The following is a 225595-nucleotide window of genomic DNA, read 5'->3' as shown; positions in this document are numbered from 1 at the left end:
GCTGGAGCGCCTGGTGCGCGATGCGCGCATCCTGCGCATCTACGAAGGCTCGTCCGAAGTGCAGCGCAACATCATTGCGCGCGGGGTGCTGGGCGGCAGCTGAATGCAGCAGCGGGTGGCTAGGAGAAATCTGAAAATGGCACCCTCGCGCCCGGAAAAGGCCGTTGATGCAGAGCGGCTCAAACCCCAGGTCTTCCCTGGACCTTGCGAGGGGGCGCAAAATGGCGGCTGTTGCGGCCTTCGGGCCGCAGCGCATTTGTTGCGGGAAGCGCCCGCATCCCGCCCCCTCCCGCGCCAGCCGCCCCTGCCGAAAGAAGCCTCCGTTGTCCGCCGCGCATTCCGTCCTGCAAGCCGTGTTCGGCTACGAACAATTCCGCGGTCCGCAGGAAGCCATCGTCTCGCACGTGGTCGCCGGCGGCGATGCGCTGGTGCTCATGCCCACGGGCGGCGGCAAAAGCCTGTGCTACCAGGTGCCGGCCATCGTGCGCCAGCAGCAGGGCCACGGCGTGGCGGTGGTGGTGTCGCCGCTGATCGCGCTCATGCACGACCAGGTGGGCGCGCTGCACGAGGCCGGTGTCAGCGCCGCCTACCTGAACTCCACGCTGTCCTATGACGAGACGCAGGAAGTCGAATGGCGCCTGCAAAGCGGCGACATCACCCTGCTGTATGCCGCGCCCGAGCGCCTGAACACGCCGCGCTTCCTGGGCCTGCTCGACGACCTGCATGCCCAGGGCAAGCTGTCGCTGTTCGCCATCGACGAGGCCCACTGCGTGAGCCAGTGGGGCCATGACTTCCGGCCAGAGTACCGCGCGCTGAGCGTGCTGCACGAACGCTATGCGGGCGTGCCGCGCATCGCGCTCACGGCCACGGCCGATGCGCTGACGCGCGCCGACATCGTCGAGCGGCTGCAGCTGGAGAGCGCGCGGCACTTCGTCAGCAGCTTCGACCGCCCCAACATCCGCTACCGCATCGCCGAGAAGAAGGACGTCAGCAACCAGCTGCTGCGCTTCATCGAGCGCGAGCACGAGGGCGAGGCCGGCGTGGTCTATTGCCAGTCGCGCAAGCGCGTGGAGGAGCTGGCCCAGACGCTGAGCCAGGCCGGCGTGCCCGCCCTGCCCTACCACGCGGGCCTGCCCTTCGAGACGCGCCAGCTGCACCAGGACCGCTTCCTGCGCGAGGACGGCATCGTCATCGTGGCCACCATCGCCTTCGGCATGGGCATCAACAAGCCCGATGTGCGCTTCGTGGCCCACGTGGACATGCCCAAGAACATCGAGGGCTACTACCAGGAAACCGGCCGCGCAGGCCGCGACGGGCTGCCCGCCGATGCCTGGATGGCCTACGGCCTGTCCGACGTGGTCAACCAGCGCCGCATGATCGACGAAAGCCCGGCCGAGGACACCTTCAAGCAGGTCATGCGCGGCAAGCTCGATGCCCTGCTGGGCCTGGCCGAGGCCACGGACTGCCGCCGCGTGCGGCTGCTGGCCTACTTCGGCGAGCAGTACGGCCTGGGCGCACCGGGAGAAGACGCAGAGACGGACATTGAAGGCCGGCCGCTGCAGCGCGTGGCAAAGACCGCCTGCGGCAACTGCGACAACTGCCTGGAGCCCCCGGCCCTGTGGGATGGAACGGACGCCGCGCGCAAGCTGCTGTCCACCATCTACCGCGTGCACGAGGCCAGCCAGCTGACCTTTGGCGCGGGCCACATCATGGACGTGCTGCGCGGCAAGGACACCGAGAAGGTGCGCCAGTACGGGCACGAGAAGATCTCCACCTTCGGCCTGGGCAAGGACTACAGCGAGCCCCAGCTGCGCGGCGTGATGCGCCAGCTGCTGGCCACGGGCGCCCTGGGCCTGCACAAGATCACCAGCGAGAACAGCGGCCACAGCTTCGACACCCTGTGCCTGGCCGAAGGCTCGCGCGAAGTGCTGCGCGGCAATGTCCAGGTGCAGCTGCGCGAGGCCGTGGCCGCGCCACGCACGCGCACCTCCAAGCGCGCCACCCAGCCCAACGCGGCCGCCGCCAGCCTGGGGCCTGATGCCCAGGTGCGCTTCATCAACCTCAAGGCCTGGCGCGCCGAAGTCGCGCGCGAGCACAACCTGCCGGCCTACGTGATCTTCCACGACGCCACGCTGGCCGCCATTGCCGAGCGCAACCCGGCCTCGCTGGACGACCTGCAGGGCATCAGCGGCATGGGCGCCAAGAAGCTGGACGCCTATGGCGCCGAGGTGCTGCGGGTGGTGGCCACGGGCTGAGGCGCATAGCCCTCATGCACATCGTCTGGGGCTGGGCTTCACCATGAGAAAAGGCCTGCACCTCCATGGCGTCAGGCCTTTTTCGTGAAGCCGGAACCCCTTACTGCGCCAGCACCCTGAACGTCAGCGTGTAGTTGTTGCCGTACTGCGGCGCGGCGGCGCCGGCGGGGGCGTCGGCGCGGTAGCGCACCAGGGCCAGGTAGATGCCTGACTTGGGCAGGGCGTAGGAGATGCGGCCCTGGCCATCGGTGGTCAGTGCATCCACGCTGTGCTGGCTGGCCAGGTCCATGGCCGAGCGGAAGATTTCCACCTTCTGCGCGGCCAGCGGCCTGCCGTCGTATTGCACGGTGAAGTCGAACTTCTCGCCCGCGAACAGGTCGGCCGGATGCGTGACGGGCACGATCTCCAGGCCCTTGCCTGAGGGCGCGAGCGCAGCCCGGCTGGGCTTGCCCACCGTGATGTAGGTCTCGGAGACCGACAGCGACTGGTAGTGGCTCAGCAGCCTGGCATCGGCCGGCGTGGGCGTGGCGGGATCACGCGCGGTCTCGACCTTGCCGTTGCGCTCCCACGAACGGAAGATGGCGCCCAGGCGCGGGCCGGTGCTCACGCGGTAGGTGCCTTTCTCGTCGGGCAATTGGTGCTCGGCCACGGTGCGGGTCTTGAACTGGCGCACATCGGCCATGGGCGTGACCGAGCCATCGGGCGCCGTCACGGTGAAGCGCGTTTCGCCAAAAGCCACTTCGGGGATGAAGAACTTGTCGGCAAAGCTGGCGTCCACGCTGATGACGGCCCGGGGCTGGGCCTCGAAGCTGGTGGGCAGCAGGTAGGGCGTGTGGGCCTGGGCGGAGATGCACACGGCCGATAGCAGCGGCAGCCACCAGGCCAATCGCTTGGATAGGGTTCCAGCCATGTCCGCTCAGGGCTTCTTGACGTCGTTCTTGTCCACGACGCCGTCGGCATTGACGTCGGCTTCCTTGAAGCTGCGATCGGCGATGGCCATGTCTTCTTCCACGGTGTATTTGCCGTCGCGGTTCCTGTCCACGATGCCGAAGCGCACATGGGCCTGCTTCATGGACTGGGCATAGCGCTCGTCGGGCTGGCGGCCCGCGTACTGCTGCTTGAGGCGGGCCTCGAACTCGTCCACGTACTCCTTCTCGCTGAGCCAGCCGTCGCCATTGGTGTCGCCGGCCAGGAAGCGCTGCTTGCGCACGGTGTCGTACTCCTGGCGCGTGACCACGCCATCACGGTTGGCGTCGTAGCTGCCCATGAAGGCAGACTGGCCATGCCCGCCCGCAGGCTGGGCCGGGCCGCTGGCGGACGGTGCCGTGGGCGATGCGCAGGCGGTGAGCAGGGCCGCCAGGCCGGCAGCGGCCAGCATGCGGTGGGACAGAGAGAACTCGATCATGAAACGACTCCTGAAGTAGGCAGATACAGCGGCGGCTGCGATGGTGGTGGAGGCTTTCCGGCCGACACCGCCGCTGTAGGGAAGGCCGGCCGGCCCCTGGAGAAACTCCTCGGATCCGCGCCACGCGGCAAGTGAAGGTGGCGTGGATGCAATGGCATGGTGCGCAGGGTGCTCAGAACGCAACGTTCATGGACACGGCGAAGGTGCGGCCCGGGTTGCTCAGCAGCTCGATGTCGCGGCGGTCGCGCGCCACGCCGGGCTGCAGGCTGCGGGTGCTGGAATAGTCCCAGTAGCGCTTGTCGCCCAGGTTGTAGATGCCGGCGTTCAGGCGCACGTTCTTTGCGACCTGCCAGTAGCCGGCCAGGTCGAAGATGGCATAGCCGGGCACGCGGAACAGCTCGGTGGTCGAGTCGGTCAGGCCGGTGCCCGCGTTCTGGTAGCTGTCGCGGTTGGTGGCCACGGCCTGCTTGCCCGCGACGAAGGTGCCGGTCAGGTTCAGGCCCCATTGCCGGGCCGGTGCGTCATAGCCCACGCCGACGATGGCCTTGCGCGGCAGCACGCTGTCCAGCGGCACATCCTTGTCGCCTGCGTAGTAGGACTTGGAGGTGCCGCGGCTGATGCCCAGCGCCCAGGTGGAGTACAGGCCCCTGGCGGCGGGCATCCACTGGCCGTGGTCCAGGCGCGCGCTGGCCTCGAAGCCGTAGATCTTTGCGCTGTCGCGGTTCTCGGCCTGGTAGATGGTGCCGATGTGGGCGGGCACGTTGACGAACAGGTCGGGACGGCCCGCGCGCAGGTAGCGCGTGTAGGCGATGAAGTCGGAGTACCTGGTATAGAAGACCGAGCTGTTGAAGGTCACGCCCGGCGTGGGCGAACCCTTGAGGCCGAAGTCGAAGGCATTGCTGCTTTCCTCCTTCAGGTTGGGGTTGCCGACCAGCGCGTACTGGCCTGCCGCGTTGTAGTTGCTGGCCATGTTCCACGAGCCGAAGATCTCGCCGGCCGAGGGCGCTCGCCCGCTGCGCTTGAACTGGGCATAGGCGCTGAACGTGGGCGTGAGGTCATAGACCAGGGCCAGGCTGGGGCTGAGGATGGTGTTGTCGCGCGTGCCGCCGTAAATCTTTTCCACATCGGCGGCCGTGAGCACGCCCGAGACGAAGTTGTCCAGGTCGCGCGTCTTGATCTCCACGCGGTCCACGCGCAGCGCGGGAATCAGCGCCAGGCGGCGGCCACCGGCCTGGAAGCTGATCTCGTCCTGCAGGAAGGCGCCGTAGCGGCGGGTGGTGGTATCGGGCTGGGGCTTCATGCTGCCGGACACGGCCCAGGGGCGCTCCGTGTCCTGGGTCGAGGCATTGACGCCAAAGCTCAGGCGGTGGCGGTCGATGCGCTTGTCGCCCGTGCTCGAGAAACCCCAGGTGCGCGTCTCGTTGCCCGAGACGTTGTGCACCTTGGCGCCCGTGGCCAGCGTGGTGGTGTCGGTGACGTCGTTGGTGTCCGTGTTCTGGAAGTACAGCCGCGTGTCCAGCTGGTCCACCCAGGCGCCGGCCGGTGTCCACAGGTGCTGCAGCTGCAGCGTGTTGCGGCTGGTGTCGCTGTTCTGGCGCGAGCTTTCGGTGATGCTGGTGTTGGTGGTGTCCCAGCCGTGGAAGGAGGTGTCGTTCTTGCGGCGATACAGGTCGGCCGACAGCACCAGGCGGTGGGCCGGGTTGATGCGCAGGCCGCCCTTGAGCAGCAGGGCTTTGGAGTTCCAGTCGTCGGGATAGCTGTTGACGATGGCGCTGTGGTTGCGCGTCTCGTGGCCGTCGCGGCGCGAGTAGGCGATCAGGCCGTCGAGGTCGCCCGAGCGGCCAGCGGCCGTGAAGCTCTCGTTCCAGGAGCGGTCGGCCGTGTCGTGGCCGATCTTGCCGCCCAGGTAGGAGGTCTTGCCGCCCACCAGGTAGTCCTCGGCGGACTTGGTGCGAAAGCCCACCGAGCCGCCGATGCCACCGGCCGCGCGCCGCGCCGTGGTGGTGCCGGAGAGGATGTCCACGGCCGAGAACATCTCGGGGTCGATGAAGTCACGGCCCACGCCGAAGGTGTTGGCGCCGACACGGCTCACATAGGGGCGCGTGGTGGCGTCGGGCATCTCGACGCCGTCCACATCCATGCCGATGCGGTTGCCCTCGATGCCGCGGATGTTGTAGCCCGTGGTGCCCGAGCGGTCGAAGCTGCTGCGGTTGCGGCTGGTGCCCGAGGCTGTGCCCGGCGCGGAGACCAGGGGCTGGTAGCGCACCACGTCGGCCATGCTGCCGGCCTGCTCCAGCGCCGGGCCGCTGACGGTGGTGGAGGCGCCCGGGGTTCGCTGCGCGGGCTCGGCCGTGTCGACCACGTCGACCTGGGCCAGTGCCTTGGTGGGAGCCTGTGCCATCAGCCGGGCCTCATCGTCCAGGGCCTGAGGCCGGGGCTGGGCCCAGGCGCCGGACGTGGCCAGGCCGATCACGGCGGCCTGCACGGCCACGGCCAGCAGGCTGGGCCGCAAGGCCGGCGCAGCGCAGGGATTCCAGAAAAGGGAGACAGGGGCGCAGGAGCGTGAAGATGGAGCCATGGCAGGAATCGGGGAACGAGGGTTGCTGGCTAGCTGCCGACCTCTTCGCGGAGTGCTCTTGCGAGACCATTGATTCCCCCCGGGTGTGATTTCTTCCTGCTGGCTTTCCGCGATTCTCCCACCAATTGATAATGATTATCATTTGTTTTGTATCATTTACGTCACAGGGACAGATCACGGTCCCGCGCGGACCTCCTCCACAAACCCCACACAAAGACTCGACAGCGCAGCAAGATTGCCCGCTCACACTGCGGCGGCTGAATATCTGGAGCCCTTTGCTGTGACCAATAACGCCCAACTCCTGGCCGACGAAGCCAAGTACTGCTCGTTCGGGGATACCGTCCACTACGTCAATCCCCCCAAGATCTTTTCGGGCTGCGAAGGCAGCTACATGTACGACGAGGCCGGCACGCCCTACCTCGATCTGCAGATGTGGTATTCGGCCGTGAACTTCGGCTACAAGAACAAGCGCCTCGAGCAGAAGATGATCGAGCAGCTGCAGACCCTGCCCCAGGTCGCCAGCCAGTACCTGCACCCGACCAAGATCGAGCTGGCCAAGTTCATCGCCCAGGATGCGGAGCGCAAGTGGGGCCATGCCGGCCGCGTGCACTTCAACGTGGGCGGCGCCCAGGCCATCGAGGACTCGCTCAAGGTCGTGCGCAATGCCAGCGGTGGCAAGAGCCTGATGTTCGCCTTCGAGGGCGGCTACCATGGCCGCACGCTGGGCGCCTCCAGCATCACCTCCAGCTACCGCTACCGCCGCCGCTACGGCCACTTCGGCGACCGCGCGCAGTTCATCCCCTTCCCCTACCCGTTCCGCCGCCCCAAGGGCATGACGTCCGAGGAATACGCGGACTCCATCGTCCGGGAATTCGCGCGCAAGTTCGAGAACGAATACCACGCCATCTGGGACCCCAAGACCAACCAGTGCGAGTACGCGGCCTTCTACGTGGAGCCCATCCAGGGCACGGGCGGCTACGTCGTGCCGCCGCCCAACTTCTTCAAGGGCCTCAAGAAGGTGCTGGACGACCACGGCGTGCTGATGGTGGTCGATGAAATCCAGATGGGTTTCTGGCGCACCGGCACGCTGTGGTCGGTGGAGAACTTCGGCGTCAAGCCCGATGTGCTGGTCTTCGCCAAGGCGCTGACCAACGGCCTCAACGCCCTGTCGGGCCTGTGGGCGCGCGAGGAACTGATCAACCCCACCATCTTCCCGCCGGGATCGACCCACTCTACCTTCGCCTCCAACCCGCTGGGCACGGCCCTGGGCCTGGAAGTCATGAAGATGACCCACGAGATGGACTTCGGCCGCCAGGTGCGCGAATCGGGCGCCTACTTCCTCGAAGGCCTCAAGGAGCTGCAAAAGCGCCACAAGGAAATCGGCGATGTGGACGGCCTGGGCCTGGCGCTGCGCGCCGAGATCTGTACCGAGGACGGCTTCACGCCCAACAAGGCGCTGCTGGACAAGATGGTGGACATCGGCCTCGAAGGCGGCCTGGAATACAAGGGCAGCAAGCGCGGCCTGGTGCTGGACGTGGGCGGCTACTACAAGAACGTGATCACCTTCGCGCCCTCGCTGATGATCTCGCGCCCCGAGATCGACGAGGCCATGGTCCTGCTGGACCAGTTGCTCACGAAAGCCAAGGCGGCCTGAAGGCGCGATGCCCGCAGAGCGCCTGCACAACCAGCTCGAACCCCCAGGCCTGCTCGCGCAGTTCGCGGCCCATCCTCCCGAGGGCTTCGCACTGCTGCAGGACTGGCCGGCGCCGGCCTTCACGGCGCCCTTCGATCTTCTGACCACGGCGGACGACGCGCTCAAGGCGCGTCTTTTGTCGTTGCCCGGTGGCGGCTGGCTGTCGCGCCGGCTGCGCCTGTCCACCGACTTCGTGGGCACCACGGTCAGCGAGTACGCCGTGCTGCCCATGGGCACCCCTGCCGCCCAGCAGGCTGCCGCGCTGCGCGCGCGCGCAGGCCGGCGCTTGCTGACCATCGTCAAGGACCTGCCCCAGGATTCACCGCTGCTGCCGGACGCCGACAACGCCCACGCACGGGCGCTGGCGCAGGCCCTGGCCGATGCGGGCTTCATCCTGGTCGAAGGCCAGGCCCTGGCCCATGTGCCCATCGACTTCTCCAGCCTGGACGAGTACCTTGCGCGCCTGTCCAGGAGCCGCCGCCAGAACCTGCGGCGCAAGCTCAAAAGCCGCGCGCAGCTGCAGGTGCAGCGCATTCCCACGGGCGCGGCCTTTGCCGATGACGCCCGGGTCGATGCCTACTACGCGCTGTTCGATGCGGTGTATGCGCAAAGCGAGATCCACTTCGACAAACTCACGCGCGATTTCTTCGCGGCCGTGCTGCGCGACGCGGACAACGGCGGCCTCGTCTTCGAGTACCGCGCGCTGCAGGACGACGGCGCGCCCGGCGCGCTGCTGGGCTGGAACCTGTGCTTCGAGCACGGCGGCAAGCTGATCGACAAGTACATCGGCCTGTCCTACCCGGCCGCACGCGAGGCCAACCTCTACTTCGTGAGCTGGATGGTCAACCTCGAATACGCCATCGAACGCGGCCTGAGCCACTACGTGGCCGGCTGGACCGATCCCGAGGTCAAGGCCCAGCTGGGCGCCAGCTTCACCTTCACGCAGCATGCGGTCTTCATCCGCAACCCGCTGCTGCGCGCACTGGGCCGGCGCTTTGCCGGCCACTTCGAAAGCGATCGCCAATGGAGCGAACAGAACTGAATGCCCAGCCGGTCGTGCTGGATGTGGATGGCTCGGTGGGGTCCTTGCCCGGCGAGCTGCGCCTGCCGCTGCAGCACTGGCAGGAGCAGGTGCGCTTCGGCTGCGGCCTGCGGCGCTTCGCGCGGTTCCGCGCGGCGCTCGATGCACAGCTGCCCGCCGCGCATGGCACGGCCCTCATGGGCAGCGGCGACTTCCACCATCTGAGCTGGCCGCTGATCGAGCGCTGCATCGCGGCGCGGGCCCTGTCCTCAGGCCGGCCGCTGCGCGTGGTCGTGCTGGACAACCACCCCGACAACATGCGCTTTCCCTGGGGCGTGCACTGCGGCTCCTGGGTGCGCCGCGTGGCCCTGCATCCGGCCGTCTCGCATGTGCACGTGGCCGGCATCACTTCCGGCGACATCGGCCGCGCACACGCCTGGGAGAACTACCTCACGCCGCTGCGCGCGGGCCGCCTGAGCTACTGGAGCGCGGGCGTGGACACGGGCTGGGCGCGCCGCCTGGGCGTGGACTCGGCCTTTCGCAGCTTTGCCAGCGTGGCCGAGCTGTCGCGCACGCTGGCGCGCATGCTGCGCGAGCAGGCCCAGCCCACCTACCTGAGCATCGACAAGGACGTGTTCGCGCCCGAGGTGGTGCGCACCAACTGGGACCAGGGCCGCATGCTGGAGAGCGAAGCCATGGACATCATTGGCGCGCTGTCCGGCCAGATCGTGGGCAGCGACATCACGGGCGATGTGTCTTCCTGGCGCTACGCGACCTGGTGGAAGCGCTGGATGAGCGCGGGTGACGGCCAGGACACGCAGATCGGCGCGCAGACGCTGGCCACCTGGCAACTGGGCCAGCATGCGTTCAACGAGCGCCTGGTGGAGCGTCTGCAGCAGGCCGGCTGAGGCCCCACCGGAGCTGCGGCGACCGGTGCTGCGAGGTCAGGCGGCGGCCTGCTTCATGGCGCTTTCCAGCACCTGGACCAGATCGCCAAAGCGCGCGTCGTCGAACCACAGGCTGTTGCCCACCGCCACCAGGCGCTGCGCCCAGTCGCGCCCCTGGTCCACCACGTCCTGGCGTGCCAGGCCCAGCACATGGTCGTAGCGGCCATAGTCGGGCAGCACATGGACGAAGGGCAGCGACAAACCCCAGCCCCGCCCCCATTGCGCGCGCAGCAGCGCATCGCGCGTGGCGGCATCGCGCAGGCGCAGCAGCAGCACGGGCCAGACGCCTTGCGCACCCGGCACGGTGTCGCCCACCACCTCGATGCCATCGATGGCCGACAGCCAGGCGCCGCGCTCACGCGCCTGGCGCTGCAGTTGCTGCTGGAAGTCCGCCAGCCGCGCCAGTGCGCGCCGGCCCACGCGGCGGCGCCAGGCGCCCAGTTCATGGCGGGCAATGGCGTCGTCGAAATCATCGCCGGCGGCCTGCACCCAGTCGCTGCGCGACAGCGCATCGCGCAGGGGGCGGCCATAGGCCAGGTCCAGCCCGGCGGGGCGGTACAGCGCCGCATAGCCCAGCAGCTCCAGGCTGCGGCGCAACTCCCAGCCTCGGTCCTGGCGCACGCTGGCTGCATGTGTCTCGCGCAGTGCCTCGCGCAGCGCGGGGTCGCGCGCCAGCAGCACGCCGCCCTCGAAGGTGGTCAGGCCCTTGCCCACGGCCAGGCTGTAGAAGCCCACATCGCCCTGCCAGCCCACGGGCTCGCCGCGCAGGCGCGCGCCCAGGGCCTGGGCCGCGTCCTCCACCACCCAGGCACCCACGGCGCGCGCGCAGTCCAGGGCCGTGTCCACGTCGGCCACGCGGCCGCACAGATGCGTGGGCAGCACGGCCAGGGTGCGTTCGCTGCACAGGGCGCGCAGGCGCGCGGGGTCCATGTCCAGCGTGTCGGCATGCAGATCGCACAGGCGCAGCTGCAGGCCGCAGTGCGCCACGGCCAGGGCCACCAGCGGGCAGGTATAGGCGGGTGCGATGACTTCGCTGCGGCCCGGCGCCAGGCGGCGCAGGGTCTGCAGCGCCACCATCAGCGCCGAGGTGCCAGAGCATTCAAGCTGCACGGCGGGCACGCCCAGCCACTGCGCCAGCGCCGTCGCCAGGTCCGCGTCGCCCCAGGGCAGCAGGTCGGCCGCGCGCAGTGGCAGGCCCGCCGTGGGCGGCAGCATGCGTTCAGCCACGGTGCGTGCCGTGCTCGGCCGAGGCCGCCAGATGCGCGGCGCCCGCGCTGGCCGAACCCGCGCCCGGGTTGCCGCCCGCATGGCCCGGAGTGTCGTCGTCTGCGCCGGGCCCCTCGGCCTCCTGCGTCTCGCTGACCGCCAGGCAGGCGATGCCGGCCACGATGAACAGGCAGCCGATGATCTGGGGCATGCCTATGCGCTCGTCGAACAGCCAGTACGACAGCGCCAGCACGGAAAGAATCTCCAGGTGCGATGCCGCAAAGGCCGGGCCGATGGGCGCGCGCTTGAGCAAGGTCATCCACGAGAAAAAGGCGCCGATGTAGCCCACGAAGGCGCCATAGATCCAGGGCTGGCCGAACACGCGCGCCAGCCAGGCCGTGGAGAACTCCAGCGGCAGCGCCGCATTGCCGGCCTGCTTGAAGCTCAGCTGGGCCAGCGTGTCGAAGGCCATGAGCACCAGAAAGCCAATGAAATAGAAACGTTTCATCTCAGTTATTCACGGGGCTGCGCGCCGCCCGCATCGTATGAAACTGGCGAGCCCCAAAGCCTGGGACACCGAGGAAGGGCCGCCCCGCCCCGAGGGTGTCGTCCCCCTCCCGCGAAGCGAGAGAGGGCGCCGTGCACACGGGGGAAGGCGCGAAGCGACTCAGGGGGTGCTGTTTCATCTCAATGCAGGCCCACGATGGCGACGCCTATGGACACGAGGACAATTCCGGCGACCCGCATGGGTGCCAGCTTCTCGGCAAACAGCAGCCGGCCCGCGATCATGATGGCCACGATATTGATGGAGCCCAGCAGCACGCCTTCGGACAGCGGCACCAGCGAGAGAAAGGCCAGCCACAGCACGAACTCGGCCACATAGCAGCCCACGCCCAGCCACAGCCAGGGCCTGGAGGCCATGAAGCGCCAGCGCGCCAGGCCGTCGAGGTCACCGGGCTGGCTGGCAGCGGCCTTGAAGGCCAGCTGGCCGCCGCTGTCCACCAGCACGTTCAGCACCCACAGCGTGATGACCAGCGGCGAGAGATCACTGCCCATGCGGCGCAGCCTCCACAGCCCGGCCTTCGCGGGGGGCGGCACCGCTGGCGATGCGCGCCACGAACTCGGTGGTGCGCGCGATCACGGTGCGGCGGTCGCGGTCGATGGTGACCATGTGGTAGCTGTTGTCCAGCAGCACCAGCTCGACATGGGCCTGGCTGGCGCCGTGCACGATGTCGTGGGCGTTGGCCACCGACGAGATGTCGTCGTTGCGCGCATGGATGACCAGGCAGGGCGAGCGCAGCTGGGGCAGGCGCGCCAGCACGTGGGCCGAGAGGCGGCGCAGTTCGATGATGGACCACCAGGGATTGCCCGGCAGGCCGGCCGCCGCGCTGTCGCCCGAGTGCATCTGCTCGACCACGCGTGCGCGCAGGGCCTCGTCCTTGATGCCGTAGGGCGGCTGCTCCATGAACACGCTGCGGCGGCCAATGCCCAGCGCGCGGAACAGCGGCAGCAAAAAGGCCAGGCGCGTGTAGAAGGGGATGCTCCAGCCGTCGTAGCGGAAGGTGGTGGACAGGGCGCAGACGCCGTCCACCTTGTCGGGATGACGCTGGGCCACGGCCAGCGAGAGCACGGCGCCCATGGACAGGCCGCCGACCACCACATGGTCCACATGCTGCGACAGCCGCTGCAGGCCGCCTTCCACGCTGGCCAGCCAGTCGGTCCAGCGCGTGTCCACGAGATCTTCCATGCTGCCGCAATGGCCGGCCAGCTGGACCGCATAGACGGTGAAGCCCTGCTTGTTCAGCCCCTTGGCCAGCAGGCGCATCTCGGCCGGCGTGCCCGTGAGCCCGTGCACCAGCAGCACGCCGGTGCGCGCGGCAGCGCCCGTGCCGGGCATGACGAATTCATGCTCGGTCACGCAGACGCTGTCCAGCCCCGTGGCAGGCTCGCTGCGCTGAACCAGGGAGAGCCCATCACTCAAATTCATGTCAATTTTCCATGACGCTGCGCGTCGCCCTCTGTCCATGAAAATGGCGTGCCCCGAAGCCAGAGACACCAAGGAAGGGCCTTGGCCGGCCGCGCCGCCCCGCACCGAAGGTGTCGTCCCCCTTGGGGGGCGCCGTGCAACGGGAAGGAGCGAAGCGACTCAGGGGGTGGTATGTCATGCCAGCGCCTCCAGGCCCAGGACCACCTTGTCGAGCAAGGCCGTGGCCTGCTCGAAATGCTCGAAGGGCGCATGGGCGATGCCCCGGCTTTCGCAGTGGGCGATCAGCTTGTACTTGGCCAGCACGAAGTCGGCGCGGCCCGAGACGCAGAAGTCCGAGGTGCTGTCGCCCACATAGAGCACGCGGCCATGCTGGGCCTGCTGCTCGGCCAGGCGCTCGCACTTGCAGTTGCCGCTGGCGCGCGCGCACTGCGCGCTGGCCCAGGGCGAGTCCAGGCGCCAGCTGCGCTCGCCGGTCGGCACCAGACGGTTGGCGATGACCTGCAGATGGCCCAGGCCATGGCGCTCCAGCACATGGCGTATGGCGTAGTCGATGCCGTCGCTGACCACCTGCACCACCATGCCGTGGGCCTGGGCGGCTGCCGCGAAGCCGGCAAAGCCGGGGTCGATCTCGATGGTGTCCAGATGGGCGCGCAGCTCGGCCTCGTCCATGTCCAGCAGCGCGACCTGGCCCTTCATGCATTCGCGCGAGCCGATCTCGCCGCGCTCCCAGGCGTCTTCCAGTTCCTGCCAGCCGGGCTTGCCGAAGCGGTTGAGCAGGGTGTCGGTCACGTCCAGCAGGCTGATCGTGCCGTCGAAGTCGCTTTGCACCATCCAGCCGGGGGCGGCGGTGTCCAGATACAGGGGAATGCGCTTATTCATGAAACTGCACCCTTACGTTTTGACCCACGCGCACGACGGCGGCGGGAGCTTGCTCGAAGACCAGCACGCACTCGATGACACGCACCGGCCCGCGCTGCTGGTCGTCCTGCAGCCGCGCCGTGCCATAGACGGGGCTGATGCGCAGCACGCGTGCCGAGGGCAGCTGCTGCTGTGCGGAGCCATCGGCATCCAGCGTCACCGTGGCCTGCATGCCTTCGCGCACGGCGGCGGCGAAGCTTTCGTTGATTTCGGCGCGCACCTGCAGCGGGCGCTGCGGCAGCAGCACCACGGCCGGCGTGCCGGGCACGGCCTGGCTGCCCGCGTGGGTGGCCAGGCGCACCACGGTGCCGGCCTCGGGCGCGCGCAGTTCCTGGCGCTTGTGCTGGGCGCGCAATTGTTCGAGCTTGCGCTGCGCCACCTGGGCCTCGGCCGCGGCCACGTCGATCTCGGCCTGCGCATCGCGCAGTGCCTGCGCGGCCTCGTCCACGTTCTGCGCGTCGGCCGCGCCCTCGCGGGCCGCTGCCTGCCAGCGCGCCAGGGTCTGCTTGAGCTGGGGCAGGCGCGCGGCGCGTGCCTTCTGGCGGGCCTTGGCCAGCTGGGCCTCGGACTCGGCCACGGCCAGGTCGGCCTGGCCCGTCTCGTCGGCCAGCCTCAGCAGCAACTGGCCGCGCTGCACGGACTGGCCTTCCTTGACGGACAGCTGCTGCACCACGCCGGCCACGGCGGGCGACAGGTCCAGCAGCCCGCCTTCCACCTCGATCTTGCCGCGCGCCACGGCCACGGCCGCCGGGCCGCTTTGCTGCGCCCTGGAGCTGGCCTGGCCCGCATTGGCGGGCGCATCGTGCGAAGGACCGCAGCCCGCCAGCAGCGCGGCGGCGGCCAGCGCCGCAGCCAGTCCGGCAGTGGAAGCGGCAAGGCCGCTCAGGGGGTGCTTCATTGTTTTTCCTTCAACGGGGAGGTCTGGCGCCAGTCGCTGCGGATGGCGCCGTCCTCCATGCCGAGCACGCGGTCGGCATGGCGCACCAGGCGCGGGTCATGGCTCACGCACAGCACGGTCGTGCCATGGTTGCGCGCCGCGCGGTGCAGGATGTCGATGACGCGCTGGCCGCTTTCGGCATCCAGCGCACTCGTGGGTTCGTCGGCGAACAGCAGCTGCGGCGCCTTGGCCATGGCGCGCGCAATGGCCACGCGCTGCTTTTCGCCGCCCGACAGTTCGGCCGGGCGCATGTGGGCGCGGTGGGACAGGCCGACCTCGTCCAGCGCCTGCTGCGCGCGGCGCAGGGCCTCGTCGCTGCGCAGGCCCATGTAGCCCAGGGGCAGCTGCACCTGCTCGATGGCCGTCAGCGCCGGGAACAGGTTGAAGCCCTGGAAGACGAAGCCCGTGTGGCGCAGGCGAAACTTCTCCAGCGCCCGCGTGCCCAGCTTGCCCAGGTCCTCGCCCAGCGCCATGGCGTAGCCGCTGTCCGGCGCCTGCAGGCCCGACATCAGCGACAGCAGGGTGCTCTTGCCGCAGCCCGAAGGGCCAGAGATCAGGCTCAGTTCGCCCGCGTACAGCGATACCGACAGGCCCTGCAGCACCTGCACGCTGACCATGCCCGACAGGAAGGACTTGCACAGCCGCACGGCCTCCAGGCTGGGCGCCGTGCGGGGCACCGCCGTGGGCGCGGGGGAAGAGGCATTCATCACGTTCATGGTGTCTGGAAGTCTTCAGCGCAGCAGCGTGGCCGGGTCGGCGCGCAGCAGGCTGCGCATGGCGCCCAGGCCCGACAGCAGGGACAGCACGGCCACCAGCACGGCACAGGCCAGCACGGCCGATGCGTTCAGCGCCACGGGCACGCGGTAGGCCGTGGCCACGGCCAGCAGCACGGCGCTGGCCAGCGCGGCCATCACGAAGCCCAGGCCGCCGATCCAGCAGGCCTGCTCCACCACCACGCGGCCCAGGGCCGCGCGGCTCACGCCCAGCGCGTTGAGCACGGCGTACTCGCGCGACGAGGCAGCCACCACGGCCTTGAGCGACTGGCTGGTGACCACCGAGCCCACCAGGCAGACGATGACGGCCATGAACAGCACGCCCGCGCCGGCGCCCGTGTCGAACATCCAGTAGCGCTGCGAGCGCCGCGCGAATTCCTTGGCTGTCCATGCCTCGTAGGGGCCGAAGCTGGGCGTGGACTGGTTCAGGCGCTGCTGGACGGCCTTGGCCGAGGCGCCGGGGCGCACGCGCGCCACGAAGTAGGTGCTGCCCTGGCCCGGGTCACCGGCAATCTCGCGCGCCGTGGCCAGCGAGGCCAGCACGTTCACGCCGCCCAGGCCGCGCAGCCCGTCCACGGCGGCCACCACCTGCACGCGGTGGTTGTTGACCCAGGCCACGCCGCCCTCGCTGGCGCCCAGCGTCTGCAGGTCGGCCCGGTCCACGATCACGGCGCCGGGTTCGCGCAGGCGCTGCCGCTGCCAGGGCTGGAGCACGCGGGAAAACAGCATGGAGGCATCATCGGTGGCAATGCCGGACAGGTAGACCGACACGCCGCCGCCGTGTTCGCTGGCCGCGCCGCCGGCCGGCGTGCTGGAGCGCCAGTCGCCATCGACCCAGACGTAGGGCTCGACGGCAGTGATGTCCGGGTCCATGCGCAGGCGCATGTCCACGTCGCGGCCGATGGTGCGGCCGAAATTCACGCTCTGCGTGCCCGGGTAGCCGATCCACAGATCGGCCGAGGACGCCGTCACATACAGCGCGGCCGATCCGAAGATGCCCAGCACCAGCGCGGCCTGCATGGCCAGCAGCACGCCGGAGAAGCCCACCGCGAAGACGGAGGGAATGAACCGGCGCCACTCGTGCACCAGCGTCTTGCGCGCCAGCGCGATCATGAGGATGCCCCCTGAGCCACGGGCGCAGGGCCGTTGCCGGAATCGTCCTCCGGCCTGTCCTCGGCAGGCAGCGGCGCGCCGCCCAGGGCCTTGTACAGCGCCACATAGGCCAGGGCATGGGCGGCCAGGGCGGTGGTCTGCTCGCTGCGCGCCTGCAATGCGGCGCGCCGGGACGCCAGACCACCGAACTCGCTGTCCAGGCCCAGCTTCTGGCGCTGGTGCTGCACGCGTTCGCGCTCGGCCAGCACCTGCTGCGAGTCCTGCAGCGCGGCGATGCGCTGGCGCTGGGCACCGATGGCGGCCAGGGCGGATTCGACCTCGGCCACGCCGTCCAGCACGCTCTGGCGGTAGCCCTGGATGGCAGCCTGCAGCGCCAGCTCGCTGGCATCGGCCTGCGAGCGGCGGCGGCCCCAGTCGAACAGGGGAATGTCGATCTGCGGCCCGAAGGTGGGCGCGTTGTCCTGCGTGGTGCGCAGGTTCTGGGTGATGTTGAACGAATACAGCAGCGAGCCGCCGATCACGAAGCGCGGGTACAGCGCCGCTTGCGCAATGCCCTGCTCGGCTGCGGCGCGTTCCACGCCGGCCTGCGCCACCTGGATGTCGGGGCGCGTGCGCAGCAGGTCGGCCGGAAGGACCGCCACGCCCAGCGCCTGCGGGCCAGGCAGCGGCGCTGTCGCATCGGCCTGCAGCCATTGCGCATCGGGCCGCGTGCGGCCCAGCAGTGCGGCCAGCATGTGGGCGCTGCGGGCCTGGGTTTCACGCAGGCCCGCACGCAGGGCAGCGCTCTGGCCGGCCTGCAGCTGCAGCTGGCGCACGGCCTCGGCCGTGCCCAGGCGCTGCTGCTGGCGCAGCTGGGCCAGTTGCAGGGCACGCGCATCCAGCTGCGCCTGCTCGTCGATCAGGGCCAGCTGGCGCTGGGCCATGCGGATGTCCAGGTAGCGGTGCACCACGTCGGCCACCAGGGCCACGCGCGCTGCCTGCAGGCGGCCCCGTGCATCGAGCACGGCAGCTGCGGCATTGCGCTCGCCGGCCTCGCGGGCGCCGAACAGGCCCAGGTCCCAGCTCACGTCGATGCTGGCGTGGAAATACGAGTCGATGGCTGCGATGTCCTGCAGCGTGCGCGCACCGGCCGTGAACACGGGCCGGAAGGCAGCGCCGGCCGTGCCCGCCAGCAGCCGCTGCTGGCGCAGGCGCGACTGGGCCTGGGACAGATCGAGGTTGGCGGCCAGCGCCTCCTCGACCAGGGTGTTGAGGGATTCATCGCCCCAGGCCTTCCACCAGCCCTGCAGGTCGGGTGCGGCGGTCGAGCCAGATGCGCCCGGCGCGGCGGCGGGCAGGGGCTGTGTCCACTGCGCAGGCACCGAGCCGTCGAGCTGTGCCGGGGGCGGCGATGAGCAGCCGGCCAGCGCCAGGGCGGCGCCCAGGCACAGGCTGGAGAGGCGTTGCGTCGCGGCGGCGTGGTTCACGGGATGGACAGGCGGGAGGGGATGATCGAGGGGGAGGACCGGGAAAACGAGGCCAGGGAACCATGTCCCCGGATAGCCATTGGACGCGGCCAAGCTTGCGCGAGGTTGCAGGCTTTATGGAGGAAACATGGAGAACGCGGCGCCGTGCGCAAGCCTCTCTTGCCCATCCCGGGCGGGAGTCAGTCGCGGACCGCGCCAGATTACCGCGGACTCGGATGATTCCGAGTTTATTTTCAGAACACTCCGATTCCAATGCCGCATACAGGTCGGTATATTGACCGGATATCGCGCCCGGTGCCGCCTGTCCCAAGGACATTGATCCATATCTTCCTGGCTGGAGTCCACAGCATGCCTTTCACAGCCATCTTGCGCCATGCATTGGCCATGCCGCTCCTCTTGATTTTCTTCATGGCCCCTATTTCATCCTGGGCCCGTTGTTCCTCCCAGGGCTGGAATGCCCAGTTTCCGGGTTCGGCCAACACCCCCACCATCGTCAACGAAAATTATCCGATTGGCAGCGTTGTCTATTCCAGGACAATGGCTTTGCAAAATACCGGGGCCGGCAGCTACCACATTTCTTGCGACAATGATTTTTATTACATAGAAGGCATTGGAACGGAAAGCAGTGGAATATATTCCACCTCCATTCCCAACCTTGGCATGAGAATCACGTGGGAAAGAGCCGCGCCTTATTCCGGGTCCATGCTGAAACAGGGCATATTCCATTCACTGCCAAGCAACAACATGACCATCGAGCTCGTGAAAACCGGGGAACTCACATCTGGCGGTTTCCTGAATGGCAGCTTCGCACGAATCTACTCTGGGACCAGCAATGCCCGTGACTTGCTGGCCACGGTATTCTTTTCGAGTGGCATCACCGTCAACGTCAGCAGCCGCCCCAGGCCGCCGACCTGCCGGGTGTCCACGGGCAAGATCGACGTGACCATGGCCCCCGCCCCGTTCGCCGATTTCAAGGGAATCGGGACCGTCACGGCAGCCAAGGACTTCAGCATCGAGTTGACCTGCGCGGGAGGCGAAGCCAATACACGCCTGACCGCCTTCGTCACGCTGACGGATGCCACCCAGGCGACCAACCGATCGAGCACGCTGACGCTGGCCCAAAACTCCAAGGCCCGGGGTGTCGGCATACAGGTACTGAGAAACAACGTGCCCGTGAGCTTCGGCCCCGACTCCGGCAGCCTGGGCAATGCCAACCAATGGAATGCGGGCCAGGTCGCACAGGGGCAGAACAGCCTGAAGATTCCGCTGAGCGCGCGTCTGGTGCAGACAGCCGGCAGCGTGACACCTGGCGTGGCCTATGGCAGGGCGACCTTCACGATGAGCTACCAATAGCCGCTGATGGGCCTGCAGGAAATGAACAGCGCCAGCCTTGCGCGCGATTGCAGACTTCGTGGAGCCAATATGGAGGGCTGCGGCTCGCAGGGCATCGCACCATAATGTGCGCTTGGCCCTGCCAGCTTTCCCATGAACTCCACAGCACAGCCAACGGCAACCACCCCCCTCGTGCTCGTCGTCGAAGACGAGCCCGCCATCGCCAGCATCCTGACGGCCTATCTCGAGCGGGACGGGCTGCGTTCGCGCATGGCCTCGGACGGGCAGGAGGCGCTGCAGCTGTTCCGCCAGCTGCGGCCCGACCTGGTGCTGCTGGACATCCACCTGCCCGGCATGGATGGCATCGACGTGCTGCGCGCCATCCGCGATGACAGCCAGACGCCCGTGATCATGGTCACGGCCCTGGCCGACGATGTGGACAAGCTGCTGGCCCTGCGCCTGGGCGCCGACGACTACGTGGTCAAGCCCTTCAATCCGCCCGAGGTCGTGGCCCGCGTGCGCGCCGTGCTGCGCCGCACCCAGGCGCGCAAGAACCCGGCGCCCGCGCCCATCCGCGTGGGCCCCATCGAGATCGATACCGAGGCGCACAGCGCCGTGGTCTACGACAACGAGGGCCGCGCCCTGCCGCTGCCCCTGACGCTGACCGAGTTCCGCCTGCTGGCCTGCCTGGCGGCCCAGCCTCGGCGCTGCTTCTCGCGCTCCCACCTGATCGAGCACTGCCTGCCCGAGAGCGATGCGCTGGAGCGCGTCATCGACTCGCACCTGTCCAAGCTGCGCCGCAAGCTGCAGCTGGCCGGCCAGGAAGGCCTGATCGAAACCGTGCGTGGCATCGGCTACCGGCTATGGCCCTGGGACTGAGGCCCAACCGCATCTGGGTGCGCTTCGGCCTGTGGATCACGGCCACCGTGCTCAGCACCATCGCCCTGCTGGCCATCGGCGTGCTGGTGTTCTCCGAGATCCAGTACCGCGACTTCTACAACAGCCTGCCGCCGGCCGTGCAGATCGAGCTGGACGAACTCAACGCCCAGTCGCTGGAGGACAGCCCGCGCGCCATGCAGATCTATGGCCAGTACTGGACGGGCGATCTGCTGTTCGGCGAGAAATGGTCGCTGGTCATCGGCCTGCTGGTGTGCCTGCCCTTCGGACTGGCCGTGGGCTTTTGGGTGTCTCGCCTGGTGACGCGGCCCCTGGCGTCCATGGTCGAGGTGGCCAAGCGCGTGGAGCTGGGCGACTTCAGCGCGCGCGCCCTGCCCGGCAAGGCCCACGGCGAGATGGCCGAGATGGTGGAGGCCTTCAACCGCATGATCGATTCGCTGGAGACGCTGGAGACCGAGCGCCGCGCCACGGCGGCCTCGATCTCGCATGAGCTGCGCACGCCGCTGACGGTGCTGCAGGCGCGACTGCATGCCATCTGCGATGGCGTCATCGCGGCGGACGACACCGAATTGAACACCCTGCTGTCCCAGGTCGAGCACCTGGGCCGGCTGGTGGACGACCTGCACACGCTGTCCATGGCCGATGCAGGCCAGCTCTCGCTGCAAAAGCAGCGCATGGACCTGACCCTGCTGGTGGCCGAGACGCTGGACCAGCTCCACCCCCAGCTGCAGCAGCACGGCATGCAGCTGGACCTGTTCCTGCCCGGCCCCACCGACGAAGGCATGACCGACATCCGCGCCGATGCCGACCGCATGCGCCAGATCCTCTCCAACCTGGTCAGCAACGCCATGCGCCATGCGGCCAGCGGCGCCTGGCTGGGCGTGGCGCTCACGGTGGAGTCCGATATCGAAGGCCGCGCCTGGACCGTGCTGCGCATCAGCGATGCAGGCCCCGGCCTGCCCAGCGAGCTGCGCGCCCATCCCTTCCAGCGCTTTGCCCAGGTGCCCGGCAAGCGCCGCCGCGAGGGTTCTGGCCTGGGCCTGTCCATCGTCAAGGCGCTGACCCTGTCCCAGGGCGGCAGCGTGGAGGCCGACGATTCCGAGCGGGGCGGCGCCCGCTTCACGCTGCGCTTTCCGCGCATCTGAGTCTCGGGCCCCTGGGCCCTGAGGGACTACGCAGCCTGCGCCTTGCGCAGCAGCGCATGAATGGCCCAGCCCAGCGGCTCGCGCAGTTGCTGCGGCGTCTGCTGCGGCCCCAGCGCCAGCAGCGACTGCGACACCCAGCCATAGGTCATCGTGTGCAGCAGCCGCGCCAGGGGCTGGGCCGGCTCGGGCAGCGGCGGATCGCAGTCCTGCAGCGCCATGGCCCACAGCTGCACATAGGCCTGGTAGTGGCGCCGGAAGGGCTCGGGCGCGGACACCTTGCGCTCGAGCATGAACAGCGCAGCCCACATCGGCGCCTCGCGCGCAATGCCGTCCACCAAGGTGTCCAGCAGCCGGTCCACGCGCGTGGCCGGCGCCATGCCGGCGCATCCCTGCAGCGTCTGCAGTCCCTGGGCATGCAGGGCCTGCACCTGGCGGTGGATGCACATGGCCGCCAGCGTGTCCATGTTGCCGAAGTATTCGTAGAAGGTGCCCAGGCCCACGCCGGCCACGGCCGCCACCTCCCGCACCTTGGTGCGCTCGTAGCCCTGCTCGATCACAAGCCGAACAAAGGCGTCCTGCAGCGCCTGCGAGGTGGCCTGCGCGCGCGATTGCAGGGGGCGGCGCCGCACTTTGGGCGGCTGCGGCTGCTGCCGTGAAACCCGAACACCTTTGCTGGGCATTTTTCCTAGACTTTTGCGTTGAGACCCACGATCACGGAGACACGCATGAGCACCGGCCAGACATTGCAGACAGGGCACACCTGGAACACGCACGACGTCCTGAACCAGGTCGACGAACTCACCGACTTCAACCTGCTGGAGGCCGACCCTGCCCTGGCCGAGGCCCTGCAGCGCAGCGGCGCTGCGCGCCACATCCCTTCGCTGTCGCGCTATGCGCAGCAGCTGGGCGAGCGCGCCACCTGGGAGCTGGCCGAGCAGGCCAACCGCCACACGCCCGAGCTGCACCGCTTCGACGCACGCGGCCGCATCATCGACGCCGTGGAGTTCCACCCGAGCTGGCACACGCTGCTGGGACTATACCGGCAGCAGGGGCTGATCTCCCTGCCCTTCGAGGACAGCAGCGCGTGCCGCTGGAGCGCCTGGGCCGCAGGTTTCTACCTGCACGGCCAGGTCGAACAGGGCACGCTGTGCCCGGCCACCATGACCACGGCCGCCATCCCGCTGCTGCAAAAGGAACCGGCGCTGTGGCAGCAGCTGCAGGGCAAGCTGTTCAGCCACGAATACGATCCGCGTGACCTGCCCGTGGCCGACAAGGCATCGATGTGGCTGGGCATGGGCATGACCGAGAAGCAGGGCGGCTCCGACGTGCGCGCCAACACCACGGTGGCCATGCCGGTGCACGCCGGCGGGCGCGGCGGCGAGTACCTGCTGCGCGGCCACAAGTGGTTCTTCTCGGCCCCCATGTGCGATGCCCACCTGGTGGTGGCGCGCATGGGGGAAGGCGGTGGGCAGGCCTGCTTCTACGTACCGCGCTGGCGCCCGGACGGCAGCAGGAATGCCGTGCGCGTGCAGCGCCTGAAGGACAAGGTGGGCAACCGCAGCAACTCCAGCAGCGAGGTGGAGTTCGAGGACGCCTGGGGCATCCTGATGGGCGAGGAAGGCCGGGGCATTCCCACCATCATCGAGATGGCCACCTACACCCGCCTGAACTGCGTGCTGGGCAGCGCCGCCATCCTGCGCTCGGCCACGGTGCAGGCCCTGGCCTATGCGCGCCGGCGCAGCGTCTTCGGCAAGCGGCTGGCCGAGCAGCCGCTGATGCGCAGCGTGCTGGCCGACCTGGCGCTGGAAAGCGAGGCCGCGCTGCAGATCGCCATGCGCCTGGCCCAGGCCTATGAGCGTGGAGGCGACGAGGGAGATCCGCTGGAACGCGCCTGGAAACGCATCATGACGCCAGCGGCCAAGTTCTGGGTCTGCAAGCGCGGCGTGGAGCTGACGGGCGAGGCCATGGAGGTGCTGGGCGGCAACGGCTATGTGGACACGGGCGTGATGGCGCGCCTGTTCCGCGAGGCGCCCGTGAACTCGATCTGGGAAGGCTCGGGCAACGTCATGTGCCTGGACGTGCTGCGCGCCATCTCGCGCGAGCCCGACGGCGCGCAGCTGCTGCTGCAGGACCTGATCGACACGGCGGCGGGCGAGCCCGCGCTGCTGCAGCAGGCGCAGTCGCTGGCCCGGCGCCTGTCCGGCCCGCCTGACCAGCTCGAGGCCCAGGCACGCCGCCTGGTGCAGGACCTGGTGCTGCTGGCCCAGGCCTGCCTGCTGCGCCGCCATGCGCCGCCCGCCATGGCCGACGGCTTCATCGCCACGCGCCTGGGCGCGCAGCAGGGCGCCATGGTGGCGGGCGCCTTCGATCCCGCAGGCCTGGACATTGCCGCCATCCTGCAGCGCGCGCTGCCCGCCTGAAGTGGCCGCCGGCCCACCACACAACAAAGCACAAGGAGACAAGACATGAACCTGCTCGATGCCTTCGACAGCGCCGTGCGCAAGACGCCAGCCAAGGCCTTTCTGCGCGACCGGGGCGCCTCCATCAGCTATGCCGACATGCAGCGGCGCTCGCAGCGCGCAGCCGCCGTGCTCCAGGCCCAGGGCGTGGGCCGGGGCGACACCGTGGCCCTGATGTGCCTGAACACGCCGGGCTTTGTAGAGGCCCTGTTCGGCGCCTGGCGCCTGGGCGCCGCGCTGGTGCCCGTCAACCACAAGCTGCAGGCGCCCGAGCTGCAGTACATCCTCGACCACGCGCAGTGCAAGGCCGTGGTGTTTGACGCCGCACTCGCGCCGGTGGTCGCCGCCGCGCAGCACCCCTGCGCCCGCCTTGTGACCGAGGCGCAAGAGGCCGTCCCGGGTGTCCAGGACTGGGACACGCTGGTGGCGGCCGCCAGGCCCATGGAAGGCACGCGGCCCGCCGATGGCGACATCGCCCAGGTGCTCTACACCTCGGGCACCACGGGCCGGCCCAAGGGCTGCCTGCTGAGCCATCGCGCCGTCACGCTGGCGGCGATCACGGCCGCGCTGGGCCTGTCCATCACGCGCGAGGAACGCACGCTGATGGCCATGCCCATCTGGCATTCCTCGCCGCTCAACAACTGGTTTGGCGGCACGCTGTACATGGGCGGCACCGTGGTGCTGCTGCGCGAGTACCACCCGCAGCATTTCCTGCAGGCCGTGCAGGACGAGGGCGTGACGCTGTACTTCGGCGCGCCGGTCTCCTACTTCGCGCCGCTGCAGATGCTGCCCGACTTTGCCCACTACGACCTGAGCAGCGTGCGCGCCTGGGTCTACGGCGGCGGCCCCATCGGCGCCGAGATGGCACGCAAGCTGGCCACGGCCTACCGCAGCGACCGCTTCTACCAGGTCTACGGCATGACCGAGACCGGCCCCACGGGCACCACGCTCTACCCCGAGGAGCAGGTGGAGCGGGCAGGCTCCATAGGCCGCGTGGCCTTGCCCGGCGTGGACATGCGCGTGGTGCGCGACGACGGCGAGGATGCCGGCCCCGGCGACACCGGCGAGATCTGGCTGCGCACCGGCAGCGTGATGGACGGCTACCTGCACGACGCCCAGGCCACGGCCGCCGCCTTCGCGCCCGGCGGCTGGTACCGCACGGGCGATCTTGCGCGCCTGGACGACGCGGGCTATCTCTTCATCGTGGACCGGACCAAGGACATGGTCATCACAGGGGGCGAGAACGTTTATTCCAAGGAGGTGGAGGATGCGATCTCGGCCCATCCCCAGGTCGCCGACGTCGCCGTCGTGGGCCGGCCCCACCCCGAATGGGGCGAGACCGTCATCGCCCATGTGGTGCTGCGCGGCGAGACCGCGCCCGATACCGAGGCGCTGCAGCAATTCCTGGCCGACAGGCTGGCACGCTACAAGATCCCGCGTGAATTCGTCTTTGCGGCCAGCCTGCCGCGCACGCCCACAGGCAAGCTGCAGAAGTTTCTGCTGCGTCAGGAGCGCAGCGCCCCCTGAGGCGCCGGCCTCCTGCGTGGCCTGCTTCGCGGCCTACTTGGCGGCCTACTTCGCGGCCTTGAAATCCGACTCGCTCATGCCGCGCCGCCAATAGGCCACGACCAGCTGCTCGTGCTTTTCCAGACCGCGCTCCTCGCGCGCCCACTGGCGCACGGCCTGGGCGGTGTCGAACTCGCCAGCGGCCCAGACGAAGCGGCTGGCGGGATGACCGGCCAACGCATCCGGCCAGCGCACGGCGCGCAGCGCGTCGATCAGCAGCGTGGTGGTCCCGGCCTCGGCAGCGCCGCGGTGCAGCCAGTGCCATTGCAGGCCTGCGGGCGCCTGCACGGGCTGCTCGTCCTGCGGGCCCTGGACTTCGGCGAAGACATGGCCGCGCGTGTGCGCGGGCAGGGCGGCCGCAATGCGCAGCATGGCCGGCAGGCCGGTGTCGTCGCCGGCCAGCAGCATCCAGTCGGCCGGGGTGGCCGTGCGCCCGCCGGGGCCGGTCATGCCGATGCGCTGGCCCGGCTGGGCGCGCGCGGCCCAGGCCGACCCGGGGCCGGCGTCCTCGTGCAGCACGAAGTCCACGTCGATCCATCCGTTGGCGCCGCCCGCCTCGCTGTCCACGCCATCCACACCCATCGCACGCATGGTGTACGTGCGCATGTCCAGGCGCATGTCACCCTCGGGCAGGCGCAGCAGGCCGCTGGCCGACAGCGTGGGCCATTCGGGCTCGGTCACGCCGGGCTGGGGGAACAGCAGCTTGACGTGGATGTGGGTGTCCTGCGCATAGCGCGCCATGTCGTCGCAGGCAAAGCGCACGCGGCGCATGTGCGGCGTGAGATCGCGCACGGCCAGCACCCGCAGCTCGCGGAAGGCCGGCGGGCGCTGCAGCGCGGCGCCGTCACCCTCCCAGGCCAGGGAGCCGTCGGCGGCGCCCGTGGCCTCCAGCAGCAGGTGGGCCAGCATGAGCTTCATGTCCTGCAGCAGTTCCACGCCGGGCGCGGCCACCTCGGCATGCACCTGCCGGCCCTCCAGCCACAGCTGGCCCCGGCCGCCTTCGTAGTCGGCCACCCAGCGCGAGCCTTCGCGGCGCACGGTGATGTCGTGCTCCTGCATGTGCCCGACGATGGCGGCAATGGCTTCGTCGGGCCTGTCCATGTGCACCGAGGTGCGCGCCTGCAGCTGTGTCATTCGCGTATGTCCTTTCTTTTGCCAGATTGCAGCACCGCCTGGCGCAAGCAGGCTTTGCGGCAGGCCTGCCGATGTTTGCGCCACGCGCCAAAGACGCCCGCCGGGCGTCAGACCCGGGCACGCACCAGCTTGGGAGAGATGCCGAAGCGGCGCTTGAAGGCCGTGGAAAAGTTGGCCGCGCTGGAATAGCCGGCCCCATGTGCGACCTCGGCCACGCTGCAGCCCGTCTGCTCCAGCGCGGCCCAGGCGCGCGCCAGCCGCTGCTCGCGCCGGTACTCGTCGATGCTGGAGCCATAGGCCAGGCGGAACTGGCGCTGCAGCGCACTGGCGCTCAGGCCCACTTCGCGTGCGATCTCGGCCAGCGTGCGGCAGCCGTCGCCGCCGCTGTCCAGCAGGGCCTTGAGGCGCGCCATGCGCCGGTGCTCGCGTACGCCCAGCACGCCCGGCACGGTCTGCGCCGGATCGGGCTCGGGCGCCTCGAGGGACTGCACGGCCTCGTGCACCAGCTCCAGCGTGCGGCTGGCCAGCAGCAAGGGCGCCGAGCCCTCGCGTGCCAGCTGGATGATCTGCTCGGCCACCGCCACGGCGCGCGGCGAGGGCTGCCAGGGCCGTATGGCCAGCAATTGCTGCTCCATCCAGCGCTGCAGCAGCGGCGGCGCCGCCATGGGCAGGGTCTGCGCAGCAAACCACTGCGGCTGCACGGTGATACTGAGCTTGCGCTCGAACTTTCCGCGCCGCCACTGCCGCATGAACATGTCGCCGGGCCGCGTGTGGATGACGGCCCCGCAGGCCTGCACATGGGCACCGGCGGCGCTGGCGGGCGCCACCTGCAGCTGCAGGCCCTGGTTGCCGAAGGCCACGTCCACGCACCCCTCCAGCAGCACGACCATGTGCAGGCCCGGCACGGCCGGCGAACGCGTGCTCATGGTGCGCAGGTCGCGGGCTTCCACGCCATGCAGCCACAGGCCGGGCTGGACCTGCCAGGCCTGCAGGTGCCCGGCCAGCAGCGCATCCTGCGCCGTGACCTCGGCATCGAGGATGCGGTAGTCGGGCCCGCTGAAGTCACAGGCACGCAGCGTGCCCCGCCCCAGCCAGCGCGGAGGGCGTGCAGGTGTTTGGACAGAGGAGAAAGCCATGGCCAGCCGGAGCGGTGCGCGCCCCACAGACAAGAATGATTCTTATTTTATGAAAGCCCCCTGCACCACGCTGGCTGCGGGGAATCCATTGCATGGCCTGGCGCGGGCAGGCCCGCGTGTGCGCCACAATGCGCCATGCTCAGCCTCCAAGACATCCAGAACGCCGCCGGCCGCCTGCGCGGCGCCGTGCTCGAAACGCCCTGCGTGGAATCGCGCACGCTGTCCCAGATCACGGGCGCGCAGGTGTATCTCAAGTTCGAGAACCTGCAGTTCACGGCCTCGTTCAAGGAACGCGGCGCCCTCAACAAGCTGGCCCAGCTCTCGCCCGAGGAGCGCGCACGCGGCGTGGTCGCCATGAGCGCCGGCAACCATGCCCAGGGCGTGGCCTACCACGCGCAGCGCCTGGGGGTGCGTGCCGTCATCGTCATGCCGCGCTTCACGCCGGGGGTGAAGGTGGAGCGCACGCGCGGCTTCGGCGCCGAGGTCGTGCTGCACGGCGACTCCCTGGCCGAGGCGCGCCAGCACGCCTACGCGCTGGCCGAGCAGCAGGGCCTGTGCTTTGTCCATCCCTATGACGACGAGCAGATCGCGGCGGGCCAGGGCACCCTGGCGCTGGAAATGCTGGCCGAACAGCCGGATCTGGACCTGCTGGTCGTGGCCATTGGCGGCGGCGGCCTGATCGCGGGCGTGGCCACGGCGGCCAAGGGGCTGAACCCGGACATCGAAATCATCGGCGTGCAGACCCAGCGCTTTCCGTCCATGTTCAATGCCGTGCGCCAGGCCGAGCTGCCGATGGGCACCTCGACCATCGCCGAAGGCATTGCCGTCACCCAGCCCGGCGCGATCACGCAGGAAGTCGTGGCACGCCTGGTGGACGACATGCTGCTGGTCGATGAGGGCGACATCGAGCAGGCCGTGCTCATGCTGCTGGAGATCGAGAAGACCCTGGTCGAGGGCGCGGGCGCCGCAGGCCTGGCCGCGCTGCTGCGCCATCCGCAGCGCTTTGCGGGCAAGAAGGTGGGAATGATCCTGTCGGGCGGCAATATCGATCCGCTGCTGCTGGCGGCCATCATCGGGCGCGGAATGGTGCGCTCCGGGCGGCTGGCGCGCATCAAGGTCAGCGCGCGCGACGTGCCCGGCGTGCTGGCGCGCATCACGGCCACGGTGGCTGCAGCGGGCGCCAATATCGAGGAAGTCCACCACCAGCGCGCCTTCACCATGCTGGCCGCGCAGAGCGTGGAAATCGAGCTGGTGCTGCAGACGCGCAACAAGGCCCATATCGACGAGGTCATAGCCGCCCTTCAGGCCGAAGGCATGCAGGTCAATGCCGTCTAGCAGGCCCGGTGTCATGGCTTTCCCCGAAGGCGCCAGGGGACAGGCCTGCCTAGAATCAGGCATCCCCATTGGCAAGCCAGGAGCTTTTGCATGACGCACGATCCCGCAGCGCACCACGGCGAGCAGCCGGCCCCCGAAGACGCCACCGAGGCCGTCGTCCCCTACATGCCTGTCATCCTGCCCCTGGCAGGCGCCGTGCTGATGTTTCTGCTGGCCTTCATTGCCGTCAACATGGCCTGATTCCGGCCCTCCTGCCCCTGCACCAGGCCCCGCTTTGCGGGGCTTTTTGCTTGCCTTTTCAACAGGCAATTTCATCGTTCATATTGCATACTTCAATGCATAGAATGCATAGTTTTTGCCATTCGTTTGCTGACAAATTCGTGACCGCTCCCTAGAATCGAATCCCCAGCCGGTGCGCCGCCAGCTTCCGCCAGCGCCGCTTCGCCGCCCAGAGAAGAGCTTCCTTCGCGCGCCGACTGAACGAGAGCCCGTTTCTCAAAGTTGGCGCGGTGCAGCAGGCGCGTCCCCTTTGAAAAACTGGTTTTTTCAATTGAAGGAAGCTCCGCGATGAACGCACCCGTCATGCAAGGCCTGAACATCCAGGCCCCCGCCTATGTCAAGAACAGCCGCCTGATCGCCTGGGTGGCCGAGATGGCCGCACTGTGCAAGCCCGCCAAAATCCATTGGTGCGATGGCTCGCAGGAGGAATACGAGCAGCTGTGCCAGCAGCTCGTCGATGCCGGCACCTTCAAGAAGCTCGATCCCGTCAAGCGCCCCGGCAGCTACCTGGCTTGGTCCGATCCGTCCGATGTGGCGCGCGTCGAGGACCGCACCTACATCTGCTCGGCCAACAAGGAAGACGCAGGCCCAACCAACAACTGGATGGCCCCGAACGAGATGCGCGCCACGCTGCAGCCGCTGTTCGACGGCTGCATGGCCGGCCGCACCATGTATGTGGTGCCTTTCTCCATGGGCCCGCTGGGCTCGCCCATCGCCCACGTGGGCGTGGAGCTGTCCGACAGCGCCTATGTGGCCGTCAACATGAAGATCATGACCCGCATGGGCCGTGCCGTGTATGACGTGATCGGCGTGGAAGGCGAGTTCGTTCCCTGCGTGCACACCGTGGGCGCGCCCCTGGCCGAAGGCGAGAAGGACCAGACCAGCTGGCCCTGCAACAAGACCAAGTACATCGTCCACTACCCCGAGACGCGCGAAATCTGGAGCTATGGCTCGGGCTACGGCGGCAACGCCCTGCTGGGCAAGAAGTGCTTTGCGCTGCGCATCGCCTCCACCATGGGCCGCGACCAGGGCTGGCTGGCCGAGCACATGCTCATCCTGGGCGTGACCAACCCCGAAGGCAAGAAGTACCACGTGGCTGCGGCCTTCCCCAGCGCCTGCGGCAAGACCAACTTCTCGATGCTGGTGCCGCCCAAGGTCTTCGAAGGCTGGAAGGTCACCACCATCGGCGACGACATCGCCTGGATCAAGCCCCAGGCCGACGGCTCGCTGCGCGCGATCAACCCCGAAGCCGGCTATTTCGGCGTGGCCCCGGGCACGAACTACCACACCAACCCCAACTGCATGGCCAGCCTCGACAAGAACGTGATCTTCACGAACGTCGCGCTGACCGACGACAACGACGTGTGGTGGGAAGGCATGGACAAGGACACCGGCAAGCTGCCCGATCACCTGATCGACTGGCAAGGCAAGGACTGGACGCCCCAGATCGCCCGCGAGACCGGCGCCAAGGCCGCCCACCCCAACGCCCGCTTCACCGTGGCCGCGACCAACAACCCCGCGCTGGATGAAGCCTGGGACGATCCCAAGGGCGTGAAGATCGACGCCATCATCTTCGGCGGCCGCCGCTCCACCACCGTGCCGCTGGTGACCGAGGCCCGCAACTGGACCGAAGGCGTCTACATGGCCGCCACCATGGGCTCGGAAACCACGGCCGCCGCCTTCGGCGCCCAGGGCGTGGTGCGCCGCGACCCCTTCGCCATGCTGCCGTTTGCCGGCTACAACATGAGCGACTACTTCCAGCACTGGCTCACGCTGGGCGCCAAGATCCAGGCCCAGGGCGCGGCACTGCCCAAGATCTTCACCACCAACTGGTTCCGCAAGAATGCCGACGGCAAGTTCGTCTGGCCCGGCTACGGCGAGAACATGCGCGTGCTCAAGTGGATGATCGACCGCCTCGAAGGCCAGGCACAGGGCGAGCAGACCGCCTTCGGCATTGCGCCCCAGTACGCCGAGATCAACTGGACCGGCCTGGACTTCTCCGCCGACCAGTTCGCCAGCGTGACCAGCATCGACAAGGCCGCCTGGGCCGAGGAAATGCAGCTGCACACCGAGCACTTCGACAAGCTGGCCCACAAGCTGCCCCAGGAGCTGCTGGTGACCAAGGCCGAACTGGAAAAGCGCCTGGGGACATAAAGCTCCCCCTGAGCGGCTACGCCGCTTCCCCCTCTCGCTTCGCGGGGGGGGGACGGCACCCTCGGTGCGGGGCGGCCCTTCCTCGGTGCCCCTTGCTTTGGGCAGCGCCCGTTTCATGGACTGTGGAAGATGCACAGAACAATGAATCCCTGAGTAGCTCTCGACCCATGGAAAAAGCCTCGCACTGCGAGGCCTTTTTTGTGGCGTTTCAACGACGCCCCCAGACAACAAAAAAGCCGCGCCTTGTGGGCAGCGGCTTTTTTTGGAGGAGCGCCGCAAGGCGCCCCAGGCAGAGATCAGCTACCTTGCCTATCCATGGCGCGGGCCAGGTCGGCCATCAGGCGGGCGTCCTGCAGGGCGGCGTTCCAGATGCGCTCGTCAGCGGCGGCCTGCTGGCGGCTCTCGGTCCAGGCGCGGTAGCCGGCACGGGCCATCATGGCGGCGCGGCGGGCGGGGGCGGAGAACAGGGCCAGGCCCATGAAGGCGGCAACCCACAGCACGACCCAGGCGCCCAGCATGTGGCCGTCGGTCCAGTTGTGGGCGACCTCGTTGACCACCACCATCAGCGCGGCCACCAGGGCAGCGAGCAGCAGGGCGCTGGCGCCGCGCTTGCCGGAGAAACGCTTGACGGCGCTCTTGCGGTCGTCGGCGGCTTGATAGACATGCACCACACCAGGGTGCTCGACACAGTAGGAGTTGTAAATGAAGTTGCTCATGGCAGATAAACCCAGTTAAATGGCCGCTTTTGACGGCGTGGCGGGCGACTAGGGGTAACTATAGGGTTTACCCTAGAGTTCTTCAAATTTATATCTTGAATCTGTAGCATTCACGTCAGTGATGACTCAGCGCTCGCTGCCACGGCCATGTCCGCCCTGAACTTCCGCACACTGGATCTGAACCTGCTGCGCGTCTTCGACGAGGTGATGGCGGAGCGCAGCCTCACGCGGGCGGCCCACAAGCTGGCCATCACCCAGCCGGCCGTGAGCAATGCGCTGCGCCGCCTGCGCGAGGCGCTGGGCGACGAGCTCCTGGTGCGCCAGGGCCAGGGCGTGGAGCCCACGCCGCGCGCGCTGGCGCTGTGGCCCGTGATCCGCGAGGCGCTGCAGCAGCTGCAGGACACGCTGACGCCAGGCGAATTCCACCCATCCACCGCCACCGCCACCTTTGTGCTGGCCATGGCCGACGCCACGGCCGCCACGCTGATTCCTCCCATGTTCAGCCTGCTGGAGCGCGAGGCGCCCGGCATCGGCATCCGCGTGCTGCCGCTGACCACGCGCGACCCGCGCAGCCTGCTGGAGGCCGGCGAGGCCGACATGGCCGTGGGCTACTTCCCCGCCGCGCTGGCCGACCTGACGGCGCGCGCGCAGTCGGGCGCCCTGGTGGCCTTCGACAGCCGGCGCCTGTATGAAGGCGAGTACCTGTGCGTGATGCGCCAGGGCCATCCGCTGGCCGATGTGCCGCTGACGCTGGACAACTACTGCGCGGCGCGCCACATGCTGGTGAGCTTCTCGGGCCGCTCCTTCGGCTTCATCGACGAGGCCCTGGCCTCGCTGGGCCGCACGCGCCAGGTGGTGCTTACCGTCAACCAGTTCTTCACGGCCGGGCGCGTGGTCATGACCTCCAACCTGCTGACCATATTGCCGCGCCACTTCGTGCCCGTGACCGGCATGGCCGACAAGCTGGTGCTGCGCGAGCTGCCCTTCGACGTGCAGCCCGTGCACGTGGACGCGCTGTGGCGCCGGCGCGGCCAGCATCCTCAGGCCTACGACTGGCTGCTGCGCACGCTCACGCGCTCTGCAGAGGCGACCTTCCCGCACACCTGAGCGCCGTTTGCGGGGCGCCCGCGCCAGCGCAGGTTCTACACTTGGCCGCATGAAGATCCAGCTGCTGTCCGACCTGCACCTCGAGGCCCATCCGCATTTCATCGCCGAGCCCGCACCCGATGCCGACGTGCTGGTGCTGGCCGGCGACATAGGCTCCTACCAGAGCGGCAGCCTGCTGCCGGGCCAGGATTTCGGGCTGGAGCGCTTCTCTCCCCTGCCCCAGTACGCGGGCTGGCCCTGCCCCGTGATCTTCGTGCCGGGCAACCATGAGTACGACATGCAGGACTTCGACGCCGCCCACGCCCGCCTGCGTGCCACCTGCGAGCGCATGGGCATGGTCTGGCTGGAGCGCGAGACGGCCGTGCTGGACGGCGTGCGCTTCGTGGGCACCACGCTGTGGAGCGACTACGACGCCATGTCCATGCATGAAGGCGTGACCGATCTGGCCCGGCTGCTCAAGCTGCGCGAGAAGGCCTTTCGCGCCGCCAATTTCTACCTGCAAAAGACCGGCGGCACGCGCGACGGCGAGCCCTTCCTGGCCGAGCCCATGCGCGAGCAGTCGCTGGTCTGCCAGCAATGGCTGCGCCAGGCGCTGGCCAGGCCCTTCGATGGCCCCACGGTGGCCGTCACGCATTTCGCGCCCAGCCTGCGCAGCGCCGACCCGCGCTACGGCCTGGTGCCGGGCACGGCCGGCTTTTGCAACGTGCTGGATGAACTGCTGCCCTTTGCCGATCTGTGGCTGCACGGCCACCTGCATTCGCCCAGCGACTATGTGGCCGAGGGCCTGCGCGGCGATGGCAGCGCCTGGCGCTGCCGCGTGGTGGCCAACCCGCTGGGCTACGCGCGCAAGGGCGAGCAGGAGGGGTTTTCGCCGCGCTCTACCATCGAGTTGCCGGTGCACGCGACCGCAGGGGCGGCAGAGGCACCGGCCCGTGCTTGACCTGGATCAAGCACTCCACCCCGGCTTGGGCTTAGTCTCGGGCCATACCCAAGGAGGACCTTCATGAACATCCTGCTCGCTGTCGATGGCAGCCCCTACACCCAGAAGATGCTGGCCTACCTGACCTCGCACCCGGAGATCCTGGGTTCGGCCCACAGCTACAGCGCCATCACCGTCCAGCCCCAGCTGCCGGCCCGCGCGCGCGCCGCCCTGGGCAAGGACGTGGTGGACGAGTACTACGCCGAGGAGTCGACCAAGGTGCTGGACCCCGTGTGCAGCTACCTGGCCGAGCACGGCGTGCAGGCAGCCCGCCTGAGCAAGGTCGGCCCGATTGCCGACTCCATCATCAAGGCGGCCGAAGAAGGCAAGTTCGACCTGCTGGTCATGGGCACGCATGGCCACGGCACGCTGGGCCGCCTGGTCATGGGCTCGGTCAGCACCCAGGTGCTGGCCGGCAGCCAGGTGCCTGTGCTGCTGATCCGCTGATCTACCGCTCGATACGCTGCCCCGTGCACACGCAGCGCCCATAACCAGAAAAAGCAAAGCGCGGGCATCACGGCGCAATGAGGCAAGGACGGCTCCCCTGAGGGAGCCGTCTTTTTTTTTGCATGGTGCCTTCCCACCATCCTGCGGGCCTGCCGTCACCGGGCTGTCACAGCCGCCTCTTACAGTCGCGCGATTTGTCACACAGGGGGATGGTGAGCATGCGCGCGAGTACTTTGGATTGGCGGCACAAGGCGATTGCAACGGCCTGCCTGGCCCTGTGTGGCGCTGCATGGTCCGCGCCCTTCACCCCGGGCAACCTGGTGGCCTACCGCGTGGGCACGGGCACAGGCGCGCTGCCCGTGTTCCTGGATGAGTACCGCGTGGACGGCACCCTGGTGCAATCGCTGCCGCTGTCAGGCGGAGCGACGCCGCTGACGGCCAGCAGCAAGGGCTCGGAAGGCCTGCTCAACCGCTCGGACAATGGCCTGTGCCTGGTGGTTCCCGGCTATGCCGTGGCCACCGGCGGCACCGAGCCCAACGGCGTCACTGCAGCGGCGGCCCCGCGCGCCGTGGCCGTGGTGGGGTTCGACTCCGACGTGAAAAGCCTGCGCGCGCTCGGCACCACGGCCTTCAGCAAGGACACCATCCGCGGTGCAGCCAGCAGCGACTGCGGCGCCGTCTGGGCCAGCGGCAAGGGTACGGCCGCGGCCAACAATGGCATCTGGCACGTGGCTGCCGATGGCACGGGCATCTCCCAACTGAACAGCAGCAATGTCCAGGGCCTGGCGGTCGCCGGCGGCCAGTTGATCGCCGCCATCAACGGAGGCTCGCTCAACCAGATCGGCACGAATTTGCCGACCACGGGCATCCAGACGGCCCTGCCCCTGGCGGGCCTGACGCCCTCCACCTACCGCGGCATCGCCTTCCTGCAACTCGATGGCGGCCCCGCGCTGGCGAACACCGTCTACGTGGCGGACAACGATACCGGCGCCATCCGGAAATTCCGCCTCTCGATGGACGGCACCAGCTGGCAGCCCGCAGGCTCCATTGCCGGCCTGTCCAAGGTCCACGGCCTGGCCGCCTTCGATACCGGCGGCGGCAATGTGATGCTGATGGCCACCGACACCACGGGCCGCCTGTACCGCGCCTTCGATCACGGCGGCTACGCCGGCACGCTGTCGGGCACGGCCGAGTCCATCGCCGCGCCGCAGGACGGCGTGTTCTATGGCGTGGCCTGGGCCCCGCTGGAGACCGTGCCGGCGACCGTGCCCGCCGCCCCCTCCAACCTGGCGGCCACCCCAACCGGCAACCGCGTGACGGCCGCCTGGGACGCCGTGCCGGGCGCCGCCTACTACGTGGTGGAGCTGTCGCAGGACAGCTTTGCATCGGTAGCCTCCACGGCCGTGGCCCTGGGCAACAGCCAGGCGCTGGAAGGCCTGCAGCCCGGCAGCTATACGCTGCGCGTGCGCGCCGTCAACGGCCTCGGCGGGAGCACGGCTGCAGTGAGCGTGCCTTTCATGGCCTCGGCCCCGCCGACGGCCTCGCTGCCCGAACTGACCGCGTTTTCCGGCGTGGTCGGCGACGCCAACGACCCGCTGGCCTCGGCAGGCATCGGCTTCACGGTGCAGGATGCGGGGGGCGCTGGCGGCGTACAGGTCACTGCGCGTTCGAGCAACCAGGCCGTGGTGGCCGACGCAGGCCTGGCCGCGTCCAACCAGGCCGGCAACGCCGTGCTCAGGATCACGCCCACGGGCGTGGGCTATGCCGACATCACCGTCACGCTGACCAACGCGGGCGGCGCCTCCGTCAGCCGCACCATCAAGTACGCGGCCTCGGCCAATACCGCAGCCAACACCAGCCCGCGCTGGCTGGCCGGGCGCTCGGACGCATCGACGGCCATCGTCATCGATGCCGCCACCATGCTGGTGGGCGACGACGAGGCGCCCGCCCAGGATGCCTCGGGCAATGCGCTGCCGGCCGGCAACTCCTTCTCGGCCTATGGCCCGGCCGGCGGGCTGCCCGTCAAGCCGCTGATGCTGGACAGGACCGCCCTGGGCCTGGCCGATGCCGCCGCCTGCACCGCCCCCGGCCTCACGGGCCTGGACAGCTGCAAGAGCGACGAGGAAATGGACATCGAGGCCAGCTTTGCCCTGGGCAGCCGCGTGTACGTGGCGGGCTCGCACTCCAACAACAAGAGCGGCAAGTCGCGCACCGACCGCTGGCGCCTGGCGGCGATGGATGTGACCGGCTCCGGCGCCTCCACGGCGCTGACCGCCAGTGGCTACTACCGCTGGCTGCGCGAGGACCTGCGCAGCTGGGACGCGGCCGCGCATGACGGCCTTGCCGCCAACTACCTGGGCCTGGTGGCCAGCTCGGACGGCGGCGCCACCAAGGCGCCCGAGGCCGAGACGATGAGCGGTTTTTCCATCGAAGGCATGTCCACCAGCCCCGACAACGGCGCCGCCTGGCTGGGCTTTCGCGCGCCGCTGGTGCCGGCACCGGGCGCGCCCGCCGTCACGGCGGACGACGCCACGGGCCGCACGCATGCGCTGATCGTGCCCGTGACCAACTTCGCGGCCCTGCCTGCGGCCGATGGCGGCAGCAAGGGCAGCGCGTCCATGGGCCCGCCGATTCGCCTGGACCTGGGCGGCCGCGGCATCCGCGAAATCCGCAAGAACGCAGCCGGCGAGTACCTGATCATTGCCGGCCCCTCGGCCAGCGCCACGGGCACCGCGCCGCGCAACTTCCAGCTCTACTCCTGGGATGGCCGCGTGAACGGCGCAGGCCTGGCCCTGAACCTGCGACCGCGCGCTGCCGACCTGGCCGCCATCACCGCACCCCACACCGCCTGCTCGGCCGAAGGCATAGGCGCCATGCCCGCCAGCCTGGACGCCGGCGGCAGCGTGGACATCCTCAGCGACTGCGGCGATGCCGATTTCTACGGCGATGGCACCGTGGCCAAGGACCTGCCCTATGCCGCCTGGAAAAAGGCGCGCCTGGACAGCCTGGCGGTGCCGGCGCTGTCCACCGTGGCCCTGTCCGCCCAGGCAGTGGACCAGACATCGGCCGTGGTCCAGGCCACGCCCAGCGTGGGCGGCAGCCTGCGCGCCGTGGCCCTGCCTGCCAATGCGCCCGTCCCCAGCTGGGAACAGGTCATGGCCGGCCTGGATGCCGCCGGCCTGCCGGCCCCTGCCAGCAACACGGTCAGCACCGCAGCCGGCACGGCCGCCACGCTGTCCTTCACCGGCCTGGACCCTGCCGTGAGCTACCGCGTGCATGCGGTCAACCTGCCGGCCTCGGGCACGGCCAGCGCGCCGGCTGTGCTGGCCCTGAGCAAGCCCGTGCCCATCGGCACGCAGATCGGCACGGGCAGCAACACGGCAGGTGTCAGCAACGGCACGGGCAATGTGGGTGCGGACCAATGGCAGTTCGCCTCGAACTCGGCAGGCTTTCAGCCCGCGCCCTCGCAAAGCCCGCTGCCGGGCGGCCTGCGCATGCCCTACGGCAGCCTGAGCTTCGTGCTCATGGGCGGCACGCCGGGCTCCATGGCCACCATCCGCATGGACCTGCCTGAAGCCGCACCCGCCCAGGCCACGCTCTGGAAGTACGGCCCCACGGCCGCCACGCCCACGGCGCACTGGTATGAGCTGGCCGCATCGGCCTACCGCTTCGCACCCGACCGCCGCTCGGTGAGCTTCGACATCACCGACGGGCAGACGGGAGACAGCGACCTGACCGTCAACGGCGTCATCGTGGACCCCGTGGCGGTGGCCGCGCCTGCGGCCCTGCCGCCCGGCGCCACGGCCACCCCCGTGCCCGGCCTGTCCACACTGGCCCAGGCGCTGCTGGCGCTGGCCCTGAGCGGCATGGCCGCACTGCGCCGCCGCCGCGGCTGACGCCCGCGCGCCTTCTGTACCGGCCGCACCCGGTACCCCCTTCAAGCCCCTGCACGGTTCGCCGCGCAGGGGCTTTTTGCTGCGGCCTGGGAAAACCCTGAATCCACCGTGTTGACGGGGCTTGTTGCAAAAACAATAATTACCACGTTAACTAAATCCACACCATGCAGATTCAGCCCTTTCTCCTGGATGACGGCCTTGCGCTGGGCACGGTCTACGGCACGCTGCTCAACCAGCAGGCCACCGTGCAGCGCCTGTCGCCGCAGTTCGACAGCGCGCCCTACAAGGCCGCTCCGCGCGCTCCCGTGCTCTATCTCAAGCCGCGCAATACCTGGGCGCACGATGGCGCTGCGGTGGCCGTGCCGGCCGATCCCGGCGAGGTCCGCGTCGATGCCAGCATCGGCCTGGTGATCGGCCGCAGCGCCACGCGCGTCAGCGAAGCAACGGCCCTGGACCATGTGGCCGGCTGGCTGATCGCCAGCGACCTCACGCTGCCGCACGAGAACTACTACCGCCCCGCCATCCGCCAGCGCTGCCGCGACGGTTTCTGCCCGCTGGGCACGCCGGTGCGCGGCGCAGGCTTCGATGCGCAAGCGGCAGAACTCACGGTGTCCATCAATGGTGAACAGGTCTGGCAGCGCGGCTTTGCCGACCTGGTGCGCTCGCCCGCAAGGCTGCTGGCCGACGTGACCGAATTCATGACGCTGTCGCCCGGCGACGTGCTGCTGCTGGGCCCGGGCGAAGGCGCGCCGCTGGCGCGGCCCGGGGACCGCGTGGTCATCGAGGTGCCCGGCCTGGGCCGGCTCACGCATTCGGTGGTGGCAGAACAGGGAGCAGCAGCATGAAGCACGGACGCGTCATCTTCGAAGGACAGACCCTGCAGGTCACCGAAGGCCCGCACGGACAGGTGCAGTTGCCCGATGGCCGCCTGGTGGCGGAGACCGCCGTGCAGTGGCTGCCGCCGCTGCAGTTCGGCACGGTCTTCGCGCTGGGCCTGAACTATGCGGACCATGCCAAGGAAATCGCCTTCAACAAGGCGCCCGAGGAGCCGCTGGTCTTCCTCAAGGGCCCGAACACGCTGAACGGCCACCACGGCCGCACGTACCGGCCCGCCGACGTGGCCTACATGCACTTCGAGTGCGAGCTGGGCGTGGTCATAGGCAAGACCTGCCGCAACGTGCGCCGCGAGGACGCCTACGGCGTGGTCGCCGGCTACTGCACGGCCAACGACTACGCCATACGCGACTACCTGGAGAACTTCTACCGGCCCAACCTGCGCGTGAAGAACCGCGACGGCGCCACGCCCGTGGGCCCGTGGTTCGTCGATGCAGCCGATGTGCCCGACCCCATGAGCCTGCGCCTGCGCAGCTGGGTCAACGGCGAGCTCAAGCAGGACGGCAGCACGCGCGACATGGTGCATGACATCCCCTCGCTGATCGCCCATCTGTCGGGCTTCATGACGCTGAACCCCGGCGACCTCATCCTCACCGGCACGCCCGACGGCGTGGCCGACTCCCGCGTGGGCGACGAGATCGTCACCGAGATCGAAGGCCTGGGCCGCCTGGTCAACACCATCGTCGGCGACGCGCCGGCCGCCTCCTGAACCCACCGCATACGCCAAGGAATCCCCATGCGCATTGACCACCTGATCGACGGCAAGGCCGTCGCCGGCAAGGACTATTTCGAGACCGTCAACCCCGCCACCCAGGAGGTGCTGGCCGAGGTTGCCGCTGGCGGCGAGGCCGAGGTGCAGGCCGCCGTCGCCGCCGCGAAGAACGCCTTTCCGAAATGGGCCAACACGCCCGCCACCGAACGCGCCAAGCTCGTGCGCAAGCTGGGCGACCTGATCGCCCGCCATGTGCCCGAGATCGCGCAGACCGAGACCAACGACTGCGGCCAGGTCATCGCCCAGACGGGCAAGCAGCTGGTGCCGCGCGCGGCCGACAACTTCTACTACTTTGCCGAGATGTGCACGCGCGTGGACGGCCACACCTATCCCACGCCCACGCACCTGAACTACACCCTGTTCCACCCCGTGGGCGTGTGCGCGCTGATCTCGCCCTGGAACGTGCCCTTCATGACGGCCACCTGGAAGGTGGCGCCCTGCCTGGCCTTCGGCAACACGGCCGTGCTCAAGATGAGCGAGCTGTCGCCCATGACGGCCGCGCGCCTGGGCGAGCTGGCGCTGGAGGCCGGCATTCCGCCCGGCGTGCTCAACCTGGTGCACGGCTACGGCAAGGACGCGGGCGAGCCCCTGGTGCGCCACCGCGATGTGCGCGCCGTCTCGTTCACGGGCTCGACCCAGACCGGCAACCGCATCGTGCAGGCCGCCGGCCTCAAGAAGTTCAGCATGGAGCTGGGCGGCAAGAGCCCCTTCGTGATCTTTGACGACGCCGACTTCGAGCGCGCGCTGGATGCGGCCGTGTTCATGATCTTCTCCAACAACGGCGAGCGCTGCACGGCCGGCAGCCGCATCCTGGTGCAAAAGGGCATCTACGCGAAGTTCGTGGACCGCTTCGTGGAGCGCGCCAGGAAGATCACCGTGGGCGACCCGCTGGACGAGTCCACCATCGTCGGCCCCATGATCAGCGCCAGCCACCTGGCCAAGGTGCGCCACTACATCGAACTGGGCCAGAAGGAAGGCGCCAGCATGCTGTGCGGCGGCCTGGACGCGCCGGTGCTGCCAGAGCGCGTGCGCAAGGGCAACTACGTGCTGCCCACGGTGTTTGCCGACGTGGACAACCGCATGCAGATCGCCCAGGACGAGATCTTCGGCCCCGTGGCCTGCATCATCCCCTTCAGCGACGAGGCCGAAGCCGTGCGCCTGGCCAACGATATCCAGTACGGCCTGTCCAGCTACGTCTGGACCGAGAGCGTGGGCCGCGCCCACCGCGTGGCCGCCGCCATCGAGGCCGGCATGTGCTTCGTCAACAGCCAGAACGTGCGCGACCTGCGCCAGCCCTTCGGCGGCACCAAGGCCTCGGGCACGGGCCGCGAGGGCGGCAGCTGGAGCTACGAGGTCTTCTGCGAGCCCAAGAACGTGGCCGTCTCGCTGGGCTCGCACCATATTCCGCACTGGGGCGTCTGAACGGGCGACCAGCGACAACGACAAAGAGAACCGAGGAGACAAGACATGCAACGCCGCCATTTCCTGCAATCCACCGCAGCCACCACGGCCGCAGCGCTGATGCTCCCGGGCCTTTCCCAGGCCCAGCCAGGTAGCCCGGCCGGCACCTGGCCCGCAAAGCCGCTGCGCATCATCGTGCCCTTCACGCCGGGCGGCACCACCGACCTGGTGGCGCGCCTGGTGGGCACCGAGCTGGGCAAGTCCCTGGGCCAGCCTGTGATCGTGGAGAACAAGCCCGGCGCGGGCACGGTGATCGGCGTGGACTATGTGTCCAAGCAGCCGGCCGACGGCTACACCCTGGTGTGCGTGGCCAACAGCTTCACGGCCAACAAGACGCTGGTGAAGAACCTGCCCTACGACACCACGCGCGACCTCAAGCCCGTGGCGCTGATGGGCCTGTCCGAGCATGTGCTGGCCACCCACCCGGGCAGCGGCCTGAAGACGCTGGCCGATCTGCGCAGCCGCGCCAAGGCCAGGCCCGGCGAGCTCAGCTATGCCTCGTTCGGCAACGGCACCTCGGCCCATCTGTCGGGCGCGCTGCTGTGCCAGGAGATGGGCATCGAGATGGTCCACATCCCCTACAAGGGCCAGGGCCCGGCGCTGGCCGACCTGCTGGGCGGCCAGGTGGACGTGATGTTCGGCAACTGGCCCGAGTTCCGTGGCCATGTGCAAAGCGGCAAGCTGGTGGCCCTGGGCATGGCCACGCGCCAGCGCTCGCAGTTCGCTCCCCAGGTGCCCACGCTGGCCGAGCAGGGCGTGGCGCTGGAATCCAACTCCTGGCAGGGTCTGCTGGCACCCGGCGCCACGCCCGATGCGCTGGTGCAGCGCATCAACGCCGCCGTGGTCAAGGCCCTGGCCGAGCCCGCCGTGGTGGACGCCTTCGCGCGCGGCGGCATCGTCTCGCAGGCCGGCACGGCGCAGCAGTTCGCAGCCTTCGTCACCAGCGAAATCGCCAAGTACGAAGCCATCATCCGCCGCGCCAACATCACGCTGGGTTGAGGCCGGATCACCGGGAGACGCCATGAGCCTGTACACCATGCAGAAATTCCTGTTCCAGCTCAACCGCGAGCCAGAGGTGCAGCGGCGCTTTGCCGAGGACCGCGCCGCGCTGCTGTCCGAGTACGCGCTGGACCCCGAGGAGTACGAAGCCATGTTCCACGGCGACATCGGCAAGCTCTACGTGCTGGGCTGCAACGGCCAGCTGCTGATGCACTTCGCGCCGCTGCTGGGCATGCCCTGGGCCGACTACCTGCAGGCCATGCGCGACGGCGTGCAAAAGCACGGACCGGTGCGCGCGGGCGTCTACGCGATGACGACAGCCACCAACGAAAAGATCGCAGGAGTTTGAGATGAGTCTGGTATTTGCAGGCGTTTGCAGCCATGCGCCCGGCATCACGGGCCGCGCACACCTGGCCGATCCGGCCACCAGGGATGCCTTCCATGCCGCCTTCCGCGACATGGGCGCACGGCTGGAGGCGGCGCGGCCCGATGCGGTGATCGTCATCGCGGCCGAGCACTTCGCCAACTTCTTCATGAACAACATGCCGGCCTATGCCATCGGCATGGCGGACCACTACGAAGGGCCCATCGAGGACCCGGCCTGGCTGGGCATAGAGCGCCACCGCATTCCCGGCAATGCCGAGCTGTCGCGGCGCCTGATCGCCGAGGTCATGCAGACCGTGGACGTGGCCTTTGCCGAGGAGTGGAAGTTCGACCACGGCATCATGGTCCCGCTGCACTTTCTGACGCCGGCCTATGACAAGGACATCATCCCCGTCAACATCAACTGCCAGGGCCCGCCGCTGACGCCGCTGCACCGCGCCTGGGCCTTTGGCGAGGCCCTGCGCCGCGCCTGCGACAAGGCGCCCGAGCGCATCGCCATCGTGGGCACGGGCGGCATCTCGCACTGGCCGGCCACGCCCGACTCGGGCAAGGTCAACTGGGAGTGGGACCAGCAGTTCATGGACCGCTGGTGCCGCAACGACCGGGACGCGCTGCTGTCGTACACCGACGCCGAGACCTACCGCGACGGCGGCCAGGGCGGCTTCGAGATCCGCAGCTTCATCGCCGTGGCCGCCGCCGCGCGCGGCGCGGGCCAGGTGCTGTACTGCCAGCCCATTCCCATCTTCGCCGTGAGCTGCACGGCCGCCACCATGGAGGTGGCCTGAATGCCGCACGTGGTCATCCTCTACACGGCCAGCCTGGACGCGCACACCGACATGACGCAGCTGTGCCGCGCCCTGGCCGACACCATGCTCACCGTGCGCGCCGAAGACGGCGCCCAGGTCTTTCCCACGGGCGGCACGCGCGTGCTGGCCTACCCCGCGCCGCACAGCGCCGTGGCCGATGGCGGGGCTGCGGGCCGCGCAGCGGGCGGAGATGGCGACTACGGCTTCATCTACATCAACCTGCGCATGGGCCGGGGCCGCTCGGCCGCCGTGCAGCAGCAGGCCGGCGACGCCCTGCTGGCCTGCGCGCGCCGCCATCTGCAGCCGCTGTTCGCGCAGCGCCACCTGGGCCTGACCGTGCAGGTCGATGAAAGCCCGGGCCAGGTCTACGACGGCAAGCACAGCACCCTCCACCCTCTCTTTTCCAGGCCTTGAAATGTTTTCCCAAGAACTGTTGACCCAACTGGCCCAGGAGCTCGACCGCAGCGAGAAGACGCGCGTGCAGGTCGAGCATTTCTCCAAGCGCTTTCCCGGCATGACCGTGGAGGATGGCTACCGCGTCTCGCGCGAATGGGTGCGCCTGCAGATCGCGGCGGGGCGCAAGGTGATCGGCCACAAGATCGGCCTGACCTCGCGCGCCATGCAGATATCGAGCCAGATCGACGAGCCCGACTACGGCACCCTGCTCGACAGCATGCTCTACCGCTGCACGCCGGGCCAGGTGCTGGACATCCCGGCCGCGAATTTCATCGCGCCGCGCGTGGAAGTGGAGCTGGCCTTCGTGCTCAAGGCGCCGCTGCGCGGCCCGGGCCTGCCCGGCGGCAAGGAGATCACGCTGCAGGACGTGCTGGACGCCACCGACCACGTGACGCCGGCCATCGAGATCATCGACGCGCGCATCGAGCAGTTCGACCGCCACACCAAGGCCATGCGCAAGGTCTACGACACCATCAGCGACAACGCAGCCAATGCGGGCATCGTCACCGGCGCCGGCCGCGCTGACCCCCAGGTGATAGACCTGCCCTGGTGCGGCGCCATACTGCGCTGCAACGGCGTGGTCGAGGAGACCGGCCTGGCTGCCGGCGTGCAGGGCCATCCCGCCATCGGCGTGGCCTGGCTGGCCAACAAGCTCTCGCCCTGGGGCGAGGCCCTGGAGGCCGGCCAGACCGTGCTGGCCGGCTCGTTCACGCGCCCCGTGGCGGCCAGGGCCGGCGACCTGTTCGATGCCGACTACGGCCCGCTGGGCCGGCTGCAGTTCCGTTTTGTCTGAGCGCCTTCGTCCAGGCGCCTGCACCGTACTTCCAGGAGATTTCCCATGCCCCTTGCCCTGCGTGACCCCAGCCTGCTCAAGAACCTCTGCCTGATCGACGGCCAATGGCTGGCCGCCGACGATGGCAGCCGCATCGACGTCCACAACCCCGCCACGGGCGAGTCCGTGGGCCATGTGCCCCGCATGGGAGAGGCCGAGACGCAGCGCGCCATCGCCGCCGCCGAGCGCGCCTTCGCCCTCTGGAAGCAGCAGACCGCCGAGGCCCGCGCACGCCTGCTGCAGCGCTGGTTCGAGCTGATGATGGAGAACCAGGAGGACCTGGCCCTGATCATGACCAGCGAGCAGGGCAAGCCCCTGGCCGAGTCGCGCGGCGAGATCGCCTATGCGGCCTCCTACGTGCAGTGGTTTGCCGAGGAAGCGCGCCGCATCTACGGCTCCACCGTGCCCGCGCCCTGGGCCGACAAGCGCATCATCGTGACCAAGGAGCCCGTGGGGGTCTGCGCCGCGATCACGCCCTGGAACTTCCCGGCCGCCATGATCACGCGCAAGGTCGCGCCCGCCCTGGCGGCGGGCTGCACCATCATCGTCAAGCCCGCGCAGCAGACACCGCTGTCGGCCCTGGCCATGGCCGAGCTGGCCCAGCGCGCCGGCATTCCCGAGGGCGTGTTCAGCGTGATCACGGGCTCCTCGCGCGCCATCGGCGGCGTGCTCACGGCCAGCATGGCCGTGCGCAAGCTGACCTTCACGGGCTCCACCGAAGTGGGCCGCGTGCTGGCCGAGCAATGCGCGCCCACGCTCAAGAAGATGTCGCTGGAGCTGGGCGGCAACGCGCCCTTCATCGTCTTCGATGACGCGGACCTCGATGCCGCCGTCGAGGGCGCCATGGCCTCCAAGTACCGCAACACCGGCCAGACCTGCGTGTGCGCCAACCGCCTGCTGGTGCAGGACGGCGTGTACGATGCCTTCATGGCCAGGCTCAAGGTCGCCGTGCAGGCCCTCAAGGTGGGCAACGGGCTGGAGGCCGGCGTGGGCCAGGGCCCGCTGATCGACCAGGCCGCCGTGGACAAGGTCGAGGAGCTGGTGGCCGATGCCGTGAAGAACGGCGCCGAGGTCGTGCTGGGCGGCAAGCGCCACGCGCTGGGCGGCACCTTCTACGAGCCCACCATCCTGGCCAACGCCACGGACCGCATGCGCATCGCCAGGGAAGAGGTCTTCGGCCCCGTGGCGCCCGTGTTCCGCTTCAAGACCGAGGAAGAAGCCATCCGCATGGCCAACGACACCGAGTACGGCCTGGCCGCCTACTTCTACGCCCGCGACGTGGGCCGCGTGTGGCGCGTGGGCGAGGCGCTGGAGTACGGCATGGTGGGCATCAACAGCGGCATCATCAGCACGGCCGTGGCGCCGTTTGGCGGCGTCAAGCAGTCGGGCATGGGCCGCGAGGGCGGCGCCGCCGGCATAGAGGAATACCTGAGCACCAAGTACCTGTGCATGGGCCACTGAGGCCCGGACAATCACACCATGCAGACACCTGTGAACCGCTTCAAGGCCGCCATTGCGGCCGACCAACCCCAGATCGGCCTGTGGCTGGGCCTGGCCGACGCCTATTCGGCGGAAATCTGCGCGGGCGCCGGCTTCGACTGGCTCCTGATCGACGGCGAGCATTCGCCCAACGACACGCGCACCCTGCTGGCGCAGCTGCAGGCCATCGCGGCCTATCCCGACAGCCATGCCATTGCCCGCGTGCCCATGGGACACGGCGAGGTCGGCGAGATGCTGATCAAGCAGTACCTGGACATCGGCGTGCAGACCCTGCTCGTGCCCATGGTGGACACGGCCGAGCAGGCCGCACGCATCGTGCGCGCCGCGCGCTATCCGCAGGCCGACGGCCAGGGCGGCATCCGCGGCATGGGCGGCGCACGCGCCTCGGCCTGGGGCCGGCGCGCCAACTACGCCCATGAAGCCAACGCCCAGGTCTGCGTGCTGGTGCAGGTGGAGACGCGCCAGGCGCTGGCCCACCTGGACGCCATTGCCGCCACCGAGGGCGTGGACGGCGTCTTCATCGGCCCGGCCGACCTGTCGGCCTCCATGGGCCACATCGGCAACCCCGGCCATCCCGAGGTGCAGGAGGCGATTGCCGACGCCATCGCGCGCATACGCCGCGCCGGCAAGGCGCCCGGCATCCTCACGCCCAACGAGGCCCTGGCGCGCAAGTACCTGGAGCTGGGCTGCACCTTCACGGCCGTGGGCCTGGACACCAGCGTGCTGGTGCAGGCCACCAGCGCGCTGGCTGCGCGCTTCAAGCAGGCAGCGGCCCCCGCGCCGAAAAGCCAGACCTATTGAGGCCCCGGCCTGACAAGGCGCGCGCAACGCCGCTCCGGGGAGGGAGCGGCGGCTGCATAGAATCCAGCCGACAGATGCTGCCGAACATGCCCCAGACCACGACCTCTTTTGCCCCCGAGCCGCTGCGCGCCTTCTCGCGCTCCCTGCCCATGGCGCTGCTGCGCGCCCGCGAATCGGTCATGGTGCGCTTTCGGCCCATGCTGCGCGCCCATGGCCTGACCGAACAGCAGTGGCGCGTGCTGCGCGCCATGGCGGCGGTCACGCACAGGCTGCGGCCCATGGAGCTGTCGCAGGCCACCTACATCAGCATGCCCAGCCTCTCGCGCCTGCTCAAGACGCTGGAAGGCCGGCAGCTGGTGGAGCGGTCGCGCCACGCCAGCGACATGCGCGGCGCCGAGTTCGAGCTCACGGCGGCCGGCCACGCCATCGTGGCCGAGATCGCGCCACATTCCTCCGAGACCTATGCCGAGATCGAGCGCCTGGTGGGCCATGAAGAGATCGAGCAGCTCTACGCCCTGCTCGACCAGGTCGTGCAGCGCCTGGGCGCGGCCGACGGCAGCCAGGCCGAGGAATAGCCGCCCCGGCACGCCGGTCGGGCACTGCCGGGCACAATCGCCCCATGCCGCAGCCGATTGCCGTCATCGACTTTGAAACCACGGGCATGGCGCCCGCCCAGGGCGCGCGTGCCACCGAGGTCGCCATCGTGCTGATCGAGGGCGGCCAGGTCGTGGACCGCTTCCAGAGCCTGATGCGCACGGGCGCCTGGATACCGCCCTTCATCACGCGGCTGACCGGCATCACCAATGCCATGGTCGCAGCCGCGCCGCCCGCCGAGGACGTGATGCGCGATGCCGCCCGCTTCGTGGGCAGCGCGCCCATGGTGGCGCACAACGCGGCCTTCGACAGCAAGTTCTGGCAGTCCGAACTGGCCCTGGCCGGCGAGGCCGCGCCCCAGCCCTTTGCCTGCACCGTGCTGCTGTCGCGCCGCATCTACCCGGAGGCGCCCAGCCACAGCCTGAGCCGGCTCACCGCCCACCTGGGCCTGCCCGTGGCCGAGCGTGCCCACCGGGCGCTGGCCGATGCCGAAATGGCCGCCGCCCTGCTGGCGCGCATGCAGCAGGACCTGTGCCGGCGCTATGCGCTGGCCTGGCCCGAGCATGCCCTGCTGATGCGGCTGCAGCGCTGCGCGCGCGCCCGCATGGCAGGCTGGCTGCAGGAGAACGCCGCGCCCGCCCAGATGCGCATGGCGCTGTGAGCCGGCACGGCGCACGCAAGGCAAAGACCTCCCTGGCCAAATCCCCATCGGCCGCATCTGCCGGCATCCGCACCCATAATGCACGGTTGCTGCCCGGCTACGGGCGCCCGTCCCAAACGCGGCAGCCCTGCTGCCGCCTTGCTGCCGCCTGGTTCTTGCACCCGTGAATTCCGCCCTGCCTCCTGCCGCCATGGCCAACCTGGCCCCTCAGGCCCCGTTCTCGTCGCGCGAGTTCCGCGACGCGCTGGGCCAGTTCGCCACGGGCGTGACCATCGTCACCGCGCGCAGCCCGCAGGGCCATCCGGTGGGCGTCACCGTGAGCTCGTTCAACTCGGTCTCGCTCACACCGCCGCTGGTGCTGTGGAGCATGGCGCTGTCGGCGGCCTCGCTGCCCGTGTTCCAGCATTGCTCGCACTACGCCATCCACGTGCTGTCGGCCTCGCAAAAGCCCCTGGCCGAGCTGTTCGCGCGCAAGGGCGTGGACCGCTTCGCCAACACCGCCTGGCGCAGCTCGGCCCAGGGCGTGCCGCTGCTGACCGAAGCCACCACCGTCTTCGAGTGCCGCAACCGCCATCGCCATGAAGAGGGCGACCATGTGATCTTCATCGGCGAGGTCGAGCAGTGCAGCCACCAGGCCGGCCACACGCCGCTGCTGTACCACGCAGGCCGCATGCACACGGGCGGCCTGGGCTGAGCCCGGGCCCGCGGCGGCACTCTCTTCGCCTCTTTCGGCCACTCCCCCATTCCCGTTCCTTCCCGCCTCCGGGTAATCCCCGGTCCGGGAAATCGGTGTCTGCGCATATTGTATATACAGGCTTATACATCTGATCGCAGACCCATCCGCAGGCTGATGAAGCCCGTGGATGCGGCAGCCATTTCACCAATGACGGGGGGAGACAGCACATGAGTTCACCATCTGCAGGCAGCCTGCACCGAGGGCTGTCGGCCCGCCATATCCGCTTCATGGCACTGGGCTCGGCCATAGGCACGGGGCTGTTCTACGGCTCGGCCAAGGCCATACAGCAGGCGGGGCCCTCGGTGCTGATCGCCTACCTGCTGGCGGGCGCGGCGGTCTACATGGTGATGCGCGCGCTGGGCGAGATGGCCGTGCACAACCCCGTGCCCGGCTCCTTCGGCCAGTACGCCAGCGACTACCTGGGGCCGTTCGCCGGCTTCGTCACGGGCTGGACCTATACCTTCGAGATGGTCATCGTCTGCCTGGCCGACGTGACGGCCTTCGGCATCTACATGGGGTTCTGGTTTCCCGAGGTGCCGCGCTGGATCTGGGTGCTGTCCATCGTCTGCTTCATCGGCGCGCTCAACCTGTGCTCGGTCAAGGTGTTCGGCGAGATGGAGTTCTGGCTGTCCCTGCTCAAGGTGGCGGCCATCATCGCCATGATCGGCGGCGGCCTGGGCATCATGGTGTTCGGCTTCGGCATGGCGGCCGGCCAGGCGCCCCCCGGCATGCAGAACCTGTGGGCGCACGGCGGCTTCATGCCCAATGGCCTCCCGGGCCTGATCGCCTCGCTGGCGGTGGTGGTGTTCGCCTTCGGCGGCATCGAGATCATCGGCATCTCGGCCGGCGAGGCCAAGGACCCGGCGCGCGTGATCCCGCGCGCCATCAACGCCGTGCCGCTGCGCATCCTGCTGTTCTACGTGCTCACGCTGTTCGTGCTGATGAGCATCTTCCCCTGGCCGCAGATCGGCAGCCAGGGCAGCCCCTTCGTGCAGATCTTCAGCGGCCTGGGCATTTCCTCGGCCGCCACCATCCTCAACGTCGTGGTGATATCGGCGGCCGTGTCGGCCATCAACAGCGACATCTTCGGCGCCGGCCGCATGCTGTACGGCATGGCACACCAGGGCCAGGCCCCCGCCGGCTTCGGCCGCGTCTCGCGCCATGGCGTGCCCTGGATGACGGTGGTGGTGATGGCCGTGGCGCTGCTGGCCGGCGTGGTGCTGAACTACCTGATTCCCGAGGACGTGTTCCTGCTGATCGCCTCCATCGCCACCTTCGCCACGGTCTGGGTCTGGCTGATGATCCTGCTGTCGCAGTTCGCGGCGCGCCGCCGCATGAGCCCGCAGCAGGTGGCCGCGCTGAAGTTCCCGGTCCCGCTGTGGCCCGCCGCGCCCCTGGCCGCCATCGCCTTCATGCTGCTGGTGCTGGGCGTGCTCGGCTACTTCCCCCACACCCGTGCAGCCCTGGTCGTGGGCGGCCTGTGGATCGTGCTGCTGGGCGCCGCCTACCTGCTGTGGGTGCGCCCCGCCGCCGCGCGTGCGCAGAGCGAGGCCATGCGGCCTGCGGCGAACGCGAACCCTTAGTCGAACTCGACCTCGGTGGCCACCACCATCGCGCCATCGTCCGAGAGCCGGCCCTTGACCTCGACCACGCGCCCCACGGCAATTTGGGCAGCGCTGCCATCCTCGAAGCGCGCATTGCGATAGTCCACGCGCACGCCGCGCAGCTCGAAGATGCCGGCCAGGCTGTCGACAGCGGTGATGCGGCCCTCGATCTCGAAGCCATCGTCACTGTCCAGCCGCAGCTTGCGCTCGACCTCGGAGGCGCGAAGCACCCCGTCCTGGAACATACCCTCGACCTCGACCAGGTCGCCCACGGCAAGGCCTGCGGGCAGGCGTGTGGCGCTGCCCGCGTCCACGCTCAGGCCGTCCACGACGAAGCGGGTCGGCGAGTCCATGCGGGTGATATGGCCGGTGACGTCGGCCTCCACGCCTGCCTGTTCGGGCAGCGTGGGACGCTGCACCGACAGTGCGGTGGCCACCCACAGGCCGGCGGCATCGGGCTGGCGCGCCAGGCGCAGGCTGACCACGTCGCCGGCAGCCAGCGCGGCGGCAACCTGCACGCCGCTCCAGTTGACGACGGCCTCGCCGATGCGCAGGGTGCGGCGCGACATGTCAACGGCATCCACAGGCGCGCGCAGGCGCCAGGGCTCGTCGGCGTCATCCTCGATCTCGATGCGGCTGGCAAGAATGCGGCCCTGCGCATCGCGCAGGCCATGGACTTCCAGCACACGGCCGACCTGCAGCGCCGCCGCGCGGCCGTCCTCGAACACCGTGGCCGCATCGACGATCACGGTCTGGCCCAGTACGGTCAGCCGGTCGCCCACGACCGCGCTCAACGGACCTTCCAGATCGCTGCGCACAAGAATCTGGCGGGCCATGGCGCGCGCCACACCATCGCTGCCGGTGGTCACGGGGTCGGCCGTGACATGGACCGCCATGCCCAGCTTGAGCGCATCGCTGGCCAGCAGGACGCCATCGCCATCGGTGATCCGGGCCTGGCGCTCGTCATACCGCACCCCATTGACCAGGATGGAGCCGAAGCCGTCAATGGTGCCCGACGCATAGCTGGCGCTGGGAGTGACCGGCGTGGGGGCGGGCTTGTCAGCCCCGCCGCCGCCGCAGGCGGCCAGCAGCACGGACAGCGAGAGCGCGCCAGCGCCCAGGACCCGGGGCAATGGCGGGGCGGAGCGGGAAAAGCGAAGAAAATGCATGGTGTTCGATGCCAGAAAGAAACAGATGAAAAGGCACCGCGGCGGGGCCATCGGTGCAACCGCCTGCAGTGTCGGCAAAGGCGCCTAAACCGCGCATGAATGGCGCGTTCATGCACTGTTTAAGAACGTGCACATAAGATGCGTGGCCGTGAAACTCCGCCTCGCACTTGCTGCCTTGCTGGCCTTGCCGCTGGCGCCCGCCTCTGCCACCACGCCAGCGGAGCATGAAAGCGTGCGCCGCGAGGTACAGTCCAAGCGCCTGCGGCCCTTGGCGGAAATCCTCCAGGACGTGCAGCAGCGCCACAAAGGGCGCGTCATCGACATCGAACTCGAGCGCGGCGCCGACGGCCGGCGCTGGTACGAAATCAAGCTCGCCAATGGCCAGCGCACGGAGATCTATATCGATGCAGTCACGGGACAGGACATCCCCCGGCCGGGCGCGACCACCGCCGTGCTGATACCCATGTCCGCCGTGGCGGCAGCCGTCACCCGCTTGCATCCCGGCACCGTGCTGCAGATCGAGCTGGAGGAAACGCGCAGCCCCAGGCCCTACTACGAGATCCAGCTGCTCACGCGCGAAGGCCGTGAGCAGCTGCTGCGCGCCGACGCCCAGACGGGCCGCATCCTGGCGGAGCCTGTCCTGAGCCGGGAGCAGGCCGCCACGCTGCAACCGCTGCCGCGCATTCTTGAGGAACTGGAGCGCAAGTACCAGGCCCGCGCCACAGAGGCCGAGCTCAAGATCGACGTCCGGCAGCGCGCCTACTACGAGGTCGAGTTGCAGCTGAGCGCCGGCCGCAGCATCGAAGTGCATGTGGATGCGTACAGCGGCCAGCCCATCGAAGAGGACGGACTGCGCTGATGCGGGTGCTCATCGTCGAAGACGACGCCGATCTTGCTGCAGGCCTGCAGGCCATCCTGCAGGAGGCCGGCATGCTGGCCGAGTGCTGCGCGGACGGCCGCCTCGCCCAGGAACTGGGCAGCGTCGAACACTATGACGCCGCCTTGCTGGACCTGGGGCTGCCAGGACAGGACGGCGTCTCGGTGCTGCGCCATTGGCGCGAGCAGGGCCGCTCCTTTCCCGTGCTGGTGCTCACGGCCCGCAACCGCTGGAGCGACAAGCTCACGGCCTTCCAGGCCGGCGCAGACGACTACCTGACCAAGCCCTTTCTGCACGAGGAGGTCGTCACGCGGCTGCGTGTGCTGCACCGGCGCGCAGCAGGCAGCAGCCGGCCCCTGGTGCAGATAGGCCCGCTGGCCTACGACACCATGGCAGACCGCTTCACGCTCGAAGGTCGGCCGCTTGCGCTGACCGCGCAGGAGCAACGCATCCTGAGCTTTCTGACCAACCGGCATGGACAGCTCGTCAGCCGCGCCGACATCAGCGAGCATGTCTACGCACGCGACCTGGACCCGGACTCCAACACCGTGGACGTGCTGGTCGGCCGCATCCGCCGCAAACTGTCCCCGCATGGCCTGATCCATACCGAGCGCGGACGGGGCTTTCGCCTGCAGCAGGCCAGCGGCGACCATGCGTCCTAGACACTGGGGCCTGTCGGAGCGCCTGCTGGCACTGAGCCTGGTGGCCACGCTGGCCTGCGGCACGGCCGCCAGCTGGCTGCTGCGTGAGCAGTTGCACGATGCGGTGCTGCGCAGCTTCAAGGCCGGCCTGCAGGACCGCGCCGAGCGGCTGCAGGCCGAGCTGCAGTCCCCGGGACCCCTGACCGGGCAGGGCACGCGGCTCAATCGCGGCGAGTTCGGCCGCATTTTCTCGGGCTGGTACTGGACACTGGAGCAGGACGGGCGGATGCAGCAGTCGCGCTCGGTCTGGGACGACAGCCTGGAGCTGGACGACGCCCGTCCCTGGCCCGGGCACAAGGGCAGCGAGACGCTGCTGTCGCTGCGCGGGCCGCAGGGGCGCGAACTACTGGGACTGCGCCGCAGCTTCGATGTCGCGGGCCGGCGTGTGCAGCTGCACGTCTTCGGCCCGCTGGACGGTACGCGCCAGGAATGGCGCCGCATCGACCGCATCCTGCTGGTCACCGAGCTGGGCCTGGTCGCCGCGCTGCTGCTGTGCACGGTGGCGCTGGTGCGCCTGGGATTGCAGCCGCTGCGCAGCCTGCAGCAGGCGCTGCAGGACATGGAAGACGGTACACGCACGCAGCTGGGGCGGCACTTCGGCCCCGACCTGGACCCGATTGCCGAGGCCGTGGACCAGGTGCTGCAGCGCAATGCCCAGGTCGTGGAGCGCGCGCGCCACCAGGCGGCCGACCTGAGCCATGCGCTCAAGAAGCCGCTGGCCGTGCTCGGCATCCAGGCACGCGGCCATCAGGTCGATGGCCCGTGGCTGCGTGACCAGGTACAGGCCATGTCCCACACCATCGACCGCCATCTGGCGCGCTTCGCCAGCGGCGCCGGCAGCGCCGGCAGCGTGGCGCTGGATGAGGTGCTGGCCCGGCTGCTGGATGCCATGCGCCAGATCCACGCCCAGCGGCGCCTGTCCTGGTCCATCCAGACCTCCACGCCGCTGCCCTGCCATGGGCTGCGCTGGCGCGGCGCGGCCTCGGACCTGGAGGAGATGGCGGGCAACCTGCTGGACAACGCCGGCAAGTGGGCGCGCAGCCGCGTCACGCTGGCCGTGTGCCAGGATGGCACGACGACGCTGCTGCAGATCGATGACGACGGCCCAGGCCTGGCACCGGAGCATCTCGCGCAGGCCATGGAGCGCGGTGTCCGCTTCGACGAACAGGCCCAGGGCCACGGCCTGGGCCTGGCCATCGTGCGCGACATCGCCGAGACCTATGGTGGATCGCTGGAGATGGGGCCAAGCCCGCTGGGCGGGTTGCGCTGCACGCTGCGCCTGGGCTGAGCACGGCGCCGAGCGGCGCTCAGCGCGAGGCGTCGGGCAGTTCGATCTTGACTTCGAGCACTTCCAGGTTTTCCTGGCGCTCCAGGTGCACCTTGATGTCGTTGACGTCGATGTCCACGTACTTGGAGATCACCGCCATCAGCTCCTTTTGCAGCGCAGGCAGGTAGTCGGGGCCACCGCCGTTGCCGCCCACGCGTTCGCGCGCGAGGATGATCTGCAGGCGCTCCTTGGCCACCGAGGCCGTTTTCTTCTTTTCTCCGAGCAGGAAAGAGAGCATGGACATGGCCGCTTACCTCCCCCCGAACATGCGTTTGAAGAAGCCGGGCTTTTGCGCTTCGGTGAAGCGCATGGGCTTTTCCTCGCCCAGGAAGCGCGCGACCACGTCCTGGTAGGCCTCGGCCACGTCCGAGCCCTGCATGTGCACGGCGGGAATGCCCTGGTTGGAGGCCTGCAGCACGGTTTCGGACTCGGGCACGACGCCGATCAGCTCGATGCGCAGGATGTCCTGGATGTCCTCCAGCGACAGCATCTGGCCGTCCTGCACGCGGTTGGGGTTGTAGCGCGTGATCAGCAGGTGTTCCTTGACGCTCTCGCCCGCAATGGCGCGCGCGGTCTTGGAGCTGAGCATGCCCAGGATGCGGTCAGAGTCGCGCACGGAGGAGACTTCGGGGTTAGTCACGACCAGGGCCTCGTCGGCGAAGTGCATGGCGATCAGCGCACCGCTTTCGATGCCGGCCGGCGAGTCGCAGACGATGTACTCGAAGTCCATGCCTGCCAGGTCGTCCAGGATCTTCTTGACGCCGTCCTGCGTGAGCGCATCCTTGTCACGCGTCTGGGAGGCGGCCAGCACGAAGAGGTTGTCGCACTGCTTGTCCTTGATCAGGGCCTGGTTGAGGTTGGCCTCGCCCTGGATGACGTTGATCAGGTCGTAGACCACGCGGCGCTCGCAGCCCATGATCAGGTCCAGGTTGCGCAGGCCCACGTCGAAATCGATGACGGCGGTCTTGTGCCCGCGCAATGCGAGGCCCGATGCGAAGCTGGCGCTGGTGGTGGTCTTGCCCACGCCACCCTTGCCGGAGGTCACGACGACTATTTTGGCCATGTTTGCACGGTTCCTTAAAGACTGGAGAGCAAAGAAGAAGGGTCCGGTGTCATACCGGCTCGATGAGGATTTTCTCGCCGTCGAGACGCACCTTGGCGGGCCTGGCAGCTACGTCCGCCGGGAGATCGGTCTCGATTGTGCGATAGATGCCGGCAATCGACAGCAGCTGTGCTTCCATGCAGGTGCTGAAGATGCGCGCCTCGGTGTTGCCGCGTGCCCCGGCGATGGCCCTGCCGCGCAGCGGCGCGTAGACATGGACGTTGCCGTCGGCGATGACTTCGGCGCCATAGCTGACCATGGCCAGCACCACGATGTCGGTGCCGCGCGCATAGACGCGCTGGCCCGAGCGCAGCGGCTTGTCCACGATGAGGGCGTCGGCCTGGGGAGCAGGCACCTCGCGCACCACCTCGATCTCGCGCACGACTTCCTGGATCTCGATCTCGGGCACCGTGGGCCGCACGGGTGCGGCCTCGGGCGCGGGCGCCAGGCCTGCGGCGCGCGCCGCCTCCATCTGGGCGGGGCTGCCGCCGCGCACGGCCACGGGCACGGTGCGGTGAAAGCGCAGCGCCTCCACGAGCACGGCGAAGTCGATGGCCTCCTCGGCCTCGCGCACATGGGCCAGGTCGATCAGCACGGGGTCGTTGTCGAAGAAATCCGGGTCGTCGGCCAGGCGCTGGGCCAGGTCGGCCACGAGCGCACGTACGTCGGTATCCCGCAGGGTCACGGCCACCACGGGCAGCTGCGCGCTCTTGAGGTCGAAGCTGGGGCGGGCAGTACTCGTCGTTTCAACGGCCATGGGACTGGGAGTGCGGTGGATGGGAGAGTTGCCTCTCGACGCGCAAAGTGTACTGTGTGTGCAGTACATGGGCGCCCACTCCCGCCGGGAGGCCGGCACCGGGGAGTGTCCATTTGTGTTGTGTCACACACGGCCCATGCCCCCGTGGCGGGGGCCGGGCGGGCCCGGTCACTGAAACCGGGGCTTACGCTTCTCCACGAAGGCCATCACGGCCTCGCGGTGGTCGGCGGTCTTGTGGGCCAGGGCCTGGTAGCCGGCGGACAGCTCCAGCAGCGATTCCAGCGTGCTGTGCTCGCCCTCGCGCAGCAGGCGCTTGGTCATGCGCATCACGGCGCCGGGGTTGGCGGCGATCTTGTCGGCCAGTGCGCGTGCCGTGGGCAGCAGCTGGTCCGCCGGCACGACGCGGCTGACCAGGCCGCAGGCCAGGGCCTGCTGCGCGTCGATGGCCTCGCCCGTGAACGCCATCTCGGCCGCCTTGGCGCGGCCCACGGCGCGCGGCAGCAGCCAGGCGCCGCCGTCCCCGGGGACGATGCCCACGCGCACGAAGCTCTCGGCAAAGGTGGCCGTCTCGCTGGCGATGCGGATGTCGCACATGCAGGTCAGGTCCAGCCCCGCGCCGATGGCCGGGCCGTTGATGGCGCAGATCACGGGCACGTCCAGCTGGGTCAGGGCACGCGGAATGCGCTGTATGCCCTGGCGGTACTCCTCGCGGATGGCGTCGGGCGTGAGCGCGTCGTCGAAGAAGCGCTGCATGTCCTTGACGTTGCCGCCCGAGCTGAAGATGGGGCCGGCGCCCGTGAGGATGACGGCCTTGACCGAGGCGTCGCGCCGGATCTCGTCGCAGACCTGCACGAATTCCTCCACGGCCGTGTTGCCCGTGAGCGCATTGCGCGTCTCGGGCTGGTTCATGGTGAGGGTCCAGATGGCGCCGTCGCGGGCGATGTTTAGAAAGGACATGGAGAAGACTCCTTGAGCAAGGGTTTATTCGGTGATGTCGGTGGTCGAACGGATCAGGTCCAGCGTGCTGCCCGCGTGGCCATGGACCAGCGCGGCGCCAGCAACACCGTGCCAGTACGACTCGGAGCCCGCCGTCTGGCGCCAGGCATGCAGGCGGCGCGTGAGCAGTTGCAGGTCGTATTCCTCGGTGAAGCCCATGGCGCCGTGGATGGCGTGGGCCGCCTCGGCCACGTCCAGCGCGGCCTGGCTGCAGCGCGCCTTGGCCACGGCCACGCGCAGCCGATCGGGGAAGATGCCCTGCCCCGCGCAGCCCAGCCGGGCCGCCATGCGCGCGGCGAAGACATGCTCGCTCATCACCGCCAGCTGGTGCTGAATGGCCTGGAACTTGCCGATGGGGCGGCCGAACTGCTGGCGGTCATTCGCATACTGCAGCGTGCGCTGGAACACCTCCATGAGCGCGCCCCCCAGCTGCACCGCCACCAGGCCGGCCTGCAGCGTGCGCAGGTCCAGCCCATCCGGCAGGGCGATATCGGGAGCAGGTGCTGCGCGGACCTGATCGGCGCTCCAGCGCAGGTTCACGTCCAGGCAGAAGGCCGCCGGCTCGGACTGCGCCTGCGCCACGGGCAGCAGGCTCCAGCCCTGCGCATGCTGCACCAGCACGCTGTCCGCCACCGCGCCCAGGCGCACGGGTGCGCAGTGCAGGCCGCCATCCGCCTGGAGCAGGCCTTGCGCCAACGCGATGGCGCCTGGTGGACGCTCCGCCCCCGCGCCAGCCAGCAACGCGCGCGCCAGCATGGTCTCGCCCAGCGGCACGGGCAGCGCATGGGCGCCGGCCTGCGACCACACATCGAACAGCTGCGCCAGCGCCAGCCCCGCGCCGCCCGCGTGCTCGGGCACCAGGGCATCGGCAAAGCCGGCCTGCTCCAGCGATTGCCACAGCGCCCGGGGCGAGCCCCCGGCCTCGATGGCGCGCACCCGCGCGGGCGTGCACTCGCCCTGCAGCAGCTGGCGTGCGGCATCGGCAAACAAATCGTCTTCCATGTCTCTCTCCATTCATGACACATGACGCCAGGCCTTGGGCGTTCCGTTTGAAACTGGCGCGCCCCAACTTAAGGGGAACCTTATTCAACGCAGGCCGAGGCCACGCGCGATCATTCCGCGCAGGATGTCGCGCGTGCCGCCGCGCAATGAATACGAAGGCGCAACCTCCGTCACGTAGTTGAGGGTGCGTAGCAGCTCCAGCGGAACCTCGGACGCCTCGCGTGCGAACAGGTCATCGGCGATGGCGGCGGGAATGGACTGCTCCAGCGTCGTGCCCAGCTCCTTGACCAGGGCCGCCTCGACGATGGGGCTTTCGCCGCGCACCAGCTTGTCCTGCACGGCCACCGACATGGCGCGCAGCGGGGCCAGCTCGGTGAACACGCGGCCGGCCAGGCGCAGCGCGCCTTCGCTGCGCTCGCCCGTTGCACGCAGCCAGGCCAGCCATTCGTCGAACAGCACGATGCTGGAGAACAGCCGCTCGGGCCCGCTGCGTTCGAAGGCCAGCTCGGCCGTGACCTGCTCCCAGCCCTGGCCTTCATGGCCGATCAGGGCGTCGGGCGGCAGCTGCACGTTGTCGAAGAAGACTTCGCAGAAATGGCTGTCGCCCGAGAGGTCGGTGATGGGCCGCACGGTCACGCCCGGCAGCGACAGGTCCACGATGACCTGGGACAGCCCCTTGTGCCGGTCACCCGCCTCGCCCGAGGTGCGCACCAGGGCGATCATGTAGTGGCAGTGGTGGGCGTTGGTGGTCCAGATCTTCTGGCCGTTGAGCACGAAGCCCTTGCCGTTCGGCGCGGCGCGCGTCTTCACGCTGGCCAGGTCCGAGCCCGCGCCGGGCTCGCTCATGCCGATGCAAAAGAAGGCCTCGCCCCGGCAGATGCGCGGCAGGTAGAACCGCTTTTGCGCCTCGGTGCCGTACTTGAGGATCAGCGGGCCGCTCTGGCGGTCGGCAATCCAGTGCGATCCCACGGGTGCGCCGCAGGCCAGGTATTCCTCCACCAGCACGTAGCGCGTGAAGGCGCTGCGCCCGCCACCGCCGTACTCGCGCGGCAGGGTGACGCCTATCCAGCCCTTTTCGCCCAGCTGCCGGCTCAGTTCGGCGCTGTAGCCGCCCCAGGAGCGCGCACGCACATGGGGCGGCAGGCCGCTTATGGACTGGGCGAGGAAGGCGCGTACCTCGGCGCGCAGGGCTTCGTCCTCGGCGGGGATGCGGGTCAGGGCAAGGGAATCAAGCACACTCATTGCAGGGCTCCATGGTTGGACCCCACTCTAGGCAGCCGGTCTGTCGCAGTCCAATATTAAAAACCGAGCCACTGATACCGTTTGAATATCAGGCTGCCTGTGCCTTGGCATGCTGCGCCGCAAAGCCCACATACCAGTCCAGGCAGCCCGGGTTGGCCATGGCCTCCTTGTTGACCACCTTGTCCAGCGGCTGGCCCAGCATCAGCTTCTTGATGGGCAGCTCCTGCTTCTTGCCGCTGAGCGTGCGCGGGATCTCGGCCACCTGCACGATCTCGTCGGGCACGAAGCGCGGCGACAGGGCCTGGCGGATGGCGCCCTGCAGGCGCGCGCGCAGGGCGTCGTCCAGATCCACGCCCGGGCGCAGCACCACGAACAGCGGCATGTAGCTTTCGCGGCCCAGGTATTCGAGGTCCACGACCATGGAGTCCAGCACTTCGGGCAGGGCCTCGACGGCGCTGTAGATCTCGCTGGTGCCCATGCGCAGGCCGTGGCGGTTGATGGTGGCGTCGCTGCGGCCGTAGATGATGCAGCCGCCCTCCGGGAGGATGCGTATCCAGTCGCCGTGGCGCCAGACCGGGCCCATGGCGGCGGGGCCGTCGCCGCCGCCGGGCGCGCGGCCATGGCCGGCCGGGTACATGTCGAAGTAGCTGGACAGGTAGCGCTTGCCGTCCGCATCGCCCCACAGGTACAGAGGCATGGAGGGGATGGGCTGGGTGCAGACCAGCTCGCCCACCTCGTCGATGACGGGCTGGCCCTGCTCGTTCCAGGCCTCCACGGCCGCGCCCAGCTGGCGGCACTGCATGATGCCCGGCTGCTGGGGCAGCTCGCGGTGGCCGCCGATGAAGGCGCCCGCAAAGTCGGTTCCGCCCGAGATGTTGTTCCACCAGATGTCAGGCCGCCCCATGCCTGCGAACTGCGCCGTGCCCCAGCTTTGCACCTCGGGCGACAGGGGCGAGCCCGTGGTGCCCAGGCTGCGGATGCGCGACAGGTCGCCGCACTGCGTCAGGTCCACGCCGGCCTTCATGCAGTTGGCGTAGAAGGCCGCGCCCGAGCCGAAGCTGGTCACGCCGGTCTCGGCCGCGAAGCGCCACAGCACGCCCCAGTCGGGCCTGTCCTTGCTGCCGCCGGGGCTGCCGTCGAAGATCACGCAGGTGGTGCCGCCCAGCAGGCCCGAGACCTGGGCATTCCACATCACCCAGCCCGTGGAGCTGTACCAGTGGTAGCGCTCGCCCCAGCTGTTGGGGTGGTAGCTGCAGCCCACGTCGTTGTGCAGGGCCTTGAGCTGCAGGGCCACCAGCACCATGCCGCCATGGCCGTGGACGATGGGCTTGGGCAGGCCGGTGGTGCCGCTGGAGTAGACGATCCACAGCGGGTGGTCGAAGGGCAGCCATTCGGGCTCGAAGGCCGCCGTGGCCGCGTCGTCGCGGGCCGTGACCTGGCCGTAGTCGGCGGCATCGGCCAGCCTGGCCTGCAGGTCCAGGTTGGGCACAAGGACCACATGCTCCACGCTGGGCAGGCCTGCGCGCAGCTCCGCCAGCACGGCCATGCGGTCGATATCGCGCCCGGCGTAGTGCACGCCATCGACGGCGATCAGCGCCTTGGGCGCGATCTGGCGAAAGCGGTCCAGCACCGCGTTGGTGCCCATGTCGGGCGCGCAGATGCTCCAGACGGCGCCCAGGCTGGCCGTGGCCAGCAGGGCGACCATGGCCTCGGGGATGTTGGGCAGGTAGGCGGCCACGCGGTCGCCGCGGCCCACGCCCTGGGCCTTCAGGTGCAGGGCCAGGGCGGCGACCTGGCGGCGCAGCTCGGGCCAGGACAGTTCGCGGTGGCGGCCCGTCTCGTTGCGGCTGACCACGGCGGGCATGCCGGCCGCATGGGCGGCATCCACATGGCGCAGCGCCTGGCGCGTGTAGTTGATCTGGGCGCCCGGAAACCACTGGGCGCCGGGCATGGTGTTGCGCTCCAGCACGGCCGTGTGCGGCGTGGGCGACTGCAGCGCGTTGTAGTCCCAGATGCTTTGCCAGAAGGCGTCCAGGTCGGTCACCGACCAGCGCCACAGCGCGTCGTAGCTGTCGAACTGCAGGCCGTGGCGCTCGCGCAGCCAGTCCTGGTACAGGCGGATCTGGGGGATGAAGGCAGGGGTGTGGCTCATGACCGGCCACGGTACGCGCGCGCTGCCCGCGAGCCCAGACGGGAAAGCCACTAGCCTGGCACCTGGGCGACAAAGTCTGCGGGCCGGATCGCGTATCTGCGCACAAACACTGGGAAAAAATTTCCGCTCGCCCCCTCCTGCCAGAAAACAAATGCCTCTAATATCGCGCCAATTTTTTACAAGGAGCGATGCCACATGGGCCTTTTCCAATGGACGGAGAAATCCGCCGACCAGCTGCAACGGGGAGGCGTGATCGGCCCCGATGAGCGCCTGCCCTGGCCCCAGACCGGGCTGATGGGCATACAGCACGTGATCGCCATGTTCGGCTCCACCGTGCTGGCGCCCATCCTCATGGGGTTCGACCCCAACGTGGCCGTGCTCATGAGCGGCATCGGCACGCTGATCTTCTTCCTGATCACGGGCGGCAAGGTGCCCAGCTACCTGGGTTCGTCCTTTGCCTTCATCGGCGTGGTGATCGCAGCCACGGCCTATGGCGGCAAGGGCGCCAACGGCAACATCGGCGTGGCGCTGGGCGGCATCATTGCCTGCGGCGCGGTCTATGCGCTGATCGGCCTGGTGGTGCAGTTGGTGGGCACGCGCTGGATCGAGCGCTTCATGCCGCCCGTGGTCACGGGCGCCGTGGTGGCCGTGATCGGGCTGAACCTGGCGGCCATACCCGTCAAGAACATGGCGGCCAACAACTTCGAGACGTGGATGCAGGCCCTGACCTTCGTCTGCGTGGGCCTGGTGGCCGTGTTCACGCGCGGCATGGTGCAGCGCCTGCTGATCCTGGTGGGCCTGATCGCCGCCAGCGTGCTGTACGGCCTGTTCACCAATGTGCTGGGCATGGGCAAGCCCGTGGACCTGTCGGGCGTGGCCAATGCCGCCTGGTTCGGCCTGCCCCAGTTCCACGCGCCCGTGTTCAGCGGCCCGGCCATGGTGCTCATCGTTCCCGTGGTCATCATCCTGGTGGCCGAGAACCTGGGCCACATCAAGGCCGTGACCGCCATGACGGGCAAGAACCTGGACCAGTACATGGGCCGGGCCTTCATCGGCGACGGCGTGGCCACCATGGTCAGCGGCGCGGCCGGCGGTACCGGCGTGACCACCTATGCCGAGAACATCGGCGTGATGGCCGCCACGCGCATCTACTCGACGGCCGTGTTCTTCGTGGCCGCCGTCCTGGCCGTGCTGCTGGGCTTCTCGCCCAAGTTCGGCGCGCTGATCCAGGCGATCCCGCTGCCCGTGATGGGCGGCGTGTCCATCGTGGTCTTCGGCCTGATCGCCGTGGCCGGCGCCAAGATCTGGGTGGACAACCGCGTGGACTTCTCGCAGAACAAGAACCTGATCGTGGCGGCCATCACCCTGATCCTGGGCACGGGCGACTTCACGCTCAAGTTCGGCGACTTCGCGCTGGGCGGCATCGGGACCGCGACTTTCGGCGCCATCATCCTGTACGCGCTGCTGGATCACGCACGCGACGACCAGCCGCTGATTCACCGAATGTGAGCACACGCAAACATTCTTTGAACCTTTGACTGCGCGGCAGGGCCTTTACGGGGAAACCCGAGGGCCGCTGCCAGCGCTGCTACCATCGGTTTCCGGAGATATACCGCCCTTGCGTTCTTGCATGGGGCGGTTTTTTTTAGGCTTGCAAGCCAGCGCTGCGGCACCCTGCCGGCTGGCGCGAGCCGTCAGCCGGAGCCATAGATGTCCCTCGCAGACCGCGTACGTTTCCCAGAATTCCTTTCGCGCACCATGACGGCCGAGCAGGCCGCCGCCCTGATCCCCCACGGCGTCAACGTCGGCATGAGCGGGTTCACGGGCGCGGGCTACCCCAAGGCCCTGCCCCAGGCCATCGCCCAGCACGCCAAGAGCGAACACGCGGCCGGCCGGCCCTACAAGATCAATGTCTGGACCGGCGCCTCCACGGCCGCCGAGATGGACGGCGCCCTGGCCGAGGCCGGCGCACTGGGCCAGCGCCTGCCCTTCAACACCGACCCCACCTGCCGCGCCAGGATCAATGCCGGCGAGATCGACTTCATCGACATGCACCTGTCCCACGTGGCCCAGCATGCGTGGTTCGGCTTCCTGGGCCCCATGAGCGTGGCCGTGGTCGAGGTGCTGGGCGTGACCGAGGACGGACGCCTCATCCCCTCCACCGCCGTGGGCAACAACAAGACCTGGCTGGAGATCGCCGACAAGGTGATCCTGGAGGTCAACACCAAGCCGCCGGCCAAGATGGAAGGCATGCACGACATCTACTACGGCACGGCCATCCCGCCGCGCCGCGTGCCCATTGCCCTGACCCATGCCGATGACCGCATCGGCGAGCCCTACCTGCGCGTGGACCCGGCCAAGGTGGTCGCCGTGGTCGAGACCCACAAGGGCGACCGCGACAACGTCTTCGCCCAGCCCGACGCCAACTCCAACCTGATCGCCGCGTCCATCATCGACTTCCTCGCGCACGAGATGAAGATGGGCCGCCTGCCCAAGGAGATGCTGCCCATCCAGTCAGGCGTGGGCAACGTGGCCAACGCCGTGCTGGCCGGCCTGCTGACGGGTCCGTTCGAGAACCTGCTGGGCTTCACCGAGGTGCTGCAGGACGGCATGCTGGACCTGCTGCGCGCGGGCAAGATGAGCCGCGCCTCGGCCACCTCGATCTCGCTGTCCGGCAGCGCCTACAGGGACTTCGAGGAGAACATCGACTTCTACCGCGAGCGCATCATCCTGCGCCCCCAGGAGATCAGCAACCACCCCGAGCTGGTGCGCCGCCTGGGCGTGATCGCCATGAACTCCATGATCGAGGCCGACATCTACGGCAACATCAACTCCACCCACGTCATGGGCACGGGGATGATGAACGGCATCGGCGGCTCGGGCGACTTCGCGCGCAACGGCTACCTGTCCTTCTTCGTCACGCCCTCGGTGGCCAAGGGCGGCAAGATCAGCTGCATCGTGCCCATGTGCTCGCACGTGGACCATACCGAGCACGACACGCAGATCATCGTCACCGAGCAGGGCCTGGCCGACCTGCGCGGCCTGTCGCCGCGCAAGCGCGCCCAGGTCATCATCGACCGCTGCGCCCATCCCGACTTCCGCCCCCAGCTGCAGGACTACTTCGACCGCGCCCAGCGCCAGGGCGCGCTGCACACGCCCCACATCCTGGGCGAAGCGCTGAGCTGGCACCAGCGCTTTGTCGAAACGGGCGACATGCGCGCCTGAACCGCGCAAGCGCGTTAGCGCGCCAGCGCGCAGTCTCCTGGGCTACAGGCGGCCATCGGCATGGCTGCCCGGACTGGCGTAGCATGCAAGGACGGCCCACGGGGCCGTCTTTTTCGTTGCACCCACAGGACTTCTCCCATGCCGATCTGGAAGCGCAGCTTCACCCTTGAAGACATCACCTCGCTGAGCGCCGACACGGCCGTCTCGCACCTGGGCATCGAGTTCACCGAGATCGGTGACGACTTCCTGCGCGGCCGCGTGCACGTGGACCAGCGCACCTGCCAGCCCTACGGCATCCTGCACGGCGGCGTGAACGTGGTGCTGGCCGAGACCCTGGGCTCGGTGGCCGCGGCCTGCTCCATCCCCGAGGGCTGGCGCAGCGTGGGCCTGAACGTCTCGGCCAACCATGTGCGCGCCGCGCGCCAGGGCTGGGTCACGGGCACGGCCCGCCCCGTGCACCTGGGCCAGACCACCCATGTCTGGGCCATCGAACTGCACGACGAAACCGGCCGCCTGACCTGCACCTGCAGCCTGACCATGGCGCTGCTGCCGCCCACGCATGCGCAGAACGTCAAGCTCGCGGCGCAGCCGCCGGTGGCGGCCCAGCCCTGACAGCTTGATGGACCGAGAACCGTCGCGCTCTCGGTCACGTTGCTGTTGTCCGTTGTATTTCTTCTTCAGTTATTGATAATTGCCTAATCAATACAACAGACTCCGGCATGCCCGCTCCTGGCTCCGCGCTCGAACAAGCCGTTCTGGCACTGGCCGAACAACGGCCGCTGCTGCGCGCACGCGACCTTGCCGCGCTTGGCCTGCCGACCATGGCGCTGAGCCGGCTGGTCGCGGCAGGCCGCCTTGAACGCGTTGCACGCGGCCTGTACAGCCTGCCGGGCCGGCCGCTCAGCGAGCACCGCTCGCTGGCGGAAGTGGCCCTGCGCGTACCGCAAGGGGTGGTCTGCCTGCTGTCCGCGCTGCGGGTCCACGGCATAGGAACGCAGGCGCCCTTCGAGGTGTGGATGGCCATTCCCCATCACTCGCCCACGCCTCGCATAGACCAGCCTGCGTTGCGCGCCATCCGCATGTCCGGTGCGGCACTGTCCGAAGGCGTGGAAACCCTGCAGATCGATGGCGTCGGTGTCGCCGTCTTCAACGCATCGAAGACCGTGGCCGATTGCTTCAAGTACCGCAACAAGATCGGCCTGGATGTGGCGCTGGAAGCACTGCGCGACGGATGGGCGCAGCGCAAGCTGACGGCCGACGCGCTCTGGCACTACGCCGCCATCGACCGCGTCAGCAATGTGATGCGCCCCTACCTTGAAAGCATCGCCGCATGAGCCGCGATATCGCAGCCTCGATCCGTGCACGTTTGAAGCAATGCGCGGACGCCCGCCGGCAGGACTTCAACCTCACGCTCACCCACTATGGCCTGGAGCGTCTGCTTGCCTGCTGGGCATGGCAGCGACCTTCGAGCGCCGCCAACTCGCGCTGCCCGCAGGCCTGCCAGCCGGATTGAGCGATGGTTTCAGCAGCGATGCGGCCAAGCAGGCGCAGTGGGCCGCCTTCCTGAAGAAGAACCGGCTTGAAGCGCTGGAACTGGCCCCTGTCGTGGCAAGGCTGCGAGAGGAATTCCAGCAATGCGGCATCGTCTGATACCGCCTGGAAGTCCTCCGCCCACCACCATCTCAAACCCCCAGCAACTCCGACAGGCGCTCCGGCTGCGCCAGCAGCTCCCGCGAATCGGCCTGCAGCGCCAGCCGGCCCTTGGCCATGACCACGGCGCGGTCGGTGTGGGCCAGGACCTTTTTGTAGTCGCGGTCCACGATCAGGGTGGAGATGCCGGTGCTGCGGATGGCGGCGATCACGCGCCAGATTTCGGCGACGACCAGGGGGGCCAGGCCTTCGGTGGCTTCGTCGAGGATGAGCAGGCGCGGGTGCGTCATCAGCGCGCGGCCTATGGACAGCATCTGCTGCTCGCCGCCAGAGAGCTGGTCGCCGCCGTTGGCCAGGCGCTCCGCGAGCCGGGGGAAGGTGTCGAGCACGCGCTCCAGCGTCCAGTGGCGCTCTCCCTGCAGGCCGGGGCGGGCGCTCATGACCAGGTTCTCGCGCACGCTGAGGTTGGGGAAGATGCCGCGCCCCTCTGGCACATAGCCAATGCCCAGCCGCGCCATGCGCTCGGGCGGCGCGCCCGTGCAGTCGCGGCCATCGGCGCGCAGGCGGCCACGGCGCGCGGGCACATAGCCCATGAGCGTGCGGATCAGCGTGGTCTTGCCCATGCCGTTGCGCCCCAGCAGGCCCACGGCCTGGCCCGCGCCCAGCGCCAGGCTCACGCCCTGCAGGATGTGGCTGTCGCCGTAGTAGGTATGCAGCTCGTCGATGGCGAACATGGGCTCAGTCATCGTCTTCTCCGAGATAGGCAGTACGGACCACGGGATCGACACGGATCTGCGCGGGCGTGCCCGTGGCCACCACGCTGCCGTTGACCATCACGGTGATGCGGTCGGCGATGCGGAACACGGCGTCCATGTCGTGCTCGACCAGCAGTACCGCATGGCCGCGCTTGAGCTCCTGCAGCAGGGCCAGCATGCGCTCGGTCTCCTCGGCGCCCATGCCGGCCAGCGGTTCGTCCAGCAGCAGCACGCGCGGGCCGGTGGCCAGGCACATGGCCACTTCCAGCTGGCGCTTGGCGCCATGGCTCAGTGTGCCGGCCACGGCCTGGGCCTGCCCGGCCAGGCCCGCACGCTCCAGGGCCGCATGGGCCTGGCGCAGGCTGGCCGCGCAGCGCTGTGCGGACAGACCCAGCTGCCAGGGCCTGAGCGCCATCTGCGCCTGGGCCGCGAGCCGGCAGTTCTCCAGCGCCGAGAACTCGGGAAAGATGGTGGTGCGCTGGTAGCTGCGGCCCACGCCGGCACGCGCGCGCCGGGGCTGGGGCATGCGCGTGACGTCCTGCCCCGCGAGCGCGATGCGCCCCGCGCTGGCCGCCAGCTCGCCCGAGAGCATGTTGACCAGGGTGGACTTGCCCGCGCCGTTGGTGCCGATCACGGCGTGGACCTCACCCTCGTGCAGGTCCAGGTCCACGCCGCCCACGGCCGTGAGCCCGCCGAAGCGGCGCGTGAGGCCGCGCACCGAAAGCAGTGCCGCATCAGCCATGTCCGGCCTCCTTGTGGTGGACCTCGTTGTGTACTCCGGCGCGTTGCCGTGCAAGGCCTGTCAGCCCGATCAGCCCCATCAGTCCTTTCGGCAGCAGGGCCACGAGCACGATGATGGCCAGGCCCAGGCTCAGCTGCCAGTGATCGGCCATGGGGCCGACGATGGCATGCGTGGACAGCACCTCCTTGAGCGCGATGAAGGCCACCGTGCCCAGCACGGCGCCGCGCAGCGAGCCCAGGCCGCCGAGGATGACCATCAGCAGCACCTCTCCCGAGTGGTGCCAGGACAGCAGCTCGGGGTTGACCACGGCATCGCGCACCGCCAGCAGAAAGCCGGCCACGCCGGCCAGCATGCCGGCCAGCACGAAGGCCGCGAGCTTGTACCCGTAGGTGGTGAAGCCGGCCGCACGCATGCGCTGTTCGTTGACGCGTATGCCCGCCAGCGCCGCGCCGAAGCGCGACTGGCGCAGCCCGGCCAGGAAGGCATAGACCAGCACCAGGGCGGCCAGCACCACGTAGTACTGCACGCGCGGGATTTCCATGTCGATGGCGCCCAGCGCGGGCCGGGCCATCAGGTAGATGCCATCGCTGCCGCCGCCGATGCCCGTGTCGTGGACCACGAAGTAGGCCATCTGTGCGAAGGCCAGCGTCACCATGATGAAGTAGATGCCGCGCGTGCGCAGGCTCAGCAGGCCCACCAGCAGCGCATAGCCACCCGAGGCCAGCAGCGCCCAGCCCAGCATGGCCGGCAGGCTGCCGCCCTCGTTGCCTGCGGACAGCACGGCGGCATAGGCGCCCAGGCCCATGAAGGCCGCATGCCCCAGGCTCACCAGGCCCGTGCCGCCCACCAGCAGCTGCAGGCTGAGCGCGAAGATGGCCAGGATCATGGTCTTGACCACCAGACCCCACAGATAGTCCGACCACCAGGGGCCGGCCAGCGCCAGCAGCGCCACGCAGGCCAGCGGCACGGCGCAGGCCTGCCATCGGCAGGCGCGCTGCGGCATCTCTGCGGGCTGCACGGCGGCCGCCAGCAGGGCCGGAGAAGGATTGGATACGGCCATTGTTCAGCTCCTTTGCCCCATCAGGCCCTGGGGCCGCCACACCAGCACCACCGCCATCAGCAGGTAGACGCTCATGCCGCTGAGCTCCTGGAAGAACAGCTTGCCGAAGGTATCGACAAAGCCCACCAGCAGCGAGGCCAGCAGCGCGCCCGTGATCGAGCCGATGCCGCCAATCACCACCACCACGAAGCAGATGATGAGCACGTTGCCGCCCATGCCCGGATAGACCGAACTCATGGGCGCGGCGATCATGCCTGCCAGTGCCGCCAGCGCCACGCCGATGGCGAAGACGATGCGGTACAGGCGCTTCACATCGATGCCCAGGCCGCGCACCATGTCGCGGTTGCTGGCGCCCGCGCGCACCATCATTCCCAGGCGCGTGCGGTTGACCACCCAGTACAGCGCCAGCGCCACCAGCAGGCACACGCCCGAGGCGAACAGCCGGTACCACGGATAGCTCATGAGCCCGCCCAGCGAGAAGCTGCCCGACAGCCAGCCGGGCAGCGGCACGCCATGCACGTCGTTGCCCGCCAGCAGCGAGCGCAGCTCCTCGAACACCAGGATCAGCCCGAAGGTCATCAGCACCTGCTGCAGGTGCTCGCGCTCGTAGAGGTAGCTGAAGAAGGCCCACTCCAGCGCATAGCCCAGCACCACGGTCAGCGCCACGCCCGCCAGCAGCATGGTGATGAAGTGCTGGCCCAGCAGCGGGGACAGCGCAAAGGCCATGTAGGCGCCGATCATGTAGAAGCTGCCATGGGCCAGGTTGATCACGCCCATGATCCCGAAGATCAGCGTCAGGCCGGAGGCCAGCAGGAACAGCAGCAGCCCGTACTGGACGGCGTTCAGGCACTGCACGAGAAAGGTGGCAAGGTCCATGGCGATGTCCGTATGCGTCCGTATATGAGTGCGCCCCGCGCCTCACATGCGGCAGCCGCGGCCGGTATCGCCCAGGGCCTTGATGGCCACGCCCATGCGCTGGTTCTCCTTGCCCACGACCTTGCGCAGGTACATGTCCTGCACGGGGTTGTGCGACTTGCTGATGGTGAAGTCACCGCGCGGGCTGGGGATGGTGGCCTTCTCGATGGCCTGGCGGAACTCGGCCTTCTTCGCGATGTCGCCGCCCGCCGCCTTCAGGCCCACGCCCAGCATCTGGGCGGCGTCGTAGCCCTGCACGGCATACACATCGGGCATCAGCTTGTAGGCCTGGGCATAGGCGGAGCGAAAGCGCCGGTCGCGCTCCGTGCCCAGCTCGTCGGCGTAGTGCAGCGTGGTCAGCACGCCCTGGGCGGCCTCGCCCTGGGCCTCCAGCGTGCCGTCGGTCAGAAAGCCCGAGCCGTACAGCGGGATGGTCTTGTGCAGGCCGGCCGCGTGGTAGTCCTTGACGAACTTGACGGCGCCCGCGCCCGCGAAGAAGGCAAACACCGCATCGGGCCTGGCGGCCGCGATCTCGGTCAGCAGGGCCTGGAACTCCACGTTGGGAAAGGGCACGGTGAGCTGCTTGCTGACCTTGCCGCCCTCCTTCTCGAAGCCTTCCTTGAAGGCATTGGTCATCTCCTCGCCGGCCGCATATTTCCAGGTGATGGTCATGGCGGTTTTCCTGCCCTCCTGCCTGGCCGCCACCACGCCCATGGGATAGGAGGACTGCCAGTTGGAGAAGGACGAGCGGAAGATGTTGGGCGCGCACATGGCGCCCGTGACCGCATCGGCGCCCGCATTGGGCACGATGAGCACGGTGCCGCTTTCCTTGGCCGCGCGCGCCATGGCCATGGCCACGCCCGAATGCACGGTGCCCACCAGCACATCGACCTTGTCGCGCTTGATCAGGCGGTTGACGTTGTCCGTGGCCTTGGCCGGATCGGACTCGTCATCGACCTTGAAGAACTCGATCTCGCGCCCGCCCAGCCTGCCGCCCTGCTCATTCACGAACATGCGAAAGCCGTTCTCTATGGCCGAGCCCAGTGCCGCATAGGTGCCGCTGTAGGGAAGCATGAAGCCGACCTTGATCCTGTCCTGCGCATATGCGCCGCAGGACAGGGAGGCCGTCAGGGCGAGGACGGCCCAGTGTTTGCGATCGGTGTTCATGCGTGTCTCCTTGTGGTCGATGGGTCTTGCTTCTGTCAGGGGAATCGGAAGGGGCCGTTCAGCCGACGCTGGCTTCGCGTTCACGCAGGCGGAAACGCTGGATCTTTCCGGTGGCGGTCTTGGGAAGTTCGTCCACGAATTCGATGAAGCGCGGGTACTTGTAGGCGGCCAGGCGCTGCTTCACGAAGGCCTTGAGTTCAGCCTCGGTGGCGCTGCAGCCGTCCTTGAGCACGACGAAGGACTTGGTCTTGAGCAGGCCGTCGGCGTCGGTCTTGCCGATCACGGCGGCCTCCAGCACGGCCGGGTGCTGCATCAGCGTGGCCTCGACCTCGAAGGGCGAGACATAGATGCCGCTGACCTTGAGCATGTCGTCGCTGCGCCCGGCATAGGTGTAGTAGCCATCGGCGTCGCGCACGTACTTGTCGCCGCTCTTGAGCCAGCCGCCCTGGAAGGTCTCGCGCGTCTTGTCGCGGTTGCCCCAGTACATGAGGGCGGCGCTGGGGCCCTGGATGAACAGGTCGCCCACCTCGCCATCGGCCACGGGGCGGCCGTCCTCGCCGCGCAGCTCCACGCGATAGCCGTCCACGGGCTTGCCCGTGGTGCCGTAGCGGATGTCGCCGGGCCGGTTGGACAGGAAGATGTGCAGCATCTCGGTGGAGCCGATGCCGTCCACGATGTCGGCGCCGAAATGCGCCTTGAAGCGCTGGGCGATCTCGGCCGGCAGCGCCTCGCCGGCCGAGGAGCACATGCGCAGGCTGACCTGCTCGCGCGCGGGCAGCAGGGGCGAGGCCAGCATGCCCGCAAAGCCCGTGGGCGCGCCGAAGAACACCGTGGGCCGGTGCTGCACCCAGCGCGCGAAGGTGGCCTCGGGCGTGGGCCGCTCGGCCATCAGCAGCACGGTGGCGCCCACGCTCAGCGGAAAGCTCAGGGCATTGCCCAGGCCGTAGGCGAAGTAGAGCTTGGCGGCGGAAAAGCAGATGTCGCCCTCGCCCAGGCCCAGCACCGGGCCGCCATAGAGTTCGGCCGTCCAGTACGGATTGGCATGCGTGTGGACCGCGCCCTTGGGCTTGCCCGTGGAGCCCGAGGAATACAGCCAGAAGCCCGGGTCATCGCCCAGCGTGGGTGCCGGTGCGGGCAGCGGCGGCTGCGCCGCCAGCCAGGGCTGCAGCGGCGCAAAGCCTGCGGCGCGCGCCGCCGCTTCGTCGCCGGCCACCCAGACATGGCGCACCTCGTTGGGCGCCCGGTCCAGCGCCTGGCGCAGCAGGGGCAGCAGCGCATCGCAGGTCAGCACGGCCTGGGCGCGGCTGTGGCCCAGCATGTAGGCGTAGTCGTCGGCCGTGAGCAAGGTGTTCACCGCCACCGGCACCACGCCCGCATACAGCGCGCCCAGAAAGGCCACCGCCCATTCATGGCGGTCGTGCATGAGCAGCAGCACGCGCTCCTCGCGGTGGATGCCCGCCGCCAGCAGGCCGCTGGCCATGCGCCGCGCCTGCTGCTGCAGCTGGCCGTAGCTCAGCGTGCCGTGGTCGTCGATGTAGGCGATCTTGCCGGGCCGCCCCTCATTGAGCGCGAACAGGTGCGCGGCGAAATTGAAGGGCTGGGTGAAGTCGATCATCGGGGTCTCCTTCGACATCGGGCATCCGGCCCGACTTGTGATCTTCCGCGCAACATGCAATATTGTGCGTGTACCGGAAAGATAGTTAGAACGCCATCGAGCGTCAAGCACTATATTGCATGACTGGTGTTAACCCCGACTGTTTATCATTCACGCCCTCTTCAAGGAAACTCTATGGACCAGTTCGAGACGGCAGCCCAGTCCGCCGGGGCGGCGGATTCCCTCTCAGAAGCCCCCAGGAACCAGGTGCTGCAGGCGCTGGGCGAGCGTGTGCGCAGCCTGCGCTCGCGCCGGGGCATGACGCGGCGCGCCCTGGCGGCGGCGGCCGATGTCTCGGAGCGCCACCTGGCCAACCTCGAATACGGCACGGGCAATGTGTCGGTGCTGGTCCTGCACCATATTGCACAGGCCCTGCAATGTTCCATGGCCGAGCTGCTGGGCGACGTGACCACCACCAGCGCCGAATGGCTGCTGATCCGCGAACTGCTGGAAGGCCGCGATGAAGAGGACCTGCGCCGCGTGCGCCTGGCCGCAGGCGAGCTGCTGGGCACGGCGCCCAGCGACCGCCAGCGCCACACGCGCATCGCCCTGGTCGGCCTGCGCGGCGCAGGCAAGTCCACGCTGGGCCGCATGCTGGCCGAGCAGCTGGGCGTGCCCTTCCTCGAACTCAACCAGGAAATCGAGCGCATTGCGGGCTGCAGCGTGCGCGCCATCCACGACCTGTACGGTGCCAACGCCTACCGCCGCTACGAGCGCCGCGCGCTGGAGGAAGCCGTGCAGATCTACAGCGACGTGGTCATCGCCACGCCGGGCGGCATCGTCTCCGACCCGGCCACCTTCAACGAGCTGCTGTCGCACTGCACCACGGTCTGGCTCAAGGCCCAGCCCGAGGAGCACATGGCCCGCGTCGTGGCCCAGGGCGACACCCGCCCCATGGCCGCCAATCCCGAGGCCATGGACGATCTGCGCAGCATCCTCGAAGGCCGCGCCGGCTTCTACGCCAAGGCCGACCACGTGGTGGATACCAGCGGCCAGACGCTGGAGCAGAGCTTCGACCAGTTGAAGGCACTGTTCCTGCCCGCACGCTGAGACGGCGGCAGCAACCCACGGCATCCAGGCCCCAGGCCTGGATTTTTTTCGCCTGCACTGCTGGGGTTTACCCTGGATATCAACAAAACACGCATTATCGTGCGTGTTGTTGCGTGCATTTTTTGGATGAATCTGCATAATTGTGCCTGCACCGTATCTGCGACTGCACTATTTTTCATCCAAGAGGCCGTCCATGCACCCGTCCAGCCCCACTGTCGATTACCGCACCGAGCCCGCCCAGTACCGCCACTGGTCGTTCACCGTCGAGGGCGCCATCGCCCGCATGCAGCTGAACATCGCCGAGGACGGCGGCATACGGCCCGGCTACAAGCTCAAGCTCAACAGCTACGACCTGGGCGTGGACATCGAGCTGCACGACGCGCTCAACCGCATCCGCTTCGAGCATCCGCAGGTGCGCACCGTCATCGTCACCAGCGGGCGCGACCGCATCTTCTGCTCGGGCGCCAACATCTTCATGCTGGGCGTGTCCAGCCATGCCTGGAAGGTGAACTTCTGCAAGTTCACGAACGAGACGCGCAACGGCATCGAGGACAGTTCGCGCCACTCGGGCCTGAAGTTCCTGGCCGCCGTCAACGGCGCCTGCGCGGGCGGCGGCTACGAGCTGGCCCTGGCCTGCGACGACATCGTGCTGATCGACGACCGCTCCTCCTCCGTCTCCCTGCCCGAGGTGCCGCTGCTGGGCGTGCTGCCCGGCACGGGCGGCCTCACGCGCGTGACCGACAAGCGTCATGTGCGCCATGACCTGGCCGACATCTTCTGCACCAGCGTCGAAGGCGTGCGCGGCCAGCGCGCGGTGGACTGGCGCCTGGTGGATGCCGTGGCCAAGCCCGCGCAGTTCGAGGCCGTGGTGGCCGAGCGCGCGCAGCGCCTGGCCGAGGGCAGCACGCGCCCCGCCAATGCGCAGGGCATCACGCTCAAGCGCCTGGAACGCGAGGCCACGGACGACGCGCTGCACTACCGCCATGTCAGCGTGCAGATCGACCGCGCGCGCCGCAGCGCCACGCTGACCGTGAAGGCGCCCACGCTTGGGCAAGGCCCGCAGCCCGCCACCCTCGAAGCCATCAAGCAGGCCGGCGACGCCTGGTGGCCGCTGGCCATGGGCCGCGAGCTGGACGACGCCATCCTGCACCTGCGCACCAACGAGCTGGACGTGGGCACCTGGCTGCTCAAGACCGAAGGCGATGCCGCCGCCGTGCTGGCCGCAGACGCAGCCCTGCTGGCCCACCAGGACCACTGGCTGGCGCGCGAGACGCTGGGCCTGCTGCGCCGCAGCTTTGCGCGGCTCGATGTGTCCTCGCGCACGCTGTTCGCGCTGATCGAGCCCGGCTCCTGCTTCGTGGGCATGCTGGCCGAGCTGGCCTTCGCGGCCGACCGCGCCTACATGCTGGTGCTGCCCGATGACACCGAGCGCGCCCCGCGCATCCAGCTGGACGAATTCAATTTCGGCCTGCTGCCCCTGGTCAACGACCAGTCGCGCCTGCAGCGCCGCTTCTACGAGGAAGCCGCGCCGCTGGAGGCCGCGCGCGCCGCCACGGGCCGCGCGCTGGACGGCGACCAGGCCCTGGCCCTGGGCCTGGTCACGGCCGCGCCCGACGACATCGACTGGGACGACGAGATCCGCATCGCCATGGAAGAGCGCGCTGCCATGTCGCCCGATGCGCTCACGGGCCTGGAGGCCAACCTGCGCTTTGCCAGCCGCGAGAACATGGTCACGCGCATTTTCGGGCGCCTGTCGGCCTGGCAGAACTGGATCTTCAACCGCCCCAATGCCGTGGGCGACAAGGGCGCTCTCAAGCTCTACGGCACGGGCCAGAAGGCCGGCTTCGACTTCAACCGCGTCTGACCGCAGGCACGCCCCGAAACATCCACGGAGACCCCACCATGAGCGCCATCAACTACAGCGAGAAGATCCCCAACAACGTCAACCTCGGCGAAGACCGCACCCTGCAGCGCGCGCTGGAGAGCTGGCAGCCCAACTTCCTGAACTGGTGGGGCGACGTGGGCCCCGAAGGCTCCACCGACTACGACGTCTACCTGCGCACCGCCATCAGCGTGGACCCGCAGGGCTGGGCCCAGTTCGGCCACGTGAAGATGCGCGACTACCGCTGGGGCATCTTCCTGAACCCGGCCGAGGCCGACCGCAAGGTGCACTTCGGCGACCACGCGGGCGAGAAGGCCTGGCAGGACGTGCCCGGCGAGCACCGCGCCAACCTGCGCCGCATCATCGTCACCCAGGGCGATACCGAGCCCGCCTCGGTGGAGCAGCAGCGCCACCTGGGCCTGACCGCGCCGTCCATGTACGACCTGCGCAACCTGTTCCAGGTCAACGTGGAGGAAGGCCGCCACCTGTGGGCCATGGTCTACCTGCTGCACAAGCACTTCGGCCGCGACGGCCGCGAGGAGGCCGAGGCCCTGCTGGAACGCCAGTCCGGCGACGAGAACAACCCGCGCATCCTGGGCGCCTTCAACGAGAAGACGCCCGACTGGCTGTCCTTCTTCATGTTCACCTACTTCACCGACCGCGACGGCAAGTTCCAGCTGGCCGCGCTGGCCGAAAGCGCCTTCGACCCGCTGGCGCGCACCACCAAATTCATGCTGACCGAGGAGGCCCACCACATGTTCGTGGGCGAGTCCGGCGTCTCGCGCGTGCTGCAGCGCACCTGCCAGGTCATGAACGAGCTGCGCACCGACGACGTGGGCCGCCTGCGCGCGGCCGGCGTGATCGACCTGCCCACGCTGCAGCGCTACCTGAACTTCCACTACAGCGTGACCATCGACCTGTTCGGCGCCGACCAGTCCAGCAATGCCGCCACCTTCTACAGCAGCGGCCTCAAGGGCCGCTACGAGGAAGGCAAGCGCGCGGACGACCACCGCCTGCACGACCAGCACTACAAGGTGCTGGAAGTGGTGGACGGCAGGCTGCAGGAAAAGGAAGTGCCCATGCTCAACGCGCTCAACGAGGTGCTGCGCGACGACTACATCAAGGACTCCAACGCGGGCGTGGGCCGCTGGAACAAGGTCATGGAAAAGGCCGGCATCGATTTCCGCCTCACCGTGCCGCACAAGGCCTTCAACCGCCAGATCGGCGCGCTGGCGGGCGTGCGCATGAGCCCCGACGGCCGCGTGGTCAGCGAGCAGGAATGGCGCATGCGCGAGGACGAATGGCTGGCCTCGGACGCCGACCGCGCCTTCGTCGCCTCGCTCATGGGCCGCTGCGTGGAGCCGGGCCAGTTCGCGGGCTGGATCGCGCCGCCGGTCATGGGCATCAACCGCCAGCCCGTGGATTTCGAATACGTGCGCTTCAACTGAAGCGCCGCGCCAGCAGGGAGTCGCCCATGACAGTCGCCTTGGTAGAACACGGCATCCTCACCCAGCACCTGATCGACCCGGAGATCTGCATTCGCTGCAACACCTGCGAGGCCACCTGCCCCGTGGGCGCCATCACGCACGATGACCGCAACTACGTGGTACAGGCCGAGCAGTGCAACGGCTGCATGGACTGCGTCTCGCCCTGCCCCACGGGCGCCATCGACAACTGGCGCAAGGTGCCGCTGGCGAGCGCCTATCCCGTGGCCGAGCAGTTGCTCTGGGACGAGCTGCCCGAGGAGCTGCCGCCTGAGGCGCTGGTCCAGGCACGGGCCCAGGCACAGGACACAGGGGGCGCGCCTGCCGCCGAGGACCTGAGCCAGGCCGTGATCGCGGCGGCCGCCACGCGCGGTGCGGATGCGGCCCGGCCCGATGACCAGGCCGATACCCAGGTGTTGCGCAGCGCCAGCTACGGCGCCACCGTGCCGCCCTGGTCGGCCGCCCATCCGTACACCAACCTGCATGGCCCCAGGAGCCCCGTCACGGCCACCGTGGTCGGCAACCTCAACTGCACGGAGGCGGGCTTCGACAGCGAGACCCACCACATCGTGCTGGACTTCGGCAGCCAGCCGTTCCCCGTGCTCGAAGGCCAGTCCATCGCCGTCATCGCACCCGGCACCGACGCCCAGGGCCGCCCGCATGTGGCGCGCCAGTACTCGGTGGCCAGTGCGCGCAATGGCGAGCGGCCCGGCTACAACAACCTGGCGCTGACCGTGAAACGCGTCACCCAGGACCACCAGGGCCGCCCCGTGCGCGGCGTGGCCAGCAACTACCTGTGCGACGCACGCATCGGCGACAGGGTCCAGGTCATAGGCCCGTTCGGCCAGTCGTTCCTGATGCCCAACCATCCCCGCTCGCACATCGTGATGATCTGCACGGGCACGGGCAGCGCCCCCATGCGCGCCATGACCGAATGGCGCAGGCGGCTGCGCAAGAGCGGCAGGTTCGAGGGCGGCAAGCTCATGCTGTTCTTCGGCGCACGCACGCCGCAGGAGCTGCCCTACTTCGGCCCGCTGCAAAGCCTGCCGCGCGACTTCATCGACAACAACCTGGCCTTCTCGCGCGTGGCCGGCCAGCCCCGGCGCTACGTGCAGGATCTGCTGCGCGAACGTGCGGCCGACCTGGCGGCCCTGCTGCGCGACGACAACGCGCACTTCTACGTCTGCGGGCTCAAGAGCATGGAGGAAGGCGTGGTGCTGGCACTGCGCGACGTGGCGCAGCAAGCCGGGCTGGACTGGGAACAGGTCGGCGCGCGCCTCAAGCGCGAAGGCCGACTGCATCTGGAGACTTATTGAACCGCCACAGGCCCATACGCATCGCCGGCCAGGGCCTGGGCCAGTATCCAGGCAGGGTCCACCAGCTCGGCACCGCGCGCCAGCGGCGACTGCGGCAGGGCCAGCGGGATCTCGGTGCAGCCCATGATCACGGGCACATCGCCATGGCGCTGCAGCAGCGGGGCCAGCACCTCGCCGAAGCAGCGCGCGGCCAGGTCCATGTCGCCCTGCTTGACGCCGTCGTAGATGCCCTGCATGAGCCGCGCGCGGCCCTGCGCATCGGGCTGCAGCGCGGTGATGCCGCACTCGGCCAGCGCCGCGTCGTACAGGCCGCTGTCATAGGTGCCCTGCGTGGCCAGCACGATAGCCTGTTGCGCGCCGCCGGCCTGCAGGTGCAGGGCGGCCTGGCGCGCGATGTGCAGCACATGCAGCTGCGGAAACAGCGCCTGCAGCTGCCCATGCCAGGCATGGGCCGTGTTGCAGGCCAGGGCCACGCTGCGCACGCCCAGCGCCGCCATGCGGCCCACGCCCTGCAGCAGGTGCTGGGCCGGCCCCGTGGGCGACTGCGGGTCCGCGCGCAGCGCCGCGCTGCGGTCGGGCATGGGCAGCTGCACCAGCCAGTGCTCGGGATAGGCCTGGTCATGCACGGGCAGGCCCTGCTGCTGCAGGTGCGCCGTGCAGGCCTGCACGAACAGGCGCACGAAATCCGCGCCTGCGGCCGGGCCCATGCCCCCGAGAATGCCCACCGCGCGCGGGGGCTGAAGCTGCTGCTGCATGCTGCGATCCGAAATCAAAAAGCAGGTTTGTCGCTGAGGTCCTGCAGGTTTTTCTGCAACTGCTCGCTCATCGGCAGGCCCAGGGCCACGTTCCTCGGGGCAATGGGCTGCATGAACCACTTGTCATACAGCCTGGCGAACGCGCCTGACTTCATCATGTCGCCGATCACGCCATCGACCAGCTGCTTGAACTGGGCATCGTCCTTGCGCAGCATGCAGGCATAGGGCTCGACCTGCAGCGAGTCGGCCACCACCTCGAAGTCCCCGGGGTTCTTGGCCGTGGGGATCAGGCCGAAGAGCAGGATGTCGTCCATGCCGAAGGCCGCGGCGCGGTCGTTCTCCACCAGCAGGAAGCCGTCCGCATGGTCCTTGGCCATGACGATGTTCATGCCCCAGGCCTTGTCGGCATTGGCCTTGCGCAGCACCTGCAGGTTGGTGGTTCCCGTGGTGATGGCCACGGTCTTGTCCTTGAGGTCGGCGTAGTTTTTGATGCCCGAACTCTTCTTCACCAACAGCCGCGTGCCCGTGTAGAAATGGTTGATGGCAAAGGCCACCTCCTTGCCGCGCACCGTGTTGTTGGTGGTCGATCCGCATTCCAGGTCGATGGTGCCGTTGGCCAGCAGCGGCATGCGGTTCTGCGAGGTCACGGCCTGCCACTGCACCTTGAGATCGGGCCGGTTCACCGCCTTCTTCACGGCCTCGGCCACGGCCTGGGACATCTCCACCGTCATGCCGATGGGCTTGCCGTTGTCCAGGTAGCTGAAGGGCACGGAGGACTCGCGGTAGGCCAGCGTGATGCGGCCGCTGTCGCGCACCTTGGCCAGCGTGTCGGCATGGGCCGCAGCCAGGCCTCCCAGGGCCAGGGCCGCGCACAGCGCGGTGGTGTGAAGTTGCATGCTTGTCTCCTCGTCTTTGGTGGATGTGCGGCCAGTGTAGGAAGGGCGGCGGCCTTTGCGGAATGACAATATCGGGCCGGTCCATGCCCGCCGGTTATGGGCTGTCGCCCTGCCCTGAGCAGCAGCCCCCGGCCATAACCTGTGTGCATGGCCCGTGTGCCAAATGCCATGGCCCGGCCCGCCGCGTGCGGCCTACAGTGCGGATGCATGGAGAAACGATCAATGCATGTCTGCATCGTGGGCGCCGGCATCGTCGGCCTGGCAACGGCCTGGGCGCTGCGGCAGGCCGGCCACCGCATCACCGTGCTGGACCGCGCACCGGGCCCCGCCCAGGGCGCCAGCGGCGGCAATGGCGCGCAGCTGAGCTATTCCTACGTGCAGCCGCTGGCCGATCCCGGCATCTGGAAGATGCTGCCCCGCCTGCTGCTGCAAAAGGATTCGCCGCTGGCCTTCCGCCTGCGCGCCGACCCCGCGCAATGGGCCTGGGGACTGCGCTTTCTGGGCGCCTGCAATGCCCATGCCTCGGCCGAAGGCACGCGCGCCCTGCTGGCCCTGGCCGCCGAAAGCCGCCAGGCCTTCGAGTCGCTCCAGGCCGACGAAGCACTGGCCTGCGACCTGCACACGCCGGGCAAGCTGGTGCTCTACCCCACCCAGCAGGCGCTGGATGCCGCCGCGCAGCAGGTGGCACTGCAGGCGGGCCTGGGCGGCGCGCCGCAGCGCATCGTCAACGCCGCCGAAGTGGCGCGCATCGAACCCGCGCTCGCCCGCTACGCGCAACGTATTGCAGGCGCCGTGCACACGCCCAGCGAGGCCGCAGCCGACTGCCGCCTGCTGTGCGAGCAACTGGCCGCCCGGCTCACCGCACGCGGCGCCGAACTGCGCTACGGCGTGGAGCTGCAGGGCTTCGAGCGCGAGGGCGACGCCATCACCGGCCTGCGCACCGCCGCAGGCCCGCTGCCGCTGCGCGCCGACCACTACGTGCTGGCCAGCGGCTGGGAAAGCGCGGTCCACGCGCGCCAGCTGGGCCTGCGCATTCCCGTCTATCCGCTCAAGGGCTACAGCATCACCGCCGATGCCGCCGCGCAGCTGCCGCACGCCGCGCCCCGGGTCAGCGTCACCGACACCGCACGCAAGGTCGTCTTCGCACGCATCGGCGAACGCCTGCGCGTGGCCGGCATGGTGGAAATCGTGGGCCACGACACAGGCACCGACCCGCGCCGCATCGCCAGCCTGCGCCGCTCCACGCAGGAGGTCTTCGCCGACCTGCCGCTGGACGGCGACCTCCACCCCTGGACCGGCATGCGCCCCGCCACACCCACCGGCCTGCCCCTCACCGGCCGCCAGCGCGGCGGTCCGCGCAACCTGTGGCTGCAGACGGGGCACGGCGCGCTGGGGCTGACGCTGGCGTTCGGTTCGGCGCAGAGGCTGGTGGGGCAGATGGAGGCGGGCGATCTGTAGGACCCGGTCCCGCAGCCACCTATGTCATGTCGCCGCTCAATCTCCGTACGAGTTGCCAGTCGTCCTTGGACCAGCCAAGTCGAGCATCCACCGACATGGCTGCGGCGCCAATCAAGGCAAGCCAACCGCTGGCCTCCACACGTCGCAACGGCTCCCATGTCGGCCGCTGGGCTATTTGCTGCCAATCCGAACCATGGCAACCAGTGCACTTTGTCAGCGTGTCATCAGGCCGGAGTGGTTCGACCGTGACCGTCCCGGGTGGCACTTCGCCCCAATCAGCGATGAGGGTCTCCAAGGAACCTGTTGGAGGCATACCTCCTCGACCCAGAATCCACTTGATCAAGCGCTCCCATAGCGAGACATCGGGAGGTTGATTGCGTGAATCGACATTTTTTGCTTTGGCCCAGGCATCGTGAGACATCGGATTGATGTAGGCCACCAAAATGCATCTACTGGATCCTGCTTGACAGATGGTCACTGTATCTCCGGGCTTCCACCGTCCAATCGACAAGGACGAGTTGACCGTCTCCAGGATGAATCGAGCAATCTCGGTGTTGTTCCACCCGCGCGGATCTTCCTGGGTGTCGGAGACGCCACGCCAACTCGCTGCGATGAGTAACGCGGCAAGCGCGATGATGATCACAGAGCGCCACGTTTGGGGCAGGCGCGGTGACAACGAAGTTATTTGGCTAGCCACCACAGCATCTCCTCAGCAACTCCTGGGCCATATCCCTCGCGCGTTGACGGCCCTCAGGCGGCACTCGTTGGTCGATGCTCTGAAGCAGGTTTGCTTGCGATGACACATTGCCTTTGGCCTTGGCGTCGGCATAGACATATGCCCACACCTCGGCAGGCTGCGGCTCCCCCCATGTGGGGTTACTTCTGATGGAGGCCATCGAGATCAGCGCATCGACATAGCCTTGGTCGATCAAGGCGTTGAGGTATATCAGGGTGGTGCGCCGATACTCGGCGAGGCGCTCTGGATCCGTTCTCGCATGCTCCAGACCCCGGGTCCAGTAGGCTCCGCCATAGTCCATCATGCTCTGAGGATCTCCCTGCACCGCGAGCCGGGCAGTCCACTCATCGGCCCTTGTGTATGCGTCCATCGGGAGTTGTCCGCAGCCAGGGCGCGCACTGGCCCTCTGCTCCCGGGCCAGCCGTTGCGCCATTGCGTGCCCCTTGGGGTCGGAATCCGGCGGAACCAGCAGCGCCATGCGCTCATAGAGGGACGCCATCCAGCAAGGCTCCAATGCCTTGTGGAGTTTGGCGACTTCGCCGGCCTGGTCCAGCGTGACCTCGCTGCTGGCAAGCCGGTTGTACAGAATCTCCGCCGATGCATCCACGACAACGGCAGGAAACGCCTTGGCTCTAGGTGCCGTGGGGGGCGCCACCGGCACGGGCGCCGGTACGGAAGCGATCGCCGGTGGAGCGGGAGTTTCAGGTGCTGGCGCAGCAGGCTCGGAAGCTTGCGCAGGTGGCTTGGTTGCGCTCACCTGTGCATGCCTGACCTCAGACGCTGGTTCGGCAAAAAAGATGAGCGCCAGCCCACCGGCAAAGGCAAGAGCAGCACATGCCCAGGCAACGACCTGCCAGCGCGGACGCAAAGCTCCTGAATTTCTCATGACCCTCCTTCATGACGATGCAGTTGTCAGATCCCGGGTAATGATTGTGAATAATTCTCATTAGCAAATCAATCGATCATGAGAATTCAGTTGAATTTGACAATCGATCGTGCCAATGACCACGGCGCATCAGCCGCAGTCCAGCAGGCATGCTTGTATGAGCGGTCTCAACCAGCCAGCAACTCGCGCAAGGCCTTGCGCATTTCCTCGGTCATTGCCCGCGCCAGCACCGACCCCGGCCGCTGGGGCAGGCTCAGGGCATTCACACCCACCGTGATGCGCGGCAGCAGGGGGACGACATGGACCTTGCGGCGGTCGGCGGCCAGGGCGGTGCAGCCGTCCATGATGGCGGCGCCCAGGCCGTACTCGGCCATGGACAGGGCCGCGTGGTAGGTCTGCACGGTGACCACGGGCGACAGGCCCACGCCGTGCTCGCGGCAGGCCTGGCCCAGGCGCATGCCCAGCGGGTCGCGCGCATCGAGAGCGACCACGGGCAGCTCGGCCAGGTCCTTGAGCTCCATCCCCTCTTCGCGCACGCGCGAGGGCGGCAGCAGGCCCTTGGGCAGCACGCAGAACATGTCCACCTCGGCCAGCAGCTCATGCTCCAGCGCGGGCTGGCCCACGGAGCTGATGACGAAGCCCACGTCGGCCTCCTGCAGCAGCAGGGCCGAGACCACCTGGGGCGTGTGCAGCGCCTGCACATGGACCTGCACCTGCGGGTGGCGGCGCCGAAAGCCGGCCACGGCGCGCGGCAGCACCTCGCGGCTGAGCGCGAAGACGGTGAGCACGGTGAGCCGGTCCGCTGCCCGGCCATGGCGCAGGTTGTCGGCCAGACGCTGGACCTCGTCGAGCTGCTCGAACAGCTTCTCGATGTGGGGGAACAGCGCCAGCGCCTCATTGGTGGGCGTGAGCCGCCCGCGTGCGCGCTGGAACAGCGCAAAGCCCAGCTGCAGCTCCGCGTGCTGCAGGGTGCGGCTGACGGCCGGCTGGGTGATGTTGATCAGCCGTGCGGCAGCGCTGACGCTGCCGGTCTGCATGACGGCATTGAAGACCTCGATGTGGCGCAGGCGCATGGGCCGTCCTCAGCACGGTCACTCTTGAGCGGACTGCGCGCGCGCCAGCCGCTCGCTTTTCCAGTACACGTCGTCGCCGCCATCCATGCGGTTGAGCACGCGTGCCAGCACGAACAGCAGGTCGGACAGGCGGTTCAGGTATTGGCGCGGCGCGGGCCGCATGGCCTCGCCCTGCTCCAGCGCCACCACCATGCGCTCGGCACGGCGCGCCACGGTGCGGCAGACATGGGCCTGGGCCGCTGCGCGGCTGCCGGCCGGCAGGATGAATTCCTGCAGCCGGGGCAGCTGCGCGTTGTAGTGGGCCAGCGCTTCATCGAGCTGCAGCAGGGCGTCGTCCTTGAGCAGTTCATAGCCGGGAATGGACAGCTCGCCGCCGAGGTTGAACAGCTGGTGCTGCACATCGACCAGCAGCTCGCGCACGTCGTCGGGCAGGGCCTCGCACAGCAGCAGGCCGATGTGGGAATTGAGCTCGTCCACATCGCCCATGGCGTGCGGGCGGCCGCTGTTCTTGGAGACGCGCGTGTTGTCGCCCAGGCCCGTGCTGCCGTCGTCTCCGGTGCGCGTGGCGATCTGTGTCAAACGGTTGCCCATGGGGTTCTCCTTGGCGATGCGGGGTGAAAAACAGGACCCGTGACGGCCCATCACCTGATTGTGCGTTACAGCCGGCACGCAAATGTTGTAGCAGGCAACAGCCGGCAAAAGTGCTGGCCCTGCTGCGCTGCAGCAGGTGGAATGCAGTCATGTTCCACGTTCGACAAGGAGTTCGACACATGACCTCTCAACTGCGCAAAGTCTCCGGTTTTGAAATCCGCAGCGTGATGTTGTTCGCGGCCATTTCGCTGGGCAGCGTTGCTGCCATGGCGCAGGAATTGGGTCCGGGCAATGGTCCCGCGACAGGCGTCAGGGCTGCACCTGGGCCTGCAGCAACCAGCCCAAGCGCCCCCGCCAACGAGGTGCAAGCCGCATTCGACCGCGCCGACACCAACCGGGACGGCAAGCTGAGCAAGAAGGAGGCCGAGGCCCTGCCCGCCGTGAGCAGCAATTTCGCCCAGATCGATGCCGACAAGAACGGATCGCTGTCGCGCGATGAATTCAGCAAGGCTGTCCAGCCGCGCTGACACCCGGATGCCTGGCGGCTGACCTACACGGTTGGGCGACAGGGCCGGTGGTATTCTTTCCGGTTCCCCCTGGAGAACACCGATGAACGCCCCTGTCGCCCCCGTCCGCCTGCAGCCTGACTTCGCTCAGCGCCCCATTCCCGAAGCCTTCCTCCAAGCCCTGGCCCAGCGTTTCGGCGCCCAGTGCTCCACGGCTTTGGCGGTGCGCGAACAGCACGGCCGCGACGAGGGCGCCATCCAGGCGCCCCCGCCCGCGGCCGTGGTCTTTGCCGAAAGCACGCAGGACGTGCAGGACGCGCTGAAGCTGGCCGACCAGCATGCCGTGCCGGTCATCCCCTACGGCGCGGGCTCCTCGCTCGAAGGCCATCTGCTGGCCGTCGAGGGCGGCATCAGCCTGGACCTGAGCCGCATGAACCGCATTCTCTCGGTCAACACCGAGGACCTGACGGTCACCGTGCAGCCCGGCATCACGCGCAAGCAGCTCAACGATGCCATCAAGGACACGGGCTTCTTCTTTCCCATCGATCCCGGCGCCGATGCCTCCATCGGCGGCATGACCGCCACGCGCGCCAGCGGCACCAATGCCGTGCGCTACGGCACCATGCGCGAGAACGTGCTGGCGCTGGAACTGGTCACGGCCAGCGGTGAGCTGATGCGCACCGGCACGCGCGCCAAGAAAAGCAGCGCGGGCTACGACCTCACGCGCCTGATCGTGGGCAGCGAGGGCACGCTGGGCGTGGTCACCGAGATCACGGTGCGCCTGTACCCGCTGCCCGAGGCCGTGAGCGCGGCCATCTGCTCCTTCCCCAGCATCGAGGCCGCCGTGCGCACGGTGATCCAGACCATCCAGATGGGCGTGCCGATTGCCCGCGTGGAGCTGGTGGACGTGAACTCGGTGCGCATGGTCAATGCCTACAGCAAGCTCACGCTGCGCGAGGAGCCCATGCTGCTGATGGAGTTCCACGGCTCGCCCACGGGCGTGAAGGAGCAGGCCGAGATGGTGCAGGACATTGCGGGCGAGTTCGGCGGCAACGCCTTCGAATGGGCCGAGCGTCCCGAGGACCGCACGCGATTGTTCACGGCCCGCCACAACGCCTATTTCGCAGCCGTCTCCAGCCGCCCCGGCTGCCGCTGCATCACCACCGACGCCTGCGTGCCCATCAGCCGCCTGGCCGATGCGCTGCTGGACTCGGTGCGCGAGGCCGATGACAGCGGCATTCCCTACTTCCTCGTCGGCCACGTGGGCGACGGCAACTTCCACTTCGGCTACCTGATCGACCCGGACAACGAGGACGAGCGCTCGCGCGCCGAGCAGCTCAACCACCAGCTGGTGTCGCGCTCCATCGCGCTGGGCGGCACCTGCACGGGCGAGCATGGCGTGGGCATCCACAAGATGGACTTCCTGCGCGAGGAAGCCGGCGACGGCGCGGTGCAGATGATGCGCTCCATCAAGCAGGCGCTGGACCCGAAGAACATTCTGAATCCCGGGAAAATCTTCAGCCTCTGAGTCCCTCCGCCTCGGCTTTCTCGCGCAGGAAGTCGATCAGCGTGGTGATGGCCCGCGTCTGGTAGTGGGACGGCATGTACAGCAGGTATTGGCGCGTGGCCAGAAAGTCCAGGCTGCCCGGCGGCAGCGGCAGGCGCTCAAGCGCGCCGCTGGCCAGTTCGGCCGCCACCATGTAGCGCGGCACCACGGCCACGCCCAGGCCCTGCAGCACGGCATCGCGCAGGAAATGGAAGTTGGGCGACATCAGGCGAGGGCGTATGCGCAGCTCGGTGGGTCGGGCGCCGTTCATGCCGGCCGTGCGCAGCTTCTGGCCCGTGAGCGCCGAGGTGATCAGCGGCACGCGCTTGAGCGCCAGCAGCGAGTCGGGATGGCCATGCTGCGCCAGGAACTGCGGCGTGGCGCAGGCCTCGTAGAGCACATCGCCGAGCTTGCAGGCCACCAGGCTTTCGGGCGGCTCGGTCATCACGCGCACGGCGAAGTCCACGGCGCCCTGCATCAGGTCCTCGATGTCGTTGTCGAAGATCACCTCCAGCGTGATGCCCGGGTGCATGCGCATGAACTCCGTCAGCCAGCCCGACATCTGCAGCTGGCCGTAGCCGCTGGGCACGCTCAGCCGCACGGTGCCCTGCAGGCTCTGGCCCAGGCTGTCCACCGACTCGGCCGCCGCCATGACCTCCTGGCGTATCGCCCGTCCATGCGCGTACAGGCGCAGGCCCAGCTCGGTGGGTTCGACCTGGCGCGTGGTGCGGCGCAGCAGCTGCTGGCCGATCTGGCGCTCGAACTGGTTGAGCCGGTGGCTGACGTTGGCACGGCTCATGCCCAGGCGCACTGCGGCGCGGCTCAGGTTGCCGGCTTCGATGATGTCCACCAGCAGGGACAGTCCGCCCAGATCCATTGTCAAACCTCAGTACACACAATGTCCATTTTTTAGCACGATTGTCAAAGTCCATAAACGAATGAAGAATGCGGGCCTGCCCGGGCTCTGGCTCGTTGCGGTTTTCGTGGTTCGACAAGGTTTCGCATGAGTGCTCTCCCCTCTTCCCTGCCGCTGGACGGCGTGCGCGTCCTGGATCTTTCGCGCGTGCTGGCCGGCCCCATGTGCGCCATGGCGCTGGCCGACCTGGGCGCCGATGTCGTCAAGGTCGAGCACCCGGGCCGCGGCGACGACACGCGCGACTGGGGCGTGCGCGTGGGCCAGCGCAACACCTCCTACTTCAACAGCGCCAACCGCAACAAGCGCTCGGTCACGCTGGACCTGCAGGCCGAAGAGGGCCTGCGCATCGCACGCGAGCTGGCGGCCGACAGCGATGTGGTCATACAGAACTTCAAGGTCGGCGGCGCCGAGAAGCTGGGGCTGGGCTACGAGCAGCTGTCGCAGCTGAACCCGCGCCTGGTGTACTGCTCCATCTCGGGCTACTCGCGCAGCGGCCCCGAGGCCACGCGGCCCGGCTACGACCTGGTGGTGCAGGGCGAGTCCGGCATCATGGCCATGAACGGCGAGCAGGGCCAGGGTCCGCTGAAGTTCGGCGTGGCCGCCGTGGACATGTTCACGGGCATGTACTCGGCCCAGGCCATCCTGGCCGCGCTCTACGAGCGCGAGCGCAGCGGGCGCGGCCGCCATGTGCAGATGGCCCTGTACGACTGCGGCCTGATGATCACCAGCTACTACGGCATGGAGGCCCTGCTCAAGGCAGGCGACCCGCCCAAGTTCGGCAACGCCCATCCGTCCATCGTGCCCTACGGCGTGTTCGAGGCGGCCGACGGCCCGCTGGTCATCACCGTGGGCAACAACGGCCAGTTCCAGCGCTTTTGCACCGACGTCATCGCCAAGCCCGAGTGGGCCGCCGACGAACGCTTTGCCACCAATACCGCACGCTCGGCAAACCGCGATCTGCTGATGCCGCTGGTGCAGGCCGAGCTGCTGCGCTTCACGCGCGCCCAACTGCTCGAATGCCTGACGGCCGCGCAGATTCCCTGCGGCGAGGTGCTGGGCCTGTTCGAGGCCCTGAACTCGCAGCGCACGGCCGACGCCGGCCTGCTGCACCGCTTCGAGGACAGCGAGGCCGGCAGCCAGTCCGTGCTGGCCCCGCCCTATGCGCTGGACGGCCAGCGCCTGCCCGTGCGCCGCCCGCCGCCGCACCAGGGCGAACACACCGACGAGGTGCTGCAGCAGCGCCTGGGCCTGGACGAACAGGCCCGCGCCGCACTGCGCGCCAAAAACATCATCTGAGAGCGCGCAGACGTTCCCACCCAGACCGCTCCACGGCTCTCATTTCCACCCCTTCCCGCTTGAGGAGACATATGACTTCCACCCCCATCCAGGCCTCGCGCCGCCAGATCCTTTCCGCCGCCTGCGCCACCGCCATCGCCACGCTGGCCCCCGCCGCACGCGCACAAAGCCAGTGGCCCGACAAGCTGATCAAGCTGACCGTGGCCTTCCCGCCCGGCGGCCCCACCGACACGGCCGCGCGCATCGTCGCCCAGCGCCTGACCGAGCGCCTGGGCCAGACCATCGTCATCGACAACCGCCCCGGCGCCTCGGGCTCGGTGGGCACGGCGGCCTTCATCAAGTCGCAGCCCGACGGCTACTCGCTGTCCATGTTCGGCATGCCCGCGCTGCTGGCGCCCATGCTGTTCAACAACAACCTGTACGACGTGCGCAAGGACTTCCTGCCCGTGGCCACGGTCTATGACCTGCCCATGGCCATCGTCATCAACCCGCGCGAGCTGCCGGACGTGACCAACCTGCAGCAGCTGATCGAGCATGCCAGGAAGGCCAAGCCCGCGCTGAACTACACCAGCTCGGGCACGGGCAGCTTCGGCCACCTGTCCATGGAGCAGCTCAAGGACCTGGGCGGCTTCGACATGCAGCACGTGCCCTACCGCGGCAGCGCGCCGGCCGTGACCGACCTGATCGGCGGCCAGATCGCCGTGATGTTCGCCGACGTGGTCGCCGCCCTGCCCCACATCCAGGCGGGCAAGCTGCGCGCCATTGCCGTCAGCTCGCAAAAGGCCAAGCAGCTGCTGCCGAACGTGAAGTCGGTGGCCGAGCAGGGCTTCCCCGGCTTCGACGCCGACACCTGGGGCGGCCTGATCGCCCCGCTGAACACGCCGCCGGCCGTGGTCCAGCGCCTGAACCAGGAGCTCAAGCTCATCCTGGCCGAGCCCGAGCTGCAAAAGAAGATGCTGGCCGCCGGCGCCATCGCCACCTACCAGGACGGCGCGGCCATGAAGGCGCGCCTGAATGCCGACTTCACGCGCTGGAGCAAGATCGCCAAGGACAAGAACATCTCTTCGCAGTAAAGAACACAGAGCGCCCCACGATGCGCCTTCAGGGCATGCCGCAAGGCATGCCCTTTTTTGCTTTTTGACCCCGTCATCCGCAGAGTGCGCCAGGTTTCACCACCGGGCCGCCCCAAGGCGAAACGCGGCCCCCTCGGGGGACGCACGGCCAGGGGCAGCGGACCATGCGAAGCAGGGGAGCGCGGGGCTACTTCGACAGATCCATGATCATGCGCGTGGCCAGGTACAGGCGCGGCACGATGGTGTTCAGCTGCACATACTCCGCATCATTGGAGTGCGCGCCGTAGCCGCTCAGGCCAAAGCCCTCGATGACCGCACCCTTGGCCTTGAGCGCCGCAAACGCCGCGTCGGTGCCGCCGCCCGTGGCCTTTTCCATCACGCTCATCTTCAGGCCCAGCTCATCGCTGTAGATGGTCTGCGCCTGTTTGGCCAGGCTGCGCGAGGCCTCGTTGGCCTCCAGCGGCGGGCGGCGCACTTCGAACTTGAGCTGCACCTTGCTGGCGTCCAGCAGCTTGTGGCCCACCTTGGCCTGCATGGCCTGCTCCAGCGCCGTGAAGTCGGCCACGCGCAGCGCGCGGGCGTCGGCCTGGGCCGTGGCCTCGGCGGGAATGACGTTGCGGTTGGTGCCGGCCTTGGCCACGGTCCAGTTGAGCTTGAGGCCGGTCTCGGGCTTGGACAGGTCCTTCATCTGCAGCAGCTGGTGCGACAGCTCGTACAGCGCATTCACGCCGTCCTCGGGCTTGGCGCCCGCGTGCGAGGCCTTGCCCTCGACCTTGAGGTAGGCCGCGCCGATGCCGCTGGTGGCCAGGCGCACGCCGCCGTCGGTGCCGCCGCCTTCGAACGAGAAGACCGCATCCTGCTCGGCGCCCATGCGCGTGATGGTGCTGCGCGCGCCGGGCGAGCTGATTTCCTCGTCGCTGTTCATCAGCACGGTCAGCGTGCCGTAGTTGTCGAAGCCCAGCTGGCGCAGCATGGCCACGGTGTGCAGGATCAGGGCCACGCCCTGCTTGTCGTCGGCAATGCCCAGGCCGTAGGCGCGCTCGCCATCGATGCGAAACGGCTGGTCCTTGAGCATGCCGCGCAGGTAGACCGTGTCCATGTGGGCGATCAGCATGATGCGGCTGGTGCCCTTGCCCTTGAACTCGGCATGCACCATGGGGCCGATCTTCTCGGGCGTGTCACCCAGCCGGTAGACGTCGGTGGGCTGCAGGATCTCGACCTTGCCGCCCTGCTCGCGCAGCTTGCCGGCCACGTAGTTGGCGATCTGCTCCACGCCCTCCATGTCCTTGCTGCCCGACTCGATGTGCACCAGGTCGCGCAGCGTGTCCAGCAAGGGCTGCTGGTGCTTTTGCGCCAGCGCCTGGATGTCGGCCTTGGGCGCAGCCAGGGCACTGCCGGACAGGCCGGCCATGGCAAGGGCCAGCGCCAGCGGGGCGCTGCGGAACATGAGGGAAAGCGGTGCGAAGGCGGAACGCATGGACAGGTCTCCTGTGTTGAAAAGTTGTGCCTGCACAATAGCAGGCGCCGCGCAGGGCGCACGCAATTGGCGTGCCTGTTTTGTCCATCTCTGCGCCCAAAGCAAAGGCCCCGCAAGCTTGGGCCTGCGGGGCCTTGTGGGGAGTGCGACCCGGTATCAGCCCGCGCTCAGCGCCATGCCGCTTTTCCGGCTCACGCCATCGCCCACGACCACGGCCGACACCACGCTCAGCACCAAGGCAATGGCCGATCCGTAGAACACGCCGTGGCTCATGCCATGGTCCAGCATGTAGCCGAACACCGGCGCGGCCAGGCAAAAGCCCAGGTCCAGGCCCGAATACACCGTGCCGTAGACGCGGCCCGTGGCGCCGGGGGGCGCGGCGCGCTTGATCAGCATGTCGCGCGAGGGACCGGCCAGGCCCGTGCCCAGGCCCGCGATGGAGGCCACGGCCACGGCCGCCATGGCCGGCAGCCAGCCCGTGCCGACCAGGAACAGCGCAACACCCGAGCCCAGCATGCAGATGGAGATCACCTTCTCCAGCCGCTGCACGCGGCCCACGAGGAAGCCGCCGGCCAGCATGCCTGCCGCGCCGCAGAGCATGTAGCCCGTGACGATCAGCGCCGTCACGCTCAGCGGCAGTCCGTACATGGACTGCATGGCGGGGCTGGCAAAGCTCTGGATGGCGCTGAGCGCGCAGGTGCTCCAGAAGAAGAACGAGAAGCACAGCCAGACCGAGGGCAGCTTCAGGAAGGCCATGGGATGCTCCTGCGGCACGGCGGCCGCAGCGGCGCGCGCCGCGGGGGCCTGGGCATCGGCCGCACGGTCGTCCAGCGCTTCGCGGTTGAGCACCATGATGGTGAGGATGACGGCGGCCAGGGCCGCGCCGCACAGGCAGGCCAGGCGCCACGAGCCCGTGGCCGTGGTGATGCCCGCCATGAACAGCGGCGCCAGCGCCCAGCCGATATTGCCCGACAGGCCGTGCACCGAGAACGCATGGCCGATGCGCTTGGCCGACACGCGCTTGTTGAGGATGGTGAAGTCCACCGGGTGGAAGGGCGCATTGCCCAGGCCCGCGAAGAAGGCCGCCAGCAGCAGCATTCCATAGCCCTGCGCCAGGCTGGCGACCACGCCCGCCACGGTGAAGCTGCCCAGCGCCGCAAACAGAATGGGGCGCGCGCCGAAGCGGTCCACGGCAAAGCCGGCCATGGCCTGTCCCACGCCGGAGACCACGAAGAACAGCGACACCATCACGCTGAGCTCGGCATAGCTGTAGCCGAACTCGGCGATCAGCCACGGAAACAGCGGCGGCAGCAGCAGGTGGAAGAAATGCGAGGAACCATGCGCCAGGCCGATCAGGCCGATGGTGCGCACATCGCTGCGCAGCGGGTCCGGCGCCACGGCGTCCGGCATGGAAGAGGAAGAGGCGGTCATGGGCCGCATCTTAGGCAGCAGCGTTTCGTCTTGTATGCGATAGTCTGCCAACTTCTGTCGCAAACATGCCAAAGCCTGTCTCCACGCCCGGCACCCCTGCCCACACCCCTGCCGACACTTGTGCCGACACCCTGCCCAGCGCCTGCCCCGCAGCCGCACTGCGGTCGGTGCGCAGGGCCCGGCCGATGGAGCCGGTGGAGGCCCTGCATCCGCACCTGTTCGTGCCCACGCCCCAGCGCCCCGTGCGCGCCAAGCAGCATCGCCTGTCGGCACGCACGCGCGTCATACCGCACAGCCACAGCTGGGCACAGATCGCCATCTCGCTGGACGGCGTGCTGCACCTGTCGGCCCCCCAGGGCACGCTGATCGCCCCACCCTCCAAGGCCGTGTGGATTCCGCCCGGCCTGGTCCACGCCGTGGCCATGGTCGAGGAAGCCGATCTCGTCTCCATCTACGTGCTGCAGGACGATCCGGCCCAGGGCCCCGTACTGCCGGACCTCCCGTCCTGCGGCGTGGCCTGCAACCCGCAGGACTGGGCACGCTGCCGCGTGCTGGAGGTTTCGCCGCTGATGCGCGAGCTGATCACGGCCCTGCCCAAGCAAAGCGATGACCAGCCCGCACCCGACGCCGCCACCCTGCAGCGCGAGCACCATCTGAGCGCCCTGCTGCTGGAAGAGCTTCGCCGGGCCAGCGAAGTCCACCTTGGCGTGAACATGCCCCAGGACAAACGGCTGCGCATGCTCTGCGAGGCCGTCGTGGCCGACCCCACCCAGCACGAGAGCCTGGCCGACTGGGCGGCAGACACCGGCGCCAGCCCGCGCACCGTGGCCCGGCTGTTCCAGCAGCAGCTGGGCTGCAGCTTCACCACCTGGCGCCAGCAAGTGGTGCTGGCCCACGGCCTGAGCCTGGCCGCGCGCGGCCTTCCCATACAGCAGATCGCGGCCGAGCTGGGATACAGCCCCAGCGCCTTCAGCGCCATGGTGCACCGCACGGTGGGCATGCCTCCGGCACGGTTCTTCGGGCAGCAGGCCGGCTCCGCTGCCCACAGGGTCGGATCAGGCGCTGTATCGCGGCCGACCAGGGAATGACAGGGAGCCATCGCCTCTTCGCGATAGCTGATCCGATATAGGGTTTGCCTAAGGCCAGCCCATGGAATAGGGCGGCGCCCTGCGTGCTCTTATGCCGCATGATCTCCACCGCCGAGTCGCGCTACAACCAGTGGGTGCGCGAGCACTACCGATTCCTGCTGCGCAGCGCCTGGGCGCTGACCGGCTCGCGCGCGCTGGCCGAGGATGTGGTGCAGGACTGCTTCACCAGCGCCTGGCGCTTTCGCCACCAGCTGCGCGAGGCCGCAATGGCGCGGGCCTGGCTGTTCCAGATCATGCGCCGCCATGCCTTCCGGCACCTTGCGCCATCGGCCCATCTGGTCAGCGATGACGAGGCGCTGGACCAGCATCCCGCACCCACCCCCTCGCCTTCGGCGCTGGACGACCGGCTCGACGTGGTCAAGGCGCTGTCGCGCATCGCCCCCATCCACCGCGAGGTGCTGGTGCTCTACTACTTCGACGACATGCCCACGGCCCAGATGGCCGAGGCCCTGGACATTGCGCCGGGCACGGTGCTGTCGCGCCTGTCACGCGCCCGCGATGCGCTGAAGGCGGCCCTGGAGCAGGCCGCCCCGGCGCCTGCTCCAGAGACTGCCAGCGTGATCCCGCTACGCCCCACCCCGCTGCGCGCCACCCGATACCAAGGCTTGAAATGACTGCCCCGGACACGACCGACGAATCGGCCTTCGACCTGCGCGCACGCGCCGAACTGGCCCTGGCCTTCGACCCCGGGCCGCACGGCGAGCCGCCCGCCCATCTGCTGCGCCACACGCCCTGGCATGCGCGCAGCGGCGTGCGTCGGCTGATCGCCGCGCTGCTGGTGGGCAGCTCGGCCGCCACCGCCGTGTTCGCCATGCGCCCGCCCGAGCTGGTGCGCGCCGCCATCGAGCATGAGTACTACGAGCGCACGCTGCGCGGCAGCTTCATGCCCGAGGCCGAGGTGGCGCGCCGCCTGGACCTGCCGGCCGGCGAGAAGCTGCCCGGCTACACCCAGCTGATGCGGCCCTGCGACATCGACGGCACGCGCGCCTACCACCTGACCACCTTCTTCGAGAAGGGCGGCATCGTCACCGTGCTGGCCTTCGACCAGCCCCAGCGCCTGGCCGATGGCCAGGGCTGGTGGGCCAACATGCACTGGCAGGTCGTTCGCTCGCGCGAAGGCCGGCCGCTGGTGCTGGTGGCCCAGAAGAAACAGGCCCTGGCCGTGGCCAGCAAGGCCCTGGGCACCCCTGCCCCATGAGATGCCCCATGACACGCCCCATGACAACCACCACGAGGAGACACCCATGAACCACTTGCCGACATCGCCCACCTCCCCCGCGCGCCGCAGCCTGCTGGCCGGCAGCGCCAGCGCACTGGCCGCCGCAGGCCTGGCCGGCCTGCACCAGGGCGCACTGGCCCAAGCCCAGGCCCAGGCACCCGCAGCTGCGGCAGCACCGGCGGCCAAGCCCCTGCCCGGCTACGCGGGCTGGAAGAAGGCTGATGCCCTCATCGTCCATAGCTCCACCACCATAGAGACGCGGCGCGGCGCCTTCGGCACCAGCGTGATCACGCCCAGCGACCAGCTCTATGTGCGCAACAACCTGCCCACGCCGCCCGAATCCATCGTGGCCGACCGCGATGCCTGGCAGTTGCAGGTGGAGGGCGTGCGCCAGCCCCGCAGCCTCAGCGTGCGCGAGCTCAAGTCCCTGGGACTGGAGACCGTGGCCATGGTGCTGCAGTGCTCTGGCAATGGCCGGGCCTTCTTTCCCAGCAAGCCCAGCGGCACGGCCTGGACCGTGGGTGCGGCCGGCTGCGTGGTCTGGAGCGGCGTGCCCGTGCGCGAGGTGGTCAAGGCCCTGGGCGGTGTGTCAGACGGCGGTCTCTACATGACCGGCACGGGCGGCGAGGTGCTGCCTGCGGGGCTGGACCCCAAGAGCGTCATCGTCGAGCGCTCGGTGCCGCTGTCGGCCCTGGAAGACGCCCTGCTGGCCTGGGAGATGAACGGCGAGCCCATCCCGCTGGCCCACGGCGGGCCACTGCGCCTGATCGTTCCCGGCTACACGGGCGTGAACAACATCAAGTACATCAAGCAGCTGGCCTTCACGCCGCGCGAGAGCGAGGCCCACATCATGTCCCACGGCTACCGCATCTCGCCACCCGGCAGCAAGGGCGACCCGAGCCAGCCCTCGGTGCAGGAGATGAGCGTCAAGTCCTGGATCAACTCGCCCCTGCCCGAGGACGGCGGGCAGGCCGCCGGCCTGGTGCAGATCCACGGCGTGGCCTTTGGCGGCATGGATGCCGTCAAGGGCGTGGAGGTGTCCACGGACGGCGGCAAGAGCTGGCAGGCCGCGCGCCTGGTCGGCCCCGACCTGGGCAAGTACGCCTGGCGCCAGTTCGTGCTGCAGGCGCGCCTGCCCAAGGGCACGCATGTGCTGGCCAGCCGCGCCACCGACGCGCGCGGCCGGGTCCAGCCCGAGACGCGCGGCGAAAACCAGAGTGGCTACAACAACACCAGCTGGGCCGACCACGCCGTGACCGTCACCGTGGCCTGAACACGGCCCGCGCGCTCATCCCGCCCCCTTCTCTTCACTCCCGTCACCTCCCGCACACGGCGCCAGACCGTGGCGGGCCCGTACCCCCATTGCCATGTTCACGATGAAACACCTGATCCACACCGCCCTGCTGGGCAGCACTTTGCTCGGCAGCGCCCTGCTGTGCGCCCCCGCCTTTGCCGATGAAGCGGCCCAGATGGCCCTGGGCAAGAAGCTGTTCGCCACGGCCACGCCCGCCTGCGCGCTGTGCCACACGCTCAAGGACGCGGGCGCCGAGGGCGCCATCGGCCCCGTGCTCGACGAGCTGCAGCCCGATGCCGCGCGCGTGGCCCGTGCCCTGCGCGACGGCATAGGCGCCATGCCCTCATTCAAGGCCACGCTCAGCGAGGCCGAGATCGCCGCGCTGTCGCTCTACGTGAGCAAGGCCAGCGCGAAGAAGTAGGCGGCACGGGCCCTCACCGGCGTTCCTGCAGCTCCCGCAGGGCCTTTTCGTAGGGCGTCTCCTCGGGCTCGGGAACATGCACCACGGCCTCGCCGGCACCGCCCAGCGGCATGCGGTAGACCCAGAGGCTGTGCCGGCCCGGTCCCTGGCGCTGCCAGGAGGGCTCCACGCCGGGCAGCGCAAAGTCCAAGCTGACCAGCCAGGCGCCCTCAGGCAGCTCCGTGGCGGCCTTGACGGCTGCACGGCCCATGCTTTCAGGGCGCTGGAACAGGTAGACCATCTGGTAGCCGCTCCAGTCGGCCAGCCAGATATCGGCGCGGCGCACACGGGCCCAGGGGCAGCGCAGCGCGCACAGCCAGCGCAGCGGCCAGCTCCACTCCATGCCGTTGAGCCGCGCCTGCGGGTACTGGCCGCGCAGCGCGCGCAGGCCGTCGCCCAGGCCGCAGCCGGCATCAAGCACGGCCGCGCCGTCCGGCAGCGGCGCGGCATCGGCCAGGCCTTGCAGCGCATCGGCGGGCGTGGGAAACAGCGGCGCATCGCGCCAGGCGTTGAGCGGGTAGACCAGGGCGAGCAGGCCCAGCGCCGCCAGCCACAGCCAGGGGCTGATGGCGGCCAGGCCGCCCGGCCCCCACAGCATCAGGCAGGACAGCGGAAAGCCCGCCGCCACGGCCAGGCGCCGCCACCAGGGCGTGGCCAGCAGGCTGGCGAGCACGCCCAAAAAACAGGCCGCCAGCCAGGCGGCCAGCGGCCCTAGGGTCGATTGCAGCGCGGCGTACACAAGCCAGGCGCCGGCCCAGGCAAGAAGGGCCGGGGCCGGCCAGGGAAGGCGCCGCATCATGCGCGCCCTCCGGCCGGGAGCCGCTTATTGCTGTTGCAGTGCTTGCGAGGTGGCACGGTCGAGGCGGCCGGTCTGCGGCAGGCTCTGGTCGCGCTGGAATTCGCGCAGGGCGTTCTGGGTGTTCTTGCCCATGGCGCCGTCAGGCGTGCCTGCGGTGTAGCCCAGGGCGTTGAGCTTTTGCTGGGCAGCGCGCAGCGACATGCCGGCGGCATTGGCGCCCGGAGCCGATGTCTGCGACGGTGCGGCACCGCCGTCCACGCCCAGGCGTCCACCGCCGCCCAGGCCCTGGCCCTTGACGGTCTGCGCCTTGTAGTTGCGCAGCGAGCGCACCATCTGGTTGTAGGCGTCCATGAAGGCGGCGGCGATCACCTTGCCTTCGGCCGTGCGTGTGTAGCCGCCCAGCGAGGCACCGGCAGAGCCGCCGAACAGCGCGCCCATGCCGCCCCAGTCAGTCTTGGAAGACGAGCCTTCGGAAGCCGACACCTGCACGCCCGAGCGGTTGTCCACCAGGGCCAGCATGACCGAGGCCTCGCGGGTCTTGGTGGCTGCAGCCAGCGCGCCGAAGATGCCGCCGGCGCGGCCGCCGATGGCGCCGCCCATGCCGCCGGCATCGCTCTGGTTGAAGATCACTTCGGGGGACAGACCGTAGTCGGAGGCCACCATCTGGCCCTTGCCCAGGTTGCTGCCGCCGCGCATTTCGCCCGAGTCCATCAGCGCGCGTTCACGCGCCATGGCGCCCATGCCGGCCGCGCCGCGTTCCACGACGATGAAGCAGTTGGACTGCTGGATCATCAGGCGCAGCAGCTGCGAGGTGGGCGGCAGGCGGTACTGCTGGGTGAGGATGGTGTACCAGCCGGCGGTCTGGTTCTCGACCAGGGAGATGGTGCCCAGCGAGGAATCGCAGCGCTCCAGCTCGGTGTTGGCGTTCTCGGCGCTGGCACCGCCCGCGGCGCCCGTGGCCACGGTCTTGGCTTCCGGCGAACCCATGCGCATGTCGGTGGTCACGCAGCCGGTCAGCGCCACGGCGGCGATGGCAGTCAGGGCAAGATACTTCTTCACGTTGTAATCCTCTTGGTCTGGTCTAGGTGAATCAGCGCCAGGGCAATGGCGTCCACGCACTGGCAGCGTCGCCAGTCAGCGATTACACACAATTACCCCGCATAACAGCGCGCAAATATACCGGGATTCACCCTCGCGAAAAAGCGCTGCTTTGCTGGAGAACGACAGATCACAGACGGTTACAAGCTGTTGTCATCACTCGGGTGCATCGCCGCGCAAACGTTCGATCAGCCCGTTGAGCGCATCGAGCGAGCCGAACTGGATCGCCACTTCGCCCATTTCCTGCAGCTTGCCGCCCCGGCGCACGGACTTCTTGATGCGCACCTCGACATCGGCCATGAGCAGGTCGGACAGCTCTTCCTCCACGCGCTTGATGTCGCGCGTCTTGCCTTCCTTCTTGGACTTCTGGCGCACCAGGCTGAAGTCGGCGCCGATCTTCTTGACCAGGGCCTCGGCCTCGCGCACCGACAGCTTCTTGGCCGCGATCTGGTTGCCGGCCGTGATCTGGGCCGCGCGGTCCAGCGACAGCAGGGCACGCGCATGGCCCATGTCGATGTCGCCGGCCATGAGCATGGTCTGCACCGGGTCGGCCAGGTTCAGCAGGCGCAGGATGTTGGTGGCCGCGCTGCGCGAGCGTCCCACGGCCTGGGCCGCCTGCTCGTGCGTGAGGCCGAATTCCTTGACCAGGCGCGACAGGCCCTGGGCCTCTTCCAGCGGGTTGAGGTCCTCGCGCTGGATGTTCTCGATCAGCGCCATGGCGGCGGCGGCCTCGTCGGGCACCTCGCGCACCAGCACCGGCACCTCGGCCAGGCCGGCGATGCGGGCTGCGCGAAAGCGCCGCTCGCCCGCGATGATTTCGTATTTGCCGGCGTGCTCGCCCTTGGCCAGGCGGCGCACCAGGATGGGCTGCATGATGCCCTGGGCCTTGATGCTTTCGGCCAGCTCGTAGAGCGCGCCCTCGTCCATGTGGGTGCGCGGCTGGTATTGGCCGGGCACCATCACGTCCAGCTGCAGGCTGCTGGGCAGCCCGGTCTCGGCCACGGGGTCGCCGGCCTCTTCCTTGTCGTGGACCTTGGGGCCGAGCAGGGCTTCGAGTCCGCGTCCCAGTCCCTTGGGTTTCTTGGTCACCATGGTGTTGTCCTTGTCAAAGCGATGCCAGCAGCGCGTGTCCGCTGTCCCAGTCGCCCAGCCCGCTGGCCGTGTTGAGATGGCCCGAAGGCCCTGCGTCGACGAAGCGTGCGCCCCAGGCATCGGCCATGGCTTGCACGCGCTGGGCGCTGCAGTAAATGTCGTTGTCGCTGCCGACCACGATGGAGGCAAACGGCAGGCGCTGCATCATCACGGGCGACCAGCCGGGCAGTTGCTCGCGCAGCTGGGGCTGCTCGGTATCGCCGGGGGCCACCAGCAGCGCGCCGCGCACCTTGCGGGCGGCCAGCGGAGAATGCGCCGCCCACCAGGCCACAAGGATGCAGCCCAGGCTGTGCGCCACCAGCACCACGGGGCGCGGCGCGTCGAGCACCGTCTCCTGCAGCCTCGCGCTCCAGTCGCCGCGCAGCGGGCGGTCCCAGTCGTTTTGCTCCAGGCGGCGGTAGCCGTGGCGCTGCTCCCAGCGGCTTTGCCAGTGATCGGCGTCCGAGTTCTGCCAGCCGGGCAGCAGCCAGACGTCCTCGGCAGCCCACCCGGTCGGCACGCCCTGCCCTGCCGTTTCATGTGAACCTTGCATGACTACATCTTCTTGATGCGGCGCACCATCTCGTGTGCGAAATCGATGAAGGCCTTGCTGCCCTTGGCGCCCGGGTCGAAGACCACGCCAGGCACGCCATAGCTGGGCGCCTCGGCCAGGCGCACGTTGCGCGGGATGACGGTGTCGAAGACCTTGTCGCCGAAGTGCTCCTTGAGCTGGTCGCTGACCTGCTGCTGCAGCGTGGTGCGCGGGTCGAACATCACGCGCAGCAGACCGATGATCTGCAGGTCGGGGTTCATGTTGGCATGCACCTGCTTGATGGTGTTGACCAAGTCGGTCAGGCCTTCGAGCGCGAAGTACTCGCACTGCATGGGCACGACCACGCCATGGGCCGCGCACAGGCCGTTCAGGGTGAGCATGGACAGGCTGGGCGGGCAGTCCACGAGCACGAAGTCGTAGTCGGCATCGGCCGCCCTGAGGGCGCCCTTCAGCCGCTCGTTGCGGCGCTCCAGCGTGACCAGCTCGATCTCGGCGCCGCTGAGTTCGCGGTTGGCGCCCAGCACGTCATAGCCCACGGCCTCGGAGCGCACGGCGGCTTCCTTGACGCTGGCGTTCTCCAGCAGCACGTCGTAGACCGACAGCTCCAGCGCGCGCTTGTCCACGCCCGAGCCCATGGTGGCATTGCCCTGGGGGTCCAGGTCGATCATCAGCACGCGCTGGCCGATCTTGGCCAGGCCCGCAGCAAGGTTGACGGCGGTGGTGGTCTTGCCGACCCCACCCTTTTGATTGGCGACACAGAAGATTTTGGCCATGGTATTTACACGCTTATTTGGCGATGGCCAGCTTGAGGCCAAAACCGATCAGAAACACGCCCGCAGTCTTTTCGAGAACCCGGGAAACCGCAGGATTGGCGCGCATGCGCTCGGCCAGATGCGCGGTCAGCAGCACCACGATCAGGCAATAGAGAAAGGTCAGAGCAGCCACCGTGGCCGCCATCACCGCGAACGTGAGCAGGCCCTGGTGGCTTGCGGGATCCACGAACAGCGGGAAGAAGGCCATGTAGAACACGATGGACTTGGGGTTCATCAGGGTGATCAGGCCAGCCTGGCGAAAGTAGTGGCGCGGCTCGATGTGCAGCACGGGTTTGTCGCCGGGCCTGGCTGTGAGCATCCTGAAACCCAGCCAGCCCAGGTAGGCGGCGCCCAGCCACTGCACGGCATGGAAGGCCGCGGGATAGGAGGCCAGCAGCGCGGCAACGCCCGCCACCGCCATCCAGATCAGCACCTGGTCGGCCGCCAGCACGCCGGCGCAGGCCGCCATTCCGGCCCGTATGCCGCCCTTGCCGGTGGAGGTGATCAGCGCCAGATTGCCCGGCCCCGGAATCAGCAAAAACAGAAGAATGGCAACAACGAATGCGCTGAAATCGGAGATGCCGAACATGCTGACCCCTGAGCGATGAAAGCTGGGAGTTTATGCGAGGGCCATGGCCAGCGCATGGGGAACATGGCCCCGCCGCAACGCGGCAGTGTGCTATTCGGTAAAAAAATCAGGCTGCAGCAGTGCGCAGCCAGAGGATGCAGCGCTCGGCATCCAGGCCCGGCACCTTCAATGGTTCCACGTGAAACACCTGCACGTCGGCAGGCAGCGCGGCGATTTCCTCGTCGGGGTGCTTGCCCTTCATGGCCAGCCAGGTGCCGCCCTCCTCCAGCGACTGGCGCGACCAGCTGGTGAAGTCCGCCAGCGAGGCAAAGGCACGGCAGCTGATCAGCGGATAGCGCGTGGTCAACTGCTCCACGCGGCTGTGGATGCCGCGCAGGTTGGGCAGGCGCAGAGTGGCCGCCGCCTGCTGGATGAAGGCCGCCTTCTTGCCCACCGTGTCCACGCAGTGCACGTCGATCTGCGGGCAGCAGACGGCAAAGACCACGCCGGGCAGGCCGCCGCCCGATCCCACGTCCAGCATGGCGGTGCGCCCTGCGCGCGCAGGCATCTGGGCCAGGTGGCGCTGCAGGGGCGGCACGGCGGCCAGGCTGTCGAGCAGGTGGTGGGTCAGCATTTCCTGCGGATCACGCACTGCCGTGAGGTTGTAGACCTTGTTCCACTTGCCCAGCAGGGCCTGGAATTCCATCAGCGTATCGACCTGGGCAGGGGAAAGCTCCAGGCCCAGCGCCCACAGGCCGGCCTCGAGAGGAGCGCGCAGTTCCTGGCTCATGCGGATGCCTCCTCGCCCTTCGCGTCTGTCACATCAGGGGCAAAGCCGCGGAAGCCCCCCTTCTTCAGGTGCACCATGAGCAGGGAGATCGCCGCTGGCGTCACGCCCGACATGCGCGATGCCTGGCCCAGCGTCTCGGGCCTGTGCTTTTGCAGCGACTGGCGCACCTCGAAGGACAGGGCCGGCACCTGCATGTAGTCCAGCTCGGCCGGCAGGCGCAGGTTCTCGAAGTGGGCGGCGCGCTGCACCTCGTCCTTCTGGCGGTCGATGTAGCCTGCGTACTTGGCCGCGATCTCCACCTGCTCGACGACGGAGGCGCTGAGATCGCCCAGCACCTCGGGCTGCACATCGGCCGAGGCATAGCGGCCCTCGTTCAGGCTCATCAGCTTGCCGTAGCCCACATCGGGGCGGCGCAGCAGGTCGAACAGGTTGTATTCACGCTCGATGGACTTGCCCAGCACCCGCTCCGATTCCTCGGGCGCGACGATGCGCGGATTGACCCAGGTGGACTTCAGGCGCTCTGTTTCACGTGAAACAGCATCGCGCTTGCGGCTGAAGGCATCCCAGCGCGCATCGTCCACCAGGCCCATGGCGCGGCCCGCTTCGGTCAGGCGCATGTCGGCGTTGTCCTCGCGCAGCTGCAGACGGAACTCGGCGCGGCTGGTGAACATGCGGTAGGGCTCGGTCACGCCCTTGGTGATCAGGTCATCGACCAGCACGCCCAGGTAGGCCTCGTCGCGGCGCGGCAGCCAGGCTTCCTGGCCGCGGCACTGCAGCGCGGCGTTGAGGCCTGCGAACAGGCCCTGGGCCGCCGCTTCCTCGTAGCCGGTCGTGCCGTTGATCTGGCCCGCGAAGAACAGGCCCTGGATCTGGCGCGTCTCGAAGCTGCTCTTGAGCGAGCGCGGATCGAAGTAGTCGTACTCGATGGCGTAGCCGGGACGCAGGATGTGCGCGTTCTCCAGCCCCTTCATGCTGCGCACCAGTTCGTACTGGATGTCGAAGGGCAGACTGGTGGAGATGCCGTTGGGATAGAACTCGTTGGTGGTCAGGCCTTCGGGCTCCAGGAAGATCTGGTGGCTTTCCTTGTCGGCAAAGCGGTTGATCTTGTCCTCGACGCTGGGGCAGTAGCGCGGGCCAACGCCCTCGATCTTGCCCGTGAACATGGGGCTGCGGTCAAAGCCGCTGCGGATGATGTCGTGCGTGCGCTCGTTGGTGTGGGTGATCCAGCAGGGCATCTGGCGCGGGTGCATGGCCGCATTGCCGATGAAGCTGAACACGGGCAGCACGCCTTCGTTGACACCGCCGGGCATACCGTCGCCGGGCTGCTCCTCGCACTGCGAGAAGTCGATACTGCGGCCATCCAGGCGCGGCGGCGTGCCGGTCTTCAGGCGGCCCTGGGGCAGCTGCAGTTCCTTGAGCCGCGACGACAGGCTGACGGCCGGCGGGTCGCCCGCGCGGCCTGCCGCGTAGTTGTTCAGGCCCACGTGGATCTTGCCGTCCAGGAAGGTGCCCGCCGTGAGCACCACGGTGCGGCTGCGAAAGCGCACGCCGACCTGCGTGACGGCGCCCACCACGCGGTCGCCTTCGACCATGAGGTCGTCCACCGCCTGCTGGAACAGCCACAGGTTGGGCTGGTTCTCCAGCATGTCGCGGATGGCGGCCTTGTAGAGAATGCGGTCGGCCTGGGCGCGCGTGGCACGCACGGCCGGGCCCTTGGAGCTGTTGAGGATGCGGAACTGTATGCCGCCGATATCGGTGGCCAGCGCCATGGCGCCGCCCAGCGCATCCACTTCCTTGACCAGATGGCCCTTGCCGATCCCGCCGATGCTGGGATTGCAGCTCATCTGGCCCAGGGTCTCGATGTTGTGGCTCAGCAGCAGCGTCCTGCAGCCCATGCGCGCAGCGGCCAGCGCGGCCTCGGTGCCGGCGTGGCCGCCACCGACCACGATCACATCAAATTCCTGTGGGTACAACATGCTTATCACTCCGGGGGCCTGCCCGGCCCAAGCCCCCGACACGGAGCACTCACGCTCCGGCGCTCATGGCAGGTGGCCCTCGTTCATGTAGCGAGGGGAACCCAGCGGGGAACCCGCGATTTTCCCACCTTTGCCGCACCAGTGCCTTGCAAGGGGTCGGCCGGCCCCGCCACCGGGCCGGCACTGCGCCGGTGTTCCACGTGAAACAGTGCGGCGGACACAGCGCGTGCACCGCAGGATGCTGCGCGCCGCCGCCCGCAGGGCGGCCCGCTTGCAAGAAACATGTGCAGGGCCTGTGATGCAATGGCGGCCATGCAGATCCTCATCTTCGCGGGCAGTACCCGCCAACAATCGCACAACCGGCGCCTGGCCGCCGCCGCCGCCGACATGGCGCGCGAACTGGGCGCCCAGCCCACGCTGCTGGAGCTGTCGGATTTCGACATCCCCATGTACAACGCCGACCTGGAGGCCAGCGGCACGCCTCCCGACGTGCTGCGCTTCAAGGCCGCGCTGCACAGCCACCCGGCCTGGCTGATCTGCTCGCCCGAGTACAACGGCAGCTACCCCGCCCTGCTCAAGAACGCCATCGACTGGGCTTCCAGCCCCGTGGCCGGTGATCCGGTCTGGTCCGATGGCACCCTGCCCTTTCGCGGCAAGGTCGTGGGCATGGCCAGCGCCTCGCCCGGCGGCCTGGGCGGCCTGCGCGCCCAGTCGCACCTGGCGCCGCTGCTGCTGAACCTGCAGTGCTGGCTGGCACCCGTGAGCCACGCCGTAGGACAGGCAGGCCAGGCCTTTGACGAGGCCGGCCGCCTGCAGCGGCCCCAGGACCAGCTGGGCATGAAGGCCGTGCTGGAACAGGTGCTTTGGGCTGCACAGCGCCTGTCGGCCTGAACCCTGCCGCCAGCGCGGTCCCATCATGCGCAGCCCCTGCACATGGGGTTAGCATGGGCGCTTGTCTTTCTTACCCTGATCGGAAGCCATCCACCATGAAGCTCTACTACAGCCCTGGCGCCTGCTCTCTGTCTCCCCACATCGTCCTGCACGAGGCAGGCCTGGCCTACGAGCCGGTCCTGGCCAGCACCAAGACGCACAAGCTGCAGGACGGCACGGATTACTACGGCATCAACCCGCTGGGCTATGTTCCCTTCCTCGTGCTCGACGACGGCGACACGCTGCATGAAGGCCCGGCCATCGTCCAGTACCTGGCCGATCTGGTCCCCGAGAAGAAGCTGGCGCCTGCCAACGGCACCATGGCCCGCTACCACCTTCAGGAGTGGCTGAACTTCATCGGCACCGAGCTGCACAAGGGCTTCGGCCCCCTGTTCAACCCCGCCACGCCCGACGACTACAAGCCCGTGGTGCGCCAGCGCGTGCTGGACCGCCTCAAGTGGGTGGACGGCGAGCTCAATGGCCGCGACTACCTGATGGGCGAGCAGTTCACCGTGGCCGACGCCTACCTGTTCACCGTGACGGGCTGGGCCCAGTTCGTGGGCGTGGACATCTCCGAGCTGACCAACCTCCTGGCCTACCGCGAGCGCGTGCTGGCCCGCCCTGCCGTGCAGGCCGCGATGAAGGCCGAAGGCCTGCTCAAGTAAGCAGCGCCGAGCCCGGGCTCGGCGGCACAAGGGGCCGACAAGGGGCCGGCTGGTGTGAACCAGCCGGCCCCTTATCTTTTGCGCGTGCGGATGCGCTGCTCTATCTGGGCCGCCGCAGCGCGCACCTGCTGGGCGATGCGCCGCACGCGCGCCGCCGTCATGCGCTGGGTCAGCGCGGCCACGCTGACCGCCCCCATGGCCTGGCCCATGCTGTCGCAAAAATGCGCGCCCACGGCCGTCACGCCCAGGCTCACGCGGTTCTGTATCACGGCCACGCCTGCGCGGGCCGTTTCCTCGCAGGCCAGGCGCAGTCCCGCATCGGTGAGCTTGCCAAAGGCCGGCAGGGCGGGCGCCACGCGCTCGATGATGGCCTCACGCTCCTCGGGCGCAATGGCGGCCAGCACGGCCAGCCCCCCGGCGCCCACGCCCAGCGGGCGCCGGCTGCCGACCTGCAGCACCAGCGTGCGTATGGGGAAGTCGCCTTCGAGCCGGTGCAGGCACACGGCCTCGAATCCGCTGCGCACCACCAGGTAGGCCGTGTCCTCGGTTTCACGTGACAGCGCCGCCATGGCCGGCTCGCACAGGTCGCGTATGTCGTGCAGCATCGACCCGGCCAGGCCCAGCTCGAAGGCCAGCGGCCCCAGCCGGTAGCGGTGGGTCTGGGCGTCGTGCACCACCAGCCGCTCGGCAATCAGCTGCTTGAGGATGCGGTGGGCCGAAGGGTGGGGCACGCTGGATTTTTCGGCCAGTTCGCTGAGCGGGCAACCGCGCACGCCCCCGGTCGCCAGCAGCTTGAGAAAGGCCACGCCCCGCTTGAGGGAGCCGGCATCGGACGATGAGGTCATGTTCGTTTATCGGACAACTGAGTGGCGCCGCCGGGCGATTTGAAAACAATCGGAATGGCCGATCAACCACGGCCCGGCCAGGGCACGGCAAGGCCGGGCGCCACGGATTTCCGAATGATGCAACTCTCCCATCCGCCATTGCAAGACAGAATCGCCGTCGTCACCGGCGCCAGCAGCGGCATAGGCGCCGCCACGGCGCGGGCCCTGGCCAGCGAGGGCGCCACCGTCGTGATCGGCTACCACCAGGGCCGCGACCGCGCCCAGGCGCTGCGCGAGGAACTGCCGGGCAGCCACCACACGCTGCAGCTGTCGCTGCAAGACGAGGCCAGCCACGCCACCGCCGCCCAGTGGCTGCAGCAGCACCTGGGCCGGGTGGACCTGCTGGTCAACTGCGCGGGCTTCACCGAGCGCATCGCGCACGCGCAGATCGATGCGCTGGAGCCCGCTCTGTTCAACCGCATCCTGTGCGCCAACGTGGGCGGCACCTATGCCGTGACGCGGGCCCTGCTGCCGCTGCTGCGCGCCTCGCAGGACGCCGCCGTGGTCAACGTGTCCTCGGTCTCCGCCTTCACGGGCCTGGGCAGCAACATGGCCTATTGCGCCGCCAAGGCCGCGCTGGACACGCTGACGGTGTCCATGGCCCGCGCCTTCGGCCCGGTGCGCTTTCTCTGCGTCTCGCCCGCCGCCGTGGACACGGGTTTCGTGGGGGGCCGCAGCCGCCAGGAGCTGGAGAAAAAGGCCGCGCACACGCCGCTGGGGCGCGTGGTCGAGCCCGGCGATGTGGCGCAGGCCATCCTTGCCTGCGCCACGCATCTGCGCACGGCCACGGGCACGCGCATCGTGATCGACGGCGGCCACAGCCTCGGTTGAAAGAAGGCACGTCATGCTCGTCGAACAACGCACCTACACCGCCCACCCCGGCAAATGGCGGGACTACCTGGCGCTCTACCAGGCCGAAGGCCTGGAGCTGCAGCAGCGCATTCTGGGCCGCATGGTCGGCTACTACACCAGCGACTCGGGGCCACTCAACCAGATCGTCCACCTGTGGGCCTATACGGACCTGAACGAGCGCGCCGAGCGCCGCGCCCGCCTGCTGGCCGAGCCACGCTGGCAGGCCTATGTGGCGCGCATGCTGCCGCTGCTGCAAAGCCAGGAATCGAAGTTCCTGGTCCCGGCCCCCTTCTTCCAGCCCCAGTGGAGCGGCTGCCAGGAGCCGCTCCACGGCGCCACAGGCCCCGCCTCCGCTTCCGGCCCCCTTTCCACCGACTGACAGGAGACATCCATGCTGTGCAAAAAGCTTCACCACGCCGCCTACCGCTGCAAGGACGCGGCCGAGACCGTGCGCTTCTATACCGAGGTGCTGGGATTGCGCTTCACCCACGCCATGGGCGAGGACCATGTGCCCTCCACGGGCCAGTACAGCCCGCACATCCACATCTTTTTCGAAATGGAGGACGGCAGCTCCATCGCCTTCTTCGAGTGCCCCCGGGACCCGGGCCAGATGAAGGACATGGAGTCGCCGGGCTGGATACAGCACTTCGCCTTCGAGGTCGCCGACGTGGACACCGTGCTGCGTGCCCGGCAGGACCTGCTGGACCGGGGCATTGATGTGGTGGGCCCCACCAACCACGACGACTTCATCACCTCCATCTACTTCTTCGACCCTTCAGGCCACCGCCTGGAGCTGACCGCACGCACGGCCGACGCGGCGCGCCACCAGGTCTTCGAGCAGGAGGCCATGCAGGTGCTGGCCCTGTGGAACGAGACCCACGACTGGTCGCAGCGCGAAAAGCTCTACGGCGCCCAGACGGGCTACGCACGCGCGGACCGCTAGCCGCAACACCAGCCAGTCCAGCCAGGCAAGCCAAGCCACTGGACACGTCCGCAGCGCGCAATACAAAAAAAGGAGACATGACATGACTGCCATCACCCGACGCACGGCCCTGCTTGCAGGCGTCGCCTCACTCGCCCTGCCCACGGCCCGGGCCCAGGGCGGTTTTCCCAACCGGCCCATTCAATTGATCCACGGCTTTGGCGCGGGCGGCAATGCCGACGTGGTGGCCAGGCTCGTGGCCCAGAAGCTTCAGGAATCGCTCAGGCAGCCCGTGGTGGTGGAGATCAAGAGCGGCGCGGGCGGCTCCATTGCCAGCAACTTCGTGGCCAAGGCGGTGCCGGACGGCTACAGCCTGGTCATGCTCACGGGCGCGCACACCGTGTCGGCCGCTCTGCGCAAATCGCTGCCCTACGACGCGGTCAAGGACTTCGCCTTTGTCTCCACCGTCTCGTCCTTTCCCTTCGTGGTGGCCGTGCGCGCCGAGCATCCCGCCAGGACCCTGGCCGATCTGCTGGCCATGGCGCGCAAGGAACCGGGCCGCATCACCTTCACCTCGGTGGGCGTGGGCTCCACCCAGCACATGGCCGGCGAGCTGCTGGGCTCCACGGCCAAGGTACAGCTGCTGCACGTGCCCTACCGGGGCGGCGGCGCACCCGTGCAGGCCGTGATAGCGGGCGATGTGGACGTGCTCAGCGACACGCTGACCGTGGCCATGCCGCACATCAAGTCGGGCCGGCTGCGCGCCCTGGCCGTCACCAGCGCCCAGGCCTGGCCCACCCTGCCCGAGGTGCCGCCGGCCTCGGCCGTGCTGCCCGGCTTCGAGGTGCGCTCCTGGCTGGGCCTGGCCGCGCCCGCAGGCACGCCCGCCGACGTGGTGCAAAGGCTGGCCGCCGAAACCCACAAGGCCCTGAAGGAGCCCGACCTGCTCCAGGCCCTGGCCAGCGCCGGCAGCGCGGCCACGCCCTGCAGCCCCGAGGAGATGCGTGCCATGGTGGGCGCCGAGATCGCGCGCTGGCGCGGCGTCATCCAGCAGGTCGGCATCCCGCTGCAGGCCTGACGCCATGGACATCATCGGCCTGTGCGGCAGCCTGCGCCGCCATTCCCTGAACCGCCTGCTGCTGGAGCTGGCGGGCGAATGCCTGCCACCCCAGGCCACGATGCAGGTCTGCGACTGGCGCGCGCTGCCGCCGCTGGATTCCGACCTGCTGGCCACGGGCATGCCCGCATCCGTGCACCAGTTGCGCGAGCGCATCCGCCGTGCCGACGCCGTGGTGCTGGCCACGCCCGAATACAACTTCTCCATTCCAGGCATGTTCAAGAATGCGCTGGACTGGATCTCGCGTGGCGACGACCAACCCTTTCGGCACAAGCCCGTGGCCCTAGTCTCGGCCTCGCCCGGCCCGCTGGGCGGGGCGCGCGTGCAGTACGAACTGCGCAAGGTATTGCAGTGCATGGAAGCCGACGTGCTGGCCCGGCCCGAGGTGTTCGTGGGCCAGGCGACGCAGAAATTCGACAGCCAGGGCCTGTGCACCGATACCGCCACGCGCAGCTTCGTGACGGCGCAGATGCAGGCGCTGGGCCGACTCGTGGCACAGCACCGTCGCCTGCACGACAGCGCGCAAATCCCTGGCCTGCACGATTGATTCCATGGGCGTAATCTGTGCCGTACGCCGCGCCGCCCGCACGGGTGGCGCTTTTGCTTCACGCACAGAAAGCCCCGTTGCATGACCTCTCTGTTCGAACCCATACAGGCTGGCGAACTGCGCCTGCCCAACCGCATCGCCATGGCACCCCTGACGCGCAACCGCGCACCCCAGGCCCTGCCCAACGACATCATGGTCACCTACTACGCCCAGCGCGCCAGCGCCGGCCTGCTGATCAGCGAAGGCACGGCCATCAGCCACCAGGGACAGGGCTATGCCCATGTGCCGGGCCTGTACGGCAGCGAGCAGCTCGACGGCTGGAAGCGCGTGACCGACGCCGTGCACAAGGCCGGTGGGCGCATCGTCACCCAGCTGTGGCATGTGGGCCGGGTCTCGCACACCTCGCTGCAGCCCGAAGGCCAGGCGCCCGTGGGGCCGTCCCCGGTGGCGGCCAAATCCAAGACCTATGTGATCGACGAGGACTCGGGCAAGGGCCAGTTCGTGCCCACCTCCGCGCCGCGCGCGCTCGCCCAGCACGAGCTTCCCGCCATCGTCCACAGCTTCGCCGTGGCCGCGCGCAATGCCGTGGAGACGGCCGGTTTCGACGGCGTGGAGCTGCACGGCGCCAACGGCTATCTGCTGGACCAGTTCCTCAAGACCGGCGCCAACCAGCGCGATGACGACTACGGCGGCAGCATCGAGAACCGCGCCCGCCTGCTGCTCGAATGCACGCGCGCCGCCGCCGATGCCGTGGGCGGCGGCCGCGTGGGCATCCGCCTGTCGCCCGTGACGCCGGCCAACGACATCGCCGATGCCGACCCCCAGCCGCTGTTCGAATACGTGGTGCGCCAGCTGGCGCCACTGGGCCTGGCCTACATCCACATCATCGAAGGCGCCACCGGCGGCCCGCGTGAATTGCCCGACCGGCCCTTCGACTACGCGGCCCTCAAATCCGCCTACCGCGAGGCCGGCGGCCAGGGCGCCTGGATGGTCAACAACGGCTATGACCGCGACATGGCGCTGCGCGCCGTGGAAAACGGCCACGCCGATATCGTGGCCTTCGGCAAGGCCTTCATCTCCAACCCCGACCTGGTCCACCGCCTGCGCGACGACCTGCCGCTGAACCCCTGGAACTCCAGCCTTTTCTACGGCGGCGGCGCAGAGGGCTATATCGACTACCCGTTCGCGCGCCAGGCCTGATTTGCGGCCGCACAAACAAAAAGCGGAGTGCATCGCACTCCGCTTTTTTTATTCAGACGATCCACGTGGAGCAGGAGCCAGGCTCCTGTCCCTGCGTCCGCTATCTCAGGCGTGTTCCAGCAGCTGGGTCTCGCGCGTGTCCCGGCCAGAGGCCAGCGAGGCGCGGCCTGCAGCCGGCGCCAGGCTGGGCTGGCCCTGGGAGGGACGGCCATAGGAAGCATGCGAGCCCATGGACGCCACGGCCGCACCGGCAATGCGGAACTGGCCCACCACCTGCGCCAGGCGCGCGGCCTGCTCGCGCAGCGACTCGGCGGCGGCAGCCGATTCCTCGACCAGGGCTGCGTTCTGCTGCGTCATGCGGTCGATATCGCCCACGGCCTGGTTGACCTGGCCGATGCCGCCCGACTGCTCGCTGGAAGCCGCCGTGATCTCGCCAATGATGTCGCCCACGCGCTGCACGCTGTCCACGATTTCCTTCATGGTCTTGCCCGCGTCCTCGACCTGGCGCACGCCCACGTCCACGGCCTGCACGCTGGTCTGGATCAGCGCCTTGATCTCGCTGGCCGCCTGGGCCGAGCGCTGGGCCAGCGAACGCACCTCGGCCGCCACCACGGCAAAGCCGCGGCCCTGCTCGCCGGCACGCGCCGCTTCCACGGCGGCGTTCAGCGCCAGGATGTTGGTCTGGAAGGCGATGGAGTCGATCAGGCCGATGATGTCGCCGATCTTGCGGCTGGAGGTCGTGATCTCCTGCATGCTCACCACGGCCTGGGCCACCACGTCGCCACCGCGCGTGGCCGTGGTCGAGGCAGAGGCCGCCAGCTGGTTGGCCAGCTGCGAGGACGATGCCGTCTGCTGCACCGTGGCCGTGAGCTGGGACAGCGAGGCCACGGTCTCCTGCACATTGCTGGCAGTCTGCTCGGTGCGCGAGGACAGGTCCTGGTTGCCAGTGGCGATCTCCTGGCTGGCCGTGGCGATGTTGCCGCTGGCGTCGCGCACCTGGGTCACCATGGAGCCCAGGCTCTGCTGCATCTGGTCCAGCGCGCGCTGCAGGTCGGCCACCTCGTCCTTGCCCTCCACCTTCACGCTCTGCGACAGGTCGCCCTGGGCGATGGTCAGCGCCGTCTGGCGCGCCTGCACCAGGGGACGGCAGATGGACAGCATGTTCATCAGCGTCAGCGGCACCACCACCAGCACCGTGAGCACCACGGCCGCCACGAAGATCCACTGCGTCTGCTCGGCCACGCCCTGCTCCTCCGCGGCCATGGCATCGACCTGCTGGCGCAGCAGCTGGTCGAGCTGGGCGATGAGCTTTTCGACCTCGGCCACCTCGGCCATGGCCTTGCCGCTCATGCGGTTGGCCGTGGTCGCCGTGTCATAGCCACCGGCCTCCAGCTGCCGCGCAATGTGCTCGAACTGCTGGCGGTAGCGGTCCACGCGCTCGGAGATGCCGCTGACGATGGCATCGTCGGCCGGGTCCTCGTCCTTCAGAAAGCGCTCGGCCACGGATTTCACGCGGTCGATGGCGGCCAGCCACTGGGTGTGGGCCTTGCGCACCTCTTCGGCACGCTCGTACTGGATGATCATGTCCTTTTCATGGGCGCGCACGGCACCCAGCTCGGCGCGCAACTCCACCATGTAGCCCATCTTGGCGTACGAGGTATGCATGAACTGCTGACTCATGCCATGGATGCGGAACATGCCCAGCATCCCGGCTCCGCCCAGCAGACCCAGCAGTACCAGCACCATGGCGATGGCACCCAGCATCCGCGTGCGGATCGTGAAAGCCCGCATCATTCCCAACAAGTTCATGACCGTTTTCCTCTCTGTCAGTCAAGGCGCCCGCACGGTCTCCAAATGCATAGCGCCAACGTAAATACAAATTGTTGCAGTTTGTCAGATGATCGCCAATGGCCTATGACGGTTTTTGCCTATTCACGGCTCTTTTCGATCTATCGGCCATTGCAGCGGATCATTGAGCCGGCCGACTCACATCGAATTGGGCCAAATCAACCCTTGTCCAGCCAGACGCTTGACCTTGCCATGGTGTCAGGGTTCAACATGCCGTCCATGGCTTGCGCCACTTCGGCGCGCCCCAACCAGGAGCGAGAGATGCAACATGTTTTCACCGTGCAGGGCATGACCTGCGGCCACTGCGAACGCGCCGTCACCCAGGCCGTGCAGGGCGTGGATGACCAGGCCCAGGTAAAAATCGATCGCGCTGCCCAGCGCGTGGAAGTCGACAGCAGCGCCAGCCGCGAGGCACTGGGCGCCGCCATTGCCGAAGAAGGCTACAAGGTCGCCTGAGAGACACCTCAAAGACACCCGAAGGCATCCGAAAGGCACGCACCATGTCCGCCCACCCCGCACAGCACTGGCCCGTCTCCATCGGCGAGGCCGCGCGCCGCGCCGGTGTCTCGGCGCGCATGGTGCGCCACTACGAAGCCCAGGGCCTGCTGCCGCCCATGCACCGCACGGACGGCGGCTACCGCCAGTACGCCGAGGCCGACGTGCATGCCCTGCGCTTCATCCGCCGGGGGCGCGACCTCGGTTTTTCCATGGACGAGATCGCCACCCTGCTCGGCCTGTGGCAGGACAAGAGCCGCGCCAGCAGCCAGGTCAAGGACATCGCCCAGCGCCACATCGACGCACTGACCGAGCGCATCGCCGCCATGCAGGCCATGCAGCGCACGCTCAAGACCCTGGTGCACTGCTGCCACGGCGACGACCGGCCGGACTGCCCGATCTTGGATGATCTGGCAGCGCCCGACACAGTGGGAAGCGGCGCTTAATTTAAGCTGTGGGCATGCTCACCACGCCCACCCAGCTTCACCAATGGTTGCTTGAGCCTGAAGGTCAGCGGCTTGAGTTCAAGGAAGCCAAGCAGCGCTATGACTTTGAAAACTGCTCAAGTACTGCGTAGCCCTGGCCAACGAAGGCGGCGGCGCCATCGTGCTGGGCGTGACCGACAGACGACCTCGCCTCATCGTGGGTACGCAGGCGTTCGAAGACCCGGGCCGCACCGAGGCCGGATTGCACCAGAGACTGGGCCACCGTATCCCTGTTGAGGAACTGCGCCTGCCGCAAGGCCGTGTGCTGGTTGTGCGTGTGCCCTCCCGGCTGCCGGGCACGGCATGGCAGATCGACGGCAGCTTTCTCAAACGGGCCGGCGATGATCTGGCGGCAATGAGCGCGCAAGAACTGCGGGCCATCTTCGATGAAACCGGCCCCGACTTCTCGGCACAGCCATGCCCAGGGGCCACGCTGGAGGATCTGGAGCCGTCATCCATTGCATTGTTCCGGGAGCGCTGGGCTCGCAAAGGCAATACCGCTCGCAGACGCGAACTGAGCGACGAACAGACCTTGCGGGATGCAGAGTTGCTCGTAGAAGGCAATCAGGTGAGCTATGCCGCGCTCATCCTGTTCGGCAAAAGAGCGGCTCTGACAAGATGGTTGGCCCAGGCGGAGCTGGTCTTTGAATACCGGTCGTCCGAAGCGGCAGGACCGGCTGCCGATCGCGAAGAGTTTCGAGAGGGCTTTTTTGCGTGGCAGGACGCGCTCTGGAAAAAGATCAACTTGCGCAATGACCGCCAAAGCTACCAGGACGACTTTTTCCGCATGGACCTGCCGACATTTGCCGAGGTTCCGGTCCGGGAAGCGCTCCTGAATGCGGTTGCTCATAGGGACTATCGCCTGGGTGGTTCGATTTTCGTCAGGCAATTTTCCAAGCGGCTGGAGGTGATCAGCCCGGGAGGGCTGCCGCCCGGAATCACGCCCGAGAACATCATTGACCAACAGAATCCGCGCAATCGCAGACTCGCCGAAGCCCTCGCCCGCTGCGGCTTGATCGAGCGCTCTGGTCAAGGCCTGAATCTCATGGTGGAAAGCGCGGTGCGACAAGGCAAGCCCCTGCCCAGCCTTGCAGGAACATCCGCCCACGAAGTACGGTTGACCCTGGAAGGCGGAGTGCGCAACCCGGCCTTCGTACGCTTCATGGAGCACCTCGGCGAAGAGAAGCTGAGCAGCTTCTCGACATTGGACTACCTCGCGCTGGAATGCCTGCAACAGGAAAAGCCGCTGTCTGCCCCTTTGAGGGAACGCCTTGCAGGCCTGCTGGCGGCGGGAGCGGTGGAATCCATAGGTCGAGGCAAAGGGACGCGCTACATCCTGTCCGAGGCCTTGTATGCGTCTTTGGGCGCCAAAGGAACGCATACCCGGCAACGCGGCCTGGACAGAGAGACCAACAAGGCGCTGCTGCTCAAACACCTCACAAAGCACAGAGAGCATGGTGCTGCGCTGGCCGAACTGCGGCAGGTGCTGCCGTCCTTGCCAATGAGTGCCGTTCAGGATCTGCTGAAAGAGCTGCGCAATGAGGGGCGCCTCCAGCTGATGGGTGCGCGCCGTTGGGCACGATGGCATTTGTCGGATTGATATCTGCAGCGTTTGGGCCGTGGCATCAAGACCGGTCTATGAGTCCAAAAGATGCCAAGTTCTTTAGCCTCTTTTAGAGAGTGCGAAAAACTGTTTAACCACAACGACTTATAAAGCGCCCCAAAATTGCCGGAGGCTCTTTTAGGCTCTTGGAAACACCTCTATAGAACCAAAGCTCTGCGGGCATGTGCGGCTTCGGCTCAATCCTTGGAAGGGTTTGCCGCGCGCTTTGCGGAGGCCGCGCGCCGAGCAGGCTCCGCCCTGCGCAACACCCCCCCCATCAAGGTATCAATGCACTGCTGCGCCACTTCCTCGGCCGAGTACTGGCCGCCGGGCTGGTACCAGCGGCCTATCCAGCTGAGCGCGCCGGCAATCACGAAGGCCGTCATCTTGGGGTCGCAGGGGGCCAGGGAGCCCTCCTGCACGCCGGCGGCCACCAGGCGGCGGAAGGCCTGGTCTATGGCGGCCTTCTGGCGGCGCAGTTCGCGGCGGCTGTCGGGAGGGACCTGCTCGTCGCCGACACGGATCAGGCACATGCCGAAGTCCATGGTGACGATGCGCGCATAGACCTGCATGCAGGCGCGCAGCTGGTCCACGGCCTGGCCACCTGCGCGGCGCGAGGCCTCGATGCCTTCCAGCGTCATGGCCAGGCCCTGGTTCACGCACTGCAGCAGGATCTCGTCCTTGTTCTTGACGTAGTAGTACAGCGTGGGCTTGCTCACGCCCAGCCGCGCGGCGATGTCGTCCAGCGAGGTGGCGGAGAAGCCGCGCTCGTTGAACAGCTGCGCGGCGGCCTGCAGCACGGCCTGGCGCTTGGCCTCGCGCTGCTGCTCGCGGTCGGGCGTGCCGCTCCAGGGCGAGTCCACGGCGGGCGCCGCACGGCCTTTGCGGGCGCGGGTTCCGGAGCTGGGTCGGGTCTTGGTTTCAGGGCTCGATGGCTTCATGGCGGCGGGTGCACCGGGGAAATCACCGATGCTGCATGCGGTGGGCGACAACCAGAATCTACTCCAAAGTAAACAGCCTACGCATCAGTAGGCTCCTGCCCGGCTCGACGAACCAACGCACGAGACAGCCATGGAGACACACCCCGACGGCGGCCGGCCCGCCCCCTTGCTGCAGGTCGATGGCATCACGCTCGCCTTTGGCGGCGTGAAGGCGCTGTCGGGCGTGGGCTTCGATGTGCAGCCCGGCTCGATCACGGCCGTGATCGGTCCCAACGGCGCGGGCAAGACGTCGCTGTTCAACACCATCTCGGGCTTTTACCGGCCCACGGGCGGCTCCATCCGCTTCCAGGGCGAGGACATCACGCGCGTGCCGGCGCCGCGCCGCGCGCGGCTGGGCCTGGGGCGCAGCTTCCAGAACATTGCGCTGTTCCGGGGCATGACGGTGCTGGACAACATCAAGCTGGGCCGCCACGCCCACCTGCGCACCAACGTGTTCGATGCCCTGCTCTACCTGGGCCGCGCTCGCCGCGAAGAGGCCGAGCTGCGCCGCGACATCGAGGAGCGCATCATCGATTTCCTGGAGATAGACCACATCCGACATGCGCCCGTGGCCGCCCTGTCCTACGGCCTGCAAAAGCGCGTGGAGATGGCGCGCGCCCTGGCCATGCAGCCGCGCATCCTGATGCTGGACGAGCCCGTGGCCGGCATGAACCGCGAGGAGACCGAGGACATGGCGCGCTTCATCCTGGACGTGCGCGCCGAATGGGGCGTGACCGTGCTCATGGTGGAGCACGACATGGGCATGGTCATGGACCTGTCAGACCACGTGGTGGTGCTCAACTTCGGCCAGGTCATCGCCCAGGGCACGCCGGCCGCGGTGCAGGCCGATCCCGAGGTGAACCGGGCCTACCTGGGCGCCGGTGATGTGGGCGAGCTGCGGCGCCGGCTGCGCGGCGCGTCCGCCCGGCCGGAGCCCGCCACGCCGCAGCCTGCCCTGGCACAGGAAGCCGCATGATGGACTGGGCCTACCTGTTCGAGATTGCCCTCACGGGCCTGGCCGGCGGCGGCCTGTATGCGCTGGCCGCGCTGGCCTTCGTGGTGGTCTACAAGGCCACGCGCGTGGTCAACATCGCCATCGGCGAGCTGCTGATGGTGGGCGCCTACCTGTTCTTCACCTTCGCGGCCATGTTCGCGCTGCCGCTGTGGCTGGCCATTCCCGCCGCCGTGCTGGGCACGGGGCTGCTGGGCGCGCTGATCGAGCGCACGATGATCCGGCCGCTGCTGGGCGAGCCGCCGATCTCGGTGTTCATGGTCACCGTGGGCCTGGCCTCGGTGCTGGTGGGCCTGGTGGAGCTGATCTGGACGGCCGACCAGCGCCGTCTGCCCGAGTTCATGCCCACGCAGCCCGTGATGATCGGCGAGGCCTTTCTCGCGCCCAAGGTGGCCTGGGGCGCAGCCGTGGCCGTGGTCTTCATCGCGGCCGTGCTGCTGGTGTTCCGCTACTGGCGCGGCGGCGTGGCCCTGCGTGCGACGGCCAGCGACCAGGCAGCGGCCTATTCGGTGGGCATCAATGTGCCGCGCGTGTTCTCGCTGGCGTGGGCGGTGTCGGCCATGATCGCCGCCGTGTCGGGAATCATCGTCGGCTCCATCGGCGGCATCTCGTCGAGCATGGGCGTGTTCGGCCTGTCGGTGCTGGTGGTCGTCATCGTGGGCGGGCTGGACAGCGTGCTGGGCGCCCTGGTCGGCGGCCTGTTCATCGGCCTGGTGGAGGCGCTGGCCGGCGCCTACCTGGGCGGCGAATACAAGCTGCTGGCCACCTTCATCGTGCTGGTCGTGGTGCTGATGCTCAGGCCCTACGGCCTGTTCGGCACGCACGAGATCGAGCGGCTCTAGACAGTTTCGCAAGGACGGCAGCATGCGCATAGGCACCCTCAAGGAAAGCTACATCGCCGACGCGGCGCTGTTCGACTCCCGCACGCAACGCATCTGGCTGGCCGTGGCCGGCGCGCTGCTGGTGCTGTTCCCCTTCATGGCCAGCGACTACTGGCTGTACCTGGCCTGCCTGGTCAGCATCAACGTGGCCAGCGCCACGGGGCTGAACATCCTCACGGGCTACACGGGCCTGGTGAGCCTGGGCCAGGCTGCCTTCATGGGCCTGGGCGCCTATACGGTGGCCATTGTGCAGGCGCGCTGGGGCACGCCCGTGCTGTTCAACCTGCTGGCGGGCGGCTTCGTGGCCATGCTGGGCGGCATCGTGGTGGGCCTGCCCTCGCTGCGCGTCAAGGGCCTGTACCTGGCGATTGCCACCATCGCGGCCTCGTTCATCGCGCACTTCCTGTTCGCCAACCTCAGGCTCACGGGCGGCACGGCCGGCCTGACGCTGCAGCCGGCCACGGTGTTCGGCGTGGCGCTGGATACGTCGTTCCGGCTGTACTGGGTGATCGTGCCGGTCACGCTGCTGATGCTGCTGGGCGCGGCCAACCTGTTTCGCACGCGCACAGGCCGCGCCTTCATCGCCATCCGCGACCGCGACATCTCGGCCGAGGTGCTGGGCATACCGCTGCTGCGCTACAAGCTGCTGTCGTTCGGGCTGTCCTCGTTCTACGCGGGCGTGGCGGGCGGGCTGTGGGCGTACTTCTTCCGTGTGGTCACGCCTGAGAGCTTTCCGCTCTTGATGTCCATCTTCTTTCTGGCGGCCATCATCGTCGGCGGCATGGGCTCCATCCTGGGCTCCATCCTGGGCGCGGTCTTCATGACCATGGTGCCGGAGCTGCTCAAGCTCATCGTGGACCTGCTGCCCGGCGGCTCCGAGCTCACCGTCTTCCTGTCGCCCGTGCGCACCATGGTGTTCGGGCTGCTGATCATCGTCTTTCTGGTCTTCGAGCCGCAGGGGCTCGCACAAATGTGGCGGCGCCTGCGCCGCTTCTTCCACCTGTGGCCCTTCCGCAATTGAGGCGGCGCCGCGCACGACAAGCAAAAGGAGACAAGCATGCAGCAACACCCGACTTCCTCGCGCCGCCGCAGCCTGCTGCTGGCGGCCGGCGCCAGCCTGGCCGCGCCGCTGGCGGCCCGCGCCCAGGCTGGCGGCGAAGACATCGTGATCGGCGGCTCCATCCCCATGACGGGCGTGTTCGCCTTCGCGGGCGTGGGCATCAATGCCGGCATGGGCGACTACGTGAAGATCGTCAACGAGGCCGGCGGCATCAAGGGCCGCAAGGTCCGCTACGTGCCCGAGGACACGGGCTACAAGGTCGATGTCTCGGTGGCCGCGTTCAAGAAGATCACCAGCCAGAACAAGGTCAACCTCTACTACGGCGACTCCACGGGCTTTTCCAAGACCATCAACCCGGAGCTGGACCGCAACGGCGCCATCCTCATGGCGGGCGCCTCCTTCGCCACCGAGCTCAACAACCCGGCCAAGTACCCGAACCAGTTCCTCGTGGGGCCCGACTACACGGAGATGTTCGGCATCCTGCTCAAGCACATCGCCAAGGAAAAGCCGGGCGCCAAGGTGGCCTTCGTCTACTCCGACTCCGAATTCGGCCGCGACCCCATCGAGGCCAGCGAAGCGGCCGCCAAGAAGCTGGGCCTGAACATGGTGGCCAAGCTGATGACGCCGCCCGGCAGCGTGGACGTGTCCACCGAAGTCATCAAGCTGCGCCGCGCCGCGCCCGACTACACCATCTTCCACGGCTACATCCTCGCGCCCATTCCCGAGTTCATCCAGCAGGGCAAGCAGATGGGCATGACCAGCCGATGGATGGGCACCTTCTGGACCATGGACAGCTCCACCGTCATGAAGATGGGCGAGGCCGGCGACGGCTTCATGGGCGTCATGCCCTACCGCTACTACTACGACACCTCGGCCAAGGCGCCCATGCTGGACAAGATCCGCGCGCTGCGCCCCGAGTACCAGAGCACGGCCTATATCCAGGGCTTTCTGGCGGCCATGCTGTTCGTGGAATCGGCCAGGCGCTGCCTGGACGCGGGCAAGCCGCTCACCGGCCCCAACCTCAAGGCAGCGCTCAACTCCATCAAGGACTTCGACACGGGCGGACTGATCGGCGTGCCCATCACCATCAAGGGCAATTCGATTCCCGTGGGCCGCGTCTACAAGGCGGACATGAAGGCGCAGAAGATGCTGCCTGCGTCCGACTGGATCGCACTTTGACTGTCGTCCGAACAGACGCCCGCACATGACCGAGCAGCCCACGGACAAGGTCCTCGAAATCAACAACATCGAGGTCATCTACAACAAGGTCGTGCAGGCCCTGCGGGGCCTGTCGCTGGCCGTGCCGCGCGGCCAGATCGTGGCGCTGCTGGGCAGCAACGGCGCGGGCAAGAGCACCACGCTCAAGGCCGTCTCCGGACTGCTGGCGCTGGAGGACGGCCTGCTGGCCAGCGGCAGCGTACGCTACAACGGCCAGTCCACCGCGCAGTACGCGCCCCAGCAGCTGGTGCGCCTGGGGCTGTCGCATGTGATGGAGGGCCGGCGCGTGTTCGAGGACCTCACGGTGGAGGAAAACCTCGTGGCCGCGACCTACGCGCTCACGGGCCGCCATCAAGTCAAGCCCGACTTCGACCTGGTCTACAGCTACTTCCCGCGCCTGCATGAGCGACGCAAAGGCCTGGCCGGCTACCTGTCGGGCGGCGAGCAGCAGATGCTGGCCATTGGCCGCGCGCTGATCGCCGAGCCCCAGCTCATGCTGCTGGACGAGCCCTCGCTGGGCCTGGCGCCCAAGCTGGTGGAGGACATCTTCACCATCATCGCGCGCATCAATGCCGAGCGCGGCACCTCCATGCTGCTGGTCGAGCAGAACGCCACCGTGGCCCTGGCCGTGGCGCACAGCGGCTACATCATGGAGAACGGCAAGATCGTCATCGACGGCCCGGCCGAACGCCTGGCCCAGGATGCCGACGTGCGCGAGTTCTACCTGGGCATGGGTGGTGGCGGCGAGGCAAAAAGTTTTCGCGACCTGAAGCACTACAAGCGCCGCAAGCGCTGGTTGTCATGAAGCACCCCCTGAGTCGCTTCGCGCCTTCCCCCTCTCTCCCGCTTCGCGAGGGAGGGGGACAGCACCCTCGGTGCGGGGCGGCCCTTCCTCGGTGCTCCCGTGTGGGGGCACGCCAGTGTCACAGGCAGCGCGATGGGTCATTGATATGAAGAACCTTCCCGAACTCACCCTGCCCCAGATGCTGGCCGAACGCGCGCGCAGCGATGCCCGGCGCGTGGCCATACGGCAAAAGGACTTCGGCATCTGGAAGCCCACCAGCTGGGCGCGCTACCACGAGCGTGCCAGCCACTTCGGGCTGGGCCTGGCGCAGCTGGGCCTGGCGCCAGGCGGCCACATGGGCGTGATCTCCGAGAACCGCATCGAGTGGGTGCTGGCCCAGATGGGCGCGGGCCTGATCGGCGCCATCACCGTGGGCGTCTACCCCACCAGTCCCACGCCCGAGGTCGCCTACGTGGCCGGACACGCGGACATCGCCATCATGGTGTGCGAGGACCAGGAGCAGACCGACAAGCTGCTGGCCGCCCTGCCCGAGCTGCCGCAGCTGCAGAAAATCATCGTCATGGAGACCAAGGGCCTGCGCAGCCTTGCGCCCGAGCTGCGCGCCCTGATCACCACCTTCGACGAGGTCGAGCGCCTGGGCGCCCAGGCCGCCAGCCGCGCCCCCATCGAACAGGCGCTGGCACGCCAGACGCTGGATGACGTGGGGCTGATGATCTACACCTCGGGCTCCACCGGCAAGCCCAAGGGCGCCATGATCACCTACCGCAACATCCGCGGCGTGGTGCCCGGCATTGCCGAGCGGCTGGGGCTGGATGGCGGCACGCGCCACCTGTCCTACCTGCCGCTGTGCCACGTGGCCGAGCAGATGCTGACCAGCTTCGTGCCGGTCTACCTGGGCTCGCAGGTGCACTTCGGCGAGTCCATCCGCACGGTGCAGGAAGACCTGCGCGAAGTCGCGCCCAACATGTTCCTGGGCGTGCCGCGCATCTGGGAAAAGCTGCATGCGGCCATCAGCATCAAGATGCAGGAGACCGGGCCGCTGCGCCGCACGCTCTACCGGCGTGCCATGGCGGCCTGCGCGCCGCTGGCCGAAAAGCCCCGCAGGCAGTGGAGCCTGGCCGAACACCTCACCTGGGCCGCCAGCTACTGGAGCGTGCTGCGCGCACTGCAGAACTTCATCGGCCTGCGCCAGGCGCGCGTGGCGCTCACCGGCGCCGCGCCCATACCACCCGACGTGGTGCGCTTTTTCCGCACGCTGGGCGTGCCGCTGATCGAGGTCTACGGCCTGACCGAATCCACGGGCATGGTCACGGGCCACCGGCTGGACGACGTGTCCGTGGGCAGCGTAGGCGTGGCCACCGAAGGCGTGCAATGGCGCATTGCCAGCCTCGGCAGCAGCGCGGGCCACGAGGGTGACGACAGCGGCGAACTGCAGATCAAGGGCGACATGGTCTTCGCGGGCTACTACAAGAACCCCGAGGCCACGGCGCAAAGCATCCAGGACGGCTGGCTGCACACGGGCGACGTGGTGCGCGTGCAGGGCGGCCAGCTGCGCATCGTGGACCGCCTCAAGGACATCATGATCACCGCCGGCGGCAAGAACCTCACGCCCTCGGAGATCGAGAACACCATGAAGGCCAGCCCCTTCATCAAGGAGTGCATCGTCGTGGCCGAGGGCCGCAAGTTCGTGGGCGCGCTGGTGCAGATCGACTACGAGACCGTGGGCCAATGGGCCCAGGCGCGGCGCATTGCCTTCACGCATTTCCGCTCCCTGGCCGAGATGCCCGAGGTGCGCGCGCTCATCGAGGCCGAGATCGCGCAGGGCAACGCGCGCCTGGCCCAGGTCTCGCATGTGCGGCGCTTCCATCTGCTGACCAAGGAGCTGGACCACGACGACGGCGAAGTCACGGCCACGATGAAGGTGCGCCGTTCTTCCATCTACAAGACCTACGCCGCCGAAATCGACGCCCTGTACCACTGAGCCTCCCATGACCGATACGCAAGACACCCCGCTGCGGCTGCAGCGCGAAGGCGCCATCGCCACGCTGACCTTCCACCGCCCCGCCGCCCTCAACGCCATCGACGTGCCCATGGCGCTGGCGCTGCGCGACGCCGTGCGCGCCCTGGCCCAGGACCGCGCGCTGCGCTGCGTGGTGCTGGAAGGCGCGGGCCGCGCCTTCATGGCGGGCGGCGACCTGGACACGCTGGCCGCCGACCCCGTGCGCGGCGCGGCCGAGCTGCTGGCGCCGCTCAACGAGGCCGTGGCGCTGCTGGGCCAGCTTGATGCGCCCGTCATCGCCAAGGTGCATGGCGCGGCGGCAGGCGCAGGCCTGTCGCTGATGCTGCAGGCCGACTTCGTCTGCGCGGCCGAGGGCACGCGCTTCAACCTGGCCTACATCAACCTGGGCGCCAGCTGCGACGTGGGAGCCTCCTGGGCGCTGCCGCGCATCGTGGGCCTGCGCAACGCGCTGGAGATCGCCATGCTGGGCGAGACCCTGGACTGCGCCCAAGCGCAGCGCCTGGGCCTGATCAACCGCGTCCTGCCGCCCGCCGAACTCGACGCCGCCGTGCAGCAGCTGGCCGAGCGCCTGGCCGCCGGCCCCACGGTGGCGCTGGGCCATATGCGCCGCCTCATGCGCGCGGGCCTGGACCGCAGCCTGCGCGACCAGCTGGCCGCCGAGGCCTGCGCCTTCGATGCCTGTGCGCGCACGGCCGACCTGCCGCGCGGCATTGCGGCGTTCCACGCCAGGCAGACGCCGCAATTCGAGGGACGTTGACCTGCGCCCGGAACTGACGCCGAGGCGGCTGCGCTGCCTGCCGCCTGCCCGGCACAATGCACTCCATCCCCCGTGTTCATCGCTTCGAGGAGCTTCACCATGACCCCACGCGACGTCTTCGTCGTCGGCACTGCGCGCACCGCCATCGGCACCTTCGGCGGCAGCCTCAAGGACGTACCCAACACCCAGCTGGCCACCACGGCCGTCAAGGCGGCCATGGAGCGCGCGGGCCTGGCGCCCGACGCCGTCGGCCACGTGGTCATGGGCAATGTGATCCCCACCGATACCAAGGACGCCTACCTCTCGCGCGTGGCCGCCATCGATGCGGGCTGCCCCATCGAGACGCCGGCCTTCAACGTCAACCGGCTGTGCGGCTCCGGCCTGCAGGCCATCGTCTCGGCCGCCCAGGCCATTGCGCTGGGCGATTGCGACGTGGCCATCGGCGGCGGCAGCGAGTCCATGAGCCGCGGCCCCTACTTCGACCAGGCCGCGCGCTGGGGCGCGCGCATGGGCGACGCCAAGAGCATCGACTACATGCTGGGCATCCTGCACGATCCCTGGCAGAAGATGCACATGGGCATCACGGCCGAGAACGTGGCCGAGCGCTACCACATCAGCCGCGAAATGCAGGATGAACTGGCAGCGGCCAGCCACCAGCGCGCGGCCGCTGCCATCGCGGCCGGCCACTTCAAGGAGCAGATCGTTCCCGTGGAAATCGCCACGCGCAAGGGCGTCGTGGTCTTCGACACCGACGAGCATGTGCGCGCGGCCACCACCATCGAAGTGCTCAGCGCCATGAAGCCGGCCTTCCGCAAGGAAGGCGGCACCGTGACGGCCGGCAATGCCTCGGGCATCAACGACGGTGCCGCCGCCGTGGCACTGGCCGCAGGCGATCGCGTGGCTGCCCTGGGACTGAAGCCGCTGGCGCGCCTGGTCGGCTACGCCCATGCCGGCGTGGACCCCGCCTACATGGGCATAGGCCCCGTGCCGGCTACGCAGAAGGTGCTGCAGCGCACGGGCCTGAAGATTGCAGACATGGACGTCATCGAGGCCAACGAGGCCTTTGCGGCCCAGGCCTGCGCCGTGATCCAGCAACTGGCGCTGGACCCGGCCAAGGTCAATCCCAACGGCTCGGGCATCTCGCTGGGCCACCCGGTCGGCGCCACGGGCGCCATCATCACCACCAAGGCCATCGCCGAACTGCAGCGCACGGGCGGCCGCTATGCGCTGGTGACCATGTGCATAGGCGGCGGCCAGGGCATCGCAGCCATCTTCGAAAGGGTCTGAGCGCCCTGGGGGCGCGGCGATGTTTCACATGAAACATTGCCGGCCCGGGTGCCTTGCTGCTGGCTCAGAACGGCGCTTCTTCAGGCGCCGTGTCCACGGGTGCCGTGGCCGGCCCCGTCAGCGCTCCACGGCCCGATGCCGCTGCGCGCGGTGCCGTCGCGGGAGCGTGGGCAGCAGGCGTCTGCAGCGATGCGGGAAGATCCTGGCCCAGGCCCGTGCGCCCTTCCCCGCCCAACGCCTCGATCAGATCGGGGATGAGCCTGGACAGCTCGCCCGTGGCAATCGCCACGTCGGCATCGAAGCCGCCGTCGTCCTGCGACTGGCCTTCCATCACGGCATCGAGCAGCGCGATCTTGCGGATCTGCAGACCCTCGGTCAGCACAAAGCTCACGCGGTCGTCCCAGGTCAGCGCCAGGCGCGTGGGCAGCTTGCCGTGCTCGATGTGCTGGCGCACCTCGTCGATGTCCAGCGGATGGCGCGCATAGCGCACCACGGCCTTGGATTCGTCGGCGGCCTTGAGCTCGCATTCACGGTCAATCGAAAAGCCGGCCGGGCTTTCCTGCGTGGTCAGCCAGTGCGCCATGGCGGCCTGTGCGCTGGTCTGCGTATCGACCAGGGCCAGCGCAAAGCCTGTGAGGCCCTCCACCAGCGAGCTGACCACCTCGTCGGCGCGCGCCTGGCTGCCGGTGTCCAGCACCAGGGTGCGGGCCTGCGGGTCCAGCCACACCCACATGGAGCCCTGCTTGGTGAAGGCCATGGGCAGCAGGTCCAGCTTGGCCTCGTCCTTGAGTTCCTTCTTTTCCTTCTTGCCGGGCTTGCGGCCTTCGGTGGCCTCGATGTGGGCGGCCTTCTCGTTGACGCGGCGGTTGAGCACGCTGGCCGGCAGCATCTTGGCCTCGGTCATGAAGCGCATCACCCACTGATTGGCCACGGACTCGGCCAGCGGGCCATGGGGCTCGCCGCGCGGCGGCACCCAGCCGGCGCTGCGCTCCTGCGTGGCGCCGCACTCGGCAAACGGGCTCTTGCCCAGGGCTTCTTCAAGCTGCTGCAAATCGCCCTGCCAGCTCTCGGCAATGCGATAGACGATCATGTTTTTGAACATAGCGAACCTTTGCTCGGACGGACTGCGGCTGCGCCGCAGCAGGGGTGTGCAACACCGGGCTGCGCCGCCTCCATCCAGAGGGAGAAAACAGAAAAAACAGCAGGGGCGCCATGCCTTGGCGCCCCGCCCGGCCATTGTGCATGCCTGGCGCCGGACAGCGCTGCACAAGCTTGTCAATTCTTTACAAGCCCTGCGCAAAACCACACGGCCCCGATACATCGGACGACCACACTTCAACCATCCGCTGCACAGGGCCCGCCAAGTGCCTTGACGGCGGCCTTCAGTCACCCTCTCCAGAAAGGATTTTGGAATGACCACCACCTTCCGCCGCACCCTCGCCAGCGCCGCAGCTGCCACCGCCTTGCTGGCCTCGTTCGCCCTGCCCTCGTACGCCCAGACCGCCGCGCCGGCAGCACCGGCTGCAGCCACCACGCCCAAGCCCGAACGTCCCATGCACAAGCCTGGCGAGCGCCGCGAACACATGCAGCAGCGCATCGCCAAGCTCAAGGCCGACCTCAAGCTCACGCCGGCCCAGGAGACCGCATGGAACACCTATGCGGCCACCTTCAAGCCCGGCGAGCGTCCCCAGCGCATGGAGCGCGAGGACTTCGCCAAGCTGACCACGCCCCAGCGCATCGACAAGATGCATGAAATGCGCGCCCAGCGCGCGGCCGATGCCGATCGCCGCGGCGAAGCCACCAAGGCCTTCTACGCCCAACTGGACGCCAACCAGCAAAAGACCTTCGATGCCGCCACGCTGCACAAGGGACACCCTGGCCACCACGGCATGGGCCACGGCCCGCGCCATGACCACAAGAGCGGCCAGGCCCGCCCTGCCCCGGCACCTGCCCAGTAAGCGCCAGCCTGGCCTGCCTGCCACCGGCGGGCAGCCGGATTGCTTGAGCCAGCCCTTGCACGGACGCCTTGTCGGGCGACCGACAGTGCAAGGGCTTTTTTGCTGACGCCCCGGTCTTCACCAGCCTCCCTAGAGTGTTACAGGCACAGCAACGTGTGCCGCCCCCGGAGAAGATCACATGGCCCTCAAAATCATTCAAACGACGCCATCCAGCTACCAGCGCCTCGCCAAGGCACGCATCCATCCGCCAGCACGCCTGGCAGCGACCGTGATGCTGGCCTTCGCAGGCGCTGTCCTGCCGATGGCGACCCAGGCGCAATCCTTGGCGCCGGAATCCACCCCTTCCCTGTACCTGCAATATGGCGCGGCCGAGCGCAGCGCCGACAGCTGGACCCTGGGCGTTACCGTGCCCTGGCGCAACTGGCGCCATGCGCTGTGGGGCGGCCAGCTCAGCGGCTACTGGGATATCTGGGGCGCGCGATGGTCCGCCCCCCTGGAAGGCAGCCACCGCAGCACCTGGGTGGTGGGCATCAATCCCACGCTGCGCTGGCGTGGCAGCAACGGACAGTCGCCCTGGTTTGCAGAAACCGGCGTGGGTCTGAGCTGGGCACTGAACCGGCGCTACGTCACGGACGAGAAGGAATTCCCGACCCGCTACAACTTCGCCACCCATATCGGCGTGGGCTACCTGTTTGGCAACCAAGGCCAGCATGAACTGGTGCTGAGGCTGGAGCACCATTCCAACGCTGGCATCAAGAAGCCCAACCCCGGCGAAAACTTCCTGCAGCTGCGCTACGCCCACCATTTCTGACCATCGCTGCAGCCCAGCCCCGACCACCCGCGAGGTGGTCTTTTTTTGCCCGCTGCGGACCTGTGGAAAAACCTGGGTATAAAAACCTTGTAAATCCATGCTTATCCACACGATGGATGCATCGCGGAAAGTTGTTCCCAAAACGGGTGCAGTTGCAAGGCAGCATCCACCACAGGGTTTGCATACTCATAACTTATTGATTTTCCATGTGAAAAATCAGTTATCAACAATTAAGCGCTTCACTTACTACTACTACTAATTAAAAATAGAAGAAATAGGAATAACAGCCGGGCTCAGTTTTTCACAGCACGAACGCCGATCTGGATAAAAAAAGCAGCCCCCTTGCCCAGGAAAAGCTGCTTGTCAACAGATCACAGCATGGTCAGACCCTGTGTTCATCCATGCATCACAGGTCTGTCTTCTGACTGGTAAACGCTTAAATTTCTTTTAAATCAATAACTTACGAGAAAACATCACAAAAAAAGCCTGTCATGCAAAACTGTGGATAGAAGATGATCAACTTTCAAGTTATCCACAGAAAAATCCGTGACATGCAATCTATCCCCGTTGGCAAGACACCAGGAACAGGGCGTTGACCACATGTTTTTCAGTACGCTAGATCCTTGTTTTTTTTAAGGTAATGGCAGTTATCCACAGAGATATCATGCCTCTACTACTACGACTATTCTTTATAAGAAGATCAAAGAACAACCAAAGGCGAAGTCACGCCGGGAAGCCAAGGCAGCCAGGTTTGCCAAAAAAAACAGACGCGTGAGCTTGGCTGGAGCCAGGCATGTGCAAAGAAGGACTGCGCTCCAGCGAAATTGGCGCGCCTGTCTGCAAAAAATCCGCAAGACTCCTGGGCGATGGCCTTGCTCATGAAGACAAGACGTCACCCGTCACCCGGTTGGCATGCAGGTGAACGACGGCCTTTTTCACGCTAGGCTGTGAACAACCAGGGAAAACTTCGAGGAAACGGCGTCTCTCGCACGGGCACATGCGGACACGCCAGAGGCCGCCGTTGTTCATTCAAAAAAATTCAATCCTTGATCTGGGCCCTGCAAGCGGCCTGTGCATCCGAATCAGGAGCAGTTGATCCAGCACTGGCAAGTGCAATCACGAAAAGTGATGGCTGCAGCACTGCAGGGAGAAAGGATGGGAATCAGGCCGTCTCTCCAACGGCCCGCAGACAGCGCAAACACCAGGCAGATGCCAGGACCCCTGCAGGGGCGCCAAAGCGCTTCCTGGGGCCGCCTGATGGCCTGTGGGCCGTGATCTACGGGGGTGTCGGCAGGTGTGGCCTGCGAGGTCGTGCAGGTCCTTTGAACCTGTTGCCGGGCGCCGCATGCATGAACGGATCCCGTGGAGTGAAGTTGCCCACAGGCTGTGTGCAAATGACCTGTGGGCAATCGGGAGGATGGTTTTCAGGAAAATTGCCTGAAATCAAGGGCTTGTGTGGATGGGGAAAGGTGGAGGAAACGGAGAGGGGCTGGTTTCCCCGTTCTTTCCACAGCTTTCGTCTCGGCGTGCCGGGCGGCGCTGCAGGGCAAAGGGCGGCAGGCCCTTGAGCAGCTGCTGGCCATAGCTGGTGTTCACCAGGCGCCGGTCATAGCAGTAGACATGGGCCTGGTCTTCCTCGGTGCGGATGGCGCGGCCCACCCACTGGGCCAGCCGTATCGCCGTAGCCGGCACCACGAGTTCGTTGAAGGGGTTGCGGCCGCTGCTGCGCAGCCACTCGGCGCGGGCCTCGCCCACGGGGTCGTCGGGCGGGGCAAAGGGCAGCTTGGTGATGAACAGGGACTCGCACAGTGCGCCGGGCAGGTCCAGTCCCTCTCCGAAGGACTGCATGCCGAAGATGATGGAGGGCTCGCCCATCTCCACGGCATCGCGGTGGCGTGCCAGCAGCAGGGCGCGGGGCATGGCCGTCTGCACCAGCACCTGCGAGCGCATGGCCGTGGACAGCGCATCCACCGCCAGGCGCATCTGCTCGCGCGAGGTGAACAGCACCAGGGCGCCGGCCTGCACGTGGGACAGGTCGCCCAGCAGCGCGTCCACCATCTCCTGGGTGAAGCGGGCGGCTTCCTTCGGATCGGCCACGGTTTCGCGCGCCACCAGCGTGCCCTGTCGCGCGTAGTCGAAGGGGCTGGGCACTTCCAGCGTGGTCACGGTCGCATCGTCGTGCAGGCCGGCCTCGCGCAGGAAGAAGTCGAATTGTCCACAGCTGGTCAAGGTGGCCGACGTGAGCACCGCGCCGCGCACCTGGGACCACAGATGGTGGCGCAGCGTGGCGCCGGGCAGGATGGGGCTGGCATGGGCCTTGACCACGATGTACTCGCCATCTGTCTCCAACGTGAACCATTTGGCATTGGGCACGCGGCTACTGTCGTCATCCTGCACCGGCTGCTGCATCAGCAACTGGGCCGTGTCATAGACGGATTCCAGGCGGGGTGCCAGTGCGCCAACCTGTGCATAAGCTGTAGACAGCCTGCGTGCTTCCTCTGGATTGTCCTTGATGGCGGCGCGCAGCGCCTTGGAGATGGCGCGCAGCGCGTCCAGAAAGCTGTTGGCATGGTGGGCCGCCCTGCCCAGCGGCTCCAGCAGGGGCTCGGGCAGCATGCCGCGCGGCACGCGCACCCGGGCCGGCCCCCAGCTGTCCTTTTGTGACTTGAGCGTATCGCCGTACAGCTCCATCACCAGGCGCGCCAGTTCCTGCAGCTGCTGGCGCAGCTGGCTTGCATGGCTGGGCAGGTCGGCCAGTTCCTCCACTTCGACCAGGGTATTCACGCGCAGGGCGCGGCTGGTCAGCTTGTCTATCCAGCCCAGGCGGCTCAGGTCCATCTCGCCGGCGAACTGGCCCAGCGCCGTGGCGGGCAGATGGTGGGCTTCGTCCAGCACCAGAAGGCAGTTGTCCAGCTCGGGCAGCAGCCGCGCGCCCAGGGAGGACAGCAGCAGATCGTGGTTGGCCACGATGACCTGGGCGGCCACCAGGTCCTTGCGGCGCTCGTAGTAGACGCAGTTGCTGAAGGCCGGGCAGTGCTTGCCCGTGCAGGACGAGGATTCGGCCGCCACGGGGCTCCAGGCCTCGGCCTCGGGCGGGGTTTCCAGCGAGTCGCGGTCGCCGTCCCAGGCCTGGCTGGCCAGCGCGTTGGCCATGCTTTTGTAGAACTGCATGCGCGCCTCCAGCTCCAGGGCCGGGCGTGCCACGCGGCTTTGGGCCTGGGCCTTTTCCTCGGCGAACAGATCGTCCAGATCCTCGTCCTGGGCCTCGCCAGTGCTGGCCAGCCGCTCCAGCTTCAGTTTGCAGACAAAGCGGCCCCGGCCCTTGGCCAGCGCGAACTTGAAAGGCTGCTCCAGCTGCTGGGCCAGCGCGGGCAGATCCTTGTTCACCAGCTGTTCCTGCAGCGCCACGGTGGCCGTGGAAATCAGCACCCGGGTGCCGCGCGCCAGCGCCATCGAAATGGCGGGAATGCTGTACGCCAGCGATTTGCCCACCCCCGTTCCGGCCTGCACCACGGCAATGGACCGGGTGGGCTCCGGCGCGCCCTCATCGATTTTTCCCAGCTGGGCCTGGCTCAAGGTCTGCGCGACCTGGGCTGCCATTTTTCGCTGCCCCTCACGATTTCGGAACCCCGGGATGGCTCCGACCACGTCATCGAAGGATTTCAGGGCTTGGTCAGCCCATTTTTTTTCATGCATTTCGGCGTATTTCGACCAGATAGATCACTTTGGTCCGTCTGTTTATAAGGATTCGTACAGTGATATGTATTAAATAAGATGCGAAATCTTATGGAATACAGCGCACAAAGCGCGTTTTTCGTATGCCGTACAGCCTACAAGCTGCACGTCATATGGATCACTGCACCCGCCAATCGCATGTGCGTACAGGTGGGTATCGGTGGCCGGGATGGACATCTGTCCACCGGCTGTTCCTGGATTGTTCCCATGGCCGTTGATGGCTGTGCGCGTGGCTGCATCCACAGTCTTGCCCACAGCTGCCAGGGTGTGCGGCCTGTGGTCAATCTTGTGTGCATGCTGTTGGCATGCCTGTGGATTGATGGAGTAATTGTCGCGATTCATCGTTGATTTGCAACGAATTTTTCGCGGATTCAGGTTTGCTGCAATTTGCAGAAGGTGATGGAAGTTGTCACCACTGTGGAAAACAGGGCCTGTGCAGATCTCTGGCTTTGCAGGGTGTGTTTTTCCCCGGGATATCCACAGGTCTGCCGCCGCTGCGGCCTGGCCTGGGTCCCACGCCAGGCGGCAGGTCCGGGACCGCGCAGGCTGTGCGCCGCGGACCGCACCGGATCTCGCAAAAGTCCGGCAAAGGCACAGACCATCCCCGCCGGGGACAGGTCCCGGGGGCGAGCCCAGGGCATGCGAGTGCCTTACCAAACGGTAATGAAGGCTTCACGCACGCCGGAAGATGCGTTTTCTAGCATCTGTTTCATCTCAGGAGACAAGGGTCGGCTCGCTGCAGTCCCTGCGCTCCAGGCATGGATTGAAGGGGCAAGAATGATCAAGACACTTGCGGGCCTGCCCACGGCAGCCCGGTTTCCGGCGGCCTCGGCATGCGCCGTCATCGCCGTGGCCTGCCTTGTGGCGGGCTGCGATGCATCCAAGGCATCGGCACAGAACGAGCCTGCCGCGCAGGCACCCGCGCCCGCCGGCGTGGTGCGGGTCAAGCCCGAGTCGCTGAAGATGCTGGACATCGCCGCGGTGGCCGATCCGCAGGGCACGCAGATGGCCTGGGCGCCGGCGCGCGTGACCTTTGCCGAGGACCGCGTGGCCACCGTCTCGGTGCCGCTGGCCGCGCGCGTGGTGTCCGTGCGTGCCCACGTGGGCGACATCGTCAAGGCCGGCGACGAGCTGGCCACCCTGGTCAGCCCCGAGGCGCTGCGCGTGCGCTACGAGGTGGAAGCTGCCCGCAGCGCGCATGACGTGGCCACCGTGGAAGTGCGGCGCCAGCAGACCATGGTGGACAAGGGCGTGGGCGTGGAGGTGGATCTGCGCGCGGCCCAGGCCAAGCTGCGCGAGTCGGCCCAGGAGCTGGCGCGTGCCCAGGGCACGTCGGCGCTGCTGGGGCAAGGCGGCGGCGACCGGCTGGTGCTGCGTGCGCCGCGCGCCGGCGTGGTGGCCGAGCGCAAGGCCGTGGTCGGCGCCTCGGTCGAGCCCAGCGGCGAGCTGTTCCTGATCGGCGATCCCGCCGCCATGAACGTGGTGGCCGATGTCTTCGAAAGCGATCTGCCCGGCATCCGCCTGGGCAGTGCCGTGCAGGTCGATGTGCCGCAGCTGCCCAAGCCCCTGACCGGCACGGTGCGCCACCTGGGCGCCACGCTGGACAAGGAATCGCGCCGCGCCTCCGTCATCGTGCAGCTCGATGCGCAAAACCCCGTGCTGCGTTCCGGCATGCAGGCGCGCGTGGGCCTGCAGGTCTCCAACGAGCACGAGATGCTGATCCCCGTGACGGCCGTGCTCATCAAGGATGAAAGCCGCAGCATCGTCTTCGTGCAGACCGGCGAGCTGCAGTTCGAGGCCCGCACCGTGGTGCTGGGCCGGCCCTCGCGCGGCATGGTGCCCGTGGTGTCGGGCCTGAAGTCGGGTGAGAAGATCGTCGTGCGCGGTGGTCTGCTGCTCGACGGCGCAGCCAGCCAGCTGCTCTGATCGCGGCAAGGAGTCCCATCAATGCTGCGTTCCCTGATAGCGTTTGTGGTGCACCGGCGGCTCGTCGCCCTGTGCGCCACCCTGATCATCGCCATCTATGGCGTGTATTCGTACCTGCACACGGCCATCGAGGCCTATCCCGATGTGACCAATGTGCAGGTGGGCGTGATTGCCCAGGCGCCGGGCCTGGCCCCCGAGGAGGTGGAGCGCCAGATCACCCAGCCGCTGGAGCGCGAGCTCAACGGCACGCCGGGCCTGGTGTCGCTGCGCTCGGAGAGCTACTTCGGCCTGGCCATGATCAACCTCGTCTTCAATGACGAGGCCGACAGCTTCCATGCGCGCGCCGAGGTGTCGCAGCGCCTGCCCCAGGCCAATCTGCCCGACGGCGTCACGCCCGAGATGGCGCCCGACTACACGCCGCTGGGCAAGATCTTCTACTACCGCCTGAAGAGCGACCGCCACACGCTGGCGCAGCTGCGCACCGAGCAGGAATGGCGCGTGGTGCGCGTGCTCAAGCAGGTGCAGGGCGTGGCCGACGTGGTCAGCATCGGCGGCTTCGTCAAGGAGTACCACGTCGAGGTCGATCCCGAGAAGCTGTATGCGCTGGGCCTGTCGCTGGAAGACGTGAGCGATGCCCTGTCCAAGTCCAACCGCAACGTGGGCGGCGGCCTGATGCGCCGCGGCGAGCAGTCGCTGATCATCCGCGGCATCGGCCTGCTGCGCACGCCGCAGGAGATCCAGGGCGTGGTCGTGGCCATGCGCGGCAGCGCGCCCGTGACCATTGGCGACGTGGCGCGCGTGGTGCAGTCGCACACGCCGCGCCAGGGCTCGGTGGGCATGGACGATGCCGACGACGTGGTCCAGGGCATCGTGCTGCTCAAGCGCGGCGAGAACCCCTCGGTGGTGCTGGACCAGATCCATGCCAAGGTGGCCGCGCTCAATGACGGCGGCCTGCCCGAGGGCATGCACATGGAGACCAACTACGACCGCTCCGATCTGGTCGGCCACACGCTGGGCACGGTGCAGCACAACCTGCTGTTCGGCGCCACGCTGATCGTGGGCGTGCTGTGGCTGTTCCTGCGCAGCCTGCGCGGCTCGCTGATCGTGGCCACGGTGATCCCGCTGTCGCTGCTGGTGGCCTTCATCGGCCTGCACCTGCTGGGCATGCCGGCCAACCTGATCTCCATGGGCGCCATCGACTTCGGCATCATGGTGGACGGCGCCGTGGTGCTGGCCGAGAACATCATCCGCAACGCCCGCCTGCGCAAGCCGCAGACGCAGGCGGACATGCGCCACATCATCATCGACTCGGCCGTGGCCGTGGCCAAGCCCACGCTGTTCGCCATGGCCATCGTGATCGCGGCGCTGATCCCCGTGTTCTCGCTGGAAAGCATCGAGGGCCGCATCTTCCGTCCGCTGGCCATGACCTACAGCTTCGCGCTGCTGGGTGCCCTGGTCTTCGCCATGGGCCTGGTGCCGGCGCTGTGCGCGCTGTTCCTCAAGCCCCAGCACGTGATGGTGGAAGAGCCCAAGATCTTCGACCGCGCGCACCACGGCTACCAGCACTGGATCGGCAGCCTGCTGGGCGCCGGGCGGCGCCGTGTCATGGTGGTGGTCGCCTCGCTGGCCATCCTGGTGGCGGCCGGCCTGTCGGCCGCCTGGCTGGGCACGGAATTCCTGCCCGAGCTCGATGAAGGCGACGCCTACGTGCTGGTGCAGATGCCGGCATCGATCTCGCTGGAAAAGGGCCAGGAAGTGCTGCGCGACGTGCGCCTGCGCCTGAAGACCTTCCCCGAGGTCATCACCGTCACCACCGAGCAGGGCCGTCCCGAGTCCGGCACCGACAACGAGACGCTGAACCTGGCCAAGGTGCTGGTGCGCCTGAAGGGCCACGGCGAATGGCGCAAGGGCCTGACCAAGCCCCAGCTCATCGAGCAGATGCGCGCCACGCTCAGCGAGATTCCGGGCGTGTCGTTCAACTTCGCCCAGCCCATCCGCGACAGCGTGGAGGAATCGACGTCCGGCGCGCGCGGCCAGGTGGTGCTCAAGGTCTTCGGCCCCGACATTCCGCAGCTGCGCTCCATCCTGCAGCAGACCGTGGACCTGGTGAAGGACATCGACGGCGTGGTCGACCTGGGCCTGTACCGCGACGCGCCTGCGCCCCAGGTGCACGTGGAGTTCGACCGCCAGGCGCTGGCGCGCCAGGGCATTGCCATGGAGACCGCGCAAAAGACGCTGGAGGCCGCGCTGGCCGGCAACATCTCCACCACGCTGTGGGAAGGCGAGTACCCCGTGCCCGTGCGCGTGCGCCTGCCCTACGTGGACCGCATGGACGAGGAACGCATCCGCAACATTGCCATCCCCCTGCCCAATGGCGCTGCGGGCGGCTCGGTGCCGCTGCACTCCGTGGGCAAGGTGGCCATCAAGATCGGCAACTCCTCCATCTTCCGCGAAGGCAATGCGCGCTACATGGCGCTCAAGTTCAACGTGGAAGGCCGCGACATCGGCTCCGTGGTCAAGGACACGCTGGCCACGTTCAAGAAGAACGTGAAGATCCCCGAGGGCTACCAGGCCGTCTGGGGCGGCGAGTGGGAGAACCAGCAGCGCGCGGCCGCACGCCTGAAGATCGTGGTGCCGCTGTCGCTGATCATCGTCTACGCCCTGCTGTTCGGCGCGCTGGGCCAGGCGCGCAGCGCCGGCATCATCTTGCTGTGCGCGCCCTTCACCATGGTGGGCGGCATCGCGGCCCTGCACTTGGCGGGCATCGAGCTGTCCATCAGTGCGGCCATCGGCTTCATCGCGCTGCTGGGACAGGTGGCGCTGGCCGGCCTGCTGGTGATCTCGGCCGTGGAGGAGCTGCGACGGCAGGGCATGCCCATGATGCAGGCCCTGGTCGAGGGCGCTGCCGAGCGCATGCGCTCCATCGTGCTCGTGGCGCTGCTGGCGCTGCTGGGCCTGCTGCCCATGGCGCTGTCCACGGGCGTGGGCAGCGAGACGCAAAAGCCCTTCGCCTCCGTGATCGTGGGCGGCATGGTGGTGCTGCCCCTGGTGGCCCTGGTGCTGCTGCCCGTGCTCTATGCGCTGCTGGGCCCCAAGAACATGTTGACGCAGGAAGAACTCGATGAAAAAGAGTGATAGCCCCCTGAGCGGCTTCGCCGCTTCCCCCTCTCGCTTCGCGGGGGGGACGACGCCCTCGCCGCGAGGCGGCTCTTGCTCGGCGTCCCTGGCTTTTGGTCGCGCCGGTTTTGCAGGCAGCGCCCGTTATCGGGCCCTGTTTGTGGCTGTGGCGCTGTGCTGCGGGGCGGGTTCTGCGCTTGCGCAGCAGGCTGTACCCGCTGTACCCGCTGTACCCGCTGTACCCGCTGTACCCGCTGTACCGGGCGGGGCGGCTGTGCCGGCCACCACTGCGGCGCCTGCCTCCGAGGTGGCTCCGGCGGCTGCGCCGCAGCAGCCGGTGGGGATGCAGGAGTATCTGCAGATGGTGGTGCGCAACCAGCCCCAGCTGGCTGCGCAGCGGCTGCAGATCGGGATTGCGCAGGCGGACAGCCGCACGGCGGCGGCGTTTCCCAATCCTTCGGCGTCGTACAGCAGCAAGCCGGGCGAGAAGCAGTGGGGCATAGAGCAGCCGCTGCCTATCTTCGGCCAGCGGCGCCTGCGCATGGAGAACGCGCGCAAGGGCGAGACGGCGGCGCGCGCCAATGTCGAGGTGGCCGTGGCCACCACGCTCAACGATGCAGCCACGGCCTTCATCGACCTGCTGATGACGCAGCAGCGCCTGAAGGTCTGGCAAGAGGCGCAGGAGGCCCTGAACAGCGCGGGCAATATCGTGCGCGGACAGATCGAGGCCGGTGCGCGCAGCCGCTATGACGGCGCGCGCCTGAGCCTGCAGCAGGCCCAGATGGCCATGCAGGTCAGCCAGGCCCAGTCGGACTGGCAGGATGCCGCCTCGCACGCCGCCGCCCTGGCCGCCCTGCCCCAGTGGGCACCGCGCGCCACGGGCAGCCTGCAGGCCGTTCCCGTGGCCCAGCTGTTGCACGAGCAGGAACTTTGGGAGGCCGCGCGCCTGCGCCTGCCGGCCCTGGTGGCCGCCCAGGCCGAGCTGGACCAGCTGCGCCACAAGGTCGAACTGGAACGCCGCGAAGCCCTGCCCACGCCCAGCATCAGCGTGGCGCGGGTGCGCAACCGGCTGGACGGCAACTACAACCAGATCGGCGTGTCGGTGGAGCTGCCGCTGTTCGATCGCCGCGAAGGCCCCATCGCGCGTGCCCAGGTGGAGGCCGAGCAGGCCCAGCTGCGCTACGACGCCGCGCTGATCGAGGCGCGTACCGAGCTGCAGCGCGCCATCAGGCAGCTGAAGCTGCGCCGCGATGCCGTGCGCGCCTACGAAAAGCAGGGCCTGGCGCAGATCGCGCCGCTCAACCAGATGGCCCAGGACGCCTACAAGCTGGGCCAGGGCTCCATCCTGGAGCTGATCGATTCGCTGGGATCGATCAACGAGCACCGCCTGGAGCACCTGGACCTGGTCAAGGAAATGATGCTGGCCGAGTGGCAGGTGCGCGTGGCCAGCGGCGATCTGCCGATGTGGGCTGCGCCCTGACGGTTTCATGCGGCGCGGTGCTCTGGGATGCCGCGCGGCCCTGCCCCTAGCTGGAAAGAGGTGGTCAACATGCCGGCATCCCCACCGATCTCGGCGGAGTCTGGCGCGCCGTATAGTGTCTGCCTCAGTTTCGAGTCAGGCCCTGCCGCCCGCATGTACCGCTATCTCATCATCGAAGACGACGCGCTGAACGCGCGCTACATCGCCGAAGGCCTGCGCCAGCAGGGCGCGCAGGTGGCGGTGTGCAGCGATGGTGTGCAGGGCATCGCCATGGCCGTGGGCGAGAGCTGGGATGTGATCATCCTCGACCGCATGCTGCCCAACGGCTTCGACGGCCTGCAGATCCTGCAGACGCTGCGCTCCATGGGCAAGCAGACGCCGGTGCTGGTGCTCAGCGCCCTGTCGGCCACGGACGAGCGCGTGCGCGGCCTCAAGGCCGGCTGCGACGACTACCTGACCAAGCCCTTTGCCTTCTCCGAACTCTCGGCACGCCTGGAGGCCCTGGTGCGCCGCGCCCAGATCCCGGCCCCTGCGCGCGAGATGCGCCTGGCCGACCTGCGGCTGAACCTGCTCACGCGCAGCGCCGAGCGCGCGGGCCAGCCGCTGGCGCTGCAGCCGCGCGAGTTCCGCCTGCTGGCCTTTCTGATGCAGCACGCGCACCAGATCGTCACGCGCACCATGCTGCTGGAGTCGGTGTGGGACTACCGGTTCGACCCGCAGACCAATGTCATCGACGTGCACATCAGCCGCCTGCGCGGCAAGGTGGACAAGGGCTTCGAGCCCGCGCTGATCCACACCGTGCGCGGCGTGGGCTACAGCCTGTCGGACCGGCCGCAGGACCTGCCGCAGGTGGCCTGATCCCATGTCGCTGGCCAAGCCCTGGAGCTCCACGGCCTTCCGGCTGGCGCTGACCTACGGCGTGCTGCTGGTGCTGACCATGTCCATCGTGCTGTCGGTGTTCTACGTGCAGACCGTGGGCGTGCTGCGCATGCGCATGGACCGGCAGGCCGAGAACCACATGCGCCGCCTGGTCGAGCACCGCGACAAGTACGGCGAGCCCGCGCTGGAGGCCGAGATCCAGCAGACCCTGCTGGACGGCGTCAACACCGATACCGAAATCCTCATCCTCATGGATGGCGACGGCAATCCCATCATCGGCAACGCCGACGTGGTGCCCGCACGCCGCCTGACGGAGATGGGCGTGCGCGATCTCAAGGTGCGGCGCAACGGCCGCATCATCGCGGGCCGCGTGGCCGTGGCCCAGCTGTCCGACGGCAAGCTGCTGGCCGTGGGCAGCGACATGCAGGTGCAAAGCGATGTGGAGGAGCTGTTCGGCCGCGCCAGCCTGCTGGCCGGCCTGGTGGCCCTGGGCATGGCCGTGCTGGGCGCCGGGGCCTTCCGGCGCGTGGTGGAAGAGCGTGCCGCCGACATCCGCAGCACCATGGCGCGCGTGGCCACGGGTGACCTGCGCCAGCGCATTCCGGTCACGCGCCGCGACGATGAGTTCACGCTGCTCAACCGCGACATCAACACCATGCTGGACCGGCTGGAACTGCTGATGGACGGCATACGCCATGTCTCCAACACCATCGCCCACAACCTGCGCACGCCGCTGACGCGCATCCTGCTGCGCCTGCGCAATGCCCAGCAGGCCACGCCCGAGGAAAAGAACGAGACGCTGGCGCTGGTGGCCCAGGAAGTGGCCGAGCTGGGCGTGGTCTTCGACAAGTTGCTGCAGATTGCCGAAGTGGAAAGCGGCGCCAGCCGCAAGAACTTCGCGCCCGTGGACCTGCGTGCCCTGCTGGTCGACGTGGTGGAGTTCTACGAACCGCTGGTCGAGGACGCAGGCGGCGTGCTGCGGCTGCAGGTCGAAGGCACGCCCATGGCGCTGGGCGACGGGGACCTGCTGGCCAGCGCCGTGGCCAACCTCGTGGACAACGCCATCAAGTACGGATCACTGCCCGACAGCGACCACGGCGCCGACATGCTGCTGCGCGCGGGCGTGGCCCACGAGCACGGCATGGACGGCGGCGCCTGGGGCGTGGAAATCATCGTGCAGGACCGCGGCCCCGGCGTGGACGCGCAGACGCGCGAGAAGATGAGCACCCGTTTTTACCGAGCCGAATCGGACCGCGAAGGCTACGGCCTGGGCCTGGCCAGCGTGCTGGCCATCGTGCAGCTGCACGGCGGCAAGCTGGGCTTCGAGAACATGCATCCGGGCCTGCAGGCAAGGATCTGGCTGCCCGGGTTGCCCACGGCCTGAAGCCGTTTCAGCGGTCCTTGTGACCGTAGGCGCAAAAGCCGGGCTTGGGCCCCTTCTTGGGGTGCAGGCGACAGGTTTCGGGCCGCTTGTCGTAGACCGTGCAGCGCCGCGACTTGGCATCCAGAAAATTGCAGTCCCCGCTGGCGCGCCGCGCCATGGTGAAGATGTTGTGCTTGGGGTTGTAGTGGTCGATCAAGCGCATCTTCATCAGCCGCTTGGCGATGAGCTTGGGCTCCACGTTGTCCACCTCGAACGGATCCACCAGTTCCAGCCGCACCAGATCGGGCAGCTGCACCTCCAGCGGCATGGTGCAGCAGTTGGCCGCACAGCTGTCGCACATGCCGGGCTTGTATTTGCTCCAGGAGTCGAGGCGGTCGACGTCGACGATGCTGATGGGGGATCTCATGGGTGGGCGATGGGCGTGTGCAGGGCCGCTATTTTTCGCCAGAAAGCCCGGCGGCGGTTGCCGCGCCGGCGTAGCCAAGCGACGGGGCGGGTCTTTGGGGGACGCCGCCCCTGCATCCATCCCCTGGCCCTCAGGCCGGCCGCTTCCTCAACAGGTATTTCTGAAACCCGTCGGACACCCGCTCGGCGCGCTGGTTCAGCACCTCGGTGGCCAGGGTCAGCACGCCCGTGGTGTTGCCGGGCTTGAGCTCGGACACCGTCAGCGTGCAGTACAGCGTGTCGCCCACATAAACGGGGGCCAGGAAGCGGCTGCCCTGCTCCAGAAAGCCCTTGAGCGATTCCTCGACCATGTGCGGGAACAGGCCGGCGCCTGCCGCCGTCTGTATGGCCACCTGGTAGCCGTGGGCCAGCATATGGGGCATGCCGCGCGCGCGGCAGTACTCCACGTCGTAGTGCACGGGATGGTTGTCGCCGCTGGCCAGCTGGAAGGCGGCGAACAGGGCGTCGGTCATGGTGCGCGATGGCAGGGCGAAGACCTCGCCCAGCGCGAAGTCTTCAAAGTAGCGCTGGGCGCACAGGGATGGATGGCGTGGCATGGCGACTCTCCTCAGTTCGCGCTCATGTGGGCGGCCCGGGCGACCTTGCCCCATTTGTCCAGCTCCTGCTTGAGGAAGGCGGCCAGCGCCTGGGGGCGCGGCTGCTTTTCCAGCACCAGGCCCATGTCGTAGGCCTTTTTCTGCAGCCCGGCATCGTCCACCGTGGCCTGCAGGCTGGACTGCAGGCGGGCAATCAGCGCTGGCGGCGTGCCTGCGGGGGCGAACACGGCGTTCCAGGTATAGGCCTCGTAGCCGGGCACCTGCTCGGCAATGGCAGGCGTGTCGGGCGTCTGCGGCAGGCGCTGGGCCATGGTGGTGGCCAGCAGGCGCACCGTGCCCGCCTTGACCTGGGCCAGGCCTGTGGGCGCACTGTCCAGCATGAAGGCCAGGTGCCCGCCGATGAGGTCCTGTATGGCTGGCGCACTGCCCCGGTAGGGCACATGCTGGGCCCGGGTGCCCGCCATCAGGTTCAGCAGCTCCGCGCCCAGGTGCGGAGCGCTGCCCACGCCCGCCGATGCATAGCTGACCTGGCCGGGCCGCGCCCGCAGATAGGCCAGGAAATCCGGCAGGCTTTGCACGGGCAGCCGCTTGTCCACCACCAGCACCAGCGGCGCCCTGGCGAGCAGTCCCACAGGCGCGAAGTCTTCCTCCGTGCGGTAGCCCAGCTTGTCGTGGATGTAGGGATTGACGGCATGCGCCACCGTGGTCAGCAGCAGGGTGTAGCCGTCAGGGGCTGCCTTGGCAACCGCCTCCGTGCCCACCAGGGTGCCGGCACCCGTGCGGTTCTCGATCACCACGGGCGTGCCCAGCTTCTGGCTCCAGACATCGGCCATGGCGCGGCCGAAGGTGTCGGTGGGGCCGCCTGCCGCGTAGGGAATCACCAGCTTGATGGGGCGCGCAGGATAGTCCTGCGACGCGGCCGCGCCGGCGGCCAGAAGCAGGGCGGTGAGAAGGGTTTGGCGTCTTGCCGTCTTGAAGTCCATAATTTTCTCCGTTGTCTCCTGGCGCCGACTATAGAAATGCGCTGCCAATGCGGCCAGTCGAATCATTGATAGGGCGGTTAGAAACCGTCTAACACCAAGGAAATGCCCAAGGCGGGCATGCAACGGATGCGATATGAATTGACGGATCTCAGGGTTTTCCTTGCGATTGCCCAGGCCAAAAGCCTCAGCGCAGGCGCGGCTGAAATGCATTTGACGGCGCCATCGGCCAGCTACCGGCTCAAGAATCTGGAGCAGGCCATGGGCGCATCGCTGTTTGAAAGAACGTCCAAAGGCATGGTGCTGACCCCGGCGGGAATGACGGTCAAGAAATACGCCGATTCCATTTTCGGCAGCGTGGACCGCCTGCACGGAGAAATGCAAAGACACATCAACGGAATATCAGGCCATATCCGCGTATTTGCCAACAGCAGCACGCTGACGGGAATCGCGCCCGTGCTCAGCCGCTATCTGGCCCATTATCCGAACGTCAATGTGGACCTGGAGGAGCGCCTGAGCGAAGACACGGTGCGCGCCGTGCTCGACGGCAGTGCCGACGTGGGCCTGGTGGCTGGCCAGATCGATCTGCATGGCCTGCATGCCATCACCTATGGCCACGATGAACTGGTGTTCGTGGTGCCCGCTGGCCACCCCTTGGCCGCCAGCAGCAAGGTGCCGCTGGAAACTGCGCTGACCTACGACCTGGTCTCGATCGGCCGCAAGACCAGCAACTTCCTCTACCTCCAAGGCATGGCATTCAGGCTGGGCATGAATCCCAGGGTACGTGTGCACGCACCAACATTCGAGGCCGTGCTGCAGTGCGTACAGGAAGGCGTGGGCATTGCGCTGGTGCCGCGCTCCATTGCCCGGCCGGCGCTGCAGGCGCGCAGGCTGGCTGCCGTGGGCCTGGACGAGGCCTGGGCGCAGCGCGAGCAGAAGGTGGTCACGCGCGAACCCGAAACCCTGCCCGCCTATGCCCGCGATTTCGTGGCCTATGTGGCGGCCCGGCCTTTGCCCGAGGAAGGCGCCGTGCAGGAAACCCTGCCTTAGAAGATTTGAAATTCCGCTTAGAAAATGCCGACTGGCTGGGTGATGGTCGCACTTCTAGAATGCGGCGAATCGAATATTCGCCTAGTTCAAGAAAATGCAGACACGCCCATTGGATGGTTTGACGGTATTGGCCATGGAACACGCCGTGGCAGGGCCTTTTGCCAGCCGGCAGCTGGCGGACCTGGGTGCCAGGGTCATCAAGCTGGAGCGATTGCCCGATGGGGATTTTGCACGGGGCTATGACGACAAGGTCCATGGTGAATCATCCTTTTTTGTCTGGGCCAATCGAGGAAAGCAAAGCCTGGCTGCGGACATCAAGACCGCCGAAGGGCAGCATATCGTCGGGAAAATACTGGAAAACGCCGATATCCTGATCCAGAACCTGGCCCCCGGTGCCATGCAGAGAATGGGCATGGATTTCGACAGCCTGCATGAGAAATATCCGCGTCTCATCGTCTGCGATATATCGGGCTATGGCGAGGGCGGACCGCTCAGCGACAGGAAGGCCTACGACCTGCTGATCCAGGCGGCAGCCGGCCTGATCTCGGTCACGGGCACGCCCGACCAGCCCGCACGCGTGGGCATTTCCATTGCCGACATCGCGGCCGGCATGTATGCCTACTCGGGCATGCTGTCCGCCCTGCTGCAGCGCGCACGCACCGGCCGGGGCCTGCGCGTGGAGGTGTCCATGCTGGAGGCGCTGGCCGAATGGATGTCCTACCCGCTGAACTTCGCCCACTACGGCGGCACGGCGCCTGCGCGCAGCGGGCTGACCCATCCTTCCATCGCGCCCTATGGCCAGTACACGGCCGGTGACGGCCAGAGCCTGATCTTCGGCCTGCAGAACGACCGCGAATGGCACAGCTTCTGCACCCATGTGCTGCAGCAGCCTGCGCTGGCGCAGGACACGCGCTTTGCCACCAACCTGCAGCGCGTGGCGCACCGCAAGGAACTCGATGCGGTGATCGCATCCGTGCTGGCCCACCTGAGCCGCGAACAGGCCATGCAGCGCCTGGATGCAGGCGACATCGCCAACGCGCCGCTCAACGACATGCACGCGGTCTGGAACCATCCGCAATTGCAGGCGCGCGAACGCTGGCGCGAGGTGGCCACGCCCGCCGGCAGTATCCAGGCCCTGCTGCCCCCGGCCACGCTGTCGGATGCCGAAGCCGCCATGGGCGCCGTGCCCGCGCTGGGCGAGCACACGCAGGCGCTGTGGGAGGAGTTTGGCGGGCGGTAAACATGGCCAGGGGGGCCAAGGTCCGGCCATGAAAAAAGCGCTCCTTGCAGAGCGCTTTTTGCAGTGTGCCGTTCGGCTGGATCAGACGTCGATATTGCCCGCCCGCAGCGCATTCGTCTCGATGAAGTCCCGGCGCGGCTCCACCTCGTCGCCCATGAGCATGGTGAACACGCGGTCGGCCTCGATGGCGTCGCCGATCTGCACCTGCAGCAGGCTGCGCACGGTGGGGTCCATGGTGGTCTCCCACAGCTGCTCGGGGTTCATTTCGCCCAGGCCCTTGTAGCGCTGGCGGGCCGTGGTGCGTTCGGCCTCGTGCAGCAGCCATTGCATGGCCTGGCGGAAGTCGGTGGCCTTGTCGCTCTTGGCCTTCTCGCCTTCGCCGCGCGTGACCTTGGCGCCTTCGCCCAGCAGGCCGTTGAAGTTCTGGGCTTCGTCGGCCAGCGCGGCGTAGTCGTGGCTGCGCACGAACTCCTGGGTGAGGATGGAGCTCTTGATGTTGCCGTGGTGGTGGCGGCTGATGCGCAGCACGGGCTTTTCGGAGACCGGGTCGATTTCGGCCGTGACCTCGGCGGGCACGCCTGTGGTGGTCAACTCGCGCAGCTTGGCCTCCAGGATGGGGGCGCAGGCCTGTGCCGCCTCGATGCTGTCCAGCGTGATCTGCACGCCGTCGGCGATGGCGCGCAGGGCCTCGGCATCCATGAAGTTGGACAGGCGGTCGATGACGGTCTCGGCAGCCAGGTGCATGTTGGCCAGCTTGGCCAGTTCCTCGCCGTCCAGCGTGCGCGGGTTGGCGCCGCCGGTGCTGACGCTGGCGTTCATCAGCGCGATGCGCAGCAGGTACTGGTTGAGCGCGGGACCGTCCTTGATGTACAGCTCTTCCTTGCCGTTCTTGACCTTGTACAGCGGCGGCTGGGCGATGTAGATGTGGCCGCGCTCGACCAGGTCCGGCATCTGGCGGTAGAAGAAGGTCAGCAGCAGGGTGCGGATGTGGGCGCCGTCCACGTCCGCGTCGGTCATGATGATGATGCGGTGGTAGCGCAGCTTGTTGGGGTCGAAGTCGTCGCTGCCGCTCTTGCCCGATTCGGCCGTGGCCTTGCCGATGCCGGTGCCCAGGGCCGTGATCAGGGTGACGATTTCGTTGCTGGACAGCAGCTTCTCGTAGCGGGCCTTTTCCACGTTCAGGATCTTGCCGCGCAGCGGCAGGATGGCCTGGAACTTGCGGTCGCGACCTTGCTTGGCGGAGCCGCCGGCGGAGTCACCCTCGACGATGTAGATCTCGCACAGCGCCGGGTCCTTTTCCTGGCAGTCGGCCAGCTTGCCGGGCAGGCCCATGCCGTCGAGCACGCCCTTGCGGCGCGTCATCTCGCGGGCCTTGCGCGCGGCCTCGCGGGCACGCGCGGCATCGACGATCTTGCTGCACAGGATCTTGGCGTCGTTGGGCTTTTCCTCCAGGTAGTCGGTCAGCGCCTTGGCGACGATGTCCTCCACGGGCGCGCGCACTTCGCTGGAGACCAGCTTGTCCTTGGTCTGGCTGCTGAACTTGGGCTCGGGCACCTTCACGGACAGCACGCAGCACAGGCCTTCGCGCATGTCGTCGCCGCTGACCTCGACCTTGGCCTTCTTGGCCAGCTCGTTCTGCTCGATGTACTTGCCGATCACGCGCGTCATGGCGGCGCGCAGGCCCGTCAGGTGGGTGCCGCCGTCGCGCTGCGGGATGTTGTTGGTGAAGCACAGCACCTGCTCGGCATAGCTGTCGTTCCACTGCATGGCGACTTCGACGCCGATCTCGGTGCCGGGGATGCCGCCGTAGCTTTCCGCAGGACGCGTGCCGTTGGCGTGGAAGGCGGTGGGGTGCAGCACCTTCTTGTTGGCGTTGATGAACTGCACGAAGCCCATGACGCCGCCGGCGCCGGAGAAGTCATCCTCGCGGCCGTCGCGCTCGTCCTTGAGGCGGATGCGCACGCCGTTGTTCAGGAAGGACAGTTCGCGCAGGCGCTTGGCCAGGATCTCGTAGCGGAACTCATGGTTCTGCGTGAAGATTTCCGTGTCGGGCAGGAAGTGGACCTTGGTGCCGCGCTTGTCGCTCTTGCCGACCACGCGCATGGGCGAGACCTCGACGCCGTCCACGATCTCGATGGGGCGGTTCTGCACCTGGCCGCGCGAGAAGTCGATCTCGTAGACTTCGCCGTCGCGGCGCACGCTGAGCTTGAGCCAGATGGACAGTGCGTTCACGCAGGACACGCCCACGCCGTGCAGGCCGCCCGAGACCTTGTAGCTGTTCTGGTTGAACTTGCCGCCCGCGTGCAGTTCGGTGAGGGCGATTTCGGCCGCCGAGCGCTTGGGCTCGTGCTTGTCGTCCATCTTCACGCGCGTGGGGATGCCGCGGCCGTTGTCGATGACGGACAGGGAGCCATCGGCATGGATGGTGACCAGGATGTCGTCGCAGTAGCCGGCCAGGGCTTCGTCGATGGAGTTGTCCACCACTTCGAAGACCAGGTGGTGCAGGCCCGTGCCATCGGAGGTGTCGCCGATGTACATGCCGGGGCGCTTGCGCACGGCCTCCAGGCCTTCGAGGATCTGGATCGCGCCTTCGCCATAGCCGCTGGAGTCTGAGCCTTCGGGGGCAATGGTCTGGTTTTCTGGCTTGTTCTCGTCGGTCATGGAAGGCCCTGGGGTAGTTCCGTCGGAAGCTGTCGCTTCGCTTGAAAATGTTCGATTCGGCCGCTGGCGCGGTGCGTAGGGACGCGCGCTGCGGGCTACGAGTCGGATAGGGTGGTTGCGCGCCTTGCACCGGCTTGTGCCACCGGGCGGCGGGTGCAGGGGCTGCGCAATGTGTCAGGCATCGGGTAGGTGTGGCGCGCGCTCAGATGCGCATCGGCATCACGACGTACTTGAAGCTGTCGTTCTCGGGGATGGTCAGCAGCGCCGAGCTGTTGCCGTCCTGCAGGTCGATCCTGATCATGTCCTGGCCCATGTTGGACAGGGCGTCGATCAGGTAGGTAACGTTGAAGCCGATCTCGATGGTGTCGCCACCGTAGTCGATGTCCAGCTCGTCCATGGCCTCTTCCTGCTCGGCGTTGTTGGAGGCCACGCGCAAGGTGCCGGGCTCCACCGTCAGGCGCACGCCCTTGAACTTGTCGCTGGTCATGATGGCCGTGCGCTGCAGGCTGGCCAGCAGCGGGGCGCGGCCCAGGGTCACGCTGTTGGTGTGGTTGCGCGGGATGACGCGGTTGTAGTCGGGGAACTTGCCCTCGACCAGCTTGGTCACGAACTCCATGCCGCCGAAGGTGAACTTGGCCTGGTTGTTGGCGAACTGCATCTCGATGTGGGGCTGGTTCTCGCCGCCGGCATCCGACAGCAGGCGCTGCAGCTCCAGCACGGTCTTGCGCGGCAGGATCACTTCCTGCTTGGGCACTTCCACGTCCAGCTGGCTGCTTGCAAAGGCCAGGCGGTGGCCGTCGGTGGCCACCAGGGACAGCTGCTTGCCCTCGGCCACGAACAGGATGCCGTTGAGGTAGTAGCGGATGTCCTGCACGGCCATGGCGAAGGAGACCTGGCCCAGCAGGTCCTTGAGCACCTTCTGCGGCACGCTGAACGACGGGCCGAAGGCCGCAGCCTCCTGCACCAGCGGGAAATCCTCGGCCGGCAGGGTCTGCAGCGTGAAGCGGCTCTTGCCGCCCTTGAGCACCATCTTGGCCTGCTGGGTCTCCAGGCTCACGGTCTGGTCGCCGGGCATGGTCTTGAGGATGTCGATCAGCTTGCGCGCACCCACGGTGGTGGTGAAGTCGCCGGTGTCGCCGCCGAGTTCGGCGGTGGTGCGGATCTGGATTTCCAGGTCGCTGGTGGTCAGCTGCAATGCGTTGCCGGTCTTCTTGATCAGCACGTTGGCCAGGATGGGCAGCGTGTGGCGGCGTTCGACGATGCCGGACACCGATTGCAGGACCGCGAGAACTTTGTCTTGTGTGGCTTTCAGGACGATCATGTCAACCTCTGATTTAAGGATGCGGGTCTCGGTGGGAGCGGCGGCTCACACATGAGCCCCCTCTTGCCGCTCGAATCCCCCATTTTGCCGCGTACGCAGGGCCTGAACGGGGGAGTTTTCATCAACCTTTGAGAGTTTGCTCCAGCACGTGCAGCTGCTGGTTCAGCTCGGTCAGTTGCTGGCGTTCGCCGGCGATCTTGCGCACCGCGTGCAGCACGGTGGTGTGGTCGCGTCCGCCGAACAGCTCGCCGATCTCGGGCAGGCTCTTCTGGGTCAATTCCTTGGCCAGGTACATGGCAATCTGGCGCGGCCGGGCAATGCTGGCCGGGCGCTTCTTGCTGTACATGTCGGCCACCTTGATCTTGTAGTAGTCGGCCACCGTCTTCTGGATGTTTTCCACGCTGATCTGGCGGTTCTGGATGGACAGCAGATCACGCAGGGCCTCGCGGGCCAGCTGGATGGAGACTTCCTTCTGGTTGAAGCGCGAATAGGCCAGGATCTTGCGCAGCGCGCCTTCGAGCTCGCGCACGTTGGAGCGCACGTTCTTGGCCACGAAGAAGGCGACTTCCTCGGGCATCTCGGCGTTCTCGGCGCGGGCCTTGTTGATCAGGATGGCCACGCGCATCTCCAGTTCGGGCGGCTCGATGGCCACCGTCAGCCCGGAGTCGAAGCGCGAGACCAGCCGCTCGTGGATGTTGGCCAGGCCCTTGGGATAGGTGTCCGAGGTCATCACGATGTGGCTCTTCTTGGCCAGCAGGGCCTCGAAGGCGTTGAAGAACTCCTCCTGCGTGCGGTCCTTGTTGGCGAAGAACTGCACATCGTCGATCAGCAGCAGATCCAGCGAGTGGTAGCGCTCCTTGAATTCGTCAAAAGTGCGGCGCTGATAGGCCTTGACCACATCCGAGACGAACTGCTCGGCGTGGATGTAGAGAACTTTCGCGTCGGGCTTGTCGGCCAGCAGCTTGTTGCCCACGGCATGCACCAGGTGGGTCTTGCCCAGGCCCACGCCGCCGTAGATGAACAGCGGGTTGTACAGGTGGCCGGGCGAGCCCGCCACATGCATGGCGGCCGAGCGTGCCATGCGGTTGGCCGTGCCTTCCACCAGGGTTTCAAAGGTCAGCGCGGCGTTCAGGCGCGTACGGAAGACCGGCGCTGCCGCGTCTTCGCCAGTGACCGTGGGCACCGAGGTGACAATGGTTTCCGGTGGGGCCGAGCGCTCGCTGGAAGATGGGCGAACATAAGTACGCACAACGCTTTCCCGTTGAGCGAGCGCTAACTCAAGTGTCACCGGCTGGCCATAGAGCGACTCCAGCATGGCCGAGATGCGGCCTGCATATTGGGCGCGGATCCAGTCGAGCTTGAAGCGGTTGGCCACGTAGACGGTGACTTTGGAGAAGTCTTCGGCGACGTGCGCGGTCAGGGGCTTGATCCAGGTGTTGAACTGCTGCTCAGGCATTTCCTGCCCCAGTTGCTCAACGCAGACTTGCCACAGGCCCTGGCCTGCATCGTTCGTAGGTTCCTCTGTCATTGTCGAAGTCTAGTTGTGGATAGGAGGAACTGTTGCGAGGCTGCCATTGTAGCTTTTGCGGAAGTTATCCACAAAATATCAGGAGCTTGTCCTCTGCCCTGTCGCAAAATGGGCAGGCATCCTTCGGGTTCGAAGGGCATTGCATCAAGTGGGCAACGCTGTGATAATCGCGGGTTTCCCTGAATGTGTTCAGGGTGATATGTCCCGCCCGTCTGCATCGGGTCTGCATGCTGCTGCTGGTTGCCTTGGGCGAAACCTTCCCGGTTCGCGCTCCTGGCCGCACATGGCAAGTGCATCGTGCAGATTTTTGGCAGGTGGCCTGGCGGTTTGCCTTTGTGGCGGCTGCTGGCTGCACTGCGTGTAGCGTGCCGGATACGGGACCGGTGCAAAACTGAACCTTCTCTAGGAACCAACATGAAACGTACTTACCAACCCTCCAAGACCCGTCGCGCCCGCACCCACGGCTTTCTGGTCCGCATGAAGACCAAGGGCGGCCGCGCCGTGATCAACGCTCGCCGCGCCAAGGGCCGCAAGCGTCTGGCCGTCTAAGGCCAGCCATTGCTGGGCGGTTTGCTCGCTGCACTGAACCCCTGAAAGGGGTGCTGGAATGCAACGGCTGAAAACACGTCCGCAGTTTCAGGCCGCCATGGCTGCCGGTACGATTTCGCGTACCGCGCACTTCGCCCTGCACCGTCTCGTTCTGACGGAGCAGGTCGCTGCCATGCCGCCACCGACAGGGCCCGGATCGCAAGATCCGCAGGCCCTGTTCGGCGTTGGCGCGGTGCGCCGGGATGCCTGGCTGGGTGCCATGGTGCCCAAGCGCTGGGCGCGCCGATCGGTGACACGCCACACCATCAAGCGGCAGATCTATGCCGTGGGCGGCGAGCACGAGGCCTTGATGCTCCATGGCGCGCATGTGGTGCGATTGCGCTCGGGCTTTGACCGGCGCCAGTTCGTGAGCGCCACGTCCGATGTGCTCAAGCAGGCGGTTCGTGCCGAGCTGCAGCAGCTGTTCGTCCATGCCGCGAAACGCCTGTCGCAGCCGGCACCCGGGTTGCCTCAGCCAGCGCAGGAGCCGGCCGCTGCCGCTGGCGAGCCTGCCGGAGCCACGCCATGATGCAGCGGCTGCTGATGGCGCTGGTGCGTGGCTATCGGCTGATGCTCAGTCCCTGGCTGGGCTCGGCCTGCCGCTTCACGCCGACCTGCTCTGCCTATTCCCTTGAAGCGCTGGAGCAACACGGCGCTGCGGTAGGCTCCTACCTGACACTGCGCCGACTGGCGCGCTGTCATCCGTGGTGTGACGGGGGGCATGACCCTGTGCCAGAGCACAAGCCCAGGCTGTTCACCAGCCTGACGGCTGCGCCCGAAAACACCCAACCTTCCTCACCTAAGAAGTCTTCATGAACGATATTCGCCGCACCATCCTGTGGGTGATATTTGGCTTTTCGCTGGTCTTGCTATGGGACAAATGGCAAGTGCACAACGGCAAGAAGGCCACTTTCTTCCCCGCGCCGGCCGTGGCCACGGCCCCGGCACCTGAAACGGGCAAGGCGCCCGGCGACGCCAGCGTGCCCTCGGCAGCGACTGCGGCAACGGCCGGTGCCGGCGAAGTGCCTGGCGGCGCTGCCGCGCCCGAGGCTGCTCCGCGCCAGAACGTGACCATCAGCACCGACGTGCTGCGCCTGACCTTCGACAGCCAGGGCGGCACGCTGCGCCATGCCGAGCTGCTCAAGTACGCCGATTCCGCCCACAAGGACAAGCCGGTCGTGCTGTTCGACGAGAGCGTGCACCGTGTGTACCTGGGCCAGTCGGGCCTGATCGGCGGCGGTTTCCCCACGCACAAGACGACCATGACCGCGCTGCCCGGTGCACGCGAGCTCAAGGACGGCGAGGACCAGATGGAGCTTCGCTTCGAGTCGCCCGACATGGGCGGCGTGAAGCTGGTCAAGATCTGGACGCTCAAGCGCGGTGCCTACGACATCGGCGTGCGCCATGAAGTGGTGAACACCGGCACGACTGCCGTGAACCCGCAGCTGTACCTGCAGCTGGTGCGCGACGGCAACAAGCCCGAAGGCGAAGAGTCCACCATGTACTCCACCTTCACGGGCCCGGCCGTCTACACCGACGAGAAGAAGTACCAGAAGGTCGAGTTCAAGGACATCGAAAACGGCAAGGCCAGCGTCGAGAAGTCGTCCTCGGGCGGCTACGTGGCCATGGTCCAGCATTACTTCGCCAGCGCCTGGCTGCTGGCCGAAGGCGTGCAGCGCGAGAACTTCCTGCGCAAGGTGGACAGCAACCTCTACGCCGTCGGCATGATCACGCCCGTGGGCACCATCGAGCCCGGCCAGAGCAAGAGCGTGGAAGCGCGCCTGTTTGCCGGACCCCAGATCGAAAAGCGCCTGGAGGCTCTGGCCCCCGGCCTGGAACTGGTCAAGGACTATGGCTGGCTGACCATCCTGGCCAAGCCGCTGTACTGGCTGCTGGACAAGCTGCACGGTTTCCTGGGCAACTGGGGCTGGTCCATCGTGGCCCTGGTGCTGCTGCTGAAGATCGCCTTCTACTGGCTCAATGCCAAGGCCTACTCCTCGATGGCCAAGATGAAGGCCATCAACCCGCGCATCATGGAAATGCGCGAGCGCCTCAAGGACAAGCCCCAGCAGATGCAGCAGGAGATGATGCGCATCTACCGCGAGGAAAAGGTCAACCCCATGGGCGGCTGCCTGCCCATCATCATCCAGATCCCGGTGTTCATCGCGCTGTACTGGGTGCTGCTGTCCAGCGTGGAAATCCGCAACGCCCCCTGGATCGGCTGGATCACCGACCTGTCGGCCAAGGACCCGCTGTTCATCCTGCCCGTGCTGATGACCCTGTCGTCGCTGCTGCAGACCGCGCTGAACCCCGCTCCGCCGGACCCGATGCAGGCCAAGATGATGTGGATCATGCCCCTGGTCTTCAGCGTGATGTTCTTCTTCTTCCCGGCCGGCCTGGTGCTGTACTGGCTGACGAACAACATCCTGTCCATTGCCCAGCAGTGGATCATCAACACCCGCATGGGCGTGCCGCCGCAGTTCAATCTGCCCAACTTCGGCAAGACCAAGCCTGCCAAGTAAGCCTGCGAAGGCCCTGGCTCCAAAGCCCGCTTCGGCGGGCTTTTTTCATGGGCGGCCTATCATCGGCGGCCTGAAATCCCTTCCCAAGAAAGCTCCATCCATGCTGCCCCGCCACAACGACCCCATTGCCGCCATCGCCACCGCTCCGGGGCGCGGCGCCGTGGGCATCGTGCGCGTCTCCGGCAAGGGGGTGGCGCCGCTGGTGCGGGTGCTGTGCGGGCGCGACCTCAAGCCGCGCGAGGCCACCTACCTGCCGTTGCGCGATGCCGCAGGCGGACCCATAGACCACGGCCTGGCCCTGTTCTTCCCGGCGCCGCACAGCTACACCGGCGAGGACGTGCTGGAGCTGCAGGCCCACGGCGGCCCGGTCGTGCTGCAGCTGCTGCTGGCACGCTGCCTGGAGGCGGCGCAAGAGCCTCTCGAAGGCCATCGCAGCGTACTGCCTGGCCTGCGCCTGGCCCAGCCTGGGGAATTCACCGAACGTGCCTTTCTCAACGACAAGATCGATCTGGCCCAGGCCGAAGCCATTGCCGACCTGATCGACGCCAGCACCGAGGCCGCCGCGCGCAGCGCGAGCCGCTCGCTGTCGGGAGCCTTCTCCGAGGAGATCCATGGCCTGCGCGATGCGCTGGTGCACCTGCGCATGCTGGTCGAGGCCACGCTGGACTTTCCCGAGGAAGAGATCGACTTCCTGCAAAAGGCCGATGCCAGCGGCCAGCTCGCGCGGCTGCGCGGCAAGCTGGACCAGGTGCTGTCGCGCGCCCACCAGGGTGCGCTGCTGCGCGAAGGCATCAAGGTCGTGATCGCAGGGCAGCCCAATGCGGGCAAGAGCTCGCTGCTCAATGCGCTGGCCGGTGCCGAGCTGGCCATCGTCACGCCCATCGCCGGCACCACGCGCGACAAGGTGCAGCAGACCATCCAGATCGAGGGCGTGCCGCTGCACGTGATAGACACAGCCGGCCTGCGCGAGAGCAGTGACGAAGTCGAGCGCATCGGCATCGCCCGCGCCTGGGAGGAGATCGCTGCGGCCGATGCCGTGCTCTTCCTGCACGACCTCACGCGCATGGGCGACAACGACTATCTGGCCGCAGACGCGGCCATCGCCGAAACCCTGGCCCAGAAGCTGCCGGGCCAGGTGCCCGTGATCGATGTCTGGAACAAGACCGATCGCGCCGAGCCGGCCCAGCTGCAGGCGCATGGCGGGCGCGAAGGCAGCGTGGCGCTGTCGGCACGCACCGGCGACGGCCTGGATGCGCTGCGCCGGCGCCTGCTGGATGTGGCCGGATGGCAGTCCGCCCCCGAAGGCCTGTACCTGGCGCGCGCACGCCATGTGGAGGCGCTGCAGGCCGTGGCCGCGCGCCTGGAAGAGGCCGAGCTGCAGCTGGCGGCCCAGGCCGCCCATCTGGACCTGCTGGCCGAGGAACTGCGCCTGGCCCAGGTCTCGCTGAACTCCATCACCGGGGAATTCAGCTCGGATGACCTGCTGGGTGTGATCTTCTCGAGCTTTTGCATTGGCAAGTGACGGAGGGGATCCGGGCTGAGCGCGGCATGCACAGCACGGCTGATGGGATGGCGGCAATATTTATCTTTTGCTACAAAATTTGCTGTCGAAAACCCACGCGCCGGCATTGGCGTGCCCGCTGCCGTCGCTTAGCATGCGGCGTGCCGCAGCGGCCCTTGCCGCTGCCTGTCGCCGGGTGCCGTCCCGGAGCGGGTACGCGGCCCACTTCGAACCGGATCCGCCATGTCTTCTTCCTCCCACAATGATTTGCGGCCCTTGGCCCAGGCCATGTCGTCGGCCGTGGCTGTCGACGGTGTGCAGAACGCGCTGACCTCGGAGCAGTGGGATCTGCTGGCACCTTACCTGGTGCCCGTCACTCTGGCCGCGGGCGAGCTGCTGTTTGCCGAAGGTTCGCTGGACCGCAATCTGTACTTCGTGGAGTCCGGCAGCCTCAGCGTGCACTACCAGGATGCCAAGGAGCGCATCCGCCTGGCCATCGTCGGTCCGGGCTCCATCCTGGGCGAGGGCGCCTTCTTTGCGCACCGCGCGCGCCACGCCACGGTGCAGGCTGCCGCGCCGGGGCGCCTGTGGTGCCTGACGGCCATGCGCTTCGCCGAACTCAGCAACCGCCAGCCCGGGGTGGCTCTGGCCCTGGTCATGGCCGCCGGCCAGGTCCTGGCGCGACGCGCGGTGGACAGCCGCCGCCGGGTGGCGAGCACCTGAGCAGCACCTGAACGGCACTTGGGCGAAGGCTCTCGGGGGGCCGGGTGGGATTACAGACCGGGCTTTGCTCTGCGACAAATTGATACAGCGGTTTTTGCAACACCTGTGCTCAAAATGTCGCCAAGTTGCAGGCACAATGCCGCGAGTTTGTGACTATTCGTGACAATGAGAGCCCCCATGTCTGTGTTCAACTGGTTTTCCCGCAAGCCTTTGCCCGAACAGGGTCGTGGTTCGCCTGGAAACGATGGCCAGGCCAACCCCGCGGCACGCCGTGATGCCGTCGCGGCCGGGCGCCGCAGCGAGCGGTCCGAGCGCCGTGAGCAGCTCTACGGCGTGGTGCGCGATGTCATGGTGCGTGCCGGGGTGTTGTCGGCCAGCTACAAGTTCAAGGTGCTCTCGCTGGACAGCGTGGGCCAGCGCTTCGTGGTGATGATGGACCTGGCACGGGCCTATGCCAGCGAAACCGCTCGGCTCAGCGAGATCGAGGCCATGCTGGCCCAGGCGGCCAAGGCCCGCATGGGCGCGGTCGTGACAGCCGTGTACTGGCGGGTCAGCGACCAGAACGCTGCCGCCCAGGCCCAGGTGCATTCCGTGGCCGTGCGCACACCGCGTCCCGTCCAGCCCGTGGCCGTCCCCGCCGTGGCTGCGATGGAGGCCGTGGCGCCCCAGCGCCGCAGGCAGGACACGGCGCCGTTCGAGCCCATAGACGATCAGGAAATGGCCGCCTTCAAGATGGCCGTGGCGGCCATGCCCGCTGCAGCCCGTGGTGCGGGCTCTGCAGCTGCGGCGCCCGCCGGCGTGCGCCGCTCGGGCCCCTTGCTCGGGCCAGGCGCAGGCGAACGCGGCGCGGACTTTCACCACAGCACGCTGGACCATCTGGACCTGGGTGTCACCCAGTACGGCGAACTGCGCTGACCGGGCGCCGGCCTGATTCAGTGGCCGGCGAAATCCACCAGCGTGAACAGCGGCAGGCCGCCATCACGCAGCAGGGTGGAGCCGCCCAGTTCGGGCAGATCCACGATGGCCGCGCCCTCGATCACCGTGGCGCCCAGCTTTTCCAGCAATCTCTTGCCGGCCATCATGGTGCCGCCGGTGGCGATCAGGTCGTCGATCAGCAGTACGCGATCACCGGTCTTGACGGCATCTGTGTGCAGCTCCACCGTGGCGCTGCCGTATTCGAGCTCATAGGTTTCCTCCACCGTGGTGAACGGCAGCTTGCCCTTCTTGCGGATGGGCACAAAGCCAACGCCCAGCTCGTGGGCCACCACGGCACCCAGGATGAAGCCGCGTGCATCGAGCCCTGCCACCACGTCGGGGCGCATGCCGCGCTGCATGTAGCGGTGCACGAAGGCGTCGGTCATCACGCGAAAGACCTGGGGGTCCTGCAGCAGCGGCGTGATGTCGCGGAACTGCACGCCGGGCGCCGGCCAGTCGGGCACGGTGCGTATGTGCGATCGCAGGTAGTCGTTGACGCTGAGGGTGGTGTGCATGGCGCTGGATCGGGGGCTGGAAAGAACGGGCCAGTGTACCCAGACGCCCGATGGGGGCCGCCGCCGCCGGGTAGCCAGACCGCCTAAAATCTTCCAGATGAATTCTGATGCTGCCACCTTGAATGCGCTGGATACGTCCAGGGTCCTGCGCCTGGCCCGCGACACCCTGGGCATCGAGGCCGATGCCCTTCTTGCCATGTCGCAGCGCCTGGATGGCGTGTTCGGTGAAGTGGTGCAGCGCATCCTGAGCCTGTCCGGCCGCGTCGTCGTGATGGGCATGGGCAAGAGTGGCCACGTCGGGCGCAAGGTGGCGGCCACCCTGGCATCCACGGGCACTCCCGCCTTCTTCGTGCATCCGGGCGAGGCCAGCCATGGCGACCTGGGCATGGTGACCGGCATCGATCTGGTACTGGCGCTGTCCAACAGCGGCGAGGCCGATGAACTCACCGTGCTGCTGCCTGCCATCAAGCGCCAGGGCATACCCCTGGTGGCCATGACCGGCGGCGCGCAGTCCACGCTGGCCCGCCATGCCGACTGGGTGCTGGACACCCGTGTGGAGCGCGAGGCCTGCCCTTTGAACCTGGCACCCACGGCCAGCACCACCGCGCAGATGGCCATGGGCGACGCCCTTGCCGTGGCACTGCTCGATGCACGCGGCTTTGGCGCCGAGGACTTTGCGCGCTCTCATCCGGGCGGCGCGCTGGGCCGCAAGCTGCTGACCCATGTGCGCGATGTCATGCGCAGTGGCAAAGAGCTGCCCAAGGTCGGGGCCGATGCCAGCTTTGTCGAGTTGATGCGCGAGATGAGCGCCAAGGGCCTGGGCTGCTCGGCCATCGTCGATGCGGCAGGCGTGCTGCAAGGCATCTTCACCGACGGAGACCTGCGCCGCCGTGTCGAGGCCGGCACCGACCTGCGCGCGCTGCAGGCCGGCGATGTCATGCACAAGGGCCCCCGCACCATCGCCGAAGACGCGCTGGCCGTCGACGCCGCCAGCATGATGGAGGAGCACGGCATCACCGCCGTGCTGGTGGCCGATGCGCAGCACCAGCTGCGCGGCGTGGTCCATATCCGCGACCTGATGCGCGCCAAGGTAATCTGATGGCACGCGCTCCCTTGACGCCCGTGCAGAACTGGGACGCACCACTGCTGCTGCTGGCGCAGGATGTGCGGGTGGCATTCTTCGATGTCGATGGCGTGCTGACCGATGGCGGCCTGCTGTTCTCTGGCGAAGGCGAAGTGCTCAAGCGCTTCAACACGCTGGACGGCCATGGTCTGAAACTGCTGCAAAAGGCTGGCATCACGCCCGCCGTGGTGACGGGCCGCGATTCGCCCGCGCTTCGCCTGCGGCTGAGCAATCTGGGCGTCACGCATGCGCGCTTTGGCACGGAAGACAAGGTGCCTGCCGCCGAGGCCATCCTGAAGGAGCTGGGCCTGCAATGGCACCAGGCGGCAGCCATGGGCGACGACTGGCCGGACCTGCCCGTGATGCGGCGCTCCGCCTTCGCCTGCGCACCGGCCAACGCCCATGACGAAGTGCTGGCCGTGGCCGATTGGGTCACGCCGCGCAGCGGCGGTGAAGGAGCGGTGCGCCAGCTGTGCGACCTGCTGCTGGCCGCGCGTGGCGCCTATGCCGGGCTGCTGGCGGAATACGCATCATGACCCAGGCCTGGCGCCGCGTCGGTGACCGGCTTTCCCTGTACCTGCCCGTGCTGCTGATGGGCCTGCTGGCGCTGGGCACCTGGTGGCTGGTGCGCAATGCGCCGCAGCCCCTGGCCAGCGGCACCGAAAAGGCCGTGGCGCACGAGCCCGACTATTTCATGAAGGATTTCTCGATCAAGAGCTTCGATGCCACGGGGCGTCTGAAGAGCCAGATCGAGGGCAGCATGGGCCGCCACTATCCCGATACCGACACGCTTGAAATCGACAACGTCCGCATGTTCGCGGTCTCGCCCGAAGGCCGCATCACGCGCGGCAGTGCGAACCGGGCGCTGAGCAATGCCGATGGTTCCGAGGTGCAGATGTTCGGCAATGCCATCGTCACGCGCGAGCCATTTGTGACAGCAGGTAAACAGCCGCAGCCGCAGTTGCAATTCCAGGGCGAATTCCTGCACGCCTGGCCCAACGAGGAGCGCGTGAGTTCCAACCAGCCCGTGGTGCTGACCCGTGGCAAGGACCGCTTCACGGCCGACAGCATGCAGTACAGCAACCTGGATCTGGTCATGAAACTGCAGGGCCGCGTGCGCGGCACCCTGCAGCCTTCCAGGACCAAGTAAGGCGCCAGCGCAAGCGCAGGCATGCCGATGGAGAACAAGCCATGACGACATCCTCGCGCAGCCCGGCACCCCTGGCCTTCATCACCGGCGCATCCAGCGGCATAGGCCAGGCCCTGGCCTGGCACGCCTACCAGCAAGGCTGGTCGCTGGCGCTGGTGGCTCGGCGCGGCGACGTGATGGCGCAGTGGGCTGCGCAACAGGGCCTGGACTCCTCGCGTTTCGCCCTCTACGAGGCTGATGTGGGCGTGCCTGACAGCATCATCGCCGCCGCCCGGCGCTGCGAGCAGCAGCAGGGCCTGCCCGATGTCGTGATCGCCAATGCTGGCGTCAGCTGGGGCGTGGACACCTCGATGCGCGAGGACATCGACTCCATGCAGCAGGTGCTGGCTGTCAACACGATGGGGGTTGTGGCCAGCTTCCACCCCTTCATCGCACCCATGGTGCAGCGTGGAAGCGGGCAACTGGTCGGAATTTCCAGTGTGGCCGGGCTGCGCGGCTTGCCAGGACACGGCGCTTATTGCGCCAGCAAGGCTGCAGTCATTGCCTATTGCGAAAGCCTTCGCGGTGAATTGCGCAGTAGTGGCGTAAAAGTCACGACATTGCTTCCTGGCTATGTGGATACACCCCTCACGCGTGGTAACCGCTATGGCATGCCATTCCTATTGGAGCCGCAGGAGTTTTCCGCAAGGGCCTGGCGTGCCATTGAAGCTCGCCGCAGTCTGGTCATCATTCCATGGCAAATGGCCTGGGTGGGGCGGTTGATGAAAATTCTCCCCAACGCGATATTCGACAGGCTGCTTGTAGGACGGAAGCGCAAACATCGGCATTTGGAAAATCCCTGATGCCCATTGCCGTTCGGAATATGTTCATGCACGCATCTTGTGCGTAAAAAAGGCTCCATGAAGGAGCCTTTTTGATTCGGGGTAACACTGAGAACCGTGGATCTCATTCCCCGTTGTTATTGTTGTTTCCCCAGCCGCCGCCACGGCCGCCATTGCGGGGGCCGGAGCCATAAGGGCTGCGGAATCCGCCGTCGCCACGACCGCCGTAGCCGCCGCCACCGCCGCCGTCACCACGGCCATAGCCGCCACGGTCGCCACCGTCACCGCGTCCGTAGCCACCGCCATCACCGCGGCCACCGCCACCGTAACCGCCGCCGCCACCATCACCACGGCCATAGCCGCCGCCACCGCCGCCAAAGCCGCCCGAACGCGGGGGGCGAGGCTCCATGGGACGTGCTTCGTTCACCACAAGGCTGCGTCCGCCCAATGGCTGGCCATTCATGCCCTGAACGGCAGCCTGAGCCTCGGCATCACTGCCCATCTCGACAAACCCGAATCCCTTGGAACGGCCTGTGTCGCGCTCCATCATGACCCGGGCGCTGGTGACAGCGCCGAACTGGCTGAATGCCTGCTCCAAGTCGTTGTCACGCACACCATAGGGAAGGTTGCCGACGTAAAGCTTATTGCCCATCAAAAACTCCTCAACTCCTCAATGCTCACTGGTTTGCGCTCGGCTTCAGGACGCACAGACATCAGGTTCCTTGTATACAAGAGCCTGGCCAACCTTCCTAAACACATAGCGTTCGAACGGGTCTGCCCGAAACTAAATTATGAAGCACAAAAATCAAAAAGATAAATGCTCGAAAACACAAGCTGATAACGTTTGGCAACAAAAAAGGGGCCCAGAGGGCCCCTTTTTTTGCTAACGCATGCTCTAAGCGAGAGCTTAGTAGCTGTTGCGACGGCCACCGCCGTAGCCGCCGTCGCGGTTGCCACCGCCGAAGCCGCCACCGCCGCCACCACCGAAGCCGCCGCCGAAGCCGCCGCTACGGGGAGCGCGGGGCTCCATCGGGCGGGCTTCGTTGACCACCAGGTCACGGCCGCCGCGGTTTTGGCCGTGCAGGCCTTGGATAGCAGCTTGTGCTTCGGCATCGCTGCCCATTTCGACGAAGCCGAAACCCTTGGAACGGCCGGTGTCGCGCTCCATCATTACCTTGGCGCTGTTAACGGCGCCGAATTCGCTGAAGGCTTGCTCCAGATCGCTGTCACGGAAGGTGTACGGCAGGTTGCCGACGTAAAGCTTGTTGCCCATGGAGGACTCCTGAAAAAACTGGAAAACGCGATGGAGCCCTAGGGAGTCAACACGGGATGACAACGTTAGAGACGCAAACGCACTAGCACTCATTGAGCCGAAGCCCGAACGAAAGCTCGCCCATTATGTGGCAGAAGTTTTCGCACGTTATTACTGTTTCGCAAAAATTCGTCGTGCCCGCCACAGAATGCCCCTGGGAGTTACCCTGAAATTGCGGCAGCGCATAAGCAAGTGCCTTGGCGGCAGTGGGGGCCGGCATGCAGATCTGAGGGCTGCTATGATCGCCGGCTCAGTCTTTGGGGAGTAGATCGTTCGGCTCAGCAGCCGGATGCATGCGTCAACAAACTTGGGCCTTCGCTGGCCTATGGCGTATGCGGCGCGCAGTGCAATGCTGCGTGTGACCGATCGAGACCATTGACCGCGCACCGATCCAAAGGCCGGAGTCGGAGCGTGGTCAATGCGTGCTCTATCCGGCCGGATAAATCCCCACACCATGGAAGCCTTCCTGATTTCAACCTCCGTCGTCGCGCTTGCCGAGATGGGGGACAAGACCCAGCTGCTGTCGCTGGTGCTCGCCGCGCGTTTTCGCAAACCCTGGCCCATCGTGGCGGGCATTTTCGTGGCCACGCTGGTCAACCATGCGCTGGCCGGTGCCGTGGGCGCCTGGATCACCAGCTATCTTGGCGAGAACGCCATGCGCTGGATTCTTGGCCTGTCCTTCATCGCCATGGCGGTCTGGATGCTGATCCCCGACAAGCTCGACGAGGACGAGGTCTCCGGGCATTCGCGCTGGGGCGTCTTCGGCACGACGCTGGTGGCCTTCTTCCTGGCCGAGATGGGCGACAAGACGCAGATTGCCACCGTGATGCTGGCGGCCAAGTACAACGCCTACCTGTGGGTGGTGGCCGGCACCACGCTGGGCATGATGCTGGCCAACGCTCCCGTGGTGTGGCTGGGCGACAAGCTGGTCAAGCGCGTGCCCATCCGGCTGGTGCATGTGATCTCGGCCGTGATCTTCCTGGTGCTGGGCGTGCTGGCCCTGTTCCTTCCGGGGGCAGGCGTTTTGGCATAATGATTCTTCATGCGCCGATTTGCTTCTGCTTGCGGGCGCTTTATAAATCCAGCTAAAGACGACACCAGAGAACCCGGCCTCGTTTTTAGCGATGCCGGGTTTTTTCATGTCCTTCATCGCCACACCACAATCCATGCACTTCGACGAGCCGCTGCCGCTGCAGGGCGGCGGCTCGATCCGTGACTACGACCTCGCCTACGAGACCTACGGGCAGCTCAACGCCGACCGCAGCAATGCCGTGCTGGTCTGCCATGCGCTCAACGCCTCCCACCATGTGGCCGGCGTGTACGAGGGCCAGCCCAAGAGCGAGGGCTGGTGGGACAACATGATCGGCCCCGGCAAGCCCGTGGACACGAACCGGTTCTTCGTGATCGGCGTGAACAACCTGGGCTCGTGCTTTGGCTCCACGGGCCCCATGCACGCGCATCCGGACACCGGCAGGATCTATGGCGCCGACTTTCCCGTGGTCACCGTGGAGGATTGGGTGGACGCCCAGGCCCGGCTGCTGGACCGGCTGGGCATAGCGCAGCTGGCCGCGGTGCTGGGCGGCAGCCTGGGCGGCATGCAGGCGCTGTCCTGGTCGCTGCGCCATCCGGACCGCATGCGCCATGCCGTGGTCGTGGCCAGCGCGCCCAACCTCAATGCGGAGAACATCGCCTTCAACGAGGTGGCGCGGCGCGCCATCGTCACCGATCCGGATTTCCATGGCGGGCATTTCTACGAGCATGGCGTGGTGCCGGCGCGCGGCCTGCGCATCGCCCGCATGATCGGCCACATCACCTACCTGAGCGACGACGTGATGAACCAGAAGTTCGGCCGCCAGCTGAGGGAGGGCCTGGACCTGAAGTACAGCACGCAGGACGTGGAGTTCCAGATCGAGAGCTACCTGCGCTACCAGGGCGAGAAGTTCAGCAGCTACTTCGACGCCAACACCTACCTGCTGATCACGCGCGCGCTCGACTATTTCGACCCGGCGCGCACGCATGGCGGCGACCTGACCCAGGCGCTGTCGGTGGCCAAGGCCGGCTTTTTGCTGGTCAGCTTCACCACCGACTGGCGCTTCGCGCCCGCACGCAGCCGCGAGATCGTGAAGTCGCTGCTGGAGAACAACCGCGACGTCAGCTATGCCGAGATCGACGCGCCCCACGGCCATGACGCCTTCCTGCTCGACGACCCCCGCTACATGAACGTGATGCGCTCCTACTTCGACGGCATCGCCCAGGAAACCACGACAGCCGCCAAGGAGGCCGCATGACCGAGCTGAACACCATGCAGGCGATTGCGCGCCTGATCCCCAAGGGCTCGCGTGTGCTCGACCTGGGCTGCGGCGATGGCGCCCTGCTGTCGCACCTTCAGCGCGAGCGTGGCTGCACCGGCTACGGCGTGGAGCTGGATGACGCCAACGTGCTGGCCTGCGTGCGCCGGGGCGTGAACGTGCTGCAGCTGAACCTGGAGGACGGCCTGGCCATCTTCCAGGACAACAGCTTCGACGTGGTGCTGCAGATCGATACGCTGCAGCATCTGCGCAATGCCGAGACCATGCTGCAGGAGACGGCGCGCATAGGGCGCGCGGGCATCGTCGCCTTCCCCAACTTCGCGCACTGGCCCAACCGCCTGTCCGTGCTGCGCGGGCGCATGCCGGTGACGCGGCGCCTGCCCTACCAGTGGTATGACACGCCCAACATCCGCGTGGGCACCTACAAGGACTTCGAGGTGCTGGCCACCCGGAACCGGCTGCGCATACTGGACTCCTTCGGCCTGCAGGATGGCCGCAGCGTGCGTACCCTGCCCAATCTCATGGCGGGCACGGCGGTCTTCCATTTCGAGCACGCCTGAGCGCAGGCGGGCCATGCCCGTGTCATCCCCGGCGCGCACAATCGAATGCCCCGAGACCCCGGAGACAGACATGGACAACCTCCCACGCCGCCGCGCGCTGGCCCTGGCCGGCGCGGCCGCCGGCCTGCTGGTGGCCGGCTGCGCCGCACCGCAGGCGCCCGCCCGAAGCGATGCCGCTGCCGACTGGCCGCCCCGGCCCGCGCTGATCGCCCATCGCGGCGCATCGGCGCTGCGGCCAGAGCACACGCTGGAGGCATACCGCGAGGCCATACGCGCGGGCGCCGACTTCATCGAGCCCGACCTGGTCATCACGCGCGATGGCGTGCTGGTGGCGCGGCATGAGAACGCCATCGCCATCCTGGCGGCCGACGGCAGCCTCAAGGAGGCCACGACCAATGTGGCCGACCGCCCCGAGTTCGCGGCGCGCAAGACCACCAAAACCATCGACGGGCAGGCGATCACGGGCTGGTTCGTGGAGGATTTCACGCTGGCCGAGTTGAAGACGCTGCGTGCGCGCGAACGCATTCCGGCGATCCGCCCGGCGAATGTGCAGTTCAATGACCGTTTCGAGGTGCCCACGCTGCAGGAGGTCATCGACCTGGCCCGAGCCGAGAGCGCACGCACGAGCCGTACCATCGGCATCTATCCCGAGACCAAGCACCCGAGCTACTTCCAGTCCATCGGCCTGCCGCTGGAGCCCGCGCTGCTCAAGCTGCTCGCGGACAACGGCTGGAACCATGCGCAGGCGCCGGTGTTCGTGCAGTCCTTCGAGGTCGAGAACCTGCGCTGGATCCGTGCGCGCAGCAGCCTGCGCCTGGTGCAGTTGCTGGCGCCCAAGGGCAAGCCCTATGACAGCGTGGCACGCGGCACGGGCCCCGGCTATGCCGACATGGTCACGCCCGCAGGCCTGGCCGAGATTGCGCGCTACGCCAACGGCATAGGGCCGAGCAAAAGCATGGTGATCCCCGTGGTGCAGGGTGCGAATGCCGCGCCCACTGCGCTGGTGGCCGATGCCCATCGCGCGGGGCTGCTGGTCCATCCCTGGACGCTGCGGCCCGAGAACGCCTTCCTTCCCCTGAGCCTGAAATCTCCGCCCGCACAGGACGGCGCCCGGCGTGGCAATGCGCGCGCCGACATGGACGATTTCCTGCGCACGGGCATCGATGGCATCTTCACCGACGACCCGTCGGTGGGGCGAGCCGCCATTGACGCATTGCTCAAGTCGCGGCCTTGACCGGACGTGCTGCCGTGCGCCGGCCCGCTGCCTGCGCCTGCTCCAGCCACTGCTGGCGGCGTGCGGCATCGGCGCCGAGCACGGGTCCGAAACTGTGTATGCGCACGGGCCGGATGCCGCTGAACTCCAGGATGGCACGGCGCATCTGGTGATGGCCCGGCATGTGCGCCAGCCAGCGGTAATACCAGGGCGGGGAATCCATGCTCACCAGCAGATCGGCGGTGCGGCCGGCCAGCAGCCGGTCCCACAGCATCGAGCCCTTGCGGTACTTGAAGGCGAAGCCCGGCAGAAAGATGCGGTCGATGAAGCCCTTGAGCAAGGCCGGCAGGCCGCCCCACCAGGTCGGATAGACCCAGGCCAGGTGGCTGGCCCACAGGATGTCGGCCTGGGCCTGCTGCAGGTCAGGCTCCAGGGGCTGATCCTGGCGATAGCCGGCGCGCAGCAGCGGGTCGAATTCCAGTTCGCCCAGGCGCAGTGTGCGCACTTGGGCACCGCTGTCGCGTGCGCCCTGGGCGTAGGCATCGGCCAGGCCGGCGCACAGGCTGCCGGCCGACGGGTGGCCGAGGATGATCAGGATGCGCTGGGGATGATGGGGGTGCGTGGTGCTTGGAGACATGGCGGCCATGTTCGCCTTGCCCCAAGGGGCAGGGTCAAGACCCTGGATCAAGCCATGGCGGTTTCGCAGGCGCGTTCTCTGGAATCCGCCGGCTCCAGGTGGCATTCGAGCAGCTCACGCTCCAGTGCGGCCAGCTGCGTCTGCAGTCCCTGAAGGTGCTGCATCTGCGCCTGCACCTGCTCGCGGCGGCCGCGCAGCAGCCGGGCCAGCGCGTCCCAGCTGTCGGCGTGGTCCAGGCGCTGCAGGCCATGCAGCTCGTCGAGTCGAAAGCCCAGCCCAAGCGCCTGGCGGATGCGCTGCACCAGCACCAGATCCTGCTGTCCATACACGCGGTAGCTGCCTGCCCGCGCCACGGCACCGAGCAGGCCCCGTGATTCATAGAGCCTGACGGCCTTGGGCGAGCAGCCGGCGCGTCGGGCGAGTTCTCCGATATACATGGGGCGTGATCGTAGTCGCTGGCGCCGGGCTCTCATGGTCTGCATGGCGTTGGCGCACAATGACCGGATCGCGGCGCTGGCTTCGCTCGAACGGTGCGCCCATCCCTGACACGAGGACCCACCATGAATGCACGCACTCCTTCACAACTGCTGCAGCCCGCAGCCGCGCTGGACCGGATCAGCCGCTCCTGGGACGAGCGCATCGTCCCGGCGCTGACCGAGTACATCGCCATTCCCGCCAAGTCGCCCATGTTCGCGCCCGACTGGGAGCAACAGGGCCACCTGGAGACCGTGCTGCGCAATGCGGCCGACTGGGTGCAGGCGCAGAAGGTGGCCGGCCTGACGCTGGAGATCGTGCGCCAGCCGGGCCGCACGCCGGTGCTGTTCTTCGAGGTGGAAGGCACGCAGGACAAGGCGGCCTCCAGCCCCACGGTGCTGATGTACGGCCATCTGGACAAGCAGCCCGAGTTCGACGGCTGGCGCAGCGACCTGGGTCCGTGGACGCCCAAGTACGAGAACGGCAAGCTCTATGGCCGTGGCGGCGCCGACGACGGCTATGCGGTCTACGCCAGCATCGCGGCCGTGCAGGAGCTCAAGCGCCAGGGCGTGCCGCACCCGCGCATCCTGGGCCTGATCGAGACCTGCGAGGAAAGCGGCTCGCGCGACCTGCTGCCCTATGTCGATGCCCTGCGTCCGCGCCTGGGCGATGTGGGCCTGGTGATCTGCCTGGACAGCGGCGCCGGCAACTACGACCAGCTGTGGCTGACCACCAGCCTGCGCGGCATGGCCAGCGGCACGCTGAAGGTGGAGATCCTCACCGAGGGCGTGCACTCGGGCGATGCCTCGGGCGTCGTGCCGTCGTCCTTCCGCATCCTGCGCCAGGTGCTGGACCGTCTGGAGGACAGCAAGACCGGGCGCCTGCTGCCCGCCAGCTTCCACTGCGAGGTCCCGGCCGACCGCATGGCCCAGATGCGCGCCACGGCGGCCATCCTCGGCGAGGAGACCTATGCGCGCTTTCCCTGGGCGCACTACGACTGCGGCGGCTCCACGCTGTTTGCCCTGCCCACCACCACCGACCCGGTGCAGGCGCTGGTCAAGCGCACCTGGGAGCCCACGCTGAGTGTCACAGGCGCAGAGGGCCTGCCCGCGCTGCAGGATGCCGGCAACGTGCTGCGGCCCTACACGGCCTTCAAGCTCAGCCTGCGCCTGCCGCCCCTGGTCGATGCCGCCGCCTGCGTGCAGGAGATGAAGGCGCTGCTGGAGGACAACGCGCCCTACCAGGCCCGTGTGACCTGGCAAGGGCTGTCGGGTGCCAGCGGCTGGAATGCGCCAGCCATGGACGGCTGGTTCGAGGACGCGCTCAACGCCGCCAGCCAGGCGCATTTCGGCGCTTCCTGCGGCTACATCGGGCAGGGCGGCACGATTCCGCTGATGAACATGCTCAGCCAGGGCTTTCCCAAGGCCCAGATGATGGTCTGCGGCGTGCTCGGCCCCAAGAGCAACGCCCACGGTCCCAATGAATTCCTGCACGTGCCCTATGCCAAGAAGCTCACGGCCGCCGTGGCCCAGGTGATCGCCGCCATGGCCGGGACGCAGGCAGCTTCCGAAGCCGGTGCCGGCACTGCCGGCGTGGCGTGATGGCAGCGTCTGCCCCCGCACCCGTTCCTGCATCTGCCTCGCAAGGCCAGGTCACGCGCCTTGCGTCCAGCGACGGCGCCGAGCTGTCACTGCGCGACTGGCCCGTGGACGAGGGCCCGGCGCGCGCCACCGTGCTGCTGGTGCACGGCCTGGGCGAGCACATCGGCCGCTATGCGGCGCTGGCCCAGCGGCTCAATGCCTGGGGCTATGCCGTACGCGGCTACGACCAATATGGCCACGGACGCTCGGCAGGGCCGCGCGGTGGCCTGACGGGCGACAACCGGCTTCTGGACGACCTGGCGGCCGTGGTGGATGACACGCGCGCCCGGCAACCGGCCGGCCAGCCGCTGGTGCTGTTGGGCCACAGCCTGGGCGGCCTGGTGGCGGCGCTGTTCGTGGCCCGGGCCATCCGGCCTGTCGATGCGCTGGTGCTGTCCTCGCCAGCCCTCGATGTGGGCCTGTCGCCGATCCAGAAATTGCTCGTTGGCACGCTGCCGCGCCTGCTGCCCGATCTGCGCGTGTCCAACGGCCTGCAGATTCCGTATCTCTCGCATGACGTGGCGGTCTGCGATGCCTACCGCGCCGATCCGCTGTGCCACGACCGCATCAGCGCACGGCTGGCGCGCTTTCTGGCGCAGGGCGGCCCGCAGGTGCTGGCCCGTGCGGGCAGCTGGAGTGTGCCCAGCCTGTTGCTGTGGGCAGGGGACGACAGGCTGGTGGCGCCGGCCGGCAGCCAGGCCTTTTCCGACCGTGCGCCGCCGGCCGTGGTGCAGGCGCAGTGCTTTGACGGCGCCTACCACGAGCTGTTCAACGAAAGCGATGCCTTCGCCGCGCCCGTGTTCGCAAGGCTGCGGCAGTGGCTGGGCCGGTTCAGTCCAGCGTGAGCGCCGCCAGCGCGGCCAAGGGCGCGGTTTCCGCGCGCAGAACGCGTGGACCCAGCGTGACGGGCACGAAACCCTGGGCGCGGGCCAGGGCCTCTTCGGCCGGAGAGAGGCCCCCTTCGGGGCCCGATAGAAAGACCACGGGCGTATCCTCGGCCGTGGCGTCCACGATCTCGCCCAGCGGCCGGGTTCCCTCGCCCAGCGACAGCAGCAGCCGCAGCGTGCCGGGCGGCAGCTGTTTCGCGCCGCCCTCCAGCCAGTCTTGCAGGTCGGTGGGCGCATGCAGCGGCGGCACGCGGTTGCGTGTGCACTGCTCGCAGGCCGACACGGCCACGGCCTGCCAGTGCGCCAGCTTTTTCTCGGCGCGCTCGCCCTTGAGCTTGAGCACGCTGCGCTCGGCCACCAGCGGCGTGATGCTGGCGGCGCCCAGCTCGGCGGCCTTCTCCACCAGCCAGTCCATGCGTTCGTTGGCCGTGATGCCTGCCAGCAGGTGCACGGGGCGCAGCGGTTCGCGTTCCACGGCGTGGTGCGCGCCTATGCGCACGGCCACGTCGCTGCGGCCCATGCGCAGCACGGTGGCCTCGAACTCGCCGCCGCTGAAGCCCTCGCCGGCACGGCCCTGAAAGAGGGTGATGCCGTCGCCGGGCTGCAGGCGCAGCACCTGCACATGGCGGGCCGCGCCGGGCGGCAGTTCGATGTCGTCGCCGCTGTGCAGCGCGATGGGGCAGTGAAAGCGTGGCATGGCGTACCTGTCCTCAAACGCGCCCGTAGGCCCAGCCCACCTGGGGCTGGATGTTCTCGATCTGGTCCACCAGGCGCAGCAGCGGCGTCAGCTCGCGGTAGCGGCTGCAGGTGGCGCGGATGTAGTGGATGAAGCGCGGCGTATCCGCCAGGTAGCGGGGCTTGCCGTCTCGCAGTGTCAGCCGTGCAAAGATGCCGGCCACCTTGAGGTGGCGCTGCAGCCCCATCCATTCCACGCCACGGTAGAACTCGCCGAAATCGTCGCCCCAGCCGCTTTGGCTGCGCGCGCCCACCAATCCCGACTTGCGTGCCTTTTCCCAGTAACGCACGGTAATGTCGATGACAAAGTCCTCTTCCCAACTGATGAAGGCATCGCGCAGCAGGCTGGCGATGTCATAGGTCACCGGGCCGTAGACCGCATCCTGGAAGTCCAGCACGCCCAGCGGGCCGCTGGCGGTCACGGGCTGCATGAGATTGCGCGTCATGAAGTCGCGGTGCACGAAGACGCTGGGTGCCGCCAGGTTGTGGGCCACGATCTGGTCGAAGGCCTTGGCCAGCGTGGCCTGCTGCCTGTCGTCGAGCACGGTCTCGCGGTGGCGCGCGATGTACCAGTCGGGGAACAGTTGCAGTTCGCGGCGCAGCAGGGCGCCGTCATAGGCGGGCAGCACGTCGGGGCGCGAGGCGGTCTGCCAGGCCAGCAGCACCTCCAGCGCCGAGCGGTACCAGGCTTCCGCGTCCTGGGGCTTTTCCGGGTCCAGCGCCTCGATGACGGTGTGGCCGCCCAGGTCGGACAGCAGCATGAAGCCGTGCACGGCGTCCCAGTCCAGGATCTGCGGCACGGCCAGGCCGGCCGAGGCCATCAGCGCCTGCACCTTGGCGAAGGGCGCGCAGTCTTCCTTGTCCGGCGGTGCATCCATGACGATGAGGCTGGCGCCGGCGGCGGTGTCCAGGCGCAGATAGCGGCGAAAGCTGGCATCGGCCGAGGCAGGGCGCAGGGTTTCGGGGCGCAGCGCGTGGCGGGCGGACAGCGGGGCCAGCCAGGCGTCGAAGGCGGCATGGCGGGCGGGGTCGGCCCAGACAACGCCGGCCGTGGGGGTGTTTGGATGGCTCATGGATAATCGCGATTCTACAAACCGCCACCCCGGCGAATGCCCGGCGGTGATGCTAGGCTTGCGCCTTTGTCCACCCGCCGCTGTTGACCACCGTGTACCTCCGACCGCCGCTCCCCGATCCGCTGGCTGCCCGCGCGCCCGCGCGCCCCGCTGTACGCCCGCTGGCCTGGCTTGTGGCTCTCGCATGGGCCGGTGGCTCGACGCTGGCCCAGGCCCAGCCCGCTGCGGCCGATGAAGGCCGGCTGCAGCAGGTGCGCCCGCTGCGCCCCAGCACGCTGATGCAGGAAACCTACCCTGAGGCGGTCCGCTCCCAGCAGCCCGTCTACGTGCGCGGTGACGCGCTCAGCGGCCAGCCGGACATCAATGCGGTGATCGAGGGCAATGCCGAACTGCGCCGCGGCGACACCATGATCCGCGCCGACCGGCTCGAATATCAGGTGCCCGACGACCGCGTCAATGCCTCGGGCGCCGTGCACATCAACCAGGCCGGCAATGTCTACGAAGGCTCGCAGCTGGACCTGCAGGTCGATGCCTTCAAGGGCTTTTTCGACAACGCCGGCTACCGCTTCCTGGCCAACGGGGCCTACGGCAAATCCTCGCGCGTGGACTTCATCGACCGCGACCATGCCGTGGTCCATGACGCGACCTACACCACCTGCCAGCGCGATGACGAAGCCACCTGGCAGCCGGCCTGGATGCTGCGCGCCCGGACCTTGCACATCGACATGGCCGAGGAAGTCGGCGTGGCCGAAGGCGCGGCCCTGCAGTTCAAGGGCGTGACCGTGCTGCCCGTGCCGCGCATGAGCTTTCCGCTGTCGGACAAGCGCAAGTCGGGCCTGCTGCCCCCCACCATGGGCCTGGACAAGCTCAGCGGCATCGAATACACGCAGCCCTACTACTGGAACCTCGCGCCCAACCGCGACATGACCCTGTATCCCTCGGTCATGAGCAAGCGCGGCGTCAACCTGGGCGCCCAGTTCCGCTATCTGGAGCCCACCTATTCGGGCGAGGCCTACGCGGCCTACATGCCGGGCGACCGCCAGCGCGACCGTGACCGCTGGGCCTACTCGCTGCAGCACCGGGGCGTCATCAACTCGCCCATCGGCGGCCTGGGGTTGAACATGAACCTCAACCGCGTCAGCGACGACAACTACTGGCGTGATTTCCCGCTGGCCGCCCGTACGCTGCGCGAGCGCCTGCTGCCCAGCGACGTGAACCTGTCCTGGGCGCGTGGCGACGGGGTGCTGACCCTGCGCACCCTGTACTGGCAGACCATGCAGGACGCATCGGCGCCCATTGCCCCGCCCTACGGCATGAAGCCGCAGCTGCAATGGCGCTACACGCCGCTGGACCTGCCGCACGGCCTGGACTTCAGCTTCGTGGCCGACACCACGCGCTTCGAGATCGACAAGCCCCTGGCCGGCATGACCTACAACAACGGCCAGCGCAGCTACATGCAGGCGCAGCTGAGCCGTCCCTTCCTGTCGCCGGGCGCCTTCATCACGCCCAGGATCCAGTTGCACACCAGCAACTACCAGGTGGACCGCCTGATGAGCAACGGCAGCCGCAATGCCTCGCGCACGCTGCCCACGGTCAGTGTGGACAGCGGCCTGGTGTTCGAGCGCGACACCACGCTGTTCGGCCGCCAGCTGCTGCAGACCTTCGAGCCGCGCGCCTTCTACACCTACACGCCCTACCGCGACCAGAGCTTTCTGCCGCTGTACGACACGGCGCGCAACGACTTCAACTTCGCGAGCATCTACTCCGAAAACGACTACAACGGCCAGGACCGCATTGCCGACAACCACCTGCTGACCCTGGGCGCGACCACACGCCTGATCGACGGGGCCACGGGCGCGGAGAAGGCGCGCTTCGGCATTGCGCAGCGCGTGCGTTTCTCCGACCAGAAGGTCATCCTGCCCGGCGAGGTGCCTGCCACCAGCCGGCTGTCCGACGTGCTGCTGGGTGCGGCCATCAACTGGACCGATGCCTGGTCCACCGAAGGCACGACCCAGTACAACCGCGACCTGAACCGCCCGGTGCGCACCACCTTCGGCGCGCGCTACAGCCCCAGCTCCTACCGCACGGTGAACGTGGCCTACCGTACCCAGTACGACACCGTGGCACGCACCGATGCCAGCAAGCTGGTCGATGTGGGCTGGCAATGGCCCATCAACGACCTCTGGGGCGACAAGGGCCGTGACCTGGGTGCCGGCCGTGGCCAGGGCGGCGGCCGCTGGTACACGGTGGGCCGGCTGAACTACAGCCTGAAGGACCGCAAGCTCGTCGATACCGTGGTCGGGCTGGAGTACGACGGCTGCTGCTGGATTGGCCGCGTGGTGCTGGAGCGCCTGCAAAGCTCCATCACCCAGTCCAACACCCGGCTGCTGTTCCAGATCGAGTTCGTAGGCTTCTCGCGGCTGAGCCTGGGTGCCGACCCGCAGCGCAGCCTCAAGCAGAATGTGCCGCGCTACCAGTACCTGCGCGAGTCGGTGACGCCGCCCAGCCGCTTCACCAATTACGATTAGAGCCAAGGCTCCAAACACGCTTTTTGCAAGGCATCTCTCCCATGCGTTTTCTTTCCCAGACCCATTGCTGCGCAGCGGCCGCTGTGGCGCTGGCCTTGCTGGCCACCACAGCCCAGGCGCAAGGCCTGCGTGTTCCGGGCCAGTCCAGGGCGCCCCAGGCCGGCGATGCCTCCGTCTCGCGCGCGCTGGACGCCACCAACCAGCCCTTGTCGCGTGATCGCGGCGGCAATGCCGGCGTGCGCTCGGCCGACTACATCGTGGCCGTGGTCAACTCCGAGCCCGTGACCAACAACGAGGTGCGGGCCCGCATGGCGCGCGTGGCGCAGAACATTGCCGAGCAGGGCGGCCAGATGCCGCCCGAGGCGCTGCTGGCCCGCGAGGTGCTGGAGCGGCTGATCGTGGAAAAGGCCCAGCTGCAGGAAGCCAAGGACACGGGCCTGCGCGTGGATGACTACGCCGTGGACCAGGCGCTGACCAATGTGGCGCGGCAAAACGGCCTGGACAAGGCCGGCCTGCAGTCACGCCTGCGGGCCGAGGGCGTGAACGAAAAGCAGTTCCGCGAAGAATTGCGCCGCCAGATCACGCTGCAGCGCCTGCGCGAGCGCGATGTGGACGGCCGCGTGCGCGTGACCGAAGCCGACATCGACCGCTACCTGGCCGAGCAGCGCAGCGGCGGCGCCGACAAGGCGCCGGCGGCCGTGAACCTGGGCCACATCCTGATCGCCGTGCGCGAGGATGCCAGCCCCGCCGAAGTGGCCGAGCGCGAAGCCCGCGCCAAGCAGGCCGCCGAGGCGGCCCGCACGCAAGGCGACTTCCTGGCCGTGGTCAAGGAGTTCTCCGATGTGCCCGACGGCCAGGGCGGCGGCGCCATGGGCATGCGCCCGCTGGACCGCTACCCCGAACTGTTCACCAAGGCCGTGGGCCAGACGCCGCAGGGCGGCATCGTCGGCCCCTTCCGTTCGGGCGCGGGCTTTCACGTGCTCAAGGTGCTGGAGAAGTCGCAGGCCGGCATGCCTTCCGTGGTCACGCAAAACCATGCGCGCCACATCCTGCTGCGCATCGGCGACCAGATGACCGAGGCCGATGCCGCCAAGCGCCTGGCCGACTACAAGCGCCGCGTGGACAGCGGCCAGGCCAGCTTCGAATCGCTGGCCCGCGAGTTCTCGCAGGACGGCAGCGCGCGCAACGGCGGCGATCTGGGCTGGGCCTCGCCCGGCCAGTTCGTGCCCGAGTTCGAGCAGGTGCTCAATGCGCTGCAGCCCGGGCAGGTCAGCGACCCGCTGGTCTCGCGCTTCGGTGTGCACCTGATCCAGCTCATCGAGCGCCGCCAGGCCGCGCTGACGCCGCGCGAGCAGCGCGACATGGTGCGCAACGTGGTGCGCGAGCGCAAGCTCGAAACCGACTACCAGACCTGGCTGCAGGAGCTGCGTGGCCGCGCCTACGTCGAGTACCGCGAGCCCCCGCAATAAGACACCCCCCAAGCAGCCATGGCTGCGGCAGTCCACAATGGAAGGCGGTGCCATGGCGCACCGCCTTGCTTTTTCTATGAAACACATTCCTCGCAAACGCTTCGGCCAGAACTTCCTGACCGATGGCGGCATCATCGACGGCATCGTGCGTGCCATCGATCCCCGGCCGGGCCAGTCCATGGTCGAGATCGGTCCGGGCCTGATGGCCCTGACCCAGCCCCTGGTCGAGCGCCTGGGCCGGCTCACCGTGATCGAACTGGACCGCGACCTGGCCGTGCGCCTGCGCCTGCACGAGCAGCTCGACGTGGTCGAGTCCGACGTGCTCAAGGTGGACTTTCGCGCCATCGCTGCGCGCCTGGGCGTGCCCAAGCTGCGCATTGCGGGCAACCTGCCCTACAACATCTCCAGCCCCATCCTCTTTCACCTGCTCGAGCAGGTGGACGTGGTCGAGGACCAGCACTTCATGCTGCAAAAGGAGGTCATCGACCGCATGGTGGCCTCTCCGGCCACGGCCGCCTATGGGCGGCTGACGGTCATGCTGCAGTGGCGCTATGCGATGGAGAGCGTGCTGTACGTGCCGCCCGAGAGCTTCAATCCGCCGCCCAAGGTGGACAGCGCCGTCGTGCGCATGGTCCCGCGCGAGGCGCCGGCGGCCCTGGACGCGAAGCTGCTGGAGGAGATGGTGCAGGTGGCCTTCAGCCAGCGGCGCAAGATCCTGCGCAACACGCTGGGGCGCTGGCTGGAAGCCAAGGGCTTTGACGGGGAGTTCGACCTGCAGCGCCGCGCCGAGGAAGTGCCGGTGTCCGAGTACGAGGCACTTGCAGCCCGGTTCACGCGCAGCTAGACGCAGGTGGCGCACGGCGCCAGCGCCCGCATGGGACGCTGGCGCCGTGCTATCAATGTGCGGCTCTTACAGGAAAGAGTAGAAGCAGCGGAACGGGATCTTGCGCTCGGCCCAGTACTCGGCCGCGTCGCGGAAGCTGTCCAGCAGCTGCTCGCGCACTTCCTTGTCGAACTTGGGCGTGGTCGGGATCTGGTCGAGCACGAGCACAAAGCCCGGCTGCGGGCCGGCCTTGTGGATGGGGTCGGTCAGGCAGTCGTAGAGCGCGTCGAAGTTCTTGCCGAAATGCGCGGGGAAGAAGAACTGCGTGGCCAGCAGCTCCAGGATGTCGGCCTTGGTCTGCGCATGGGCCAGGTTGGCATACAGGAAATGGCACCCCAGCGTCTCGGCCGCCTGTTGCAGATCCTCCACCCTGTAGGCGCGGATGGACTGCACGATGTTGGCGCGCACGTTCCGCAAAGGGGTGTCCGGGATCTTACGAAGTGGTGCATCCATCTCCGTGGCTCTTTCTCTAACGTGGATGTGGCCTGCGGGTACGGGCACGTGGCCTGCGGCGTCCCCGGGCTGTGGATGAAATGCAGACCCCTGCCAGCGCACTGCGTCGGACGCGGAGGGTCGAACTGGCTGCAAAGACTGGGTCGAGGTCATTCGATGATCTTGCGAAAGCTGCTGTAGTGGTCGCTGGTGTAGTAGCAGGCATCGGGCTGCTGTGGCTCTCCGCCGCAGACGATGCGGCGGGCTCCGCGGTCACGCGAGCCGGGCGTGCGCACCGTGTACTCACGGTAGTAGCCGCGCGACTGGCGCGGCAGGATGCGCTCGCGGTTGCCGAACACCGTGCCGTCCTTGTCGTGGGCAAAAGGCCCGCCGCGCAGGATCAGCGTATAGGTGGAACGGCCTTCGCGCGGCAGCTCTGACAGGGTGACGGTGGCCATGGCCGCCGTCGAATCCGCGCTCTCGGGCGCCGAGCGGCGCGCATCAGCGAGCGAGGGCGACAGCACAAAGGCGGCCCCGACGATGAGCGCTAGACCGGACTGGTACGCCTTGGCGGCGGCTGCCTTCAGCATCAACTACACCTTTCAGAAATCCAGGGAAGCCCTGAAATCTCGACCCGCTAGTGTGACGGAACACCCCTCAAAATGCAAGTTCTGCCTAAAAAACAGGCAGCTTGACCGAGGAAATGTCTGGGGATTGAACAGTGAGAAGGCAACTCTGCGCCTGAGTTGCCTTCCATTCAATGCAAATGCCGCCCGTTGTCTCAAAAACGCGCGCGGCCAAAACGAGGGACACCGAGCAAGGGCCGCCCCGCAGCGAGGGTGTCGTCCCCCTCCCGCGAAGCGAGAGAGGGCGCCGTGCACACGGGGGAAGCGGCGAAGCCGCTCAGGGGGTGCTTAACGGTTAGCGTTAGCGTCCGCCACCGTCAGCGCCGTCATGTTGACGATGCGGCGCACCGTCGTGCTCGGCGTGAGGATGTGCACGGGACGGGCGGCGCCCAGCAGCACGGGGCCGATGGCAATGCCGCCGCCAGCGGCCTGCTTGAGCAGGTTGTAGCTGATGTTGGCCGCGTCGATGTTGGGCATGACCAGCAGGTTGGCATTGCCCAGCAGCGTGCTGTTGGGCATGAGCTGGGCGCGGGCCTTGCCGTCCAGGGCCACGTCGCCGTGCATCTCGCCGTCCACTTCCAGCCAGGGGGCCTGCTCGCGCAGCAGCTCCAGGGTCTGGCGCATCTTGACGGCGCTGGGCTGGTTGCTGGAGCCGTAGTTGGAGTGCGACAGCAGGGCGGCCTTGGGCTTGACGCCGAAGCGCATCATTTCCTCGGCGGCCATGATGGTGATCTCGGCCAGCTGCTCGGCCGTGGGGTCGTAGTTGACGTGGGTGTCCACCAGGAAGACCTGGCGGTCGGGCAGCAGCAGGCCGTTCATGCAGGCATAGGTCTGCACGCCGGCGCGGCGGCCGATCACCTGGTCCACGTACTGCAGGTGGTGCGATGTCTGGCCCCAGGTGCCGGTGATCAGGCCGTCCACTTCGCCCTTGTGCAGCAGCATGGAGCCGATCAGGGTCAGGCGGCGGCGCATCTCGATCCTGGCGATGGGCACGGTGATGCCCTTGCGCTCGGTCATGCGGTGGTAGGTCTGCCAGAAGTCGCGGTAGCGCTCGTCGTGCTCGACGTTGACCACGTCGTAGTCCTGGCCCTCCTTCAGGCGCAGGCCGAACTTCTCGATGCGCTGGGCAATGATGGCCGGGCGACCGATCAGCGTGGGGCGCGCAATGCGCTCGTCCACCACGATCTGCGCGGCGCGCAGGATGCGCTCTTCCTCGCCTTCGGCATAGGCCACGCGCTTCTTGGTGGCCTTCTTGGCCGTGGCGAACAGCGGCTTCATCATCGTGCCCGAGGCGTAGACGAAGGTCTGCAGATGGGCGCGGTAGGCATCCATGTCCTGGATCGGGCGCTGGGCCACGCCGCATTCGGCGGCAGCCTGGGCCACGGCCGAGGCGATCTTCATCATCAGGCGCGGATCGAAGGGCTTGGGGATCAGGTACTCAGGACCGAAGCTCAGCTGCTCGCCCACGTAGGCTGCCGCCACTTCCTCGCTCTGCTCGGCCTGGGCCAGTTCGGCGATGGCGTGGACGGTGGCGATTTCCATCTCGGTGGTGATGGTGGTCGCGCCGCAGTCCAGCGCACCGCGGAAGATGTACGGGAAGCACAGGACGTTGTTGACCTGGTTGGGATAGTCCGAGCGGCCCGTGGCGATGATGGCGTCGCTGCGCACGGCCTTGACGTCTTCGGGAACGATTTCGGGGTTGGGATTGGCCAGCGCGAAGATCACCGGGCGCGCGGCCATCTTGACCACCATGTCCTGCTTGAGCACGCCGCCAGCGGACAGGCCCAGGAAGACGTCGGCGCCTTCGATGACCTGGCCCAGGGTGCGCAGCTCGGTGGCGCGTGCGAACTGGGCCTTGTCCTCGTCCATCAGTTCGGTGCGGCCTTCGTAGACCACGCCGGCCAGGTCGGTGACGAACACGTTCTCCCGGCGCAGGCCGACCTTGAGCAGCAGGTTCAGGCAGGCCAGGGCAGCGGCGCCCGCGCCCGAGGCGACGAGCCGGACCTCCTCGATCTTCTTGCCCGCGACCTTGAGCGCGTTGACCATGGCCGCAGCCACGGTGATGGCCGTGCCGTGCTGGTCATCGTGGAAGACGGGGATCTTCAGGCGGCGGCGCAGTTCGCGCTCCACGAAGAAGCACTCGGGCGCCTTGATGTCTTCCAGATTGATGGCGCCGAAGGTGGGCTCCAGCGCGGCGATCACGTCGACCAGCTTTTGCGGGTCCTTCTCGTTGATCTCGATGTCGAAGACGTCCACGCCCGCGAACTTCTTGAACAGGACGGCCTTGCCTTCCATCACCGGCTTGGAGGCCAGCGCGCCGATGTCGCCCAGGCCCAGCACGGCGGTGCCGTTGGAGATCACGGCCACCAGGTTGCCGCGCGCCGTGTACTTGAAGGCGGCGGCCGGGTCCTTGACGATCTCTTCGCAGGGCGCTGCCACGCCGGGCGAGTAGGCCAGGGCCAGGTCATGCTGGTTGGCCATGGGCTTGGTCGGCACGATGGTCAGCTTGCCGGGCTTGGGAAACTCGTGGTATTCGAGTGCGGCACGGCGCAGCTGGGCACGTTTATCGGAAGGGGTCGGGGCCGTGTTGTCGGACATCAAGCGTCTCCAGCGAAGGCATGGCCAACGCACGCGCGGATCAGCCCGCGTGCCGTCGGCCGAGGTAGGGGGGAACCGATTGTAGGCCGACAGGCAATAGCCGGGCCCTGCTGTGAAACTGTTGTGATGCCTGGTTGCCCAATGTCCTGCGGCGGCGGCGGTCTTTGCTTGCGCGGCGCCGCAAAGCCGGGCAATCACATGGCGTCCATCAGATGGCGTCCAGCGGAAACACCGGGCGGCTGACCCGGGCGAACGGAAAGCGCGAATAGTCCGAGGTGGTCACGCCGGGGCTGTCGCACTCGACCAGGCCGGCCGACAGCGGCACGAAGACGGGCCGGCAATACATGCGCGACTTGAGCAGCACGAAGCGAAAGCGCGTCGGGTCCATGCCCACGCAGTGGAACACGCCCAGGTCCCAGGGCTCGTGCGTCTGCTCGGTGATCACGATCTGCGCTGCGCCCGTGTCCAGGCAGACCGTGCGGCCCATGTGGCAGCGCTGGCCGGTGTAGATGGGGCCGCTGACCGTGTAGGCGCCGTCGCTGACGGCGCGCACCGTGCCGCGCAGCCGCAGCGGCTGCTTGTGCAGGCCGATGCGTTCCAGCGAGACCTTGTTGCCCAGCGCGATCTCCACCTCGGCGCCTTCGCCCGCCGCCGTGAGCGAGGCAACCGCTTCGGGGTCGCACAGCGGGCCCACGGCAATGCCTGACAGGCCCAGCTCCAGCGCGGTCTGCAGCACGTCCATGGTGTCGCAGGTGCCGCCGGACATGCAGTTGTCGCCATGGTCGAGCAGCAGCACGGGGCGGTCGGCTCCCTCGGCCAGGGCCTGGGCGCGGCGCAGCGAATCGGCCAGCGGCTCGCTGCGGTAGACGAAGTCGGCGCGGCGCTGCCAGATCCGGGCGGCCAGCGCGTCCACGCTCGCCTGGGTGGCCGCGCGCTCGTCGGTCCTGCAGGTGGCGACCACGCTCACGCAGGGCGCGGCGATGTCGGCCAGCGAGAAGCCGCCGAACACCGAGACCGCGGGCAGGCCCTCCGCTTCCAGGGCGCGCGCTGCGTTCACGGCGTCCAGCATGGGGCCGTCCAGCGTGGTGCTGCGCAGCGTGTGGCTCATCAGGGGCAGGCGGTGCCAGCACACGGCGTAGCGCGCGCGGCCGGCCAGCATGTCCAGCAGCAGCCGGCCCGCGTGCTCGCCGGTCTCGTACATGTCGATGTGCGGATAGGTCTTGAAGCCCACCATCACATCGGCATTGCCCACCATTTTTTCGGTGATGTTGCCGTGCAGGTCCAGCGCCACGCCAACGGGCACGCCGGGCGCGGCGGCGCGCACGCGTTCGAGCAGGTCACCTTCGCCGTCGGCGCTGTTCTCGGCCACCATGGCGCCGTGCAGGTCCAGCAAGATGGCATCGCAGCCCGGCGCGGCCGCCACGATGCGGCGAGTGAGTTCGTCGTAGGCGGCAGCATGCACGGGGCCGCTGGGATTGGAGGTGGCCGATACCGGCGTGACCAGGGTGGCGCCCGCCGCCTCGGCCAGGTCGATGAAGGCGGCCATGGCCGTGCGCATGCCCTTGTTGGCCGAATAGGCGGCCTCGCCATAGGTGGGCGCAAACGCCTCGATGGGCGTGGGCACGGGCGAGAAGGTATTGGTCTCGTGGTTGAGCCGGGCGATCAGGATCTTCATGCCTGCACCCCGCCGTCCGCTGCCTGCACCACGCCCGCGGCCGCCAGCATGGCGCGCAGCAGCACGTTGCAGCCGGCCTCCAGGTGGGCGGGCTCGGCATCCTCGATCTCGTTGTGGCTGATGCCGTCGGCGCAGGGCACGAAGATCATGGCGGCAGGCGCCACGCGCGCCAGGTAGACGGCATCGTGGCCTGCGCCGCTGACCACGTCCATGGCGCTGTAGCCCAGGTCGGCGGCATTGGCGCGCACGGCCTCCACCAGGTGTGGCGTGAACGGCTGGGGCGGGAAGTAGACGACCTGCTCCACGCCAACGGTCACGCCATGCGCGGCCGCAATGCGCTCGCAGGCCGCGCGCAGTGCGGCATCCATGTCCAGCAACTGGCCGTCGTCCGGCGCGCGCAGGTCCACGCTGAGCTTGACGCCGCCCGGGATCACGTTGCGCGAGTTGGGAAACACCTCCAGCGATCCCACGGTGCCGCGCGCATGCGGCAGGCGGTCCAGGGCGATGCGGTTGACCTCGGCCACGAGGTCGCTGGCGGCCAGCAGGGCGTCGCGGCGCAGCTCCATGGGCGTGGGGCCGGCATGGGCCTCCATGCCCTGCACGCTGACGTCGTACCAGCGCTGGCCCAGCGCGGCGCTGACCACGCCGATCACGCGTTCATGGTTTTCCAGCACCGGGCCCTGTTCGATATGGGCCTCGAAATACGCGCCCACCGCAGGCGCCGGGCCAGCCGGCCCGGCATAGCCGATGGCGCGCAGCGCCTCGTCCACGCTCACGCCCTGGGCATCGCGCTGGGCCAGCGCATGCTCCAGCGTGAAGGCATTGACGAACACGCCCGAGCCCATCATCACGGGCACGAAGCGCGAGCCTTCCTCGTTGGTCCACACGGCCACTTCCAACGGGGCGCGCGTGCGCACGCCGCCATCGTTGAGCGTGCGCAGCACCTCCAGCCCGGCCAGCACGCCGTAGTTGCCGTCGAACTTGCCGCCCGTGGGCTGGGTGTCGATGTGGCTGCCCGTCATCACGGGCGGCAGCGCATCGTCCAGGCCTGCGCGGCGCGCGAAGATGTTGCCGATGGCATCGACGCGGATGCTGCAGCCGGCCTCGCGCGCCCACTGCACGAAGAGATCGCGCCCCTGGCGGTCCAGGTCCGTCAGCGCCAGGCGGCACACGCCGCCCTTGGGTGTGGCGCCTATGCGCGCCAGGTCCATCAGCGATTGCCACAGGCGGGCGCCGTCGGTGCGCAGCCCGGCCGCAACGGCGGTGGCTGCAAGAGGGGTACTGAGATCCATGAATGACTCCTGGGAATGCGAAAGGCGGTGGATCAGGCGATCCCTACACCGAGATACCGGTCCTTGATGGCGTCATCGGCCAGGAAAGCGGCATTGCCTGCCTCGTGCGCAATCGCACCCTGTTCGATGATGTAGTGGCGGTCGGCCAGCTGGGTGCAGACCTCCAGGTTCTGCTCCACCAGCAAGATCGCCACGCCGGCGGCCTTGATGGTCTTGAGCTGGGCCACGATCTCCTCCACGATCACGGGCGCCAGGCCCTCGACGGGCTCGTCCAGCATGAGCAGGCGCGGCGCGTTCATCAGGGCGCGGCCTATGGCCAGCATCTGCTGCTCGCCGCCCGACAGCTGGCCGCCGCCGTTGCCGCGCCGCTCCTTGAGGCGCGGGAAGATGCGGTAGATGTCGGCCAGTTGCCAGGGCGAGCGCTTGCGCTGGCCCAGCATCAGGTTCTCCTCCACCGTGAGCAGCTTGAAGATGCCGCGGTGCTCGGGCACCAGGCAGATGCCGCGCTGGGCCACCTGGTGCGTGGCCAGCCGGTGCACGGGCTCGCCGCCGAAGCGGATCTGCCCCTGCGAGGGCTGCATCACGCCTGCGATGGACTTGAGCGTGGTGGTCTTGCCCGCGCCGTTGCGGCCCAGCAGCGTGACCAGCTCGCCGTCCTGCACCTGCAGCGACACGCCCTGCAGCACATGGCTCTTGCCGTAGTGGGCGTGTATGCCCTCGACCGAAAGCAGGGGACCGCTCATGCCTTTCCTCCCGTGATCATGTTGCCCAGATAGGCGCTGCGAACGCGCTCGTCGGCGCGGATCTCGTGGGGCAGTCCTTCGGCCAGCACGCGGCCCTGCTGCATGACGGTGATGGTGTCGGAGATGTCCATGACGATGTTCATGTTGTGCTCGATGAGCACCACGGTGTGCTCATCCCTGAGGCCCTGGATCAGGCGCTTCATCTCGTCCAGGTCATCGATGCCCATGCCCGAGGTCGGCTCGTCCAGGAAGATGGCCTTGGGCCGCGCGGCCAGGGCCATGCCCACCTCCAGCCGCCGCTGCTGGCCGTGCGAGAGGTTGCCGGCCGGCGTGTCCGCATGGCGCTCCAGACCCAGGCGCGAGAGCACGCTGGCCACGGTGTCGGCCAGGGCGCGAGCACCCACGGGCGCGTTCCAGCAGTCCAGCGCCCTGGCGGGCGCCACGCCCTGGGCGGCCAGGCGCAGGTTCTCGCGCACGGGCAGGGTCAGGAACAGGCTGGTGACCTGAAAGGACCGTGCCATGCCACGCCGCACGCGGCGGTGGTCGGGCTCGCGCGTCACGTCGTGGCCGTCGAAGACGATGCGCCCGCCGCTCACGCTCTTGGTGCCCGTGAGCATGTGGAACAGCGTGGTCTTGCCCGCGCCGTTGGGGCCGATCACCGAGTGCACGGTATGGGCGCGCACCTTGAGGTCCACGCCGCCCAGGGCGACGAACTTGTCATAGCGCTTCTCGACGCCCACGGCCTCGAGCAGGATGGGAGATGCTGCGGCGCTCATGCCTGGCCTCCTTTGGTTTCTGCAGCGGCCGCCGCGGCATCTGCCGGCCCTTTGCGGCGCACCAGGGCCCACAGGCTCTCGCCCAGGCCCCACAGGCCGCGCTGCAGGCCCAGGCTCACGATCATCAGCACCACGCCCAGCAGCAGCAGCCAGCGCGGCCACAGCGTGGACAGCCAGTCGCCCAGCAGCACGTAGAAGGCCGCGCCCAGCACCGAGGCCAGCAGGTTGCCCGTGCCGCCGATCACGGTCATCACCAGGATCATTTCGCTGGTGTGGTACTCGGCATTGGACAGCGGGGCGATGCCCGTCATCATGGCGTGCAGCGCGCCGGCCAAGCCCGTGACCGCGCCCGAGATCACGAAGGCCTGCAGCTTCAGCAGCCTCAGGTCGTAGCCCACGGCGGCGGCGCGCTCCTCGTTGTCGCGCACGGCCAGCAGCGTGCGGCCGAACATGGAGTCGCAGACGCGGCGCAGCAGCCAGAACACCACCAGAAAGAGCACGGCCACAAAGCCGTAGTACTGCCAGGGCGTGGCCAGCGGCCACAGCGTCTGGCCGGCCACCGCGAGGGCGGGGCGGGGCACATCGAGCAGGCCGTTGTCGCCGCCGGTGATGTCCGTGGCCGAGTAGGCGATGAAGTAGAACATCTGCGCAAACGCCAGGGTCAGCATCACGAAGTAGGTGCCGCGCTGGCGTATGGCCACCCAGCCGACGATGGCCGCGCCCACGGCCCCCATGGCCGTGGCGGCCAGCAGGGCCAGCGGCATGGGCAGGGGCCAGCGTGTCAGCAGCAGGGCGATGGTGTAGCTGCCCAGCCCGAAGAAGATGCCCTGCCCGAAGGACAGCAGCCCCGTGTAGCCCAGCAGCAGATTGCAGCCCATGGCCGCGAGGCCGAAGATCAGCACTTCGCTGGCCAGCGAGCCCGACTGCATGCACAGCGGCATGGCCACCACGATGGCCAGCGCGAGAAGGAGATGGGAATGCCTGGTCATGGTCTTCATCCTTTGCGGCCCAGCAGGCCATGGGGTCGCAGCAGCAGCACGGCGGCCATGGCCACGTAGATCATCAGGCGCGCGCCCTCGGGCCACAGCGTGCTCATCACGCTTTGCACGATGCCGATCAGCAGGCCGCCGACCAGTGCGCCGCCGAAGCTGCCCAGCCCGCCCACGACCACGATCACGAAGGCCACGCCCAGTGCCTCCACGCCCATGAAGGGCTCTGCGCCGCGTATGGGCGCGGCCAGCACGCCGGCCAGCGCCGCCGTGGCAGCGCCCAGCGCGAACACCAGGCTGAAGATGCGCAGCACGTTCACGCCCAGCAGGGACACCATCTCGGTCGATTCACTGCCCGCGCGCACCGCGCTGCCCAGCCGCGTGCCTTCCAGCAGCCACCACAGCAGCACGGCCAGCACGGCGGTGAAGCCGATCACGAACAGCCGGTACTTGGGATAGACGAAGCTGCCCCACATCACCACGCCCTGCAGCAGATCGGGCACGGCCACGCTGTCGCCCAGCGGGCCCCATTGCACGATCACCAGCTCCTGCACCACCAGGGCCAGCCCCACGGTGACGATGATGTGGAACTCATGCGCCTTGGCATACACATGGCGCAGCATGAGCTTTTCCACCAGCCAGCCCAGCGCGCCCACGGCCAGCGGCACCACGACCAGGGACAGCCAGAAGCTCATGCCCCAGCGCGTCATCTGGTAGCAGAAATAGGCGCCCAGCAGGTAGAAGGCACCGTGCGCGAAATTCACGAAACGCAGCAGGCCGAAAACGATGGACAGGCCCACGGCCAACAGGAAATACAGCATGCCTATGCCGATCCCGTTGATGGTCTGAAGCAGATAGATGCTCATACAGGGTCCGAAACGATGGACGAAGGAGGCGAAGTGCCCGGTGGCTCTGAAGCACGCCGGTCATGGTGCTGTGCCTATGAAACTGGCGCGGCCTAAGTGAGGGACACCGAGGAAGGGCCGCCCCGCACCGAGGGTGTCGTCCCCCTCCCGCGAAGCGAGAGAGGGGGAAGGCGCGCAGCGCCTCAGGGGGAGCTCTAAACCAGCTTGCAGCCGGTCTGGTCTACGGGCAGGAAGGACTTGCCGGAGCTGACCACATCCACGTAGTCGTCCTTGTTCTTCATCTTGGACTTGGCCTTGCCCTTGAGCAGGTAGTAGTTCTTGAGCACCTGGTGGTCTGCCTTGCGCACCTCTTCCTCGCCCGTCAGGCCCTGGTACTTCATGCCTTCCAGCGCGGCGACTACGGCCTTGGGGTCGACCGTGCCGGCCTTGACGATGGCATCGATCATCAGCTTGGTGCAGATGTAGTGGCCGGCCAGGCTGTAGTTGGGATTGGCCTTGAACTTGTCGTTGCAGCGCTGCACCAGATCACGGTTGAGCGGCGTGTCCACCGTGTGCCAGTACTGGGCGCCGAAGTACACGCCGTCGCACAGGTCGGCGCCCAGCGACTCGAACTGCTCCAGCCCCGAGGCCCAGGCGATCAGGATGGTCATGTTCTTGTTCATGCCGAAGCTGATGGCCTGGCGCAGCGTGTCCGAGGACTGGGCGCCGAAGTTCAGCAGCAGCAGCACGTCGGGCTTGGCCGCCACGGCATTGGTCAGGTAGCCGCTGAACTCCTTTTCGGTCAGCGAGTGGTAGCTGTTGCCCACATGCTCGATGCCCTTTTCCTTGAAGATGTTCTTGGCCGCCGTGAGCAGGCCGTCGCCGAACACGTACTGCGGCGTGATGGTGTACCAGCGCTTGGCCTTGGGCAGGGATTCGATCAGCGGGCGCACGGTCTGCTCGATGGCGCCGAAGGTGGGTGCCGACCAGCGGAAGGTGGCGCTGTTGCAGTCCTTGCCCGTGATCTCGTCTGCGCCTGCGGTGGTGATGAAGATGCCGCCGGCCTTCTCGGCCTCCTTGCCCATGGCCAGCGCCTCCGACGACAGGATGCCGCCTGCGAAAAAGCGCGTGCCCTGCTGCTGCGAAGACTCCTGCAGCTTGCGCACGGCCGTGGCGGGCTTGCCCTCGGTGTCCAGCACGGTGTAGGCCAGCGGGCGGCCCAGCGCCTTGCCGTATTGCTCTATGGCCAGCTTCATGCCCAGGTCCGCGTACTTGCCGTTGGCCGCGAAGGCGCCCGACATGGGCACGGGGCAGGCGAACTGGATGCTGTCCTTGGACTGCGCCCAGACGCTGCGGCCCAGGCCCAGCGATGCGGGCAATGCGCCCAGTGCCGAGAGTTGCAGGAGGTGACGACGTTGCATGGGATCTCCGTGATGGGGACTGAAGGCGCTGCGGCCCGGGTACGCTTTTCAGAGCAAGTTGCATGCCAGACGAAACGGGTGCGTGCAGGCTCCTTGATTCATATTTATAGTGATAAATAGAAGGAATAGGGCGCGTGCTAACCCTAGGCGCAAACGCCCACGCGCCATGGCGGTGCATACTGCACCAAACCCGTATGCAGACTGGGCGCGGACACGATCCGGTGCCCTTCCGGAGAACACAACAATGGCTACACCCAAGTCGGCCCCCCTGGCGATCCGGCAGCTCAAGCGCCCGGATCTGGTGGCCCAGGAGATCAAGCGCCTGATCACCGAAAAGAACCTCAGCCCCGGCGACCGCCTGCCGCGCGAAAGCGAGCTGCAGGCCCAGTTCCAGGTCAGCAAGGGAACGATCCGCGAGGCTCTCAAGTCGCTGGAAGTGCAGGGGCTGATCACCATCTCCACGGGCCCTTCGGGCGGGGGCATGGTCGTGGAGGTGCCGCTGGACCGCACGCTGCAGTTCATGCAGAACTACCTGTTCTTCCAGGAGGTGACCATCGACGACATCTACACGGTGCGCCAGATGCTGGAGCCCGAGCTGGCGGCAGGCGCCGTGCCCCATCTGACCGAGGCCGATTTCGAGGCCCTGGAGCACAGCATCGCCTGCTGCGATCCCACGCAAAGCAGCGACGACCTGGTGAGCCAGCGGCGCGAGGACGTGAACTTCCACGACATCCTGGCGGCCGCCAACCCCAACCCGTTCCTGCGCTTCACCTGCGAGCTGATCAACGAGATGATCCGCCAGCTCATCGTCTTCGCCAACCGTACTCCGCAGGCCGAGCACCGGCGCTTCGGCGAGGCCAATGCGCAGTTCCACCGCAGCATCGTGCAGGCCGCGCGCGAGCGCGATGCTGCGAAGGTGCGCGCATTGATGCAGGAGCACATGCGCGATGCGGCCAGCAGCGTCAAGCGCATGAAGGGCCGCATCCAGGGCCGGCTCATCCTCGATGCCGACAGCCTGCGCAGCCCGCGTCCGCGACGCGCCGTGCAGCCGGTGGAAAAGGCCGCAGCGACAGCGCCAGGGACTGCGCCAAAAACAACGGCAAGGGCGAGCGCAAGGACCACCGCGAAGGCCCCGGCAAAGGCCCCCGCAAAAACCATCCCAAAGGCCTCCGCAAAGACGGCTGCGAAGGCTCCGGCAAAGTCGCCTGCAAAGGCCACGTCCGCGCGTCCCGCTGCCGCACGCAAGCGCGCGGCCTCCTGAGCTGTCCCGCACCGGTCATCGGCGCCCCACGCCACGCGTTTCGCGCTGCCCGCTGCTGGTATGCTGCCGCGCGCTTGGCCTTCACGCATTCCCCTCACGAGACAACAGCATGAGACAAACCCCTTTCGCATCCTCCCGCACCCCGGTGCGCCGCGCAGCCCTGTGGCACGCCCTGGCCGGCGGCCTGGCGCTGGCGGCCACGCTGGCGGCGCCCCTCGCCCATGCCCAGGGCGCAGGCAGCTATCCGTCCAAGACCATTCGCCTGGTCGTGCCCTTCGCACCCGGTGGCTCCACCGACATCCTGGGCCGCCTGCTGGCGCAAAAGCTGGGCGAGAGCATGCACACCACGGTGGTGGTGGACAACAAGCCCGGTGCCAACGGCACCATCGGCTGCGACCTGGTGGCCAAGGCGCCGGCCGACGGCTACACCGTGGTGCTGGGCGACGTGGGCTGCATGGCCATGGCCAAGGGCCTGTATACCAAGCTGCCCTATGACCCGCTGCGCGACTTCGCGCCCATCAGCCTGGTGGCGCGCAGCCCGCTGGTGCTCACCGTGGGAGCGCAAAGCCCGTTCCACTCGCTCAAGGAGCTGACGGCGGCGGCCCAGGCCCAGCCCGGCAAGCTCAACTACCCCTCGTCGGGCACGGGCGGACCCAACCATCTGGGCGCCGAGCTGTATGCCATGCAGGCCAAGGTCAAGATCGGCCACGTGCCCTACAAGGGCAGCGCGCCTTCGGTGGTGTCGCTGGCCGCCGGCGAGACCGACTTCGGCTTTCTCACGGCCGTGACCATTGCCGCGCAGCTCAAGGCCGGCAAGGTGCGCGCGCTGGCCGTGGCCCACAACGAACGCCTGCAGTCCATGCCCGACGTGCCCACCATGTCGGAGGCCGGCCTCAAGGACTTCACGGCCGATGCCTGGTTCCTCGCGGCCGTGCCCGCAGGCACGCCCAAGCCCATCGTGGACCGGCTCTACGCCGAGATCGCCAAGGCCCTGCCCGCGCCCGAGGTCAAGGAAAAGCTGGACGCCATGGGCGTGCTGCCCTCGGGCCTCAAGCCCGATGCCTCGGCCCAGTTCCTGCGCGTGGAAGTGGACAAGTGGCGCGATGTGATCAAGAACGCGGGCATCACGCTGGACTGATTTCGCAGCCTTGCCGTTGCCATGCAAAAAGCCCCTGCGGCCTCACGGCCCAGGGGCTTTTCTCATGTGCCGGAGATGCTCAGTTCGTTTCGGTCAGGGCATCGCCCAGGGCGCTGACCAGCCGCTCGATCTCGGCCTTCTCGCTGATGAAGGGCGGCGCGATCTGGATGGTGTCGCCGCCGTAGCGCACGTAAAAGCCCTTGTCCCAGCACTTCATGGCGATCTCGTAGGGACGGCGGGCCGGCTCGCCGGGCAGCGACTCGATGGTGAAGCCCGCAGCCAGGCCGAAGTTGCGGATGTCGGCCACATGCTTTGCTCCCTTGAGGCTGTGCACGGCCTGCTCGAAGAACGGGGCCAGCGCGCGCACGCGGCCCGGGCCGTCCTCGCGCTGCAGCAGGTCCAGCGCGGCCACGCCCGCCGCGCAGGCAATGGGGTGGGCCGAGTAGGTATAGCCGTGCGGGAACTCCAGCATGTACTCGGGGCCGCCCGCTGCCATGAAGGTGTCGTAGATCTCCTTGCTGGCCACCACGGCGCCCAGGGGCTGGGCGCCATTGGTCACCTGCTTGGCGATGTTCATGATGTCGGGCGTGACGCCGAAGGCCTCGGCCCCCGTCATGGCGCCGCAGCGGCCAAAGCCCGTGATGACCTCGTCGAAGATCAGCAGGATGTTGTTCTGCGTGCAGATCTCGCGCAGGCGCTGCAGGTAGCCGGCCGGCGGAATCACCACGCCGGCCGAGCCCGAGAAGGGCTCGACGATGACGGCTGCGATGTTGCTGGCGTCATGCAGGGCGATCAGGTCCAGCAGCCGGTCGGCCAGCGCGCGGCCATCGGTGGCAGGCATGCCTTTGTGGAAGGACCCCAGCGCCGGCTGCGTGTGCGGCAGGTGGTCGGCCTCCACGCCCTGGCCGAAGGTCTTGCGGTTGCCCACCATGCCGCCGACCGAGATGCCGCCGAAGTTCACGCCGTGGTAGCCCTTCTCGCGCCCGATCAGCCGGGTCTTGCCGCCCTGGCCCTTGGCGCGCCAGTAGGCGCGTGCCATCTTCAGCGCCGTGTCGGCGGCTTCCGAGCCCGAGCCCGTGAAGAACACATGGTCCAGGCCTGCGGGCGTCAGCTCCTTGATCTTGTTGGCCAGCGCGAACGAGGCCGGGTGGCCGAACTGGAAGGCCGGCGCATAGTCCAGCTGCTGGGCCGCGCGGCCGATGGCTTCGGCGATCTCGCGGCGGCCATGGCCCAGGCCCGAGCACCACAGGCCCGACAGGCCGTCGAAGATCTTGCGGCCGTCGGCATCGGTGTAGTAGGCGCCCTGGGCGCTGGTGATCATGCGCGGGCGCGCCTTGAACTCGCGGTTGCCGGTGAAGGGCATCCAGTGGGCCTCGAGCCAGGCGGCATCGGTGCGCGTGGCGGGGGCGGCGCTTTGTTCGGTGGGAACCAGGGTCATGGCGATCTCCTCGAGCCTAGGGAAGAAATGTGGATCGGCCCATTGTGAGCGCGCTGTTTGATTTCGCGAAGAGCGCGATATCGAGGTTTACTTGCATATTTCTGCAAGTGACCAAGCGCCTGCCGGTCGCGGCATGGCGTGCGCGCATTGGGGGAATCCGTCGCCACTGCCGCCCCGTGGCTCCCCTATAGTGGCTCCCCTGTAGCGGTGGCCATGTCCGGCAAGCACACCGGGAGGCGAATGGCGATGGCGGAATTTTCTCTGGAGACCCCTGCGAGCCGCCGGGCACGCGATGGCCGTTCGCGCGCGGCGCTGGGCCAGCTGGGCGACATGGATCTGCGCCTGCTGCGCGTGTTCAAGGCCGTGGTCGAGTGCGGCGGCATGTCGGCTGCCGAGCTGGAGCTGAACATCGGCAGCTCCACGCTGAGCCGCCACATGAAGGACTTGGAAGAGCGCCTGGGCCTGACGCTGTGCCGGCGCGGGCGCGCCGGCTTCGCGCTCACGCCCGAAGGCCACCGCATCTACGAGGCCACGCTGCAGCTGCTGGGCGGCGTGGAGGGGTTTCTGGGCCAGGTGGACGACATCCATGGCCGGCTGGCCGGCACGCTGGACGTGGCGCTGTTCGACAAGACCGTGGGCAATCCGCAGTCACGCATTCCCGAGGCGATAGGCCTGCTGCACGATCAGGCGCCGCAACTGCACCTGCGGCTGCACGTGGCCTCGATACAGGCCATCGAGCGCGGACTGATGGAGGGGCGCTGGCAGGTGGGCGTGCTGCCCTCTGCACCCAGTTCGGGCGCGCTGGACAGTGCCCGGTTGTTCGGCGAGCGCATGCAGCTGTACTGCGCTCCCGGCCATCCGCTGCATGGCGCCGACCATGGCGGGCTGGACTGGGACAGCCTGGGCGCACATGCCTTTGCAGGCCTGGGCTACCAGTCACCCAATATGGCGCTCAGCCACCAGGCCGGCCTGCAGCGCCAGGCCACGGGTTTTGACCAGGAGGCCATTGCCATGCTGGTGCGTTCGGGCCGCTACCTGGGATTTCTGCCCGACCACTATGCACAGGCCATGGAGGGCCAGGGTCTGCTGCAGGCCGTGGCCCCCCACCGGTTCTTCTATCTCTGTGATTTCTTCGCGGTCTGGCGCAGTGCCGTGGTGCCTGGGCGTGCAGCCCGTGTGTTCATCGACGCGCTGCTGGGCGTGCACCGTGAATGAAAGGCTTTGCCACAGCCTTGGCAAGAGGAAAATCACAGGTTTGCGAAGAGGTTATGCACAGCTTTTGGCACAGCTTGTGCACATATTTTCCAGCGTATGCGCTTGACAATGTTTGGCATTGTGACCGGCGCCGGGGCTTCAGTCCGCCCCGATGCGGTCGAAAGGCATGTATGGATTCCGTGCCGGCCATGGGCCGCACGGGCAGCGCCTTGATACCAACGATTTCGCATTTCCCGGGTTCTTGCCACCATGCGCCGCCATGTCCACCTCTCTTGCCGCCACGGCAGGGCCGGGTTTCAGCCCGTGCCGCCATCGACCATCCTTGCCAGGGTTTCGGTCAGCCAATTGCCGAATGAGGCGTCCGCGCTGAAGGACCGCAGGGGCGTGGGCATGTTCGTGCTCCTGGCGGGTTCAGGCCGCAGCCGCAGTGGCTGCTGCGGGCGGCGCCATGCCGGCGCCCGCGTCGGCACGGCGGCGCAGGCCGCGCTCCCACAGCTTTTCATGGAAGAAGAAGGCCACGGCCTGCACCGTGGGCTCCAGCAGGCTGAGCGTCAGCGCGGCCCAGAGATTGCGGGTCACGGCATAGGCCACGGCCGCTGCCACGGTGACATGGATGACGTAGTAGCTGGCAGTCTTCAACAGCGTGCGGCGGTGGTGGTGAAGGGTCTGGCGGATGCGGCTCATGGGGCTCTCCTCGGGATGAGACTCCATGCTAGGTGCGCTGGATAGTTATGGCCAATCGAAAATGATCATCAAAGTTATAAACACTATCGATGGCCGGCGGTTGCGTGCTGCGGCCTTGTGCCATGCCGGGGGCGCGCCATGAGCTGGGACCAGATTTTCGTGCTCGGCTGGGCGCCGCATCCGCAATGGTTCCAGTGGCTGCATCCGGGCCTGGTGACGCTGTCGGTGCTGGTGGCCGTGGCCACGTCGGTGATGGCCATGCAGATTGCCGGGCTGGCGCGCGATGCCGCGTCGCCGCGCATACGCCGCGTGGGCGTGCTCACGGGCGCCTTCTGCCTGGGCGCGGGCATCTGGGCCATGCACTTCATCGGCATGCTGGCCTTCGTGCCCTGCACCTTTGGCGACTACGACCCCTGGATCACCACGCTGTCCATGCTGCCCAGCATGCTGGCGTCCTGGCTGGCGCTGACGCTGATGGTGCGGCCGCAGCTGTCCACGCAGGCGCTGGTGGGCGGCGGCGTGCTCATGGGGCTGGGCATTGGCTCCATGCACTACATCGGCATGGCGGCGGCCCAGACCTGGACCTCGATGCTCTACGACCCCTGGGGCGTGCTGCTGTCGGTGATCGTGGCGGCAGGCATGGCCATGCTGTCGCTGTGGGTGCGCTTCAGGCTGGGCAACACGGGCCGGCTGTGGCCCACGCTGGTGGCCGGCATCGTCATGGGCCTGGCCATTTCCTGCATGCACTATGCGGGCCTGTATGCACTGCGCCTCAAGCCCGAGATCGATGTGCTGGCGCAGGTGGAGTCGCCCACGCATGCGCTGCTGGTGTTCTCCATCGTCGGCATGGTGGTGCTGATCTTCGGTCTGGTGTTCGCGGTCAACATGACGCTGCGCTACCGCCAGATCTACCGCCAGGTGCAGCGCAGCGAATCGCGCCTGCGCGCCGTGGTGGAGACGGCAGTGGACGGCATCGTGATGATCAACGGGCGCGGCAGCATCGTTTCGTTCAACGGCGCGGCCGAGCGGCTGCTGGGCTGGACGGCGCAGGAGGTGGTGGGCCGCAGCGCCAGCCTGCTCATGCCCGCGTCGGGCTGCGATGGCGATGGCGGCTCGCTGCAAAAGCATCTGGCCACGGGCTTTGCGGGCCTGCTGGGCTCCAGCCGCGATATCAACGCCATGCACAAGGACGGCACGCAGATCGCCGTGCGCCTGGCCGTGGGGCGGGTGGCGATTGCCGGCGATCCGCTGTACGTGGGCTTTGTGACCGATATCCGCGAGCGCCGCCAGATGCTGCAGTCGCTGCGCCGCAGCGAGGAGCAGTACCGCACCCTGATCAACAACGTGCCCGGCACCACGTTCCGCTGCCTGTACGACGGCAAATGGACGCCGCTGCTGCTCAGCCGCTCCATCGAGGAGTTGACGGGCTGGACCGAGCAGGATTTCACCGATGGCCTCACGGGCTGGGACCGGCTCATCCACGCCGAGGACCGCGACCGGCTGGAGGCTGCGGTGGCGCATTCTCTGGCGCGGCGCCAGACCTACAACGCCGACTACCGCCTGCTGCACCGCGACGGCAGCATGCGCTGGGTGTCCGAGACCGGGCGCGGCGTCTTCAACGAACAGGACGAACTGACCTGGATCGACGGCGTGATCATGGACCAGACGGCGGCGCGCGCGCGCAATGCCGAGTTCGAGGGCACGGTGCGCGCCATCGACCTGTCGCTGGCCACCATCGAGTACGACCTGCGCGGCCATGTGCTGCGCGCCAACCGCAATTTCCTGGACCTGTTCGGCTACCGGCTCGACGAGGTCGCGGGCCGCCACCACGGCATGTTCTGCGAGCCCGGCTATGCGCATTCGCCCGAGCATGTGCAGTTCTGGCGCCGCCTGGCCGAGGGCGAGTTCCAGGCCGGCGAGTTCCTGCGCTGCGGGCACGAGGGGCGGCGCATCTGGGTGCAGGCCACCTACAACCCCATACGTGGTGCCGACGGCCGGCCCTACAAGATCGTCAAGCTGCTCACCGACATCAGCGCCCAGCGCAAGCTGGCCCAGGAGCTGGTGCTGGCCAAGGAGCATGCCGAAGCCGCGGCCGCCGCGCGCAGCACCTTCCTGGCCAACATGAGCCACGAGATCCGCACGCCCATGAACGCCATCATCGGCTTCACCGAGGCGTTGCGCGAAACCGCGCTGCAGCCCACGCAGGCGCGCTACCTGGACACGGTGCACTACGCGGCGCGCTCCATGCTGCGCCTGCTCAACGACATCCTGGACACGGCCAAGCTCGACAAGGGCGCGGTGGAGCTGGAGATAGAGGACTTCTCGGTGCGCGAGCTGTGCCAGCAGATCCTGGCATCGCTGCGCATCACGGCCGATCGCAAGGGCCTGGACCTGCGCCTGGACTACGACCCGCACACGCCGGCCGCGCTGCGCGGCGACGGCATGCGTGTGCAGCAGATCCTGGTGAACCTGCTGGGCAATGCCGTGAAGTTCACCGAACGCGGCCATGTGCTGCTGCGCGTGCGCTACGAGCAGGGCGTGCTCCAGCTCGATGTGCATGACACGGGCATAGGCATCGCGGCCGAGAAGATCCACCGCATCTTCGACCCCTTTGCCCAGGCCGACGCCTCGACCACGCGGCGTTTCGGCGGCACGGGCCTGGGCACGACCATCTCGCGCCAGCTGGCCGAACTCATGGGCGGCAGCATCCAGCTGCACAGCACGGTGGGCGTGGGCACGGTGTTCGAGGTGCGCCTGCCCCTGCCGGTCGGCGAGAGCCCGCTGCCCGAGCGCGGGGCGGCCAGCCGCGGCCTGCCGCCGCTGCACATCCTGGCCGTGGACGATGTGCCCGAGAACCTGGAGCTGCTGCAGATCAACTTCTCCAGCCAGAACCACCAGATGGTGCTGGCCCACGACGGTGCCGAGGCGCTGCGCTGCGTGCAGGCGCAGGAGCCGCCTTTCGACGTGGTGCTGATGGACCTGCAGATGCCGGGCATGGACGGCCTGGCGGCGGCGCGCGCCATCCGTGTCTGGGAGCGGCAGCTGCAGCGCCGGCCCGTGCCCATCGTCGCGCTGTCGGCCAGCGTGCTGGAGAAGGACCGCAGCGACGCCACCGCCGCCGGCATGGACGGCTTTGCCTCCAAGCCGCTGGACATGGCGCGGCTGCAGGCCGAGATCGCACGCCTGCTGTCGCTGCAGGTGGCGCTCAAGGAGGCCAGGCCGCCCGCGCCCGCCAGCGCCCAGCCGGGGCTGCCTGATGTCACGGTGGACTGGGCCTCGGGCATTGCGCTGTGGGGCCGGGTCGATCCGCTGGTGGCCGCCATTCGGCGTTTCCTCAACGAACAGCTGGACCTGGCCGACCGCCTGCGCCGTGCCCTGCAGCGCCCCGGACCCGAGGCCTTGATCGGCCTGGCGCACCGCGTGCGCGGCGCGGCCGGCAACCTGGGCCTGCAGGCCGTGTACCGGCTGGCATCGCGCCTGGAAGGCCTGGCGCAGGAGGGCGCCGGGCAGCCGCAGCTGCTTGCCCTCATCGACCAGCTGCACCAGGCGCTGGATGCCGTCGCGCGCGAGCTGCGCCAGCGCCACCCGGCCGCCATGCCGATGGCCGAGGCACAGGGGGCGGCATCGGGCGAGGCGCCGGGCCAGGCGCAGGGCCATGCGTGGGCGCAGGCCGAGGGCGATGCGGCGCCCCAGGCGGGCGCACCCGCCCTGCCTGCCGATGCCCGGCCCTGGCTGGAGCGCATCGTGGCCGCCTTGCACAGCGGGGAGCTGGACGGGCAGGCCATGCAGGCCCTCGTGCGCATGCTGACGGCCGAACAGCTTCAGCCGCTGCAGCAGGCACTGGATAATTTCGACTTCGAGCGCGCGCAGGAATGCGCCCAGCAGTTGCAGCAGCAACTGCCCTCGAACGATGGAGACAGAGCATGAATGCGCCCAATCTATTGGCAACGGACAAGCGCCCGCGCCTGCTGCTGGTCGATGACGACCCGACCAACCTGCATGTGCTGCGCCAGATCCTGGGCGAGGATTACCGGCTCTCGTTCGCCACGGACGGGCGCAAGGCTCTGCAGCTGGCCCAGCACCAGCCGGACCTGATCCTGCTGGACATCATGATGCCCGAGCTGGACGGCTACGCCGTGTGCCGCCAGCTCAAGGCGCAGGCCGACACGGCCCGCATCCCGGTGATCTTCATCACCGCCCTGTCTGACGGACAGGACGAGGCCCTGGGCTTTGCCTCGGGCGCGGTGGACTACATCGTCAAGCCCGTGCGCGCGCCCGTGGTGCGGGCGCGGGTGCGCAACCACCTGTCGCTGGTCAAGCTCGACGAGCTGCGCAGCACGCGGCTGCAGATCGTGCAGCGCCTGGGCCGCGCGGCCGAGTACCGCGACAACGAAACCGGCATGCACGTGATCCGCATGAGCCACTACGCAAAGACGTTGGCGCTGGCGGCCGGCTGCACCGACGAGTGGGCGGACGACCTGCTCAACGCCGCGCCCATGCACGATGTGGGCAAGATCGGCATCCCCGACGCCATCCTGCTCAAGAACGGCCCGCTGACGGCCGAGGAATGGACCGTCATGCGCCGCCATCCGCAGATCGGCGCCGAGATCATCGGCGAGCACGATTCCCAGGTGCTGCAGATGGCCTACAGCATCGCGCTGACCCACCACGAGAAATGGGACGGCACGGGCTATCCGCAGGGCCTGGCGGGCGAGGACATCCCGCTGGCCTCGCGCATCGTGGCCGTGGCCGACGTGTTCGATGCCCTCACCACGGAACGCCCCTACAAACACGCGTGGACGGTGGACGACGCCATGGATCACATAGAGCAGCAGGCCGGCGCCCACTTCGACCCGCGCCTGGTGCCGCTGTTCATCGGCCTGCGCCCGCAGCTGGAAGACATACGCGAGCGCTGGAAGGATTGACGGGGAACCGATTCCGGCAGGGTGCGCCGGGGCTTGGGCAATCGCTTACCCTGGGCGGCCTGTCTCCGGCACCTGCCTGTCCTGCCCATGTCTTGTTCGCCTTCTCCCTCCTCTTCCTTGCCTGCCGCTGACCGCTTTCATGTCCGCGCACTGACCGCCGCCGACCTGCCCGGTCTGCTGGACATCCAGCGGGCCTGCTATGGCGAGGACTATGCCGAGAGCGGCGAGGTCTTTGCGCGGCGCCTGGCCGGCACGGCCCATTGCTCGCTGGCACTGGAGCAGGACGGCCGTGTGCGCGCCTATCTCGCGGCCTACCGCAGCCTCATGGCCAAGATCACGCCGCTGCACGGTGACTTCGAGGCCGTCGAGCAGGCCGACACCCTCTACCTGCACGACATGGCCGTGCACCCCGAGGCCGCAGGCCAGGGCCTGGCCCGTGCGCTGCTGGCGCCGCTGTGGGAGCGGGCGCGCGCTGAGGGCCTGCGCCACACGGCCCTGGTGTCGGTACAGGGCTCGCGCGGCTACTGGGAGCGCCATGGCTATGCCGTGCAGGAGTTGACCGATCCGCTGCAGCAGCAGCGCCTGGTGAGCTACGGCGACGGTGCGCTGTACATGGCCCGGCCGCTGTAGGGCGGCGCTACAGGGCGCTACAGGGTGCTACAGGGCGCCGTGTCGCGTGGTGGTCTGCAAGGCGCGGTGATGGGGTTTTTGGCCGGGGACGGGCCGGCCGCCTCTGGTCATAATGCGCGCCATGCCCGATCGCTGGAAACCCAATGTCACTGTGGCGGCCATCATTGAGCGCGATGGCCGTTTTCTGCTGGTGGAAGAAGACACGGCCGATGGCGTGCGCTACAACACCCCCGCCGGCCATCTCGACCCTGCCGAGTCGCCCATCACCGCCTGTGTGCGCGAGGTCGATGAGGAGACGGCGCACGACTTCGTGCCCACGGCCCTGGTCGGCGTCTACCTGAACCGCTTCGTTCGCACGCGCACCGGCTCAGACATCACCTATCTGCGCTTTGCCTTCACGGGCGAGCTGGGTGACTTCCGGGCCGGCCAGCCGCTGGACGACGGCATCATCCGCACGGTCTGGATGACGCTGGACGAACTCAAGGCCTGCACCGCCCAGCACCGCAGTCCGCTGGTGATGCAAAGCATAGAGGACTACCTGGCCGGCCGCCGCTACCCGCTGGAGCTGATCCACACCGATCCCAGCGTGCTGCAGGCTCCGCAGCCCCACTGAGTCACCAAGGCACCGAGCACCATGCCGGCCCTGTCTGTCACACAACGCCACGCTCCCGCGTCTTGATGGCATGCAGACCTCCTCCGCCACCGACGATCCCCTGGCCCTGTTCGAGCGCCACCGCCCGCGCCTGTTCGGCCTGGCCTACCGCATGCTCGGCCAGCGCGCCGATGCCGAGGACCTGGTCCAGGAGGCCTGGCTGCGCTGGCATGGCGCCGAGCGCGCCGGCATAGAGCAGCCCGAGGCCTGGCTGGTCTCCGTGACCACGCGCCTGGCCATAGACCGGCTGCGCCGCCTGCGCGCCGAGCGCGAGCACTACCAGGGCTTCTGGCTGCCCGAGCCCCTGGTCCAGCCCTGGGCCGAGGAGTCCGCACCCTCGGCCGAAGACCTGCTGGAGCGTGCCCACGACGTGTCCACGGCGCTGATGTTCGTGCTCGAGCAGCTCACGCCCGACGAGCGCGCCGCCTTTTTGCTGCGCGAGGTCTTCGATGCCGACTATGCCGAGGTGGCCCAGGCCCTGGGCCGCAGCGAGGCCGCCTGCCGCCAGCTCGTGCACCGCGCCCGCAGCCATGTGCAGGCCGGCCGCCCGCGCTTTGCGGCGCCGCCCGAGGCCCATGCCGCGCTGCTGCAGCGCTTTGCGCAGGCCGTGCAGGGTGGGGACTTTGCGCAGATCCAGGCGCTGTTCGCGCCCGATGCCGAACTCATCAGCGACGGCGGCGGCAAGGTGCCCTCGTTCGGCCGCGTGCTGGAGACCGGCCGGCGCCTGGCCCTGCTGTACTTCGCCACCACGCGCCGCATGCGGCGCAACGGCCAGCGCCAGACCCTGCACCTGGCGCGCGTCAACGGCCTGCCGGGCCTGCTGCGCTGCATCGACGGCGAGCTGGAATCCGTGCAGACGCTGCTGGTCGAAGACGGCCTGATCCGCCGCATCTACACGCTGCGCAATCCCGACAAGCTGTCCGGCGTGCCAGTGCCGCCGCAGGCGCTGCCGTAGTCAGACGAGTTGCAGGTCGCGGGGCGTCGCGCCTTCGAAGACACGCTGCAGCTGGGCCGGGCTCAATCCATACATGCGCTGGAACAGGCCGCCCAGCACGGCGCGGTACTCGTTGAGCACGGGATGGTCGCGGTTCTGGAACAGGTTTTTCTGGTTGACCTCGACCTGCTCTCCCACGATGCGACCGCCCGCGCGCGAGGACAGCCCGCCGCCCAGCAGCCAGTAGGTCGTGCCGTGGCCGTGGTCCGTGCCCTTGTTGCCGTTCTCGCGGAAGGTGCGGCCGAATTCGCTGATCACCACCACCACCGTATGGCGCCAGGCCTCGGGACCTATCTCCTGGGCAAAACCGGCCAGGCCCCGGCCCAGCTCGTCCAGCCGTCCGGCCAGCGCGCCTGTGGCGCCGCCCTGGGCCACATGCGTGTCCCAGCCGCCCACATCCACAAAGCCCAGGTCGAAGCGATCGCGCATCAGGGCCGCCATGCGCTGCGCCACCAGCGCAAAGCCCCGCGCGCTGATGGCGTCGCGCCCGGCCTGGTCCATCTCTTCCTGCACGCTGCGCTGCACTGCATCGCGCACGGCAAAGCCCTCCTGCACGGCCGTGGCCAGGGCAGTGCCTGCGTACATGGCGGCAATGGCTTGGCTGCGTCTATCGTCCAGCCCGCCCTTGCCCACGGACGCCAGGGCCATGTTGGCGGACGGCAGGCTGCCACGCAGCAGCAGTGGCAACTGGGGCGTGAACGACATGGGCGACACCGGGCCCCGCCCGTCCTGCCCCAGCACCTGGGCCAGCCGGTTCAGAAAGCCCGACTGGTAGCTGCGGCGCCCGTCCAGGCCCTGGCCCTGGCCCAGTTCGATGGAGTCCTGTGTCTCGAAATGGCTGCGCGACAGGTCGTGCGTGCCTGCAAAGGGCACGAAGCAGGCCTGGCCGGCCTGGAACAGCGGATGGATGCTGTCCTCCAGCATCGGATGCAAGCCCCAGCGGCCATCCAGCGCCAGCGCGCCGCCGGCCTCGCCGGGACGGGGGATGGCAATGCTGGGACGGGCCTCGTAGTAGAAGTCGCTGTGCGTGGGCACCAGCAGACTGTTGCAGTCATAGGCACCGCGCAGAAACACCAGCAGCAGGCGCGGCGTGGCTGGCTGGAGGGCGGCCGCCTGCAGCCGGCCCAGGTGGGCGGCAAAGGGCAGGGCCGATGCCATGGTCAGGAAGTGGCGTCGCTGCATGGAAAGTCTCCGGGGTTCAGCGGAACATCATCTCGGGTGCGGACAGGAAGTAGGTATTCCAGTCCGCCGGATTGCGGGCCTGGGCCAGTGCCGCCTGCGTGGCCTGGCTCCACTGGGGCAGGCGCTGGCGCACGCTGGCCCGTTCCGACAGCATGGGGTAGGGCGGCTTCTCCAGCGCCTCCTTGGGGTCGGCGCGAAACAGCACGGCGCTGCGCGTGGCGATCTGGCGCGCCACCTCGAAGCGTGCCGCCATCTGGCCCGAACTGGCCCAGTCGGACTGCATCTGCGGATAGCCGTCCGGCGTCTCATGCGCGTAGAGGTTCTGGCCCAGCCGGTTGATCCAGCCCAGCACGGGCGCCACGTCGGCCGCCACGCGCTGGTCCACCGACAGCCGCGTGGCGGCCAGCACGTAGTGCAGCGGATCGCGGAACTTGCGGCCAAAGCGCGCGGCCTCCGGATCGGTCAGCAGCGCCGCCACGGTGGCTGCGATGTCGCCCCGGCTGCGCGTGAAGGCCTGTGCCGTGCGCTGCACCAGGGCCGGCGGCGGATCGTCGGCAATGAAGAACACCGCCAGCTTGTGCGCGATGAACTGCGCCGTGGCCGGCGCGGCGACGATGCGGTCCAGCGCCTCCTGGACCTCGGCCATGCCGCGTGCGTTCAGGGGCTGGCCCAGGAAGGTCTTGGCTCCGTAGTCGTGCCGGTTGGGATTGAACTCGAAGAATCCCGAGCGCAGGTAGTCGCCCTGGCGCCCGCCGCGCATGCGCGGCGGCGGCGTGCCGGCCGGCTGCAGATTGATGCCCACGCCTGTCAGGATGCGCGCCATCTCCTGCACGTCGGCCTGGGTGTAGCCGCTGCCCACGCCCATGGTGTGCAGCTCCATCAGCTCGCGCGCGTAGTTTTCGTTGATGCGGCCCGCCGCATTGCTGGCGTTGTCCAGGTAGCGCAGCATGGCCGGGTGGCGCAGCGAGGCCTCCAGCAGGCTGCGGAAACTGCCCAGCGCATGCGGGCGTATGGCCTGCTCCTCGTAGTCGCCCACCCAGGCGCGGATATCGGCCTTGCGCAGGCTGACGCTGAAATGGTTCATCCAGAACCAGGTCATCTGCTCTTGCAGCTGTGCCGGCGAGTACAGCGCGCGGATCACGAAGCGCTTCTGGGCATCGCTGCCCAGCTGGTTCAGCGTGCGCTGGTAGGCCTGCTGCCGCGCGGCCTTTTCATCGGCCGATGCGGCTTCCTGCACGGCCTTGCGCTGGTCGCCCAGCTCCAGCAGCACCTGGTCCATGGGGCGCTGGCTGATGCCCAGCCCATCAATGCGCTGCTGCGCCTGCGCAGGCAGCGGCTGAGGCCCCGGCTGCAGTTGCCGTGCCAGCCAGGCCTTGAGGCCCAGGCGCTGCAGCTGCGCATCCTCGCTGTCGGTGGCGCCCCAGGTGACGCGGTCCAGCCATTGCTGGCGCTGCGCGGCGGTGAGCGGTGCCTCGGCCACTCCCTGCAGCGCGGCCGCTGCGGACGACGGCGGGGCCTGCAAGGGCGCACAGCCTGTGGCCAGGACGATGGCGGAGAAAGTGAGAGCGATGGCGAACGGCGAAGTGCGGCGCATGGTGTCTCGGTGGGTAGGGGGCATCCATTGGACGCCAGCATCCTCCACCCATGTGCTTCGCCCTGTAAAGCGCCGGTAGCAAAAAGTAAAAGGCAAAAAAAAGCGGAGTGTGAAGCACTCCGCTTTTTCTGAGGGACCCTGCCTTATTTGCTGGGCCGGCTCGCGCATTCAGCGCACTGTCCGTACAGGGCCATCGAATGGTCCTGGATCACCCAGCCCTTGGCCTTGGCGATCAGGTTCTGGCGCTTTTCGATATCGGGATCGTAGAACTCCTCGACCTTGCCGCAGCTGGTGCAGACAAAGTGGTCGTGGTGCTGGCCTTCATTGAGCTCGTAGACGGCCTTGCCGCTCTCGAAATTGCTGCGGATGAGGATGCCTGCCTGCTCGAACTGCGTGAGCACGCGGTAGACCGTGGCCAGGCCGATGTCCGAACGCTCGTCCAGCAGCACGCGGAACACGTCTTCGGCCGTCATGTGGCGTTGCGCACCCGTCTGGAAGATCTCCAGGATCTTCAGGCGGGGCAGCGTGGCCTTCAGGCCGGTACTCTTGAGTTCGTCGATGTTCTTCATGTCTGGGTCTTTGGCAGAGACTGCCCGCTGGGCTGCCACCACGGCAGGTGCGGGACGGCGAACAAAATGGCCCTGGTGCCAGGGGCGTCGCATGATCGCAAGCCCCGGGGACCAGCCGCTACAATGATCCACGATCATATCCCTATGCTGATACCAATGCATGTTCAAGCCCGTTGCCGCGCCAGTGCGGCCCTGATGCTGTTGATCGGGGTGGCGCTGGCAGGCTGCAGCAGCCTCGATGGCGCCGCGCACCGAGTCGCCAATGTCGTCACTCCCTACAAGGTCGAGGTCGTCCAAGGCAACTTCGTCTCCCGCGAACAGGTCGAGGCCCTGCAGCCCGGCATGAGCCGCCAGCAGGTGCGTGACATCCTCGGCACGCCGCTGGTCACCAGCGTATTCCACGCCGACCGCTGGGAATATGTGTTCACCATCAAGCGTCCCGGCGTCGATTCCCAGGTGCGCAAGCTGACCGTCTTCTTCAACGGCGACCTGTTCGCGCGCTCTGAAGGCGACGAAATGCCCACCGAGGCCGAATTCGTCGCCAGCCTGGGCTCCAAGAAGAAGCTGGGCAAGATTCCTCAGCTGGAAGCCAGCGAGGAGCAGCTGTCCAAGTTCCCCGCTGCCAAGCCGGTCGAAGAGCCCGTGGCCGCCGAGCCGCCGCCCGCGGCGGCCAGCTATCCGCCACTGGAGCCCGGCGCCCGCTGATATCGCCGCCCGCGCGCCGCAAGGCATGCGGGCGTTTTTCCGTGGATGGCGGCTGCCGCGGTGCCTGCCGTGCGCCCGGGCAGTCCACTTTCCACGCATTGAGTCTTTGCATCTCTTTCCCGACATGAACGCCACGACCGCCACTTCCTCCAGCAACAACCAGCGCCTGCGCGTGGCCGTGGCCGGCGCCTCCGGCCGCATGGGCCGCATGCTGATCGAGGCCATCGCGCAAAGCGATGACCTTGCGCTGACCGCCGCGCTGGACCGTCCCGACAGCCCTGCGCTGGGCACCGATCCCTCGGCCTTCCTGGGCCTGGCCAGCGGCATCGTCATCGAAAGCGATGTGCGCGCCGCGCTTTCCAAGGCCGACTGCCTGATCGACTTCACGCGCCCCGAGGGCACGTTGGAGCACCTGGCCATCTGCGCCGAACTGGGCGTCAGGCTGGTCATCGGCACCACGGGCTTCAGCGACGAGCAAAAGGCGCGCATCGCCGAGTACGCCCAGCGCACGGCCGTGGTGCTGTCGCCCAACATGAGCGTGGGCGTGAACGTGACCTTCAAGCTGCTGGAGATGGCGGCCAAGGCCCTGTCCAGCGGCTACGACATCGAGATCGTCGAGGCCCACCACCGCCACAAGGTGGATGCGCCTTCGGGCACCGCCCTCAAGATGGGCGAGGTCATCGCCGAAGCCCAGGGCACGAAGCTGGCTGACCGCGCCGTCTACGAGCGCTTCGGCCACACCGGTGCGCGCGAGGACAACACCATCGGCTTTGCCACCGTGCGCGGTGGCGACATCATCGGCGACCACACGGTGCTGTTTGCGGGCACGGGCGAGCGCATCGAGATCTCGCACAAGTCCAGCAGCCGTGCCGGCTATGCCCAGGGCAGCCTGCGTGCCGCGCGCTTCCTGGCGGACAAGGCCAGCGGCCAGTACGACATGTACGCCGTATTGGGCCTGTGACGAGGCTCGCAGCACGGGCAAGGTAAGACCATGAGCGGTCCACTCTGGCTCTGGTGGCAGCAAGGCGATGCCGTCGCGCGCGGCACGGCGCTGCTGCTGCTGGCGCTGTCGGTGGCCAGCTGGGTGGTCATCGTCTGGAAGGTCTGGTTCATGGCCGCCAGCCGGCGCCGCGTTCCCCAGGCCATTGCGGCCTTCTGGAGCGCGCCGGACCTGGCCTCGGGCCAGGCCCGCATGGGCGAGGGGGATCGCCAGCAACTGGTGGCACCCATGGCCGAGGCCGTGACACAGGCGCTGGCGCCCATGGGCAGCGGCCTGGCGCTTGCGGGACGCGCGGCGCATTCCGTCCGCCTGACGCGGGGGCTTCGCCAGGCGCTGCAATCGGCCAGCCACCAGCTGCAATGGGGCCAGACCCTGTTGGCCACGGTGGGCGCCACGGCACCTTTTGTCGGCCTGCTGGGCACCGTCTGGGGCATTCACCACGCGCTGGCCACGCTGGCGGGCAGCGGGCAGATCGGCATCGAACAACTGGCCGGCCCGGTGGGCGAGGCCCTGGTGATGACTGCGGCCGGACTGGCCGTGGCCCTGCCGGCCGTGCTGGCCTACAACCTGCTGGGCCGGGCTGCGGCCCAGATGGAGGCCCTGCTGGAAGGCTTTGCCCATGACCTGCAGGCCATGTTCGGCACCCAGCCGGCCGAGCAGGCGCAGCACGATGACGGCATGGCCGTCGCCGGCCTGCCGGCCGGCCCCATGGAAGCGCCCTGACGGGGCGGCTCGCCAGGAGCGCACATGGCCTTTGGACGACTGAGCGGCAAGGAAAGCTCCTCCCAGCCCATGCACGCCATCAACGTCACCCCGCTGGTGGATGTGATGCTGGTGCTCGTCGTCATCTTCATCCTCGCGGCACCCATGCTGGCCGCCTCGCTGCGCGTGCAATTGCCCCAGGCCCAGGGCACCCAGCCCATGGCCGCCGCGGGCGAGGACGATGCGCTGCTGCTGGAGGTCGATGCGAAGGGCGCGCTCTGGATGCAGGGCCAGCCCGCCACGGCGGATGCGCTGCGTGAGCGCCTCGCTCAGCTCGGCGCGCGCAACCCCCAGGCAGAACTGCAACTGCGTGCCGACCAGGCCGTGCCCTATGGCCGCGTGGCCGAACTCATGGGCTGGGCCCACGCGGCAGGGCTGACGCGCATAGGCTTCGTGGCCGAGCCGGCGCGAAACCAGGATGGAAAACCCGCAGCCGTCCTGGGTCCCACCGGCGCCGGGCGCTGAAGCGATCAGGCGCTCAAGCGCTCAAGCGCCGCCGGGCCTGCGCCCGCGAACCTAGTCCTGTCCTTCGGGCCAGCGCTCGTTGCCCGCCAGCCGCAGATGCTGGCCATGGTCCGAGGAGCGCTGGTACAGACTGAGCCCGAACAGCGGCAGCATGCCGATCAGGTGATCGAAGATCGCGCCCTGTATGGCCTCGTACTCCACCCAGACCGTGGTGCTGGTGTAGCAAAACAGCTCCAGCGGCACCCCCATGGGAGAAGGCTCCATGGTGCGCACCAGCAGGAACATGTTCGGTGTCTTGTGGATGTGCGGATGGCGCAGCAGGTAGGCGTATGCATAGGCCTTGAACGCGGCCAGATTGCTCAGATGCTGCGCTGCCATCTCGCTGCCCGCCGGCGCATCGGCCATGCGCAGGCCGCCATCACTGCTCCAATAGTCCTTGAGGGGCTCAAGCAATGACAATTTCTGCCGCTGCTCTGCCGTCAGCAGGCGGATGGTGTGGGCGTCTATGTGCAGCGAGCGGCGGATGCGGCGCCCGCCCGACTCGAACATGCCGCGCCAGTTCTTGTAGCTGTCGCTCATCAGCCGCCAGGTCGGAATGGTGGTGATGGTCTTGTCCCAGTTCTGCACCTTGACCGTGTGCAGCGCGATGTCGATCACGAAGCCGTCGGCGCCGACCTGGGGCATCTCGATCCAGTCGCCCACGCGCAGCATGTCGTTGGAGCCCAGCTGCACGCCGGCCACGAAGGACATGATGGTGTCCTTGAAGATCAGCATCAGCACGGCCGAGGCCGCGCCCAGGCCGGACAGCAGCAGCAGCGGCGAGCGGTCCACCAGGGTGGCGACGATGAGCACGATGGCGATCAGGAACACCAGCAGCTTGCCCAGCTGCACATAGCTCTTGATCGAGTGCGCCTGCGTGGCCTTGCGCTCTTCCTTGAGGTCGTGCGCCTCGTTCATGGCATTGAGCAGGGCGCTGATCACGCGGGCCACGTGGTAGATGGTGCAGGCGATGGCCAGGTTCAGGATCAGGGTGGCCCACTGCGGCTGCAGCTGCGGTATGGCCTGCACGCCGGACTGCATGACCAGCGAAGGCACGGCCTTGGCCAGCCGCTGCAGCACGCTGTCGTGCAGCAGCACCTGGGCCCACTCCATCTCCACCAGCGTGCTGCGCATGCGCGGCAGCACGCGCAACAGCAGCCATTGCACGACAAAACCCGCGGAGCGGGCCAGCAGCACCAGCGCGCACAGCGCAGCCAGGGCCTGCATGACGGGATCCCAGCCGGAAATCAAAGACCAGTTCAGCAAGAGAAAACTCCAGGGCGCGGAAAAACCTGCCGCGCGATGGCGGCATGCCCGGGGTGTCCGTATCCGTTCCTGCGCAAGTCCGGGCTGGCGATGGCGGAACGTCTGCGGCGCACTGCCACAGAGGGTGCCAAGCATACGCAGCGCGGCTTTTCCCCGCGCGGCGGCCGGGCAACCGGGTGCCGATGGCGCAGTACCGTCTGCGGGCTTGTGGGCTGCTTGCGGCACCGGCGGGCCGGGGCCCTAAAATCGTCGGTTGATTCCGGCCATCCGGCTCGTCCGGCCACCTTGTCCGGCCCTTGGGGCCGCAGCACCATGCAAGAGAAATACAACCACATCGACGTTGAGCGCGCAGCGCAAGACCACTGGTCCGCCCGCGACGCCTACCGCGTGACCGAAGACCAGGCCAAGCCCAAGTTCTACGCCTGCTCCATGCTGCCCTACCCCAGCGGCAAGCTGCACATGGGCCATGTGCGCAACTACACCATCAACGACATGCTGGCGCGCCAGCTGCGCATGAAGGGCTACAACGTCCTCATGCCCATGGGCTGGGATGCCTTCGGCCTGCCGGCCGAGAACGCGGCGCTCAAGAACAAGGTGCCGCCTGCGCAGTGGACCTACGACAACATCGCCTACATGAAAAAGCAGATGCAGGCGATGGGTCTGGCCATCGACTGGAGCCGCGAAGTGGCCACCTGCGATCCCGACTACTACAAGTGGAACCAGTGGCTGTTCCTGCAGATGCTGGAAAAGGGCATTGCCTACCGCAAGACCCAGATCGTGAACTGGGACCCGGTGGACCAGACCGTGCTGGCCAACGAGCAGGTCATCGACGGCCGCGGCTGGCGCACGGGCGCGCCGGTCGAAAAGCGCGAAATCCCCGGCTACTACCTGAAGATCACCGACTACGCCCAGGAGCTGCTGGACCATGTCCAGGTGGGCGGCGACAAGGCCACGCTGACCGGCTGGCCTGAAAAAGTGCGCCTGATGCAGGAAAACTGGATCGGCAAGAGCGCGGGCGTGCGCTTTGCGTTCACCCACGACATCCGTGGCGCCGACGGCCAGCCCATCCAGGACGGGCGCCTGTATGTGTTCACCACGCGCGCCGACACCATCATGGGCGTGACCTTCTGCGCCGTGGCGCCCGAGCACCCGCTGGCCCAGCATGCCGCGGCATCGCAGCCCAAGCTCGCGGCCTTCATCGAAGAATGCAAGAAGGGCGGCACCACCGAGGCCGAACTCGCGCTCAAGGAAAAGGAAGGCCTGCCCACGGGCCTGTTCGTCACCCATCCGCTGACGGGTGCCCAGGTCGAGGTCTGGGTCGGCAACTACGTGCTCATGAGCTACGGCGACGGCGCTGTCATGGGCGTGCCCGCGCATGACGAGCGCGACTTCGCCTTTGCGAAGAAGTACGGCATCGCCATCCGCCAGGTCATCGCGGTCGAAGGCGAGACCTTCAGCACCGAGGCATGGGCCGACTGGTACGGCGACAAGCAGCGCGCTGTCTGCATCGAATCCGGCGAACTCGACGGCCTGCCCCATGTGGCGGCCGTGGACAAGGTGGCCGAACTGCTGGCCGCCAAGGGCCTTGGCGAGAAGAAAACCACCTGGCGCCTGCGCGACTGGGGCGTGAGCCGCCAGCGCTACTGGGGCACGCCGATTCCCATCATCCACTGCGAGGACTGCGGCGCCCAGCCCGTGCCTGCCAAGGACCTGCCCGTGGTCCTGCCCCAGGACCTGGTGCCCGATGGCTCGGGCAACCCCCTGGTCAAGAGCGAAGCCTTCCACGCCGGCGTGGTCTGCCCCTGCTGCGGCAAGAGCGCGCGCCGCGAGACCGACACCATGGACACCTTCGTGGACTCGTCCTGGTACTTCATGCGCTATTGCGACGCCAGGAACAGCGAGCAGATGGTGGGCAAGGGCACGGACTACTGGATGCGGGACCAGCATGCCGCCACCGGCGGCAGCGGCATGGACCAGTACATCGGCGGCATCGAGCACGCCATCCTGCACCTGCTGTACGCGCGCTTCTGGACCAAGGTCATGCGCGACCTGGGCCTGGTCAAGGTCGATGAGCCCTTCACCAAGCTGCTGACCCAGGGCATGGTGCTCAACCACATCTACAGCCGCCGCACGGCCAAGGGTGCCAAGGAGTACTTCTGGCCCAAGGATGTCGAGCATGTGTTCGACGAGACCGGCAAGATCGTGGGCGCCAGGCTCAAGGCCGAGGTGGACAGCGCCGACGGCCTGCTGCCCGTGGGCACGGACATCGACTACGAGGGCGTGGGCACCATGTCCAAGTCCAAGAACAACGGCATCGATCCGCAGGAGCTGATCGAGAAGTACGGCGCCGACACCGCGCGCCTGTACACCATGTTCACCGCGCCGCCCGAGCTGACGCTGGAGTGGAACGATGCCGCCGTCGAAGGCAGCTACCGCTTCCTGCGCCGCGTCTACAACTTCGGCGCCAAACTGTCGCAGATGGACATGGCCGGCGCCGTGCAGAGCGTGGCCGGCGCCAAGTCGCTGGACGACGTGGCATTCGGCAAGGCCGCCAAGGCGCTGCGCCTGGAGATCCACACCGTGCTCAAGCAGGTGGAGTACGACTACCAGCGCATGCAGTACAACACCGTGGTCTCGGGCGCCATGAAGATGATCAACGCGCTGGAGGACTTCAAGTCCCACGACGACGCGGGCGCCCAGGTGGCGCTGATCGAAGGCTTCGGCATCCTGCTGCGCGTGCTCTACCCGGCAACGCCCCACCTGGCCCATGTGCTGTGGAGCGAACTGGGCTACGCCGCCCACCTGGGCGATGTGCTGGACGCGCCCTGGCCCCAGGTCGATCCCCTGGCCCTGGTGCAGGACGAGATCTCTCTGGTGCTGCAGGTCAATGGCAAGCTGCGCGGGGCCATCCTCGTGTCCTCGACGGCCGACAAGGCCGAGATCGAGCGCATTGCCCTGGCCAACGAGGAATGCCAGAAGTTCACCAATGGCGCGGCGCCCAAGAAGGTGATCGTGGTGCCGGGCCGCCTGGTCAACGTCGTGGTCTAGGCCATGGCATGCCCCCTGAGGCGCTGCGCGCCTTCCCCCTCTCGCTTCGCGGGGGGGACGACACCCTCGCTGCGGGGCGGCCCTTGCTCTGTGTCCCTCGCTTTGGGCGCGACCGTTGCAAGGGCTGTGAGTGGCGCAAGCGCCTTGGAGAACTGATATGCAAAAACGTACCCTGCTCACCGCCCTGGCCCTGGCTCCGCTGCTGGGGGCCTGCGGCTTTCGCCTGCGGGGGGTGCCGACCTTCGTGTTCCGCTCGCTCTACATCCAGGCGGGCCGGGGCTCTTCGGTGGCGCGGGAGCTGTCGCGCAACCTGGCCAGTGCCAGCGACAAGCTGACCGTGCTGCGCGATCCGGAATCGCCCGACGATGCGGATGCGATCTTCCAGATCATCAGCGAGCGGCAGGAGCGGGTCATCGTCGGCATGAACGCGCTGGGCCAGGTGCGCGAGTTGCAGCTGCGCCTGCGCGTGCGCTTCAAGCTGCGCACGCCCAATGGAGACGAGCCGATCCCCGAGACCGAGATCCTGCAGCAGCGCGACGTGACGTACAACGAAACCAATGCGCTGTCCAAGGAGGCCGAGGAGGCCATGCTCTACAAGGACATGCGTACCGACATCGTCCAGCAGTTGCTGCGCCGCCTGTCGGCCGTCAAGAGCCTGACCTGAGCCCCATGCAGCTTGCCCTGAACCAGCTCGGCGGCCATCTGGCCAAGGGATTGCGCTCGCTCTACGTGCTGCACGGCGACGAGCCGCTGCAGCAGCAGGAGGCTGCCGACGCCATCCGTGCCGCCGCGCGCGCCGCGGGCTACACCGAGCGCAGCAGCTACACCGTGGCCGGCGCCCATTTCGACTGGAGCGCCGTGCTGGCGGCCGGTGGCTCGCTGTCGCTGTTTGCCGATCGGCAGATCATCGAGATCCGCATTCCCTCGGGCAAGCCCGGCAAGGACGGCGGTGCCGCGCTGCAGCAGATCGCCGAGGCGGCGCGCGGCAATGACAGCACGCTCACCCTGGTCATGCTGCCGCGCCTGGACAAGGCCACCAGGACCGGCGCCTGGTTCAGCGCGCTGGAAGCCCAGGGCATGACGCTGCAGATCGATCCCATAGAGCGCGGCCAGCTGCCGGCCTGGATTGCCCAGCGCCTGGCAGCCCAGGGCCAGCGCGTGGCACCCGGCGAGGAAGGCCAGCGCACGCTGCAGTTCTTTGCCGACCGCGTCGAGGGCAACCTGCTGGCCGCACACCAGGAGATCCAGAAACTGGCCCTGCTGCACCCCGCCGGCGAGCTGAGCCAGGCGCAGGTGGAGCAGGCAGTGCTCAATGTGGCGCGCTACGACGTGTTCAAGCTGTCCGAGGCCGTGCTGTCCGGCCAGTTGGCGCGCGTCTCGCGCATGCTCGACGGCCTGCAGGCCGAGGGCACGGCCGAGGTGCTGGTGCACTGGACCCTGGCCGAGGACATCCGCTCCATCTGCCGCGTCAAGGACGCCATGGCCGCAGGTCAGCCCCTGCCCATGGCCCTGCGCGCCCAGCGCGTCTGGGGCGTCAAGGAGCGTTTGTTCGAGCGCCTGCTGCCGCGCATCACCGACGCCCAGGCCGCGCGCCTGCTGCAATCGGCCCACGCGGTGGACGGCATCGTCAAGGGCCTGGCCTTCGAGGGCTGGCCCCGCGACGGCTGGCAGGCCCTGCGCCGCCTGGCCATGGACCTGGCCCAGGCCGGCGCCAAGGGCTGACGTACCGTTCCTAGCGCGTCTTTTCCAGCTGCGCCTGGGCCTTGGTGGCCCAGGTCTCGAGGTTGTCCAGCAGGTCCTTCTGGCTGAAGGAGCAGCTTTCCTCGCTGAACAGCGCGCTGGATTCCAATCGGTCCAGCAGATTGAGCAGCACTTCGCCGTAGCGCGGCGGCAGGGCCTGCAGCAACTCCGAGGAAGCCCTGGCCTGCTGCCCGAGCACGGCGGCCGGCAGCTGCTGCTGTGCCAGTTGGGCGAAGCCCGCGCGCAACTGTGCGAGCTGCTGGGCGGCGAGAAGAGTGTCGTGGCTGGTGGACATGGCGGGAAAACCTCTGCGTACTGGGCAGCAGTGTAGGGTGGCCGCGACATCCTGCCGGCCGCCGGAACGCGGGGTTTGCCCTCTGGTGGCCGTGCGAGGACGCATCCCAGCCGCATGTTGGCGCGGGGCATGCCCGCTCTCGGTGCGCAAATGGGCGCAACTCGGCGAGAATCTCGGAATGAACGCGCTCAATATCGTCGAATACACCCACAACCTGGGCGTTCAGGCCAAAGTGGCCTCCGCCCAGATGGCCCGAGCCTCGGCTGCCGTCAAAAGCCGCGCCCTGCTGGCGCTGGCGCGCCTGCTGCGGGAGAACGTGGAGCCGTTGCAGACCGACAACGCCCGTGACCTCGACCGCGCCGTGGCCAACGGCCTGTCCGCTCCCATGGTGGACCGCCTGCGCCTGACGCCCAAGGTGCTGGAAACCTGTGCCCAGGGATGTGAGCAGCTGGCCTCCATGGCCGATGTGATCGGCGAGATCATCGGCATGAAGCAAATGCCCAGCGGCATCCGCGTAGGCCAGATGCGTGTGCCGATCGGCGTGTTCGGCATGATCTACGAAAGCCGCCCCAACGTGACCATCGAGGCGGCCAGCCTCAGCATCAAGAGCGGCAACGCCTGCATCCTGCGCGGCGGCTCCGAGGCCATCGACTCCAACAAGGCGCTGGCTGCCCTCGTCGCCAGGGCGCTGGCCGAAGCCGGCCTGCCCGAGCACGGCGTGCAGCTGGTGCAGACCACGGACCGCGAGGCCGTGGGCCAGCTCATCGCCATGCCCGACTACGTGGACGTCATCATCCCGCGCGGCGGCAAGGGCCTGATCGAGCGCATCAGCCGCGAGGCCAAGGTGCCCGTCATCAAGCACCTGGACGGCAATTGCCACACCTATGTCGATGATCCCTGCGACATCGCCATGGCCGTCAAGGTGGCCGACAACGCCAAGACCAACAAGTACAGCCCCTGCAATGCCAGTGAAAGCCTGCTGGTGGCGCGCGGCGTGGCCGCCGAATTCCTGCCGAAGATCGGCGCCATCTACGCCGCCAAGGGCGTGGAGATGCGCGGCTGCCCCGAATCGCTGGCCATCCTGAAGTCTGTGGCCGGTGCTCAACTGGCCGAGGCCACCGAGCAGGACTGGAGCGAGGAATACCTGGCGCCCATCATCAGCGTCAAGATCGTGTCCGGTGTGGACGAGGCCATCGCCCACATCAACCGCTACTCCAGCCACCACACGGACGCCATCCTGACGCGCGACCATATGCACGCCCAGCGCTTTCTGCGCGAAGTGGACTCGGCCAGCGTCATGGTCAACGCCAGCACGCGCTTTGCCGACGGCTTCGAGTACGGCCTGGGCGCGGAAATCGGCATCAGCACCGACAAGTTCCATGCGCGCGGTCCTGTGGGCATCGAAGGTCTGACCTCGCTCAAATACGTGGTGCTGGGTGAAGGCGAAGTCCGCACCTGACCGAGCCGTGCTGCGCGCCGGAATGCCCCGCGCCGGCACCGCAGCACTGCAATGAATCCATGAAAATCATCATTCTTGGCGCCGGCCGTGTGGGCTACAGCGTGGCAGAAAGCCTGGTGTCCGAACGCAACGACATCACGGTGATCGACACCGACGCACGGCGCCTGCGCGAGCTGGAGTCGCGCTTCGACCTGCGTGGCGTCGTGGGCAGCGGCATCGATCCCCATGTGCTGGCCGAGGCTGGCGCCAAGGACACGGACCTGCTGATCGCCTGCGCCGCGCTCGACGAAACCAACCTTGTGTGCTGCAAGCTGGCCCAGGTCCTGTTCGAGATTCCCACACGCATCGCGCGCGTGCGCTCCTCGGGCTTTGGCGAGGACGAGGCGCTGCTGGGCAAGGAAGGCTTTGGCGTCGACCGCATCATCTGCCCCGAGGAATCGCTGACCAACTACATCAGCAAGCTCATCGAGTTTCCCGAAGCCATGCAGGTGCGTGCCTTCGCGGGCGGGCGGGCCGCACTGGCCTCGGTGCGCGCGCGCGACGGCGCCCCCGCCGTCGGCAAGCACATCGGCGAGCTGCGCGACTGCATGCCCGAGCTGGCCATGCGCATCGTGGCCATCTACCGGCGTTTCCTGGACGAGCCCGACCGCTTCGTCCGCTGCGACGGCAACACGCGCATCGAGCCCGGCGACGAGGTCTTCATCCTGGCCGCGCGCGAGCATGTGGCCGAGGTGCTGCGTGCCATCCACCAGCCTGCCGGCCGGCCTTCGCGCCCGGTCTACCGCATCATGGTCGCCGGCGGTGACCAGGTCAGCCAGCGCCTGGCGCTGCAGCTGTCGCGCGTGCCGGGCCGCTTCCACATCAAGATCATCGAGCCCGACGAGCAGCGCTGCCAGGACCTGGCCTCGCTGCTGCCGGCCGAGGTGCTGGTGCTGCACGGCGATGCCACCGACGAGGACCTGCTGGCCGATGAAAGCGTGGAGGACGTGGACCTGTTCCTGGCCCTGACCGACGACGATGAGAACAACATCATGGCCAGCCTGCTGGGCAAACGCATGGGCGCGCGGCGCGTGCTGTCGCTGATCACGCGGCGTGCCTACGCCGACCTGATGCACGGCACGCAGATCGACATTGCGCTGTCGCCGGCCCAGGCCATGCTTGGCGAACTGCTGGCCTATGTGCGCCGCGGCGACGTGCAGGCCGTGCACAGCCTGCGCCGGGGCGTGGCCGAGGCGCTGGAGATCGTGGCGCGCGGCGACCGCAAAAGCTCGCGCGTGGTCGGCCGCAAGGTCGAGGACCTGCGCGTGCCCGAGGATGCCCACATCGGCCTCATCGTGCGCGGCATACCCGAAGGCGTGCCGGCCGACGAAATCGCGGCCGGTGCCGAGCCCGAGGTCATCATCCCGCGCAGCACCACCGTGATCGAGAGCGGCGACCACGTGATCTTCTTCCTGCCCCACAAGCGGCTGGTACGGGACGTGGAGAACCTGTTTCGCGTCAGCGCCACCTTCTTCTGAGCCGACACCATGCGCGACCTGTTACCCGTCCTGCGCGTGCTTGGCATGCTCATGGTCATGTTTGCGCTGTCCATGCTGCTGCCCTTTGCAGTGTCCTGGTTCACTGACGACGGCATCTGGCGCATCTACCCCTGGGCCATCGGCATCACGGCGGCGGCGGGGCTGTCGCTGTGGATAGGCCTGGACCACTTCCGGCGCGAGCTGCAGCCGCGCCACGGCGTCATCCTCGTCACCCTGGTCTGGGTGGTTTTGCCGCTGTGCGCCATGCTCCCTCTGGTGCTGGGCATGGGCCATGTGGGGCTGAGCATCAGCTTCACCCATGCCTATTTCGAGGCCGTCTCGGGCCTGACGACCACCGGCGCCACCGTGCTCACGGGGCTGGATGCGCTGCCCGTGTCCATCAATGTCTGGCGCACCTTCCTGCAATGGTTGGGCGGCATGGGCATCCTGATCCTGGCCGTGGCCATCCTGCCCCTGCTGGGCGTGGGGGGCGCCCAGCTGTTCCGTGCCGAAGCCGCTGGCCCCATCAAGGACACCAAGCTGACGCCGCGCGTGACCGAGACCGCCAAGGGCCTGTGGGGCGTGTACGGCGTGTTCTCGCTGGCCTGTCTGCTGGCCTTCTGGGCGGCAGGCATGTCGCCGCTGGATGCGCTGATGCACATGTTCGCCACCGTCAGCCTCGGTGGCCTGTCCTCGCATGACGCCAGCTTTGCGTATTTCGACTCGCCGTTGATCGAACTGACCGCCCTGGTCTTCATGCTGCTGGCCAGCTGCAACTTCGCGCTGTACTTCGTGGCCATGCGCAAGGGCCGCTGGGACGGCTTCTGGCGCGATCCGGAAATGCGCGCCACGCTGGCCGTGCTGCTGGGGGGCGGGCTGATCGTGGCGCTGCTGCTGTGGGCCAAGGGCGTGTACGGGCCCGTGGAGGCCCTGCGCTACGGTCTCTTCCATGTGGTCTCGGTGGCCACGACGACCGGCTTCACCACGGTGGACTACCTGACCTGGCCCGTCTTTGCGCCCGTGCTCATGCTGCTGATGTCGGGTGTGGCCACCAGTGCGGGCTCCACGGGCGGCGGCATCAAGATGGTGCGCATGCTCATCCTGCTCAAGCAGGCGCGGCGTGAACTCACGCGGCTCGCGCATCCGCGCGCCTTGCAGCCCGTGCGGCTGGGCACCGGCGTGGTGGACAACCGCATGATCTTCTCGGTGCTGGCCTTCATGCTGGTCTATGGCGCCACCGTGATCACACTCAGCATGGTGCTGCTGCTCACCGACCTGGACCCGGTGACCGCCTTCTCCGCCGTGCTGGCCAGCGTGCACTGCATGGGGCCGGGCCTGGGCGCGGTGGGCCCGTCCTCCAACTATGCTGTGCTCACCGAATTCCAGACCTGGGTCTGCACCCTGGCCATGCTGCTGGGACGCCTGGAAATCCTCAGCTTCATGGCCTTGCTTTCGCCGGCTTTCTGGCGCCGCTGACGCTGCAAAGACTGGGGAAAACACCTAGACCATGGTCCAATCTCTACAATTGCCCCCCACCGTCGTACCCAGAGGGTCTTTATGGTTCCACATCTCATCACGGCCCTGACCGGCCCGATCAACGAGCTTGAGCAGCGCATCCTCGACTCCATGCCGGCGATCGAGCGCTGGTTCCGGCTCGAATGGATGGAACACACGCCGCCTTTCTATTGCTCGGTGGACATCCGCAACGCCGGTTTCAAGCTCGCACCCGTGGACACCAACCTCTTCCCCGGGGGCTGGAACAACCTGACCGACGAAATGCTGCCGCTGGCCGTACAGGCGGCCATGGCGGCGATCGAGAAGATCTGCCCCGAAGCGCGCAATCTGCTCATCATTCCCGAGAACCACACGCGCAACACGCACTACCTGGCCAACGTGGTGCAGCTCAAGCGCATCTTCAACATGGCCGGTCTGAACGTGCGCATCGGCTCCATCAGCCCCGATGTCAAGAAGACCACCACCGTCACCCTGCCGCATGGCGACACGGTGACGCTGGAGCCGGTGATCCGCAGCAAGCGCCGCATCGGTCTCAAGGATTTCGATCCCTGCACCATCTTGCTCAACAACGACCTGTCGTCCGGCGTCCCGGGTATCGTCGAGGAGCTGTACGAGCAATACCTGCTGCCGCCCCTGCATGCAGGCTGGAGCGTGCGCCGCAAGAGCCGCCATTTCCAGAGCTATGAGGAAGTGGCCAAGCGCTTCGGCAAGCTGCTGGGCATCGATCCCTGGCTGATCAACCCGCTGTTCGGGCGCAGCGAAGGCATCGACTTCGCCAATGGCGTGGGCATGGAAGGCCTGGCCGAACAGGTCGATGTGCTGCTGGCCAAGGTGCGCCGCAAGTACAAGGAGTACGGCATCAAGGAAAAGCCGTTTGCCATCGTCAAGGCCGACAACGGCACCTATGGCATGGGCGTGATGACCGTGCGCGATGCCAAGGAGCTGGCCGAGCTGCCGCGCAAGAGCCGCAACAAGATGGGCATGATCAAGGACGGCCAGACCGTGCACGACGTGATCATCCAGGAAGGCGTGCTCACCCAGGAGCGCATGAACAACGCCGTGGCCGAGCCCGTGGTCTACATGATGGACCGCTACGTGGTCGGCGGCTTCTACCGCATGCATCCCGAACGCGATGTGGACGAAAACCTCAACGCGCCCGGAGCCGGCTTCGTGCCGCTGGCCTTCCAGCACAGCACCCAGCTGCCCCAGATCGGCGCGCGCCCGGGTGCCAGCATGCCCAACCGCTTCTACATGTATGGCGTGGTGGCCCGGGTCGCCATGCTGGCGGCCAGCTATGAGCTGGAGGCGACCAACCCCAACGCGGAAATCTACGACTGATCGGGGTGCTGTCCGATGCGCTCGTCATCAGGACAGCGGACAATGCCGGCATTTCAATTGACTGAAGCCATCTCCCCACGGGATGGCGCATAGACCTGTGCAGAAAACCAAATCTTCGTTGGCCGCGCTCACCCTGGGCGCCATCGGCGTGGTCTATGGCGATATCGGCACCAGCGTGCTGTATTCGGTCAAGGAGGTCTTCGGCTCCGGCCATGTGCCGTTCACCCAGGAGAACATCTACGGCGTCCTGTCGCTGCTGTTCTGGACTCTGACGGTCATCGTCTCGCTCAAGTACGTGGTCCTGGTGCTGCGTGCCGACAACAACGGCGAAGGCGGCTTGGTCGCCATGCTGGCCCTGGCCTCGCAGACCGTCAAGGACAAGCCCCGCCTGCGCAACGTGCTGCTGCTCATCGGCATCTTCGGCACTTCGCTGTTCTATGGTGATGGCGTGATCACGCCGGCCATCTCCGTGCTCTCGGCCGTCGAAGGCCTGGAAGTGGTCTCTCCGCACTTCACCAAGGCCGTGATCCCGCTGACCCTGGTGATCCTCTTCCTGCTTTTCTGGTTCCAGAAGCACGGCACGGCGGGGATAGGGCGCTTTTTCGGCCCCATCACCCTGGTCTGGTTTGCCACCATCGCAGCGCTGGGCGTGCACCAGATCGCGGGCCATCCCGAAATCCTGGCGGCCATCAGCCCGCACTTCGCGGTGCGCTTCATCTGGGACAACCCCGGCACCAGTTTCATCATCCTGGGCGCCGTCGTGCTGTGCGTGACCGGGGCGGAGGCGCTCTATGCCGACCTGGGCCACTTCGGCAAGAAGCCCATCCGCCTGGCCTGGTTCTCCGTGGCCATGCCTGCCCTCACGCTCAATTACTTCGGCCAGGGTGCGCTGCTGCTGGCCAACCCGGCCGCCGTGAAGAATCCCTTCTACATGATGGCCCCGGCCTGGGCGCTGCTGCCCCTGGTGCTGATGGCCACCATGGCCACGGTCATCGCTTCGCAGGCCCTGATCACGGGCGCCTTCAGCGTCACGCGCCAGGTCATACAGCTGGGCTATCTGCCGCGCCTGGAAGTGCGCCACACCAGCGTGCGCGAGACCGGCCAGATCTACATGCCCCTGGTCAACTGGAGCCTGTTCGTGGCGATTGCGCTGGCCGTGGTGCTGTTCCGCTCCAGCGGCAACCTGGCGGCCGCCTACGGCATTGCGGTCACGCTGGACATGCTGATCACCACCACGCTGACCTTCTTCGTGATCCGCTACCGCTGGAACTACCCGCTGGCCCTGTGCATTGCCGCCACCGGCTTCTTCTTCCTGGTGGACCTGGCCTTCTTCTCGTCCAACCTGCTCAAGCTGTTCGATGGCGGCTGGTTCCCGCTGCTGATCGGCGGCACGGTGTTCTCGCTGATGATGACCTGGCGCAAGGGCCGCGAGCTGCTGCACCAAAAGCTGCAGGCCGATGCCATCGACCTCAAGAGCTTCCTCGAATCGGTCTGGCGCCATCCCCCGGCGCGGGTGCCGGGCACGGCCGTCTTCCTGTCCGGCGAGCCTGGCACCGTGCCCAATGCCCTGCTGCACAACCTCAAGCACAACAAGGTGCTGCACAGCCAGAACATCTTCGTCACGGTGCGCAACCACGAAATTCCCTGGGTGGGCCTGGACAAGCGTACCGAGATCGAGGCCCTGGGCAGCGACTGCTGGCAGGTCATCATCAACTACGGCTTCAAGAACGAACCCGACGTGCCGGCGGCGCTGTCTCTGCTGCGCCCCCGGGGCTGCCAGCTCGACGCCATGGAGACCAGCTACTTCCTGTCGCGCGATGTCATCATCCCGCGCATCAGCCACCGCATGGCGCCCTGGCGCGAAAAGCTGTTCGCCCAGATGCACCGCAACGCCAGCCGTGTCTCCGACTTCCTGCACCTGCCCAGCAACTCCGTGGTGGAGCTGGGCTCCAAGATCGAGCTGTAGGCGTCGCCAGCGCATCGCACGGTCGGCGGCTGTGGTGACAGAATCGCGCGATGCGCTTTTTCCGTGACTTGAGTCCCTCTGCCTTCGCAGCCGGCTTCGTGGCCGTGCTCGTGGGCTTCACCAGCTCGGTGGCCCTGGTCTTTCAGGCCGCCCAGGCCTTCCATGCCACGCCCGAGCAGATCACGTCCTGGATCTGGGCGCTGGGACTGGGCATGGGCCTGTGCTCTCTGCTGCCCTCGCTGATACTGCGCATGCCGGTCATGGTCGCCTGGTCCACGCCAGGCGCAGCCGTCCTTGCCACGGCAGGGCTTGCCGGGGGCTTTTCCATGGGCGAGGCCGTTGGCGCCTTCATCATCAGCGCGGGGCTGATCATCCTAGTGGGAGCCACAGGCTGGTTCGAGCGCGTCATGAACCGCATCCCCATGGAAATCGCTGCCGCCCTCCTGGCGGGCGTACTGGCCAACTTCGGCATGCAGGCCTTTGCCGCCGCCAGGGATGCGCTGCCCCTGGTGCTGGTTATGCTGCTGACCTATCTGCTGTCGCGCCGCCTGGCACCGCGCTATGCGGTCATCGCCACGCTGGTGGCCTCCATCGCCTGGGTGGCGCTCAACGGGCAAATGCAATGGTCCGCCGTGCATGCAGGCCTTGCCTGGCCAGTCTTCACCATGCCGCAGTTCTCGGTGCCCGCCCTGGTGAGTCTGGCCTTGCCCCTGTTCGTCGTCACCATGGCCTCGCAGAACCTGCCCGGCGTGGCCGTCATCCGTGCCACCGGCTACGACCTGCCCATCTCCCGCATCATCAGCATGACGGGCATCGCCACCCTGGTGCTGGCCCCCTTCGGTGGCTACGCGCTCAACCTCAGTGCCATCACCGCTGCCATCTGCATGGGCCCCGAGGCCCATGAGGACAAATCCCGCCGCTACACGGCGGCGGCGATCTGTGGCCTCTTCTATATAGTCATCGGCATCTTCGGCGCCGTGGTCACGGGACTGCTCACCGCCTTCCCCAAGGAACTGGTGGTCTGCCTAGCGGGACTGGCCTTGCTGGGCTCCATAGGCAGCGGCCTGGCGACAGCTCTCAAGGGGGAGGAACACAGGGAGGCTGCGTTGATCACCTTTCTGGTGACGCTCAGCGGCGTGGTGATAGCCGGAGTCGGCTCGGCGTTTTGGGGCGTGGTCGCGGGCAGCCTGGCGCTATTTGTGCAACATTACCGACGTGCACGGGCTGACTGATACGCGGCCCAGGCCCGGGCACCCCACTTCCGCCTCCCATACAGGCGAGGCACGGGCCGCCGCCTTCTGCACACAACCCATGCAAATCCTCTTCGTCGCCGATCCGCTCGAATCGTTCCAGACCTACAAGGACACCACCTTCGCCATGATGCGCGAGGCGCAGCGGCGCGGCCACTCCATCGTGGCCTGCGAACCCAGGCAGCTTTCCTGGCAGCGCGGCGGCAAGGTCGTCGCCCAGGTGCGGCACATCCAGCTCACGGGAGATGCCCGGCAGTGGTTTGAAATCTCCAAGGAAGGCCTGGAGGAGCTGGCGGGCTTCGACGCCATCCTCATGCGCAAGGACCCGCCCTTCGATTCCGAATACTTCTACTCCACGCACCTGCTGGAACAGGCCGAGCGCGAAGGCGCAAAGGTCTTCAACAAGCCCAGGGCGTTGCGAGACCATCCGGAAAAGCTGGCCATCCTCGAATTCCCGCAATTCATCGGCCCGACCCTGGTCACGCGCAGCGCGCAGGACATCCGCGCCTTCCATGAAGAGCATCAGGACATCATCCTCAAGCCGCTGGACGGCATGGGCGGCATGGGCATCTTCCGCGTGGGTGCCGACGGCCGCAACCTGGGCAGCATCATCGAAACCCTGAACCAGGGCGGTGCCAGCAGCGTCATGGTGCAGAAATTCCTGCCCGAGATCACCGAGGGCGACAAGCGTGTGCTCGTCATCGGCGGCAAACCTGTTCCCTATTGCCTGGCACGCATTCCCCAGGGCAACGAAGTGCGCGGCAACCTGGCAGCGGGCGGCAAGGGCGTGGCCCAGCCTCTGAGCCAGCACGACAAGGCCATGGCCGAAGAGATCGGTCCCCTCCTCATGGAGCGTGGACTGCTGCTGGCCGGTGTCGATGTCATCGGCCAGTGCATCACCGAGATCAATGTGACCAGCCCCACCTGCTTCCAGGAGATCCATGACCAGACCGGCTGCGACGTGGCCAGCCTCTTCGTCGACGCTCTGGAACAGGCCTTGGCGGCGGCTTGAAAAAACTTGGCGGATGACGCCAGTCATCCGCCAAGTTTTGGTGCTAGAATTGCGCCCCTGCACTCGATGACACGCAAATGTCTGAAAAGTGAAGCTTCCAGAGTTTTGCAAGACCGTTAAAAAACGTGCTACAATGCAAGGCTCTGCTGAAGAGAGCGATGCAGATCG

At 67.8% G+C, this 225595-nt stretch carries 204 protein-coding genes and 2 pseudogenes (1 of these 206 cut by a window edge); 123 read left to right on the top strand and 83 right to left on the bottom strand.

Annotated elements, in window-relative coordinates; genetic code table 11:
* Positions 1 to 103, top strand: partial view of an acyl-CoA dehydrogenase family protein gene (locus ACF8ML_RS09875; RefSeq protein WP_392407055.1) — the final stretch only. It extends 1049 nt beyond the left edge of the window; only the last 103 of its 1152 coding nucleotides appear in the window; its start codon lies off the left edge, out of view; its stop codon occupies positions 101 to 103.
* A 220-nt stretch (positions 104 to 323) separates the two neighbouring features.
* Positions 324 to 2255 (top strand): RecQ family ATP-dependent DNA helicase, encoded by a 1932-nt coding sequence (locus ACF8ML_RS09870; protein WP_017405658.1) that lies wholly within the window; start codon positions 324 to 326, stop codon positions 2253 to 2255.
* A 100-nt stretch (positions 2256 to 2355) separates the two neighbouring features.
* On the opposite strand, the gene ACF8ML_RS09865 is transcribed toward ACF8ML_RS09870, so the two are convergent.
* The 3 genes from ACF8ML_RS09865 to ACF8ML_RS09855 all read right to left on the bottom strand — a co-directional run bounded on the left by ACF8ML_RS09865 (position 2356) and on the right by ACF8ML_RS09855 (position 6238).
* A complete protein-coding gene (locus tag ACF8ML_RS09865; protein WP_016447373.1) occupies positions 2356 to 3165 on the bottom strand; it encodes a DUF4198 domain-containing protein in 810 nt (269 codons plus the stop codon).
* Positions 3166 to 3171: 6 nt separating this feature from the next.
* Complete coding sequence (locus tag ACF8ML_RS09860) at positions 3172 to 3660, bottom strand: hypothetical protein (RefSeq protein WP_016447372.1); 489 nt, start codon at positions 3658 to 3660, stop codon at positions 3172 to 3174.
* 172 nt (positions 3661 to 3832) lie between these two features.
* Positions 3833 to 6238, bottom strand: a complete 2406-nt coding sequence (locus tag ACF8ML_RS09855; protein WP_392407054.1) for a TonB-dependent hemoglobin/transferrin/lactoferrin family receptor — start codon at positions 6236 to 6238, stop codon at positions 3833 to 3835.
* Between the two features lie 280 nt (positions 6239 to 6518).
* Here ACF8ML_RS09855 and ACF8ML_RS09850 point away from each other — a divergent pair, with 280 nt between their 5' ends.
* Genes ACF8ML_RS09850 through ACF8ML_RS09840 form a run of 3 tightly spaced genes read left to right on the top strand, consistent with a single transcriptional unit; the run spans position 6519 to position 9860 of the window.
* Positions 6519 to 7892: an aspartate aminotransferase family protein gene (locus tag ACF8ML_RS09850; RefSeq protein WP_016452231.1), complete on the top strand. Its 1374-nt coding sequence runs from the start codon at positions 6519 to 6521 to the stop codon at positions 7890 to 7892.
* Positions 7893 to 7899: 7 nt separating this feature from the next.
* On the top strand, positions 7900 to 8973 hold the full coding sequence (locus ACF8ML_RS09845; protein ID WP_392407053.1) for a GNAT family N-acetyltransferase: 1074 nt from the start codon (positions 7900 to 7902) through the stop codon (positions 8971 to 8973).
* Complete coding sequence (locus ACF8ML_RS09840; RefSeq protein WP_016447368.1) at positions 8955 to 9860, top strand: arginase family protein; 906 nt, start codon at positions 8955 to 8957, stop codon at positions 9858 to 9860. Before ACF8ML_RS09845 ends, ACF8ML_RS09840 begins: the two co-directional genes overlap by 19 nt.
* Before the next feature lie 36 nt (positions 9861 to 9896).
* On the opposite strand, the gene ACF8ML_RS09835 is transcribed toward ACF8ML_RS09840, so the two are convergent.
* The 9 genes from ACF8ML_RS09835 to ACF8ML_RS09795 all read right to left on the bottom strand — a co-directional run bounded on the left by ACF8ML_RS09835 (position 9897) and on the right by ACF8ML_RS09795 (position 18299).
* Positions 9897 to 11126: a DegT/DnrJ/EryC1/StrS family aminotransferase gene (locus tag ACF8ML_RS09835; protein ID WP_392407052.1), complete on the bottom strand. Its 1230-nt coding sequence runs from the start codon at positions 11124 to 11126 to the stop codon at positions 9897 to 9899.
* Entirely contained in the window at positions 11119 to 11613 is a 495-nt protein-coding gene (locus tag ACF8ML_RS09830; protein ID WP_012202071.1) for a multidrug efflux SMR transporter, read from the bottom strand. The genes ACF8ML_RS09835 and ACF8ML_RS09830 overlap by 8 nt, the downstream gene beginning before the upstream one ends.
* A 179-nt stretch (positions 11614 to 11792) precedes the next feature.
* Complete coding sequence (locus ACF8ML_RS09825; RefSeq protein WP_012202070.1) at positions 11793 to 12161, bottom strand: EamA family transporter; 369 nt, start codon at positions 12159 to 12161, stop codon at positions 11793 to 11795.
* Positions 12151 to 13092, bottom strand: a complete 942-nt coding sequence (locus ACF8ML_RS09820) for a carboxylesterase (protein WP_016447365.1) — start codon at positions 13090 to 13092, stop codon at positions 12151 to 12153. The genes ACF8ML_RS09825 and ACF8ML_RS09820 overlap by 11 nt, the downstream gene beginning before the upstream one ends.
* Before the next feature lie 174 nt (positions 13093 to 13266).
* The gene (locus tag ACF8ML_RS09815; RefSeq protein ID WP_313283949.1) at positions 13267 to 13971 is read right to left on the bottom strand and encodes an MtnX-like HAD-IB family phosphatase; all 705 of its coding nucleotides are present in this window, start codon (positions 13969 to 13971) and stop codon (positions 13267 to 13269) included.
* Complete coding sequence (locus ACF8ML_RS09810; RefSeq protein WP_392407051.1) at positions 13964 to 14908, bottom strand: HlyD family secretion protein; 945 nt, start codon at positions 14906 to 14908, stop codon at positions 13964 to 13966. The genes ACF8ML_RS09815 and ACF8ML_RS09810 overlap by 8 nt, the downstream gene beginning before the upstream one ends.
* Positions 14905 to 15663, bottom strand: a complete 759-nt coding sequence (locus ACF8ML_RS09805) for an ABC transporter ATP-binding protein (RefSeq protein ID WP_016447362.1) — start codon at positions 15661 to 15663, stop codon at positions 14905 to 14907. Before ACF8ML_RS09805 ends, ACF8ML_RS09810 begins: the two co-directional genes overlap by 4 nt.
* A gap of 15 nt (positions 15664 to 15678) precedes the next feature.
* Positions 15679 to 16833, bottom strand: coding sequence for an ABC transporter permease (locus ACF8ML_RS09800; RefSeq protein WP_016447361.1), 1155 nt, complete (start codon positions 16831 to 16833; stop codon positions 15679 to 15681).
* Positions 16830 to 18299, bottom strand: a complete 1470-nt coding sequence (locus ACF8ML_RS09795; protein WP_392407050.1) for an efflux transporter outer membrane subunit — start codon at positions 18297 to 18299, stop codon at positions 16830 to 16832. The genes ACF8ML_RS09800 and ACF8ML_RS09795 overlap by 4 nt, the downstream gene beginning before the upstream one ends.
* Positions 18300 to 18647: 348 nt before the next feature.
* Between ACF8ML_RS09795 and ACF8ML_RS09790 the strand changes: the two genes are divergently transcribed.
* The 3 genes from ACF8ML_RS09790 to ACF8ML_RS09780 all read left to right on the top strand — a co-directional run bounded on the left by ACF8ML_RS09790 (position 18648) and on the right by ACF8ML_RS09780 (position 21673).
* A complete protein-coding gene (locus ACF8ML_RS09790) occupies positions 18648 to 19652 on the top strand; it encodes a fimbrial protein (protein ID WP_392407049.1) in 1005 nt (334 codons plus the stop codon).
* A gap of 132 nt (positions 19653 to 19784) precedes the next feature.
* Positions 19785 to 20510, top strand: coding sequence for a response regulator (locus ACF8ML_RS09785; protein WP_016447358.1), 726 nt, complete (start codon positions 19785 to 19787; stop codon positions 20508 to 20510).
* Positions 20495 to 21673 (top strand): sensor histidine kinase, encoded by a 1179-nt coding sequence (locus ACF8ML_RS09780; RefSeq protein WP_392407048.1) that lies wholly within the window; start codon positions 20495 to 20497, stop codon positions 21671 to 21673. The genes ACF8ML_RS09785 and ACF8ML_RS09780 overlap by 16 nt, the downstream gene beginning before the upstream one ends.
* A 26-nt stretch (positions 21674 to 21699) precedes the next feature.
* On the opposite strand, the gene ACF8ML_RS09775 is transcribed toward ACF8ML_RS09780, so the two are convergent.
* Complete coding sequence (locus tag ACF8ML_RS09775; RefSeq protein WP_392407047.1) at positions 21700 to 22353, bottom strand: TetR/AcrR family transcriptional regulator; 654 nt, start codon at positions 22351 to 22353, stop codon at positions 21700 to 21702.
* A 45-nt stretch (positions 22354 to 22398) separates the two neighbouring features.
* Here ACF8ML_RS09775 and ACF8ML_RS09770 point away from each other — a divergent pair, with 45 nt between their 5' ends.
* On the top strand, positions 22399 to 24093 hold the full coding sequence (locus ACF8ML_RS09770) for an acyl-CoA dehydrogenase family protein (RefSeq protein WP_392407046.1): 1695 nt from the start codon (positions 22399 to 22401) through the stop codon (positions 24091 to 24093).
* A gap of 45 nt (positions 24094 to 24138) precedes the next feature.
* Positions 24139 to 25659, top strand: a complete 1521-nt coding sequence (locus ACF8ML_RS09765) for a class I adenylate-forming enzyme family protein (protein WP_392407045.1) — start codon at positions 24139 to 24141, stop codon at positions 25657 to 25659.
* 45 nt (positions 25660 to 25704) lie between these two features.
* Here ACF8ML_RS09765 and ACF8ML_RS09760 read toward each other — a convergent pair whose 3' ends face one another.
* Together ACF8ML_RS09760 and ACF8ML_RS09755 are read right to left on the bottom strand one after the other, a co-directional pair.
* On the bottom strand, positions 25705 to 26832 hold the full coding sequence (locus tag ACF8ML_RS09760) for a siderophore-interacting protein (protein WP_312840556.1): 1128 nt from the start codon (positions 26830 to 26832) through the stop codon (positions 25705 to 25707).
* 107 nt (positions 26833 to 26939) lie between these two features.
* On the bottom strand, positions 26940 to 27968 hold the full coding sequence (locus ACF8ML_RS09755; RefSeq protein WP_133074117.1) for an AraC family transcriptional regulator: 1029 nt from the start codon (positions 27966 to 27968) through the stop codon (positions 26940 to 26942).
* Positions 27969 to 28103: 135 nt separating this feature from the next.
* Between ACF8ML_RS09755 and ACF8ML_RS09750 the strand changes: the two genes are divergently transcribed.
* Together ACF8ML_RS09750 and ACF8ML_RS09745 are read left to right on the top strand one after the other, a co-directional pair.
* Entirely contained in the window at positions 28104 to 29303 is a 1200-nt protein-coding gene (locus ACF8ML_RS09750; protein WP_016447351.1) for a threonine ammonia-lyase, read from the top strand.
* A gap of 90 nt (positions 29304 to 29393) precedes the next feature.
* Complete coding sequence (locus ACF8ML_RS09745; protein ID WP_016447350.1) at positions 29394 to 29543, top strand: hypothetical protein; 150 nt, start codon at positions 29394 to 29396, stop codon at positions 29541 to 29543.
* Positions 29544 to 29635: 92 nt separating this feature from the next.
* On the opposite strand, the gene ACF8ML_RS09740 is transcribed toward ACF8ML_RS09745, so the two are convergent.
* The gene (locus tag ACF8ML_RS09740; RefSeq protein ID WP_126311565.1) at positions 29636 to 29887 is read right to left on the bottom strand and encodes a hypothetical protein; all 252 of its coding nucleotides are present in this window, start codon (positions 29885 to 29887) and stop codon (positions 29636 to 29638) included.
* Between ACF8ML_RS09740 and ACF8ML_RS09735 the strand changes: the two genes are divergently transcribed.
* Positions 29871 to 31736, top strand: coding sequence for a phosphoenolpyruvate carboxykinase (GTP) (locus ACF8ML_RS09735; protein ID WP_016447349.1), 1866 nt, complete (start codon positions 29871 to 29873; stop codon positions 31734 to 31736). The two genes, ACF8ML_RS09740 and ACF8ML_RS09735, sit on opposite strands and share 17 nt — an antisense overlap.
* Positions 31737 to 32032: 296 nt before the next feature.
* Here the strand turns inward: ACF8ML_RS09735 and ACF8ML_RS09730 are convergent, their stop codons facing one another.
* A complete protein-coding gene (locus ACF8ML_RS09730) occupies positions 32033 to 32452 on the bottom strand; it encodes a hypothetical protein (RefSeq protein ID WP_016447348.1) in 420 nt (139 codons plus the stop codon).
* Positions 32453 to 32599: 147 nt separating this feature from the next.
* Here ACF8ML_RS09730 and ACF8ML_RS09725 point away from each other — a divergent pair, with 147 nt between their 5' ends.
* The 18 genes and pseudogenes from ACF8ML_RS09725 to ACF8ML_RS09640 all read left to right on the top strand — a co-directional run bounded on the left by ACF8ML_RS09725 (position 32600) and on the right by ACF8ML_RS09640 (position 51360).
* On the top strand, positions 32600 to 33559 hold the full coding sequence (locus ACF8ML_RS09725) for a LysR family transcriptional regulator (protein ID WP_016452246.1): 960 nt from the start codon (positions 32600 to 32602) through the stop codon (positions 33557 to 33559).
* Between the two features lie 49 nt (positions 33560 to 33608).
* The gene (locus ACF8ML_RS09720; RefSeq protein ID WP_034365844.1) at positions 33609 to 34499 is read left to right on the top strand and encodes a metallophosphoesterase; all 891 of its coding nucleotides are present in this window, start codon (positions 33609 to 33611) and stop codon (positions 34497 to 34499) included.
* A gap of 63 nt (positions 34500 to 34562) precedes the next feature.
* Positions 34563 to 34985, top strand: coding sequence for a universal stress protein (locus ACF8ML_RS09715; RefSeq protein ID WP_016447345.1), 423 nt, complete (start codon positions 34563 to 34565; stop codon positions 34983 to 34985).
* A 218-nt stretch (positions 34986 to 35203) separates the two neighbouring features.
* Positions 35204 to 38881 carry a choice-of-anchor U domain-containing protein gene (locus ACF8ML_RS09710; protein ID WP_392407044.1) on the top strand — a complete coding sequence of 1226 codons (3678 nt, stop codon included), beginning with the start codon at positions 35204 to 35206 and terminating at the stop codon, positions 38879 to 38881.
* Between the two features lie 164 nt (positions 38882 to 39045).
* The gene (locus tag ACF8ML_RS09705; protein WP_392407043.1) at positions 39046 to 39726 is read left to right on the top strand and encodes a fumarylacetoacetate hydrolase family protein; all 681 of its coding nucleotides are present in this window, start codon (positions 39046 to 39048) and stop codon (positions 39724 to 39726) included.
* On the top strand, positions 39723 to 40484 hold the full coding sequence (locus ACF8ML_RS09700) for a fumarylacetoacetate hydrolase family protein (RefSeq protein WP_209670456.1): 762 nt from the start codon (positions 39723 to 39725) through the stop codon (positions 40482 to 40484). The genes ACF8ML_RS09705 and ACF8ML_RS09700 overlap by 4 nt, the downstream gene beginning before the upstream one ends.
* 27 nt (positions 40485 to 40511) lie before the next feature.
* The gene (gene hpaE / locus ACF8ML_RS09695; RefSeq protein ID WP_017405675.1) at positions 40512 to 41969 is read left to right on the top strand and encodes a 5-carboxymethyl-2-hydroxymuconate semialdehyde dehydrogenase; all 1458 of its coding nucleotides are present in this window, start codon (positions 40512 to 40514) and stop codon (positions 41967 to 41969) included.
* 42 nt (positions 41970 to 42011) lie between these two features.
* Positions 42012 to 43007: pseudogene (locus tag ACF8ML_RS09690) on the top strand (tripartite tricarboxylate transporter substrate binding protein); the annotation flags it as partial.
* Between the two features lie 22 nt (positions 43008 to 43029).
* On the top strand, positions 43030 to 43356 hold the full coding sequence (locus ACF8ML_RS09685; protein WP_392407042.1) for an aromatic ring-opening dioxygenase subunit LigA: 327 nt from the start codon (positions 43030 to 43032) through the stop codon (positions 43354 to 43356).
* Between the two features lies 1 nt (position 43357).
* Positions 43358 to 44176 (top strand): extradiol ring-cleavage dioxygenase, encoded by an 819-nt coding sequence (locus ACF8ML_RS09680; RefSeq protein ID WP_046241330.1) that lies wholly within the window; start codon positions 43358 to 43360, stop codon positions 44174 to 44176.
* On the top strand, positions 44177 to 44611 hold the full coding sequence (locus ACF8ML_RS09675) for a 5-carboxymethyl-2-hydroxymuconate Delta-isomerase (protein ID WP_012202041.1): 435 nt from the start codon (positions 44177 to 44179) through the stop codon (positions 44609 to 44611).
* 1 nt (position 44612) lies between these two features.
* Positions 44613 to 45446 carry a 2-oxo-hept-4-ene-1,7-dioate hydratase gene (gene hpaH / locus ACF8ML_RS09670; protein ID WP_392407041.1) on the top strand — a complete coding sequence of 278 codons (834 nt, stop codon included), beginning with the start codon at positions 44613 to 44615 and terminating at the stop codon, positions 45444 to 45446.
* Between the two features lie 45 nt (positions 45447 to 45491).
* Positions 45492 to 46946, top strand: a complete 1455-nt coding sequence (locus ACF8ML_RS09665) for an NAD-dependent succinate-semialdehyde dehydrogenase (RefSeq protein WP_151020354.1) — start codon at positions 45492 to 45494, stop codon at positions 46944 to 46946.
* Between the two features lie 18 nt (positions 46947 to 46964).
* Positions 46965 to 47786 (top strand): aldolase/citrate lyase family protein, encoded by an 822-nt coding sequence (locus ACF8ML_RS09660; protein WP_012202038.1) that lies wholly within the window; start codon positions 46965 to 46967, stop codon positions 47784 to 47786.
* A gap of 86 nt (positions 47787 to 47872) precedes the next feature.
* On the top strand, positions 47873 to 48361 hold the full coding sequence (gene hpaR / locus ACF8ML_RS09655; protein WP_016447335.1) for a homoprotocatechuate degradation operon regulator HpaR: 489 nt from the start codon (positions 47873 to 47875) through the stop codon (positions 48359 to 48361).
* Between the two features lie 44 nt (positions 48362 to 48405).
* On the top strand, positions 48406 to 49041 hold the full coding sequence (locus tag ACF8ML_RS09650; protein WP_203400210.1) for a PolC-type DNA polymerase III: 636 nt from the start codon (positions 48406 to 48408) through the stop codon (positions 49039 to 49041).
* A gap of 190 nt (positions 49042 to 49231) precedes the next feature.
* A complete protein-coding gene (locus ACF8ML_RS09645) occupies positions 49232 to 49735 on the top strand; it encodes a flavin reductase family protein (protein WP_016452255.1) in 504 nt (167 codons plus the stop codon).
* A gap of 209 nt (positions 49736 to 49944) precedes the next feature.
* The gene (locus ACF8ML_RS09640; protein ID WP_392407040.1) at positions 49945 to 51360 is read left to right on the top strand and encodes an amino acid permease; all 1416 of its coding nucleotides are present in this window, start codon (positions 49945 to 49947) and stop codon (positions 51358 to 51360) included.
* Here ACF8ML_RS09640 and ACF8ML_RS09635 read toward each other — a convergent pair.
* Positions 51357 to 52550, bottom strand: a complete 1194-nt coding sequence (locus tag ACF8ML_RS09635; protein WP_392407039.1) for a DUF5666 domain-containing protein — start codon at positions 52548 to 52550, stop codon at positions 51357 to 51359. The genes ACF8ML_RS09640 and ACF8ML_RS09635 overlap by 4 nt on opposite strands.
* Before the next feature lie 148 nt (positions 52551 to 52698).
* Between ACF8ML_RS09635 and ACF8ML_RS09630 the strand changes: the two genes are divergently transcribed.
* Genes ACF8ML_RS09630 through ACF8ML_RS09620 form a run of 3 tightly spaced genes read left to right on the top strand, consistent with a single transcriptional unit; the run spans position 52699 to position 55416 of the window.
* Positions 52699 to 53409, top strand: coding sequence for a PepSY domain-containing protein (locus ACF8ML_RS09630; protein ID WP_223275184.1), 711 nt, complete (start codon positions 52699 to 52701; stop codon positions 53407 to 53409).
* Complete coding sequence (locus ACF8ML_RS09625; RefSeq protein ID WP_016452258.1) at positions 53409 to 54089, top strand: response regulator transcription factor; 681 nt, start codon at positions 53409 to 53411, stop codon at positions 54087 to 54089. The genes ACF8ML_RS09630 and ACF8ML_RS09625 overlap by 1 nt, the downstream gene beginning before the upstream one ends.
* Positions 54079 to 55416 (top strand): sensor histidine kinase, encoded by a 1338-nt coding sequence (locus tag ACF8ML_RS09620; RefSeq protein ID WP_392407038.1) that lies wholly within the window; start codon positions 54079 to 54081, stop codon positions 55414 to 55416. The genes ACF8ML_RS09625 and ACF8ML_RS09620 overlap by 11 nt, the downstream gene beginning before the upstream one ends.
* A 19-nt stretch (positions 55417 to 55435) precedes the next feature.
* On the opposite strand, the gene minE is transcribed toward ACF8ML_RS09620, so the two are convergent.
* The 7 genes from minE to ACF8ML_RS09585 form a co-directional block, all read right to left on the bottom strand.
* On the bottom strand, positions 55436 to 55699 hold the full coding sequence (minE, locus tag ACF8ML_RS09615) for a cell division topological specificity factor MinE (protein ID WP_012202033.1): 264 nt from the start codon (positions 55697 to 55699) through the stop codon (positions 55436 to 55438).
* 6 nt (positions 55700 to 55705) lie between these two features.
* Entirely contained in the window at positions 55706 to 56518 is an 813-nt protein-coding gene (minD, locus tag ACF8ML_RS09610) for a septum site-determining protein MinD (protein ID WP_016452260.1), read from the bottom strand.
* Between the two features lie 49 nt (positions 56519 to 56567).
* The gene (minC, locus tag ACF8ML_RS09605; RefSeq protein WP_034348623.1) at positions 56568 to 57314 is read right to left on the bottom strand and encodes a septum site-determining protein MinC; all 747 of its coding nucleotides are present in this window, start codon (positions 57312 to 57314) and stop codon (positions 56568 to 56570) included.
* 168 nt (positions 57315 to 57482) lie between these two features.
* Positions 57483 to 58271 carry a crotonase/enoyl-CoA hydratase family protein gene (locus ACF8ML_RS09600; RefSeq protein ID WP_016447325.1) on the bottom strand — a complete coding sequence of 263 codons (789 nt, stop codon included), beginning with the start codon at positions 58269 to 58271 and terminating at the stop codon, positions 57483 to 57485.
* A gap of 24 nt (positions 58272 to 58295) precedes the next feature.
* Positions 58296 to 59312 (bottom strand): acyl-CoA dehydrogenase family protein, encoded by a 1017-nt coding sequence (locus ACF8ML_RS09595; protein WP_392407037.1) that lies wholly within the window; start codon positions 59310 to 59312, stop codon positions 58296 to 58298.
* Positions 59313 to 59396: 84 nt separating this feature from the next.
* The gene (locus tag ACF8ML_RS09590) at positions 59397 to 60554 is read right to left on the bottom strand and encodes an acyl-CoA dehydrogenase family protein (RefSeq protein ID WP_392407036.1); all 1158 of its coding nucleotides are present in this window, start codon (positions 60552 to 60554) and stop codon (positions 59397 to 59399) included.
* An 88-nt stretch (positions 60555 to 60642) separates the two neighbouring features.
* Positions 60643 to 62706 carry an acetoacetate--CoA ligase gene (locus ACF8ML_RS09585; RefSeq protein ID WP_392407035.1) on the bottom strand — a complete coding sequence of 688 codons (2064 nt, stop codon included), beginning with the start codon at positions 62704 to 62706 and terminating at the stop codon, positions 60643 to 60645.
* 195 nt (positions 62707 to 62901) lie between these two features.
* Here ACF8ML_RS09585 and ACF8ML_RS09580 point away from each other — a divergent pair, with 195 nt between their 5' ends.
* From ACF8ML_RS09580 to ACF8ML_RS09560, 5 genes are all read left to right on the top strand, one after another.
* Positions 62902 to 64215 carry a solute carrier family 23 protein gene (locus ACF8ML_RS09580; protein WP_392407034.1) on the top strand — a complete coding sequence of 438 codons (1314 nt, stop codon included), beginning with the start codon at positions 62902 to 62904 and terminating at the stop codon, positions 64213 to 64215.
* Positions 64216 to 64416: 201 nt separating this feature from the next.
* Positions 64417 to 65931 (top strand): acetyl-CoA hydrolase/transferase family protein, encoded by a 1515-nt coding sequence (locus tag ACF8ML_RS09575; RefSeq protein WP_012202025.1) that lies wholly within the window; start codon positions 64417 to 64419, stop codon positions 65929 to 65931.
* A 138-nt stretch (positions 65932 to 66069) separates the two neighbouring features.
* Positions 66070 to 66543, top strand: a complete 474-nt coding sequence (locus tag ACF8ML_RS09570) for a hotdog fold thioesterase (protein ID WP_012202024.1) — start codon at positions 66070 to 66072, stop codon at positions 66541 to 66543.
* 107 nt (positions 66544 to 66650) lie between these two features.
* Positions 66651 to 67265, top strand: coding sequence for a type IV toxin-antitoxin system AbiEi family antitoxin domain-containing protein (locus tag ACF8ML_RS09565; RefSeq protein WP_016447321.1), 615 nt, complete (start codon positions 66651 to 66653; stop codon positions 67263 to 67265).
* Positions 67266 to 67383: 118 nt separating this feature from the next.
* Positions 67384 to 67581 carry a hypothetical protein gene (locus ACF8ML_RS09560; RefSeq protein WP_392407033.1) on the top strand — a complete coding sequence of 66 codons (198 nt, stop codon included), beginning with the start codon at positions 67384 to 67386 and terminating at the stop codon, positions 67579 to 67581.
* 32 nt (positions 67582 to 67613) lie between these two features.
* Here ACF8ML_RS09560 and ACF8ML_RS09555 read toward each other — a convergent pair whose 3' ends face one another.
* Genes ACF8ML_RS09555 through ACF8ML_RS09530 form a run of 6 tightly spaced genes read right to left on the bottom strand, consistent with a single transcriptional unit; the run spans position 67614 to position 73835 of the window.
* Complete coding sequence (locus ACF8ML_RS09555; protein ID WP_016447319.1) at positions 67614 to 68327, bottom strand: ABC transporter ATP-binding protein; 714 nt, start codon at positions 68325 to 68327, stop codon at positions 67614 to 67616.
* Positions 68320 to 69078: an ABC transporter ATP-binding protein gene (locus ACF8ML_RS09550; RefSeq protein WP_071953933.1), complete on the bottom strand. Its 759-nt coding sequence runs from the start codon at positions 69076 to 69078 to the stop codon at positions 68320 to 68322. The genes ACF8ML_RS09555 and ACF8ML_RS09550 overlap by 8 nt, the downstream gene beginning before the upstream one ends.
* Positions 69071 to 70138, bottom strand: coding sequence for a branched-chain amino acid ABC transporter permease (locus ACF8ML_RS09545; protein ID WP_392407032.1), 1068 nt, complete (start codon positions 70136 to 70138; stop codon positions 69071 to 69073). Before ACF8ML_RS09545 ends, ACF8ML_RS09550 begins: the two co-directional genes overlap by 8 nt.
* A gap of 3 nt (positions 70139 to 70141) precedes the next feature.
* Positions 70142 to 71014, bottom strand: coding sequence for a branched-chain amino acid ABC transporter permease (locus ACF8ML_RS09540; RefSeq protein ID WP_013799989.1), 873 nt, complete (start codon positions 71012 to 71014; stop codon positions 70142 to 70144).
* Positions 71015 to 71056: 42 nt separating this feature from the next.
* On the bottom strand, positions 71057 to 72220 hold the full coding sequence (locus tag ACF8ML_RS09535) for an ABC transporter substrate-binding protein (RefSeq protein WP_013799988.1): 1164 nt from the start codon (positions 72218 to 72220) through the stop codon (positions 71057 to 71059).
* 58 nt (positions 72221 to 72278) lie between these two features.
* On the bottom strand, positions 72279 to 73835 hold the full coding sequence (locus ACF8ML_RS09530; RefSeq protein ID WP_343740379.1) for a benzoate-CoA ligase family protein: 1557 nt from the start codon (positions 73833 to 73835) through the stop codon (positions 72279 to 72281).
* A gap of 174 nt (positions 73836 to 74009) precedes the next feature.
* On the opposite strand from ACF8ML_RS09530, the gene ACF8ML_RS09525 reads away from it, so the two are divergent.
* From ACF8ML_RS09525 to boxA, 4 genes are all read left to right on the top strand, one after another.
* Positions 74010 to 74924 carry a helix-turn-helix transcriptional regulator gene (locus ACF8ML_RS09525; RefSeq protein ID WP_392407031.1) on the top strand — a complete coding sequence of 305 codons (915 nt, stop codon included), beginning with the start codon at positions 74010 to 74012 and terminating at the stop codon, positions 74922 to 74924.
* Between the two features lie 193 nt (positions 74925 to 75117).
* Complete coding sequence (gene boxC / locus ACF8ML_RS09520) at positions 75118 to 76788, top strand: 2,3-epoxybenzoyl-CoA dihydrolase (RefSeq protein ID WP_392407030.1); 1671 nt, start codon at positions 75118 to 75120, stop codon at positions 76786 to 76788.
* A gap of 38 nt (positions 76789 to 76826) precedes the next feature.
* The gene (gene boxB, locus ACF8ML_RS09515) at positions 76827 to 78254 is read left to right on the top strand and encodes a benzoyl-CoA 2,3-epoxidase subunit BoxB (protein ID WP_392407029.1); all 1428 of its coding nucleotides are present in this window, start codon (positions 76827 to 76829) and stop codon (positions 78252 to 78254) included.
* A gap of 26 nt (positions 78255 to 78280) precedes the next feature.
* The gene (gene boxA, locus ACF8ML_RS09510) at positions 78281 to 79606 is read left to right on the top strand and encodes a benzoyl-CoA 2,3-epoxidase subunit BoxA (protein WP_392407028.1); all 1326 of its coding nucleotides are present in this window, start codon (positions 78281 to 78283) and stop codon (positions 79604 to 79606) included.
* Here boxA and ACF8ML_RS09505 read toward each other — a convergent pair.
* Positions 79600 to 80361 (bottom strand): aspartate/glutamate racemase family protein, encoded by a 762-nt coding sequence (locus tag ACF8ML_RS09505; protein WP_047217605.1) that lies wholly within the window; start codon positions 80359 to 80361, stop codon positions 79600 to 79602. The genes boxA and ACF8ML_RS09505 overlap by 7 nt on opposite strands.
* Before the next feature lie 14 nt (positions 80362 to 80375).
* Entirely contained in the window at positions 80376 to 81257 is an 882-nt protein-coding gene (locus tag ACF8ML_RS09500; RefSeq protein ID WP_016447309.1) for an amino acid ABC transporter substrate-binding protein, read from the bottom strand.
* Positions 81258 to 81479: 222 nt separating this feature from the next.
* Here ACF8ML_RS09500 and ACF8ML_RS09495 point away from each other — a divergent pair, with 222 nt between their 5' ends.
* Entirely contained in the window at positions 81480 to 82715 is a 1236-nt protein-coding gene (locus ACF8ML_RS09495) for a D-amino acid dehydrogenase (RefSeq protein ID WP_074921164.1), read from the top strand.
* A gap of 19 nt (positions 82716 to 82734) precedes the next feature.
* On the opposite strand, the gene ACF8ML_RS09490 is transcribed toward ACF8ML_RS09495, so the two are convergent.
* The 4 genes from ACF8ML_RS09490 to ACF8ML_RS09475 form a co-directional block, all read right to left on the bottom strand.
* Positions 82735 to 83358: a hypothetical protein gene (locus ACF8ML_RS09490; protein ID WP_392407027.1), complete on the bottom strand. Its 624-nt coding sequence runs from the start codon at positions 83356 to 83358 to the stop codon at positions 82735 to 82737.
* Between the two features lie 46 nt (positions 83359 to 83404).
* Positions 83405 to 84337 carry a hypothetical protein gene (locus tag ACF8ML_RS09485; protein ID WP_143044509.1) on the bottom strand — a complete coding sequence of 311 codons (933 nt, stop codon included), beginning with the start codon at positions 84335 to 84337 and terminating at the stop codon, positions 83405 to 83407.
* Positions 84338 to 84504: 167 nt separating this feature from the next.
* On the bottom strand, positions 84505 to 85410 hold the full coding sequence (locus ACF8ML_RS09480) for a LysR substrate-binding domain-containing protein (protein ID WP_016452275.1): 906 nt from the start codon (positions 85408 to 85410) through the stop codon (positions 84505 to 84507).
* Between the two features lie 18 nt (positions 85411 to 85428).
* Positions 85429 to 86001: a cob(I)yrinic acid a,c-diamide adenosyltransferase gene (locus tag ACF8ML_RS09475; RefSeq protein ID WP_017405705.1), complete on the bottom strand. Its 573-nt coding sequence runs from the start codon at positions 85999 to 86001 to the stop codon at positions 85429 to 85431.
* A 179-nt stretch (positions 86002 to 86180) separates the two neighbouring features.
* Between ACF8ML_RS09475 and ACF8ML_RS09470 the strand changes: the two genes are divergently transcribed.
* Together ACF8ML_RS09470 and ACF8ML_RS09465 are read left to right on the top strand one after the other, a co-directional pair.
* Positions 86181 to 86528, top strand: coding sequence for an EF-hand domain-containing protein (locus tag ACF8ML_RS09470; protein ID WP_151020680.1), 348 nt, complete (start codon positions 86181 to 86183; stop codon positions 86526 to 86528).
* Positions 86529 to 86610: 82 nt separating this feature from the next.
* Positions 86611 to 88035: an FAD-binding oxidoreductase gene (locus tag ACF8ML_RS09465; RefSeq protein ID WP_013799978.1), complete on the top strand. Its 1425-nt coding sequence runs from the start codon at positions 86611 to 86613 to the stop codon at positions 88033 to 88035.
* On the opposite strand, the gene ACF8ML_RS09460 is transcribed toward ACF8ML_RS09465, so the two are convergent.
* A complete protein-coding gene (locus tag ACF8ML_RS09460) occupies positions 88025 to 88930 on the bottom strand; it encodes a LysR family transcriptional regulator (protein WP_046987902.1) in 906 nt (301 codons plus the stop codon). The two genes, ACF8ML_RS09465 and ACF8ML_RS09460, sit on opposite strands and share 11 nt — an antisense overlap.
* 126 nt (positions 88931 to 89056) lie before the next feature.
* On the opposite strand from ACF8ML_RS09460, the gene ACF8ML_RS09455 reads away from it, so the two are divergent.
* Together ACF8ML_RS09455 and ACF8ML_RS09450 are read left to right on the top strand one after the other, a co-directional pair.
* Positions 89057 to 90265, top strand: a complete 1209-nt coding sequence (locus ACF8ML_RS09455; protein WP_013799976.1) for a CaiB/BaiF CoA-transferase family protein — start codon at positions 89057 to 89059, stop codon at positions 90263 to 90265.
* Positions 90266 to 90336: 71 nt separating this feature from the next.
* Complete coding sequence (locus ACF8ML_RS09450) at positions 90337 to 91338, top strand: Bug family tripartite tricarboxylate transporter substrate binding protein (protein WP_392407026.1); 1002 nt, start codon at positions 90337 to 90339, stop codon at positions 91336 to 91338.
* Between the two features lie 187 nt (positions 91339 to 91525).
* Here ACF8ML_RS09450 and ACF8ML_RS09445 read toward each other — a convergent pair whose 3' ends face one another.
* A complete protein-coding gene (locus tag ACF8ML_RS09445) occupies positions 91526 to 92815 on the bottom strand; it encodes a M20/M25/M40 family metallo-hydrolase (protein ID WP_012202000.1) in 1290 nt (429 codons plus the stop codon).
* Positions 92816 to 92971: 156 nt separating this feature from the next.
* Complete coding sequence (locus ACF8ML_RS09440) at positions 92972 to 94246, bottom strand: MFS transporter (protein ID WP_016452281.1); 1275 nt, start codon at positions 94244 to 94246, stop codon at positions 92972 to 92974.
* A 65-nt stretch (positions 94247 to 94311) separates the two neighbouring features.
* On the opposite strand from ACF8ML_RS09440, the gene ACF8ML_RS09435 reads away from it, so the two are divergent.
* The 5 genes from ACF8ML_RS09435 (at position 94312) to ACF8ML_RS09415 (ending at position 98328) form a co-directional block, all read left to right on the top strand.
* Positions 94312 to 95334 (top strand): AraC family transcriptional regulator, encoded by a 1023-nt coding sequence (locus tag ACF8ML_RS09435; protein WP_392407025.1) that lies wholly within the window; start codon positions 94312 to 94314, stop codon positions 95332 to 95334.
* Between the two features lie 98 nt (positions 95335 to 95432).
* Complete coding sequence (locus tag ACF8ML_RS09430) at positions 95433 to 96008, top strand: RNA polymerase sigma factor (RefSeq protein ID WP_017405078.1); 576 nt, start codon at positions 95433 to 95435, stop codon at positions 96006 to 96008.
* The gene (locus ACF8ML_RS09425; protein WP_016447298.1) at positions 96005 to 96592 is read left to right on the top strand and encodes a hypothetical protein; all 588 of its coding nucleotides are present in this window, start codon (positions 96005 to 96007) and stop codon (positions 96590 to 96592) included. Before ACF8ML_RS09430 ends, ACF8ML_RS09425 begins: the two co-directional genes overlap by 4 nt.
* A 46-nt stretch (positions 96593 to 96638) precedes the next feature.
* Positions 96639 to 97886, top strand: coding sequence for a sulfite oxidase (locus ACF8ML_RS09420; protein ID WP_392407024.1), 1248 nt, complete (start codon positions 96639 to 96641; stop codon positions 97884 to 97886).
* A gap of 94 nt (positions 97887 to 97980) precedes the next feature.
* Positions 97981 to 98328, top strand: coding sequence for a cytochrome c (locus ACF8ML_RS09415; protein ID WP_017405076.1), 348 nt, complete (start codon positions 97981 to 97983; stop codon positions 98326 to 98328).
* A 13-nt stretch (positions 98329 to 98341) separates the two neighbouring features.
* On the opposite strand, the gene ACF8ML_RS09410 is transcribed toward ACF8ML_RS09415, so the two are convergent.
* The 8 genes from ACF8ML_RS09410 to mnmG all read right to left on the bottom strand — a co-directional run bounded on the left by ACF8ML_RS09410 (position 98342) and on the right by mnmG (position 106094).
* Positions 98342 to 99166 carry a hypothetical protein gene (locus ACF8ML_RS09410; RefSeq protein ID WP_016452286.1) on the bottom strand — a complete coding sequence of 275 codons (825 nt, stop codon included), beginning with the start codon at positions 99164 to 99166 and terminating at the stop codon, positions 98342 to 98344.
* Between the two features lie 24 nt (positions 99167 to 99190).
* A complete protein-coding gene (locus ACF8ML_RS09405; protein WP_016447294.1) occupies positions 99191 to 100225 on the bottom strand; it encodes a peptidoglycan-binding domain-containing protein in 1035 nt (344 codons plus the stop codon).
* A 195-nt stretch (positions 100226 to 100420) separates the two neighbouring features.
* Positions 100421 to 101356, bottom strand: coding sequence for a ParB/RepB/Spo0J family partition protein (locus ACF8ML_RS09400; RefSeq protein WP_392407023.1), 936 nt, complete (start codon positions 101354 to 101356; stop codon positions 100421 to 100423).
* A 13-nt stretch (positions 101357 to 101369) separates the two neighbouring features.
* Complete coding sequence (locus tag ACF8ML_RS09395) at positions 101370 to 101948, bottom strand: alpha/beta hydrolase (protein ID WP_212645598.1); 579 nt, start codon at positions 101946 to 101948, stop codon at positions 101370 to 101372.
* Between the two features lie 2 nt (positions 101949 to 101950).
* Positions 101951 to 102721: a ParA family protein gene (locus tag ACF8ML_RS09390; protein WP_016447291.1), complete on the bottom strand. Its 771-nt coding sequence runs from the start codon at positions 102719 to 102721 to the stop codon at positions 101951 to 101953.
* Positions 102722 to 102734: 13 nt separating this feature from the next.
* On the bottom strand, positions 102735 to 103349 hold the full coding sequence (locus ACF8ML_RS09385) for a LysE family transporter (RefSeq protein WP_016447290.1): 615 nt from the start codon (positions 103347 to 103349) through the stop codon (positions 102735 to 102737).
* Between the two features lie 106 nt (positions 103350 to 103455).
* Positions 103456 to 104118: a 16S rRNA (guanine(527)-N(7))-methyltransferase RsmG gene (rsmG, locus tag ACF8ML_RS09380; protein ID WP_392407022.1), complete on the bottom strand. Its 663-nt coding sequence runs from the start codon at positions 104116 to 104118 to the stop codon at positions 103456 to 103458.
* Positions 104115 to 106094 (bottom strand): tRNA uridine-5-carboxymethylaminomethyl(34) synthesis enzyme MnmG, encoded by a 1980-nt coding sequence (mnmG, locus tag ACF8ML_RS09375; protein ID WP_016447288.1) that lies wholly within the window; start codon positions 106092 to 106094, stop codon positions 104115 to 104117. The genes rsmG and mnmG overlap by 4 nt, the downstream gene beginning before the upstream one ends.
* Before the next feature lie 303 nt (positions 106095 to 106397).
* Here mnmG and ACF8ML_RS09370 point away from each other — a divergent pair, with 303 nt between their 5' ends.
* Together ACF8ML_RS09370 and gstA are read left to right on the top strand one after the other, a co-directional pair.
* On the top strand, positions 106398 to 106985 hold the full coding sequence (locus tag ACF8ML_RS09370) for an NADPH-dependent FMN reductase (RefSeq protein ID WP_099732601.1): 588 nt from the start codon (positions 106398 to 106400) through the stop codon (positions 106983 to 106985).
* Positions 106986 to 107080: 95 nt separating this feature from the next.
* Positions 107081 to 107689, top strand: a complete 609-nt coding sequence (gene gstA, locus ACF8ML_RS09365) for a glutathione transferase GstA (protein ID WP_013799958.1) — start codon at positions 107081 to 107083, stop codon at positions 107687 to 107689.
* Positions 107690 to 107760: 71 nt separating this feature from the next.
* Here gstA and ACF8ML_RS09360 read toward each other — a convergent pair whose 3' ends face one another.
* Positions 107761 to 108534: an IclR family transcriptional regulator gene (locus tag ACF8ML_RS09360; protein ID WP_392407021.1), complete on the bottom strand. Its 774-nt coding sequence runs from the start codon at positions 108532 to 108534 to the stop codon at positions 107761 to 107763.
* A gap of 114 nt (positions 108535 to 108648) precedes the next feature.
* Between ACF8ML_RS09360 and ACF8ML_RS09355 the strand changes: the two genes are divergently transcribed.
* The 6 genes from ACF8ML_RS09355 to ACF8ML_RS09330 all read left to right on the top strand — a co-directional run bounded on the left by ACF8ML_RS09355 (position 108649) and on the right by ACF8ML_RS09330 (position 113211).
* On the top strand, positions 108649 to 109404 hold the full coding sequence (locus ACF8ML_RS09355) for an SDR family NAD(P)-dependent oxidoreductase (RefSeq protein ID WP_074921160.1): 756 nt from the start codon (positions 108649 to 108651) through the stop codon (positions 109402 to 109404).
* 13 nt (positions 109405 to 109417) lie between these two features.
* Positions 109418 to 109804 carry an NIPSNAP family protein gene (locus tag ACF8ML_RS09350; RefSeq protein ID WP_199138328.1) on the top strand — a complete coding sequence of 129 codons (387 nt, stop codon included), beginning with the start codon at positions 109418 to 109420 and terminating at the stop codon, positions 109802 to 109804.
* Between the two features lie 12 nt (positions 109805 to 109816).
* The gene (locus ACF8ML_RS09345; RefSeq protein ID WP_012201980.1) at positions 109817 to 110368 is read left to right on the top strand and encodes a VOC family protein; all 552 of its coding nucleotides are present in this window, start codon (positions 109817 to 109819) and stop codon (positions 110366 to 110368) included.
* A gap of 82 nt (positions 110369 to 110450) precedes the next feature.
* A complete protein-coding gene (locus tag ACF8ML_RS09340) occupies positions 110451 to 111425 on the top strand; it encodes a tripartite tricarboxylate transporter substrate binding protein (protein WP_392407020.1) in 975 nt (324 codons plus the stop codon).
* Positions 111426 to 111429: 4 nt separating this feature from the next.
* A complete protein-coding gene (locus ACF8ML_RS09335) occupies positions 111430 to 112011 on the top strand; it encodes an NADPH-dependent FMN reductase (protein WP_392407019.1) in 582 nt (193 codons plus the stop codon).
* 81 nt (positions 112012 to 112092) lie between these two features.
* Entirely contained in the window at positions 112093 to 113211 is a 1119-nt protein-coding gene (locus ACF8ML_RS09330; protein ID WP_373783617.1) for an alkene reductase, read from the top strand.
* A 105-nt stretch (positions 113212 to 113316) separates the two neighbouring features.
* Here the strand turns inward: ACF8ML_RS09330 and ACF8ML_RS09325 are convergent, their stop codons facing one another.
* On the bottom strand, positions 113317 to 115020 hold the full coding sequence (locus tag ACF8ML_RS09325; RefSeq protein WP_012201976.1) for a methyl-accepting chemotaxis protein: 1704 nt from the start codon (positions 115018 to 115020) through the stop codon (positions 113317 to 113319).
* A 300-nt stretch (positions 115021 to 115320) separates the two neighbouring features.
* Here ACF8ML_RS09325 and ACF8ML_RS09320 point away from each other — a divergent pair, with 300 nt between their 5' ends.
* The 3 genes from ACF8ML_RS09320 to ACF8ML_RS09310 all read left to right on the top strand — a co-directional run bounded on the left by ACF8ML_RS09320 (position 115321) and on the right by ACF8ML_RS09310 (position 117639).
* Entirely contained in the window at positions 115321 to 115515 is a 195-nt protein-coding gene (locus ACF8ML_RS09320) for a heavy-metal-associated domain-containing protein (RefSeq protein WP_012201975.1), read from the top strand.
* Positions 115516 to 115559: 44 nt separating this feature from the next.
* Complete coding sequence (gene cueR / locus ACF8ML_RS09315; RefSeq protein WP_392407018.1) at positions 115560 to 116000, top strand: Cu(I)-responsive transcriptional regulator; 441 nt, start codon at positions 115560 to 115562, stop codon at positions 115998 to 116000.
* Positions 116001 to 116160: 160 nt separating this feature from the next.
* Positions 116161 to 117639, top strand: a complete 1479-nt coding sequence (locus tag ACF8ML_RS09310; RefSeq protein ID WP_392407017.1) for an ATP-binding protein — start codon at positions 116161 to 116163, stop codon at positions 117637 to 117639.
* Positions 117640 to 117839: 200 nt separating this feature from the next.
* Here ACF8ML_RS09310 and ACF8ML_RS09305 read toward each other — a convergent pair whose 3' ends face one another.
* The gene (locus ACF8ML_RS09305) at positions 117840 to 118583 is read right to left on the bottom strand and encodes a TetR/AcrR family transcriptional regulator (protein ID WP_392407016.1); all 744 of its coding nucleotides are present in this window, start codon (positions 118581 to 118583) and stop codon (positions 117840 to 117842) included.
* Between the two features lie 130 nt (positions 118584 to 118713).
* On the opposite strand from ACF8ML_RS09305, the gene ACF8ML_RS09300 reads away from it, so the two are divergent.
* From ACF8ML_RS09300 to ACF8ML_RS09265, 8 genes are all read left to right on the top strand, one after another.
* Positions 118714 to 119598, top strand: coding sequence for an ABC transporter ATP-binding protein (locus tag ACF8ML_RS09300; protein ID WP_343740386.1), 885 nt, complete (start codon positions 118714 to 118716; stop codon positions 119596 to 119598).
* Positions 119595 to 120476 (top strand): branched-chain amino acid ABC transporter permease, encoded by an 882-nt coding sequence (locus tag ACF8ML_RS09295; protein WP_017406956.1) that lies wholly within the window; start codon positions 119595 to 119597, stop codon positions 120474 to 120476. Before ACF8ML_RS09300 ends, ACF8ML_RS09295 begins: the two co-directional genes overlap by 4 nt.
* 22 nt (positions 120477 to 120498) lie before the next feature.
* Positions 120499 to 121536: a branched-chain amino acid ABC transporter permease gene (locus ACF8ML_RS09290; RefSeq protein WP_046239407.1), complete on the top strand. Its 1038-nt coding sequence runs from the start codon at positions 120499 to 120501 to the stop codon at positions 121534 to 121536.
* 36 nt (positions 121537 to 121572) lie between these two features.
* Positions 121573 to 122754, top strand: a complete 1182-nt coding sequence (locus tag ACF8ML_RS09285) for an ABC transporter substrate-binding protein (protein ID WP_016447278.1) — start codon at positions 121573 to 121575, stop codon at positions 122752 to 122754.
* Positions 122755 to 122779: 25 nt separating this feature from the next.
* Complete coding sequence (locus ACF8ML_RS09280) at positions 122780 to 123598, top strand: ABC transporter ATP-binding protein (protein ID WP_016447277.1); 819 nt, start codon at positions 122780 to 122782, stop codon at positions 123596 to 123598.
* Between the two features lie 145 nt (positions 123599 to 123743).
* Positions 123744 to 125579, top strand: coding sequence for an AMP-dependent synthetase/ligase (locus ACF8ML_RS09275; RefSeq protein ID WP_392407015.1), 1836 nt, complete (start codon positions 123744 to 123746; stop codon positions 125577 to 125579).
* A gap of 7 nt (positions 125580 to 125586) precedes the next feature.
* On the top strand, positions 125587 to 126375 hold the full coding sequence (locus tag ACF8ML_RS09270; protein WP_392407014.1) for an enoyl-CoA hydratase/isomerase family protein: 789 nt from the start codon (positions 125587 to 125589) through the stop codon (positions 126373 to 126375).
* Between the two features lie 99 nt (positions 126376 to 126474).
* The gene (locus ACF8ML_RS09265; RefSeq protein WP_016447274.1) at positions 126475 to 127662 is read left to right on the top strand and encodes an acetyl-CoA C-acyltransferase family protein; all 1188 of its coding nucleotides are present in this window, start codon (positions 126475 to 126477) and stop codon (positions 127660 to 127662) included.
* A 64-nt stretch (positions 127663 to 127726) separates the two neighbouring features.
* On the opposite strand, the gene ACF8ML_RS09260 is transcribed toward ACF8ML_RS09265, so the two are convergent.
* Positions 127727 to 128764, bottom strand: a complete 1038-nt coding sequence (locus ACF8ML_RS09260; RefSeq protein WP_016447273.1) for a recombination-associated protein RdgC — start codon at positions 128762 to 128764, stop codon at positions 127727 to 127729.
* Positions 128765 to 129074: 310 nt separating this feature from the next.
* Between ACF8ML_RS09260 and ACF8ML_RS09255 the strand changes: the two genes are divergently transcribed.
* Together ACF8ML_RS09255 and ACF8ML_RS09250 are read left to right on the top strand one after the other, a co-directional pair.
* Positions 129075 to 129620 carry a Spy/CpxP family protein refolding chaperone gene (locus tag ACF8ML_RS09255; protein WP_338499195.1) on the top strand — a complete coding sequence of 182 codons (546 nt, stop codon included), beginning with the start codon at positions 129075 to 129077 and terminating at the stop codon, positions 129618 to 129620.
* Between the two features lie 178 nt (positions 129621 to 129798).
* The gene (locus ACF8ML_RS09250) at positions 129799 to 130431 is read left to right on the top strand and encodes an acyloxyacyl hydrolase (RefSeq protein WP_034365435.1); all 633 of its coding nucleotides are present in this window, start codon (positions 129799 to 129801) and stop codon (positions 130429 to 130431) included.
* 1524 nt (positions 130432 to 131955) lie between these two features.
* On the opposite strand, the pseudogene dinG reads toward ACF8ML_RS09250, so the two are convergent.
* A pseudogene (gene dinG, locus ACF8ML_RS09245) lies at positions 131956 to 134127 on the bottom strand (ATP-dependent DNA helicase DinG); the annotation flags it as partial.
* Positions 134128 to 134943: 816 nt separating this feature from the next.
* On the opposite strand from dinG, the gene ACF8ML_RS09240 reads away from it, so the two are divergent.
* From ACF8ML_RS09240 to ACF8ML_RS09220, 5 genes are all read left to right on the top strand, one after another.
* Positions 134944 to 136092 carry an efflux RND transporter periplasmic adaptor subunit gene (locus ACF8ML_RS09240; protein WP_016454185.1) on the top strand — a complete coding sequence of 383 codons (1149 nt, stop codon included), beginning with the start codon at positions 134944 to 134946 and terminating at the stop codon, positions 136090 to 136092.
* Positions 136093 to 136113: 21 nt separating this feature from the next.
* Positions 136114 to 139227, top strand: a complete 3114-nt coding sequence (locus ACF8ML_RS09235; RefSeq protein WP_392407013.1) for an efflux RND transporter permease subunit — start codon at positions 136114 to 136116, stop codon at positions 139225 to 139227.
* A gap of 325 nt (positions 139228 to 139552) precedes the next feature.
* Positions 139553 to 140689 (top strand): TolC family protein, encoded by a 1137-nt coding sequence (locus ACF8ML_RS09230; protein ID WP_223275166.1) that lies wholly within the window; start codon positions 139553 to 139555, stop codon positions 140687 to 140689.
* A gap of 153 nt (positions 140690 to 140842) precedes the next feature.
* Entirely contained in the window at positions 140843 to 141547 is a 705-nt protein-coding gene (locus tag ACF8ML_RS09225; protein WP_017407046.1) for a response regulator transcription factor, read from the top strand.
* 4 nt (positions 141548 to 141551) lie between these two features.
* Complete coding sequence (locus tag ACF8ML_RS09220) at positions 141552 to 142952, top strand: HAMP domain-containing sensor histidine kinase (RefSeq protein ID WP_046239392.1); 1401 nt, start codon at positions 141552 to 141554, stop codon at positions 142950 to 142952.
* 7 nt (positions 142953 to 142959) lie between these two features.
* Here the strand turns inward: ACF8ML_RS09220 and ACF8ML_RS09215 are convergent, their stop codons facing one another.
* The 3 genes from ACF8ML_RS09215 to ACF8ML_RS09205 form a co-directional block, all read right to left on the bottom strand.
* Positions 142960 to 143358 (bottom strand): YkgJ family cysteine cluster protein, encoded by a 399-nt coding sequence (locus tag ACF8ML_RS09215; protein WP_013799932.1) that lies wholly within the window; start codon positions 143356 to 143358, stop codon positions 142960 to 142962.
* 130 nt (positions 143359 to 143488) lie between these two features.
* Positions 143489 to 143953, bottom strand: a complete 465-nt coding sequence (locus tag ACF8ML_RS09210) for a MaoC family dehydratase (protein ID WP_034365445.1) — start codon at positions 143951 to 143953, stop codon at positions 143489 to 143491.
* Between the two features lie 11 nt (positions 143954 to 143964).
* Complete coding sequence (locus tag ACF8ML_RS09205; protein ID WP_012201952.1) at positions 143965 to 144936, bottom strand: tripartite tricarboxylate transporter substrate binding protein; 972 nt, start codon at positions 144934 to 144936, stop codon at positions 143965 to 143967.
* A 126-nt stretch (positions 144937 to 145062) separates the two neighbouring features.
* Between ACF8ML_RS09205 and ACF8ML_RS09200 the strand changes: the two genes are divergently transcribed.
* Both ACF8ML_RS09200 and ACF8ML_RS09195 read left to right on the top strand, forming a co-directional pair.
* Positions 145063 to 145983: a LysR family transcriptional regulator gene (locus tag ACF8ML_RS09200; protein WP_392407107.1), complete on the top strand. Its 921-nt coding sequence runs from the start codon at positions 145063 to 145065 to the stop codon at positions 145981 to 145983.
* Between the two features lie 133 nt (positions 145984 to 146116).
* Complete coding sequence (locus tag ACF8ML_RS09195) at positions 146117 to 147223, top strand: CaiB/BaiF CoA transferase family protein (RefSeq protein WP_392422619.1); 1107 nt, start codon at positions 146117 to 146119, stop codon at positions 147221 to 147223.
* Between the two features lie 81 nt (positions 147224 to 147304).
* On the opposite strand, the gene gyrB is transcribed toward ACF8ML_RS09195, so the two are convergent.
* From gyrB to dnaA, 3 genes are all read right to left on the bottom strand, one after another.
* Positions 147305 to 149884: a DNA topoisomerase (ATP-hydrolyzing) subunit B gene (gene gyrB / locus ACF8ML_RS09190; protein WP_016447261.1), complete on the bottom strand. Its 2580-nt coding sequence runs from the start codon at positions 149882 to 149884 to the stop codon at positions 147305 to 147307.
* A 202-nt stretch (positions 149885 to 150086) separates the two neighbouring features.
* The gene (gene dnaN / locus ACF8ML_RS09185; RefSeq protein ID WP_016447260.1) at positions 150087 to 151205 is read right to left on the bottom strand and encodes a DNA polymerase III subunit beta; all 1119 of its coding nucleotides are present in this window, start codon (positions 151203 to 151205) and stop codon (positions 150087 to 150089) included.
* A 121-nt stretch (positions 151206 to 151326) separates the two neighbouring features.
* Complete coding sequence (gene dnaA / locus ACF8ML_RS09180; RefSeq protein WP_016447259.1) at positions 151327 to 152733, bottom strand: chromosomal replication initiator protein DnaA; 1407 nt, start codon at positions 152731 to 152733, stop codon at positions 151327 to 151329.
* A gap of 414 nt (positions 152734 to 153147) precedes the next feature.
* Between dnaA and rpmH the strand changes: the two genes are divergently transcribed.
* From rpmH to ACF8ML_RS09145, 7 genes are all read left to right on the top strand, one after another.
* Entirely contained in the window at positions 153148 to 153282 is a 135-nt protein-coding gene (gene rpmH, locus ACF8ML_RS09175; protein ID WP_012207856.1) for a 50S ribosomal protein L34, read from the top strand.
* A 58-nt stretch (positions 153283 to 153340) separates the two neighbouring features.
* The gene (locus tag ACF8ML_RS09170) at positions 153341 to 153850 is read left to right on the top strand and encodes a ribonuclease P protein component (RefSeq protein ID WP_392407011.1); all 510 of its coding nucleotides are present in this window, start codon (positions 153341 to 153343) and stop codon (positions 153848 to 153850) included.
* Positions 153847 to 154137: a membrane protein insertion efficiency factor YidD gene (yidD, locus tag ACF8ML_RS09165; RefSeq protein WP_016447257.1), complete on the top strand. Its 291-nt coding sequence runs from the start codon at positions 153847 to 153849 to the stop codon at positions 154135 to 154137. Before ACF8ML_RS09170 ends, yidD begins: the two co-directional genes overlap by 4 nt.
* Positions 154134 to 155843, top strand: a complete 1710-nt coding sequence (gene yidC, locus ACF8ML_RS09160) for a membrane protein insertase YidC (protein WP_016447256.1) — start codon at positions 154134 to 154136, stop codon at positions 155841 to 155843. The genes yidD and yidC overlap by 4 nt, the downstream gene beginning before the upstream one ends.
* 100 nt (positions 155844 to 155943) lie before the next feature.
* Positions 155944 to 157365 (top strand): tRNA uridine-5-carboxymethylaminomethyl(34) synthesis GTPase MnmE, encoded by a 1422-nt coding sequence (mnmE, locus tag ACF8ML_RS09155; protein ID WP_279493754.1) that lies wholly within the window; start codon positions 155944 to 155946, stop codon positions 157363 to 157365.
* 222 nt (positions 157366 to 157587) lie between these two features.
* Positions 157588 to 158067, top strand: a complete 480-nt coding sequence (locus ACF8ML_RS09150) for a Crp/Fnr family transcriptional regulator (protein WP_016447254.1) — start codon at positions 157588 to 157590, stop codon at positions 158065 to 158067.
* Between the two features lie 177 nt (positions 158068 to 158244).
* Complete coding sequence (locus tag ACF8ML_RS09145; protein WP_016447253.1) at positions 158245 to 158982, top strand: hypothetical protein; 738 nt, start codon at positions 158245 to 158247, stop codon at positions 158980 to 158982.
* Positions 158983 to 158999: 17 nt separating this feature from the next.
* Here ACF8ML_RS09145 and ACF8ML_RS09140 read toward each other — a convergent pair whose 3' ends face one another.
* Positions 159000 to 159557: an adenine phosphoribosyltransferase gene (locus tag ACF8ML_RS09140; RefSeq protein ID WP_017405006.1), complete on the bottom strand. Its 558-nt coding sequence runs from the start codon at positions 159555 to 159557 to the stop codon at positions 159000 to 159002.
* Positions 159558 to 159654: 97 nt separating this feature from the next.
* Here ACF8ML_RS09140 and ACF8ML_RS09135 point away from each other — a divergent pair, with 97 nt between their 5' ends.
* From ACF8ML_RS09135 to ACF8ML_RS09120, 4 genes are read left to right on the top strand one after another with little or no spacing between them, the layout of a single operon-like run.
* Positions 159655 to 160656: an SIS domain-containing protein gene (locus tag ACF8ML_RS09135; RefSeq protein ID WP_016447251.1), complete on the top strand. Its 1002-nt coding sequence runs from the start codon at positions 159655 to 159657 to the stop codon at positions 160654 to 160656.
* Positions 160656 to 161216, top strand: coding sequence for an HAD family hydrolase (locus ACF8ML_RS09130; protein ID WP_016454196.1), 561 nt, complete (start codon positions 160656 to 160658; stop codon positions 161214 to 161216). The genes ACF8ML_RS09135 and ACF8ML_RS09130 overlap by 1 nt, the downstream gene beginning before the upstream one ends.
* The gene (gene lptC / locus ACF8ML_RS09125) at positions 161213 to 161830 is read left to right on the top strand and encodes an LPS export ABC transporter periplasmic protein LptC (RefSeq protein WP_016447249.1); all 618 of its coding nucleotides are present in this window, start codon (positions 161213 to 161215) and stop codon (positions 161828 to 161830) included. Before ACF8ML_RS09130 ends, lptC begins: the two co-directional genes overlap by 4 nt.
* A 41-nt stretch (positions 161831 to 161871) precedes the next feature.
* Positions 161872 to 162672, top strand: a complete 801-nt coding sequence (locus tag ACF8ML_RS09120; RefSeq protein ID WP_392407010.1) for an SDR family oxidoreductase — start codon at positions 161872 to 161874, stop codon at positions 162670 to 162672.
* Positions 162673 to 162775: 103 nt separating this feature from the next.
* Here the strand turns inward: ACF8ML_RS09120 and ACF8ML_RS09115 are convergent, their stop codons facing one another.
* Positions 162776 to 163303: an RNA-binding protein gene (locus ACF8ML_RS09115; RefSeq protein ID WP_082001643.1), complete on the bottom strand. Its 528-nt coding sequence runs from the start codon at positions 163301 to 163303 to the stop codon at positions 162776 to 162778.
* A gap of 255 nt (positions 163304 to 163558) precedes the next feature.
* Entirely contained in the window at positions 163559 to 163924 is a 366-nt protein-coding gene (locus ACF8ML_RS09110; RefSeq protein WP_016447246.1) for an RNA-binding protein, read from the bottom strand.
* Between the two features lie 493 nt (positions 163925 to 164417).
* Between ACF8ML_RS09110 and ACF8ML_RS09105 the strand changes: the two genes are divergently transcribed.
* The 4 genes from ACF8ML_RS09105 to ACF8ML_RS09090 all read left to right on the top strand — a co-directional run bounded on the left by ACF8ML_RS09105 (position 164418) and on the right by ACF8ML_RS09090 (position 168066).
* Positions 164418 to 164996, top strand: a complete 579-nt coding sequence (locus tag ACF8ML_RS09105; protein WP_034348253.1) for a TMEM165/GDT1 family protein — start codon at positions 164418 to 164420, stop codon at positions 164994 to 164996.
* A 106-nt stretch (positions 164997 to 165102) separates the two neighbouring features.
* Positions 165103 to 166251, top strand: a complete 1149-nt coding sequence (locus ACF8ML_RS09100; RefSeq protein WP_026062280.1) for a homoserine O-acetyltransferase — start codon at positions 165103 to 165105, stop codon at positions 166249 to 166251.
* Positions 166248 to 166832 carry a methionine biosynthesis protein MetW gene (metW, locus tag ACF8ML_RS09095; RefSeq protein WP_012207840.1) on the top strand — a complete coding sequence of 195 codons (585 nt, stop codon included), beginning with the start codon at positions 166248 to 166250 and terminating at the stop codon, positions 166830 to 166832. Before ACF8ML_RS09100 ends, metW begins: the two co-directional genes overlap by 4 nt.
* 70 nt (positions 166833 to 166902) lie before the next feature.
* On the top strand, positions 166903 to 168066 hold the full coding sequence (locus tag ACF8ML_RS09090; RefSeq protein WP_392407009.1) for a glycerophosphodiester phosphodiesterase: 1164 nt from the start codon (positions 166903 to 166905) through the stop codon (positions 168064 to 168066).
* Here the strand turns inward: ACF8ML_RS09090 and ACF8ML_RS09085 are convergent.
* Together ACF8ML_RS09085 and ACF8ML_RS09080 are read right to left on the bottom strand one after the other, a co-directional pair.
* Positions 168050 to 168691, bottom strand: a complete 642-nt coding sequence (locus ACF8ML_RS09085) for an NAD(P)H-dependent oxidoreductase (RefSeq protein ID WP_016447241.1) — start codon at positions 168689 to 168691, stop codon at positions 168050 to 168052. The genes ACF8ML_RS09090 and ACF8ML_RS09085 overlap by 17 nt on opposite strands.
* Positions 168692 to 168729: 38 nt before the next feature.
* Positions 168730 to 169119 carry a MerR family transcriptional regulator gene (locus ACF8ML_RS09080; RefSeq protein ID WP_392407008.1) on the bottom strand — a complete coding sequence of 130 codons (390 nt, stop codon included), beginning with the start codon at positions 169117 to 169119 and terminating at the stop codon, positions 168730 to 168732.
* A gap of 123 nt (positions 169120 to 169242) precedes the next feature.
* Between ACF8ML_RS09080 and ACF8ML_RS09075 the strand changes: the two genes are divergently transcribed.
* Together ACF8ML_RS09075 and ACF8ML_RS09070 are read left to right on the top strand one after the other, a co-directional pair.
* The gene (locus ACF8ML_RS09075; RefSeq protein ID WP_016447239.1) at positions 169243 to 170757 is read left to right on the top strand and encodes a M20 family metallopeptidase; all 1515 of its coding nucleotides are present in this window, start codon (positions 169243 to 169245) and stop codon (positions 170755 to 170757) included.
* Positions 170757 to 171641, top strand: coding sequence for an alpha/beta hydrolase (locus ACF8ML_RS09070; RefSeq protein ID WP_047219259.1), 885 nt, complete (start codon positions 170757 to 170759; stop codon positions 171639 to 171641). The genes ACF8ML_RS09075 and ACF8ML_RS09070 overlap by 1 nt, the downstream gene beginning before the upstream one ends.
* On the opposite strand, the gene ACF8ML_RS09065 is transcribed toward ACF8ML_RS09070, so the two are convergent.
* Positions 171628 to 172380, bottom strand: coding sequence for a 16S rRNA (uracil(1498)-N(3))-methyltransferase (locus ACF8ML_RS09065; protein ID WP_160850977.1), 753 nt, complete (start codon positions 172378 to 172380; stop codon positions 171628 to 171630). The genes ACF8ML_RS09070 and ACF8ML_RS09065 overlap by 14 nt on opposite strands.
* Positions 172381 to 172393: 13 nt before the next feature.
* Entirely contained in the window at positions 172394 to 173491 is a 1098-nt protein-coding gene (locus ACF8ML_RS09060; RefSeq protein ID WP_074921144.1) for an aminoglycoside phosphotransferase family protein, read from the bottom strand.
* A 92-nt stretch (positions 173492 to 173583) separates the two neighbouring features.
* Between ACF8ML_RS09060 and ACF8ML_RS09055 the strand changes: the two genes are divergently transcribed.
* The 3 genes from ACF8ML_RS09055 to rsmA all read left to right on the top strand — a co-directional run bounded on the left by ACF8ML_RS09055 (position 173584) and on the right by rsmA (position 178332).
* Complete coding sequence (locus tag ACF8ML_RS09055) at positions 173584 to 176019, top strand: LPS-assembly protein LptD (RefSeq protein WP_392407007.1); 2436 nt, start codon at positions 173584 to 173586, stop codon at positions 176017 to 176019.
* A gap of 41 nt (positions 176020 to 176060) precedes the next feature.
* Entirely contained in the window at positions 176061 to 177488 is a 1428-nt protein-coding gene (locus ACF8ML_RS09050; RefSeq protein WP_034365467.1) for a peptidylprolyl isomerase, read from the top strand.
* A gap of 76 nt (positions 177489 to 177564) precedes the next feature.
* The gene (gene rsmA, locus ACF8ML_RS09045; protein ID WP_017404994.1) at positions 177565 to 178332 is read left to right on the top strand and encodes a 16S rRNA (adenine(1518)-N(6)/adenine(1519)-N(6))-dimethyltransferase RsmA; all 768 of its coding nucleotides are present in this window, start codon (positions 177565 to 177567) and stop codon (positions 178330 to 178332) included.
* A 66-nt stretch (positions 178333 to 178398) separates the two neighbouring features.
* Here the strand turns inward: rsmA and ACF8ML_RS09040 are convergent, their stop codons facing one another.
* The 10 genes from ACF8ML_RS09040 to ACF8ML_RS08995 form a co-directional block, all read right to left on the bottom strand.
* Entirely contained in the window at positions 178399 to 178824 is a 426-nt protein-coding gene (locus tag ACF8ML_RS09040; protein WP_013804792.1) for a barstar family protein, read from the bottom strand.
* Between the two features lie 149 nt (positions 178825 to 178973).
* Positions 178974 to 179393: a ribonuclease domain-containing protein gene (locus ACF8ML_RS09035; RefSeq protein ID WP_016447232.1), complete on the bottom strand. Its 420-nt coding sequence runs from the start codon at positions 179391 to 179393 to the stop codon at positions 178974 to 178976.
* Positions 179394 to 179717: 324 nt separating this feature from the next.
* The gene (locus ACF8ML_RS09030) at positions 179718 to 182027 is read right to left on the bottom strand and encodes an NADP-dependent malic enzyme (RefSeq protein WP_016447231.1); all 2310 of its coding nucleotides are present in this window, start codon (positions 182025 to 182027) and stop codon (positions 179718 to 179720) included.
* Positions 182028 to 182235: 208 nt separating this feature from the next.
* Positions 182236 to 183702 carry a M81 family metallopeptidase gene (locus tag ACF8ML_RS09025; protein WP_374006411.1) on the bottom strand — a complete coding sequence of 489 codons (1467 nt, stop codon included), beginning with the start codon at positions 183700 to 183702 and terminating at the stop codon, positions 182236 to 182238.
* Positions 183699 to 184994, bottom strand: coding sequence for a Zn-dependent hydrolase (locus tag ACF8ML_RS09020; RefSeq protein WP_392407006.1), 1296 nt, complete (start codon positions 184992 to 184994; stop codon positions 183699 to 183701). Before ACF8ML_RS09020 ends, ACF8ML_RS09025 begins: the two co-directional genes overlap by 4 nt.
* 32 nt (positions 184995 to 185026) lie before the next feature.
* The gene (locus ACF8ML_RS09015) at positions 185027 to 185737 is read right to left on the bottom strand and encodes an ABC transporter ATP-binding protein (protein ID WP_017404300.1); all 711 of its coding nucleotides are present in this window, start codon (positions 185735 to 185737) and stop codon (positions 185027 to 185029) included.
* Positions 185734 to 186513, bottom strand: a complete 780-nt coding sequence (locus ACF8ML_RS09010) for an ABC transporter ATP-binding protein (RefSeq protein WP_012207823.1) — start codon at positions 186511 to 186513, stop codon at positions 185734 to 185736. The genes ACF8ML_RS09015 and ACF8ML_RS09010 overlap by 4 nt, the downstream gene beginning before the upstream one ends.
* The gene (locus ACF8ML_RS09005; RefSeq protein WP_026062103.1) at positions 186510 to 187502 is read right to left on the bottom strand and encodes a branched-chain amino acid ABC transporter permease; all 993 of its coding nucleotides are present in this window, start codon (positions 187500 to 187502) and stop codon (positions 186510 to 186512) included. Before ACF8ML_RS09005 ends, ACF8ML_RS09010 begins: the two co-directional genes overlap by 4 nt.
* A gap of 5 nt (positions 187503 to 187507) precedes the next feature.
* Positions 187508 to 188368 (bottom strand): branched-chain amino acid ABC transporter permease, encoded by an 861-nt coding sequence (locus tag ACF8ML_RS09000; protein WP_012207821.1) that lies wholly within the window; start codon positions 188366 to 188368, stop codon positions 187508 to 187510.
* Positions 188369 to 188562: 194 nt separating this feature from the next.
* The gene (locus ACF8ML_RS08995; RefSeq protein ID WP_034365479.1) at positions 188563 to 189768 is read right to left on the bottom strand and encodes an ABC transporter substrate-binding protein; all 1206 of its coding nucleotides are present in this window, start codon (positions 189766 to 189768) and stop codon (positions 188563 to 188565) included.
* Positions 189769 to 190012: 244 nt separating this feature from the next.
* On the opposite strand from ACF8ML_RS08995, the gene ACF8ML_RS08990 reads away from it, so the two are divergent.
* The gene (locus ACF8ML_RS08990; RefSeq protein ID WP_213757688.1) at positions 190013 to 191029 is read left to right on the top strand and encodes a FadR/GntR family transcriptional regulator; all 1017 of its coding nucleotides are present in this window, start codon (positions 190013 to 190015) and stop codon (positions 191027 to 191029) included.
* Between the two features lie 109 nt (positions 191030 to 191138).
* On the top strand, positions 191139 to 192167 hold the full coding sequence (locus ACF8ML_RS08985) for a tripartite tricarboxylate transporter substrate binding protein (RefSeq protein WP_016454212.1): 1029 nt from the start codon (positions 191139 to 191141) through the stop codon (positions 192165 to 192167).
* Between the two features lie 79 nt (positions 192168 to 192246).
* On the opposite strand, the gene ACF8ML_RS08980 is transcribed toward ACF8ML_RS08985, so the two are convergent.
* Positions 192247 to 193605 (bottom strand): aspartate aminotransferase family protein, encoded by a 1359-nt coding sequence (locus ACF8ML_RS08980; RefSeq protein ID WP_016447223.1) that lies wholly within the window; start codon positions 193603 to 193605, stop codon positions 192247 to 192249.
* 246 nt (positions 193606 to 193851) lie between these two features.
* Between ACF8ML_RS08980 and ACF8ML_RS08975 the strand changes: the two genes are divergently transcribed.
* Positions 193852 to 194820: a LysR family transcriptional regulator gene (locus tag ACF8ML_RS08975; RefSeq protein ID WP_338499156.1), complete on the top strand. Its 969-nt coding sequence runs from the start codon at positions 193852 to 193854 to the stop codon at positions 194818 to 194820.
* A gap of 411 nt (positions 194821 to 195231) precedes the next feature.
* Here the strand turns inward: ACF8ML_RS08975 and ACF8ML_RS08970 are convergent, their stop codons facing one another.
* Positions 195232 to 195504 carry a DUF2061 domain-containing protein gene (locus tag ACF8ML_RS08970; protein ID WP_016447220.1) on the bottom strand — a complete coding sequence of 91 codons (273 nt, stop codon included), beginning with the start codon at positions 195502 to 195504 and terminating at the stop codon, positions 195232 to 195234.
* Positions 195505 to 195642: 138 nt separating this feature from the next.
* On the opposite strand from ACF8ML_RS08970, the gene ACF8ML_RS08965 reads away from it, so the two are divergent.
* The 5 genes from ACF8ML_RS08965 to sigJ all read left to right on the top strand — a co-directional run bounded on the left by ACF8ML_RS08965 (position 195643) and on the right by sigJ (position 202666).
* On the top strand, positions 195643 to 199431 hold the full coding sequence (locus ACF8ML_RS08965) for a PAS domain S-box protein (RefSeq protein WP_392407005.1): 3789 nt from the start codon (positions 195643 to 195645) through the stop codon (positions 199429 to 199431).
* Entirely contained in the window at positions 199428 to 200429 is a 1002-nt protein-coding gene (locus ACF8ML_RS08960; RefSeq protein ID WP_016447218.1) for an HD-GYP domain-containing protein, read from the top strand. The genes ACF8ML_RS08965 and ACF8ML_RS08960 overlap by 4 nt, the downstream gene beginning before the upstream one ends.
* 87 nt (positions 200430 to 200516) lie before the next feature.
* Positions 200517 to 201059: a GNAT family N-acetyltransferase gene (locus ACF8ML_RS08955; protein ID WP_392407004.1), complete on the top strand. Its 543-nt coding sequence runs from the start codon at positions 200517 to 200519 to the stop codon at positions 201057 to 201059.
* Between the two features lie 112 nt (positions 201060 to 201171).
* On the top strand, positions 201172 to 201672 hold the full coding sequence (locus ACF8ML_RS08950) for an NUDIX hydrolase (protein ID WP_017407282.1): 501 nt from the start codon (positions 201172 to 201174) through the stop codon (positions 201670 to 201672).
* Between the two features lie 70 nt (positions 201673 to 201742).
* Positions 201743 to 202666 (top strand): RNA polymerase sigma factor SigJ, encoded by a 924-nt coding sequence (gene sigJ / locus ACF8ML_RS08945; protein ID WP_016454217.1) that lies wholly within the window; start codon positions 201743 to 201745, stop codon positions 202664 to 202666.
* Here sigJ and ACF8ML_RS08940 read toward each other — a convergent pair whose 3' ends face one another.
* From ACF8ML_RS08940 to fur, 3 genes are all read right to left on the bottom strand, one after another.
* The gene (locus ACF8ML_RS08940) at positions 202667 to 203887 is read right to left on the bottom strand and encodes a DUF1501 domain-containing protein (RefSeq protein WP_392407003.1); all 1221 of its coding nucleotides are present in this window, start codon (positions 203885 to 203887) and stop codon (positions 202667 to 202669) included.
* 16 nt (positions 203888 to 203903) lie between these two features.
* Positions 203904 to 205481, bottom strand: a complete 1578-nt coding sequence (locus ACF8ML_RS08935) for a DUF1800 domain-containing protein (RefSeq protein ID WP_392407002.1) — start codon at positions 205479 to 205481, stop codon at positions 203904 to 203906.
* Positions 205482 to 205624: 143 nt separating this feature from the next.
* Positions 205625 to 206050, bottom strand: a complete 426-nt coding sequence (fur, locus tag ACF8ML_RS08930) for a ferric iron uptake transcriptional regulator (protein WP_013804774.1) — start codon at positions 206048 to 206050, stop codon at positions 205625 to 205627.
* Between the two features lie 156 nt (positions 206051 to 206206).
* Here fur and ACF8ML_RS08925 point away from each other — a divergent pair, with 156 nt between their 5' ends.
* From ACF8ML_RS08925 to ACF8ML_RS08910, 4 genes are all read left to right on the top strand, one after another.
* Entirely contained in the window at positions 206207 to 206755 is a 549-nt protein-coding gene (locus ACF8ML_RS08925; RefSeq protein WP_016447212.1) for an outer membrane protein assembly factor BamE, read from the top strand.
* Positions 206756 to 206879: 124 nt separating this feature from the next.
* Complete coding sequence (dapB, locus tag ACF8ML_RS08920; protein WP_392407001.1) at positions 206880 to 207716, top strand: 4-hydroxy-tetrahydrodipicolinate reductase; 837 nt, start codon at positions 206880 to 206882, stop codon at positions 207714 to 207716.
* A gap of 30 nt (positions 207717 to 207746) precedes the next feature.
* Entirely contained in the window at positions 207747 to 208478 is a 732-nt protein-coding gene (locus tag ACF8ML_RS08915) for a MotA/TolQ/ExbB proton channel family protein (protein ID WP_213757687.1), read from the top strand.
* Positions 208479 to 208502: 24 nt separating this feature from the next.
* Positions 208503 to 208982, top strand: coding sequence for a biopolymer transporter ExbD (locus ACF8ML_RS08910; protein ID WP_016447209.1), 480 nt, complete (start codon positions 208503 to 208505; stop codon positions 208980 to 208982).
* A 51-nt stretch (positions 208983 to 209033) separates the two neighbouring features.
* On the opposite strand, the gene ACF8ML_RS08905 is transcribed toward ACF8ML_RS08910, so the two are convergent.
* Positions 209034 to 210248 carry a mechanosensitive ion channel family protein gene (locus ACF8ML_RS08905; RefSeq protein WP_016447208.1) on the bottom strand — a complete coding sequence of 405 codons (1215 nt, stop codon included), beginning with the start codon at positions 210246 to 210248 and terminating at the stop codon, positions 209034 to 209036.
* 351 nt (positions 210249 to 210599) lie between these two features.
* Between ACF8ML_RS08905 and leuS the strand changes: the two genes are divergently transcribed.
* The 3 genes from leuS to holA all read left to right on the top strand — a co-directional run bounded on the left by leuS (position 210600) and on the right by holA (position 215057).
* Positions 210600 to 213335: a leucine--tRNA ligase gene (gene leuS / locus ACF8ML_RS08900; protein WP_047474547.1), complete on the top strand. Its 2736-nt coding sequence runs from the start codon at positions 210600 to 210602 to the stop codon at positions 213333 to 213335.
* Positions 213336 to 213492: 157 nt separating this feature from the next.
* Positions 213493 to 213999, top strand: coding sequence for an LPS assembly lipoprotein LptE (gene lptE, locus ACF8ML_RS08895; protein WP_392407000.1), 507 nt, complete (start codon positions 213493 to 213495; stop codon positions 213997 to 213999).
* A 5-nt stretch (positions 214000 to 214004) separates the two neighbouring features.
* The gene (gene holA, locus ACF8ML_RS08890; RefSeq protein ID WP_016447205.1) at positions 214005 to 215057 is read left to right on the top strand and encodes a DNA polymerase III subunit delta; all 1053 of its coding nucleotides are present in this window, start codon (positions 214005 to 214007) and stop codon (positions 215055 to 215057) included.
* A 10-nt stretch (positions 215058 to 215067) separates the two neighbouring features.
* Here the strand turns inward: holA and ACF8ML_RS08885 are convergent, their stop codons facing one another.
* Positions 215068 to 215370: a hypothetical protein gene (locus tag ACF8ML_RS08885; RefSeq protein WP_016454224.1), complete on the bottom strand. Its 303-nt coding sequence runs from the start codon at positions 215368 to 215370 to the stop codon at positions 215068 to 215070.
* Between the two features lie 178 nt (positions 215371 to 215548).
* On the opposite strand from ACF8ML_RS08885, the gene ACF8ML_RS08880 reads away from it, so the two are divergent.
* The 7 genes from ACF8ML_RS08880 to gshB all read left to right on the top strand — a co-directional run bounded on the left by ACF8ML_RS08880 (position 215549) and on the right by gshB (position 225427).
* Positions 215549 to 216829, top strand: a complete 1281-nt coding sequence (locus ACF8ML_RS08880) for a glutamate-5-semialdehyde dehydrogenase (protein ID WP_016454225.1) — start codon at positions 215549 to 215551, stop codon at positions 216827 to 216829.
* A 59-nt stretch (positions 216830 to 216888) separates the two neighbouring features.
* Positions 216889 to 218346: a Trk system potassium transporter TrkA gene (gene trkA / locus ACF8ML_RS08875; protein WP_016454226.1), complete on the top strand. Its 1458-nt coding sequence runs from the start codon at positions 216889 to 216891 to the stop codon at positions 218344 to 218346.
* Between the two features lie 9 nt (positions 218347 to 218355).
* Complete coding sequence (locus ACF8ML_RS08870; protein ID WP_046238748.1) at positions 218356 to 219822, top strand: TrkH family potassium uptake protein; 1467 nt, start codon at positions 218356 to 218358, stop codon at positions 219820 to 219822.
* A gap of 81 nt (positions 219823 to 219903) precedes the next feature.
* Positions 219904 to 221199 (top strand): glutamate--cysteine ligase, encoded by a 1296-nt coding sequence (gene gshA / locus ACF8ML_RS08865; RefSeq protein WP_012207794.1) that lies wholly within the window; start codon positions 219904 to 219906, stop codon positions 221197 to 221199.
* Between the two features lie 97 nt (positions 221200 to 221296).
* Complete coding sequence (locus tag ACF8ML_RS08860) at positions 221297 to 223165, top strand: potassium transporter Kup (protein ID WP_392406999.1); 1869 nt, start codon at positions 221297 to 221299, stop codon at positions 223163 to 223165.
* Between the two features lie 50 nt (positions 223166 to 223215).
* Complete coding sequence (locus ACF8ML_RS08855; protein WP_016454228.1) at positions 223216 to 224397, top strand: benzoate/H(+) symporter BenE family transporter; 1182 nt, start codon at positions 223216 to 223218, stop codon at positions 224395 to 224397.
* Between the two features lie 79 nt (positions 224398 to 224476).
* Complete coding sequence (gene gshB, locus ACF8ML_RS08850; RefSeq protein WP_016454229.1) at positions 224477 to 225427, top strand: glutathione synthase; 951 nt, start codon at positions 224477 to 224479, stop codon at positions 225425 to 225427.
* The last annotated feature ends 168 nt before the right edge of the window (positions 225428 to 225595 follow it).

Origin of the sequence: Delftia sp. WSY_10 (assembly GCF_043104705.1) — a bacterium.
Lineage (GTDB): Bacteria > Pseudomonadota > Gammaproteobacteria > Burkholderiales > Burkholderiaceae_C > Comamonas > Comamonas tsuruhatensis.
The sequence above is the reverse complement of the archived record's forward strand: the minus strand, read 5'-3'. Positions and strand labels throughout refer to the sequence as shown.

Coding starts and splice junctions, on each gene's coding strand:
- ACF8ML_RS09865 (WP_016447373.1), bottom strand. CDS start 3,165: ATGGCTGGAACCCTATCCAAGCGATTGGCCTGGTGGCTGCCGCTGCTA.
- ACF8ML_RS09860 (WP_016447372.1), bottom strand. CDS start 3,660: ATGATCGAGTTCTCTCTGTCCCACCGCATGCTGGCCGCTGCCGGCCTG.
- ACF8ML_RS09855 (WP_392407054.1), bottom strand. CDS start 6,238: ATGGCTCCATCTTCACGCTCCTGCGCCCCTGTCTCCCTTTTCTGGAAT.
- ACF8ML_RS09845 (WP_392407053.1), top strand. CDS start 7,900: ATGCCCGCAGAGCGCCTGCACAACCAGCTCGAACCCCCAGGCCTGCTC.
- ACF8ML_RS09840 (WP_016447368.1), top strand. CDS start 8,955: ATGGAGCGAACAGAACTGAATGCCCAGCCGGTCGTGCTGGATGTGGAT.
- ACF8ML_RS09830 (WP_012202071.1), bottom strand. CDS start 11,613: ATGAAACGTTTCTATTTCATTGGCTTTCTGGTGCTCATGGCCTTCGAC.
- ACF8ML_RS09825 (WP_012202070.1), bottom strand. CDS start 12,161: ATGGGCAGTGATCTCTCGCCGCTGGTCATCACGCTGTGGGTGCTGAAC.
- ACF8ML_RS09820 (WP_016447365.1), bottom strand. CDS start 13,092: ATGAATTTGAGTGATGGGCTCTCCCTGGTTCAGCGCAGCGAGCCTGCC.
- ACF8ML_RS09815 (WP_313283949.1), bottom strand. CDS start 13,971: ATGAATAAGCGCATTCCCCTGTATCTGGACACCGCCGCCCCCGGCTGG.
- ACF8ML_RS09810 (WP_392407051.1), bottom strand. CDS start 14,908: ATGAAGCACCCCCTGAGCGGCCTTGCCGCTTCCACTGCCGGACTGGCT.
- ACF8ML_RS09805 (WP_016447362.1), bottom strand. CDS start 15,663: ATGAACGTGATGAATGCCTCTTCCCCCGCGCCCACGGCGGTGCCCCGC.
- ACF8ML_RS09800 (WP_016447361.1), bottom strand. CDS start 16,833: ATGATCGCGCTGGCGCGCAAGACGCTGGTGCACGAGTGGCGCCGGTTC.
- ACF8ML_RS09790 (WP_392407049.1), top strand. CDS start 18,648: ATGCCTTTCACAGCCATCTTGCGCCATGCATTGGCCATGCCGCTCCTC.
- ACF8ML_RS09785 (WP_016447358.1), top strand. CDS start 19,785: ATGAACTCCACAGCACAGCCAACGGCAACCACCCCCCTCGTGCTCGTC.
- ACF8ML_RS09780 (WP_392407048.1), top strand. CDS start 20,495: ATGGCCCTGGGACTGAGGCCCAACCGCATCTGGGTGCGCTTCGGCCTG.
- ACF8ML_RS09775 (WP_392407047.1), bottom strand. CDS start 22,353: ATGCCCAGCAAAGGTGTTCGGGTTTCACGGCAGCAGCCGCAGCCGCCC.
- ACF8ML_RS09770 (WP_392407046.1), top strand. CDS start 22,399: ATGAGCACCGGCCAGACATTGCAGACAGGGCACACCTGGAACACGCAC.
- ACF8ML_RS09765 (WP_392407045.1), top strand. CDS start 24,139: ATGAACCTGCTCGATGCCTTCGACAGCGCCGTGCGCAAGACGCCAGCC.
- ACF8ML_RS09760 (WP_312840556.1), bottom strand. CDS start 26,832: ATGACACAGCTGCAGGCGCGCACCTCGGTGCACATGGACAGGCCCGAC.
- ACF8ML_RS09755 (WP_133074117.1), bottom strand. CDS start 27,968: ATGGCTTTCTCCTCTGTCCAAACACCTGCACGCCCTCCGCGCTGGCTG.
- ACF8ML_RS09750 (WP_016447351.1), top strand. CDS start 28,104: ATGCTCAGCCTCCAAGACATCCAGAACGCCGCCGGCCGCCTGCGCGGC.
- ACF8ML_RS09745 (WP_016447350.1), top strand. CDS start 29,394: ATGACGCACGATCCCGCAGCGCACCACGGCGAGCAGCCGGCCCCCGAA.
- ACF8ML_RS09735 (WP_016447349.1), top strand. CDS start 29,871: ATGAACGCACCCGTCATGCAAGGCCTGAACATCCAGGCCCCCGCCTAT.
- ACF8ML_RS09740 (WP_126311565.1), bottom strand. CDS start 29,887: ATGACGGGTGCGTTCATCGCGGAGCTTCCTTCAATTGAAAAAACCAGT.
- ACF8ML_RS09730 (WP_016447348.1), bottom strand. CDS start 32,452: ATGAGCAACTTCATTTACAACTCCTACTGTGTCGAGCACCCTGGTGTG.
- ACF8ML_RS09725 (WP_016452246.1), top strand. CDS start 32,600: ATGTCCGCCCTGAACTTCCGCACACTGGATCTGAACCTGCTGCGCGTC.
- ACF8ML_RS09720 (WP_034365844.1), top strand. CDS start 33,609: ATGAAGATCCAGCTGCTGTCCGACCTGCACCTCGAGGCCCATCCGCAT.
- ACF8ML_RS09715 (WP_016447345.1), top strand. CDS start 34,563: ATGAACATCCTGCTCGCTGTCGATGGCAGCCCCTACACCCAGAAGATG.
- ACF8ML_RS09710 (WP_392407044.1), top strand. CDS start 35,204: ATGCGCGCGAGTACTTTGGATTGGCGGCACAAGGCGATTGCAACGGCC.
- ACF8ML_RS09705 (WP_392407043.1), top strand. CDS start 39,046: ATGCAGATTCAGCCCTTTCTCCTGGATGACGGCCTTGCGCTGGGCACG.
- ACF8ML_RS09700 (WP_209670456.1), top strand. CDS start 39,723: ATGAAGCACGGACGCGTCATCTTCGAAGGACAGACCCTGCAGGTCACC.
- hpaE (WP_017405675.1), top strand. CDS start 40,512: ATGCGCATTGACCACCTGATCGACGGCAAGGCCGTCGCCGGCAAGGAC.
- ACF8ML_RS09685 (WP_392407042.1), top strand. CDS start 43,030: ATGAGCCTGTACACCATGCAGAAATTCCTGTTCCAGCTCAACCGCGAG.
- ACF8ML_RS09680 (WP_046241330.1), top strand. CDS start 43,358: ATGAGTCTGGTATTTGCAGGCGTTTGCAGCCATGCGCCCGGCATCACG.
- ACF8ML_RS09675 (WP_012202041.1), top strand. CDS start 44,177: ATGCCGCACGTGGTCATCCTCTACACGGCCAGCCTGGACGCGCACACC.
- hpaH (WP_392407041.1), top strand. CDS start 44,613: ATGTTTTCCCAAGAACTGTTGACCCAACTGGCCCAGGAGCTCGACCGC.
- ACF8ML_RS09665 (WP_151020354.1), top strand. CDS start 45,492: ATGCCCCTTGCCCTGCGTGACCCCAGCCTGCTCAAGAACCTCTGCCTG.
- ACF8ML_RS09660 (WP_012202038.1), top strand. CDS start 46,965: ATGCAGACACCTGTGAACCGCTTCAAGGCCGCCATTGCGGCCGACCAA.
- hpaR (WP_016447335.1), top strand. CDS start 47,873: ATGCCCCAGACCACGACCTCTTTTGCCCCCGAGCCGCTGCGCGCCTTC.
- ACF8ML_RS09650 (WP_203400210.1), top strand. CDS start 48,406: ATGCCGCAGCCGATTGCCGTCATCGACTTTGAAACCACGGGCATGGCG.
- ACF8ML_RS09645 (WP_016452255.1), top strand. CDS start 49,232: ATGGCCAACCTGGCCCCTCAGGCCCCGTTCTCGTCGCGCGAGTTCCGC.
- ACF8ML_RS09640 (WP_392407040.1), top strand. CDS start 49,945: ATGAGTTCACCATCTGCAGGCAGCCTGCACCGAGGGCTGTCGGCCCGC.
- ACF8ML_RS09635 (WP_392407039.1), bottom strand. CDS start 52,550: ATGCATTTTCTTCGCTTTTCCCGCTCCGCCCCGCCATTGCCCCGGGTC.
- ACF8ML_RS09625 (WP_016452258.1), top strand. CDS start 53,409: ATGCGGGTGCTCATCGTCGAAGACGACGCCGATCTTGCTGCAGGCCTG.
- ACF8ML_RS09620 (WP_392407038.1), top strand. CDS start 54,079: ATGCGTCCTAGACACTGGGGCCTGTCGGAGCGCCTGCTGGCACTGAGC.
- minE (WP_012202033.1), bottom strand. CDS start 55,699: ATGTCCATGCTCTCTTTCCTGCTCGGAGAAAAGAAGAAAACGGCCTCG.
- minD (WP_016452260.1), bottom strand. CDS start 56,518: ATGGCCAAAATAGTCGTCGTGACCTCCGGCAAGGGTGGCGTGGGCAAG.
- minC (WP_034348623.1), bottom strand. CDS start 57,314: ATGGCCGTTGAAACGACGAGTACTGCCCGCCCCAGCTTCGACCTCAAG.
- ACF8ML_RS09600 (WP_016447325.1), bottom strand. CDS start 58,271: ATGTCCTTTCTAAACATCGCCCGCGACGGCGCCATCTGGACCCTCACC.
- ACF8ML_RS09595 (WP_392407037.1), bottom strand. CDS start 59,312: ATGGAAGACGATTTGTTTGCCGATGCCGCACGCCAGCTGCTGCAGGGC.
- ACF8ML_RS09590 (WP_392407036.1), bottom strand. CDS start 60,554: ATGAGTGTGCTTGATTCCCTTGCCCTGACCCGCATCCCCGCCGAGGAC.
- ACF8ML_RS09585 (WP_392407035.1), bottom strand. CDS start 62,706: ATGAGCCACACCCCTGCCTTCATCCCCCAGATCCGCCTGTACCAGGAC.
- ACF8ML_RS09580 (WP_392407034.1), top strand. CDS start 62,902: ATGGGCCTTTTCCAATGGACGGAGAAATCCGCCGACCAGCTGCAACGG.
- ACF8ML_RS09575 (WP_012202025.1), top strand. CDS start 64,417: ATGTCCCTCGCAGACCGCGTACGTTTCCCAGAATTCCTTTCGCGCACC.
- ACF8ML_RS09570 (WP_012202024.1), top strand. CDS start 66,070: ATGCCGATCTGGAAGCGCAGCTTCACCCTTGAAGACATCACCTCGCTG.
- ACF8ML_RS09565 (WP_016447321.1), top strand. CDS start 66,651: ATGCCCGCTCCTGGCTCCGCGCTCGAACAAGCCGTTCTGGCACTGGCC.
- ACF8ML_RS09560 (WP_392407033.1), top strand. CDS start 67,384: ATGGCAGCGACCTTCGAGCGCCGCCAACTCGCGCTGCCCGCAGGCCTG.
- ACF8ML_RS09555 (WP_016447319.1), bottom strand. CDS start 68,327: ATGACTGAGCCCATGTTCGCCATCGACGAGCTGCATACCTACTACGGC.
- ACF8ML_RS09550 (WP_071953933.1), bottom strand. CDS start 69,078: ATGGCTGATGCGGCACTGCTTTCGGTGCGCGGCCTCACGCGCCGCTTC.
- ACF8ML_RS09545 (WP_392407032.1), bottom strand. CDS start 70,138: ATGGCCGTATCCAATCCTTCTCCGGCCCTGCTGGCGGCCGCCGTGCAG.
- ACF8ML_RS09540 (WP_013799989.1), bottom strand. CDS start 71,014: ATGGACCTTGCCACCTTTCTCGTGCAGTGCCTGAACGCCGTCCAGTAC.
- ACF8ML_RS09535 (WP_013799988.1), bottom strand. CDS start 72,220: ATGAACACCGATCGCAAACACTGGGCCGTCCTCGCCCTGACGGCCTCC.
- ACF8ML_RS09530 (WP_343740379.1), bottom strand. CDS start 73,835: ATGATCGACTTCACCCAGCCCTTCAATTTCGCCGCGCACCTGTTCGCG.
- ACF8ML_RS09525 (WP_392407031.1), top strand. CDS start 74,010: ATGGACCAGTTCGAGACGGCAGCCCAGTCCGCCGGGGCGGCGGATTCC.
- boxC (WP_392407030.1), top strand. CDS start 75,118: ATGCACCCGTCCAGCCCCACTGTCGATTACCGCACCGAGCCCGCCCAG.
- boxB (WP_392407029.1), top strand. CDS start 76,827: ATGAGCGCCATCAACTACAGCGAGAAGATCCCCAACAACGTCAACCTC.
- boxA (WP_392407028.1), top strand. CDS start 78,281: ATGACAGTCGCCTTGGTAGAACACGGCATCCTCACCCAGCACCTGATC.
- ACF8ML_RS09505 (WP_047217605.1), bottom strand. CDS start 80,361: ATGCAGCAGCAGCTTCAGCCCCCGCGCGCGGTGGGCATTCTCGGGGGC.
- ACF8ML_RS09500 (WP_016447309.1), bottom strand. CDS start 81,257: ATGCAACTTCACACCACCGCGCTGTGCGCGGCCCTGGCCCTGGGAGGC.
- ACF8ML_RS09495 (WP_074921164.1), top strand. CDS start 81,480: ATGCATGTCTGCATCGTGGGCGCCGGCATCGTCGGCCTGGCAACGGCC.
- ACF8ML_RS09485 (WP_143044509.1), bottom strand. CDS start 84,337: ATGAGAAATTCAGGAGCTTTGCGTCCGCGCTGGCAGGTCGTTGCCTGG.
- ACF8ML_RS09480 (WP_016452275.1), bottom strand. CDS start 85,410: ATGCGCCTGCGCCACATCGAGGTCTTCAATGCCGTCATGCAGACCGGC.
- ACF8ML_RS09475 (WP_017405705.1), bottom strand. CDS start 86,001: ATGGGCAACCGTTTGACACAGATCGCCACGCGCACCGGAGACGACGGC.
- ACF8ML_RS09470 (WP_151020680.1), top strand. CDS start 86,181: ATGACCTCTCAACTGCGCAAAGTCTCCGGTTTTGAAATCCGCAGCGTG.
- ACF8ML_RS09465 (WP_013799978.1), top strand. CDS start 86,611: ATGAACGCCCCTGTCGCCCCCGTCCGCCTGCAGCCTGACTTCGCTCAG.
- ACF8ML_RS09460 (WP_046987902.1), bottom strand. CDS start 88,930: ATGGATCTGGGCGGACTGTCCCTGCTGGTGGACATCATCGAAGCCGGC.
- ACF8ML_RS09455 (WP_013799976.1), top strand. CDS start 89,057: ATGAGTGCTCTCCCCTCTTCCCTGCCGCTGGACGGCGTGCGCGTCCTG.
- ACF8ML_RS09450 (WP_392407026.1), top strand. CDS start 90,337: ATGACTTCCACCCCCATCCAGGCCTCGCGCCGCCAGATCCTTTCCGCC.
- ACF8ML_RS09445 (WP_012202000.1), bottom strand. CDS start 92,815: ATGCGTTCCGCCTTCGCACCGCTTTCCCTCATGTTCCGCAGCGCCCCG.
- ACF8ML_RS09440 (WP_016452281.1), bottom strand. CDS start 94,246: ATGACCGCCTCTTCCTCTTCCATGCCGGACGCCGTGGCGCCGGACCCG.
- ACF8ML_RS09435 (WP_392407025.1), top strand. CDS start 94,312: ATGCCAAAGCCTGTCTCCACGCCCGGCACCCCTGCCCACACCCCTGCC.
- ACF8ML_RS09430 (WP_017405078.1), top strand. CDS start 95,433: ATGATCTCCACCGCCGAGTCGCGCTACAACCAGTGGGTGCGCGAGCAC.
- ACF8ML_RS09425 (WP_016447298.1), top strand. CDS start 96,005: ATGACTGCCCCGGACACGACCGACGAATCGGCCTTCGACCTGCGCGCA.
- ACF8ML_RS09420 (WP_392407024.1), top strand. CDS start 96,639: ATGAACCACTTGCCGACATCGCCCACCTCCCCCGCGCGCCGCAGCCTG.
- ACF8ML_RS09415 (WP_017405076.1), top strand. CDS start 97,981: ATGTTCACGATGAAACACCTGATCCACACCGCCCTGCTGGGCAGCACT.
- ACF8ML_RS09410 (WP_016452286.1), bottom strand. CDS start 99,166: ATGATGCGGCGCCTTCCCTGGCCGGCCCCGGCCCTTCTTGCCTGGGCC.
- ACF8ML_RS09400 (WP_392407023.1), bottom strand. CDS start 101,356: ATGGTGACCAAGAAACCCAAGGGACTGGGACGCGGACTCGAAGCCCTG.
- ACF8ML_RS09395 (WP_212645598.1), bottom strand. CDS start 101,948: ATGCAAGGTTCACATGAAACGGCAGGGCAGGGCGTGCCGACCGGGTGG.
- ACF8ML_RS09390 (WP_016447291.1), bottom strand. CDS start 102,721: ATGGCCAAAATCTTCTGTGTCGCCAATCAAAAGGGTGGGGTCGGCAAG.
- ACF8ML_RS09385 (WP_016447290.1), bottom strand. CDS start 103,349: ATGTTCGGCATCTCCGATTTCAGCGCATTCGTTGTTGCCATTCTTCTG.
- rsmG (WP_392407022.1), bottom strand. CDS start 104,118: ATGAGCCAGGAACTGCGCGCTCCTCTCGAGGCCGGCCTGTGGGCGCTG.
- mnmG (WP_016447288.1), bottom strand. CDS start 106,094: ATGTTGTACCCACAGGAATTTGATGTGATCGTGGTCGGTGGCGGCCAC.
- ACF8ML_RS09370 (WP_099732601.1), top strand. CDS start 106,398: ATGGCGGCCATGCAGATCCTCATCTTCGCGGGCAGTACCCGCCAACAA.
- gstA (WP_013799958.1), top strand. CDS start 107,081: ATGAAGCTCTACTACAGCCCTGGCGCCTGCTCTCTGTCTCCCCACATC.
- ACF8ML_RS09360 (WP_392407021.1), bottom strand. CDS start 108,534: ATGACCTCATCGTCCGATGCCGGCTCCCTCAAGCGGGGCGTGGCCTTT.
- ACF8ML_RS09355 (WP_074921160.1), top strand. CDS start 108,649: ATGATGCAACTCTCCCATCCGCCATTGCAAGACAGAATCGCCGTCGTC.
- ACF8ML_RS09350 (WP_199138328.1), top strand. CDS start 109,418: ATGCTCGTCGAACAACGCACCTACACCGCCCACCCCGGCAAATGGCGG.
- ACF8ML_RS09345 (WP_012201980.1), top strand. CDS start 109,817: ATGCTGTGCAAAAAGCTTCACCACGCCGCCTACCGCTGCAAGGACGCG.
- ACF8ML_RS09340 (WP_392407020.1), top strand. CDS start 110,451: ATGACTGCCATCACCCGACGCACGGCCCTGCTTGCAGGCGTCGCCTCA.
- ACF8ML_RS09335 (WP_392407019.1), top strand. CDS start 111,430: ATGGACATCATCGGCCTGTGCGGCAGCCTGCGCCGCCATTCCCTGAAC.
- ACF8ML_RS09330 (WP_373783617.1), top strand. CDS start 112,093: ATGACCTCTCTGTTCGAACCCATACAGGCTGGCGAACTGCGCCTGCCC.
- ACF8ML_RS09325 (WP_012201976.1), bottom strand. CDS start 115,020: ATGAACTTGTTGGGAATGATGCGGGCTTTCACGATCCGCACGCGGATG.
- ACF8ML_RS09320 (WP_012201975.1), top strand. CDS start 115,321: ATGCAACATGTTTTCACCGTGCAGGGCATGACCTGCGGCCACTGCGAA.
- cueR (WP_392407018.1), top strand. CDS start 115,560: ATGTCCGCCCACCCCGCACAGCACTGGCCCGTCTCCATCGGCGAGGCC.
- ACF8ML_RS09305 (WP_392407016.1), bottom strand. CDS start 118,583: ATGAAGCCATCGAGCCCTGAAACCAAGACCCGACCCAGCTCCGGAACC.
- ACF8ML_RS09300 (WP_343740386.1), top strand. CDS start 118,714: ATGGAGACACACCCCGACGGCGGCCGGCCCGCCCCCTTGCTGCAGGTC.
- ACF8ML_RS09295 (WP_017406956.1), top strand. CDS start 119,595: ATGATGGACTGGGCCTACCTGTTCGAGATTGCCCTCACGGGCCTGGCC.
- ACF8ML_RS09290 (WP_046239407.1), top strand. CDS start 120,499: ATGCGCATAGGCACCCTCAAGGAAAGCTACATCGCCGACGCGGCGCTG.
- ACF8ML_RS09285 (WP_016447278.1), top strand. CDS start 121,573: ATGCAGCAACACCCGACTTCCTCGCGCCGCCGCAGCCTGCTGCTGGCG.
- ACF8ML_RS09280 (WP_016447277.1), top strand. CDS start 122,780: ATGACCGAGCAGCCCACGGACAAGGTCCTCGAAATCAACAACATCGAG.
- ACF8ML_RS09275 (WP_392407015.1), top strand. CDS start 123,744: ATGAAGAACCTTCCCGAACTCACCCTGCCCCAGATGCTGGCCGAACGC.
- ACF8ML_RS09270 (WP_392407014.1), top strand. CDS start 125,587: ATGACCGATACGCAAGACACCCCGCTGCGGCTGCAGCGCGAAGGCGCC.
- ACF8ML_RS09265 (WP_016447274.1), top strand. CDS start 126,475: ATGACCCCACGCGACGTCTTCGTCGTCGGCACTGCGCGCACCGCCATC.
- ACF8ML_RS09260 (WP_016447273.1), bottom strand. CDS start 128,764: ATGTTCAAAAACATGATCGTCTATCGCATTGCCGAGAGCTGGCAGGGC.
- ACF8ML_RS09255 (WP_338499195.1), top strand. CDS start 129,075: ATGACCACCACCTTCCGCCGCACCCTCGCCAGCGCCGCAGCTGCCACC.
- ACF8ML_RS09250 (WP_034365435.1), top strand. CDS start 129,799: ATGGCCCTCAAAATCATTCAAACGACGCCATCCAGCTACCAGCGCCTC.
- ACF8ML_RS09240 (WP_016454185.1), top strand. CDS start 134,944: ATGATCAAGACACTTGCGGGCCTGCCCACGGCAGCCCGGTTTCCGGCG.
- ACF8ML_RS09235 (WP_392407013.1), top strand. CDS start 136,114: ATGCTGCGTTCCCTGATAGCGTTTGTGGTGCACCGGCGGCTCGTCGCC.
- ACF8ML_RS09230 (WP_223275166.1), top strand. CDS start 139,553: ATGCAGGAGTATCTGCAGATGGTGGTGCGCAACCAGCCCCAGCTGGCT.
- ACF8ML_RS09225 (WP_017407046.1), top strand. CDS start 140,843: ATGTACCGCTATCTCATCATCGAAGACGACGCGCTGAACGCGCGCTAC.
- ACF8ML_RS09220 (WP_046239392.1), top strand. CDS start 141,552: ATGTCGCTGGCCAAGCCCTGGAGCTCCACGGCCTTCCGGCTGGCGCTG.
- ACF8ML_RS09215 (WP_013799932.1), bottom strand. CDS start 143,358: ATGAGATCCCCCATCAGCATCGTCGACGTCGACCGCCTCGACTCCTGG.
- ACF8ML_RS09210 (WP_034365445.1), bottom strand. CDS start 143,953: ATGCCACGCCATCCATCCCTGTGCGCCCAGCGCTACTTTGAAGACTTC.
- ACF8ML_RS09205 (WP_012201952.1), bottom strand. CDS start 144,936: ATGGACTTCAAGACGGCAAGACGCCAAACCCTTCTCACCGCCCTGCTT.
- ACF8ML_RS09200 (WP_392407107.1), top strand. CDS start 145,063: ATGCGATATGAATTGACGGATCTCAGGGTTTTCCTTGCGATTGCCCAG.
- ACF8ML_RS09195 (WP_392422619.1), top strand. CDS start 146,117: ATGGAACACGCCGTGGCAGGGCCTTTTGCCAGCCGGCAGCTGGCGGAC.
- gyrB (WP_016447261.1), bottom strand. CDS start 149,884: ATGACCGACGAGAACAAGCCAGAAAACCAGACCATTGCCCCCGAAGGC.
- dnaN (WP_016447260.1), bottom strand. CDS start 151,205: ATGATCGTCCTGAAAGCCACACAAGACAAAGTTCTCGCGGTCCTGCAA.
- dnaA (WP_016447259.1), bottom strand. CDS start 152,733: ATGACAGAGGAACCTACGAACGATGCAGGCCAGGGCCTGTGGCAAGTC.
- rpmH (WP_012207856.1), top strand. CDS start 153,148: ATGAAACGTACTTACCAACCCTCCAAGACCCGTCGCGCCCGCACCCAC.
- ACF8ML_RS09170 (WP_392407011.1), top strand. CDS start 153,341: ATGCAACGGCTGAAAACACGTCCGCAGTTTCAGGCCGCCATGGCTGCC.
- yidD (WP_016447257.1), top strand. CDS start 153,847: ATGATGCAGCGGCTGCTGATGGCGCTGGTGCGTGGCTATCGGCTGATG.
- yidC (WP_016447256.1), top strand. CDS start 154,134: ATGAACGATATTCGCCGCACCATCCTGTGGGTGATATTTGGCTTTTCG.
- mnmE (WP_279493754.1), top strand. CDS start 155,944: ATGCTGCCCCGCCACAACGACCCCATTGCCGCCATCGCCACCGCTCCG.
- ACF8ML_RS09150 (WP_016447254.1), top strand. CDS start 157,588: ATGTCTTCTTCCTCCCACAATGATTTGCGGCCCTTGGCCCAGGCCATG.
- ACF8ML_RS09145 (WP_016447253.1), top strand. CDS start 158,245: ATGTCTGTGTTCAACTGGTTTTCCCGCAAGCCTTTGCCCGAACAGGGT.
- ACF8ML_RS09140 (WP_017405006.1), bottom strand. CDS start 159,557: ATGCACACCACCCTCAGCGTCAACGACTACCTGCGATCGCACATACGC.
- ACF8ML_RS09135 (WP_016447251.1), top strand. CDS start 159,655: ATGAATTCTGATGCTGCCACCTTGAATGCGCTGGATACGTCCAGGGTC.
- ACF8ML_RS09130 (WP_016454196.1), top strand. CDS start 160,656: ATGGCACGCGCTCCCTTGACGCCCGTGCAGAACTGGGACGCACCACTG.
- lptC (WP_016447249.1), top strand. CDS start 161,213: ATGACCCAGGCCTGGCGCCGCGTCGGTGACCGGCTTTCCCTGTACCTG.
- ACF8ML_RS09120 (WP_392407010.1), top strand. CDS start 161,872: ATGACGACATCCTCGCGCAGCCCGGCACCCCTGGCCTTCATCACCGGC.
- ACF8ML_RS09115 (WP_082001643.1), bottom strand. CDS start 163,303: ATGGGCAATAAGCTTTACGTCGGCAACCTTCCCTATGGTGTGCGTGAC.
- ACF8ML_RS09110 (WP_016447246.1), bottom strand. CDS start 163,924: ATGGGCAACAAGCTTTACGTCGGCAACCTGCCGTACACCTTCCGTGAC.
- ACF8ML_RS09105 (WP_034348253.1), top strand. CDS start 164,418: ATGGAAGCCTTCCTGATTTCAACCTCCGTCGTCGCGCTTGCCGAGATG.
- ACF8ML_RS09100 (WP_026062280.1), top strand. CDS start 165,103: ATGTCCTTCATCGCCACACCACAATCCATGCACTTCGACGAGCCGCTG.
- metW (WP_012207840.1), top strand. CDS start 166,248: ATGACCGAGCTGAACACCATGCAGGCGATTGCGCGCCTGATCCCCAAG.
- ACF8ML_RS09090 (WP_392407009.1), top strand. CDS start 166,903: ATGGACAACCTCCCACGCCGCCGCGCGCTGGCCCTGGCCGGCGCGGCC.
- ACF8ML_RS09085 (WP_016447241.1), bottom strand. CDS start 168,691: ATGGCCGCCATGTCTCCAAGCACCACGCACCCCCATCATCCCCAGCGC.
- ACF8ML_RS09080 (WP_392407008.1), bottom strand. CDS start 169,119: ATGTATATCGGAGAACTCGCCCGACGCGCCGGCTGCTCGCCCAAGGCC.
- ACF8ML_RS09075 (WP_016447239.1), top strand. CDS start 169,243: ATGAATGCACGCACTCCTTCACAACTGCTGCAGCCCGCAGCCGCGCTG.
- ACF8ML_RS09070 (WP_047219259.1), top strand. CDS start 170,757: ATGGCAGCGTCTGCCCCCGCACCCGTTCCTGCATCTGCCTCGCAAGGC.
- ACF8ML_RS09065 (WP_160850977.1), bottom strand. CDS start 172,380: ATGCCACGCTTTCACTGCCCCATCGCGCTGCACAGCGGCGACGACATC.
- ACF8ML_RS09060 (WP_074921144.1), bottom strand. CDS start 173,491: ATGAGCCATCCAAACACCCCCACGGCCGGCGTTGTCTGGGCCGACCCC.
- ACF8ML_RS09050 (WP_034365467.1), top strand. CDS start 176,061: ATGCGTTTTCTTTCCCAGACCCATTGCTGCGCAGCGGCCGCTGTGGCG.
- rsmA (WP_017404994.1), top strand. CDS start 177,565: ATGAAACACATTCCTCGCAAACGCTTCGGCCAGAACTTCCTGACCGAT.
- ACF8ML_RS09040 (WP_013804792.1), bottom strand. CDS start 178,824: ATGGATGCACCACTTCGTAAGATCCCGGACACCCCTTTGCGGAACGTG.
- ACF8ML_RS09035 (WP_016447232.1), bottom strand. CDS start 179,393: ATGCTGAAGGCAGCCGCCGCCAAGGCGTACCAGTCCGGTCTAGCGCTC.
- ACF8ML_RS09030 (WP_016447231.1), bottom strand. CDS start 182,027: ATGTCCGACAACACGGCCCCGACCCCTTCCGATAAACGTGCCCAGCTG.
- ACF8ML_RS09025 (WP_374006411.1), bottom strand. CDS start 183,702: ATGAAGATCCTGATCGCCCGGCTCAACCACGAGACCAATACCTTCTCG.
- ACF8ML_RS09020 (WP_392407006.1), bottom strand. CDS start 184,994: ATGGATCTCAGTACCCCTCTTGCAGCCACCGCCGTTGCGGCCGGGCTG.
- ACF8ML_RS09015 (WP_017404300.1), bottom strand. CDS start 185,737: ATGAGCGGTCCCCTGCTTTCGGTCGAGGGCATACACGCCCACTACGGC.
- ACF8ML_RS09010 (WP_012207823.1), bottom strand. CDS start 186,513: ATGAGCGCCGCAGCATCTCCCATCCTGCTCGAGGCCGTGGGCGTCGAG.
- ACF8ML_RS09005 (WP_026062103.1), bottom strand. CDS start 187,502: ATGACCAGGCATTCCCATCTCCTTCTCGCGCTGGCCATCGTGGTGGCC.
- ACF8ML_RS09000 (WP_012207821.1), bottom strand. CDS start 188,368: ATGAGCATCTATCTGCTTCAGACCATCAACGGGATCGGCATAGGCATG.
- ACF8ML_RS08995 (WP_034365479.1), bottom strand. CDS start 189,768: ATGCAACGTCGTCACCTCCTGCAACTCTCGGCACTGGGCGCATTGCCC.
- ACF8ML_RS08990 (WP_213757688.1), top strand. CDS start 190,013: ATGGCTACACCCAAGTCGGCCCCCCTGGCGATCCGGCAGCTCAAGCGC.
- ACF8ML_RS08985 (WP_016454212.1), top strand. CDS start 191,139: ATGAGACAAACCCCTTTCGCATCCTCCCGCACCCCGGTGCGCCGCGCA.
- ACF8ML_RS08980 (WP_016447223.1), bottom strand. CDS start 193,605: ATGACCCTGGTTCCCACCGAACAAAGCGCCGCCCCCGCCACGCGCACC.
- ACF8ML_RS08975 (WP_338499156.1), top strand. CDS start 193,852: ATGGCGGAATTTTCTCTGGAGACCCCTGCGAGCCGCCGGGCACGCGAT.
- ACF8ML_RS08970 (WP_016447220.1), bottom strand. CDS start 195,504: ATGAGCCGCATCCGCCAGACCCTTCACCACCACCGCCGCACGCTGTTG.
- ACF8ML_RS08965 (WP_392407005.1), top strand. CDS start 195,643: ATGAGCTGGGACCAGATTTTCGTGCTCGGCTGGGCGCCGCATCCGCAA.
- ACF8ML_RS08960 (WP_016447218.1), top strand. CDS start 199,428: ATGAATGCGCCCAATCTATTGGCAACGGACAAGCGCCCGCGCCTGCTG.
- ACF8ML_RS08955 (WP_392407004.1), top strand. CDS start 200,517: ATGTCTTGTTCGCCTTCTCCCTCCTCTTCCTTGCCTGCCGCTGACCGC.
- ACF8ML_RS08950 (WP_017407282.1), top strand. CDS start 201,172: ATGCGCGCCATGCCCGATCGCTGGAAACCCAATGTCACTGTGGCGGCC.
- sigJ (WP_016454217.1), top strand. CDS start 201,743: ATGCAGACCTCCTCCGCCACCGACGATCCCCTGGCCCTGTTCGAGCGC.
- ACF8ML_RS08940 (WP_392407003.1), bottom strand. CDS start 203,887: ATGCAGCGACGCCACTTCCTGACCATGGCATCGGCCCTGCCCTTTGCC.
- ACF8ML_RS08935 (WP_392407002.1), bottom strand. CDS start 205,481: ATGCGCCGCACTTCGCCGTTCGCCATCGCTCTCACTTTCTCCGCCATC.
- fur (WP_013804774.1), bottom strand. CDS start 206,050: ATGAAGAACATCGACGAACTCAAGAGTACCGGCCTGAAGGCCACGCTG.
- ACF8ML_RS08925 (WP_016447212.1), top strand. CDS start 206,207: ATGCATGTTCAAGCCCGTTGCCGCGCCAGTGCGGCCCTGATGCTGTTG.
- dapB (WP_392407001.1), top strand. CDS start 206,880: ATGAACGCCACGACCGCCACTTCCTCCAGCAACAACCAGCGCCTGCGC.
- ACF8ML_RS08915 (WP_213757687.1), top strand. CDS start 207,747: ATGAGCGGTCCACTCTGGCTCTGGTGGCAGCAAGGCGATGCCGTCGCG.
- ACF8ML_RS08910 (WP_016447209.1), top strand. CDS start 208,503: ATGGCCTTTGGACGACTGAGCGGCAAGGAAAGCTCCTCCCAGCCCATG.
- ACF8ML_RS08905 (WP_016447208.1), bottom strand. CDS start 210,248: ATGCAGGCCCTGGCTGCGCTGTGCGCGCTGGTGCTGCTGGCCCGCTCC.
- leuS (WP_047474547.1), top strand. CDS start 210,600: ATGCAAGAGAAATACAACCACATCGACGTTGAGCGCGCAGCGCAAGAC.
- lptE (WP_392407000.1), top strand. CDS start 213,493: ATGCAAAAACGTACCCTGCTCACCGCCCTGGCCCTGGCTCCGCTGCTG.
- holA (WP_016447205.1), top strand. CDS start 214,005: ATGCAGCTTGCCCTGAACCAGCTCGGCGGCCATCTGGCCAAGGGATTG.
- ACF8ML_RS08885 (WP_016454224.1), bottom strand. CDS start 215,370: ATGTCCACCAGCCACGACACTCTTCTCGCCGCCCAGCAGCTCGCACAG.
- ACF8ML_RS08880 (WP_016454225.1), top strand. CDS start 215,549: ATGAACGCGCTCAATATCGTCGAATACACCCACAACCTGGGCGTTCAG.
- trkA (WP_016454226.1), top strand. CDS start 216,889: ATGAAAATCATCATTCTTGGCGCCGGCCGTGTGGGCTACAGCGTGGCA.
- ACF8ML_RS08870 (WP_046238748.1), top strand. CDS start 218,356: ATGCGCGACCTGTTACCCGTCCTGCGCGTGCTTGGCATGCTCATGGTC.
- gshA (WP_012207794.1), top strand. CDS start 219,904: ATGGTTCCACATCTCATCACGGCCCTGACCGGCCCGATCAACGAGCTT.
- ACF8ML_RS08855 (WP_016454228.1), top strand. CDS start 223,216: ATGCGCTTTTTCCGTGACTTGAGTCCCTCTGCCTTCGCAGCCGGCTTC.
- gshB (WP_016454229.1), top strand. CDS start 224,477: ATGCAAATCCTCTTCGTCGCCGATCCGCTCGAATCGTTCCAGACCTAC.